Source organism: Vibrio splendidus (genome assembly GCF_002873455.1).
Taxonomy (GTDB): domain Bacteria; phylum Pseudomonadota; class Gammaproteobacteria; order Enterobacterales; family Vibrionaceae; genus Vibrio; species Vibrio splendidus_J.
In genome coordinates this window covers 1-230,686 of record NZ_MCUN01000004.1, presented here as the reverse complement: position 1 = coordinate 230,686, position 230,686 = coordinate 1, and the positions used below count along the sequence as shown (strand labels likewise).

General features: G+C 44.1%; 180 protein-coding genes, 2 tRNA genes, 1 other RNA gene, 1 pseudogene, 1 riboswitch and 1 other annotated feature (1 of these 186 cut by a window edge). Of the genes and pseudogenes, 66 read left to right on the top strand and 118 right to left on the bottom strand.

Translation table 11 applies throughout. The features are described from left to right. Window positions 1-551 carry the beginning of a bifunctional aspartate kinase/homoserine dehydrogenase I gene (gene thrA, locus BCU75_RS02650; protein ID WP_102472856.1) on the bottom strand. It extends 1,909 nt beyond the left edge of the window, so only the first 551 of its 2,460 coding nucleotides appear in the window; the start codon lies at window positions 549-551; the stop codon falls past the left edge of the window. 29 nt (window positions 552-580) lie between these two features. Continuing rightward, window positions 581-699, bottom strand: a sequence feature (Thr leader region). Window positions 700-1,015: 316 nt separating this feature from the next. On the opposite strand from thrA, the gene BCU75_RS02645 reads away from it, so the two are divergent. Continuing rightward, window positions 1,016-1,492 (top strand): ribonuclease regulator, encoded by a 477-nt coding sequence (locus tag BCU75_RS02645; RefSeq protein ID WP_076673864.1) that lies wholly within the window; start codon window positions 1,016-1,018, stop codon window positions 1,490-1,492. A gap of 30 nt (window positions 1,493-1,522) precedes the next feature. Here the strand turns inward: BCU75_RS02645 and BCU75_RS02640 are convergent, their stop codons facing one another. Beyond that, the gene (locus tag BCU75_RS02640) at window positions 1,523-2,008 is read right to left on the bottom strand and encodes a putative 4-hydroxy-4-methyl-2-oxoglutarate aldolase (protein ID WP_076673866.1); all 486 of its coding nucleotides are present in this window, start codon (window positions 2,006-2,008) and stop codon (window positions 1,523-1,525) included. Window positions 2,009-2,587: 579 nt separating this feature from the next. Here BCU75_RS02640 and arcA point away from each other — a divergent pair. Next, complete coding sequence (arcA, locus tag BCU75_RS02630) at window positions 2,588-3,304, top strand: two-component system response regulator ArcA (protein ID WP_004741534.1); 717 nt, start codon at window positions 2,588-2,590, stop codon at window positions 3,302-3,304. A 152-nt stretch (window positions 3,305-3,456) separates the two neighbouring features. Here arcA and BCU75_RS02625 read toward each other — a convergent pair whose 3' ends face one another. From BCU75_RS02625 to BCU75_RS02610, 4 genes are all read right to left on the bottom strand, one after another. Beyond that, the gene (locus BCU75_RS02625; RefSeq protein ID WP_076673870.1) at window positions 3,457-3,900 is read right to left on the bottom strand and encodes a hypothetical protein; all 444 of its coding nucleotides are present in this window, start codon (window positions 3,898-3,900) and stop codon (window positions 3,457-3,459) included. A gap of 7 nt (window positions 3,901-3,907) precedes the next feature. Beyond that, window positions 3,908-6,313: an aerobic respiration two-component sensor histidine kinase ArcB gene (gene arcB, locus BCU75_RS02620; RefSeq protein WP_076673872.1), complete on the bottom strand. Its 2,406-nt coding sequence runs from the start codon at window positions 6,311-6,313 to the stop codon at window positions 3,908-3,910. Between the two features lie 151 nt (window positions 6,314-6,464). Next, on the bottom strand, window positions 6,465-8,216 hold the full coding sequence (locus tag BCU75_RS02615) for a sensor domain-containing diguanylate cyclase (RefSeq protein WP_076673874.1): 1,752 nt from the start codon (window positions 8,214-8,216) through the stop codon (window positions 6,465-6,467). A 91-nt stretch (window positions 8,217-8,307) separates the two neighbouring features. Then, a complete protein-coding gene (locus tag BCU75_RS02610; protein ID WP_076673876.1) occupies window positions 8,308-9,261 on the bottom strand; it encodes a TIGR01212 family radical SAM protein in 954 nt (317 codons plus the stop codon). A gap of 529 nt (window positions 9,262-9,790) precedes the next feature. Here BCU75_RS02610 and gltB (BCU75_RS02605) point away from each other — a divergent pair. From gltB (BCU75_RS02605) to BCU75_RS02555, 11 genes are all read left to right on the top strand, one after another. After that, entirely contained in the window at window positions 9,791-14,338 is a 4,548-nt protein-coding gene (gene gltB / locus BCU75_RS02605) for a glutamate synthase large subunit (protein WP_102472855.1), read from the top strand. Further along, on the top strand, window positions 14,338-15,807 hold the full coding sequence (locus tag BCU75_RS02600; protein WP_076673880.1) for a glutamate synthase subunit beta: 1,470 nt from the start codon (window positions 14,338-14,340) through the stop codon (window positions 15,805-15,807). The genes gltB (BCU75_RS02605) and BCU75_RS02600 overlap by 1 nt, the downstream gene beginning before the upstream one ends. Before the next feature lie 430 nt (window positions 15,808-16,237). Then, on the top strand, window positions 16,238-20,701 hold the full coding sequence (gene gltB / locus BCU75_RS02595) for a glutamate synthase large subunit (RefSeq protein WP_102472854.1): 4,464 nt from the start codon (window positions 16,238-16,240) through the stop codon (window positions 20,699-20,701). A 16-nt stretch (window positions 20,702-20,717) separates the two neighbouring features. Continuing rightward, a complete protein-coding gene (locus tag BCU75_RS02590; RefSeq protein ID WP_102472853.1) occupies window positions 20,718-22,130 on the top strand; it encodes an FAD-dependent oxidoreductase in 1,413 nt (470 codons plus the stop codon). 170 nt (window positions 22,131-22,300) lie between these two features. Continuing rightward, window positions 22,301-22,729: a DUF1499 domain-containing protein gene (locus BCU75_RS02585; protein WP_102465634.1), complete on the top strand. Its 429-nt coding sequence runs from the start codon at window positions 22,301-22,303 to the stop codon at window positions 22,727-22,729. A gap of 127 nt (window positions 22,730-22,856) precedes the next feature. Continuing rightward, window positions 22,857-23,552, top strand: a complete 696-nt coding sequence (mtnN, locus tag BCU75_RS02580) for a 5'-methylthioadenosine/S-adenosylhomocysteine nucleosidase (RefSeq protein ID WP_102296579.1) — start codon at window positions 22,857-22,859, stop codon at window positions 23,550-23,552. Window positions 23,553-23,562: 10 nt separating this feature from the next. Next, complete coding sequence (locus BCU75_RS02575) at window positions 23,563-24,516, top strand: cobalamin biosynthesis family protein (protein ID WP_102472852.1); 954 nt, start codon at window positions 23,563-23,565, stop codon at window positions 24,514-24,516. 1 nt (window position 24,517) lies between these two features. Beyond that, window positions 24,518-25,378, top strand: coding sequence for a vitamin B12 ABC transporter substrate-binding protein BtuF (gene btuF / locus BCU75_RS02570; RefSeq protein ID WP_065105613.1), 861 nt, complete (start codon window positions 24,518-24,520; stop codon window positions 25,376-25,378). A gap of 74 nt (window positions 25,379-25,452) precedes the next feature. Beyond that, entirely contained in the window at window positions 25,453-26,070 is a 618-nt protein-coding gene (locus tag BCU75_RS02565; RefSeq protein WP_017100513.1) for a TRIC cation channel family protein, read from the top strand. A 240-nt stretch (window positions 26,071-26,310) separates the two neighbouring features. Beyond that, window positions 26,311-26,892, top strand: coding sequence for a flavodoxin family protein (locus tag BCU75_RS02560; RefSeq protein WP_102465626.1), 582 nt, complete (start codon window positions 26,311-26,313; stop codon window positions 26,890-26,892). 110 nt (window positions 26,893-27,002) lie between these two features. Then, window positions 27,003-27,848 carry a LysR family transcriptional regulator gene (locus BCU75_RS02555; RefSeq protein ID WP_076670697.1) on the top strand — a complete coding sequence of 282 codons (846 nt, stop codon included), beginning with the start codon at window positions 27,003-27,005 and terminating at the stop codon, window positions 27,846-27,848. Here the strand turns inward: BCU75_RS02555 and BCU75_RS02550 are convergent. The 22 genes from BCU75_RS02550 to rsmI all read right to left on the bottom strand — a co-directional run bounded on the left by BCU75_RS02550 (window position 27,799) and on the right by rsmI (window position 56,808). After that, window positions 27,799-28,578: a TSUP family transporter gene (locus tag BCU75_RS02550; RefSeq protein WP_102472851.1), complete on the bottom strand. Its 780-nt coding sequence runs from the start codon at window positions 28,576-28,578 to the stop codon at window positions 27,799-27,801. The two genes, BCU75_RS02555 and BCU75_RS02550, sit on opposite strands and share 50 nt — an antisense overlap. A 195-nt stretch (window positions 28,579-28,773) precedes the next feature. Further along, window positions 28,774-32,004 (bottom strand): carbamoyl-phosphate synthase large subunit, encoded by a 3,231-nt coding sequence (gene carB / locus BCU75_RS02545; protein WP_004734974.1) that lies wholly within the window; start codon window positions 32,002-32,004, stop codon window positions 28,774-28,776. 16 nt (window positions 32,005-32,020) lie between these two features. Beyond that, a complete protein-coding gene (gene carA / locus BCU75_RS02540; protein WP_017072829.1) occupies window positions 32,021-33,178 on the bottom strand; it encodes a glutamine-hydrolyzing carbamoyl-phosphate synthase small subunit in 1,158 nt (385 codons plus the stop codon). Between the two features lie 503 nt (window positions 33,179-33,681). Beyond that, window positions 33,682-34,506 carry a 4-hydroxy-tetrahydrodipicolinate reductase gene (dapB, locus tag BCU75_RS02535; RefSeq protein WP_198593386.1) on the bottom strand — a complete coding sequence of 275 codons (825 nt, stop codon included), beginning with the start codon at window positions 34,504-34,506 and terminating at the stop codon, window positions 33,682-33,684. 92 nt (window positions 34,507-34,598) lie between these two features. After that, on the bottom strand, window positions 34,599-34,997 hold the full coding sequence (gene mutT / locus BCU75_RS02530; protein ID WP_102472850.1) for an 8-oxo-dGTP diphosphatase MutT: 399 nt from the start codon (window positions 34,995-34,997) through the stop codon (window positions 34,599-34,601). 355 nt (window positions 34,998-35,352) lie between these two features. Next, window positions 35,353-38,079 carry a preprotein translocase subunit SecA gene (secA, locus tag BCU75_RS02525; protein WP_102472849.1) on the bottom strand — a complete coding sequence of 909 codons (2,727 nt, stop codon included), beginning with the start codon at window positions 38,077-38,079 and terminating at the stop codon, window positions 35,353-35,355. A 388-nt stretch (window positions 38,080-38,467) separates the two neighbouring features. Next, window positions 38,468-39,385, bottom strand: a complete 918-nt coding sequence (gene lpxC, locus BCU75_RS02520; RefSeq protein ID WP_017087510.1) for a UDP-3-O-acyl-N-acetylglucosamine deacetylase — start codon at window positions 39,383-39,385, stop codon at window positions 38,468-38,470. Window positions 39,386-39,481: 96 nt separating this feature from the next. Next, window positions 39,482-40,711, bottom strand: a complete 1,230-nt coding sequence (ftsZ, locus tag BCU75_RS02515) for a cell division protein FtsZ (protein ID WP_017084771.1) — start codon at window positions 40,709-40,711, stop codon at window positions 39,482-39,484. Window positions 40,712-40,742: 31 nt separating this feature from the next. Continuing rightward, a complete protein-coding gene (gene ftsA / locus BCU75_RS02510) occupies window positions 40,743-42,011 on the bottom strand; it encodes a cell division protein FtsA (RefSeq protein WP_004729844.1) in 1,269 nt (422 codons plus the stop codon). Beyond that, window positions 42,004-42,792: a cell division protein FtsQ/DivIB gene (locus BCU75_RS02505; protein WP_020477273.1), complete on the bottom strand. Its 789-nt coding sequence runs from the start codon at window positions 42,790-42,792 to the stop codon at window positions 42,004-42,006. The genes ftsA and BCU75_RS02505 overlap by 8 nt, the downstream gene beginning before the upstream one ends. Window positions 42,793-42,974: 182 nt before the next feature. Next, window positions 42,975-44,435, bottom strand: a complete 1,461-nt coding sequence (gene murC, locus BCU75_RS02495; protein ID WP_102298449.1) for a UDP-N-acetylmuramate--L-alanine ligase — start codon at window positions 44,433-44,435, stop codon at window positions 42,975-42,977. 13 nt (window positions 44,436-44,448) lie between these two features. Beyond that, window positions 44,449-45,510, bottom strand: coding sequence for an undecaprenyldiphospho-muramoylpentapeptide beta-N-acetylglucosaminyltransferase (gene murG, locus BCU75_RS02490; RefSeq protein ID WP_102472848.1), 1,062 nt, complete (start codon window positions 45,508-45,510; stop codon window positions 44,449-44,451). 12 nt (window positions 45,511-45,522) lie between these two features. Further along, window positions 45,523-46,719, bottom strand: a complete 1,197-nt coding sequence (gene ftsW / locus BCU75_RS02485; protein WP_102472847.1) for a cell division protein FtsW — start codon at window positions 46,717-46,719, stop codon at window positions 45,523-45,525. A gap of 22 nt (window positions 46,720-46,741) precedes the next feature. Continuing rightward, window positions 46,742-48,058: a UDP-N-acetylmuramoyl-L-alanine--D-glutamate ligase gene (murD, locus tag BCU75_RS02480; RefSeq protein WP_102472846.1), complete on the bottom strand. Its 1,317-nt coding sequence runs from the start codon at window positions 48,056-48,058 to the stop codon at window positions 46,742-46,744. Window positions 48,059-48,115: 57 nt separating this feature from the next. After that, window positions 48,116-49,198 carry a phospho-N-acetylmuramoyl-pentapeptide-transferase gene (gene mraY / locus BCU75_RS02475; protein WP_102472845.1) on the bottom strand — a complete coding sequence of 361 codons (1,083 nt, stop codon included), beginning with the start codon at window positions 49,196-49,198 and terminating at the stop codon, window positions 48,116-48,118. Then, window positions 49,195-50,568 carry a UDP-N-acetylmuramoyl-tripeptide--D-alanyl-D-alanine ligase gene (gene murF, locus BCU75_RS02470; RefSeq protein WP_102472844.1) on the bottom strand — a complete coding sequence of 458 codons (1,374 nt, stop codon included), beginning with the start codon at window positions 50,566-50,568 and terminating at the stop codon, window positions 49,195-49,197. Before murF ends, mraY begins: the two co-directional genes overlap by 4 nt. Then, window positions 50,568-52,052 carry a UDP-N-acetylmuramoyl-L-alanyl-D-glutamate--2,6-diaminopimelate ligase gene (gene murE, locus BCU75_RS02465; protein WP_102472843.1) on the bottom strand — a complete coding sequence of 495 codons (1,485 nt, stop codon included), beginning with the start codon at window positions 52,050-52,052 and terminating at the stop codon, window positions 50,568-50,570. Before murE ends, murF begins: the two co-directional genes overlap by 1 nt. A gap of 18 nt (window positions 52,053-52,070) precedes the next feature. After that, a complete protein-coding gene (locus BCU75_RS02460; RefSeq protein ID WP_102472842.1) occupies window positions 52,071-53,828 on the bottom strand; it encodes a penicillin-binding transpeptidase domain-containing protein in 1,758 nt (585 codons plus the stop codon). Further along, window positions 53,825-54,142 carry a cell division protein FtsL gene (gene ftsL / locus BCU75_RS02455; protein WP_102466720.1) on the bottom strand — a complete coding sequence of 106 codons (318 nt, stop codon included), beginning with the start codon at window positions 54,140-54,142 and terminating at the stop codon, window positions 53,825-53,827. The genes BCU75_RS02460 and ftsL overlap by 4 nt, the downstream gene beginning before the upstream one ends. A gap of 3 nt (window positions 54,143-54,145) precedes the next feature. Beyond that, window positions 54,146-55,096 (bottom strand): 16S rRNA (cytosine(1402)-N(4))-methyltransferase RsmH, encoded by a 951-nt coding sequence (rsmH, locus tag BCU75_RS02450; protein WP_102466721.1) that lies wholly within the window; start codon window positions 55,094-55,096, stop codon window positions 54,146-54,148. A 228-nt stretch (window positions 55,097-55,324) separates the two neighbouring features. Continuing rightward, window positions 55,325-55,764: RNase P RNA component class A (gene rnpB / locus BCU75_RS02445), an RNA gene on the bottom strand. Between the two features lie 177 nt (window positions 55,765-55,941). Next, window positions 55,942-56,808, bottom strand: a complete 867-nt coding sequence (rsmI, locus tag BCU75_RS02440) for a 16S rRNA (cytidine(1402)-2'-O)-methyltransferase (RefSeq protein ID WP_017106823.1) — start codon at window positions 56,806-56,808, stop codon at window positions 55,942-55,944. Window positions 56,809-56,869: 61 nt separating this feature from the next. Here rsmI and BCU75_RS02435 point away from each other — a divergent pair, with 61 nt between their 5' ends. Genes BCU75_RS02435 through BCU75_RS02420 form a run of 4 tightly spaced genes read left to right on the top strand, consistent with a single transcriptional unit; the run spans window position 56,870 to window position 60,287 of the window. Further along, window positions 56,870-58,687: a penicillin-binding protein activator gene (locus tag BCU75_RS02435; RefSeq protein WP_102472841.1), complete on the top strand. Its 1,818-nt coding sequence runs from the start codon at window positions 56,870-56,872 to the stop codon at window positions 58,685-58,687. Then, complete coding sequence (locus BCU75_RS02430; protein WP_076673926.1) at window positions 58,674-59,072, top strand: YraN family protein; 399 nt, start codon at window positions 58,674-58,676, stop codon at window positions 59,070-59,072. Before BCU75_RS02435 ends, BCU75_RS02430 begins: the two co-directional genes overlap by 14 nt. A 2-nt stretch (window positions 59,073-59,074) precedes the next feature. Beyond that, window positions 59,075-59,665, top strand: a complete 591-nt coding sequence (locus tag BCU75_RS02425; protein ID WP_004729817.1) for a phosphoheptose isomerase — start codon at window positions 59,075-59,077, stop codon at window positions 59,663-59,665. A 16-nt stretch (window positions 59,666-59,681) separates the two neighbouring features. After that, complete coding sequence (locus BCU75_RS02420; protein WP_076673928.1) at window positions 59,682-60,287, top strand: BON domain-containing protein; 606 nt, start codon at window positions 59,682-59,684, stop codon at window positions 60,285-60,287. A gap of 147 nt (window positions 60,288-60,434) precedes the next feature. Here the strand turns inward: BCU75_RS02420 and sspB are convergent, their stop codons facing one another. The 8 genes from sspB to zapE all read right to left on the bottom strand — a co-directional run bounded on the left by sspB (window position 60,435) and on the right by zapE (window position 66,775). Beyond that, window positions 60,435-60,929 carry a ClpXP protease specificity-enhancing factor gene (gene sspB / locus BCU75_RS02415; RefSeq protein WP_017087501.1) on the bottom strand — a complete coding sequence of 165 codons (495 nt, stop codon included), beginning with the start codon at window positions 60,927-60,929 and terminating at the stop codon, window positions 60,435-60,437. Between the two features lie 5 nt (window positions 60,930-60,934). Next, window positions 60,935-61,570 (bottom strand): stringent starvation protein SspA, encoded by a 636-nt coding sequence (gene sspA, locus BCU75_RS02410; RefSeq protein WP_010434700.1) that lies wholly within the window; start codon window positions 61,568-61,570, stop codon window positions 60,935-60,937. Window positions 61,571-61,667: 97 nt separating this feature from the next. Further along, entirely contained in the window at window positions 61,668-62,405 is a 738-nt protein-coding gene (locus BCU75_RS02405; protein WP_054547824.1) for a cytochrome c1, read from the bottom strand. Continuing rightward, window positions 62,402-63,667 (bottom strand): cytochrome b, encoded by a 1,266-nt coding sequence (locus tag BCU75_RS02400; RefSeq protein WP_076673930.1) that lies wholly within the window; start codon window positions 63,665-63,667, stop codon window positions 62,402-62,404. Before BCU75_RS02400 ends, BCU75_RS02405 begins: the two co-directional genes overlap by 4 nt. After that, window positions 63,667-64,257 carry a ubiquinol-cytochrome c reductase iron-sulfur subunit gene (gene petA / locus BCU75_RS02395; RefSeq protein ID WP_017072804.1) on the bottom strand — a complete coding sequence of 197 codons (591 nt, stop codon included), beginning with the start codon at window positions 64,255-64,257 and terminating at the stop codon, window positions 63,667-63,669. Before petA ends, BCU75_RS02400 begins: the two co-directional genes overlap by 1 nt. 331 nt (window positions 64,258-64,588) lie before the next feature. Continuing rightward, window positions 64,589-64,981 carry a 30S ribosomal protein S9 gene (gene rpsI, locus BCU75_RS02390; protein ID WP_004740758.1) on the bottom strand — a complete coding sequence of 131 codons (393 nt, stop codon included), beginning with the start codon at window positions 64,979-64,981 and terminating at the stop codon, window positions 64,589-64,591. Window positions 64,982-64,996: 15 nt separating this feature from the next. After that, window positions 64,997-65,425 carry a 50S ribosomal protein L13 gene (gene rplM, locus BCU75_RS02385; RefSeq protein ID WP_010434689.1) on the bottom strand — a complete coding sequence of 143 codons (429 nt, stop codon included), beginning with the start codon at window positions 65,423-65,425 and terminating at the stop codon, window positions 64,997-64,999. A gap of 246 nt (window positions 65,426-65,671) precedes the next feature. Then, complete coding sequence (zapE, locus tag BCU75_RS02380) at window positions 65,672-66,775, bottom strand: cell division protein ZapE (RefSeq protein ID WP_076673932.1); 1,104 nt, start codon at window positions 66,773-66,775, stop codon at window positions 65,672-65,674. A 219-nt stretch (window positions 66,776-66,994) separates the two neighbouring features. Between zapE and zapG the strand changes: the two genes are divergently transcribed. The 3 genes from zapG (at window position 66,995) to degS (ending at window position 70,155) form a co-directional block, all read left to right on the top strand. Next, the gene (gene zapG, locus BCU75_RS02375) at window positions 66,995-67,450 is read left to right on the top strand and encodes a Z-ring associated protein ZapG (protein ID WP_017077673.1); all 456 of its coding nucleotides are present in this window, start codon (window positions 66,995-66,997) and stop codon (window positions 67,448-67,450) included. A 126-nt stretch (window positions 67,451-67,576) separates the two neighbouring features. After that, window positions 67,577-68,932: a Do family serine endopeptidase gene (locus BCU75_RS02370; protein WP_004736003.1), complete on the top strand. Its 1,356-nt coding sequence runs from the start codon at window positions 67,577-67,579 to the stop codon at window positions 68,930-68,932. Window positions 68,933-69,090: 158 nt separating this feature from the next. Further along, entirely contained in the window at window positions 69,091-70,155 is a 1,065-nt protein-coding gene (gene degS, locus BCU75_RS02365) for an outer membrane-stress sensor serine endopeptidase DegS (RefSeq protein ID WP_102472840.1), read from the top strand. A 172-nt stretch (window positions 70,156-70,327) separates the two neighbouring features. Here degS and parC read toward each other — a convergent pair whose 3' ends face one another. The 6 genes from parC to nudF all read right to left on the bottom strand — a co-directional run bounded on the left by parC (window position 70,328) and on the right by nudF (window position 77,276). Next, a complete protein-coding gene (gene parC, locus BCU75_RS02360; protein ID WP_102472839.1) occupies window positions 70,328-72,586 on the bottom strand; it encodes a DNA topoisomerase IV subunit A in 2,259 nt (752 codons plus the stop codon). A 3-nt stretch (window positions 72,587-72,589) separates the two neighbouring features. Beyond that, on the bottom strand, window positions 72,590-74,470 hold the full coding sequence (gene parE, locus BCU75_RS02355; protein ID WP_102472838.1) for a DNA topoisomerase IV subunit B: 1,881 nt from the start codon (window positions 74,468-74,470) through the stop codon (window positions 72,590-72,592). A gap of 239 nt (window positions 74,471-74,709) precedes the next feature. Then, a complete protein-coding gene (yqiA, locus tag BCU75_RS02350) occupies window positions 74,710-75,315 on the bottom strand; it encodes an esterase YqiA (RefSeq protein ID WP_102472837.1) in 606 nt (201 codons plus the stop codon). 1 nt (window position 75,316) lies between these two features. Further along, the gene (gene cpdA, locus BCU75_RS02345; protein ID WP_102472836.1) at window positions 75,317-76,141 is read right to left on the bottom strand and encodes a 3',5'-cyclic-AMP phosphodiesterase; all 825 of its coding nucleotides are present in this window, start codon (window positions 76,139-76,141) and stop codon (window positions 75,317-75,319) included. Between the two features lie 60 nt (window positions 76,142-76,201). Beyond that, entirely contained in the window at window positions 76,202-76,642 is a 441-nt protein-coding gene (locus tag BCU75_RS02340; protein WP_102472835.1) for a DUF1249 family protein, read from the bottom strand. Window positions 76,643-76,646: 4 nt separating this feature from the next. After that, complete coding sequence (gene nudF, locus BCU75_RS02335) at window positions 76,647-77,276, bottom strand: ADP-ribose diphosphatase (protein ID WP_102472834.1); 630 nt, start codon at window positions 77,274-77,276, stop codon at window positions 76,647-76,649. Window positions 77,277-77,503: 227 nt separating this feature from the next. Here nudF and tolC point away from each other — a divergent pair, with 227 nt between their 5' ends. Next, the gene (tolC, locus tag BCU75_RS02330; RefSeq protein WP_102466851.1) at window positions 77,504-78,832 is read left to right on the top strand and encodes an outer membrane channel protein TolC; all 1,329 of its coding nucleotides are present in this window, start codon (window positions 77,504-77,506) and stop codon (window positions 78,830-78,832) included. A 152-nt stretch (window positions 78,833-78,984) separates the two neighbouring features. Here tolC and hldE read toward each other — a convergent pair whose 3' ends face one another. The 3 genes from hldE to BCU75_RS02315 form a co-directional block, all read right to left on the bottom strand. After that, a complete protein-coding gene (hldE, locus tag BCU75_RS02325) occupies window positions 78,985-80,415 on the bottom strand; it encodes a bifunctional D-glycero-beta-D-manno-heptose-7-phosphate kinase/D-glycero-beta-D-manno-heptose 1-phosphate adenylyltransferase HldE (RefSeq protein WP_102472833.1) in 1,431 nt (476 codons plus the stop codon). Window positions 80,416-80,537: 122 nt separating this feature from the next. Further along, a complete protein-coding gene (glnE, locus tag BCU75_RS02320; RefSeq protein ID WP_102472832.1) occupies window positions 80,538-83,387 on the bottom strand; it encodes a bifunctional [glutamate--ammonia ligase]-adenylyl-L-tyrosine phosphorylase/[glutamate--ammonia-ligase] adenylyltransferase in 2,850 nt (949 codons plus the stop codon). Window positions 83,388-83,608: 221 nt separating this feature from the next. Then, window positions 83,609-84,865 carry a methyl-accepting chemotaxis protein gene (locus BCU75_RS02315; RefSeq protein ID WP_102464571.1) on the bottom strand — a complete coding sequence of 419 codons (1,257 nt, stop codon included), beginning with the start codon at window positions 84,863-84,865 and terminating at the stop codon, window positions 83,609-83,611. A 97-nt stretch (window positions 84,866-84,962) separates the two neighbouring features. Here BCU75_RS02315 and BCU75_RS02310 point away from each other — a divergent pair, with 97 nt between their 5' ends. Further along, complete coding sequence (locus BCU75_RS02310; protein ID WP_102464570.1) at window positions 84,963-85,712, top strand: potassium channel family protein; 750 nt, start codon at window positions 84,963-84,965, stop codon at window positions 85,710-85,712. 51 nt (window positions 85,713-85,763) lie between these two features. Here the strand turns inward: BCU75_RS02310 and BCU75_RS02305 are convergent, their stop codons facing one another. Further along, the gene (locus BCU75_RS02305; RefSeq protein ID WP_102472831.1) at window positions 85,764-87,281 is read right to left on the bottom strand and encodes an inorganic triphosphatase; all 1,518 of its coding nucleotides are present in this window, start codon (window positions 87,279-87,281) and stop codon (window positions 85,764-85,766) included. A gap of 207 nt (window positions 87,282-87,488) precedes the next feature. Here BCU75_RS02305 and BCU75_RS02300 point away from each other — a divergent pair, with 207 nt between their 5' ends. From BCU75_RS02300 to BCU75_RS02290, 3 genes are all read left to right on the top strand, one after another. After that, entirely contained in the window at window positions 87,489-88,169 is a 681-nt protein-coding gene (locus tag BCU75_RS02300; protein ID WP_004735960.1) for a TIGR00153 family protein, read from the top strand. A gap of 128 nt (window positions 88,170-88,297) precedes the next feature. Continuing rightward, window positions 88,298-89,560 (top strand): inorganic phosphate transporter, encoded by a 1,263-nt coding sequence (locus tag BCU75_RS02295; RefSeq protein ID WP_076673962.1) that lies wholly within the window; start codon window positions 88,298-88,300, stop codon window positions 89,558-89,560. Between the two features lie 205 nt (window positions 89,561-89,765). Continuing rightward, window positions 89,766-90,377, top strand: a complete 612-nt coding sequence (locus BCU75_RS02290; protein ID WP_102464568.1) for a TIGR04211 family SH3 domain-containing protein — start codon at window positions 89,766-89,768, stop codon at window positions 90,375-90,377. A gap of 128 nt (window positions 90,378-90,505) precedes the next feature. On the opposite strand, the gene BCU75_RS02285 is transcribed toward BCU75_RS02290, so the two are convergent. Both BCU75_RS02285 and BCU75_RS02280 read right to left on the bottom strand, forming a co-directional pair. Then, a complete protein-coding gene (locus tag BCU75_RS02285; protein ID WP_102472830.1) occupies window positions 90,506-91,495 on the bottom strand; it encodes a general secretion pathway protein GspB in 990 nt (329 codons plus the stop codon). Next, the gene (locus BCU75_RS02280; RefSeq protein ID WP_198593385.1) at window positions 91,495-93,165 is read right to left on the bottom strand and encodes an ExeA family protein; all 1,671 of its coding nucleotides are present in this window, start codon (window positions 93,163-93,165) and stop codon (window positions 91,495-91,497) included. The genes BCU75_RS02285 and BCU75_RS02280 overlap by 1 nt, the downstream gene beginning before the upstream one ends. 36 nt (window positions 93,166-93,201) lie before the next feature. Here BCU75_RS02280 and BCU75_RS02275 point away from each other — a divergent pair, with 36 nt between their 5' ends. Further along, entirely contained in the window at window positions 93,202-94,518 is a 1,317-nt protein-coding gene (locus BCU75_RS02275) for a multifunctional CCA addition/repair protein (protein WP_102472828.1), read from the top strand. 118 nt (window positions 94,519-94,636) lie between these two features. Here BCU75_RS02275 and BCU75_RS02270 read toward each other — a convergent pair whose 3' ends face one another. Genes BCU75_RS02270 through folB form a run of 3 tightly spaced genes read right to left on the bottom strand, consistent with a single transcriptional unit; the run spans window position 94,637 to window position 96,294 of the window. Then, a complete protein-coding gene (locus tag BCU75_RS02270; protein WP_004735967.1) occupies window positions 94,637-95,440 on the bottom strand; it encodes an undecaprenyl-diphosphate phosphatase in 804 nt (267 codons plus the stop codon). A gap of 15 nt (window positions 95,441-95,455) precedes the next feature. After that, entirely contained in the window at window positions 95,456-95,938 is a 483-nt protein-coding gene (gene folK, locus BCU75_RS02265) for a 2-amino-4-hydroxy-6-hydroxymethyldihydropteridine diphosphokinase (RefSeq protein WP_102464564.1), read from the bottom strand. After that, window positions 95,935-96,294, bottom strand: coding sequence for a dihydroneopterin aldolase (folB, locus tag BCU75_RS02260; protein ID WP_004735969.1), 360 nt, complete (start codon window positions 96,292-96,294; stop codon window positions 95,935-95,937). The genes folK and folB overlap by 4 nt, the downstream gene beginning before the upstream one ends. Window positions 96,295-96,432: 138 nt before the next feature. Between folB and plsY the strand changes: the two genes are divergently transcribed. After that, window positions 96,433-97,029, top strand: a complete 597-nt coding sequence (plsY, locus tag BCU75_RS02255; RefSeq protein ID WP_016767764.1) for a glycerol-3-phosphate 1-O-acyltransferase PlsY — start codon at window positions 96,433-96,435, stop codon at window positions 97,027-97,029. Between the two features lie 91 nt (window positions 97,030-97,120). Here plsY and BCU75_RS02250 read toward each other — a convergent pair whose 3' ends face one another. Both BCU75_RS02250 and tsaD read right to left on the bottom strand, forming a co-directional pair. Further along, window positions 97,121-97,936: an alpha/beta fold hydrolase gene (locus BCU75_RS02250; RefSeq protein WP_102472827.1), complete on the bottom strand. Its 816-nt coding sequence runs from the start codon at window positions 97,934-97,936 to the stop codon at window positions 97,121-97,123. A gap of 179 nt (window positions 97,937-98,115) precedes the next feature. Then, entirely contained in the window at window positions 98,116-99,132 is a 1,017-nt protein-coding gene (gene tsaD, locus BCU75_RS02245; protein WP_010434613.1) for a tRNA (adenosine(37)-N6)-threonylcarbamoyltransferase complex transferase subunit TsaD, read from the bottom strand. Between the two features lie 258 nt (window positions 99,133-99,390). Here tsaD and rpsU point away from each other — a divergent pair, with 258 nt between their 5' ends. The 5 genes from rpsU to BCU75_RS02220 all read left to right on the top strand — a co-directional run bounded on the left by rpsU (window position 99,391) and on the right by BCU75_RS02220 (window position 104,129). Continuing rightward, a complete protein-coding gene (gene rpsU / locus BCU75_RS02240; RefSeq protein WP_004396009.1) occupies window positions 99,391-99,606 on the top strand; it encodes a 30S ribosomal protein S21 in 216 nt (71 codons plus the stop codon). 25 nt (window positions 99,607-99,631) lie between these two features. Further along, window positions 99,632-100,075: a GatB/YqeY domain-containing protein gene (locus BCU75_RS02235; RefSeq protein WP_102472826.1), complete on the top strand. Its 444-nt coding sequence runs from the start codon at window positions 99,632-99,634 to the stop codon at window positions 100,073-100,075. Window positions 100,076-100,194: 119 nt separating this feature from the next. Next, a complete protein-coding gene (gene dnaG / locus BCU75_RS02230; protein ID WP_102472825.1) occupies window positions 100,195-101,946 on the top strand; it encodes a DNA primase in 1,752 nt (583 codons plus the stop codon). Between the two features lie 99 nt (window positions 101,947-102,045). Continuing rightward, complete coding sequence (gene rpoD, locus BCU75_RS02225; protein ID WP_009847799.1) at window positions 102,046-103,890, top strand: RNA polymerase sigma factor RpoD; 1,845 nt, start codon at window positions 102,046-102,048, stop codon at window positions 103,888-103,890. A 163-nt stretch (window positions 103,891-104,053) separates the two neighbouring features. Continuing rightward, a tRNA-Ile gene (locus BCU75_RS02220) sits at window positions 104,054-104,129 on the top strand. 822 nt (window positions 104,130-104,951) lie between these two features. Here BCU75_RS02220 and BCU75_RS02215 read toward each other — a convergent pair. Beyond that, window positions 104,952-105,653 carry a hypothetical protein gene (locus BCU75_RS02215; protein WP_102472824.1) on the bottom strand — a complete coding sequence of 234 codons (702 nt, stop codon included), beginning with the start codon at window positions 105,651-105,653 and terminating at the stop codon, window positions 104,952-104,954. A 79-nt stretch (window positions 105,654-105,732) separates the two neighbouring features. Between BCU75_RS02215 and BCU75_RS02210 the strand changes: the two genes are divergently transcribed. The 4 genes from BCU75_RS02210 (at window position 105,733) to BCU75_RS02190 (ending at window position 111,720) form a co-directional block, all read left to right on the top strand. Next, on the top strand, window positions 105,733-106,095 hold the full coding sequence (locus tag BCU75_RS02210; RefSeq protein ID WP_102472823.1) for a hypothetical protein: 363 nt from the start codon (window positions 105,733-105,735) through the stop codon (window positions 106,093-106,095). Window positions 106,096-106,104: 9 nt separating this feature from the next. Beyond that, entirely contained in the window at window positions 106,105-107,292 is a 1,188-nt protein-coding gene (locus BCU75_RS02205) for a tyrosine-type recombinase/integrase (RefSeq protein WP_102472822.1), read from the top strand. A gap of 132 nt (window positions 107,293-107,424) precedes the next feature. Next, the gene (locus BCU75_RS02200; protein WP_016798326.1) at window positions 107,425-109,554 is read left to right on the top strand and encodes a MarR family transcriptional regulator; all 2,130 of its coding nucleotides are present in this window, start codon (window positions 107,425-107,427) and stop codon (window positions 109,552-109,554) included. A 1,230-nt stretch (window positions 109,555-110,784) separates the two neighbouring features. Then, a complete protein-coding gene (locus tag BCU75_RS02190; protein WP_132941243.1) occupies window positions 110,785-111,720 on the top strand; it encodes a hypothetical protein in 936 nt (311 codons plus the stop codon). 486 nt (window positions 111,721-112,206) lie between these two features. Here BCU75_RS02190 and BCU75_RS02180 read toward each other — a convergent pair whose 3' ends face one another. From BCU75_RS02180 to BCU75_RS02150, 7 genes are all read right to left on the bottom strand, one after another. After that, complete coding sequence (locus BCU75_RS02180) at window positions 112,207-112,386, bottom strand: hypothetical protein (RefSeq protein WP_102472819.1); 180 nt, start codon at window positions 112,384-112,386, stop codon at window positions 112,207-112,209. A gap of 416 nt (window positions 112,387-112,802) precedes the next feature. Then, the gene (locus BCU75_RS02170) at window positions 112,803-114,251 is read right to left on the bottom strand and encodes an ATP-binding protein (RefSeq protein WP_102465339.1); all 1,449 of its coding nucleotides are present in this window, start codon (window positions 114,249-114,251) and stop codon (window positions 112,803-112,805) included. A 19-nt stretch (window positions 114,252-114,270) separates the two neighbouring features. Further along, on the bottom strand, window positions 114,271-115,272 hold the full coding sequence (locus tag BCU75_RS02165; RefSeq protein WP_241905340.1) for a DNA polymerase: 1,002 nt from the start codon (window positions 115,270-115,272) through the stop codon (window positions 114,271-114,273). 69 nt (window positions 115,273-115,341) lie between these two features. Continuing rightward, on the bottom strand, window positions 115,342-116,097 hold the full coding sequence (locus BCU75_RS02160; RefSeq protein ID WP_017107724.1) for a hypothetical protein: 756 nt from the start codon (window positions 116,095-116,097) through the stop codon (window positions 115,342-115,344). Window positions 116,098-116,387: 290 nt separating this feature from the next. Continuing rightward, window positions 116,388-117,542 carry a hypothetical protein gene (locus BCU75_RS02155; RefSeq protein ID WP_017107723.1) on the bottom strand — a complete coding sequence of 385 codons (1,155 nt, stop codon included), beginning with the start codon at window positions 117,540-117,542 and terminating at the stop codon, window positions 116,388-116,390. A 154-nt stretch (window positions 117,543-117,696) separates the two neighbouring features. Continuing rightward, window positions 117,697-117,870 (bottom strand): hypothetical protein, encoded by a 174-nt coding sequence (locus BCU75_RS24320; protein ID WP_017107722.1) that lies wholly within the window; start codon window positions 117,868-117,870, stop codon window positions 117,697-117,699. A 300-nt stretch (window positions 117,871-118,170) separates the two neighbouring features. Further along, a complete protein-coding gene (locus BCU75_RS02150) occupies window positions 118,171-118,437 on the bottom strand; it encodes a hypothetical protein (protein WP_102472817.1) in 267 nt (88 codons plus the stop codon). Window positions 118,438-118,672: 235 nt separating this feature from the next. Between BCU75_RS02150 and BCU75_RS02145 the strand changes: the two genes are divergently transcribed. Then, window positions 118,673-119,545: a helix-turn-helix transcriptional regulator gene (locus BCU75_RS02145; protein ID WP_102472816.1), complete on the top strand. Its 873-nt coding sequence runs from the start codon at window positions 118,673-118,675 to the stop codon at window positions 119,543-119,545. Window positions 119,546-119,599: 54 nt separating this feature from the next. Here the strand turns inward: BCU75_RS02145 and BCU75_RS02140 are convergent, their stop codons facing one another. Further along, window positions 119,600-120,076, bottom strand: a complete 477-nt coding sequence (locus tag BCU75_RS02140) for a hypothetical protein (protein WP_102472815.1) — start codon at window positions 120,074-120,076, stop codon at window positions 119,600-119,602. 113 nt (window positions 120,077-120,189) lie between these two features. Next, entirely contained in the window at window positions 120,190-120,984 is a 795-nt protein-coding gene (locus BCU75_RS02135; RefSeq protein ID WP_102472814.1) for a restriction endonuclease, read from the bottom strand. A 1,428-nt stretch (window positions 120,985-122,412) separates the two neighbouring features. On the opposite strand from BCU75_RS02135, the gene BCU75_RS02125 reads away from it, so the two are divergent. The 3 genes from BCU75_RS02125 (at window position 122,413) to BCU75_RS02110 (ending at window position 126,668) form a co-directional block, all read left to right on the top strand. Beyond that, window positions 122,413-122,883, top strand: coding sequence for a hypothetical protein (locus tag BCU75_RS02125; protein ID WP_102472812.1), 471 nt, complete (start codon window positions 122,413-122,415; stop codon window positions 122,881-122,883). Further along, window positions 122,880-124,283 carry a leukocidin family pore-forming toxin gene (locus BCU75_RS02120; protein WP_102465823.1) on the top strand — a complete coding sequence of 468 codons (1,404 nt, stop codon included), beginning with the start codon at window positions 122,880-122,882 and terminating at the stop codon, window positions 124,281-124,283. The genes BCU75_RS02125 and BCU75_RS02120 overlap by 4 nt, the downstream gene beginning before the upstream one ends. A 1,116-nt stretch (window positions 124,284-125,399) precedes the next feature. Continuing rightward, window positions 125,400-126,668, top strand: a complete 1,269-nt coding sequence (locus tag BCU75_RS02110; protein WP_099167432.1) for an O-acetylhomoserine aminocarboxypropyltransferase/cysteine synthase family protein — start codon at window positions 125,400-125,402, stop codon at window positions 126,666-126,668. 105 nt (window positions 126,669-126,773) lie between these two features. On the opposite strand, the gene glmS is transcribed toward BCU75_RS02110, so the two are convergent. Further along, window positions 126,774-128,606 carry a glutamine--fructose-6-phosphate transaminase (isomerizing) gene (gene glmS, locus BCU75_RS02105; RefSeq protein WP_102465820.1) on the bottom strand — a complete coding sequence of 611 codons (1,833 nt, stop codon included), beginning with the start codon at window positions 128,604-128,606 and terminating at the stop codon, window positions 126,774-126,776. Between the two features lie 107 nt (window positions 128,607-128,713). After that, window positions 128,714-129,484: a DeoR/GlpR family DNA-binding transcription regulator gene (locus tag BCU75_RS02100; protein WP_004736011.1), complete on the bottom strand. Its 771-nt coding sequence runs from the start codon at window positions 129,482-129,484 to the stop codon at window positions 128,714-128,716. A 429-nt stretch (window positions 129,485-129,913) separates the two neighbouring features. Between BCU75_RS02100 and pykF the strand changes: the two genes are divergently transcribed. Then, complete coding sequence (gene pykF / locus BCU75_RS02095; RefSeq protein WP_017073073.1) at window positions 129,914-131,326, top strand: pyruvate kinase PykF; 1,413 nt, start codon at window positions 129,914-129,916, stop codon at window positions 131,324-131,326. Window positions 131,327-131,499: 173 nt separating this feature from the next. Further along, the gene (locus BCU75_RS02090; protein ID WP_076679194.1) at window positions 131,500-132,171 is read left to right on the top strand and encodes a GntR family transcriptional regulator; all 672 of its coding nucleotides are present in this window, start codon (window positions 131,500-131,502) and stop codon (window positions 132,169-132,171) included. Window positions 132,172-132,833: 662 nt separating this feature from the next. Here the strand turns inward: BCU75_RS02090 and BCU75_RS02080 are convergent. The 10 genes from BCU75_RS02080 to BCU75_RS02035 form a co-directional block, all read right to left on the bottom strand. After that, on the bottom strand, window positions 132,834-134,717 hold the full coding sequence (locus tag BCU75_RS02080; protein ID WP_102472811.1) for a sensor domain-containing diguanylate cyclase: 1,884 nt from the start codon (window positions 134,715-134,717) through the stop codon (window positions 132,834-132,836). A gap of 111 nt (window positions 134,718-134,828) precedes the next feature. Then, window positions 134,829-135,323 (bottom strand): acetolactate synthase small subunit, encoded by a 495-nt coding sequence (gene ilvN, locus BCU75_RS02075; protein WP_076679192.1) that lies wholly within the window; start codon window positions 135,321-135,323, stop codon window positions 134,829-134,831. Window position 135,324: 1 nt separating this feature from the next. Continuing rightward, complete coding sequence (locus BCU75_RS02070) at window positions 135,325-137,082, bottom strand: acetolactate synthase 3 large subunit (protein WP_102472810.1); 1,758 nt, start codon at window positions 137,080-137,082, stop codon at window positions 135,325-135,327. Window positions 137,083-137,542: 460 nt separating this feature from the next. Beyond that, the gene (locus tag BCU75_RS02065) at window positions 137,543-139,351 is read right to left on the bottom strand and encodes an AMP-dependent synthetase/ligase (protein ID WP_102466757.1); all 1,809 of its coding nucleotides are present in this window, start codon (window positions 139,349-139,351) and stop codon (window positions 137,543-137,545) included. Window positions 139,352-139,552: 201 nt separating this feature from the next. Continuing rightward, entirely contained in the window at window positions 139,553-140,512 is a 960-nt protein-coding gene (leuO, locus tag BCU75_RS02060) for a transcriptional regulator LeuO (protein ID WP_076679189.1), read from the bottom strand. 346 nt (window positions 140,513-140,858) lie between these two features. After that, window positions 140,859-141,944: an MJ1255/VC2487 family glycosyltransferase gene (locus BCU75_RS02055; protein ID WP_102472809.1), complete on the bottom strand. Its 1,086-nt coding sequence runs from the start codon at window positions 141,942-141,944 to the stop codon at window positions 140,859-140,861. Window positions 141,945-141,995: 51 nt separating this feature from the next. Beyond that, on the bottom strand, window positions 141,996-142,520 hold the full coding sequence (locus BCU75_RS02050; RefSeq protein WP_102472808.1) for a phosphatase PAP2 family protein: 525 nt from the start codon (window positions 142,518-142,520) through the stop codon (window positions 141,996-141,998). 291 nt (window positions 142,521-142,811) lie between these two features. Then, window positions 142,812-145,919 (bottom strand): efflux RND transporter permease subunit, encoded by a 3,108-nt coding sequence (locus BCU75_RS02045; RefSeq protein WP_102472807.1) that lies wholly within the window; start codon window positions 145,917-145,919, stop codon window positions 142,812-142,814. Further along, on the bottom strand, window positions 145,916-147,253 hold the full coding sequence (locus BCU75_RS02040; RefSeq protein ID WP_102472806.1) for an efflux RND transporter periplasmic adaptor subunit: 1,338 nt from the start codon (window positions 147,251-147,253) through the stop codon (window positions 145,916-145,918). Before BCU75_RS02040 ends, BCU75_RS02045 begins: the two co-directional genes overlap by 4 nt. Then, window positions 147,253-147,912, bottom strand: a complete 660-nt coding sequence (locus BCU75_RS02035; protein ID WP_076679184.1) for a TetR/AcrR family transcriptional regulator — start codon at window positions 147,910-147,912, stop codon at window positions 147,253-147,255. Before BCU75_RS02035 ends, BCU75_RS02040 begins: the two co-directional genes overlap by 1 nt. 568 nt (window positions 147,913-148,480) lie before the next feature. Between BCU75_RS02035 and leuA the strand changes: the two genes are divergently transcribed. From leuA to BCU75_RS02010, 5 genes are all read left to right on the top strand, one after another. Next, entirely contained in the window at window positions 148,481-150,028 is a 1,548-nt protein-coding gene (leuA, locus tag BCU75_RS02030) for a 2-isopropylmalate synthase (protein ID WP_102472805.1), read from the top strand. 97 nt (window positions 150,029-150,125) lie between these two features. Further along, window positions 150,126-151,217, top strand: a complete 1,092-nt coding sequence (gene leuB / locus BCU75_RS02025; RefSeq protein ID WP_102472804.1) for a 3-isopropylmalate dehydrogenase — start codon at window positions 150,126-150,128, stop codon at window positions 151,215-151,217. A 117-nt stretch (window positions 151,218-151,334) separates the two neighbouring features. Further along, complete coding sequence (leuC, locus tag BCU75_RS02020; RefSeq protein WP_102472803.1) at window positions 151,335-152,747, top strand: 3-isopropylmalate dehydratase large subunit; 1,413 nt, start codon at window positions 151,335-151,337, stop codon at window positions 152,745-152,747. Between the two features lie 14 nt (window positions 152,748-152,761). Then, window positions 152,762-153,364, top strand: a complete 603-nt coding sequence (leuD, locus tag BCU75_RS02015; protein WP_102466982.1) for a 3-isopropylmalate dehydratase small subunit — start codon at window positions 152,762-152,764, stop codon at window positions 153,362-153,364. 208 nt (window positions 153,365-153,572) lie between these two features. After that, window positions 153,573-154,355, top strand: coding sequence for a DUF547 domain-containing protein (locus tag BCU75_RS02010; RefSeq protein WP_102472802.1), 783 nt, complete (start codon window positions 153,573-153,575; stop codon window positions 154,353-154,355). Window positions 154,356-154,456: 101 nt separating this feature from the next. Here the strand turns inward: BCU75_RS02010 and BCU75_RS02005 are convergent, their stop codons facing one another. Then, the gene (locus tag BCU75_RS02005) at window positions 154,457-155,002 is read right to left on the bottom strand and encodes a DUF924 family protein (RefSeq protein WP_102472801.1); all 546 of its coding nucleotides are present in this window, start codon (window positions 155,000-155,002) and stop codon (window positions 154,457-154,459) included. 57 nt (window positions 155,003-155,059) lie between these two features. Further along, entirely contained in the window at window positions 155,060-155,914 is an 855-nt protein-coding gene (djlA, locus tag BCU75_RS02000) for a co-chaperone DjlA (RefSeq protein WP_102472800.1), read from the bottom strand. A 149-nt stretch (window positions 155,915-156,063) separates the two neighbouring features. Here djlA and lptD point away from each other — a divergent pair, with 149 nt between their 5' ends. The 6 genes from lptD (at window position 156,064) to apaH (ending at window position 162,867) form a co-directional block, all read left to right on the top strand. Continuing rightward, window positions 156,064-158,433, top strand: a complete 2,370-nt coding sequence (gene lptD, locus BCU75_RS01995; protein ID WP_102472799.1) for an LPS assembly protein LptD — start codon at window positions 156,064-156,066, stop codon at window positions 158,431-158,433. Between the two features lie 42 nt (window positions 158,434-158,475). Continuing rightward, a complete protein-coding gene (surA, locus tag BCU75_RS01990; protein ID WP_102472798.1) occupies window positions 158,476-159,771 on the top strand; it encodes a peptidylprolyl isomerase SurA in 1,296 nt (431 codons plus the stop codon). After that, complete coding sequence (gene pdxA / locus BCU75_RS01985) at window positions 159,761-160,750, top strand: 4-hydroxythreonine-4-phosphate dehydrogenase PdxA (protein WP_076676195.1); 990 nt, start codon at window positions 159,761-159,763, stop codon at window positions 160,748-160,750. The genes surA and pdxA overlap by 11 nt, the downstream gene beginning before the upstream one ends. Continuing rightward, window positions 160,747-161,562 carry a 16S rRNA (adenine(1518)-N(6)/adenine(1519)-N(6))-dimethyltransferase RsmA gene (rsmA, locus tag BCU75_RS01980; protein ID WP_004735898.1) on the top strand — a complete coding sequence of 272 codons (816 nt, stop codon included), beginning with the start codon at window positions 160,747-160,749 and terminating at the stop codon, window positions 161,560-161,562. The genes pdxA and rsmA overlap by 4 nt, the downstream gene beginning before the upstream one ends. A gap of 82 nt (window positions 161,563-161,644) precedes the next feature. Then, a complete protein-coding gene (gene apaG, locus BCU75_RS01975) occupies window positions 161,645-162,025 on the top strand; it encodes a Co2+/Mg2+ efflux protein ApaG (protein WP_004735899.1) in 381 nt (126 codons plus the stop codon). A 29-nt stretch (window positions 162,026-162,054) separates the two neighbouring features. Then, window positions 162,055-162,867, top strand: a complete 813-nt coding sequence (gene apaH / locus BCU75_RS01970; RefSeq protein ID WP_102472796.1) for a bis(5'-nucleosyl)-tetraphosphatase (symmetrical) ApaH — start codon at window positions 162,055-162,057, stop codon at window positions 162,865-162,867. 45 nt (window positions 162,868-162,912) lie between these two features. Here apaH and folA read toward each other — a convergent pair whose 3' ends face one another. From folA to rplU, 6 genes are all read right to left on the bottom strand, one after another. Continuing rightward, entirely contained in the window at window positions 162,913-163,443 is a 531-nt protein-coding gene (gene folA, locus BCU75_RS01965) for a type 3 dihydrofolate reductase (RefSeq protein WP_372200160.1), read from the bottom strand. A gap of 71 nt (window positions 163,444-163,514) precedes the next feature. Continuing rightward, entirely contained in the window at window positions 163,515-163,988 is a 474-nt protein-coding gene (locus tag BCU75_RS01960; RefSeq protein ID WP_076676279.1) for a threonine/serine exporter family protein, read from the bottom strand. Next, the gene (locus BCU75_RS01955) at window positions 163,988-164,755 is read right to left on the bottom strand and encodes a threonine/serine exporter family protein (protein ID WP_017073048.1); all 768 of its coding nucleotides are present in this window, start codon (window positions 164,753-164,755) and stop codon (window positions 163,988-163,990) included. The genes BCU75_RS01960 and BCU75_RS01955 overlap by 1 nt, the downstream gene beginning before the upstream one ends. A 169-nt stretch (window positions 164,756-164,924) precedes the next feature. Then, complete coding sequence (gene cgtA / locus BCU75_RS01950) at window positions 164,925-166,097, bottom strand: Obg family GTPase CgtA (RefSeq protein ID WP_009847831.1); 1,173 nt, start codon at window positions 166,095-166,097, stop codon at window positions 164,925-164,927. Between the two features lie 326 nt (window positions 166,098-166,423). Next, window positions 166,424-166,681 (bottom strand): 50S ribosomal protein L27, encoded by a 258-nt coding sequence (gene rpmA, locus BCU75_RS01945; RefSeq protein WP_004735905.1) that lies wholly within the window; start codon window positions 166,679-166,681, stop codon window positions 166,424-166,426. A gap of 19 nt (window positions 166,682-166,700) precedes the next feature. Then, window positions 166,701-167,012: a 50S ribosomal protein L21 gene (gene rplU / locus BCU75_RS01940; protein ID WP_004740823.1), complete on the bottom strand. Its 312-nt coding sequence runs from the start codon at window positions 167,010-167,012 to the stop codon at window positions 166,701-166,703. A gap of 268 nt (window positions 167,013-167,280) precedes the next feature. Between rplU and ispB the strand changes: the two genes are divergently transcribed. Beyond that, a complete protein-coding gene (gene ispB, locus BCU75_RS01935; protein WP_076676201.1) occupies window positions 167,281-168,252 on the top strand; it encodes an octaprenyl diphosphate synthase in 972 nt (323 codons plus the stop codon). A gap of 81 nt (window positions 168,253-168,333) precedes the next feature. Here ispB and BCU75_RS01930 read toward each other — a convergent pair whose 3' ends face one another. Together BCU75_RS01930 and mdh are read right to left on the bottom strand one after the other, a co-directional pair. Next, window positions 168,334-168,525, bottom strand: coding sequence for a hypothetical protein (locus BCU75_RS01930; protein ID WP_009847833.1), 192 nt, complete (start codon window positions 168,523-168,525; stop codon window positions 168,334-168,336). Window positions 168,526-168,654: 129 nt separating this feature from the next. Continuing rightward, a complete protein-coding gene (gene mdh, locus BCU75_RS01925; RefSeq protein WP_010434414.1) occupies window positions 168,655-169,590 on the bottom strand; it encodes a malate dehydrogenase in 936 nt (311 codons plus the stop codon). A gap of 351 nt (window positions 169,591-169,941) precedes the next feature. On the opposite strand from mdh, the gene argR reads away from it, so the two are divergent. The 4 genes from argR (at window position 169,942) to BCU75_RS01905 (ending at window position 175,101) form a co-directional block, all read left to right on the top strand. Then, on the top strand, window positions 169,942-170,412 hold the full coding sequence (argR, locus tag BCU75_RS01920) for a transcriptional regulator ArgR (protein WP_076676203.1): 471 nt from the start codon (window positions 169,942-169,944) through the stop codon (window positions 170,410-170,412). Between the two features lie 341 nt (window positions 170,413-170,753). Next, entirely contained in the window at window positions 170,754-171,722 is a 969-nt protein-coding gene (locus BCU75_RS01915) for a TAXI family TRAP transporter solute-binding subunit (protein WP_017078819.1), read from the top strand. A 255-nt stretch (window positions 171,723-171,977) separates the two neighbouring features. Continuing rightward, the gene (locus BCU75_RS01910) at window positions 171,978-174,557 is read left to right on the top strand and encodes a TRAP transporter permease (RefSeq protein ID WP_102472795.1); all 2,580 of its coding nucleotides are present in this window, start codon (window positions 171,978-171,980) and stop codon (window positions 174,555-174,557) included. 106 nt (window positions 174,558-174,663) lie between these two features. Next, window positions 174,664-175,101, top strand: a complete 438-nt coding sequence (locus BCU75_RS01905; protein ID WP_004735912.1) for a universal stress protein — start codon at window positions 174,664-174,666, stop codon at window positions 175,099-175,101. Window positions 175,102-175,247: 146 nt separating this feature from the next. On the opposite strand, the gene BCU75_RS01900 is transcribed toward BCU75_RS01905, so the two are convergent. Beyond that, window positions 175,248-176,210 carry a D-2-hydroxyacid dehydrogenase gene (locus BCU75_RS01900; protein ID WP_102472794.1) on the bottom strand — a complete coding sequence of 321 codons (963 nt, stop codon included), beginning with the start codon at window positions 176,208-176,210 and terminating at the stop codon, window positions 175,248-175,250. A gap of 34 nt (window positions 176,211-176,244) precedes the next feature. Then, window positions 176,245-176,979, bottom strand: coding sequence for a bifunctional tRNA pseudouridine(32) synthase/23S rRNA pseudouridine(746) synthase RluA (gene rluA / locus BCU75_RS01895; RefSeq protein WP_102472793.1), 735 nt, complete (start codon window positions 176,977-176,979; stop codon window positions 176,245-176,247). A gap of 158 nt (window positions 176,980-177,137) precedes the next feature. Here rluA and BCU75_RS01890 point away from each other — a divergent pair, with 158 nt between their 5' ends. Then, window positions 177,138-178,415, top strand: a complete 1,278-nt coding sequence (locus BCU75_RS01890; protein ID WP_102472792.1) for an NRAMP family divalent metal transporter — start codon at window positions 177,138-177,140, stop codon at window positions 178,413-178,415. A 140-nt stretch (window positions 178,416-178,555) separates the two neighbouring features. On the opposite strand, the gene rapA is transcribed toward BCU75_RS01890, so the two are convergent. Next, window positions 178,556-181,465: an RNA polymerase-associated protein RapA gene (gene rapA, locus BCU75_RS01885; protein ID WP_102472791.1), complete on the bottom strand. Its 2,910-nt coding sequence runs from the start codon at window positions 181,463-181,465 to the stop codon at window positions 178,556-178,558. A gap of 467 nt (window positions 181,466-181,932) precedes the next feature. Here rapA and BCU75_RS01880 point away from each other — a divergent pair, with 467 nt between their 5' ends. After that, on the top strand, window positions 181,933-183,312 hold the full coding sequence (locus tag BCU75_RS01880; protein ID WP_102472790.1) for a PhoH family protein: 1,380 nt from the start codon (window positions 181,933-181,935) through the stop codon (window positions 183,310-183,312). 163 nt (window positions 183,313-183,475) lie between these two features. Here BCU75_RS01880 and tldD read toward each other — a convergent pair whose 3' ends face one another. The 27 genes and pseudogenes from tldD to BCU75_RS01750 form a co-directional block, all read right to left on the bottom strand. Continuing rightward, a complete protein-coding gene (gene tldD / locus BCU75_RS01875; RefSeq protein ID WP_102472789.1) occupies window positions 183,476-184,921 on the bottom strand; it encodes a metalloprotease TldD in 1,446 nt (481 codons plus the stop codon). A gap of 19 nt (window positions 184,922-184,940) precedes the next feature. After that, window positions 184,941-185,753, bottom strand: coding sequence for a carbon-nitrogen hydrolase family protein (locus BCU75_RS01870; RefSeq protein WP_102472788.1), 813 nt, complete (start codon window positions 185,751-185,753; stop codon window positions 184,941-184,943). Window positions 185,754-185,827: 74 nt separating this feature from the next. Next, window positions 185,828-189,700 carry a YhdP family protein gene (locus tag BCU75_RS01865; RefSeq protein ID WP_102472787.1) on the bottom strand — a complete coding sequence of 1,291 codons (3,873 nt, stop codon included), beginning with the start codon at window positions 189,698-189,700 and terminating at the stop codon, window positions 185,828-185,830. Between the two features lie 10 nt (window positions 189,701-189,710). After that, entirely contained in the window at window positions 189,711-191,180 is a 1,470-nt protein-coding gene (gene rng / locus BCU75_RS01860; protein WP_076676224.1) for a ribonuclease G, read from the bottom strand. A 20-nt stretch (window positions 191,181-191,200) separates the two neighbouring features. Continuing rightward, window positions 191,201-191,908, bottom strand: coding sequence for a Maf family protein (locus BCU75_RS01855; protein ID WP_076676226.1), 708 nt, complete (start codon window positions 191,906-191,908; stop codon window positions 191,201-191,203). 7 nt (window positions 191,909-191,915) lie between these two features. Continuing rightward, window positions 191,916-192,404: a rod shape-determining protein MreD gene (gene mreD / locus BCU75_RS01850; RefSeq protein WP_004735926.1), complete on the bottom strand. Its 489-nt coding sequence runs from the start codon at window positions 192,402-192,404 to the stop codon at window positions 191,916-191,918. After that, a complete protein-coding gene (gene mreC / locus BCU75_RS01845; protein ID WP_076676228.1) occupies window positions 192,394-193,281 on the bottom strand; it encodes a rod shape-determining protein MreC in 888 nt (295 codons plus the stop codon). Before mreC ends, mreD begins: the two co-directional genes overlap by 11 nt. Window positions 193,282-193,375: 94 nt before the next feature. Further along, complete coding sequence (locus tag BCU75_RS01840; protein ID WP_004735928.1) at window positions 193,376-194,419, bottom strand: rod shape-determining protein; 1,044 nt, start codon at window positions 194,417-194,419, stop codon at window positions 193,376-193,378. Window positions 194,420-194,569: 150 nt separating this feature from the next. Beyond that, window positions 194,570-194,638: pseudogene (locus BCU75_RS24785) on the bottom strand (DUF6701 domain-containing protein); the annotation flags it as partial. Between the two features lie 20 nt (window positions 194,639-194,658). After that, complete coding sequence (locus BCU75_RS01835) at window positions 194,659-198,768, bottom strand: LamG domain-containing protein (protein WP_102472786.1); 4,110 nt, start codon at window positions 198,766-198,768, stop codon at window positions 194,659-194,661. After that, complete coding sequence (locus BCU75_RS01830; protein WP_076676232.1) at window positions 198,758-199,183, bottom strand: MSHA biogenesis protein MshP; 426 nt, start codon at window positions 199,181-199,183, stop codon at window positions 198,758-198,760. Before BCU75_RS01830 ends, BCU75_RS01835 begins: the two co-directional genes overlap by 11 nt. Further along, window positions 199,155-199,922, bottom strand: a complete 768-nt coding sequence (locus BCU75_RS01825; protein ID WP_076676234.1) for a PilW family protein — start codon at window positions 199,920-199,922, stop codon at window positions 199,155-199,157. Before BCU75_RS01825 ends, BCU75_RS01830 begins: the two co-directional genes overlap by 29 nt. Continuing rightward, window positions 199,922-200,527: a type IV pilus modification PilV family protein gene (locus BCU75_RS01820; protein ID WP_076676236.1), complete on the bottom strand. Its 606-nt coding sequence runs from the start codon at window positions 200,525-200,527 to the stop codon at window positions 199,922-199,924. Before BCU75_RS01820 ends, BCU75_RS01825 begins: the two co-directional genes overlap by 1 nt. Then, window positions 200,517-201,017 carry a prepilin-type N-terminal cleavage/methylation domain-containing protein gene (locus tag BCU75_RS01815; RefSeq protein ID WP_076676238.1) on the bottom strand — a complete coding sequence of 167 codons (501 nt, stop codon included), beginning with the start codon at window positions 201,015-201,017 and terminating at the stop codon, window positions 200,517-200,519. The genes BCU75_RS01820 and BCU75_RS01815 overlap by 11 nt, the downstream gene beginning before the upstream one ends. Before the next feature lie 144 nt (window positions 201,018-201,161). Continuing rightward, window positions 201,162-201,641 carry a type II secretion system protein gene (locus BCU75_RS01810; RefSeq protein WP_076676240.1) on the bottom strand — a complete coding sequence of 160 codons (480 nt, stop codon included), beginning with the start codon at window positions 201,639-201,641 and terminating at the stop codon, window positions 201,162-201,164. 35 nt (window positions 201,642-201,676) lie between these two features. Beyond that, window positions 201,677-202,252: a prepilin-type N-terminal cleavage/methylation domain-containing protein gene (locus BCU75_RS01805; protein ID WP_076676242.1), complete on the bottom strand. Its 576-nt coding sequence runs from the start codon at window positions 202,250-202,252 to the stop codon at window positions 201,677-201,679. A 79-nt stretch (window positions 202,253-202,331) separates the two neighbouring features. Further along, window positions 202,332-202,787 carry an MSHA biogenesis protein MshF gene (locus BCU75_RS01800; protein ID WP_102472785.1) on the bottom strand — a complete coding sequence of 152 codons (456 nt, stop codon included), beginning with the start codon at window positions 202,785-202,787 and terminating at the stop codon, window positions 202,332-202,334. A 3-nt stretch (window positions 202,788-202,790) separates the two neighbouring features. Beyond that, the gene (locus BCU75_RS01795) at window positions 202,791-204,014 is read right to left on the bottom strand and encodes a type II secretion system F family protein (RefSeq protein WP_076676246.1); all 1,224 of its coding nucleotides are present in this window, start codon (window positions 204,012-204,014) and stop codon (window positions 202,791-202,793) included. A gap of 12 nt (window positions 204,015-204,026) precedes the next feature. Further along, a complete protein-coding gene (locus BCU75_RS01790) occupies window positions 204,027-205,751 on the bottom strand; it encodes a GspE/PulE family protein (protein ID WP_054541400.1) in 1,725 nt (574 codons plus the stop codon). Further along, window positions 205,741-206,892, bottom strand: a complete 1,152-nt coding sequence (locus BCU75_RS01785; protein WP_076676248.1) for a tetratricopeptide repeat protein — start codon at window positions 206,890-206,892, stop codon at window positions 205,741-205,743. The genes BCU75_RS01790 and BCU75_RS01785 overlap by 11 nt, the downstream gene beginning before the upstream one ends. Before the next feature lie 2 nt (window positions 206,893-206,894). Continuing rightward, complete coding sequence (locus BCU75_RS01780; RefSeq protein WP_076676250.1) at window positions 206,895-207,734, bottom strand: ExeA family protein; 840 nt, start codon at window positions 207,732-207,734, stop codon at window positions 206,895-206,897. Between the two features lie 53 nt (window positions 207,735-207,787). Beyond that, a complete protein-coding gene (gene mshL, locus BCU75_RS01775; RefSeq protein ID WP_076676252.1) occupies window positions 207,788-209,425 on the bottom strand; it encodes a pilus (MSHA type) biogenesis protein MshL in 1,638 nt (545 codons plus the stop codon). A gap of 15 nt (window positions 209,426-209,440) precedes the next feature. Then, window positions 209,441-209,773, bottom strand: coding sequence for an MSHA biogenesis protein MshK (locus BCU75_RS01770; RefSeq protein WP_076676254.1), 333 nt, complete (start codon window positions 209,771-209,773; stop codon window positions 209,441-209,443). After that, the gene (pilO, locus tag BCU75_RS01765; RefSeq protein WP_102472784.1) at window positions 209,766-210,413 is read right to left on the bottom strand and encodes a type 4a pilus biogenesis protein PilO; all 648 of its coding nucleotides are present in this window, start codon (window positions 210,411-210,413) and stop codon (window positions 209,766-209,768) included. Before pilO ends, BCU75_RS01770 begins: the two co-directional genes overlap by 8 nt. Further along, complete coding sequence (locus tag BCU75_RS01760) at window positions 210,413-211,855, bottom strand: MSHA biogenesis protein MshI (RefSeq protein ID WP_102472783.1); 1,443 nt, start codon at window positions 211,853-211,855, stop codon at window positions 210,413-210,415. Before BCU75_RS01760 ends, pilO begins: the two co-directional genes overlap by 1 nt. A gap of 2 nt (window positions 211,856-211,857) precedes the next feature. Beyond that, window positions 211,858-213,873, bottom strand: coding sequence for an RNase E specificity factor CsrD (gene csrD, locus BCU75_RS01755; protein ID WP_102472782.1), 2,016 nt, complete (start codon window positions 213,871-213,873; stop codon window positions 211,858-211,860). A gap of 161 nt (window positions 213,874-214,034) precedes the next feature. Next, window positions 214,035-214,595: a single-stranded DNA-binding protein gene (locus BCU75_RS01750; protein WP_102472781.1), complete on the bottom strand. Its 561-nt coding sequence runs from the start codon at window positions 214,593-214,595 to the stop codon at window positions 214,035-214,037. Between the two features lie 278 nt (window positions 214,596-214,873). On the opposite strand from BCU75_RS01750, the gene BCU75_RS01745 reads away from it, so the two are divergent. From BCU75_RS01745 to BCU75_RS01730, 4 genes are all read left to right on the top strand, one after another. Continuing rightward, window positions 214,874-215,521 carry a LuxR C-terminal-related transcriptional regulator gene (locus BCU75_RS01745; RefSeq protein WP_102472780.1) on the top strand — a complete coding sequence of 216 codons (648 nt, stop codon included), beginning with the start codon at window positions 214,874-214,876 and terminating at the stop codon, window positions 215,519-215,521. A 157-nt stretch (window positions 215,522-215,678) separates the two neighbouring features. Continuing rightward, a complete protein-coding gene (gene galU / locus BCU75_RS01740) occupies window positions 215,679-216,551 on the top strand; it encodes a UTP--glucose-1-phosphate uridylyltransferase GalU (RefSeq protein WP_076676265.1) in 873 nt (290 codons plus the stop codon). Between the two features lie 214 nt (window positions 216,552-216,765). After that, on the top strand, window positions 216,766-219,597 hold the full coding sequence (gene uvrA / locus BCU75_RS01735) for an excinuclease ABC subunit UvrA (protein WP_102472779.1): 2,832 nt from the start codon (window positions 216,766-216,768) through the stop codon (window positions 219,595-219,597). Between the two features lie 96 nt (window positions 219,598-219,693). Then, a complete protein-coding gene (locus BCU75_RS01730) occupies window positions 219,694-221,466 on the top strand; it encodes a PglL family O-oligosaccharyltransferase (RefSeq protein WP_102472778.1) in 1,773 nt (590 codons plus the stop codon). Between the two features lie 104 nt (window positions 221,467-221,570). Here the strand turns inward: BCU75_RS01730 and BCU75_RS01725 are convergent, their stop codons facing one another. Then, entirely contained in the window at window positions 221,571-222,710 is a 1,140-nt protein-coding gene (locus BCU75_RS01725; protein ID WP_102472777.1) for a pyridoxal-phosphate-dependent aminotransferase family protein, read from the bottom strand. A gap of 176 nt (window positions 222,711-222,886) precedes the next feature. Next, window positions 222,887-223,064: riboswitch (Lysine riboswitch) on the top strand. Between the two features lie 109 nt (window positions 223,065-223,173). Between BCU75_RS01725 and lysC the strand changes: the two genes are divergently transcribed. After that, on the top strand, window positions 223,174-224,541 hold the full coding sequence (lysC, locus tag BCU75_RS01720) for a lysine-sensitive aspartokinase 3 (RefSeq protein ID WP_102472776.1): 1,368 nt from the start codon (window positions 223,174-223,176) through the stop codon (window positions 224,539-224,541). Window positions 224,542-224,656: 115 nt separating this feature from the next. On the opposite strand, the gene metH is transcribed toward lysC, so the two are convergent. Beyond that, window positions 224,657-228,334 (bottom strand): methionine synthase, encoded by a 3,678-nt coding sequence (gene metH, locus BCU75_RS01715; RefSeq protein ID WP_102472775.1) that lies wholly within the window; start codon window positions 228,332-228,334, stop codon window positions 224,657-224,659. 169 nt (window positions 228,335-228,503) lie between these two features. On the opposite strand from metH, the gene BCU75_RS01710 reads away from it, so the two are divergent. Beyond that, the gene (locus BCU75_RS01710; RefSeq protein ID WP_017078851.1) at window positions 228,504-229,784 is read left to right on the top strand and encodes a cation:proton antiporter; all 1,281 of its coding nucleotides are present in this window, start codon (window positions 228,504-228,506) and stop codon (window positions 229,782-229,784) included. Window positions 229,785-230,574: 790 nt separating this feature from the next. Here the strand turns inward: BCU75_RS01710 and BCU75_RS01705 are convergent. Next, window positions 230,575-230,651 (bottom strand) — tRNA-Trp (locus BCU75_RS01705). Window positions 230,652-230,686: the final 35 nt, after the last annotated feature.

Below are 230,686 nucleotides of genomic sequence, written 5' to 3'. Positions count from 1 at the left end.
ACGTGACCTTGTGGAAGCGGTGATTGACGGAAGTTCTGAGTAGAAACATCCACATCAACCATGGCTTCAAGGTGGTCACCTTTAGCGTATAGGTATTGAACTGGGTCAATCAGGCTTGCAGGTTGACCTTTCGCTTCAAGTACCGCTTTCATCAACTGAATTGAAATTCGCTCACCTTTACTAATGATGCGTGCGTTTACGTGGTTCGGGCACATACCCAATAGGTTAATACCATTCACGAACTGCTTAAGCTGAGCAAGAGAGGTATCAACCTGCTCTTGAAACGCCGAACCATCAACAGCCGGTAATGCTGCTTGAATCTCTGTAAAAAGATCCGTGAACGATGATTCAATCTCTGTAATTTGTACGTCAGCTTCACCATTTTTTAGTGCAGCTTCAATAACAGCGACCAACTTATTGGTTGTTTTTCCTGGAGCCGATAGTACAACGGCTAGCTCTTCTTGCTGGGCATTATTAGCGATGATATCAGCCGCTCGTAAAAAACGATCTGCATCAGCTAATGATGAACCTCCAAACTTTAAAACGCGCATCCCTTTCTCCATAAGTCATAAAAATGGTACAAAAAAAGGCCTGTATCTTGTTGGATACAGGCCTTTTTTTTAAAATCCGTTACTTAGCAGCCTGCCCCAACAATGTGAATGTCGGTAATAATAATGGTGGTGGTCATTACTAGGTGGCTTACGTGCTGCATATCAAATTCTCTGCTTGTGCTTTACTCTACGTGTATCAATTTTTAGCACTACACGTCAATGAAAAGTTGATTTTTTTTTACATTCACACCATTTTTCAGAGCAAACCGCCATTTCAGGAATAAAACAGCGGCTATAAGCCTACAATTCAAAGGTTGGGTTTGATATCAGTACAACAAAGTTAACTAATTGCATATATAGCCATAACAAATTGCTATATCGATTGTGCAGCGAACGTATAGATCTTGTGCTTTAATTGAACGATAACGTTCGAAGAACAATAATAATGACATCAGGAGTGGGAAGTGAAGAGATTACTTATTCTTTTAGCCTTTGTTACGCCTGTTGTTTGTTCAGCGAACAGCCTACCTCTGCTAAACAATTTGCCTTTACTACCCAGTCAAATCGATCGTTCTGCCCATAAGTTTTTTATCTCCACACAAAATGCATCAAGTGAAAGCTTTGACACCTGGAAAGTCGATAGTGGCTACTCTTATAGTCTGTTTGCTGATGTTGATCTTTATGTTGGTACACGTATCAATAGTGATTCACTAAAATATGAGAGTGGGTTCTTGAGTGGTGTCAGCTATCAATTCTCAGAGAGAGTCTCTTTCAACAGCTCTCTGCACACGTATAAAGATGAGACTGAGGACCGTGAAAAGTCGGTCGCCGCAGAGGTTTCAAGCCGAGTACAACTAACCGACAATCTAGATTTGCATGCCACCCTTGATTATGAAGAGTGGCAACAAGGTGTTGAAGTGGGATTAGGGTTTCGCTTCTAATCTATCTTACTTCTCAATTGGATAAGTCTGTTACGATTCAATCAACAATTCCGTTGAAATTAACACACCATTCCAATCAGCATATATATAGTCACCAGGCTGAATAAGTTGATTATGTATCGTGAGGGTGACATTAACCTGCCCAACATCGTGCTTCTCGGTTTTAAATGGTGATGCTCCAAGCGCTTGAATACCCAGCTCCATCTGCGCCATCATCGCTACATCACGAACCGCACCATTCACAATTACGCCTTCCCAACCGTTTTCTATAGCTAGAATCGCCAGCTGATCACCAAGCAGCGCTCTCTGGCACGAGCCATTGCCATCGACAACAAGCACTTTGCCAGTGCCATCAGTCTCTAAAACCTCGCGAACCTTGGAATTATCGTGATAACAACGAACTGTTACAATTTTTCCAAAGAACGCACCACGTTGACCGAAGTTCTGCAATGGTAGGTTCAGTAATGTGACTTTGCTTTCAAACTCATCACACAAGTCGGGTGTTATATCGTGCATATATCCTCCGTGAGTAAGGCGCTACCTATTAGGTCAAGCGAGCCTCTATGCTTTTATATGTTATTAAAATTAATCCTTTGTTTTCATTGTTCTATGCTCAATTTATTACTGAACAAAAGTTGAATGAGCATATTTATCTACTAGACTCTAAGGACAGCTATTCTCTTCCTTGGTTCATAATCGGGTCTGTTAGCAGGCGAGATGTGAGAACTATCTCGAATAATCATTCTGGTTTTACTGCTAAATAATCACCATAACACTGGTTAAGTTGTAGCCATACTATTAAAGTTTGTTGCGATACGGCAATTGATGTAAATCAACAAAGTGAATGGAATTAACATTCTCGCGTTGTTAGCATGCTGTTAACATTATAGAATCCATTGCAATCACTAACAGAATGATTGAAAGGCGTACTGGATCTACGTTATTGGGCAATACTTCAAGGAAGGCAGATAGCTGGAAGTAAGTGTTTTTTTGAAAACTTTAAGTTATCATCAAAAATACATTACCTGTATGTTATGTTTTTGCCTAGAATTTATTCTATTAGCACAGTTTCGTCACAAATTTAGGTACCGCCAAATGCAAACCCCGCAGATTCTTATCGTTGAAGATGAGCAAGTAACTCGTAACACTCTAAAGAGTATTTTTGAAGCAGAGGGATATGCTGTTTTTGAGGCTAGCGACGGTGAAGAGATGCACCAAGTGCTATCTGATAACCAAGTTAACCTTGTAATTATGGACATCAACCTTCCAGGTAAGAATGGCCTACTACTTGCGCGTGAACTACGTGAGCAAGCAAATGTAGCGCTTATGTTCTTAACGGGTCGTGATAATGAAGTTGATAAGATCCTTGGCCTAGAGATCGGCGCTGATGACTACATCACTAAGCCTTTCAACCCTCGTGAACTGACTATTCGTGCACGTAACCTTCTTAACCGTTCAATGAGCACAAGCTCTGTTCAAGAAGAAAAACGTAGCGTTGAGAAGTACGAGTTCAACGGTTGGGTACTAGACATCAACAGTCGTTCTCTGGTTAGCCCAGATGGCGAAGGCTACAAGCTACCTCGTTCAGAGTTCCGTGCTCTACTTCACTTCTGTGAGAACCCAGGTAAGATCCAAACACGTGCAGACCTTCTTAAGAAGATGACCGGCCGTGAGCTTAAGCCACACGATCGTACTGTAGACGTAACAATCCGTCGTATTCGTAAGCACTTTGAATCTGTTTCTGGTACGCCAGAAATCATCGCAACGATTCACGGTGAAGGCTACCGCTTTTGTGGTGACCTAGAAGACTAATTCGATTGAGTTTCTGACCGCTGAGTTATTCTAGTAAGTTAGCACTTCTAACTAGTTAGCAGTGCTAGCAGCTGAAACGTCATCAATAGTTACTAAAAAGGGAGAATGCCAAAGCATTCTCCCTTTTTTATTGTTCATTGATCGCTAAGGTTTTAGTAAACCGTATCAACCTTAACGTCTCTCTCGACTAACCACTTCACGGTTTCGCCATCTTTGAGTTCAATCGCAACATCAATAGGCTTATCACTGTCGATCTCTAGCTGCCATACAAAAGCGACTTCCCACTGAGTTTCATTGTGTGTTCTTAAATCAAGATCGTCAGCCGTTACCAACAAAGTGTCTGCACCCTGTTTAACCGTCACACTCTCAACCGCAAGTGTTGCTGGTAATTGTGAGTCAGACTCTAGGTAGATAGAGCCATGCAGAGTCTTATCTTGAGCCTCTCCAATCGTTGGCATCTTGTTGTGCCACAAATTGCTTTTCATTGTAACTGTCGCTGCAGAGACTTCTACTTGGTTATCTTGCTGCCATTCTACTTGTGGGGCAGAACAACCTGCTAATGCCACTACACATGCGGCGAATGCTAATTTTTTCATTACTCTTCTACCTTTGATTTAACCAACTCTTTAAGACTTCAATATCATTCTGGTATTCGTTATTTATTTCATCGACCCAATCTGAAATGTTCTCCCACCATGCAGGCATATCTGGAGATTGAGCTTTCTGAGCAACTTGCTGTATGCGCTTTAGGCCAATTGAACCTGCCGCACCTTTAATTTTATGCGCTTCAGAAACGATACTGGCTTGATCTTTCGCGACCATGTTGGAATTCAATATTTCCATATACCCCGGCATCATATCTTCAAACATCACGATGCTATCCAAAACCGGTTTCGCTCCAACAATGTCGATATAAGACTCTAGCATATCAATATCAAGCAGAGTGGTATCAATCGTTGAAAGCGCAGGCATACTCGCTGTTACTTTCTCAGCACCTATGACTTTATCAACACCTGCTACTTTCTCAACATCCTTTGCTGTATCAATACCTTCGGCTTTCTCAATAACCTCCGGGGCATCCTCGATCAACTCGCTGATGACATCCTGGATAGCACGAACCGACAGTGGTTTACTGATCGCTTCGTCCATGCCTTTTTGGAAATACTCTTGCTTATTGTTTAACACGTTCGCCGTTAATGCGACCAAAGGCGGTAACTGGCTGTACTTCTCGCGGTAGTATTGAGCAATGTCGAAACCTGTCATGTCAGGCAACTGGATATCCAGTAATACCAAGTCATAGTCTTCTGGGGTGAAAGCGATCTGCGCCTCTTTACCTGTCATCACCACCGTCACTTCATGACCAAGGCTTTCAAGTAGAGAGCGAGCTACTGTGATATTAAGCTCAATATCTTCGACCATGAAGATCTTAAGGTTAGACTGCTTTCTTGGCGTTTTTATCAGAGCCTGAGTGTCGTGATTAACAGGCACTCGAATTGAAACCGTAAAGGTGCTACCAAAGCCCTCTTCACTAGTGACATCGATATCGCCATCCATCATGTTGATCAACTGCTTGGACACGGCAAGACCAATACCAGTGCCGACAGCGTGTAGATTGTCTGTGCCCGATTTCACCTGATAGTACATCGCAAAAATCTTGTCGATTTCGCTTTCAGGAATACCAATACCGGTGTCTTCTATTTCCATCGTGATATTGGCAAAGTCACCATCAATTTCGGCGCTGACCGTCATCACCACACCACCATCTTTGGTGAACTTCATGGCGTTGCTAACAAGATTCCACAGTACCTGTCTAAGACGAGTCCCATCCACTTCGACTGCAGCAGGAAGATCCGATAACCTTTCAAGATCAAACCTTAACCCTTTTTGCTCTGCCATTAACGCAGAAATACTCTCGATTTCGACAACGAAATCTTCAAAGTTGAGTGGCGTTGGAAATAACTCAAGCTTACGACGATCAAATTTATCCATATCGATAATATCGTTAAAGATGTTACCCAATGTCACCGCACTCACCTTGATAGTTTGCATCTGCTTGCGCTGCTCGGTCGTCAGTTGGCTATCCAACAACATACGACTCAAGCCGATGATGCCATTGAGTGGCGTTCTTAACTCGTGGCTAATGGTTGAGATAAAGGTGGTCTTATCACGACTGGCTTTCTCCAATGACTCTTGGTGCTCTTTACGCTCGGTAATATCACGGCCAAAACCGACCAAGCCCAAGTGGCGACCATCTTTACTGTAGAAAGGCACTTTACGCAGTTCGAAGTAGCTCTTACGACCATCAGGGTACTCTAGCCATTGGTCATAAGTCAGCGCTTGGTTGTCAGCAAATACCTTCTTATCGGTTTCAACCACTTGTTGAGCGATCTCTTTGCTATAAACATCCCAAGGCGTTAAGCCAACGAGATCTTTTTCTGTCTTGCCAGTAAGCTCTTCAACTGCACGGTTACAACCAGAGAACACACCATCTTCATTACGATAGTAAATAAGATCAGGAGAGGCATCGATAAACGAGCGTAGCAGTGCTGTACGCTCTGCTAATTCAAGCTGAGTTCGCTCACGCTGGAACACCTCATTTTCGAGATCGTGCATTGCTTCTGCACGTGCTTCTTCCGCTTTTTCTCGCTCTTCAATTTCTTGATTGAGCTTCTCGATATTGAGTTGCAGTTTGTTGTTGAGTTCTTGATCTCGCTCTCGCATGTCACCAAGCTTAGAGACCAGTTTCGCCAACCTTTGACGAGACTCTTCCAGCTGATCAACAACCACTGATAGGAAGTAAACCGCCCAAGGCGTGATCACTAAACCGAAGAAAACCGAACGGACAATGTCGATATCATCAACATTACCTTTGAGTGCAAGGGTAATACCGACTTGCACAACAACTGCGAGGGCTACAAGCGCTAAGGCGAGTAAGATAGAAAAGCGGACAATCCCCAGTTTTACGAGTAAATCCACGTAATACTGGGCGAGATTTTTCATGGGTTTCATTTAACGCTCCATGCGATAAGACTAGCAATATTCTACCCTGTTTAAAGAGAGGAGGTAAGCTAGCTACATCACACGCAGCAAGAGAGCTGCAGTTATATTGTTTAAAACAGATAAGTGAGATAAATAGAGGGTAAACAAGAGATAAATGCGTTTATCGAATTGAGGAAGGATGCACCATCGAACGGTTTCGACCATCGGATTTAGCTTGATACAACGCACTGTCAGCCAAGGCAACCGCCGACTCCATTTCATCATCAGGTGTCGGAATGTAAGAGATAATACCAATACTCACAGTAATGAATTCAGAGACATTCGATTTCTCATGCGCCAACTCCAATTTAAGGATCCCATCATGGATACGCTGTGCCACCAGCTGAGCACCTTCGGCCGTGGTATTCGGTAGAATAAAACCGAACTCTTCGCCGCCGTAACGAGCCACACAATCCGATGAACGGTTAAGCACCTGTTTAAATGCCTGAGAGACTTGGATCAGAGCGTCATCACCTTGTTGATGTCCGTAAAAATCGTTGTAACCTTTAAAGAAATCGATGTCACACAGCATAATTGTCAGTGGTAATTTCTCACGCACATGATAATGCCACAGCGTCGAAAGCTGCTCATCAAAACGACGGCGGTTGGAAACCTGAGTCAGGCTATCCATAAAGCTAAGACGCTCAAGCTCAAGGTTAGCTTCTTCAAGCTTCTGCTCTGCAAGGTAACGTTCTGTAATATCACGCGCCATGATCAAAACACCATTAGTGCTTGATGCCAGATCCCTAAACGGTGATTTCACCACATCATACCAAGTGTATTCGCCATCACTAGAGACGACTTTATCGATATAGCGTAATGACTTACCGTGATGAAGCACTTGGTGATCGGTGTCTGAAATGCGCATATATATACTATTAGGCACCACATCTTGCAGGCGTTTACCCACTAAATCACTCACTTCAGAGATACCCAGAGCTGCCACAAATGGCTTATTACACGCTTGGTAAACCATGTTTTCATTGAAGATGCCAATCGAGTCAGGGCTCGCTTCCAAGATATTTTGGAGAATGGTGTCACGTTGAGCAAGTGCGACTTCGGTATCTTTTCGCTTTTCCATTTCGCCGCGCAGCTTTTGCTGCATGTCGTGCCAATCGGTCACATCATGGCTAATAGAGAGCGTTCCTATAGTTGAACCATCTTGTGAGAGCAACACACTTTGGTAAGTTTCAAGCAAACAACCCTTACCATCTTGGTCTGTTGTCCACGAACGTTCACTGACTCGACCTTTTAAAACCCCACCAGAAACACTCAAAGTGCCCTCTTCTGGACGACCGTGCCAAAACTTTTTAAACGAGCGATTACTCGTCACCAACTCACCCTTTTGATCTTTTACATAGATCAGCTCAGATAAAGAATCCAAAGCGGTACGTGCGACATTAAGCTCACGAACTTCTTGGGACACCTCTTCATCCGTATTTTTATACGGTGATGCGTGAATCATCCACGTTTTCTTGCTTCTAAACCGGATTCTGCGGCCCACCAAGTTGATCTTAAAGGACTCAAATTCAGAAAGCGCCCACAGGGAGACCTGCTCAAATGCTCGAGAGTTGATGTGGTTGGTTAAGTAATGACGAAAGCTATTCTCGCTTTCAACGGTAGGGAATCGAAAATTAACGCCAATTTGGCGAATACCAAGCAGCTGCATAGCTTGGCGATTGGCATATAAGATTTCTCCACTTCGAACATCCACAAAGTAGAGTGGCGATGGAGTAGCGAGTAGAAGTTTTTCAAGATGCGACTGATAACGTGAATAGAGATGCCAGCAGATGAGAGCAATCAGCAATACAACAACGATATAAATACCGTAGCCATACGCCCTGTCCCACAACCAAGTCATTACCAGTTCCATTTACTCTCAATCTATACCATAAAATCTGTGAGGGAAATGTTACCACTATTTGTTGGTTTTATCTGCTGTTACCTACAGTCACAATTATCTATCAATTAGCTGCGTTTAAAACGGGCAGTGTGTACTCGAATGCAGAGCCAGTTTTGATGCCTTGTGCACCAGTTTTATCAAGCGAACGACCAATCTCAGTCATCGCCAACCAACGGTTCTCACACCACAAAGGAGAAAGCAACGTCGGACGTCTCGCTGCAGAAGAAACTCGGTGATAAACCACGTTTGCAGGAGTGCGTTGAATCACCTCTGTCGCGATATCAATATATTCCTCAAGGCTTGGTGCTTCTAGCTTTCCGGCCTTCCACGCCTTAGCCATGGTGCTGCCCTCTACTATATGAAGGCCGTGCAGCTTAATACCGTCAGTGCCAACAGCCAATACCTTGTCTAAAGTTTCAAGGTTATCCGCTTTGGTTTCTTTTGGCAGGCCGACAATAAGGTGGGTACATATCTTAATCCCCAAAGCGCGAGCGCGCTGAGTGATCGTTTCATACACAGCAAAATCGTGGCCACGGTTAATTCGCTTAAGGGTTTTGTCATTGGCCGTTTGTAGGCCAAGTTCTAGCCAAATCTCATAGCCTTGCTTCACGTAACCCGCCAGCAGATCCAATACAGAATCAGGCACGCAGTCTGGTCTTGTTCCAACACAAAGGCCAACAATATTAGCACCTGGTGCTTTAAGGGCTTCTTCGTACATATTCTTGAGCACCTGCACTTCAGCATAAGTGCTAGTGTATGCCTGAAAGTAAGCAAGGTATTTCTTGGCACGGGCAATCTCACCCGCACGATCTTTTAACTGATCAGCAATACTTTGAATTTGAGTTTGTTCGTCGGAAAAAGACGCCACATTACAGAAAGTGCATCCACCGCGACCGATTGTGCCGTCTCGATTTGGGCAGCTAAAACCACCATGAAGCGTCAGTTTATGAACCTTCTCACCATAACGACGCTGAAGATCTTGGCCGATAGTATTAACCAACTCGTGTAATTGCATATTTTCAAAGTTCTCAGTAAATAAGAATGAATATCAGTCTTTTTTTGAAAAAAAATTACATCCCTGCAAAATTCGACCAATTAGTTTACGCAAGGCTTTTTGCGAGCAACCTATCAAATATCAATAAACATGCAAAAAATCGGCTCTATTTGCCTAATGTTGCACATTTGTTGGACATTAAATTCAAAATAAAACGAAAAAAATGGTCTACAGGGGTCAACTTTCATTGCAATTCGCCTAGACAAAATTGTAGGATACTTACACATATTGGCTGTTTTTGAGTATTTACTTACATCGAAAACTTGCTAATAAGTCGGTGATACCCATATCCCACCTATATAAACCACTAGTTTGTGGCTAAAAATAAACGGATATCACTAAGGATTGTTTTTCTCGCAATACTTTTCCTGCGAGATACGGAAAGGATTCAAACCGCCAGCATAGGCAGGTTTAGACCCATAAATATAAAAGGACAAGGCTAACTTAATACAAATAAGTTGCGCCTAGATTTAACTGGAAGGATGTATCTATGGTAGATCAAGAGCAGAACTCACAGGGTCTGTATACTCCTGAATTGGAGCATGACGCTTGTGGTATCGGTTTTGTTGCGCATCTAAAGAATCGCAAATCTCATGATGTAGTAACTCAAGCACTCGATATGCTTGCACGTATGGAACACCGTGGCGGCCAAGGCTGCGATCCGTGTTCTGGTGATGGTGCAGGTATCCTGCTTCAGAAGCCGCACGAATTCTTACTAGAAGAAGCCGTAAAGCTTGGAATTAAACTGCCATCTTTTGAAAAATATGGTGTTGGTGTTGTACTTTTCCCTAAAAATGAACACAAACGTGCACAGTGTCGTGACATTCTAGAACGCAATGCACAACGCCTTGAGTTAGAAGTTGTCGGCTACCGTGAACTTCCAACTGACAATTCAATGATTGGTGCTGACCCACTAAGCACTGAACCTCAATTTGAGCACGTATTTATCTCTGGCGGCCCTGGTACTACACCAGAAGAGCTTGAACGCAAACTGTATGTTCTACGTAACTATACGGTTCGTGTATGCCTAGAAAGCGTGTCAAATATTGGTGATGACTTCTACATCAACTCTATGTCTTACAAGACATTGGTGTACAAAGGTCAGCTAACAACAGAACAAGTTCCTCAGTACTTCCTAGATCTGCAAAACCCAACCATGGTGACAGCTCTAGCACTTGTACACTCTCGTTTTTCTACCAATACATTCCCACGTTGGCGTCTAGCTCAGCCTTTCCGTTACATTGCGCATAATGGCGAAATCAATACGGTTCGCGGCAATCTAAACTGGATGAAAGCACGTGAAGCAATCCTAGAATCGGATCTGTTTACACAAGCTGAAATCGACATGCTACTGCCTATCTGTCAGGAAGGTAGCTCGGATTCATCAAACTTCGATATGGCGCTTGAGCTACTTGTTCTTTCAGGTCGTACTCTGCCGCATGCATTGATGATGATGATCCCTGAAGCATGGCAAGAAAACAAAAACATGGATCCAACTCGTCGCGCGTTCTACCAGTACCACGCGAACGTAATGGAACCATGGGATGGCCCGGCATCAGTATGTTTCACCGATGGTGTTCAAGTTGGTGCAACGCTTGACCGTAACGGTCTGCGTCCTTCTCGATACACAGTAACTAAAGACGACTTCCTAGTAATGGCGTCTGAATCTGGCGTAGTTGAAATCGCACCAGAAAACGTTGAATACCGTGGTCGTCTACAGCCTGGTCGTATCTTCGTTGCTGACCTTGAGCAAGGCCGCATCATTTCTGATGAAGAAGTGAAAGACGGCATCGCTAAATCGCAACCCTACGAAAAATGGGTTGAAGAGAACCTTCTGAGCTTGAAAAAGCTACCCGATGCGAGCAACGAATTTAACCAACCTTCTCCAGAGAAGCTGCTACACAAACAGCAATCGTTTGGTGTGAGCTCTGAAGAAGTAAACGAAATCATTCTCCCTCTTGCAAAAACAGGCTACGAGCCACTTTCTGCAATGGGTGCTGACTGGCCGCTAGCGATTCTTTCTCATCAATCGCAGCACCTTTCAAACTACTTTAAGCAGTTGTTTGCACAAGTAACTAACCCGCCGATCGACCCGATTCGTGAGCGTATGGTTATGTCTCTGAACACTTACCTAGGTAAAGATCAGAACCTACTTGCTGAAACACCTGAACACTGTCAAAAAGTGGAACTTGAGTCTCCTGTTCTTTCTAACTCAGAGTTAGAGAAACTGCGTGCAATCGATAACGAGCACCTTCAATCGAAGACGCTGGATATCGTATTCCAAGCAAATGGCGACCAAGGTAAGTTAGAGCGCGCACTCAAACGTATCTGCCAATATGCGGAAGATGCAGTTATTGATGGTTACTCTATCATTCTACTGACTGACCGTGCGGTTAACTCAAACCACGCTGCTATCCCAGCAATGCTGGCGGTTGGCGCTGTTCATCACCATCTAATCCGCAAGGGCTTAAGAGCTAAGTGTGACATCGTAGTTGAAACGGGCGACGCTCGTGAAACACACCACTTTGCAACGCTTATCGGTTACGGTGCAAACGCAGTTAACCCATACCTAGTTATCGAAACGATTGTTGAACTGCAACGTACTAAGAAGCTAGATCCAAACGTACACCCACGTGAGTTATTTGATAACTACCGTAAAGGTGTCAACGGCGGTCTACTGAAGATCTTCTCTAAGATGGGTATCTCTACGCTGCAGTCTTACCACGGCGCTCAAATCTTTGAAGCACTTGGTGTTAGCAAATCAGTGGTTGAAAAATACTTCACTGGTACTGTTTCTCGTATCCAAGGTCTAACGATCGACGATATCGCAAGAGAAGTACTGGTTCGTCACCGTGTTGGTTACCCTGCTCGTGAAATCCCAGCTCAAGTTCTTGATGTTGGCGGTGTTTACCAGTGGAAACAACGTGGTGAGAAGCACTTATTCAACCCAGAAACCATTTCTCTACTTCAAGAATCGACGCGTAACAAAGATTACGGTCAATTCAAGAAGTACGCGAACGCCGTTGATGCTCAAGGTGACAACGCAGCAACACTACGTAGCCAACTTGATTTCATCAAGAACCCAGCAGGCTCTATTCCTCTAGCGGAAGTAGAACCTATTGAGAAGATCCTTAAACGTTTCGCAACAGGCGCAATGAGCTTTGGTTCAATCTCGCATGAGGCTCACTCAACACTGGCTGTCGCGATGAACCGCATTGGCGCGAAATCAAACTCAGGTGAAGGTGGTGAAGATCCAGCACGTTTCGAGCGTAAAGAAAATGGCGACTGGGAACGTTCAGCAATCAAACAGGTGGCTTCTGGTCGCTTTGGTGTAACGTCTTACTACCTATCTAACGCTGATGAGCTGCAAATCAAGATGGCTCAAGGTGCGAAACCTGGCGAAGGTGGTCAACTACCTGGTGATAAGGTTGATGACTGGATCGGCGCAACGCGTCACTCGACTCCGGGCGTAGGTCTTATCTCTCCACCGCCACACCACGATATCTACTCAATCGAAGATTTGGCTCAGCTGATCTACGATCTGAAAAACGCGAACCGTAACGGCCGTGTCAACGTGAAGCTAGTATCAGAAGCTGGCGTAGGTACGATTGCATCGGGTGTAGCAAAAGCGAAAGCTGACGTGGTACTTATCGCAGGTTTTGATGGTGGTACGGGTGCATCTCCGATGTCTTCTATCCGTCACACAGGTCTGCCTTGGGAACTGGGTCTAGCGGAAACGCACCAAACACTACTGAAAAACGGCCTACGTAACCGTATCGTTGTTCAGTCTGATGGCCAGATGAAAACACCACGTGACCTTGCAGTTGCAACGTTACTTGGCGCTGAAGAATGGGGCGTAGCAACAGCTGCTCTAGTTGTTGAAGGCTGTATCATGATGCGTAAGTGTCACAAGAATACATGTCCTGTTGGTATCGCAACACAGAACAAAACTCTTCGTGAGCGTTTCGACGGCCGCGTAGAAGACGTAGTAACGTTCTTCCAATACATGGCTGAAGGTCTACGTGAAGTAATGGCTGAACTTGGCTTCCGCTCTATCGATGAGATGGTTGGTCAATCGCACAAACTTAAAGTTCGTGATGACATCGGTCACTGGAAGTACAAGAACCTAGATCTAACACCGGTACTGCACATTGAGCAGGCTCGTGCAGAAGATGGTATCTACAACCAGACAACACAGAATCATAATCTTGAAGACGTTCTAGACCGTAAGTTGATTCAGGCTGCAATCCCAGCGCTTGAGAAAGGTGAAGCGGTTACCGCTCAGTTCCCTATCATCAACACGGACCGTTCAGCAGGCACGATGCTGTCGAACGAGATCTCGAAGGTTTACAAAGACCAAGGTTTACCACAGCCAATGAACGTTAAATTCCACGGTAGTGCAGGTCAATCGTTCGGAGCGTTCCTTGCGAAAGGCGTTAAGTTCGAAGTAGAAGGCGACGCGAACGATTACTGGGGTAAAGGTCTATCTGGCGGTACTTTGGTACTGTACCCAGATGCGAAATCTACTATCGTCGCGGAAGATAATATCGTGGTCGGTAACGTATGTTTCTACGGTGCGACTTCAGGTGAATCTTTCATTCGCGGCATGGCTGGCGAACGTTTCTGTGTTCGTAACTCTGGTGCGAAGGTTGTTGTTGAGGGTGTTGGTGACCACGGTTGTGAATACATGACAGGTGGCGCAGCAATTATCCTTGGTTCAACAGGTCGTAACTTTGCGGCAGGTATGAGTGGCGGTGTCGCTTATGTTTGGGATAAAGCAGGCGACTTCGAAACCAAACTCAACGCAGAACTTGTAGACCTAGATCCAATTGAACAAGAAGATAAAGATCTTCTACTAGATATGCTAACTAAGCATGTTGAATTCACAGGAAGTGAAGTTGCTCAGTCTTTCTTAGACAACTTTGAAGCAAGTGTTGCATCACTAGTTAAAGTAATGCCTCGCGACTACAAAGCGGTTCTTCAAAAGCGTAAAGCTGAAGCACAACAAGCACAAACGGAAGAAGTGGAGGCAGTATAATGGGTAAGCCTACTGGATTTTTAGAACACGGTCGTGAGCTTCCAAAAAAGCTCGACCCGTCAGTTCGAATTGAAGACAACAAAGAGTTCGTACTTAACGAAGAGTTTGGTGAAAAGATCAATACTCAAGCCTCTCGTTGTATGGACTGTGGCGTACCTTTCTGTCACAACGGCTGTCCGATTGGTAACATCATTCCGGAATTCAATGACGCTGTTTATCGCGACAGTTGGGAAGAAGCTTGGAACATTCTAAGCTCTACCAACAACTTCCCTGAGTTTACAGGTCGTGTTTGCCCAGCTCCTTGTGAAAGTGCGTGTGTTCTTGGTATCAACCAAGACCCAATCACTATCTGTAATATAGAGAAAACGATTGTAGAAACTGCGTACCGTGAAGGGTACGCAAAGCCTAAAACACCACGTTCTCGCACAGGTAAAACAGTCGCAGTTATCGGTTCAGGCCCTGCAGGCCTCGCCGCCGCTGAGCAACTAAACAGTGCGGGTCACTCGGTAACGGTATTTGAACGTGACGAGAAAGTGGGTGGTCTACTGCGCTTCGGTATCCCAGATTTCAAACTGGGTATGGACGTGATTGATCGTAAGATCAACCTAATGGCTGAAGCTGGTGTTGAGTTTAAAGTGAACCAACACATCGGTGTTGATGTTAATGCTCAACAATTACGTCAAGAATTTGATGTGGTATTGCTAACGGGTGGGTCTACGGTTCCACGTGACTTACCAATCCCAGGTCGTGAGCTTAAAGGCGTTCATTTTGCCATGGAATTCCTTGGTCAAAATAATCGCCGTGCCAACGACTTAGATCTTAAGACAGAAGAGCTTCACGCTAAAGATAAGCACATTGTGGTTATCGGTGGTGGTGATACGGGCTCTGACTGTGTAGGCACATCAAACCGTCATAAAGCAGCAAGCATTACTCAAGTTGAGATCATGCCGATCCCACCAGAGAAACGCCCTGCAAATATGCCTTGGCCTCAATACCCAATGATCATGAAAACCACCACTTCTCACGAAGAAGGTTGTGAACGTCATTGGAATATCCTAACTAAAGAGTTCATCTCTGACGACAACGGTAATGTAACTGGGCTTCGTATTGCTGACATCGTTTGGCAAGACGCAAAACCAGGCGAACGTCCAGGCTTTGATGAAGTAGCGAACTCTGAACGTGTTATTCCATGTGACATGGCATTCCTTGCAATGGGCTTCTTACACCCAGAGCCAACAGGCGTGCTTGCTCAACTAGACATTAAACTGGACGAGCGCGGTAACGTCGCTTCTGAAGGTTTTGCAACTAACCAGAAAGGCGTTTTCGCTGCTGGTGATATGCGTACTGGCCAATCTCTGGTTGTACGTTGTATTAATGAAGGTCGTGAATGTGCAATTGCCATTGATGACTTCTTAATGGGTAACTCAAACTTAGAAGCGAAAGCAGATTCACTCATGCTTTCCGCATAATATTTCTCGGGCTAACGTCGATGACGTTAGCCTAGAGGAAAAGCAACACCCTTCCTAACTTTTATGTTTGGCTAGCACTCGATGCTAGCCTTTTTTCTATCTGCCTTACGGCTTCTGCGACATTCCCTTCGTTGCACATGTTAAATTCCATTAACATCCACCTTTTATATCCCTTTGATATCATTCTACTATTTTAGATTATTACGTGGTTAATCGCGTTTACGCATGATAATTAACCATGAACTTGACCTTAAACACAATTAGCTATACGTTGTAAAGCTGGTGAAAATAAAACCAATCGGTTTTGTTAACACAACCAATAACGTTTTAACTAGCTAAAGACAAACTATAAGCTTATAAAAAATAACAAGTATATGAATAGTTAGTCATTTACTGTCTGGATGACAGAGAAGCAAAAGGGAGAATTGCAATGGCTCTATATGATCCTAGTCTTGAAAAAGACAACTGTGGATTTGGTTTAATAGCGCAAATGGAAGGCCAACCGAGTCATAAGTTGGTACGAACTGCTATTTCAGCCCTCGATCGCATGACACACCGTGGTGGTATCGCCGCGGATGGTAAAACAGGAGATGGCTGTGGCTTGTTGCTACAGAAGCCAGACTCTTACCTCAGAATTATTGCAGAAGAGAATAATTTCAAGCTCGGCAAGCAATACGCTGTCGGCATGATTTTCTTCAGCCAAGATCCAATCAAAGCGCAATCCGCACAAGACATCGTCAATAAAGAGCTCGCGCAAGAAACGTTAACTGTTGCAGGTTGGCGTGTCGTACCGACCAACACAGACGTATTAGGTCCAATCGCAAAAGATTCCGTTCCCAATATTCAGCAAGTGTTTATCTCAGCTCCTGCGGGTTGGCGTGAGCGCGATATTGAACGGCGCCTTTATATCGCTCGTCGTCGAATTGAAAAGCAGATCACCGAAGACAAAGATTTCTATATTTGTAGCCTTTCGACACAAGTCATGGTTTACAAAGGTTTGTGTATGCCGGCCGATCTTCCGCGATTTTACCTCGATCTTGCTGACTTACGTATGGAATCGGCGATATGCCTGTTCCACCAGCGCTTCTCAACCAATACTCAGCCGCGTTGGCCACTGGCTCAGCCATTCCGCTATTTGGCGCACAATGGTGAGATCAATACCATCGAAGGTAACCGTCAGTGGGCTAAAGCTCGTGCCTATAAATTCTCTTCACCGCTGCTGCCAGATTTACAAACGGCCGCACCCTTTGTGAATGAGACAGGCTCAGATTCATCAAGCCTAGATAACATGCTCGACCTGTTCCTTGCCGGGGGTATGGATGTATTCCGAGCGATGCGTATGCTCGTGCCGCCCGCTTGGCAAAACCACCCAGACATGGATCCCGATCTGCGTGCATTCTACGACTTCAACTCCAAGCACATGGAACCGTGGGATGGCCCTGCAGGTATCGTCCTTTCTGACGGTCGTTACGCTGCGTGTAACCTAGACAGAAACGGCTTACGCCCTGCGCGTTATGTGATTACCAAAGACAACTTGATCACCTTGGCATCCGAAGTCGGTATCTGGAATTATGCGCCAGACGAAGTGGCAGAGAAAGGACGTGTCGGCCCTGGTGAATTACTCGTTATTGATACGCGCCGCGGCAAGCTATGGCAATCGAACGAGATCGACAATGATCTTAAAAGCCGCCACCCATATAAAGAGTGGATGGATAAGAACGTTCACAAATTAACACCGTTTTCCGAATTACCAGATGACCAAGTCGGTAAGCGCAGCTTTGATGACGACACTCTAAAAACGTATCAAAAACAATTTGCAATGAGCAACGAAGAGTCAGACCAAGTGTTGCGTGTACTTGGTGATATGGGACAAGAAGCAGTCGGCTCCATGGGCGATGATACGCCAATGGCGGTACTGTCTTCTAAAGAGCGCCTAATCACCGATTATTTCCGCCAAAAGTTTGCTCAGGTAACCAACCCACCGATTGATCCACTTCGTGAAAAACACGTTATGTCTTTGGCGACCAGTATTGGTCAAGAAATGAACGTATTCTGTGAGACAGACGGCCACGCCTACCGCGTGGCATTTGATTCTCCCGTTCTGCTTTACTCAGATATGCAGCAGCTTCTTCAATTGAGTCAAAAGCATTATCGTCACGTCATGCTCAGCATGCACTATGACCCGAGTCATCAAGATCTCGAACAAGCGATAAAAGCCTTGTGTGATAGTGCAGAGCAAGAAGTTCGTGAAGGCGCCGTTATGATCGTACTATCGGACAAAGGTTTAGAAAAAGGGAAACTCCCAATACCAGCAGCGATGGCGGTCGGTGCAGTACAAACTCGACTCGCAGACACCAACCTACGTTGTGATGCTAACATCGTGGTTGAAACAGCAACTGCGCGCGACCCACACCAATTTGCCGTACTGCTAGGCTTCGGTGCAACCGCAGTTTACCCGTATCTCGCTTATGAAGCTCTGGGCAAAATGTTGGACGATGGTTCATTAGATAAAGACTATCGCACTGCATTACAAAATTACCAAAACGGCATCAACAAAGGCCTCTATAAGATCATGTCGAAGATGGGTATCTCGACAATTGCTTCGTATCGCTGCTCGCAGTTATTTGAGGCGGTCGGTTTGCATACCGATGTCGTTGATTTGTGTTTCCGTGGTGTAACGACTCGTATCCAAGGTGCTAGCTTTAGCGACTTCCAACAAGATATCTATAATTTATCTCGCAAGGCATGGACCAAACGTAAACCAATTGAGCATGGCGGTTTACTTAAATACGTCCATGGCGGCGAATATCATGCCTATAACCCAGACGTTGTTGGCACGCTACAAACTGCCGTTAAAACAGGTGAAACATCGGATTACCTATCCTTTGCTAAGCAAGTGAATGCTCGCCCAGCTGCTATGCTGCGCGACTTAATGAGCCTCAAAAAATCCGGTCATCCCCTACCATTAGAAAAAGTCGAACCGAGCAGTGATCTCTTTAAACGCTTCGACTCGGCAGCCATGTCGATTGGCGCCCTTAGCCCAGAAGCTCATGAAGCGCTGGCCATGGCAATGAACCGCTTGGGTGGTTACTCCAACTCTGGTGAAGGCGGTGAAGATCCACGACGCTTCGGTACTGATCGCAACTCGCGCATCAAACAGATAGCTTCTGGTCGTTTTGGTGTGACGCCACATTACTTATCCAATGCGGATGTTCTACAAATCAAAGTCGCACAAGGTGCGAAACCAGGAGAAGGCGGTCAACTACCGGGCCATAAAGTCACGGCAGAAATAGCTAAGCTGAGATACTCAGTTCAAGGCGTGACTCTGATCTCTCCCCCTCCACATCACGATATTTATTCTATCGAAGATCTGGCGCAGCTGATTTTCGACCTTAAGCAAGTTAACCCTAAAGCCTTGGTTTCAGTGAAGTTAGTATCTGAACCGGGTGTAGGTACCATTGCAACAGGTGTAGCGAAAGCTTATGCCGACTTGATTACGATCTCCGGTTACGACGGTGGTACCGCGGCAAGCCCGCTGACTTCAGTGAAATACGCAGGTTGTCCTTGGGAGCTTGGGCTAGCAGAAACCCAACAAGCACTGGTTGCTAACGGGCTTCGTCACAAGATCCGCCTACAAGTCGACGGTGGTCTGAAAACTGGTCTCGATGTGATTAAAGGTGCGATTTTAGGTGCTGAAAGCTTTGGCTTTGGTACCGCACCAATGGTCGCAATGGGTTGTAAATTCTTACGAATCTGTCACCTAAATAACTGTGCGACAGGTGTGGCGACTCAAGATGAAACCCTACGCCGCGAATACTTCAAAGGCCTACCAGACATGGTGGTGAACTACTTTATTGGCTTAGCTGATGAAGTTCGCCAATACCTTGCGGAGCTTGGCGTAGAAAAACTGACAGACCTGATTGGTCGAACTGATTTGCTTGAAGCCGTTCAAGGCCTTACTGCGAAACAGAGTAAACTCGATCTCTCTTCAATACTCGAAGCTCCGGTATCTCCAGAAGGTCACCCACTATTTTGGACAGAGCCAAACGCGCCATTTGATAAAGCTCAGCTCAACCAACAGATTCTTGATGACGCACTCGACGCAATTGAAAAACGTCAATCCACCAGCCTTTACTACAACGTAATCAACACCGATCGCTCGATTGGCGCTCGTATCTCTGGCGAAATTGCCAAACGTTACGGTAACCAAGGTATGGCAGGCTCACCGATTAAGCTGTACCTCGATGGCACAGCCGGCCAATCTTTTGCAGTTTGGAACGCCGGCGGCGTAGAGCTGTATCTAACGGGTGATGCCAATGACTATGTAGGCAAAGGCATGGCGGGCGGTAAGGTGGTTATCAAACCTCACCAAGGCACTGCATTTGTTTGTAACGAAGCGACCATCATCGGTAACACATGTTTGTATGGTGCAACCGGAGGCAAGTTATTTGCAGCAGGTACTGCTGGCGAACGATTTGGCGTGCGTAACTCAGGCACCGTTGCCGTGATTGAAGGTGCAGGTGACAATGCCTGTGAATACATGACCGGTGGTATTGTTGCCATTCTTGGCGCAACCGGAGTGAACTTCGGCGCCGGCATGACAGGTGGCTTTGCTTATGTGATGGACAAGAATGAAGACTTCCAAGGCCGTGTAAACAACGAGTCGGTCGAAGCACTTTCTCTGTCTGATCTATTTATCCACCAAGAACATCTACGCGGCCTGATTGCGGAGCACTTAGAAGAGACTGGCTCAGTACACGCTGAAGCTATTCTGGCGAACTTTGATGAATGGATTCCAAAGTTCTACCTAGTGAAGCCGAAGACGGCGGATCTCAACACCTTGCTCGGTCACCAAAGCCGCAGCTCTGCTGAACTTCGTGTTCAAGCGCAATAATTGGAAGGAGCCAATCATGAGCCAGAATGTATACCAATTTATTGATGTGAATCGCGTAGACCCAGCGAAGAAGCCAATCAAGATACGTAAGATTGAGTTTGTAGAGATCTACGAACCTTTCACGAAGCAACAAGCTAAGGCACAGGCCGACCGCTGTTTAGACTGTGGTAACCCCTACTGTGAATGGAAGTGCCCAGTCCATAACTACATCCCTCAATGGCTCAAACTTGCCAATGAGGGGCGTATTATCGAAGCCGCTGAACTGTCCCACCAAACCAACAGCTTGCCTGAGGTTTGCGGCAGAGTTTGTCCTCAAGATCGTCTATGTGAAGGCTCTTGTACCCTCAATGACGATTTCGGCGCAGTAACCATCGGCAATATTGAAAAATACATTAATGACAAAGCGTTTGAGATGGGCTGGAAACCAGACATGTCTCACGTTGAATGGACAGATAAGAAGGTCGCTATCATTGGTGCAGGCCCCGCAGGCCTTGCTGCAGCTGATATCTTAGTTCGAAATGGCGTAAAGGCAGTGGTATTTGACCGCTATCCGGAGATCGGTGGCCTACTGACGTTTGGTATCCCATCGTTCAAACTTGAGAAAGGCATCATGGAAAACCGACGCCGTATCTTTAGTGGCATGGGTGTCGAATTTAAAATGAATACCGAAGTCGGTAAAGACGTTCAACTGCAACAACTGGTCGATGACTATGATGCCGTTTTCTTAGGTGTCGGTACCTACAAAAACATGCGAGCTGGGCTAGATAATGAAGAAGCTCCGGGTGTTTACGACGCCCTACCCTTCCTTGTTTCTAATACCTACAAGGTCATGGAACTGGATAACCCAACCCCGTTCATCGACATGAAAGGCAAAAAAGTGGTCGTGCTTGGTGGTGGTGATACAGCAATGGACTGTGTAAGAACGTCAATTCGTCAACACGCTGCAAATGTTGTTTGTGCTTATCGTCGTGATGAGGCCAACATGCCAGGCTCTCGTCGTGAGGTGAAGAATGCGAAAGAAGAAGGCGTGAAGTTCATGTTCAACCTTCAACCACTAGCATTAGAAACCGATCCATCAGGTCATGTTACTGGCGTCAAAGTGGTGAAAACAGCCTTGGGTGAACCTGATGACGCTGGCCGCCGTCGTCCTGAACCCGTTGAAGGCAGTGAGCATGTTCTTGAGGCTGATGCCGTGATCATGGCATTTGGTTTCCAACCTCATGCAATGGAATGGCTAGAACCCTTCGGTGTAGAACTCGACCAATGGGGGCGTATTAAAGCTCCCGGCAAACAAGAGTTTCAATACCAAACCACCAACAGCAAGATATTCGCTGGTGGCGATGCGGTTCGAGGCTCTGACTTAGTGGTGACGGCTATCGATGAAGGCCGCAAAGCCGCGGAAGGAATATTGGATTACCTAGAAGTGTGATTAATATAAGGTTTTCTTTATTACTCAGTTCGTTACTATTAAAAGGATCCATACATGGATCCTTTTTTAACTTCGATACGTTTATCACAAGCATAACGAAAAATACGTAAAACAATCGCAAAGTAGCCAATACCTAGAACTATAACTAAAACAACGCCATAGGAAATACTATGAAAAAAGCCGCTCTCCTTTCTCTATCTCTTTTAACTCTAACCGCTTGCAGCCAAGGAATCACGGACATGAAAGACAGAACTTCATCACCTTGTGGAGACAAACCCAACTGCGTTTCAACTCAAGATGACCGTGAACAGCACACATTGGCCGCGTTTGAGTTATCAGACTCAGCAAACTTAGATGCCATTGAGCAGCTCGCTCTCACGTTACCGGGATCAAAAACAGCTAACAAAACCGAAGATTATTTACGTATCGAATGTACATCTCGCATTATGCGCTTTGTCGATGACTTGGAGCTAAAAATCACTGATGGGAAACTGATTGTGCGTTCAGAGTCTCGAACTGGCCATTCTGACTTTGGCGTCAACCGAAAACGAGCGGATCAACTTCGTGCTAGCTTGAAAAGCGAAGGCCTAATCAAATAGATAAAAGAATACACAGATAAATCGTCTGTATTCGGATGAGAAGTGCTTCTGGGCAGTCGCTCGACACTTCTCTTCCATGCTACAATTTCGCTCTACTGTTTAAATAATTTTTATTAAGAGACTACACATGAAAATCGGCATCATTGGCGCAATGGAGCAAGAAGTTGCGATCCTAAAAGCAGCAATTTCAGACATTACCGAAGTTAATAAAGGCGGTTGTACCTTTTTCTCTGGTCAGCTAAATGGTGTTGACGTTGTTTTGCTTCAATCAGGCATTGGTAAAGTAGCAGCCGCTGTTGGTACTTCAATCCTGCTAAGTGAATACCAACCAGATGTAGTATTAAACACTGGTTCTGCTGGCGGTTTTGATTCAACACTGAACCTTGGCGATGTGGTTATCTCTACTGAAGTTCGTCACCACGATGCTGACGTTACAGCTTTCGGTTACGAAATTGGCCAAATGGCAGGTCAACCTGCAGCGTTCAAAGCGGATGACAAACTGATGGCTGTTGCAGAACAAGCACTAGCACAAATGGAAGATAAGCACGCCGTTCGTGGCCTTATCTGTACTGGCGACGCATTTGTTTGTACAGCAGAACGCCAAGAGTTCATCCGTAAGCACTTCCCATCTGTGGTTGCTGTAGAGATGGAAGCATCGGCTATCGCTCAAGCTTGTCACCAATTCCAAATACCATTCGTGGTTGTTCGTGCAATCTCTGACGTTGCAGACAAAGAATCACCAATGAGCTTCGAAGAGTTCCTGCCACTTGCAGCGCAAAGCTCTTCTGAGATGGTTATCAAGATGGTTGCCCTACTAAAGTAAGCGACTAGACATGCAAACACTGTTTGATCAGGTATTTGCAAATGGCGTGCTCCTTGTAATGTGGGGAGCACTGCTTTTTCATTTAATTTTACCTATCCCCCATGCCGCACATCCCACGACCTTATGGCATAAGTTTGCTGAACTTTTAGCAACCAAGGTTAATAACAATAAAAATTATTCCCAAAGCTTAATCTCAGGCACTTTAGCTTGGGGGTTAATGGTCTTGCCGGCTCTGGTTATTCTATTGGCACTGCAGCCACTGGTTTGGCAATCACAACTGTTTGAATTAGCGCTGTTGTTACTCGCTATTGATTGGCGTAACAATGAAAAGCTGGCTAATCAGTTGATCAAAGCTCTTGGCCGAGAAGATAAAGCCACGGCTCGCCAGTTATTGGCACCTATTGTTAATCGTCAAACTGAATCACTGTCATCACTTGGGCTTGGCAAAGCCGCTGCTGAAACTATCATCATGGGTTACGCTCGTAATGTGATTTGTGTATTGTTCTGGTACGCCATTGGTGGTGGAATCGCCGCTTTAATGTATCGCCTGATTGTCGAGTTAGCGCGAGCGTGGTCACCAAGCCGTAAGCAGTTCTCTCCATTTGGATCAACGGCAATCAAGATCGTCGCTATCCTAGAATTTATACCAATGCGATTGTTTGCCTTGATGATTGTATGTGGTGATAAAGCGTCTCACACGTTCAAGATGATGCTCGTTCAGAGTCGCTCTTGGCCATTACCCGGCCCAGCATGGTTGATTACCGCTGTCGGCAACAAGCTTGAGCTGTCACTGGGCGGTCCTGCTATTTACGACAATACCAAAGCCATTCGAGCAAAATTAGGCGGCAGAATCGCACCTTCAGCGCTGCACTTATCTCAGGTTCAAAAGCTGCTTTTTGGTCGCATCGCGATTTGGATATTCTTACAAAGCCTAGCCTTACTCATTATTCACCAAGGGATTTAAAGTGAAACCCTCTCAACTCATTACACGATGTACCGCTCTCACGTTAAGTCTCAGCTTTTGTTTATGGACACCGACTTCCCTCGCAACAGAAGTCGCGACTGCCGAGCGCGTCATCAGCCTTGCTCCTCACGCCACAGAGCTAGCCTACAGCGCTGGTTTAGGTGATAACTTGATTGCGGTGAGTGAGCGAAGTGATTATCCACCACAAGCTGACAAGCTAGAGAAAGTGGCTAATTACCAAGGCATCAAGGTTGAGAAGATCATCGCCCTGCAACCTGATTTGATTCTCGCATGGCCTGCAGGGAATCCACCAAGAGAGCTCGCGAAACTAGAGCAATTTGGATTTAATATTTACTACTCGAAAACCAAAAGCCTAGACAGCATTGCGACCAATATTGAACAACTCAGCCAATACTCCAGTGATCCGAGTATTGGGGAAAACAATGCCAAGCAATACAAAGAACAACTCAACGCATTGAGACTAAAATATAAAGATGCCGAACCCGTAGACTACTTTTATCAGCTCAGTGAGAAGCCGATCATCACTGTTGCTCAAGGGCACTGGCCAAGTGAGGTATTTGAGTTTTGTGGCGGCCACAATATTTTCGAAGACAGTGCCTCCCCTTATCCGCAAGTTGGTATTGAGCAAGTTGTATTAAGAAAACCGCAAGTGATCTTCACTTCTCAGCATGCAATTGAGAATGGAACCATGTGGCAAACTTGGGAGGACGAGATCCCAGCAGTTGCTCAAAATCAGATTTGGTCACTCAACTCTGACTGGATTAATCGCCCGACGACGAGAACTTTGAAAGCGATCCAACAAGTATGCGATTTCTTCGATAGAGCTAGGCAAAATCACTAACTATTTGCTGCGTTTTTTCGTACAATTCGCCACCGACCTGTCCCTACAATTTCAACCATAAGAGCACCAGTATCATGGACTCCATGCTGCTTTATATTATCGATTTATTTGGCACTGCCATTTTTGCTGTCTCAGGCGTATTTGTCGCTGGCCGTCTTAAGATGGATCCCTTTGGTGTCGCTGTTTTAGGCAGTGTAACCGCGATTGGCGGCGGTACTATTCGTGACATGGCATTGGGTGCAACTCCCGTGTTTTGGATCACCGATACCACCTACCTTTGGGTCATCATCACCACATGTTTGCTGACCATGATTATAGTAAGGCGTCCCAAGCGTCTGGCTTGGTGGATCCTGCCAGTATGTGATGCGATTGGATTAGCGGTGTTTGTTGGTATTGGTGTTGAGAAAGCACTGATTTATCAAGATTCTGCATTGGTTGCTATTATCATGGGTGTGATCACAGGCTGTGGTGGCGGCATTATCCGTGACGTACTTGCTCGTGAAGTCCCAATGATCCTAAGAAGTGAAGTCTACGCAACTGCTTGTATCATTGGCGGCGCTTTCCATACCATGGCAATTACCATGGGGCACGACTCAGAAACTGCCTTTTTAGCCGGTGTGTTTACGACACTATTAATTAGGCTTGGCGCTATTCGCTGGCACTTGTCATTGCCAACCTTCGCTATCAAATAGGCTAGCGTTACAAAATAGAAATGGGCTCCGCAAAGGAGCCTTTTTTAATTCGCTTTCAAATCACTTATCCCCTCTATTTCTCCCTTCAAAGATCCCCTTCTTTCCTAACACTCTAGTTAGCTCATTCATTACTAGGTTAGTAATCTTTTTTGTTTACTTATCCAATTCACAGGCTATATTAATAAACAAATGACTTTATAAAATAATTTATTTACTAACATTGGTAAAAGGGAGTTCAAGATGAGTATCAATAAAGTAGGCATTGTTTTCTTCTCTAAGAATGGAGCGACCAAGCAAGTCGCTGAGACAATCGCTGAAGGTATTAACACTCAACAACCTGACTCAGCACTACTCATTGAAGTCCTCTCGTCTGAAATAGTCGAAGGAAGGTATGACAATGATGACAAGCTCAACGCATTAGACAATTGTGATGCGATTATATTTGGTGCTCCTACTTACATGGGCTCACCAGCCGCACAGTTTAAAAGCTTTATGGATGCGAGCAGTGATACCTACTGTAAGAAAGCATGGCGAAATAAGCTCGCTGCAGGTTTCACTACTGGTGGTAGCCTGAACGGTGAGCAGCAACAAACTTTGTTAAGCTTTTTCACTCTTGCTTGTCAGCATGGCATGATTTGGGCAGGGCTTGATATCTCAAAGCATATCGATGACTTAGGTTTGAATCGCACCGGTTCTAGTATTGGTTTGGTCGCCAGTGATGATCAGACGGCTGATAGCACCAATAATCATATTAACAGCAATGATCTTAAAACCGCTTTCTACTTTGGCCAACGTATCGCGAGTCTAGTTAAAAGAACCTAGCTAGCTTCAAAGCTCCTAGCTTGTCTGATATCTATGAGCTCAGACTAGAGAATGAATGGCGTTTAAGGTAACTTGGTTCAATCATTCCCAACTTTCATGAATATCACTCAATGTTACTCGAAGGAATCGAAACTCTATTAGTGTTGAGCAAAGCAAAGACCATGAGCCGCACCGGCAGTTTGCTTTATATCAGCCAATCAGCGGTCAGCAAACGGATTGCGAATTTAGAAAAGAAGTTAGGTAAGAAACTCATAGAACCGAGTGGACGACAGATAAAACTGACGCCGGATGCGATCGCGCTCATCGAGAGTATTGGCCCCGCATTCAATGAACTTAGAGGGCTTATTTATGAACAGCAAGAGTTGGAAGATACCACTCTCATTACTTTAGATAGCTCTAAGTCGCTGATCGCAGGTTATCTAGGTGAAATGATGGGGAAATTTATCCAGCAAGATAAATACATCACCATCACCACTAACCATACACCAAGAATTATCGAGCGAGTGCAGTCTGGTAAGGCGACCTTAGGGTTGTGTGCTGGTTTACTGCCGCCGCATCATGGGTTGATGACATTCCACCTGTTTGATGAGCCGTTTTACATAGTAAGTAAGTCGCCGTTAACGGAGCTTCCTCCAAGGGTCATCACTAACGATATGACCAATCCAGCAAACTCGTATCAGTTATCTGTGCTTGAAAAGTTCGGCATCAAACCCTTGATGGAGATGGATGCCTACACCGCAGCAGCCCAGCTAGCGTTGGGAGGAACGGGGCCCGCTTTGATCCCGCTCTCTATCGTAAAGACACTCAATATTGAGCCTCAATACCTGTTTAGCTTTCCAGAGTTAGAGGGATTAATTCGACCTATTCATATCTGTGTAAGGCCGAACAGCTATCAATCTCCGCGAGTTAAAATACTGATAGAATCCATTGTTGATGCTGTTCCCAAAGCAGTTTAGACGCCATTAACATCGACATCACGATCACAAGAGGGCGAATCCATTTCTGCCCTTTTGTCACCACTACTTTAGCGCCAAGTTGAGCGCCCATAAAACCACCAACAGCCATCACTAATCCTAATTCCCAAATTGGCAAGCCAGCCAAAATAAAGAAGATCAATGCGGCTATATTCGATGTGAAGTTAAGTATCTTGGTGCGTGCCGTTGCATCCACTAAAGAGAAGTGGCCGATAGCGACAAAACATACCGTGAAAATTGAACCTGTTCCTGGGCCAAAAAAGCCATCGTAGAAGCCAACACCGCCACCAATACACAAAGCAAACATCGCCTCAGAGATCTTCTGCTTTCCTTCAGGCGCTCTAGTTTGGGGTGCTAACAGGAAATAGAGAGAGATAGCGATAAGCAGCAGCGGTATCACGCTAGTCAGTAAACTCGCATCAATGTGCTGGACTAACTCGGCGCCAATTGCAGAGCCAATAAAAGTACAAAAGATCGCGAGGCGCATCTCTTTAATACTAACGATACCGTTGCGAACGAAATACCAACTGGCAGAAAAACTACCAAATGAGCTTTGAAGTTTGTTGGTTGCCAGTGCTTGCGTTGGTGGCACTCCGGCCGCTAGCAATGCAGGTAGAGTCAACAACCCACCGCCGCCAGCCATTGCATCAATAAAGCCTGCCGCCGTTGCAACAACAAACAAGATAGCCAATATTTCTAGAGTGATTTCCATATACCCAACGCCTTAAATTCTCGTGAAGCGACAACTTACCATCGTGAGCAAACAATCAACAACGAAACACAAGATTGTAACCTATTCCAGATTTTCATCATTTAACCGACACCAGATAACAGACATAAAAAAGCCCACTCCGAAGAGTGGGCTTTGAGCATTTATATCCGCTTAACAGCGATACACGTGAGTCAATTAAGCTTGAGAAGCTTTAACTTGTGCGTGTAGCTCTTGAACTGAAGTTACTGACGTTTTCGCGTCTGCAGTATGCGCCATACAAGTCGCGAATGCAGCGTTTAGCGTCGTCGTGTAGTTCACTTTCTCAGCCAGTGCGCCACGACGAAGAACTTTAGAATCTTCAATCGCTTGACGGCCAGCCGCAGTGTTCACGATGTACGTGTACTCATTGTTCTTGATACGGTCAAGAATGTGAGGACGACCTTCGTGTACCTTGTTTACTAGACGTGGGTTAATACCCGCTTCGCCAAGGATAACTGCAGTACCGTGTGTTGCGTCTAGCTGGTAACCAAGCTTAGATAGCTTAGATGCTAGGTCAACAACGCGCTCTTTGTCGCCTTCGCGAACAGAAAGAAGTGCACGGCCACCTTCTGGGTAGATGTTGCCACAACCCAATTCAGCTTTAGAGTATGCTTCAGCAAACGTTGCACCAACACCCATAACTTCACCAGTAGAGCGCATTTCTGGGCCTAATAGTGGGTCAACACCAGGGAATTTGTTGAACGGAAGAACAACTTCTTTCACTGAGTAGTATGGTGGGATGATTTCTTTCGTAAAGCCTTGAGACTCTAGCGATTGACCCGCCATAACACGAGCTGCAATCTTAGCGACTGCTGCACCTGTTGCTTTCGATACGAACGGTACTGTACGTGCTGCACGAGGGTTAACCTCGATTAGGTACACTTCGTTGTTCTTAACAGCAAACTGCGTATTCATTAGACCACGAACACCCAACTCGAACGCTAGCTTTTCAACTTGCTCACGCATTACGTCTTGGATTTCTTGGCTTAGCGTGTAAGCAGGAAGAGAACATGCTGAGTCACCTGAGTGAACACCCGCTTGTTCGATATGCTCCATGATACCCGCAATAACAACGCGCTCACCGTCACAAATCGCATCAACGTCTACTTCAATTGCATCATCTAGGAAGCTATCAAGTAGTACTGGAGATTCGTTTGAAACACTTACTGCTTCGTTGAAGTAGCGACGTAAGTCTTGCTCGTCGTATACGATTTCCATCGCACGACCACCAAGAACATAAGAAGGACGAACAACCAATGGGAAGCCGATTTCGCGAGATTTCTCTACCGCTTGCTCCATTGTTGTTACTGTCGCGTTTTCTGGTTGTAGAAGACCAAGACGGTCAACAGCAACTTGGAAACGCTCACGGTCTTCTGCACGGTCGATTGCGTCTGGGCTAGTACCAATGATTGGTACGCCAGCAGCTTCAAGCTCACGAGCCAGTTTCAGTGGAGTTTGACCACCGTACTGAACGATAACGCCTTTTGGCTTCTCAACACGAACGATTGCTAGTACGTCTTCCAGAGTTACTGGTTCAAAGTACAGACGGTCAGACGTATCGTAGTCTGTAGAAACTGTCTCAGGGTTACAGTTAACCATGATTGTTTCGTAGCCATCTTCACGCAGTGCTAAAGATGCATGTACACAACAGTAATCGAATTCAATACCTTGGCCGATACGGTTTGGACCGCCGCCCAAGATCATGATTTTCTCTTTGTCTGTTGGGTTCGATTCACATTCATCATCGTAAGATGAGTACATGTAAGCCGTATCAGAAGAGAACTCAGCCGCACACGTATCTACACGCTTGTAGACTGGGTGAATATCGTATTGGTCACGTAGACGACGAATTTCACTTTCTGCTACACCTAGAATCTTAGACAGGCGAGCATCAGCAAAACCTTTACGCTTAAGCTTCATTAGCTCGTCTTTATTCAGACCAGCAAAGCCTTTCGCTTTAAGTTCTTGCTCTAGTTTTACGATGTCTTCGATTTGAACTAGGAACCAGCGGTCAATTTGCGTTAGGTTGAATACACCATCAACTGACATACCAGCACGGAAAGCGTCTGCGATGTACCAAATACGGTCAGAACCAGCTTCTTTAAGCTCATGGCGAATCGTCGTTAGAGCGTCAGGTGCATCTAGGTCGACCATTTCGTCAAAACCAGTTGCGCCAACTTCTAGACCGCGAAGTGCTTTCTGTAGAGATTCTTGTTGGTTACGGCCGATAGCCATAACTTCACCAACCGACTTCATTTGCGTCGTTAGACGGTCGTTAGCACCTGCAAATTTCTCGAAGTTAAAACGAGGAATCTTAGTTACTACGTAGTCGATTGTTGGTTCGAATGATGCTGGCGTTGCGCCGCCAGTGATGTCATTCATTAGCTCGTCTAGCGTAAAGCCAACAGCCAGTTTCGCTGCAATCTTAGCGATTGGGAAACCTGTTGCTTTAGAAGCAAGTGCAGAAGAACGAGATACACGTGGGTTCATCTCGATGATAACCATACGGCCATCTTTCGGGTTGATACCAAACTGTACGTTTGAACCACCCGTTTCAACACCAATCTCACGCAGTACCGCTAGAGAAGCGTTACGCATTAGTTGGTATTCTTTGTCTGTTAGCGTTTGAGCCGGAGCCACTGTGATCGAGTCACCAGTGTGAATACCCATTGGGTCAAAGTTTTCAATCGCACATACGATGATGCAGTTGTCGTTCTTGTCGCGAACCACTTCCATCTCGTACTCTTTCCAACCGATAAGTGACTCATCGATTAGAAGTTCGTTGGTTGGAGACAAGTCCAAACCACGACGACAGATTTCTTCAAATTCTTCTTTGTTGTAAGCGATACCACCGCCTGTACCACCCATCGTAAACGATGGACGAATGATACAAGGGAAACCAACCATTTCTTGAACTTTGTAAGCTTCTTCCATCGTTTTCGCTGTATCAGCCGTTGGACACTCAAGACCAATCGATTTCATTGCTTTATCAAAACGAGAGCGGTCTTCAGCTTTATCGATAGCGTCAGCCGTTGCGCCAATCATCTCTACGCCGAACTCTTCAAGTACGCCGTATTTTTCTAAATCTAACGCACAGTTAAGTGCAGTTTGGCCGCCCATTGTCGGTAGAACTGCATCTGGCTTCTCTTTAGCGATGATGTTACGAACCACTTCCCATTGGATAGGTTCGATGTAAGTCGCATCAGCCATGTCTGGGTCAGTCATGATTGTCGCTGGGTTCGAGTTTACAAGAATAACTCGGTAACCTTCTTCGCGAAGTGCTTTACAAGCTTGAGCACCAGAGTAATCAAACTCACATGCTTGACCGATAACAATCGGACCAGCACCTAGAATTAGAACACTTTTAATGTCAGTACGTTTTGGCATTATCTACTACTCCGGATTACGCTTTGTCTTGTTTGTTTGCAACAGACTGGTTAATTAATTCAATGAAGTGGTCGAATAGCGGTGCCGCATCTTCTGGACCTGGGCTTGCTTCTGGGTGACCTTGGAAGCTAAATGCTGGTTTGTCTGTACGGTGGATACCTTGTAGAGAGCCATCAAATAGAGACTTGTGAGTCGCTCGTAATGTCTCTGGAAGTGTATCTTCGTCAGCAGCAAAGCCGTGGTTTTGTGAAGTAATCATCACAACATCACGATCTAAATCTTTAACCGGGTGGTTTGCACCGTGGTGACCAAACTTCATCTTCACTGTCTTAGCGCCTGACGCAAGAGCAAGAATCTGGTGACCTAGACAGATACCAAAGATTGGCAAACCTTTTTCTAGGAACACTTTTGTTGCTTCAATTGCGTAAGTACATGGTTCTGGGTCACCAGGGCCATTTGAAAGGAAAACACCGTCTGGGTTCAGAGCGAGTACTTCTTCTGCTGAAGTTTCAGCAGGAACAACCGTTAGGCGGCAGCCGCGGTCAACAAGCATTCGTAAGATATTTCGTTTTGCACCGAAGTCATAAGCAACAACGTGGTATGGCAATTCAGAGTCTGCTTTCGCTTCAGGAAGTCCACCCGTAAGCGTCCACGAACCTTGTTTCCATTGATACGCTTCTTTTGTTGTAACTTCTTTCGCAAGGTCCATACCTTTCAGGCCAGGGAATTCTTTTGCTTTAGCTAGAGCCAAAGCTTCATCTAAATTGTTGCCCGCTACGATACAACCGTTTTGAGCACCTTTTTCACGAAGAATACGCGTCAGCTTACGAGTATCGATATCAGCGATACCAACAACGTTTTGCGACTTAAGGTAATCAGAAAGGGATTGTTCATTACGGAAGTTAGAAGCGATTAGAGGGAGATCGCGAATCACAAGGCCTTGAGCGTGGATTGAAGAAGATTCTTCATCTTCGGAATTGGTTCCGGTATTGCCAATGTGAGGGTAAGTAAGGGTAACGATTTGTTGAGAATAGGAAGGATCAGTGAGGATTTCTTGGTACCCCGTCATCGAGGTATTAAAAACGACTTCACCAACTGCAGAACCTACAGCGCCAATGGCTTCACCGTGAAATACTGTCCCATCTTCTAGGACGAGTAGTGCTGACTTCTTCAAGACAACCTCCAGAAATAAAAATGCATTAAAATTGATTTAATTTGCAAATCTACCTTCCTGTAACACCAGAAACTGCGTGTTTATGGAAATTAGACAAATTGGCGATATTCTAGTGATCTGCGTGATACGTGTCAACATTTAACGAGAAAGAAATTAAACATTTGTAAGGACTAATTCAATTTACCCCACCAAAGCTTCAAAAGTTCAACTTTCATGCGCATTTAACCCGAATATTACGATTTTCTAATTTTCACCCCTCATTTTGACCAACCATAGAGTGGTAAAAATATCAGTAACAAAACGCAATCGATAAATACAAAGAGAAAACGTGACAATTTGAAGATCTAAAGCAGAAAGCACACTAAAGCCAACATAAACAACACTAAAACAAAGGAAAAACAGCGATAAAAAGAGAGTAGACGGAAAATCGTAGAAGAGAGATTACTAAGAAAAAGGGACTAAACAAAGAAAGCGCCGGCAATTGCCAGCGCATAAATATCTATTTATAGGTCATTCAAACCAAGCACATCCGTCATGGTATAAAAGCCTGCTGGCTTATCATTTAGCCAAACAGCGGCCTTTATCGCACCATTAGCAAAGGTCATTCTATCCGTTGCTTTATGGGTAATTTCAACGCGCTCACCAATATCAGCAAACATTGCGGTATGCTCGCCAATGATGTCACCGGCACGAATCGTCGCAAAGCCGATCTCATCTTTGGTACGCTCGCCAGTAATACCTTCACGTGACCATACAGCGACATCGTTTAGATCATTGCCCATCGCACCAGCAATCGCTTCGCCCATACCAATCGCAGTGCCAGACGGCGCATCGACTTTATGGCGATGGTGAGCCTCAACGATCTCAACATCACAATAATCGCCCATCACTTTAGCGGCTTTTTCTAGCAGCTTGAATACTAGGTTTACACCAACGCTGTAGTTAGGAGCCATTACGATAGGCATCTCTTTTGACGCCGCATCAATCACCTGTTTCTCTTCTTCAGAGAAACCTGTCGTACCGATAATTAGCTTCTTTCCGTGACGTTTACAAAGTTCAATATTCGCTAATGTGCTCACAGGTGCGGTAAAGTCGACGATCACATCAAACTCTTCAATCGCTTTCGAAAGGTCATCAACTAGAGCTACATCAAAACGACCTTCACCGCATAACTCGCCGACATCAACACCGACCAAAGATGACTCTGGACGCTCTGAACCAGCACCAACGCTTGCTTCTGAATTATGGTGAGCGGCTTTCACCAAGTTACGACCCATACGGCCAGCTGCTCCTGCAATTGCAATTCTTACCACTGCGAATATCTCCATTGTTTTGGTTACCGTCACTGCTCATCTGTCGCAGCAACGTTCATTCGATTAATCTCTTTAAACTAACAACAATCTCAAACTCAGGCTAGCAATTACGAAAACTCTTTTATCACTCGCTCTAAAATGGGCAAATTCGCTTCAGGGAACGCGTATTGATTCAGTGATTTAAGATCGACCCATTCACCTTGCTGTCCTTCTTTACCATAAGGCTGTTGCTCGAAATCAGTCACAAGGATAAAATCAAACTTAAGCGACTTATCCGTGTAATCAAATTCAAGGTGCTCAAACAGAGACTGCTCTGTCACCTTGATGCCAATCTCTTCATCAAGTTCACGAGCCATCGCCTGCTCAATGGTTTCGCCTGCTTCTACTTTACCGCCAGGAAATTCCCAGAAACCGCCTTTGTGCTTATCATCTGGGCGCTTAGTAATAAATACTTGAGACTTATCTTGGTTGAAGATAATACCCGCGACGATATGGATTCTTTTCATACTATGGTGTTCCTTAATAAAACGCTTCGCTCACGCAGTCCCTTAAATACATCCCCTCAAGAAAGAGGAACGACTGAGTTCGGGGGGCTAATACAACAGCGTAAGCCTAACTATCAAACGAGGCTCCCTATTGCGATCGTTCCTCGCTATAGGAAATGACGACTTAGCCTCTCATCAAGAGGTAAGCCATGAAATTTACATACAAAAAGAGCCGCCTAAGCGACTCTTTTTATCAATAAGTTTGTGTGAAGCTAAGCTGTGACGTTGTGAGTGCAAGGAGGAAGCACGGAGCTTACGTTAGTAAGCGAGTACCTCCGACACTGCAATCATCCGTTACAGCAACGATTCACCAAACTTAGTCAATTTTACCGTGACACTGTTTGTACTTCTTGCCACTTCCACATGGACATGGTTCGTTACGACCCACTTTACGCTCATCGCGTACTACCGTTTGTGGAGATGCCGCCTCAGCTTCATCGTCAGCTAGCTGGTTTTCAGCCGTTGCATGTTGTGCTTGTGCACGACGCGCCGCTTCTTCAGCTTGAGCTTGACGTTGAGCTTCCATCTTTTCAACTTCTTCTTGTTGCTGAACGCGAACTTTAGAAAGAATGGTAACAACGTCTGTTTTCAGTACATCGAGTAGGCCTTCAAACAGTTCAAACGACTCGCGCTTGTACTCTTGTTTCGGGTTCTTCTGAGCATAACCACGTAAGTGGATACCTTGACGAAGGTGATCCATCGCAGCCAAGTGCTCTTTCCAAAGACCGTCTAGCGTTTGTAGCATCACAGACTTCTCGAAGTTACGCAGCACTTGAGCACCAACCACTTCTTCTTTCTGTTTGTACGAATCTACCGCCATATCAAGAATGCGCTCACGCAATGCTTCTTCATAAAGCTTGTCGTCTTCGTCTAACCAACCTTGAATATCAAAGTCTAGATCGAAATCATTCTTCAGACGATCTTGCAGACCCGCGATATCCCACATGTCTTCAAGAGACTGAGGAGCGATGTATTCATCAATAACTGACGCCAGTACATCTTCACGGTTGTGTTCGATCATTTCACTGATGTCATCTGAACTCATCAGTTCATCACGTAGCTCATAAACAACCTTACGTTGGTCATTGGCTACATCATCGTACTCAAGAAGCTGTTTACGGATGTCGAAGTTACGACCTTCCACTTTACGTTGTGCTTTTTCAATTGAGCGAGACAGCATCTTAGATTCAATCGCTTCGCCTTCGTCCATACCACTTTGGATAAGACCAGCCATACGATCTGACGTAAAGATACGTAGCAGAGAATCTTCCATTGATAGGTAGAAACGAGAAGAACCCGCATCACCTTGACGACCAGAACGACCACGTAGCTGGTTATCGATACGGCGAGATTCATGACGCTCAGTACCAATGATGTGCAAACCACCTGACTCAAGTACTTTATCGTGGATGATTCTCCAATCAGCTTTGATCTTATCGATCTGCTCTTTCGTTGGATTCTCTATCTTCTCAAGCTGTGCCTGCCAGCTACCACCTAACACGATATCGGTACCACGACCGGCCATGTTAGTTGCGATAGTTACCGCACTCGGCATACCAGCTTGTGCAACGATCTCAGCTTCCATTTCGTGGAATTTAGCATTTAGAACGTTGTGCTTAATTTTTGCTTTCTTCAGTGCGTTAGACAGTAGTTCAGATTTCTCGATAGAAACCGTACCAACCAGCGATGGCTGACCAGCAGCTACACGGTCTTTAATGTCTTCAATGATCGCATTGAACTTGTCTTCTTCAGTACGATAAACCACATCTGGCATATCGTTACGAACCATAGGCTTGTTGGTTGGGATAACCACCGTTTCTAGGTCGTAGATAGACTGGAATTCGAAAGCTTCAGTATCGGCAGTACCTGTCATACCAGACAGTTTTTCGTACAGTCGGAAGAAGTTCTGGAATGTAATCGATGCTAGCGTTTGGTTTTCATTTTGAATCTTCACACCTTCTTTCGCTTCAACAGCTTGGTGTAAACCTTCAGACCAACGACGACCTGGCATAGTACGACCAGTATGTTCATCAACGATAACCACTTCGCCTTCTTCAGTAACGATGTAGTCGACGTTTTTCTCAAACAATACGTGTGCACGAAGCGCAGCATTCACATGGTGCAATAGGCTGATATTGGTTGGAGAGTAAAGTGTGTCACCCTCTTCCATCAAGCCGTTTTTGACCATTAGTTCTTCTACAAATTCTTGACCGTTTTCAGTCAGGTGAACCTGTTTTGATTTTTCGTCCATGGTGTAATGACCTTCACCACGGTACTCTTCTGAATCTTCTTTATCTTGACGCTCTAGAGAAGGAATTAGAGTGTTAATGCGCGTATAAAGGTCAGAACTATCTTCAGCTGGGCCAGAGATAATTAACGGAGTACGAGCTTCATCAATTAAGATTGAGTCAACCTCATCGACTACAGCAAAGAAGCGCTCACGTTGAACTCGGTCTTCAGCACGGAAAGCCATGTTGTCACGAAGGTAATCAAAACCAAACTCGTTGTTTGTTCCGTATAGGATATCCGCTTGGTACGCTTCTTTTTTCTCTGGCGGAGCCATGTTTGCCACATTCACGCCAACCGTCATGCCAAGGAATTCAAATAATGGACGGTTTGTTTCCGCATCACGCTTCGCTAGGTAATCGTTCACCGTTATTACGTGAACACCTTTGCTTGGTAGCGCGTTTAGATAAGCTGGTAGGGTTGCGGTAAGTGTCTTACCTTCACCAGTACGCATCTCTGCAATTTGGCCAGCATTAAGAACCATGCCACCAATCATTTGCACGTCAAAGTGACGCATGCCGTAAACACGCTTAGACGCTTCACGTACCGTAGCGAAAGCTTCAGGTAGAAGTTGATCTAACGATTCACCTTTATCTAAGCGCTCACGAAACTCAACCGTTTTTGCTTTTAGCTCTTCATCAGAAAGTGCTTCAAACGTTGGTTCGTAGTTATTAATTTCTTTTACAATTTTTCTAAGGCGGCGCAGTGTTCTGTCATTGCGACTGCCAATTACCTTTGTCAGCAGCTTAGTAATCATGTGCTTGGAATCTCTTCGTTCTCAGATCGTCCGCGATCTATTTTAAATGCCGTCAGTCTCTACTAGCTATGAACTAGTCTTCAGTTACTAACCAAGGATACTGAGATAAATCTAGTATCTTTGATATTGTACTTGAGAGTAGAGTTTTCAAGGCTTGAGTTAAAATTAATGCCCTTTAGTGTAAGTAATTTTCACACTAACGACCATTTAGAACACCATTTGTTTGATGTGCTTGGAACTTTTCTTTCTAATTGCTGATGGATTAAGCAGACTGCGGCCCATTAGCCAGCAATTTCCGGAGGTTAACGACACTGTATCTGGAAAATAGATACAAAAAAACCAGGCCGATGACCTGGTTTTCGAAATCTTATATTGTTGCAAACAACAATTACGCTAGAACCATACCCGGTTCTGCGAAAGCAACTGGAGAGCCAGCTTCTTCTTCGAATGTTGCCCATTCCCAAGCTTCTGCGTCAGCAAGAACTGCACGTAAAAGTTGGTTGTTTAGGCCGTGACCTGATTTGTATGCACGGAACTCACCAATAATAGCGTGTCCACACATGTAAAGGTCACCAATCGCATCCAATACTTTATGAGTTACAAACTCATTGTCGAAACGAAGGCCTTCTTCATTAAGAATTCGGTATTCGTCCAGTACGATAGCATTATCAAAGCTACCGCCAAGTACTAGGTTTTGAGACTGAAGGTACTCAATATCGCGCATAAAACCGAAAGTACGAGCGCGAGAAATCTGCTTCACAAAACCTTGTGATGAGAAATCAAACAACAAACGTTGCTCATCGGATTCAATTGCAGGGTGGTTAAAGTCGATCTCAAAGTCCATACGGAAGCCGTTAAATGGAACAAACTCTGCCCATTTATCGCCATCTTCAAAACGAATAGGTTTTTTGATTCGAATAAAACGCTTCGCTGCATTCAGTGTTTCTACACCCGCTTGCTGTAGCAAGTATACGAATGGGCTTGCGCTACCATCCATAATTGGAATTTCTGGAGCATCTACTTCAACAATAATGTTGTCGATACCCATTCCGGCTAGAGCTGCGTTAAGGTGCTCCACTGTAGAGATACGTACGCCTTCGTCATTAACAAGAGCGGTACATAGCATAGTGTCACGAACTGATGCTGGATCAGCTGGGAAATCTACAGGTGGATTTACATCTGTACGACGATAAACAATACCTGTATTTGCAGCTGCCGGGCGAAGAGTAAGTGTGACTTTACGACCAGAGTGGAGACCCACACCAGTTGTTTTCACAATTTCTTTCAGAGTACGTTGTCTGATCATCTGCTTGCCTCGTTATCAGTGCTACAAATCACGGTCAGTATTTACCGACCGCGAATTTTACCATTAATTCGACGATAGTCAAATTTTGGGTATTTGTTAATCAGCCTGACGTCGTAAAAATGCTGGGATATCTAAATATCCGCTCTCTTTCTCAGCTTTAGGTGCAGCACTCTGGCTAGCGCCTGTACCTGAAGAAACAGGTGACGTTGTTGGCTGTGGTTTAACTTGAGGTTTTACCTCAGTTTTTTCCTGCAATGGTTGTGCCACTTTCTCTTCCACTTTTGCTGCTGTTTGAACAGCAACTTGCGGTTGAGGCGTTGGCGCTACTTTTGCTTTACCACCAGCAACTAAAGTAATGTCTGGTTTTTTCTCTGTGCCGATACCTGTTGCAACAACAGTTACGCGGATTTCATCCGTCATATCAGGGTCTAGAGAAGTACCAATAACAACCGTTGCGTTATCAGAAGCGAATGCCTTAACTGTATTACCCACAGTTTCGAATTCATCTAAGCGCATATCTAGGCCAGCAGTGATGTTAACAAGAACGCCACGAGCACCAGCTAGGTCGATGTCTTCTAATAATGGGCTAGAAATTGCCGTTTCAGCAGCTTCTTCAGCACGGTCTTCACCTTTTGCGATACCGCTACCCATCATTGCATGACCCATTTCCGACATCACAGTGCGAACATCCGCGAAATCGACGTTGATCATACCAGGGCGAGTAATTAGCTCAGCGATACCTTGTACAGCGTTTTTAAGTACATCATTTGCACTTGCGAAAGCTTCTAGCAGTGTTACGCCACGGCCAAGTACTTTAAGTAGCTTTTCATTTGGAATCGTAATTAAAGAATCCACATGTTTAGAAAGCTCTTCGATACCTTGCTCAGCAAACGCTAAACGCTTTTTGCCTTCAAAGCTAAATGGCTTAGTTACAACAGCAACCGTTAGCACACCCAACTCTTTCGCAACTTCAGCAATAACTGGAGCAGCACCTGTACCTGTACCACCGCCCATACCAGCTGCGATAAATACCATATCGGCGCCAGTTAGAACTTCTTTAATTCTTTCTCGATCTTCGAGAGCTGCATCACGGCCTACTTGTGGGTTTGCACCAGCGCCCAAGCCTTTAGTGATATCACCACCAATCTGGATCACGCTGCTCACGCTTGTTTTACGAAGAGCTTGAGCATCAGTGTTAACACTGATGAATTCTACGCCTTCAATTGACTCACGTACCATGTGCTCAACAGCGTTACCGCCACCGCCACCAACTCCAACGACTTTAATTACTGCATCGTCAGACATTTCCATCATCGGTTCAAACATGTGTTATCTCCGTTTTTTCCTGCAACTCAGGTTAAAACTCTTTTTGTATCCAATTACGCAATTTACCAAATAAACCTGACATAGAAGGTGCTGAACGCTTAGGTTCGCTGTAATCACCCTCATCACTTATCTGACAATCTCTTGCGTAATGAAGTAAACCAACCGCCGTAGAATGATACGGCTCTTTAACATAGTCAGTTAAGCCACTAACTTCTAACGGCTTACCAACTCGAACTTGATTGCGGAAAACACGTTCCGCACACTCTACCAATCCGTCAATTTGTGCCGCTCCACCAGTGAGAACGACGCCAGCTGCAAGGTGGTGCTTAATACCCTCATCTCGTAGCTGCAATTGAACCGTATCAATAGTTTGGTTAACGAGACCCATAAGTTCAGTGTAACGTGGTTCAATCACTTCCGACAAAGTTTGTCTTTGCAAACTTCTCGATGGACGGCCACCTACACTAGGGACGTTAACAGAATCATCCTTGCTTACGAGCTCACTCAGAGCGCAACCATGGTTTACTTTTATCTCTTCAGCATCGCTCACTGGCGTGCCAAAAGCGAAGGCAATATCACTGGTTACTGCATTTCCTGCGTAGGAAAAGACTTCTGTGTGTCGCAGTGCGCCGCCAGTCCAAATGGAAATATCCATCGTACCGGCACCAATATCAACAACACATACTCCGAGCTCTCTCTCGTCGTCAGTAATTACCGCATTACTTGAGGCAAGTCCTGAAAACACGATTTGTTCTACAGTGAGACCACATCGTTCAACAGCTTTAATAATGTTTCTCGCCATGTCGCTATGGCAAGAAATTAGATGAACACTGACTTCCATTCGAACACCAGATAAACCAAGCGGATTCTTAATGCCTTCTTGGTAGTCGATGGTAAATTCTTGTGGAATCACGTGCAGAATTCTCTGCTCATCACCTATTTTAATCGATTTCGCGGTATGGATCGCTCGATCCATATCGTCTTGAGACACTTCTTCATCTGAAATAGTGCCCATGCCTTTTTCAATTCGGCTTGCGATATGCTTACCGGACAGCGAGATAAATACATTGCTGATTTGGCATTCAGCCATCAACTCTGCTTGATCAATCGCTCGCTGAACCGACTTCACTACCGACTCTAGGTCGTTTACACCACCTTTATCCATACCTCTGGATGGGCTTTGCCCTGAACCAATGATATTGATTTGACCATCAGGCAGTATTTCACCAACTAGAGCTGATATGGTCGCAGTGCCTATATCAAGACCAACGATTATGTTGTCATCTGCGGTCTTAGTCATTTCTGCTCTCTTCTAACTCTTGCTCTGGAAACCAGCCTACAGCGGCTCCCGTATCATACCTGAGGTCGATGTAGCTCACTTGATTCGCTTTACTTCCTAATTCGTTATAAAGCGAAATAAAGCGTTCAACACGCTCATCTAAAGAATCTTTACCTAGTTCTAAACGGATACCGTTATCTAGGATTATTTGCCAAGCGCGACGTTCATTAAGAACGAGTGAGGTAACGGTTAATCCTAGACTGTTAATCAAAGGAGTAATCTGTCGCCATTTTGCTATCACTTCTTGGCTGGTCCCTTCCGGGCCATAAAGCTTAACTCTATCACCCTTTAACAGGCCGATATCGCCATTAAACACTTGACCGTTTTCGTTCAGCAGCATGTTGCCATTCCAGATTGCTGCCGCTTGGTATTCAGTCAAAAATACTTTTATTGTGTCTGGCCACTGTTTACGAATCGAGACAACAGATACCCAAGGTAACGCTTCTAAACTGTCTTGTAACACCCCAATATCTTGCGACATGAAGGTGCCAATATGTTCTAACTCGCCAAAAGCATGCTGAACATCACCAGCCGTTACATAAGTTAAGTCGCCTTGAAGTACTATTTTGGAAAGAGGCAATCGCTGATCGTCCCACATCCAAGTCAGTGTGGTATAGAAAAGAAACCCAATGAATAGCAATACCACGACTAAAAAAGACCCGCCTAAGGCGTGTTTCTTGAGCGATGGTAAACTGAATAGGTGGCGGTTTTCGCTAAAAGTACTTTCTACCAAAGCCCGCATTCCCTGTCGTTGGTTCGCAATTCTATTCCCTATCTTCGTAATAGAGGTAAAAGCACTTACTTTAACCTATGAATTATACTGAGCAAAATCAAACTATCAAACGTTGATAATAAGATTTTTGGTCAATTTTAGGTCAATCGCAAGAAGTGAGCGATTGACCACAGTCTGTAGACAGTATTCTGCTACGCGTTCTGCATATTATTAATGTCTAACTGTAACGATTCGAGTTGCTTAGCAACACGACCAACATCACCTGCACCCTGCGTTAAAACAAGGTCACCACCTTGAATGACGTTGGCTAGAACCGATGGCAGCGTGTTGATATCAGCAACGAAGATCGGATCAATCTTACCACGCCCACGAATAGTTCGACTTAACGAGCGTCCGTCAGCCCCTGCAATAGGTTTCTCACCTGCAGAGTACACATCTAATAAGATTAGAACATCAACCTGCTCAAGAACGTTAGCAAAGTCATCATACAGATCACGCGTTCGGCTGTAGCGGTGTGGTTGGAAAATCATCACAAGACGTTTGTCTGCCCAGCCACTACGAGCAGCTTGAATCGTTACATCGACTTCGGTTGGGTGATGACCGTAATCATCAACCAACATTGCAATACCTTTACCCGTTTCGTACTCACCAAGGTGATCGAAACGACGGCCAGTGCCTTCCGTTCCCGCCATCGCTTTTAGAATCGCTTCGTCGCTGATGTCGTCTTCAGTAGCAACCGCAATCGCCGCTGAAGCGTTCAGTGCGTTATGGCGACCTGGAATGTTCAATGTAATATCTAGGTTAGCTTTACCTTCACGTACCACAGTGAATTTGCCTTGCTGGCCTTCTTGTACGTAGTTTTCAATACGGATATCCGCATCTTCTGAGAAGCCGTAGGTAATCACTTGACGACTAACTTGAGGGATAAGCTCACGCACTACCGGATCATCAACACACATTACAGCCTGACCATAGAATGGCAGGTTGTGTAAGAAATCAATAAACGTCTGCTTTAGCGTTTCGAAATCGCCACCGTAGGTATCCATATGATCCGCTTCAATGTTAGTAACGATACTAACCATTGGTTGCAGATGTAAGAATGACGCATCACTTTCATCGGCTTCAGCGATAAGAATACGACTCGAACCTAGACGTGCATTGGTGCCCACACTCTTCACCAAACCACCGTTTACGAAGGTCGGATCTAAACCCGCTTCCGAGTAAATCTGTGTCACTAGCGCAGTTGTCGTGGTTTTACCGTGCGTACCTGCCACAGCAATGCCATGACGAAAACGCATCAGCTCAGCCAGCATTTCTGCACGACGAACGATAGGTGTGCGCGCTTCACGAGCTGCAATAATCTCTGGGTTTTCTTCGTTGATAGCGGTTGAAACCACCACCACACTTGCATCAGCAACGTTACTTGCTTGGTGGCCGATGTAAACGGTCGCACCCTTGCTAACTAAACGATCGGTCACTGGGTTTTGAGCAATATCAGAACCCGTGATCTGGTAGCCTTCATTAAGCAAGACTTCAGCAATCCCGCTCATTCCTGCGCCACCAATACCAATGAAGTGGATAGATTTAACACGGCGCATCTCTGGCACCATTGCACGGATTTGCGCTAAGTCTTGGGTATGTTCAATCGTCATCAATTCAATCTCATTATTTTGCTAAAGCTTTAATCGCTTCAGCGACGGTCACATCCGCATCAAGCTTGGCTGCTTGACGAGCTTTTGTTGCCATCATTTTTAATTCATTTCTATCAAGCTGAGCGATAGTATTCGCTAGCTTATCAGCCGTCAGTTGAGGCTGCTCAATCATTAATGCCGCGCCACATTCAACGAGGTGATCGGCATTCAGCGCTTGCTGTCTGTCTTTGTGCATAAACGGAACGAAAATAGAACCTACACCAGCAGCAGAAACTTCAGATACGGTTAATGCACCTGAGCGACACACTAATAGATCTGCCCACTCATAAGCTTGCGCCACATCATCAATAAATTCAGTCACTTGAACATTATCTACAGAATGTGATTTATATTGTTCAATCACTTGCTGTTGATTGTTCTTACCGGCTTGATGCACCACAGTAAAACCTTCACCAAGCTGGGCCATGGTAATAGGCAAGGTATGGTTCAGGATCTTAGCGCCCTGACTGCCACCCATCACGAGGATACGAATATCGCCGTCACGCTCAGCCATACGTTGCTCGGGTTCAGCTAAGGCAACAACATCTTCACGTACTGGGTTACCCACTACCTCTGCAGTAGGAAACGCGCCAGGGAAAGCTTGGAACACTTTTTTAGCAATTTTAGATAGCCATTGATTGGTTAAACCCGCCACTGCATTTTGTTCATGCAGAACCACAGGAATACCGGATAGCCATGCAGCAATACCACCGGGGCCACTGACGTAACCACCCATTCCGAGCACCACATCTGGCTGCCATGCTTTGATGTGCTGTCTTGCTTGAAGTATGGCATTAATAATTTGGAATGGCGCTTTAATTAGCTTGCTAATGCCTTGACCACGCAGGCCTTTCACCTTAATGAAGTCGATCTCAATACCATGCTTTGGTACCAGATCCGCTTCCATTCTGTCTGCAGTGCCTAACCAGCGAATTTCCCAACCTTGTTGCTGAAGCTTTTTAGCCACCGCTAACCCTGGGAAAACGTGACCACCAGTACCACCAGCCATCACTAAAAGTTTTTTGTTTTTTTTCATCACGTTAGATTCTTATTCTATCAATTCGTTTTGATTGTCGGCTTGTTCTTTTTGTTGTATTCGGCACTCGTGATCGATACGTAGCAGCATAGAAACCGCCACCGACATCACGATCAAACTTGACCCGCCGTAACTGATTAATGGCAATGTCAGACCTTTAGTTGGAACGATACCCGAGGCCGCGCCCACGTTAACAAGCGTCTGAAAAGCAAACCAAATACCAATACCAAAGGCAAGATAACCACTGAATAACTGGTCGTTTTCGAAGGCTTTCTTACCAATGAGAATCGCTTTAAGCACCAAACTAAAAATAAGGATCAGCACTAAGGTCACGCCAACAAAACCCAACTCTTCAGCCAGTACCGCAAACACAAAATCGGTATGTGCTTCTGGTAAATATTCTAACTTCTGAACCGAGTTGCCAAGGCCTTGCCCCATCCAGTCACCACGACCAAATGCCATCAATGATTGGGTTAGCTGGTAACCACTGCCAAACGGGTCATTCCAAGGTTCCCAAAATGAGGTAACACGTCGAACACGATAAGGTTCTATCACAATCAAACCAACGACCGCAGCAATACCCGCCACCATCAAGGCAATAAACTGTGAAAGCTTGGCTCCTGCGATAAATAACATTCCGAACAAGGTAACCAGCATTACAACTACCGTACCTAAATCGGGCTGGCCAAGTAGTAACACAGCGAAAGCACCGAATACCATGATCGGTTTACCAAAGCCACCGAAGAAGGTTTTTCTCACTTCATCTTGTTTACGAACTAAATAACCCGCCATAAAGATAAACAGCGATAACTTAGCGACTTCAGCGGGTTGTAAGTTAAATAATCCAAGAGGGATCCAGCGTGATGCACCGTTAACTGACTTACCGACAGCCAATACCACGATCAGCAAAAAGAAGGATAAACCCAATAAGTACATACTGTATTGAAACCAACGTTTCATTGGAATTTGCAATATGACGCTGGATACGATTAACGCCAACACAAGAAAAATGGCATGGCGGAACATAAAGTGAAACGGCTGATCGGTTAAACGAGCACTGATTGGGAACGAAGCAGACGTTACCATCACCAATCCGGTCAGCATCAATCCAAGAGCAATCCAGACCAACTGGCGATCGTAGAGCGCCTCTGGTGTGGCACGGTTTAGCCATTGCCAAATGGATTGATTAATCTCTTTCACTCTTTGCACTGAATGTTAGTCCTTCAACACGTTAGGCATACTCATGGGCAAGGTCAGTGAACTCATCACCTCTCGCCATGAAGTTATTAAATTGATCGAAGCTCGCACACGCTGGAGACAACATCACCATATCACCGGCAACTAACTGCTTCGAGACACTCTCGATAATGTCACGCATGGTATCAAACGTCTTAGCCGATGGATGCAATGGCATAAATTGCGCAGCATCTTCACCGAAACAACACAGCTGTACGCGGTCTAATTGCATCAACACAGGCTTAAGCTCGCTGAAGTCGGCACCTTTACCCACACCACCAACCAGAAGATACAAGGTGCCTTGATATTCTAAGCCTGACAGAGCCGCTAATGTACTGGCTACGTTGGTTGCTTTCGAGTCGTTAACCCACTTAATAGAACGCTTATCAGCCACCACTTGGCAACGATGCGTTAAACCGTTGTAGGCCTTCAGAGCTTCAAGACTTTTGCTGTAATCAATACCGACTTGTTTAAGCAGTGCTAGCGAGACTAACGCATTCGCCACGTTATGACGTCCAACCAATGTTAAATCTTGGGTAGCAAGTACTGACTTACCATTATCCACTAGCCACTCGGTGCCATCGACCATTGATACACCAAACTCTTGGTCATCAAGTCCAAATGTCACCAATGACATCGTATGGTAAGGATAAGTCTCTTTGTCTTCGCGGTTTACAATCGCGTACTGAGCGTTGTTAAAAATTCTTAATTTGGCGTCACGGTAATCAGCCATGCCTTGATAGCGATCCATATGATCTTCTGACAAGTTCAAAAAGGCCGCCGCTGCAAGGTTTAAACTGGATGTTGTCTCGAGCTGAAAGCTTGAAAGCTCAAGGACATATAAATCAGCATCAAGCTCAAGAAGGTCTAAGGCTGGAATACCGATATTGCCACCAACACCAACGTTAAGACCAGCAGCCTTTGCAAGTACACCCGTTAGATCGGTCACTGTACTTTTACCATTGGAGCCTGTTATTGCCACAACAGGTTTGTCTACCGCCCAGCCAAACAGTTCAATATCGCCAACAACCGGAGTTCCCGCTTGAATAACATCTTGTATTTCAGGCGTCGCTAAGGCGATACCTGGGTTAGCAATCACCAAATCAGCTTCCGCTAACCATTGGCTATTCCAACTTCCAGAATGCAGTTCTACCGATTCAGGTAAAGATTCCTTTCCTGGTGGTAACTCTCGAGTATCAATCACCTTCACATGAATATGAGGCTGATATTTTACGAGATGTTTAACGACAGAGAGCCCGGTAATACCGAGCCCCACAACCACTACATTTTGAATATTTTGCCAACGTTCCATTTAAACAAGATGCTCTTAATAGTTTTAAAGAGCCTCTAATCAGAGGCTCACATAAGATTAACGAACTTTCAGTGTCGCTAGGCCAACCAGTACTAATACCATTGAGATGATCCAAAAGCGCACGATTACGCGCGGCTCTGGCCAACCTTTAAGTTCGTAATGGTGATGAATCGGTGCCATACGGAAAATACGCTGACCACGCAATTTGTAAGAGCCCACCTGCAGAATAACTGACAAGGTTTCCATTACAAACACACCGCCCATGATAACCAGTACCAACTCTTGGCGAACCAACACAGCAATTACACCTAATGCACCGCCAAGTGCTAAAGAGCCAACATCGCCCATGAATACTTGTGCTGGGTAGGTGTTGAACCATAGGAAACCAAGTCCGGCACCCACAATTGCCGTACAAACCACAACCAGTTCAGAAGTGTATGGGATGTGTGGGATGTGTAAGTATGCCGCGAAGTTAACGTTACCTGTCGCCCAAGCAATCACAGCAAAACCAGCCGCGACCATCACCGTTGGCATAATGGCCAAGCCGTCTAGGCCGTCTGTTAGGTTCACCGCGTTACTGGTACCCACAATAACAAAATAAGTCAGTACGATGTACAATAAACCTAGTTGTGGCATCACATCTTTAAAGAAAGGAACCACCAATTGAGTTGCTGCAGTATCGTGCCCGTGAGCATACAGAGCAAATGCCACAACCAATGCAATAGCCGATTGCCAGAAGTACTTCCAGCGAGCAATCAAGCCATCGGTGTTCTTACGAACCACTTTACGGTAGTCATCAACAAAACCGACCGCGCCATAACCAGCAAGTACAACCAATACAGCCCAAACATAAGGATTGGAAAGATCAGCCCACATCAATACCGTAATAATGATCGCAGCTAGGATCATCACGCCACCCATGGTTGGTGTACCACGTTTGCTAAAGTGAGATTCAGGGCCGTCATTACGAACAACTTGGCCAATTTGTAGCATTTGCAGACGCTCAATTAAACGAGGTCCCATCCACAGTGACAAACATAATGCCGTCAAAATACTCGCGATTGCACGAAACGATAGGTACTCGAACAAACGGAAAAAAGAAAAGTGTGGCTGTAGTAGCTCTGCAAGCCAAATTATCATGAAAAGTTCTCCTTTAAAGCAGCGGCTATTTTACTCATTCCTGCACTATTCGCGCCTTTTACCAATAAGGTATGTAACGCGTTTTCTGGCAAGCATAAGTGCTGCTCTATGTGCGCGATCATCGCTTGATGCGTTGCGAAGTGGGTACCATTACAGACCGCACTAATCACCTTGGTATCATCACCGTAAGTGAGTACATGCTCAAAAGCGAATGGGGCAGCATATTCACCGACTTGACGGTGAAGTGCAAGACTTTCGTCGCCTAATTCAGCCATATTGCCTAAAATCAACCAACGTTGACCTTTGAAACTCGACAGCAGTTTGGCTGCCGCCTTCATTGCAGGTACGCTGGCGTTATAACTGTCATCTATCAGCTTGATATTCTGACTTAATTGTTGAACCTCAACTCGCCCTTTAACCGAGATAAGATTCGCTAAACCACTTTTTATTTCATCAAGCGTGGCGCCATATTGAATGCTCAACGCTGCAGCCGCCAACGCGTTCGCCACGTTATGCTGACCAATAATACCAAGTTCAACAGCCGTAGCACCTTGTGGTGTTTGCATATCAAAGCAAGCTTCGCCTTGGTCGTTGATTTCGATATTTTCAGCAAAATAATCGGCTTCATGGTTACTTTCAGAAAATGTTTGCACCGCTTTATCTGCAAGTACTTCATTCCAAAAGCCACCACCGTTGCTCTCTAAATTAACAATAGCAGTATCACCGGCAGCAAGCCCCTGAAAGATTTCACCTTTCGCTTGTTTCACACCATCAATCGAACCAAAGCCTTCTAAATGAGCCGCGGCTACATTATTGACTAAGGCAACTTGTGGTTTCACTAGCTGAGTGGTGTAGGCAATTTCACCAATATGGTTAGCGCCTAATTCGATCACTGCATAGTCGTCACTTGGTTCACTGCGTAGCAAAGTGAGTGGCACACCGATATCATTATTGAAGTTACCCGCCGTAAACAGCACCTTGCCACGCTGCTGTAAAATGCTCGCCACCATCTCTTTAACGGTCGTTTTGCCACAGCTGCCTGTAATCGCCATCGTTGGCACGTCACATTGTTTGTGGATCCAAGCACTTAGCTGACCTAAAGCCAGTTTAGTGTCTTCAACAACAACTTGAGTAATATTTAGGTCAAGTTTTCGTTCGACTAACAACGCGCTCGCGTTTGCTTCAACGGCTTGATGGCAAAAGTCGTGCGCATCGAAGCGTTCTCCGACGATAGCGACAAACAAGGCGCCTTCTTCAACGGTGCGAGTGTCCGTTGAAACTGCATTGATTACGTTATTGTTCGAGTTGCCCGCTTCAATCAGCTCACCACTGACCACAGAACAGATCTGCTCAAGTGATACATCAATCATTATGAAATACCTAAAAGTTGAAGCGCAGACTCTCGGTCTGAGTAATGTACTGTTTTATCTTTCAATACTTGGTAATCCTCATGGCCTTTACCAGCCAGAAGAATAATGTCATTGCTGTCTGCCTGCTCAAGAGCGAACTTAACCGCTTGATAGCGATTATGCTCGACGAACGCCGATTCTGGTTCATTTAAACCAGCAAGCATGTCTTTGACAATCAGGGCCGGAGCTTCGCTGCGAGGGTTGTCATCGGAAATAATAATTTTATCGGCGAACTGCTCTGCGGTCGCTGCCATCATCGGGCGTTTCCCGGTGTCGCGATCTCCGCCGCAACCAAAGATTGCCCACAATTTTCCCGAGCAGTGCACGCGCAATGCTGCCAATGCTTTCTCTAGCGCGTCTGGTGTATGCGCGTAATCGACCACCACCTTGGCTTTGCTTGGAACTTGGAAAAGCTCCATACGGCCAATAACAGGCTGAAGCTGAGACGCGGTGTCGACTAATATTTGCTTGTCGATACCCAACGAAAGCAAAGTCGCAAAAGCAACCAGTACATTTGATGCGTTGAACTGACCAATCAGTGGAACAGAAAGCTTCCCTTGTCCCCAACTACCATCAAAAGACAGCTGAATACCGGTTTCTGCATAAGCGACATCAGACGCCCATACCGATTGTTGATAGCCCGTTAGCGGTGACAATGAGACAGCAATAGCATTGGATAAATCTAGCATCCAAGCTTTACCCACTTCGTCATCCACATTGATCACTGCGTGTTTACATTTGTGTTGAGTAAACAGGCTCTTCTTAGCCAATGCGTATTCTTCCATCGTGCCATGGTAATCAAGATGATCACGACTCAAGTTAGTAAATACACCAACCTCAAAGTCCAAAGCCTTGACGCGACCTTGCACCAAACCATGAGAAGATATTTCCATTGCGGTATAAACCGCATTTTCTGCAGCTAACTCACTCAGTGTGCGCTGTATTTCGATGGCGCTGCCCGTGGTGTTAACCGCGGTTTTTAGATTGTCTAGGAAGCCATTGCCCGTAGTACCCATTACCGCCGAACGTTGACCGACGAGGTCAAGCCATTGAGCTATCAATTGGGTTATGGTGGTTTTACCATTGGTACCCGTGATACCAATCAATTTGGTCGCTTGAGAAGAGTAGATACGGCCAGCTAATTCAGAGAGTGTTGAGTTTAAGTCTGAAACATAAACCACAGGAACCGCGTTTAGCCACTCAACCAAGCCATGAGCTTTGTCATCGCCAGCTTGTGCAATAACAGCTTTCGCGCCTTGAGAAACGGCTTTATCGATAAACCGACGGCCGTCGACAGCATGTCCGATTACGGCAATAAAAATATCACCTTCCTTGATGGCTCGGCTATCCAACTCCAACTGCTCAACAGCAATCGACTCCAACTCAGGAGAACCAAAGTCTCCCCAAGGAGAAAGTAAAGATGACAGCGTGAGGCTATTACTCATATTGAATCCTGATTAGCTCTATTCTTGAAACTTGTTTTCATCAGCAGGGACATTGAGTATTTGCAGTGCACCCTTCATGATTTCAGAAAAAACGGGGGCTGCAACTGAACCGCCATAGTAAAGGTCACCTTGAGGCTCATTAACCACAACAACCAGCGCCACTCTTGGATCACTAACAGGGGCAAAGCCTGCGGTCACCGCGATGTATTCATCACTGTAGCCGCCAGCTTCAGCCTTACGAGATGTACCCGTTTTTGCTGCAACTCGATAACCAGGCACTGCGGCTCTTGTCGCCGTACCGCCTTTTTGAGTCACCCCTTCTAGCATATTCAAAACCAGTTCAGCGTTCTCGCGCTTGATGATTTGCTTAGAAAAATCTTGGTCGTTACTCTTAATAATATGAATCGGTTCATACATGCCTTTGTTGGCTAGTGTTGCATAAGCATGTGCCAACTGCATTGGTGTAACAGACAAACCATAGCCAAACGCTAAGGTCGCAATTTCAAACTTTGACCAACGACGGCGATTCGGGAAAATACCGCTAGTTTCACCAACCAAGTTGAGCCCAGACATCTCGCCTAGACCAACTGAACTGTACATCCCAAGCAACGCTTCAAGTGGCATGTTAAGTGCCAATTTCGCCACGCCGATGTTACTCGACTTCTTGAGGATAAGCGCTAAGTCAGCCTTACCCACTTTAGAAGAGTCTCGTACGCGGCTACCACCGATCTGCATAATGCCATTGCCCGTATCAATAACGATATCTGGGTCTGCAGTGCCGTTCTCTAGCGCTGCCAAAACCACAAAAGGTTTCACGGTAGAGCCCGGTTCCATTGCATCGGTGAGCACGCGGTTACGCATTTTGAAGCTTTGTAAGTCAGCACGATTATTAGGGTTGTAAGATGGTGCATTAACCATGGCTAACACAGCGCCCGTTTTTACATCGAGTAGTACAGCGGAGCCTGAAGTCGCCTTATGATCCGCCACGGCCTGCTTGATCGCTCGATAAGAAATCGCCTGTAGTCGTTGATCGATCGTTAGCTCTAGTGGTTTGCCTTCTTCACGCTCTTCTAAAGCAATGTTTTCAACAACACGTCCATAACGATCTTTACGAATAGTCCGCTTACCTGCCTCACCCGTGAGCCATTTGTCATAGCTGCGTTCAACGCCTTCTAAACCATGTCCATCAATGCCGGTCACACCGATAAGATGCGCACTGACTTCACCTGCTGGATAATAGCGACGAGATTCAGCTTTAAGGCCAACACCCACCAGCTTTAGTTCACGAATATACTTAGCCATCGCGGGACTAACTTGTCTTTGCAGGTAAATAAATCGGCGGGATTTGTTGCTAGAGATCTTGTCGATCATTGACTGTCGTTGTAGGCCAAGTACATCGGCTAACGCATACCAACGATCAATTTGGGCCATACCGTTTTTATCAAAAATTGTTTTCGGATCGGCCCATACCGCTTCAACTGGAACACTCACAGCAAGCGGTTCGCCATTACGGTCTGAGATAATGCCGCGGGCGGAAGGAATTGCCTTAACACGTACCGAGCGAAGGTCACCCTGACGAATTAAGTTATCTGGTTCAATGATTTGGATGTAAGCCACACGGCCCACAAGTGCAGCAAAGGCAAGAAACACGAAAGCAATCACGACGTTGAAACGCCATTTAATAAGAACTGGATCCGAATCCTTTTCGCTCTTCACTCGCTCTTTCGTTGATTTATTAACGGTTTTCGCGGGTGCTTTTTCCTTTTTACCGGTCATTTCAGTGTGATCACTACTTCTTTGTCAGAGTCTGGACGTTTCATGTCTAACTCTCGTTTTGCCGATGCTTGAACGCGGCTATGTTCAGCCAAAGCCGTCTCTTCAAGCATTAAATTTCGCCACTCATCATCAAGCTGTTCCCTCTCCATCAATGCCATGTCTTTTTGCGTGATCGCCTGACGTGACATATGTGTCGTAAGAACGACCCCCATCGCACTCGCGAAGATACAGATAAGAAGCACCAATGGGACCTTGCCCGCGGAGATCAAATCAAAAAATATTATCTTGGCTAAGTTCGATTTGGAGGTCTTCATTGACTATAGCTTTTCTGCGATTCGTAGTACTGAACTGCGCGAACGAGTATTCTCATCCACTTCATCTTTAGATGGCTTGATCGCTTTACCAATTGGTTTTAGATCGGCACTGCCTAACGCTTTGATTTGATCTTCTGTTAACGGTAAACCATGGGGAACCTGTGGACCTTGGCTTTCTTTACGGATAAAGCGCTTCACCATGCGGTCTTCAAGAGAGTGAAAACTGATAACAGAGATACGACCTTGAGGAGCAAGAATGCTTGCTGCGCCTTTTAGAGCTGTATCGATCTCTTCAAGTTCACTGTTGATATAGATACGGAATGCTTGGAAAGCACGTGTCGCTGGGTGCTTTTTCTCTTTAAAGTTCTTTGGAGCGACATCAGAGATAAGCTTAGCCAATTGGCCAGTACGCGTTAGCGGTTCGTTCTCTTCGTTCTCTTGATAAGCAATGATGCCTTTCGCGATACGACGAGCGTGTTTGTCTTCACCGAACTCACGAATAACCCATGTGATGTCATCAAGATCCGCATCAACTAGCCACTGAGAAACCGGAATACCCGTTGTTGGATCCATACGCATGTCCAACGGGCCATCTTTCATGAAGCTAAAGCCACGTTCAGCATCATCCAATTGTGGTGAAGAAACACCTAAATCCAGTAAAACACCATCCACTTGACCGACTAAGTCATAACGCTCTGCATATTCAGCCATACCCGAGAATGGGCCATGGATAATCGTAAAACGAGGATCATCAATTTTCTGAGCTTCTGCAATCGCTTGTGGATCGCGGTCGATACTAAAAAGTCGTCCATTCTCGCCCAGTTTAGACAGGATTGTACGGCTGTGACCACCACGGCCAAAAGTACCATCAATGTAGGTACCGTCAGGTTTGATCGCAAGTCCGTCAATAGATTCGTTAAGCAATACTGAAATATGTTTGAATGCTTCTGTCATAGTCTTCTCAGTGAGTGGATTGAGCCATTAGTTCGGCAATAATTTATTCTATTAACGTTTTAGTGTACTGATTTCGCGCTGTATCTCCACCATATTGTGTATAGGCTTTTGGAATTTTTGACCCAAGCTTATATCAGGGTGAAAGATTTTAAGGAAATCTAAATAATTTACGTCAATATAAAGCAAAAAACCCATCACTACGGTTAAGTAATGATGGGTTCTTTATATAGGTGGAGTTGACACATACGCCGGGTTCTGTTCCGCTTGCGCGGCGGTAACCATTCGTCTAGGCCTGCAATCGCTCACAGGCTCAAGCAATCTACCCGCCCCCATACGCGAGCAGCGCAATGCGAGGGCCTATTTGATCTTGCTCCGGGTGGAGTTTACCTTGCTACGAACTGTTGCCAGCCGCACGGTGCGCTCTTACCGCACCCTTTCAGCCTTACCTGTGCCTCTTCCGAAGAAATGAGGCCATCGGCGGTCTTCTCTCTGCTGCACTTGTCGTGGGCTCGCGCCCCCCAGACGTTATCTGGCACCCTGCTCTATGGAGCCCGGACGTTCCTCCCCTCTACCAGTCTCCCGAAGGACTTCAACGTCAGTTTCCCGAAGGACCTCAACGTCAGTCTCCCGAAGGACATCAGCAAAGCAGCGATTACCCGTTCAACTCCGAGGGCGGATTGTATAGAGATTAGTGAGCAGTGTCTAGCGAGATCACAAATATGCTGCAAACCTCTAATCAAGTGCATGAATTTTACACAATCTAGACAAAAAAAGAGGAATGACGGTAATACCATCATTCCTCAGAAGCTTTTTCAGTAGAGGACTTCTACAATATAAAGCGCAATCTAGTTGTCTAGATGCTCTAAGCCCCACTTATATAAAGCGTTCTTTTTCAAGTTGTAGATCTCGGCCGTCATTGCCGCTGCTTTTTTAAGGGGCAGCTCTTTGGTTAGAATGCCTAATGTGCGAGTTGCTTCGTCTGGTAGTTCTGTACTTGCTTCTTCACGGTGACCATGAATCAGCAGTACCATCTCACCGCGCTTACGGTTCGAATCTTCTTCAATCCACTCAATCAACTCACCTAATGGTAATCCTTGAATGGTTTCGAATGTCTTGGTTAGTTCACGAGCCAACACTACCTCACGGTCAGGGCCTAAGATCTCTAGCATGTCTTGTAGAGAATCCGTAATACGGTGCGGTGATTCGTAGAAAATACATGTGCGCTCTGCTTTTGCAATCTCTAAGAACTTATCTTTACGACCCTTGCTCTTTGGCGGTAAGAAACCTTCAAAGCTGAAACGATCTGACGGTAAACCTGAAGCACTCAACGCTGTAATCACAGCACAAGCACCAGGAAGTGGCACAACTCTCACACCCGCTTGACGACATTGTGAGACAAGATGGTAACCTGGATCACTGATTAAAGGAGTACCCGCATCAGAGACTAATGCGATAGACTGACCTTCTAATAACCTTTCGACTAGAACTTGTGCTTTAGTTTGTTCATTGTGATCATGTAAAGCGAACGTTCTGGTTGATATATTGAAGTGAGCAAGCAGCTTACCCGTGTGGCGCGTGTCTTCGGCTGCAATAACATCGACACTTGATAAAATTTCAATTGCTCTTTGAGTGATATCTCCCAAATTTCCGATTGGGGTTGGCACAATGTAGAGAGTTGGGCTCTCTGTGAGCAAGGTTTTGTTATCTGTCATTTGTTTACCATCACTTCAACGATTAATATAGATACAAATTTATACGGAATTTAAAGAACTCATGGCAACGATGAACCATAAGAGACTCAGTGTACCACGCTTACTCACTCCAATTGCATTAGCAATTACATTGGCGGCTTGTTCTTCAGGTCCTCAAGCACCAACGCGTGTTGATATTACACTCGATCCAGCGCAATCAACTGAAAGTTACATGATGCAAGCGGATAGCAGCAAAGGAAGCCTACAAAACGATTGGCTAATCATGGCACTTAAAGCCTCTGTGCAGGCTGGAAAAACCGATCAAGCTACTTTGCTTATCAAACGCATAGCAAAGCAAGAACTTAGCGAAGTACAACAAGCAGAATGGCAACTGGCTCGTGCGCAGTTATTAGTGAATAACTCACAACCAGATCAAGCCTATAGCCAACTGAATTTCCAACCGTGGTGGAAACTGCCTAACGAGCAATGGAAAGACTATCACGAGCTACGCGCTAACATTTCTGAGATGAAGAAAGACTATTTCGAAGCGAGCCGTGAGTTAGTGCTTTATTCAGAATACGCAGATACTGATGAAGAAATCCAGCAGCAAACGGCTGACCGTATTTGGCATAATCTGAACAGCTATTCTCAATATGAGATTCTAGAGCTAAAAACATCTCCTACCGAAGACGTTTTAGCGGGCTGGTTACAGCTGTCTATTTACATGAAGACGCTCAACTCAAATCTTCCAGACCTACAAAAAACACTGTCTGATTGGTTAGCTGAGAACCCTCGTCACCCAGCAGCGCTTTATACGCCTCAAGCGATCACCGACATATTAGCGTTAGAAATCAGCAAGCCGACCAGCACAGCTTTATTACTGCCTTTGACGGGTAAATACGGCAAGCAGGCGCAACTCGTTCGTGACGGTTTTATCTTTGCAATGATGAATGATAAAGAGCGCGAAGAAGATGCAACGCTGACTGTTATGGATACCAACGTACAAAGTGCCGCTGAAATTAAAGCGACACTGGAAGAAAATAACGTTGATTTCATTGTTGGCCCATTGATTAAGAGCAATATAACCAAGCTTCAACAAGCTCAGAAAAACCACGAGAATTCGATTCCAGCTTTAGCTCTAAATATTCCGACGCAGCTAGAACCTGATACCAATATTTGCTATCTCGCTCTATCGCCAGAACAAGAAGTCGCTCAGGCAGCGAAACACCTTTTTGCTCAAGGCTACAAGTACCCGCTTATTCTTGCGCCAAAAGGGCGTTTAGGTGACCGCGTTAAGCAAGCGTTTGAGAAAGAGTGGAAAAAATACAGCAACAACAAAGTCGCGATTACCTTGTTCTCTGACAAGCGCCAACTTCAGCGTAATGTGAATCAGGTATTCGGCTTACAAGAGAGCCAACAACGTATCGCTCAAATGGATGGGCTACTTAACCTAGACCTAGAAACAGAACCACGCAGCCGTCGTGATATCGACTCTGTTTACATTGTGGCGAAGAACTCAGAGCTTACGTTGATTAAACCTTTCATTGAAGTCGCGATTAACCCAGATGCTGACCAACCAGCCTTGTTCTCAAACTCACGCAGCAACAGCGGTGACAAGCAGTACGAAGATCTAACGGGTGTGTTCTACAGTGACATCCCACTATTGGTTGAGAACAAGAACGAGCTTAACAAAGAGCTAAACGACCTATGGCCTGCACATTCAAACGGCCAAAAACGTCTGCAAGCACTGGGGATGGATGCCTACTACCTAATGGATGCATTGCCACAGATGAAAGCCGTACAGGGTTACAGCATTCCAGGTGAAACCGGCGTGTTAACCATCGACAACAACTGTGTTGTTCAACGTGAAATCAGCTGGGCAGAGCATGGGGCTTTTTAGCCGAACGTTCCTGTCCAAACCAACAATCACCCACAAACAAGTGGGTGATAAATACGAGACCGTGGCTAAAAATTATTTAGTTGGCCACGGATTATCGTTAATTCAAGAAAACTTCATAGCTAAATGTGGTGAGATTGATCTTATAATGCGCCATAACAATACGGTTGTGTTTGCTGAGGTAAAATACCGCAAGCAAACCCGCTACGGACATGCCGCCGAAATGGTGACAGCAAAGAAGTCACAGAAGCTGCTCAAAACAGCCAATGTTTGGCTGATGCAGCAAGGCTTGTCGGTGCACTCTACAGATTTCAGGTTTGATATCGTTGCCATAGAAGGGCCGAATGACAATATCGACTGGATTCAAAACGCGATTACCCAAGGATAAACATGCTAGACAGCATTAAAGAAAGTTTTACAGAAAGTATTCAGATCCAAATTGCGGCTGCAGAAGCACTGCCAGACGCAATCACGCATGCCGCTCAAGCAATGGTTGCGACCTTGCTTAACGGAAACAAAATTCTTTGTTGTGGTAATGGTGGTTCGGCGTCGAATGCTCAGCAATTTGTATCGTGCCTACTTAATCGCTTTGAAACCGAGCGCCCTAGCCTTCCAGCAATGGCTCTCACAGCAGACAACACCACGCTAACGGCAGTAGCCAACGACTATCACTATGAAGAGATCTTCTCTAAACAGGTACGAGCGTTTGGTCAAACGGGTGATATTTTACTGGCTATATCTACTAGCGGTAACAGCAAAAACATCATCAAAGCGATGGAAGCCGCGGTAACACGTGACATGACGATCATCGCCTTTACGGGTAAAGATGGTGGTGAAATGGCAGGCTTACTTGGCGAACACGATGTAGAAATTCGTATCCCGTCACACCGTACAGCACGCATTCATGAAGTACACATGGTGACACTGCACTGCCTATGTGACCTAATCGATCAAGTACTCTTCCCTGCTCACGAAGAGTGATATACGGAGCATCACAATGAAATCATTAACCTCTATGAGGCTGTTTAAGCTGATCAGTGTTTCGTTACTTACACTATCCCTGTCTGGTTGTGCTGGCATTTTCATTGCTGGTGCCGCAACCACAGCGAACTTAGTCACTGACACACGAACCACCAAACAAATCTGGAACGATAACAATATCGAATTTGAAGTCGCAGCCATCACCAACAAACAGCCATATCGTGGCAACGTTCGTATCACAGCGAGCTCTTACCGAGGTTCGGTTATATTGATGGGGCAAGCGACTACTGACTCAGAGCGTCGCGCGTTTGAAAGCCAAGCCAAAGAAGTGGCAGGCGTAGAAAGCATACATAATCAAGTGCGAGTAAAAGAGCCATTGACCATCAGTGCGATTAGTAACGATAGCTGGATTACTACCAAGGTGAAATCAGCCCTTCTAGCAAACGCTGATCTCAACGGCATCAAGGTTAAAGTCATCACGGAAGATTCAGAGGTATTTTTACTTGGGTTGGTATCTCGAGAGCATGCTGATATCGCAACAGAAGTTGCCCGTAATGTTTCAGGCGTAAAACAGGTGATTCGAGCGTTTGAATATGGCGAAGAAGACAATTCTGTAAACTAACGTTCTCTGAATTTACTTCTGACTTGACTGCTTCGCTGACAAAGCCTAACGAAATCAATCAGGCGAATAAATACCAGAAAGCACAAAAAGAAAAAGCAGCGATAAATCGCTGCTTTTTTTGTATTTGGAGTTATTTAAAAAATAACGCTATTTGATAACACGAAGGCTTGGTCGACCTTTTGCAGGACGAGGTGGCTCAGGATCTGAGTCAGGCTCTTCAGCATCTACGTCTGCCGTTGCTACGCTCAAAGATGGGCCTTTTTCTTGTTCTTCAAAAGGACTTTCTTCAATCCCTTCTTCAAAAGATTCCATGTAAGCCTCTTCAGGTTCAAACATGGTACCAGCACCATTCTCACGAGCATAAATCGCTTGTACTGCGTAAAGCGGCACGATCACAGAGTGTGGACGACCACTAAATCGAGCACTAAACGTCACGGCTTCGTTACCCAGTTCAAGTTGTCCAACCGCACGAGGCGCGATGTTCAGAATAATCTGACCATCTTGAACAAACTCTTCTGGAACTCTCACACCCGGTAATGTTGCTTCAACAACAAGGTGTGGAGTTAATTCGTTATCAACCAGCCATTCATAAAATGCACGAAGCATGTATGGTCGGCGTGGAGTCATATTTGAAATATCCATAACGCTTAGCGAACGAGTCGCATCTCACGCTCAGCTTCAGTTAGAGAAGCTAGGAATGAATCACGTTCGAATACGCGGTTCATGTAAATCTTAAGCTCTTTAGAACCAGGGCCAATTAATTCGATACCAAGCTCAGGTAAACGCCATAGTAGCGGAGCTAGGTAACAATCAATTAGGCTAAATTCTTCGCTCATGAAGTATTCATACTCAGCGAAGATAGGAGCAAGAGTCAGTAGGTCGTTGCGCAGTTTAACGCGAGCTGCTTCAGATTCTTCAGCGTTGCCTTTAACGATCTTCTCTGCAACTGAATACCAGTTACGCTCAATGCGGTACATCATTAGACGACTATTACCACGAGCAACCGGGTATACAGGCATCAACGGTGGATGAGGGAAACGCTCATCTAAGTACTCCATAATGATCTTTGAGTCATATAAAGCAAGCTCACGATCAATAAGAGTAGGTACTGATTTGTACGGGTTCAGTTCAACAAGCTCTGCTGGTAGATTTTTTTCATCAACCAACTCAACTTCAACACTTACGCCTTTTTCAGCAAGAACAATGCGCACCTGATGGCTATACATATCAGAAGCACTTGAGAAAAGAGTCATTACAGAACGTTTATTGGCAGCTACAGCCATGGAGCCCTCCAGTACACTTTAAATAAAAACAATGGAGGCCTAAAGCCTCCATTGAACATTAACATAATTTGGGAATTAGCACGGTATTATAGCACAATTAGTGCACATCACGCCAATACTCTTTCTTCAGCAAAATCACGATGATAGTGAAGATTACTAAGAAGGCCATTACCCACCAACCCATTGCATGACGCTCAAGTTGAACTGGGTCGCCCGAGTAAACCAAAAAGTTAACAAGGTCACGAACTGCTTCGTCGTATTCACCAGCACTTAATTCGCCAGAACCGTCAGTTTCAGTACCAACAACAGTAGTCACTTCCTCGCCATCTACCATATGAGTATCGTAGATTGGTGTTGGAATACCTTGCAGCTCTTCAAGAACGTGCGGCATACCAACACTTGGGAAAACAATGTTGTTCACACCAAACGGACGAGATGGGTCTTCATAAAAGGTACGAAGGTACGTGTATAGCCAATCTGCGCCACGAACACGAGCAACCAAAGTTAGATCTGGTGGTGGAGCACCAAACCAACTTGCCGCTTGATCAGAGGGCATAGCGTTAACCATCAAACTACCGATTTTCGCTTCAGGGTCGAAAATCAGGTTTTCCTTCATTAGATCTACTGGGATCTCCAAATCATTCGCAACACGTTCATAACGCTGGTACTGCGTTGAGTGACAAGCAAAACAGTAGTTCATGAACATCTTAGCGCCATTTTGCAATGAGGCTTTATCTGTTAAATCATTGTTTGCTTTGTCTAATGGTACGCTTGCACCCGCTGCCATCGCCAGTGACGGCAACATAGCAAATAAAATTACAATCCACTTTTTCATTTGAATGTCACCCTTTCTGGTAATGGTTTCGTCGCTTCATTTTTACTGTAGAACCACAGTAGAACGAAGAACATGAAATAACCTAAGCTAAAGATTTGAGCCAGTAGCGTATACGTTGGCGTTGCTGGAAGCGCACCAAGTACACCAAGCGCAATAAAGCTTATTGTGAATTGGATGATGTTAATCAAATGCAGTTTGCTACGGTAACGGTAAGAACGCACTTTACAACGGTCGAACCATGGCAGTAGGAATAGCACAACAATAGATGCACCCATTGCAACTACACCTATCAACTTATCAGGAACAGCACGAAGTACAGCGTAGAACGGCGTGAAGTACCAAACTGGAGCAATATGCTCAGGTGTTTTCAGTGGGTTAGCAGCTTCGAAGTTAGGCGGCTCAAGGAAGTATCCACCCATCTCTGGGTTAAAGAACAGCACGTAACAGAACAAGAATAGGAAACCAGCAACACCGACCATATCTTTCACCGTCCCGTATGGGTGGAAAGGAATAGAGTCAATGATGTCGTATTTCTTAGTGTAATCCTTGTGGAATGGGAACTGAGTTTTGTAATCGTCGCCCATTGTACCTTTAGGAAGTTTAGTTTCGATACCATCAGGGTTATTCGAACCAACTTCGTGCAGCGCTAGTACGTGAAGTACGATAAGCAGCAGAAGTACAATTGGTAGAGCGATAACATGCAGTGCAAAGAAACGGTTCAGCGTTGCGCCAGAGATGATGTAATCACCACGGATCCAAAGCGTTAGGTCATCACCAATAACAGGAATCGCACCAAACAGAGAAATGATTACCTGAGCGCCCCAGTAAGACATTTGACCCCATGGTAGCAAGTAACCCATGAAAGCCTCAGCCATAAGCACTAAGAAGATCAACATACCAAAGAGCCAAAGTAGCTCACGAGGCTTTTGGTAAGAACCGTAGATTAGACCACGGAACATATGCAGGTAGATAACGACGAAGAATGCCGAAGCACCTGTCGAGTGCATGTAACGCAGTAACCAGCCGTATTCCACATCACGCATGATGTATTCAACAGATGCAAATGCGCCATCACCAGACGGAACGTAGTTCATTGTTAGCCAAATACCTGTAAGGATTTGGTTAACCAGTACCAACATTGCCAAAGAACCGAAAAGGTACCAAAAGTTAAAGTTCTTAGGCATTGGGTATTCAGATAAATGCTTTTTATAAGCATTCATTGCGGGTAGACGTTTTTCTACCCAATCAAGCAATCCTTGCATTATGCGTCTCCCTCGTCCACACCGATCATGATCTTAGTGTCACTCAAATACATATGCTTTGGCACTACAAGGTTCAGTGGGGCTGGTACGCCTTGGAATACTCGACCTGCCATATCAAACTTTGAACCATGACAAGGACAGAAGAAACCAGACTTAACGCCCTGAACTTGTTCTGCAAAAGAATCTGGCAGGTAAGTTGGAGAACAACCTAAGTGCGTACAGAAACCAACAGCAATGAAAAACTCCGGCTTAATAGAACGAAACTCGTTCTGTGCGTAGTCTGGTTGTTGTTCAGTTTCAGATTGAGGGTCACGAAGTTGACCACCGATCGCTTTTAGGTTCTCTAGTACCGACTCAGCACGGCGTACAACCCATACAGGTTTACCTTGCCACTCGACACGAACCATTTGTCCCGGTTCTAACTTACTGACTTCCACTTCCACCGGCGCGCCCGCAGCTTTCGCTTTGGCACTCGGGTTCCATGATTTAATAAAAGGCACGGCTACAGCAGCTGCTCCCAAACCACCAACAACGGCTGTTGTTGCGGTTAAGAAACGCCTGCGACCGTTATTTAAAGGCGCGTTGCTCATCCAAACATTCTCCCATTTGCTCCTTATGGATTGAAATAATTCCGATTAAAGAGCATGGCTAACAAAATATGTATTTAGTTCTATTTATTGACGGCAAATGATAAATAAAACCCTACTTTTTGACAAGATAAAGCTACCTTTTTGTAACAATCATGAGGCAAAGCGCACATTGGGTTACAAAAGCTTTCAAAATATAAGAATTTAGGAATAAAACGAGGAGGGGGAAGCGTTTAGCGGGGGCCAGAAAGACAAAAAGCCCGGCATATAGCCGAGCTTTGAACCACAATTCCAGTAATAAAACTGGTCGCGTGTATTTTTCGGTAAGGAAAAATTAACGCTTAGAGAATTGAGGTTTACGACGTGCTTTACGTAGACCAACTTTCTTACGTTCAACGCAACGAGCGTCACGCGTAACATAGCCAGCTGCACGTAGAGCAGGACGTAGAGTTTCATCGTATTCCATAAGAGCACGAGTGATACCGTGGCGGATTGCGCCAGCTTGACCTGAAATACCACCACCAGAAACAGTGATGTAAAGGTCAAGTTTCTCAGTTAGTTCAACTAGCTCAAGAGGTTGCTTAACAACCATACGAGAAGTTGGACGACCGAAGTAAACATCAAGGCTACGCTTGTTGATTACGATCTCACCAGAGCCTGGTTTGATGAAAACACGAGCTGCTGAGCTTTTGCGACGACCAGTGCCGTAGTATTGATTCTCTGCCATTGTCTTAATCCCCAATTAGATGTCTAGTACTTGTGGTTGTTGAGCAACATGGTTGTGCTCAGTACCAGCGTATACTTTAAGCTTACGGTACATCGCGCGGCCTAGAGGACCACGTGGAAGCATACCTTTAACTGCTAGTTCAAGAACCATTTCTGGTTTCTTAGCAATTAGCTTTTCAAAAGTGATAGTCTTAAGACCACCTGGGAACTCAGAGTGACGGTAGTAAACCTTACCCTTAGCTTTGTTACCAGTCACAGCAACTTTCTCAGCGTTAACAACGATGATGTAATCACCAGTGTCTACGTGAGGAGTGTATTCTGCTTTGTGCTTGCCGCGTAGGCGAGAAGCGATTTCACTTGCTAGACGGCCAAGAGTTTTGCCTTCAGCGTCTACAACATACCAGTCGCGTTTTACAGTTTCTGGTTTAGCAACGAAAGTTTTCATGCTAATAATTACCTATTTAAAAAATTTACACTTAAGGAATACTCGCGTATTCCCACTGTCTAAGAGTTACCATCATCACCCCTTCGAGTGTTGGAAAACTCTTGGCATAACGTGATTTTACTCATCGCTAGAGGCCCGCAGTAACGGTAGGTCGCAGGATTATAGAGAAGAGCGAAGAAAAAATCACCTCTTTTTGAACAAAATCACGATTTTTTTAATTCTCTTTCTTATTCGAGATAATCAAAGCTAACTTAAGTGTTCTTTTGCCAAATATTCATGGCTCTGCATTTCGATTAAACGCGACTGACAACGTTTAAACTCAAATTCTAACTGACCATGGGTATACAGCTTTTCTAGCTCCACTTCCGCTGAAATAATCAATTTAACGTTACGCTCATAGAACTCATCAACTAACGCAATGAAGCGTCTTGCTGCGTCATCTGAAGTCGCACCCATTTGCAACACATCAGCCAGCAGAACCGTGTGATAAACCCTAGACAGCTCAATATAGTCATTCTGGCTGCGAGCCGACTGACAAAGCTGAGCAAACGTGCCATGCAGTACACCATCGCTTGCTTCGACTACATCCAGTTGACGATGATTGACCTCAATTTGTTTGAGTTTCTCTTTATCTTCACCTACTAGCTGCGCATAATATGTTTCGAGGTTGATGTTCGCTTGGCTATCTAGTGGGTAATGGTAGATCTCAGCCTGCTCTAACGTACGAAGACGATAATCGATTCCGCTATCGACATTAAGAATATGGCAATTACCTTGGATAAGCTTAATAGCGGGTAAGAAACGAGCTCGCTGCAACCCGTTACGATACAAATCCGCAGGTGGAATATTAGAGGTCGCAACTAAAATAACGTTTCGAGCAAATAACTCTTGGAACAAAGTGCCTAAGATCATGGCATCCGTGATGTCTGAAACAAAGAATTCATCAAAACAGATAATATCCGCTTCTTCTTTCAACTTGTCTGCGACCAAAGGCAACGGGTCGCTAACGTTACCTAGCGCCCTTAGCTCATCATGGACTCGATACATAAAGCGGTGAAAGTGAACGCGCATTTTTTTTGTGGTCGGTAAGGCATCGTAGAACGTATCCATTAAATACGTTTTACCGCGCCCGACGCCGCCCCAAAAATAGAGGCCTTTTGGTGGCTCTGGCACTTCTGGCTTTTTGCCCATTAATTTCTGAAATCGAGTCAGTTGAGGAATAGGCGTATTCATGTAATCTTGGAATTGATGAAAGAGTTCATCTAAAGATTTAACGGCTTGCTCTTGTGCTGGATCTCTTTGAAATCCATGTTCTTTTATATCTTGTTCGTATTTTTTAATGGGATTCATGACGACATTTCCACAATGAAAGCGATATCAGACAGCAAATAAAAATGAGCTCAAACAGTATGAGGCATGTCGCCATGCGGTGAATAATGCAGCATCAAACTGCTAACTAGCGCACACGCATTTCTCTTTATACTGCGGCTTTCTCATAGTACCATGGAGCTGTATCACGTGTAACTAAGCAGTAACAAACATGTTAAAAAACAATAATAAGGAGCTGTTATGCCTTGGATGTATGCCGTTGCCGGTTTACTAGTCGGAGTTATTTTAGGGGTCGCTATTTCTCGTCTCATGACGCCTGAATACAAAAAACAAAAGAACGTACAGAAAGAATTAGATAGCGCAAAGTTTGCCCTTGAACAGCAGCGACAAGAGCTAGCTGACCACTTTGCGAAATCAGCAGAAATGTTGGACACCTTAGGTAAGGACTACACAAAACTGTACCAACACATGGAAAAAACAAGCTCAGAGCTGATCCCTAATCTGCCAGAGCAAGATAATCCATTTGTGAAAACAGCCGCAGCCCATTCGGACAAATCACAAGACAAGCCTTCAGTTAAAGAGGCGACACTTGAAGAACAACCGAAAGATTACGCTAATGGCGCAACCGGTTTATTTACAGAGCAGAAGAAAGAAATCATGGATGCTCCCGATGTTGTAACAGCAAAAGCATCGTAAACATTTAACACTTCTGTGAACTTTACAAAGGTTTTTGAGTCATAACTTTCACTCAGGTCATTTGAAACTTCTCATACTTATTAAACGTATAAGAGGGTTAAGACCTAAACTAGAGAGGAGTTTATGATGAAAAAACCTTTGCTTGCTTTATCAGTACTGACTTTAAGCTTAAGTTCAATCATCACCCCCATTCAAGCAACGGCCGCACTGCCATTAAGTGTGGGTAATGAACAATTACCAAGCCTTGCACCTATGCTTGAACAAGTGACCCCCGCTGTGGTTAGTATTGCCGTAGAAGGCAAACAGGTACAACGTCAGCAAATCCCTGAACAATTTCAATTCTTTTTTGGTCCAGAACAAACACGAGAACGCCCATTCCGCGGGCTAGGTTCTGGTGTGATCATTGATGCCAAGAAAGGCCATATTGTCACCAATTACCATGTCATCAATGGTGCCGACGATATCAAAGTAAAACTTCATGATGGTAGAGAGTACGATGCCGAGCTGATCGGCGGCGACCAGATGTCGGATATCGCGCTATTAAAACTTGAAACAGCCAAGAACCTTACCCAGATAAAAGTCGCAGACTCCGACAAGTTAAGAGTCGGCGATTTCAGTGTCGCTATCGGCAACCCATTTGGACTCGGTCAAACCGTGACATCCGGCATCGTGTCTGCTCTCGGTCGTAGCGGCCTAAACCTAGAGAACTTTGAAAACTTCATTCAAACCGATGCCGCTATCAACAGTGGTAACTCTGGAGGTGCGTTAGTGAATCTCAACGGTGAGCTGATTGGTATCAACACGGCTATCCTTGGCCCTAACGGAGGCAATGTCGGTATCGGCTTTGCAATCCCATCCAATATGATGAAAAACCTGACAGAACAAATTCTCGATTTCGGTGAAGTAAAACGCGGTATGCTGGGTGTTCAAGGCGGAGAGGTCACCTCTGAATTGGCGGAAGCGCTTGGTTATGAATCCAGCAAAGGTGCCTTTGTTAGCCAAATTGTACCCGACAGTGCTGCGGACAAAGCCGGACTGAAAGCGGGCGATGTTATTGTCTCTATTAATGGTAAGCGCATTGATACTTTTAGCGAGTTAAGAGCCAAAGTCGCAACCCTCGGTGCAGGTAAACAGATCGAACTTGGTGTCGTTCGTGACGGAAAGAATATGACCTTTGATGTGACTCTGGGTGAATCCACCAATAGTAAGACACAAGCTGAAAAGCTCCATGAAGGACTTGCCGGTGCAGAGCTCACCAACACAACCGACAGCGACTCAACGACAGGCGTCAAGGTATCAAGTGTCGCTCAAGGTTCGCCAGCAGAAGCCTATCAACTTCTTAAAGACGACATCATCATCGGGGTAAACCGCCAGCCCGTTAAGAACCTTGCTGAATTTAGAAAGATTCTTGAAAAACAACCTGGCGTGTTGGCGCTTAATATCCAAAGAGGCGACAGGACTATCTATCTAGTTATTCGATAGTCATACGTCAGCGCAATTACAGGGAGGCTCAGTAAGTTTGCTTTAAACTTACTCAGTCTCCCTTTTCTTTAGATCAATCAAAATGCTATGCTTCACTCGTAATCAAGTCAGTCATCCATTGACGGATGCTTCATACCTAACTTGTTGAAGAGGGAAACATGCTGTCCTTTCTATTTCGTTCTATTTCCCTTGGACTCGTTTCAGCGGCACTTATTCTGCTCGTATTTCCGAGCTTAAGGCCAGCTATAGTTGCAGATGTCACTAGTCCTCAAGTGGATAATATTGGATCTCTTCAGATCTCATTTAACCAAGCGGTGCGTCGCGCGGCACCCGCAGTAGTCAATATCTATAGCCGTAAATACGCAGAAAGCGATCGCAACAAACTGCTGACTCAAGGTTTGGGTTCAGGGGTGATTGTCAGCGAAAAAGGCTACATCATTACCAACTTTCACGTTGTTGCTCAAGCCGACCAAATTGTAGTGGCACTTCAAGATGGACGAGTTGCCGCCGCACAGTTAGTTGGTTCAGACAAACGTACCGATATCGCGATACTCAGAGTCAGTGGTGACAACTTACCTGTGATTCCACTGAACCAAGATTACACAGCAAATGTCGGTGATGTGGTTCTAGCTATCGGTAACCCATATAACCTAGGTCAAACCACAACCTTTGGTATTATCTCAGCAACTGGTCGCTCTTCAATCAGCGCAGATGGTCATCAAGCCTTTATCCAAACCGATGCGGCAATCAATGAAGGTAACTCTGGTGGTGCGCTCGTCAATTCTCAAGGTGAGTTAGTCGGTATCAATACCGCGTCTTTCCAACAAGCTACCGACATGGAAACCTACGGAATTTCATTTGCTATCCCCTACCCACTTGCTAATAAAATCATGGAGAAGATCATCGCCGATGGTCGTGTAATTCGTGGTTATATTGGTATCGACGGACAAGACATCAACTCGGTGACGTCACGCTTACTTGGTAACAAGAATATCGGCGGTATTGTCGTTCTAGGGATAGACCCGAACGGTCCTGCTGCTGATGCAGGCTTTGAAGCACAAGATATTATTGTCAGCATCAATAATACCCAAATTAGCGGACGACAGAGCGTAATGGATATTGTCACAGACCTGCGCCCAGGTACTGTCATTGATGTTGGTGTGTTGCGCAAAGGTGAAAACAAGAACCTCAAGGTCACTATTGCTGAAGATACACGCCTATAACCTCTATATTTAGTTTGATTGCTAACATGATGGCTAGCGACTCAAACCGCCAAATACAAATACAGATACAAAAAACCCAGCTATTAAGCTGGGTTTTCTTTTATCAATCAAGCGAATTATAAACTCAATTAAAACTAGTTATATAACTAAGTGTCATAGTTAAGCGTCATAGTTAAGCGTCGCTAGGGTCATCGATATCGATGCGAGTCACTCGCTGCAACCCTCTCGGCAGTAAACCACCACGACGACCACGTTCCCCACGGAAGTTTTCAAGGTCCGCAGGTTTCAAGCCAAGCTTGCGTTTACCCGCGTAAATAGTCAGCGTTGCATTCTCTGGAATAGCCATCAGATGCGAGACAAACTCTTCACGCTCTTTTGCTTTTGCAGAAGGAATATTGATGATCTTGTTACCCTTACCTTTACTCAACTGAGGTAGGTCTTTAATCGGGAACAACAACATACGACCTTGGTTAGTAATCGCCAGAATCTGGTTACTGTCCAAGTCAGCAATCGGGCTTGGCAACATCACTTCAGAAGCTTGTGGTAAGTTAACCAGCGCTTTACCGCTCTTGTTCTTAGACAACAGATCGCTGCCTTTACAAACAAAACCATAACCCGCATCAGAACCGACTAACCATAGCTGTTCATTCTCCCCCATCACCACTTGGCGAATAGAAGTACCCGGGCTGACGTTCAAGCGGCCTGTAATTGGCTCACCTTGGCTTCGCGCCGATGGCAGTGAGTGAGATTCAAGGGAGTAGCTTCGGCCATCACTGCCGAGGAACACCGCTTGTTGGTTACTCTTACCCTTAGTGCTTGCTAAGAATTTATCACCTGATTTGTAGTTCAATCCTTCAGCGTCAACTTCATGCCCTTTGGCATGACGAATCCAACCTTTTTCAGACAACACAACCGTAATTGGTTCGCTTGGTACTAAGTCACGTTCTGTTAGCGCTTTCGCTTCAGCACGCTCAATCAAGGGTGAGCGACGATCATCGCCGTATTTATCTGCATCTGCTTGGATTTCTTTTTTGATCAGCGTATTCAAGCGACGCTCTGAACCTAATAGCTTTTCAAGCTTTTCACGTTCAGCTTCAAGCTCTTCTTGCTCAGCTCGAATTTTAAATTCTTCTAACTTAGCTAAGTTACGAAGTTTAATATCAAGAATCGCATTAGCTTGAATTTCAGAAATGTTGAAACGGTTCATCAGAACAGGACATGGTTCGTCTTCTGTTCTAATGATTTCAATCACTTCGTCAATATTTAGATAAGCAGCAAGTAAACCTTCTAAGATATGCAAACGTGCCAGTACTTTATCTAAACGGTACTGTAAACGACGGCGAACGGTCATGCGACGGAACTCAATCCATTCTTTCAGGATTTGAACCAGACCTTTAACTTGAGGACGGTTATCTAAACCAATCATGTTCAAGTTCACGCGGAAGTTTTTCTCTAAATCCGTCGACGCGAACAAGTGACTCATCAGTTGGTCACAGTCGATACGATTTGAACGAGGTACAACAACGATACGCGTTGGGTTCTCGTGATCTGATTCATCACGCAGATCGTCAACCATAGGCAGCTTCTTAGCGCGCATCTGGTTCGCAATTTGCTCAAGTAACTTCGCACCTGACACTTGATGAGGTAAAGCCGTGATAACAATATCGGAGCCTTCCTTGTGCCAAACTGCGCGCATCTTGATGCTTCCACGTCCAGTACGGTAGATCTTTTCGATGTCCAACTTCGGCGAAATAATTTCAGCTTCTGTCGGGTAATCTGGGCCTTGAATGAAACCCATCACATCTGGAAGTTCAGCTTTAGGCGTATCAATCAAATGAATCGCTGCATTCGCTACTTCACGCACGTTGTGTGGCGGAATATCGGTCGCCATACCTACCGCGATACCGGTAATACCGTTAAGCAAAATATGAGGAAGACGAGCAGGCAACATTTGTGGCTCTTTCATCGTGCCATCAAAGTTTGGTTGCCAATCAACGGTGCCCTGACCCAATTCACCCAGCAAGACTTCAGCAAATTTTGACAGTTTTGCTTCGGTATAACGCATCGCAGCGAATGATTTCGGGTCATCTGGTGCACCCCAGTTACCTTGACCATCAACCAATGGGTAACGGTAAGAGAAAGGCTGTGCCATCAGTACCATCGCTTCGTAACAAGCAGAGTCACCGTGTGGGTGATACTTACCTAATACGTCACCAACGGTACGTGCTGATTTTTTGTATTTCGATGCTGCTGATAAGCCTAGCTCAGACATCGCATAGATAATACGACGTTGTACTGGCTTCAAGCCATCACCGATATAAGGCAATGCACGATCCATGATCACGTACATTGAGTAATTTAAATAGGCATCTTCGGTGAACTTGCGCATTGGCAACTGTTCAACGCCATCATATGTAATTTCGTTAGACATCCATTATACCTCGGCCATATCACCGTTAGTCTGTAACCATGCACGGCGATCATCTGCACGTTTCTTACCAAGCAGCATGTCCATCATCTCGTTGGTTGCGTCGTTGTCATCAATAGTCAACTGAACAAGGCGACGAGTATTTGGATCCATAGTGGTTTCACGCAACTGAAGCGGGTTCATTTCACCCAGACCTTTGAATCGTTGCACGTTGATCTTGGCTTTTTTCTGCGATAGTCGCTCAAGTACCCCATCTTTCTCTGAGTCATCGAGTGCGTAGAACACTTCTTTACCGCAATCAATACGATACAGAGGAGGCATTGCCACATAGATATGACCTGCTTCAACCAAAGCGTGGAAATGGCGAGTAAAGAGTGCACATAGCAGTGTCGCAATATGAAGACCATCCGAGTCCGCATCGGCAAGGATACAGATCTTACCGTAACGCAGGCCTGACAAATCATCGTTATCAGGATCAATACCCAAAGCAACTGAAATATCGTGTACTTCTTGTGAAGCCAATACTTGGTCTGCTGACACTTCCCACGTGTTTAGGATCTTACCGCGAAGTGGCATAACCGCTTGGAACTCACGATCACGTGCTTGTTTAGCAGAACCACCCGCCGAGTCCCCTTCCACGAAGAAGATTTCGGTACGGCTTAAATCTTGAACTGAACAGTCGGTTAGTTTACCCGGCAGTGCTGGGCCAGATGCTATTTTCTTACGCACAACCTTTTTGCTTGCGCGCATACGACGATGCGCGTTAGCAATACACGCTTCTGCTAGTAATTCTGCTAACTGAGGCTTTTCATTCAGCCACAAGCTGAAAGCATCCTTCACGACACCAGAAACAAACGCAGCAGTTTGACGAGAAGATAAGCGCTCTTTCGTTTGACCAGCAAACTGCGGGTCTTGCATCTTCACTGATAACACGTATGAACAACGGTCAAAGATGTCATCACCCGTTAGCTTAACGCCACGTGGTAGAAGATTACGGAATTCACAGAACTCACGCATTGCATCAAGCAAACCTTGGCGAAGACCGTTTACGTGTGTACCACCTTGCTTAGTTGGTACTAAGTTCACGTAACTTTCGGTGATCATATCACCGCCTTCTGGCTGCCAAATGATCGCCCAGTTCGCCATTTCCGTTTCAGCAACGAATTCGCCAACATAAGGTTCTTCAGGCAGTAAGGTGTAACCTTTCACACCTTCTGCAAGGTAGTCTTTTAGACCGTCTTCATAGAACCATTTATGTTCTTCACCGCCAACCTTGTCGATAAAGATGATTTCTAAACCAGGGCAAAGTACCGCTTTAGCGCGCAGGTTATTAATAAGACGTAAAACAGAGAACTTAGAGCTATCGAAGTATTTTGGATCAGGCCAAAAATGCACGGTAGTACCGGTATTGCGGTGACCACAAGTCCCCGTAACAGTAAGGTCCGTTACGGCATGACCACCCTCAAGGGCGATTTCATGTACCTGACCGTCACGGCGAACCGTCACTTCAACTCGTTTTGACAGCGCGTTTACCACCGAGATACCTACCCCGTGCAAACCACCTGAAAACTTATAGTTGTTGTTTGAGAATTTACCGCCTGAGTGGAGCTTAGTTAAAATCAGCTCAACACCCGAGATCCCTTTTTCAGGGTGGATATCAACCGGCATACCACGGCCGTCATCGGTAACTTCTAACGATTGGTCAGCATGAAGCACAACTTTAATTTTCTTAGCGTGTCCCGCTAGTGCTTCATCAACCGAGTTATCAATGACTTCTTGGGCAAGGTGGTTAGGTCTTTCTGTCTCGGTGTACATTCCCGGGCGGTGTCGCACGGGATCGAGACCTTCAAGTACCTCGAGGTCTTTTGCATTATATTGTTCAGTCATAATACGGAGTTTACTCAAAAAGTTTGCGTCAGTTCGCTGGCTCTAGTTTCACTAAAGCAAAATTATCACTATGAACCTTCATAGTAGAGCGAACGAGCGAAGTATTGGGGAATATAGTCTGGAAGCTGAGTAATGATGTCAAGCTAGTTCAAAAACTAAGACATCAAACTATGATATTTCACCATTGATAGATGAAATAACAGACAGACAAGAGAAAATTACTCTGCTGGTGAAACAGATTAAAGATTTAGAAAGGTGATGATTTGTTGTGGGTAGCGCTCAAAATCCACAAAGCTATGATCCCCGCCCTCTTCTATTGTTTGTGTTGCACCTTGGTACTTATCTACCGCTTGTCGGTAATCCAGAACTTCGTCTTCCGTTTGCTGAAGTAACCAGAAATCACTCGCCTTAGCGATAACCGGAACCTCTAACGCTTTCAGTTCATCGATATGCTTTGTTTCCAGTACATATCGTTCATCTGTGTATGGGTTTACTTGCTCACCTAAATAATCAGCAAGAAGCTCATACGGCTTCACGGCTGGGTTTACAACAACCGCTTTAAAACCATAGTGACTATTCAACCATGTAGAAAGATAGCCACCCAATGAACTACCGACTAACGCTATCTGGTATTGCTCTTTATATTGCTCCACCAGCTGCTGCAAATGAAGTGCAGCTTGCAGAGGGAAACTCGGCAGTTGAGGCGTAATCACCTTAATATCTGCGCGATGTTCAGCGCAATAGTCAGCCATCACCATCGCTTTGTGGGATCGTGATGAACTGTTAAAACCGTGAATATAGAGAAGCAGTGATGGCTTAGCGGTTTGCTGATCAAAGTCCTGCATATTAGTAACCACCGGCATCAAAGTCTGGCGAGAACTGTCCATTAGGCAAGCGACGAACCTGAGTAGTTACCGTGCCATCTTGGTGCAATTCAATCTCTCGCCAGCCTGGAGATAAGGTATCAACCGCAAAGTCGTTCGAGTTTGGTTTAAATTGAACACAAGTCGATGGGGTTGCCATGACTTGTACACCATAATGATTGCGATTCATGTCTTGATGAACGTGACCACAAAGTACCGCTTTCACATTGGTGTGCTGTTGAACCACATCCCAAAACTGCTCAGCATCTTTCAGGTTATGTTGATCAAGCCACGCACTCCCCACTAGCAAAGGGTGGTGGTGCAGCAAAACCAAGGTGTTACGCTCAGGGAATTCTGTCAGCTTTTGCTCTAGTAGATCAAGTTGTTGATCACTAAGACGCCCATGAGGTACGCCCACCACTTGCGAGTCCAGCATAACCATCTGCCAGTTATCGCCTAGCAAGACATGCTCAACACACTGTATTTGTGGTGATGGTAAAACACTGCCCATATTAGGCTTGAAGTCATGGTTCCCGGGTAGCCAGTAACATGGCTTTTCCAAAGGCTTTATCCCTGACTCAAATTTCTGGTACGACTCAGCACTGTGATCTTGAGAGATATCACCTGTTGCTAGAATCGCTTGATAGTCAAAGCCCTGACTAACAATGCCATCGACTACAGCACGAAAGCTATCTTGAGTGTTGATGCTTAATAAGCTGCCATTGCTCGGCGCAAATAAATGCGTGTCCGTTAGCTGCACAAGCTTAATAGTGCTCTCATCAAATTTTGAAGTGTGTGATAATTCCAAAATAACAAATCCAGATACGTTACTGTTTAGACTTTAAAAGTGTTGTTTAAGTAGGTTCAATTAAAAGTTAATTGGGGTTCGGCTGATACCCGTTTTTAAACAAAACGTTAACCATTCCCCAAGAAATTTATTCAATTGAAATTTCTCGTCCTTTTGCAAAAGTTTAGTGTTGGGGTAGTCATATTTCGCTTTGACTCGCGAAAAATCCCCGCTAGTGCACACTTCTGCAACTCGAGCGTCGTGATATAGCCTGACAGACATTTTTGGCAAAGGAAACACTGGCATCGCGTCACTCTGACATATATCTATTAAAGTGGTGTATTTTGTGACCTCATTCACTGTCAATTGATACACCATGTTAACGGCTTGATAACAGCGAACGTCACCAACCTCATGCCCAACCGGTAACAGAGCGTTAAGTTTGGCATAGTTAGTCTCGTAAACTCGCATCAATTCAGCAAGATCAACATGATACGGTTTTTTGACTGCTATATTTGGCATGACGTTAATCTATCCACTCTGACTGTAATTCTTGGTAGTTCAATTGTAGCCACTGTAGCGCAATGATCGTGGCTCCATTTTCAAACACACCCTCTTTTACTAATTGATAAGCAGCTTCGCGACTCATCACTTGCACGAGGATATCTTCACCTTCGTAATCCAATCCGTGTACACCTTTTGCTGTCGTGGCATCAACGCAGCCAACAAACACGTCGAGCTTTTCTGAGCAACCACCCGATGAAGGATAATACGAAGTAATAGGCAATACAGATCCGACTTCGACTCCGGCCTCTTCCATTGCTTCACGACGAGCGACATCTTGTGGTGATTCATCGGTATCAATGATCCCGGCAACAATTTCATATTGCCATGGGTTCTCATGCTCTAGAGCACCAACACGGATCTGTTCGACAATCACAACTTCGTCACGGACAGGATCGTAAGGTAACAAAGCAGCAGCATGTCCACGCTCAAACATCTCGCGTTTTATCGGTTGGCTCCAGCCTCCCTCAAACAGCTTGTGTTTAAATGTGTATTTAACCATTTTGAAAAAACCACGAAACAGCGTCTCTTTTGAGACTATTTCCACATCTTGAGGAGTAAACTCATGTCGTTGATTGTCATACTGTTGCATTTGGTACCTCACTAAGTGATCTTTATAGTTTACTCATTGTCCGAGTTAACTACCAAGGATAAGGTTCAACTTTTTATATAAATTTTATAATTAAAGTTAAGTTTTTAAAAATAAATATTGCACAAGTGGACAGTTAAATGTAAAAAAGTGCAAAGTTTCGAGTAAATTACCACCAAACTGGGTTAAACTCTTTTGAAGAAAATTCCATTAAAGGCAGGAATAGGAAAATGAAAAAACTGCTTCCACTATTTATCAGTGCAGCAATCGGCAGCCTGAGTTCGTCAGCTTTTGCTGATACGCTAGCTGAAGTTTACGACCAAGCAAAACAGAACGATCCACAACTTCTTCGTTCAGCAGCGCAGCGCGATGCCGCTTTTGAAGCAGTAACGTCAAGCCGTAGCTCTTTGTTACCGCAAATCAATTTGACAGCTGGATACAACCTTACTCGAGGTGAGACAGACTTAGATTCAGCACCTACTAGAGATAATGACCAAAATGCTCTAACTGCTGGTATTAGCTTTTCTCAAGAACTGTACCAACGTTCTTCTTGGATCACGCTAGATACCGCCGAGAAAAGTGCTCGTCAATCGGATTCAGCGTATGCGGCAGAGCAGCAAGCTCTAATTCTTCGTGTTGCGACAGCGTACTTTGAAGTACTTCGCGCTCAAGACAACCTAGAATTTGTTCGTGCAGAAAAAGCCGCGGTTGCTCGTCAACTAGAGCAAACGAAACAACGCTTTGAAGTAGGTCTTTCAGCAATCACCGATGTACATGATGCGCAAGCTCAGTACGATGGTGTTTTAGCTGACGAAGTTTTAGCAGAGAATACTCTGATTAATAACTACGAAGGTCTGCGTGAGATTACAGGTCAGGAACACTCTAACCTAAGCATCCTAGATACTGATCGTTTCTCAGCTAGCAAATCTTCTGAGTCTGCTATTGCACTTGTTGAACAAGCAGAGCAAAAAAACCTAAGTCTACTTGCTGCGCGTATCTCGCAAGATATAGCTAAAGACAACATCTCCCTACAGAGTTCAGGTCATCTACCATCTCTAACTCTTGATGGTGGATATGACTACACTGATATTGGTTCAAGTGACACTTCTGACGGCACGACAAACAACTTCAATGTTGGCGTTAACTTAAATGTACCTCTATACACGGGTGGTAGCACAACTTCTTTGACTAAACAGGCTGAATACAACTACGTTGCAGCAAGTGAAGATCTAGAAGCAACTTACCGTAGCGTTGTAAAAGACGTTCGTGCATTCAACAACAACATCAGTGCTTCGATTGGTGCTCTACGTGCTTACGAACAATCTGTTGTTTCTGCTCAGTCTGCTCTAGAAGCAACAGAAGCAGGTTTTGATGTAGGTACTCGTACTATCGTTGATGTACTAGATTCGACTCGTCGTCTATACGATGCGAACAAAAACCTTTCAGATGCTCGTTACAACTACATCCTAAGTGTTCTTCAGCTTCGTCAAGCGGTTGGTACACTAAGCGAACAAGACATTGTTGATGTAAACGCAGGTCTAAAAGTAGCAAGTAAGTAATTTCAGATCCTAGTTAAAGGCTCTAACTTGAGTCTTTAATAAAACGATCAAATTACAGATACAAAAATGCCGCTCATTGAGCGGCATTTTTATTGTCGATTGAAAGCGAGATTTACTGTCTAACTAAAAGCTTAACCCCAAAAGACTAGACACTAACCTCGACCACCTTTAATCGCTTTAATGATTTCAGTCGTAGAGCAACCATCTTCAAAATTAAGTACTTTCACTTCACCACCAGCCGCAATCACTTCCGCGCCACCGGCAATCTCTTCAGGTTTGTAATCACCACCCTTCACTAGAAGACTTGGTAGAACCTCAGAGATCAAACGTTGAGGTGTATCTTCAGAAAACGGAACCACCCAATCAACCGCGCCTAAGCCAGCCAATACCGCCATACGACGATCGGTTGGGTTCACAGGGCGACCAGGACCTTTCAGACGTTTTACTGATTCATCAGTATTCACTGCAACGATCAAACGATCGCCTAACTCAGCTGCATGGTTCATGTAAGAAACATGACCGGCATGCAGAATATCAAAGCAGCCATTCGTCATAACGACTTTCTCGCCTTTCGCACGAGCACGTTTCACTGCTTCAACCAGTGCTGCTTCAGAGATCACGCCGTAGTCGGTGTCTTGGCTACCATGAATCGCTTCCGCTAACTCAATCGTAGACAGCGTCGATGTACCAAGCTTGCCGACTACCACACCAGCAGCAGCGTTCGCCAATGCACACGCTTCATCCAGTGGCTTACCAGCAGCAACAGAAGCCGCTAATACCGAAATAACCGTATCACCCGCACCTGTTACGTCATACACCTCTTTCGCTTGAGTCGGCAAATGGAATGGTTCTTGATCTTTACGCAATAACGTCATGCCATGTTCACTGCGAGTCACCAACAAAGCTTCAAAATCAAACTCTTCAATTAGCGCGAGTCCTTTTTCGATCATTTCTTCTTCAGATTTCACTTTGCCCGCAACCAACTCGAACTCAGCCATATTTGGCGTAAGTAAAGTTGCACCACGATAACGTTCAAAGTCTGCACCTTTTGGATCGATAAATACCGGAACATTGGCCGCACGTGCTTTTTGGATAAAGCTCTGTACATGCTCCAAAGCACCTTTAGCGTAATCAGATAAGATGACCGAACGCACATTAGGAAGTGCTTGCTCCATGCGAGACAAAACAAGTTCTGGATCGGTGTTCTCAAATCGGTCTTCAAAATCAAGACGGATCAGCTGTTGCCCTCGGCTCATCACTCGCAATTTAGTAATAGTTGGATAGTCTTCTAACTCAACGAAATCACATTTAACTTTTAGTGCTCCTAGGGTGTTTTTTAAAACCTCAGCAGGCTCATCTTTTCCAGTCAAACCAACGATATGAGCATGGCCACCAAGAGAAGCAATATTCATTGCTACGTTGGCAGCACCACCAGGACGCTCTTCGTTATTTTCTACTTTCACAACGGGTACAGGTGCTTCTGGTGAAATACGGCCAGTTGGGCCATACCAGTAACGGTCAAGCATTACGTCACCGACAACAAGAACGCCTGATTGGCTGTAGTCAGGTAGAATTGGTTTCATTATGGATCTCCAAAAATCGAATCTGGCTAGAGTCTAGCACACTGATTACAGAGGCTAAACCATAGAAAAATTAGCAAACGCTTACTGAAATATAGGCTGTATCATACAAGCCATAACTAAGGTTAAACTTCCATCCACTGCTTCCATGCTTGAACAACATGTTCTCTTTCCATCTCAAACTTCTCAATCGCCACATCCGCATCAAGGTTGAGTAGATTACGGTGATGAATTTCATCTCTTAACGTCGTATAGACGTTGGTTAATGCGATGCCTTGCTGCTCGTCCATAATCCCCTGTGACAACAGGCTTTCAAAGATTCGTACATTGTCACACCAACGGGTGAGCTTAGGTTTTTCGTTGCTGTATCTCAGTACTAAGTATTGCGCCAAGAACTCAATATCGGTAATACCACCCGCATCTTGTTTCAACATGAATCGATCGGCTTTTTTACCGCCTAAATGACCGCGCATTTTTTCACGCATATCCACAACGGACTTTTTGAGCGTTGCCTCATCACGAGCCAAGCACAGAACCTCATGGCGAGTTTTGTTAAATGCCGAAGCCAATAAGTCATCGCCGTAAATCATGCGAGCGCGAGTTAGAGCTTGGTGCTCCCAAGTCCACGCATCATTGTGCTGATACTCGTCAAAGGCATCCGTTGGACTAACCAATAGGCCAGAGGCACCAGAAGGGCGTAGACGAGTATCGACCTCATACAAAATACCGGAAGCGGTTCTCGTTGAGAAAATATGAATAATTCGCTGTGCCAACCTTAAATAGAACTGGCGTCCATCAATCTCTTTCTTACCGTCAGTATAGATGTGTACCGGGCAATCGTGCATGAACACGATATCGAGATCGGAGTTATAGCCAAGCTCCCACCCGCCAACTTTGCCATAACCAACAACCGCGAAGCCGCGACCTTCACGATCTTTCACATGGGTCGGTTCACCAAACTTGGCCGATACTTGTAACCAAGCTTGGTTAATACCCGCCTCAACAATCGCCTCTGCTAAATAAGTCAGGTGATCACTGACCTTCATGACTGGTAGAGCACCTGCAATATCTGCGGCTGTAATCCTCAAGATACAAGTCTGCTTAAACTGACGCAGACCTTCCATCTGTTGCTCCATATCATCTTCAGGAATACGCGCTAGGTAATCTCGCAGCTCAGTTTTGTAGGACTCTAAAGGTACTGGATTATAGAGTTGCTGAGGGTCAATAAGTTCATCTAATAGGATTGGGTAACGACCAAGCTGCTCCGAAATCATCGGGCTCGCAGTACATAAACGAACTAACTGAGTTAACGCGGCTGGGTGTTCATCCAATAACTCAAGGTAAGTGGTGCGCGTCACTATTTTTTGCAGCAAATGTAATACTCGAGACAAACCAAACTCGGCATCTTTGGCGGTGTAGAGCGCTTGAAACACTTTAGGCATCAAGCGATTTAAAACCTCCCGTCCACGTGGGCCAAGGGTTTTCTTCGCTAAATCCGCTTTGAATTGGATAATGGTTTTCGCCGCTTCTGGCGGGTTAGCAATCGCGATGTCATGCTCTAGAACCTGCTCAATCACATCTTGCTTATGGGCCATATCCCACAACTCACTAAAGTGACTCGCGATTGGATTGGCGTCATCTTCATCGACACCAATCAGATCTTCAAACACAGTATGTACATTCGCCATATGCTCACGAGTTGCTTCAATCAAACCATCCCAATCAGCAAATTGCATTGCGACAGCAAGCTGCAGTTGTTCTAATTCGCCATCTGGTAAGGTTTGAGTTTGTTTATCCGCCATCGCTTGTAATAAGTTTTCAAGGCGACGTAAAAACAGGTAAGCCTCACGTAAATGACCGACTTCTTTGGTCTCTAACAAATTGAGAGACTCAATAGCACTCAAGGTTTCTAGTAACCCTCGACCACGTAGGCTAGGCTCGCGCCCACCACGAATCAATTGGAAGACTTGAGCAATAAATTCAACTTCACGAATACCACCAGAGCCCAGTTTGATGTTATTTGATAAACCACGACGACGAACTTCACTGCTGATCATTGATTTCATACGGCGCAGAGATTGAATCGCACTAAAATCGATATAACGACGGAACACAAACGGGCGCAACATCTGGCGAAGCTCTTGATACTCAGGATACATTTCGCTGCCCATCACTCGCGCTTTTACCATCGCGTAGCGTTCCCAGTCACGACCTTGCTCTTGATAGTAATCTTCCAGGGCCGCGTAACTCATAACCAATGGGCCACTCTCGCCAAATGGACGCAGACGCATGTCTACTCGGTAACAGAATCCATCAAAGGTTTGTTGATCCAACGCTTTGATAATCCGTTGCCCTAAACGCGTGAAAAATTGCGCGTTGGCGATACTACGCCTTGCCCCTTGGGTTTCACCGTTCTCAGGGTAGGTGAAAATCAGATCGATATCAGAAGAGAAATTAAGCTCACCGCCACCGAGCTTGCCCATACCGATGATCAGCATCGGCTGCGCTTCACCCTGCTCATTACAAGGGGTGCCCCACTCTTTACAGCAAATATCGAACTGCCATTGATAGGTCTCGAAGATCATCGCCTCTGCCAACATCGATAGATGGCTTAAGCTCTGCTCTAGCTCCCACGCCCCCATGAAATCGCGCCACGCAATGTAGGTCATTTCTCGATTGCGGAATTGACGCAGCACACGCTGGCCACTCATTTCATCAGCACAACCAGAAAGTAACTCAGCCAATCGATCACGATACCCTTCAGCACGCTCTTCGCATGCCAACATATCAGGTAAGGCGTTGGATAAAACCGTATCACGCTGTAAGCAATCAGCAACAAAACAACTTAAACCGAGTACACGTTTAAGATCTTCAATCATTGGCTCTGGCCAAGTATTGATGGCTTCACTTTGATGCTCTAATAATTGCTCAAAAGCAGACTTGGAATGCGTGGTGAGTTGAGAAGGCAATGGCATGTTTCTTCCTTGTGTAAGCTGCGCCGAACAATCGGTTTATCGGCTCAGTTCTTCTATAACTAATTTTAAAAACTAATGATTAGTTATACCAAAGTTACGCCAATAAAAAACGCCCACATTAGCAATGTGGGCGTTTTATCGGTTAACTTATCGAATCTGGCCTTTCCTAGCCATCGAACACTAGGAATACCCCTGGGGGAATAAAGACCAAGACCCCATGATTAAACCTTAAATTGTTTAATCTTACCGTCAAGTTCTTGCGCGTTGGTTTCCATGAGCTGGGAAGTTTCAAGCAGCTCACTGACTACCACAACGGACGCTTCAACAAGCTCACGAACATTGGTCAAGTTGACACTCATCTCTTCTGCGACGCTGCTTTGTTGACCCGCGGCTGTCGCGATCTGGAAGTTCATATCATTAATCTGGTTTACTTGGCTCACGATACCATCCAACTCGGATCCAGCATTGGTAACCAGGTCAACGCCTTCAGCTGCTTCTACAACACTTTTTTCCATCAACTCAACAGCTGAATTTGCACTACTTTGCAGATGGCTGATCATGTCTTGAATTTCTACTGTCGCTTGTTGAGTACGCTGCGCAAGGTTACGAACCTCATCGGCTACGACTGCAAAACCACGACCCGCTTCACCTGCACGCGCCGCTTCAATCGCTGCGTTCAGTGCCAATAGGTTAGTTTGTTCTGAGATACCTTGAATAGTGCCAACAACGCTACCAATCGAATCAACACGCTCTTCAACTTGGTTTACCGCCGCTGCGGAGGCTGCGATATCTGAAGACAACTCACTCATTTTAGAAACGGAACCTTGTACGAACTTCTGACCCGTAAGAGCTTGCCCTGAAGCTTGCTCAGTTAATGAAGAGGCGCTTTGTGCATGCTCAGCTACGGTTTGCACAGTAGACGTCATCTCACTCATTGCTGTCGCAAGTTGATCGATCTCATTAAATTCTTCTTGAGCCGAATCTTTAGTTTCAGACATGCTGATAGTCATCACTTCGGTCAAAGCGAATAACTCGTCTGAAGAGGACACCTGAGTTTTGATCATGTCGTTCAATTGGACACGCGTTTTTTCTAGTTCGCGTGCCACATCACCGTATTCATCTTTACAGTCCATTTCAATCGGCACTGATAGATTCTTATCGGCCATGGTTTTAATGGCGTCATTGAGATACTGAGTTTGGCGAAGCATAACGCGCGCCGCCGCTAATAGAAGAACCACAAACACAATGATCATCAAGGCTGTTTGCCAAGCCACTTGAACTAGGTAAGTCTCGTAATGCTGCTGTGCAACTTGCGCATTATTGGTTACAGCAAGCAATGAATCGTAAAACGTACTTGCGTCCCATAACTGCTTCGAAATGATCAAGATAGTGCTGAATATCATCAGCATGACCATTTTTGGAACGAGACGAACGTCAGAGATTATCCTTTCCCACGGCTTGAATGACAGTTTAGTCATTGTCAGTTCTCCATTAATTCTTATATATTGATGGCTTCTATATCCGCGAGGTGGCTATGTCAGTCAAAGTTCGCGATTTATTTTGAGCCTCGTATGAATGTTAAATAGTACCAAAGACACAACCAAGCCGATGAGCTTATTATCACTGATTCTCTCTTTCTTAGCGTTATTTGTGATCTCAGGCTTATTGTTTGTACCGATTGATAAAGAATCAAAACAAGTTCTTATCGGCCTCGATTTTGTAATCTGTAGTGTTTTTCTTTTTCAGCTCACAATTGATCTATTCAGATCACAAAACAAGAAAGAATATCTAAAAATACACTGGATCGATTTCTTAGCAAGCATCCCAATGATCGAGCCGCTTCGTTTCGCTCGCATTTTTCAGATCCTGCGCGTAATTCTCGTTCTTCGTTCGGGTAAACGTGTTTTCAGAGAGCTCTTTCGTAATAGAAAAGAGACCACTCTCGCCTCGATTATTCTGTTGCTGGTTATTCTTCTAACCATAGGCGCCGGAACAATACTTCTTTTAGAACACAAAGATCCCAATGCCAACATTACCACTGGCCAAGATGCTTTGTGGTGGGCCTTTGTTACTATCAGTACTGTAGGGTACGGCGATCATTATCCCGTGACGAGTTCAGGCAAATTAGTCGCCTCTCTGGTGATCATTTGCGGTGTGGGTGTTTTTGGTATGATTTCAGGTTTGATTACGTCTTTGATCACTTCTCCTAGTCACCATGAGAACCAACGCGCAGAAAACAAAGAGAAGCATCTTGAAAAGATCATAGAACAACAACAGAAAATACTAGAGCGACTAGAAAAGCTTGAGCAACAAACAAAAAAATAGGACCGAAGCCCTATTTTCAAATTCATATTTATACCGATAAAGGTATTGAGCTTAGTCTTGCCAGTATGGCTCAACCTCAACACTGATTTGGCGCGTCTGCTCCATCGCATGCAGAATAGACACTTCTTGGCGAGCTAGCCAACGCTCTAGCTGAACCTTCTCATCGCCTTCCAACTTATCAGTCAAAGGTTCTAATGTTTTAAGTGCCAGCAAGTCATCAATGCCTTGCACCATATCGGCCCATGGCAAGCGGAAGCTGTTTCGTTCATCGTCATCATACAAACTCGCGAAACCAACGCCTGAATACAGATTACGCATCAAACGGTATTGCTGCTCAATATACGCTTGACTGGTCATCACTCGCTCTGGCGGGAAGGCTTCCATCAAATCGGCCCATGTGCGATCGAGTTGCTGCACGGAAAACCATTCGATACCACGAGCCATTTGCTCACGCGCTTTTTCATCTAAAAAAGGCTGCCAGCCACGAGATAAGATCCAACGGCTCAGATCTAATAACAAACCGGTGTATCGAGCAGAACTCAACAAGGTAAGCAGATCTTCACGATCTGGCAGTTGTTCTTGCATCTCTTTCAGCTCAGCGACCAAGAATTTACGGGCATCTAACTTACGCAGCACGTGGCCTTTATCTTCGAGCAAATCTTCGAAGTGGTCATAACTTTTTAGCCAATCAAGTTCTTGCTCAAGCCACTTAAGTTCTTGGCGTAAAATAGCACTGGCACGTCTTGGAACAATGTCACCATAGATAGTGAAAGTTTGACGAATAAAACTCAGCGAATGGCTTATTTCATGTAACGCTTCAATAGATTGGCGCTCGGTGAAGATCTGCTCGTGAGAGTGCCAATGAGCGAGAGCATGCTCTAAAGATTGAATGAAACACGATTCAACGGTATCACTTTTGTCAGTATCAACTAAGGTCAAAGGAGTGACTTCATCTCCTTGATAACCTTGAGCAAGGCGGTAACCTTTAGCTGCTTTGCTTAGATTACCCAAACGCATGCCACCTTGCTCACAGAATTGGCGAGACAGTGTAAACAGAGCATCCGTTTGACCTGATTTTAGTTCCAATTCGACTTCACAAATCGGTTCTTGCAGATCGCCAGATTCAACAAAGCCTTGGTCGAACGCCACCTCAACCTGGCTGCCATCGGGCATCCCGATCAACCACTGCTCACGCGTGAAGTTGGTAGAAAACAAAGGAGTCAGCTCAGCTTGCAACGTTTCGATGTCTTTACCTGCTGGCCAGATATCCTCTGGATGCAGGGCTAGCTTAGGTTCATTGCTATCGTGTTCTGCATTGTATTCAGGTCTTTGATGCAGGCCTGCAACCACACGACCAGCCGTCTTTACGGTTTGTACAAATACGTCATCAAAACGTCGAATACGCATGCCAATATCGTGCTTACGTAGCCAGTTGTCAGGGGTGTCAAAGTAGATGTTACCTAGCTCGCGACAACTGTGCTGAAGTACTTTAGTTTCAGCAATTTTATTGCGTAAAGTCTCTGAAAAATCAGGAGAAACAAAAAACTTCAGTTCTATCTCGGTTTCCATAGTTATACCTTTCTGTGAAGATAGGGACAGGATATTGCCAATTTGAAAACTCAGCAAGTCAGAAATATCGCCCTTATGATGATCTAAAACAGTTTTAATGAGACATTGATTAGGTTAACATGCGCGACTTTGTAGCCATCGCTTAACATTTCACCATGAATATGGTGTATGTTGTTTTAAGGTTATTATTTATTAGGTTGGATGACCATGCCAGTAAATACAATTATGGGGTTATTTGCAAAGTCCCCAATTAAACCTTTGCAGCGTCACGTAGTATGCGTGAACGAATGTTGTTCTCACCTAGTTAATTTCTTTGAAGTTTCTTCAAAAGGTGACTGGGAGAAAGCATCAGAAATTCGAGCTCAAATTTCTCACCTTGAGAAAGAAGCTGATGTACTAAAACGTGAAATTCGCCTTAAACTTCCTCGCGGTTTGTTTATGCCAGTTGATCGCACCGATATGTTGGAGCTATTAACTCAACAAGACAAACTCGCAAACCTAGCGAAAGACATTGCTGGCCGTGTATATGGTCGTCAACTTGTCATTCCAGCTCCAATGCAAGAAAACTTCATCGCTTACGTTAAACGTTGTCTAGATGCAGCGAACCAAGCACAAAACGTAATCAATGAACTAGACGAATTACTTGAGACTGGCTTTAAGGGCCGTGAAGTAACACTCGTTGCTGAAATGATTCATCAGTTAGATGTAATTGAAGATGACACGGACGCGATGCAGATCGAATTACGCCAACAATTAATGGCGATTGAAGACGATATGAATCCAGTTGACATCATGTTCTTATACAAAATTCTTGAATGGGTTGGTGGTATTGCAGATCAAGCACAGCGTGTAGGCGCTCGTCTTGAAGTAATGCTTTCTCGATCTTAAATCATACGCTAACTATATAACGAAGAGCATTTTTTAACCAAACCACTTATGCGCTGAGTATTTCTCTCGCTGAGCGGTTTTTTGCGTCTAAATTTGTTCCGCTTGTTATCAAACAACTAGGTATTACGATGGATATCCTTGCTAACTACGGCACTGTCCTGATTATTGTTGCAGCAGCTTTCGGTTTCTTGATGGCTATTGGTATTGGTGCAAATGACGTTGCGAATGCAATGGGCACTTCAGTAGGCTCTAAAGCTCTAACCGTTAAACAAGCGATCATTATCGCAATGATCTTTGAATTCGCAGGTGCTTATCTTGCGGGCGGCGAAGTAACAGACACGATCCGTAAAGGTGTTATCGAAACGTCTCTATTCGCTCATCAACCTGATGTACTTGTGTACGGCATGATGTCTGCGCTGCTGGCTGCTGGTACATGGTTGCTTCTAGCATCATACATGGGCTGGCCAGTATCAACGACGCACTCAATTATCGGTGCAATCATCGGTTTTGCTTGTGTGTCTGTAGGTACAGAAGCTGTAGATTGGAACAGCGTTCAAGGTATTGTGGGTAGTTGGATTGTCACACCGTTGATTTCCGGCATCTTCGCCTATCTCATTTTCGTAAGTGCCCAACGACTGATATTCGATACCGAAAATCCGTTATTTAACGCTAAGCGCTTTGTGCCTGTGTACATGTTCATTACTACAATGGTCATTGCACTTGTAACGATCAAGAAAGGTCTTAAGCACGTTGGCCTTCACCTAAGTGGCACTGAAGCCTGGTTATGGGCAGCAGGTGTTTCTGCTGTAGTCATGGTCGGCGGCTACCTATACATTCAGAAGAAGTTTGCTAACCGCGAAGAAGACCACGGTTTTACCGGCGTAGAAGGTATCTTCAGCGTACTAATGGTTATCACAGCTTGTGCGATGGCATTCGCACACGGTTCAAATGACGTTGCGAACGCGATTGGTCCACTATCAGCGGTTGTTTCAACGGTTGAGCACATGGGTGAAATCTCAGGCAAGAGCACTATCGCATGGTGGATTCTTCCACTAGGTGGTATTGGTATTGTTGTTGGTCTTGCGACAATGGGTCACAAAGTAATGGCAACCGTTGGTACTGGTATTACAGAACTAACACCGAGCCGTGGCTTTGCCGCTCAACTAGCAACTGCATGTACGGTTGTACTTGCTTCTGGTACTGGCCTTCCGATTTCAACCACGCAAACATTGGTTGGTGCGGTTTTAGGTGTAGGTTTTGCTCGTGGTATCGCAGCACTCAACCTAGGCGTTGTGCGTAACATCGTTGCTTCGTGGATTGTAACGCTACCTGCAGGTGCTCTACTTGCTGTTGTGTTCTTCTACGCAATTCAGGCTATGTTTACTATGTAATAGCCTTGGCGTTAGTAAATATTAGCGTCAGAAAACGGTGAGCTTCGGTAACGATATGTAAATACCATGTCATTATTGACTCAAACGCACAGAAAGGGAGGCTTTGCCTCCCTTCTTTGTTGCACCGCATAAAGAAACTAAATATTATTTGCTCATTGAGGCTGACTCATACGCCTACCCAATTTGAATCGTTAAGGGATTTACTGTGAAAAAACTGATTAGCTTAGTTTTGCTCGCAATGCTTGCGGCTCCAGCTGCCTTTGCACAAGACCGTTATATTGCTGACAAACTATTTACTTATATGCATTCTGGCCCAAACAACACATTCCGTATCATCGGTAGTGTTGATGCTGGTGAAAAGATTACTTACCTACAAACTAACAAGAGCACGGGTTACACCCAGGTTCAAGACAACCGCGGCCGTAAAGGCTGGGTAGAAAGTAAGTTTGTAAGCACTCAAGAAAGCATGGCACTACGTCTGCCTAAGCTAGAAAAAGAACTGACCGAAGTTAAAGGTAAACTAGCGAATGCTCGTCAAAGTGCTGACAGCGAAAAAGCAGGCCTAGCGAGCTCTCTAGACTCTCGTAACAAACAAATTTCTGAACTTGAGCAAAACTACAGCGAAATTAGCCAACAGCTAACCAGCTCTCAAACAGAGAACCGTGAGCTACGCGCTAAGCTAGATACACAAAAAGATGATCTGCTGCTGAAATACTTTATGTATGGTGGTGGTGTTGCTGGTATCGGTCTACTTCTTGGACTTGTCTTGCCACACATTATACCTCGTCGCAGAAAGTCACCAAACGGCTGGTCGTAAACGGATCGCTTTACCTGTTTGGCTTATCTTGCGCTAAACAGAGTAAATTCAGTATCGAATATCAAAAAGGAGCACCTCGGTGCTCCTTTTTATTTGTCTGTCATCTAAGTCTTTGGGCTATCTAGCTTTTAGCCTTTCCACTCGTACAGAGCGGGAATTTCTATCTTCTGTTGATTGAACTCGATAATCACTGATTGTGGTTTAATTTCGAGTAATTGAATGTCTCTTCCAATCCAATCACCTTGCGCCACTTCCTGACCATTCACTTTGACCCAACGCTTGGTTTCGCTACTTGAGTACATGTGAGTTTGCAGGTCTAGCTTAGGTAACACCCCAGATAAACTATTACTATGAGACTCTAACTCTATGACCTGAGACCCTACTTGTCCTGCTGGACGTGAGTCCATTGGCTCAGGTGCGCTTTGTTGCTCACCCATCATTGATTCAAGCTTTAAGGCCAAATCAGGTGGCAACTCACTGAGGTCTAGCCCTTGCAGCAAATCACTGTCCGATTGTAGGTCTTTATTTGATTGTAGATCGCTAGATGATTGAAGGTTATTAGCCTCATCGCTCGCACTTTGTTGTACCTGAGGTTGAGCGAATGACGATTCCGAGTTTGCCGCGATCATTGTTGTACCACCAGCAGTATTTGCATCGCTAGAACCAATCTGTGCATACACCTCTTGGCGTGGCAGTGATTTCAAAAGTTGGCTTGCCGGTGCAGGGCGAACGGCGAATAATACTTCATCTTCTGCATCCACTGACACAACATCCACACTGGTTATGTCAGCATCAGCCACTTGAGGCTCAAGGTCTGATTGAGGTTTTGATTCAGGTAGAGCGACATAGGTAGCTTGGCTAGCCGAGTTTTGTTGTTGGTTATACGATTGATAAGCCAGAACCCCACCCACCAACAAAGAAGGCACTAAGATAAGGAGTAGCCCCATTGCTAACGATGAACCTCGTTTGTTGCTAATCCCTCTCGCAGAACTAGGAACATGATGGTTTTGGTACCCTTTGAAGCTGGGTTTGTTAAAAGATGATTGTTTAGAAAACTCTAGGTCAAGAGGCGACTGCTTGGCAGACGACTGATTAAGTTCGTGCATAATACGTGACATTAACTTGCGCCTCCATCCAGTGACATCAACTTAGGCGAGTCGAGTTGAGCCAATCTTTGTAACCTTGCCAGCGTGCGCTTTCCAGCGATGCCATCGACAGACATCCCTTGCCACATTTGAAACGCTTCGATTTTCATTTTTAACTCATAATCAAATACATCACTGCCCGATACGTCTTCATCCAATACTTCAGACAGTAGCAGATCAAGCAGTGCAATTGCCTCGCCTTGATAACCCTCTTTGAGTGTCTCTCTAAGTGGCTGTTTCCAAATCGCGACATAATCACCCTGCCAGATTTGCTTTAAGGTGCGCTTAGGCATCACCAAGAGCTTTTCGTTAACTAGGAGCTCGACAGACTCCTCAGACGCGCCATAAAGTACAGCAAACACTGGCTCTTGATCGATATCCAGATTAAGGACCACAGGTACGCCAAGCTCTAACAATGCCTCCAAGTTTGACTGTTGTTGCTCGCACACAAATACACTTTGCGGCTCACTTAAGCACAAGCCATCACGCAATGAAGACTGATAGCCCCAAAGCGTATACAAATCCTTAATAGCGAGAGAGCGATTGGTCCCCTGCATCAAGTGCTGTTGAATGTGTTGTGGTAAGTCAAATTTGGAAAGTTTGGGCTCAGCAACCAACTGAGGTTCATTCGCCACCAAAGAGCGCTGAGTCTGTGCTGATTCTTCTGTTTTCATTTCACTTGAAGTATCAGCCAACTGCCATGAATTAATATAGCTTGGAGCAAAGTTAAAGGTCGCCATTGCAAGGCCGACACTTAATGTAGTAATCCCTGCGTATTGGAATAACTTGGGTACGACGTGAGAAGTTCGAGGCTTTTCGACATGGTACACATCAGCCTGAAACGACATAACCTGCTGACACGCTCGGTTAACCGTTTCATTGTTCGGTAATGGCTCACCATCATGAAAAGCCAATTGAAGGGCTTTGTCACACACCAAGTTAATGAGCCTTGGAATACCATGAGTATATTGGGCGATCAGCTTGATTGAACGATTCGAAAACAGCATCTGCTCGCCACCCGCCGTTTCCAAACGAAACGCGATGTACTTGCCAGTTTCTTCAGTATTAAGAGGCAGCAAGTGGTAGCGACCGGTAATGCGCTGTGCTAGCTGACGTAATTGAGTGGTTTGTAAGTGCTGTTGTAATTCCGGCTGGCCGACCAACAGTACTTTTAACAGCTTGCGACTGTCGGTTTCTAAATTGGTCAGAAGGCGCAACTGCTCCAGCACATCGGCTGCGAGATGTTGGGCCTCATCGATCACCAATAAGGTTTGAATGCCTTCAGCATGACTATCGAGCAGGAAGTGATGAATTGCCTGGCTCAGTTGTTTCAACGATGCTTGTTCAGGGTAATCGACCTCAAACTCATCACAGATAGCTTCCAGTAGATCCGTATTCGAAAACGTAGGGTTGAGTATAAGGCCAGCTTGAGTCTGATTATCGAGTGATGACAACATCGCTTTGGCGACCGTTGTTTTTCCTGTACCGACTTCACCAGTAAGCATCGCAAAGCCCCCACCCTCACCTAAACCGGCTTGCAGGTTCTGCATCGCTTCCTGATGACGCTGACTCAAAAACAAGTAGCGAGAATTTGGTACAATCGAAAATGGCATCTCAACGAAGCCAAAATATTCCTTATACATGTGCTGCCCTATAATTACGATTAATGGAAAGTACCATTGCTTGCAGTAAAGTCCAGCAGTGATAAAACATTTCGAGGTGATAAGTTGCAAATATACGATAGCCTACCAAAAGACAATGGGCTACAACGCTACCTAGTCGGTGGAGCCGTGCGTGATAAGCTGCTCAACATTGATAGTTATGACAAAGATTGGGTCGTGGTAGGGAGTACCCCTCAAGAGATGGAAAACCTTGGCTTTACTGCAGTGGGCAAAGACTTCCCCGTATTCTTACACCCAAAGACTAAAGAAGAGCACGCACTGGCTCGTACCGAAAGAAAGTCCGGTTCGGGTTATACAGGTTTCGAATGTTACTTCGCTCCAGACGTGAGTTTGGAAGAAGATCTGATGCGTCGAGATCTAACGATCAACGCCATCGCTCAAGATGATAAAGGCCAGCTTTACGATCCTTACCATGGCCAGAAAGATCTCTCAGATCGTGTTCTAAGACACGTCTCGGATGCTTTTGTTGAAGATCCTCTTCGAGTGCTGCGTGTGGCTCGATTTGCTGCGAAGCTTCATCATCTCAACTTTACGGTTGCACCAGAAACTATGGTGATGATGAGTGAGATTGTGCAATCCGGTGAACTCGCACATCTTACGGCCGAACGAGTTTGGCAAGAGTGGCATAAATCCCTTAGCACTCCGCATCCTGAAGTGTTCCTTTCTGTACTGAAAGAGTGTGGTGCATTGGCGGTTGTGTTGCCTGAAATTGACGCGCTGTTTGGTGTACCTCAACCTGAAAAATGGCACCCTGAGATCGACACGGGCATTCACACTCTGATGGTTGCTCAGCAAGCTGCGCTATTAAGCTCATCATTACCCGTTCGTTTTGCCGCTCAAGTACATGATTTAGGTAAAGGCGTCACGCCAGAAAGCGAGTGGCCAAGCCACAAAATGCATTGCCATACAGGCTTAAAAATCATTAAGAAGCTGTGTGGAAGAGTCAGAGTACCCAATGAATTCAGAGATCTCGCATTGTTAGTGTGCGAGCAGCATTCTAATATCCATCGTGCAGGCGAGCTTAAGCCAACCACCTTCCTCAAGGTTCTCAATAAGTTTGATGTTTGGCGTAAACCAGACAGGCTCGACGATATACTGCTTTGCTGCCAAGCCGATCATGCTGGCCGTAAAGGATTAGAAGATAAGCCTTACCCTCAGAAAGCACGTTTTGAAGTGGCTCACCAAGCAGCGCTTCAAGTCGAAGTTAAAGCCATTATTGCAGATGGTTTTAAAGGTAAAGATATTCGAGAAGAACAAGAAAAGCGCAGAGCTATCGCGATTGAAAACGCCCTATCAGAACTCGCTGATAATTAATCGCCATAACGCTGATTACCATGCATTAAAATATTACCATGCATTAAAAAACCCGCTACTAGGCGGGTTTTTCCGTTTCAATCTGTAGGACGAAACATTGGTCTACGTAAGGCGAATGCTACTGCATCATCAAGAAAGCAAATAGACCAAAACCTAGAATCAGGCGGTAGATAACAAACGGTGTCATACCCATACGTGAGATAAGCTTCAAGAAGAAGTGAATACAGATATAAGCACTGATGAAAGAAACCACGATACCCGTTAGCAAGGTGCCAACATGGATAGGGTCACCACTGGTCACTAACTTCAGACCTAAGTAACCACCCGCCAGAGTGATGATTGGGATAGACATTAGGAAAGAGAATCGAGCCGCGGCTTCACGTGTGAAACCAAGGTAAAGTGCTGCGGTAATCGTTGCGCCAGAGCGAGACGTACCTGGGATGATCGCCATTGCTTGAGCAAGACCAATAAACAGCGCCTTTTTCCAACCCGCTTGGTATTCGTCATCACGCAGGCTTGAGTTCTTATCCACCCACCATAGCAACAGACCAAAAATAATCGTGGTCGTCGCGATCACCCATGCACTGCGCAAATAAAGCTCAACAATATCTTTCATCAACAAACCAAAGATACACGCGGGAATCGTCGCGAGAATGATCATCCACGCCAGCTTTGCTTCTTTACTGCGATCGCCTTTAAACACGGAACCAAAGAATGCGCTCAACAGAGAGACCACTTCTTTGCGGAAATAGATAACTACTGCGGCCAAAGTACCAACGTGGACAGCCACATCAAAGGCCAAACCTTGATCTTCCCAACCTAATACAGCAGAAGGAAGGATTAAATGTGCAGAACTGGAAATAGGTAAAAACTCAGTAAAGCCTTGCACCAACGCCAACATAAACGCTTCAAAATAACTCATTACTTACCTTAAAAATTATAGTTTTATATCTACGACAGAGAGCGAGTCTAATTGCTGCATCTTCTGCCATATTTCACTGACGGTTCTTCCATCTTGCGGGATCACTCTCGCAGGACACAGATCATAAAGTGGTTGTGTTACAAAAGGATATTTATAGATATCACTGCGTGGTAATTCTGGTTCGCTTTCAGAAACCACGTCTCCAAACAGCACAATATCAAGATCGAGCTTTCGATCTTGAAGTTTATGAGCATCTTGAGAGCGACCCCATTTAAACTCAATTTTACGCAGATGCTGTGAAAATTCAGTCAATGAGAGTGACGTGTCGAGCTCTATCACAAAGTTATAAAACGAATGGCTTTCAAACCCTACAGGCTCACAATGATAGATCTTAGAGCATTTAAGGTTAATCCCTAACGATTGAAGCTCTGTCCATGCCACCCTTGCATGCTTGTCGCGCTCTATGTTCGTGCCAACACCAACATAGGCTATTGTCATGCTTGACCTCGTTCGATAATCACACCGACTGCTTTTGCTTGTGGCACTGCGCCAGGCTTCGCTAAACGGATTTTAATCCAAGGCACTGAGAACTGAGTCATGATTAATTCAGCGACTTCTTCTGCCACACGCTCAACCAATAGGAATCGGCCATTCGCAATATGGTCAAGTACGGCAGTGCTGACTGTCGAGTAATCCAAAGCATCGACAACATCATCACTTTTACCTGCGGGGCGGTTGTCATGAGCCATTTCAATATCAAGCACAAGTTTTTGTTTGATCTCTTGTTCCCAATCGTAAACACCGATCGTTGTAATTACTTCTAGCTGTTCAATGAAAACTTTATCCAGTGCCATGACTTGTCCTTTTAGAGGTCGGATACCCATATTGGGGAAAAAAACGTATTATTCGTGTAATTACAGATATGATATCAATTACTCTTGGATTGAGCATTATTTTCCCATCGTTAGGCTTATAACCGTTAAAGGAAAAACATGACCCCATTGGCACTCATCATGATCATTGCAGCCTATTTATTAGGTTCAATCTCTAGTGCGGTCTTGATATGCCGAGTCTTGAGACTTCCTGATCCAAGAACGGTAGGCTCCAACAATCCAGGGGCCACCAATGTACTCCGTTTGGGCGGTAAAGGCGCCGCTGCGGCCGTGCTACTTTGTGACATGCTTAAAGGCACCATTCCTGTCTGGCTTGGCTACTACCTCAATATCGACTCGATCATTTTAGGTGTCGTGGCGATTGCTGCATGCCTTGGTCATATGTATCCAATATTCTTCCACTTTAAAGGTGGTAAAGGCGTCGCGACGGCACTCGGAGCCATCGCCCCTATTGGATTCGATCTAACAGGCATGATCATGGCGACTTGGTTGGTTGTGGCATTTTTGTTTCGTTATTCTTCTTTAGCGGCTCTGGTTACTGTATTACTTGCGCCGTTCTACGCTTGGTTAGTCAAACCCCAATACACACTGCCTGTAGCCATGTTGTGTTGTTTGATCGTCCTACGTCACCATCAGAATATTCGTCGCCTACTCGATGGCAGTGAACCAAAACTCGGGCAAAAAAAATCGGCTTAAACTGTCATGTCTAAGCCGAACCATTTTTAAACTGGGATAAATTTAAACCGACACAAGTCTCAGTCGATCATACTATTCAGTCTTTAAGAGCTTACAGCAGATGTTTATCTAAAAACGTCTTCAGCATTGTGTTCACAAACTCTGGTTGCTCTAGCGAGCTAATATGACCAGCACCAGGAATCACCACTAACTCACTGCCCGTAATGCAATCGTGCATTAGGTATGACTCAAGTGCTGGACGTGGTTTATCTTCTTGTCCTACTGCAATCAAAACTGGCAGTGCAAAGTTCTCTACCGCTTCAATCATATCGCGACGCCCAAACACCATTCGACCGATTCGTGCGACTTCTTCTGCTTTCTCACCCTCAAGTGACGATAGCTGCTGAGTAAAACCTTCCACTAAAGCTGGTGAGTTAGTTTGAGCATCATTGGCGAAGAACAGTGGAACAACCGCTTCTACAATCGGCTGAGGAACCATTTTGGTTTGAGTAATGGTGTCTAACATGCTGAAGTATTTAGCATGAGCAACTTCTGGCTCTAAACCAACAAAGGTATCCATAAGTACCAGAGACTTGATTCGTGCAGGAGCTAACTCCGCCAACTCTGTTCCCCACATACCGCCAACCGATAAGCCAACCACAGAGAATTCTTCGATCTCTAAATGATCAAGCAGAGCCAAAACGTGCTGAGCGTAATCTTTCAAGTTACGCATCGAAGCTGGTGCAGCTTGTGACTCACCATGAGACCAAAGCTCTGGAACAATACAGCGATACTGAGTTTTTAATGCTTCGATCTGCGGCTTCCACATTGCACTATCCCAAAGATAGCTGTGACCGAATACAACAACAGGGCCTTGACCTTCATCTAGGTACGCCATCGACTGATTGTCTACTGTAAACTTGTTCATTGTTCTTCCCTAATCTCTATTAGCAATTATTTATCGACATATAGTCGGTAAGCTAGGATATAAAAACGGCCGCACAAGGCGACCGTTTATCGAAACACACTGGTTTATTCTACGCTTAGCTTTTGTTGAACGACTGTTTTTCGTTGAGCGATTGCTACTAGCTAAGCGATCGCTACTAGCTAAGCAATTGGCTCTAGTTGGTCAATTGGCCAACGCGGCGTGGCATGAACAGACAAATCAGCCGTTTCACCATTTTTAAGGCGTTGCATACCCGCGTAAGCAATCATCGCACCATTATCAGTACAGAATTCAGTTCGTGGGTAGTAAACCTCACCACCGATTTTCTTCGCCAGCGCTTCAAGCTCAATACGTAGCTGTTTGTTGGCACTAACACCGCCAGCAATCACGATACGTTTCATGCCCGTTTCCGCCAAGGCACGCTTACACTTGATTACCAAGGTCGCACAAACGGCTTCTTGGAACGCATAAGCAATATCAGCACGAGTTTGGTCATCATTGTCATTAGCGCGAATGGTATTTGCCGCGAACGTTTTTAAACCAGAAAAGCTCATATCTAGCCCTGGGCGATCGGTCATTGGACGTGGGAACTTAAAACGCCCCGGAGTCCCTTTTTCTGCGAGTCGAGATAACAGCGGGCCACCCGGGTAATCTAAGCCCATCAGCTTCGCGGTTTTATCAAACGCTTCACCCGCCGCATCATCAATCGATTCACCAAGGATTCGGTATTCACCAATGCCTTTTACTTCGACCATCATGGTATGACCGCCAGAAACCAGCAGAGCAACAAATGGAAATGGTGGAGGATTGTCTTCTAGCATTGGCGCAAGAAGGTGACCTTCCATATGGTGCACTGGCACAGCAGGCACGCCCCACGCATAAGCAATACTGCGACCAATCGTTGCACCCACAAGCAATGCACCAACCAAACCGGGACCTGCTGTGTAAGCCACGCCATCAATGTCTTTCGACGTTAGGTTCGCTTCTGCCAACGCCGCTTTAATCAGTGGAATGGTTTTTTTTACGTGGTCACGCGACGCTAGTTCAGGTACCACGCCACCGTAATCGGCGTGCAGCTTTACTTGGCTGTATAATTGATGAGAAAGCAGCCCTTGCTCATCATCATAAATTGCGATTCCTGTTTCATCACAAGAGGTTTCAATACCAATAATGCGCATAATTTTCTCGGCACGCTTTCGTCTAAAATGGGAAATTAGCGCAATATTACCCTGCCTAAGCTCTTCAAACAAATATTGTACAGACTATAATCGACAAAGTGCTTTACAAAGCCACTGTGATCGGATTAAAATTCCGCACCATTTTTGATCAAGCTGGTTAATGGCCAAACGCGAATAGAGAGTTAGCTCGATGGGTAACTTCTCTGATTTGGTACTGAGTAACCAGCGATAATGAATAACCCCTGAGGTGAAAGGCATATGCCAATAGTTAAAGTACGTGAAAACGAACCGTTCGACGTTGCACTACGTCGTTTCAAGCGCTCTTGTGAAAAAGCAGGTATCCTTTCTGAAGTGCGTCGTCGTGAGCATTACGAAAAGCCAACTACAGTTCGCAAACGCGCTAAAGCAGCAGCTCAAAAGCGTCACGCTAAAAAGCTAGCTCGCGAAAACGCACGTCGCGTTCGTCTGTACTAATAACTTAATCCATAAGGACTGAGTTATGGCTCTTATTGAACAACTCAAAGAAGAGCAAAAATTAGCGATGAAAGCCAAGGACAAACCGCGCCTTGGCACTATCCGCTTAGCTCTTTCAGCAATTAAGCAACGTGAAGTTGACGAACGGATCACTCTGAACGACGACGACATTATTGCTATATTAGTTAAAATGGTTAAGCAACGTCGCGATTCTGTTGCTCAATATGAATCGGCAAATCGTCAAGATCTTGCTGACGTGGAAAAAGCAGAAATTACGGTACTTGAGGGCTTTATGCCTCAACCGCTAACTGAAGAAGAAGTTATTGCACTACTTGATAGCGCAATTGCAGAAACTCAACCTGCGGGCATGCAAGACATGGGTAAAGTAATAGCTATCTTGAAACCACAAATTCAAGGGCGTGCAGATATGGGTAAAGTTAGTGGTTTAGTTCGTTCTAAACTCGCTTAATCCCAAATCAAATTGCAACAAGCCGTGCAATCCTTCGGAACGCACGGCTTGTTTGTATCTATAACCTATTCAAACTATTATTATCCACACTCTCAGTTAGTGCATTTTTCTAAGGTTTTATGGCAGGACACATCCCGCGTAGTTTCATCGATGACCTCCTAGCGCGTCTCGACATTGTCGATATTGTGGACGCACGCGTGAAACTTAAGAAAAAAGGCAAAAACTATGGTGCTTGTTGCCCATTTCACAACGAAAAGACCCCTTCTTTCAGCGTAAGCCAAGAAAAACAGTTTTATCACTGCTTCGGTTGTGGCGTACACGGCAATGCTATCGACTTCATTATGGAGTTCGAACGTCTCGATTTTGTTGAAGCGATAGAAGAGCTGGCCTCATTTTTAGGCCTTGATGTTCCTAGAGAACAACGCAGTGGTGAAATATCCACAACGCCAAGGGCTAACAGTGAACAAAAACGTAATCTCTACGATTTGATGGGTGGCATCAGTAACTTTTACCGCTCTCAACTAAAAATATCAGCGAACAAGCCTGCGATCGATTACCTAAAGAATCGTGGACTATCTGGTGAAATCGTACAGAAGTTTGGCATTGGCTATGTGGCCGATGAATGGGACTTGGTTCGTAAGAACTTTGGACAACAAAAAGAAGCCCAAGACATGCTCGTTACTGGCGGCATGTTGATAGAAAACGATAAAGGCAACCGATACGATCGATTCCGTGGACGCGTGATGTTCCCGATTCGTGACCGTCGTGGCCGTGTGATCGGGTTTGGTGGTCGTGTTTTAGAAGACGGCACGCCAAAGTATCTGAACTCGCCAGAAACGCCGATCTTCCATAAAGGTAAAGAGCTTTACGGCCTTTATGAAGTGTTACAAGCATACCGTGAACCGCCTCAAGTACTTGTGGTTGAAGGTTATATGGATGTTGTCGCACTCGCGCAATACGGTGTTGATTACTCAGTAGCATCACTGGGTACCTCAACAACGGGGGATCACGTTCAGATGTTGTTCCGCCAGACCAATACTGTGGTTTGTTGCTACGACGGTGATAGAGCAGGTAAAGAAGCAGCATGGCGCGCACTAGAAAACGCATTAGAGTTTCTAAAAACAGGTAATACGCTGAAGTTCCTATTTTTGCCTGACGGCGAAGACCCTGACAGCTATATAAGAGAGCACGGTAAAGACGCTTTTGAACAACTGGTACAAAATGCGACTCCGCTCTCGACTTACTTGTTTGATAACCTCATCGAGCTGCATAAACTAAACTTAGGAACAACAGAAGGGAAATCGGCACTGCGTGCACACGCTAGCGCCTTGATTAATAAAATCCCTGACAGTTACTTCCAAGAATTGCTCGAAAAATTGCTCGATGAAAGAACTGGATTTGATAACCAATTAAGACGTGCTCGCGTTCACACGAAGAACCCGACACCTCAACCGCATAAAGAGCTCAAGCGCACTCCAATGCGTGAAGTTATCGCTTTGCTTATCCAGAATCCGAGCTATGCTGATATGGTACCGGATTTATCAAGTGTCAAAGGCTTACAGTTGCCAGGACTAAGTTTATTCGTCGAAGTACTTGATATCTGCCGAGTGAACCCCCATATCAGCACAGGCCAATTATTAGAACATTGGCGAGAGAACAAACATGAGGCACTTCTGTCTCGTCTCGCGAGCTGGGAAATCCCCCTCGACGAAGACAACCAAGAAGACATATTTTTAGACTCATTGGACAATATCCTTGCCCAGTGCGTTGAAAAACAAATTGAAAACCTGCAGGCCAAAGCAAGAAGTGTCGGTTTATCAGCCGAAGAAAAAAGGGAGCTACTAGCTTTAATGCTAGATCTAAAAGCGTAACCCTGTTTGATTAGTCAGCATTTAATAAATTTGTTAACATAATTGGTTTGCATTTGAGAATGCAACGTCCTTCACCAGACCTGAAGTTGGATATCATCTATGGATCAAAATCCGCAGTCACAGCTTAAATTACTTGTTATTAAAGGCAAGGAACAAGGCTATCTGACCTACGCCGAAGTAAACGACCACCTACCTGCAGAAATCGTGGATTCTGAACAGGTAGAAGACATCATTCAAATGATCAATGACATGGGTATCAAGGTAGTAGAAACTGCACCTGACGCTGATGATCTAGCTCTTAATGATGACGATGCCAATATAGATGAAGATGCAGCTGAAGCTGCTGCTGCTGCGCTTTCAAGCGTAGAAAGCGAGATTGGCCGTACAACTGACCCAGTTCGTATGTACATGCGTGAAATGGGTACAGTTGAACTACTGACTCGTGAAGGCGAAATCGACATTGCGAAGCGTATTGAAGATGGTATCAATACCGTTCAATTATCTGTTGCTGAGTACCCAGGCACTATTCCATACATCTTGGAACAGTTTGACCGCGTACTCGCTGAAGAGATTCGTTTAACAGATCTAATCAATGGCTTTGTTGACCCAGACGACGATGGCACAGCTGCGCCAACGGCGACTCACATCGGTTCAGAACTTGCTAAAACTGATCTAGAAGACGAAGACAAAGAAGAAGCAGAAGACGACGAGGAAGAAGAAGAGGAAGATACAGGTATTGATCCTGAGCTTGCTCTTGAGAAATTCACAGCGCTTCGCACTAGCTACCAAAACCGTCAACTAGCAATCAATGAATACGGCCACGAAAGCCCGAAAGCAACGCTTGCAACAACAATGATGCAAGACGTATTCAAAGAATTCCGTCTGACGCCAAAACAGTTTGATTACCTAGTAAACGAACTGCGTACTTCGATGGATCGCGTACGTACTCAAGAACGCCTAATCATGCGTCAAACGGTTGAGTACGGAAAAATGCCGAAGAAATCTTTCATTGCTCTATTTACTGGCAATGAATCTAGCGAAGCATGGTTGGACGAAGTTCTTGCTTCAGACAAGCCATACGCAGAAAAGATCAAACGTAACGAACACGACATCCGTCGCTCTATCCAAAAGCTGGATATCATCGAACGTGAAACGTCTCTTACTGTTCAAAGCATCAAAGATATCAGCCGTCGTATGTCTATCGGTGAAGCGAAAGCTCGTCGTGCGAAGAAAGAGATGGTTGAAGCGAACTTACGTCTAGTAATCTCGATTGCTAAGAAGTACACAAACCGTGGTCTACAATTCCTGGATCTAATCCAAGAAGGTAACATCGGTCTGATGAAAGCGGTAGATAAGTTTGAATACCGTCGTGGTTACAAGTTCTCTACTTATGCTACGTGGTGGATCCGTCAAGCAATCACTCGTTCGATTGCCGACCAAGCTCGTACTATCCGTATCCCGGTTCACATGATCGAAACGATCAACAAATTAAACCGTATCTCTCGTCAAATGCTACAAGAGATGGGTCGTGAACCGCTTCCGGAAGAGTTGGCTGAGCGCATGCAAATGCCTGAAGACAAGATCCGCAAAGTACTGAAAATCGCTAAAGAGCCTATCTCAATGGAGACACCAATCGGTGACGACGAAGATTCGCATCTAGGTGATTTCATCGAGGATACAACGCTAGAACTACCTTTAGACTCTGCTACGGCAACAAGCCTACGCGGCGCAACTAAAGACGTTCTTGCAGGCCTAACTCCTCGTGAAGCGAAAGTACTGCGTATGCGTTTCGGTATCGACATGAATACTGACCACACTCTTGAAGAGGTTGGTAAACAATTTGACGTAACTCGTGAACGTATCCGTCAGATCGAAGCAAAAGCACTACGTAAACTTCGTCACCCAAGCCGCTCAGAAACTCTGCGTAGCTTCCTAGACGAGTAATTACACGCTTTAGTGTGGTTAGCTTTTAAGCATAAAATAGAAAAGGTGAGCGTTGGCTCACCTTTTTTGTGCCTACGTGATTTAAGTGGCTAAGATGTAAGCGGAATTGCCCCCCATAGTGTCTAGACACCATTGATTGGTTCCCCTATAATCTATGCCCTACGGCCCCTTAGCTCAGTGGTTAGAGCGCACGACTCATAATCGTTCGGTCCCCAGTTCAAATCTGGGAGGGGCCACCAAATTTCGATAAGGCTCATGAAGAAATTCATGGGCCTTTATCTTTTCTAGTCCTTTCCATATCCGGTCTTCGATTACTTCCTGTAAGCACGATTCCATTAGCGCCAGTGAAACACTCCACCTAATCACCACAGAACCCATAAATCTACCTCAGACTGATGTCGACCATCAGTAACCTCTCTCATCTGTACGGCACGACTCTGCGCTAGATACATACCACTCAACACCAGAGTAGAACCCCAGAAAAACTTCCCGACTAAGCCAACAAAAATATAACCAACATTCCGTTCCATTAGGTTCAGTAATTTATATAGATATAAATGAGATACTTAGATGGAGTTCTAGCTGAGATCAGTCAGGAGACTCAGCACCGAAGATTAGAACCAGATGACTGTTGAACAATGATGACCAATTACCCTCCGTGGTAATTGGTCTGATATCTCTTAAGTGATTTAGGTTAGTAGTCAGCAGCAGTGAGCCTCAGAGCGAGAAACGAATGCTAATCACTGGACTGGTATTCATACTGGAATCGGTAATCTCAAGGATAGGAGTGGTTCTAGGGCGAATCTCGTATGCGTTAGGGGGAGAACTTGGGGTATCGCATGGGTTGAGGGAATCAGATGGAAATCTAGCGTGGGAATCCCGTCGACGACGGCGGCAATAGACCTAAAATCAAGGTGAAAGACCGGACTAGGACCGGACCGACGACGCCGTCAACAAAACCTAGGGAAAATAATTACTGAAGAAGTTAGGTAGAGCAAGGGCTAGAGAGAGATTACAGGGCCAGTCTAGAGTGACCGACCCAGCGACTTAGGATTTTAGGTTTAGTTGGGGGGATGTGGGGGTTGGTAGCGTAGAGGCTCTGTAGCTGCTTCCATTGATTTATTTTGAACTATTTTTAAAGGGATAAAGTTAGTGAAAAATCTCTTGAAGCTTCCAAGATCAAGATAGTCTCTCAGTGCTTCCGAGAACTCCCGTATATCCGAGAACCTCTTATTAAGGTGTTGATCATATTCAAGCCTTAATCCTGTTAACTCCATCTCTTGTTGACCTGACGGCGCTTTTCTAATTTCTATATCGAGTCTGGCTCTTTGTTCTAACATTGCAGTTAGTTGTGCATGATGAGAGTTCAAGGCTGTAATTTGCATGCGGATTAAAAAGAGTTCTGTCGGTCTAAAATGGGCAGGTGCGTAAAGTAACGTATGTTCGTAGTCTTGAAGCAAAGCTAGGCCATTTAAAGTGAATTTTCCTTGGGAAGATAAACCAGTAATTTCATTCTGAAGAATACCTATATTAACTTGGCACCGCATAATATTAGACTTGGTTAGCTGATGTAGCTGTATTCTAGTCGACTTGTTATAGCTCAACTTCCTTAAGAACCCGGAGAAAGTAGATATTAAGACTGTAAGAAGTACACCGACAACTGCGCCTAACAGAGCAGCAAAGATTGTTAGATACAAGTTTGATGCTTTTAACTGCCCCGACAACTCAGCTAAGTATTGTCTGAAAAACTCCGCCATATCCATAGTAGCCCTTGCACTCCTGAATCATGTATAAAATTAAACACATATTAACACTATGATACTGATAATCATGGAGTTCAATATGATTAAGCTAGCTAATCTTAAACAAATCACAACCCTACCAATCACCACCACCTTACAAGAACAAGTCAAATCCATACTCACCGAACCATTCCACGATGAAACAGAAACCCAGCAGGCATGGGATGAACTGCAATGTGAACTCTGGTTCCTCACCTCAATTACTGACCTAAACAGTGTCGTCGACGACGATATCGAACTACTGAAACGAGCTCTAACCTATACCGAATTCGAAGATGATCTAGATTACGGAGCTTCTATATCCCTAAGCATTGTCGAGGATAACGGCAAGGGTATCTACCTGCTGATTCCGAAGACACTCCGCACTGAATTACATCTATATTTCTCAATCTCAGATGAGTAAGGGGGACTGGTGCAATCACGTAAATTCAAATTTAATAAACGCCAACTTGATTCACTACCGCCGACGCCGTCGACAAGTCGAAGCAAAGAAACCGAGTATACGGATGAGCTCTGTAGCGGCCTGAAAATAATTATCAACAGGCAAGGGAGGCGTAGGTTCCTATTCAGGTACACCTATTTTGGTAAGAAAAAATCAATTCAACTAGGTGAATACCCTGCGCTAGATATCAACACTGCTAGACAGATAGCCAATGACTACAAGCGAGAAATAGCACTGGGAAATGACCCTAAGGCAATGAGGGATGAAAAATCCAATGTGCTCACGTTTCAAGAATTTGCGGAGCTGCATTACCTGCCCTATGCCCGTATGAACAAACTTACCGCTAAGAATGATGTAGGTAACTTAAAGCTTCATTTCTACCCTAAATGGGGCAAGAAAAGCATCACCGATATCAGCCAACAAGACATTCAAAAGCTACTCGATGGAGTTTTAGAAACAAGGAAACCATCCACGGTGAACAGATTGCGTTCCCTAGTTCTTAGAATGTTCAGATTAGCCATGGAATGGGGGTATGTAGATAGCAATCCGGGGCAGTACATAAGGAAGCTCAAGGAGAATAATTTAAGAAATAGATTCCTGAACCGCAAAGAGGTTTCATCCTTCATCAAGGCATGTAACGAGGAACCTAATCGCACCCAAGGCAATGCCTTAAAATTCGCCCTGCTTACTGGGATGCGCATAGGTGAAATTACTAGCTCTAAGTGGGACTGTCTTACCGTCGACGACGACGGCAATTGGAGCCTATTTCTTCCCCACACAAAATCGGGGTTATCAAGGACGGTTTTACTCAATAATTTAGCTAAGGAGGTTATACATGACCAACGACGATTTCAGATACGTAAGAACCCCTATATCTTTGCCGGAGATGCACCCGGAAGACCTATCGCACATCCAAAGAAGGCATTCGCTCGAATCAAGAAAGCAACAGGGATCTATGATGATTTCCGTATTCATGATCTCAGGCATAGTTTTGCCTCGATTCTTATAAACAGTGGTAACGCCACGCTCTATGATGTTCAGCATTTACTTGGGCACCAGAGCCCTCAAACTTCGACTAGGTATGCACACTTGGCTAGCTCAAGGTTGAGAGAGGTAAGTGCTAATGTGTCCGAGTTGGTTGGGGATGTGAGTAGTTAGGATCTCTTTAGTTATGCCCGCATAAAAACGGGCATTCTACTGATTAGAGAAACACTAATTAAGTAGTTGATGCCTAGGGACTAATATGAGAAAACATACATATCTTAACCTTCAATGAATGGTAGCTAAAAAATGGATTTAGATAAGTTCTCCCGTATAGCAGAATCACTCCGACAATACCGACGAGCAGAATTAAAAGACTTTGAGTCTGACTTAGGGGCGAAGCCTCTTGATGAGCTGTATGTTGATGCTTTACATGGGGATGCTGTCTTAAAATCTGTGATATCAAGTAACACTACATTTTTATTGGGAAGAAAAGGAACAGGTAAAAGTACAGTATTTGCTAAAGCACAATCTTTATTTCGTAGTAAGAGAGAGATTATTTCTATATATGTCGACGTGAAAACAGTATGCGACATACTGGATTCTGATGTAGCTAACGCTATAAGTTATGAAGAATATGGAATATCAAAAACCGCTTACAAAGCACACCTCCTTCGTAAGTCTATGCTGGGGAGCATCGTTTCAGAATTACTAAAAGAAATAGGTGAAAACTGCGACACACTGTCTCTTTGGGATCGATGGAAAGGCATACGAAAGCAATACGACGAATTAAAGAAAAGTCTAAATACTTTAAGATCTCGGGTATCCAATACAGAATTAGAAAGCCACGAAATCCCGATCCTTCAAAAAATCACTCGACAGATAAAAATAAAAAAACAAGAGGAGCAGTCTTCCAATTTGGGTGGAAAGTTACAGTTGGGTGGCTCTGGGGGTAAAAATGACATTTCTTTGAGTCTGGAAAGTAGCGGCTCTTACTCTGACTTTGATAAAACATTAGATGACTCGGAAATTTATAACGAATATTCTGATGTCGTTTTAAAATCTTTCCCGTTCTCTGAAATAATCGAAGAAATTCAGACTCTAAATAAGGAGGCTGGCTTAATTCGTACTGTTGTTTTTTTCGACGACTTCTCAGAATTAAACTTTGTAGACCAACGACTATTTGTTGATGTAATTTTAGCTCCCCTAAATAATTCCAGTAATGAGGCGGTTAAACTAAAAGTTGCTGGTTATCCCGGTCGTGTGTATTACGGTAAGATAGATCCTAGCAAAACGGATACGATCAGCTTAGATTTCTCTGATTTATACGAATCAAACGAAGTTCAAGAAATGGAACGTTCTGCTGCACACTATGCGGAACGGCTGTTAGATACACGCTTTAAAGCGTTTGGTTGCTCACTAGCCGATTACTTTGATATGCCTAGCGAATCATCTAAAGATGAGGTTATGAAGTTAATGTTTAGGGCTTCTTTTAATGTACCCAGGATAATGGGTCACCTGCTTCACACTTTATTTTTAGATCGAGTATCTAAAGGGCTTAAGATAACACAAGCTTCTATCCGATTGGCCTCTCGAAAATACTACGAGAGTACAATAGATAAGTACTTTGATCGATTAAATAGGTATGCACTAGAACCGTTCGAAAACAAACTCGATCGCCATAATCAACAAGAATTATTACGTTGCTTAATTAATGAAGCTAAAGACGTACGAAAAAAAATAATCTCAGGGGAAGTTGGGGGCGGCTATTTTAAAAATATTTCAGGTACACCACCTACAAGCCATTTCACAGTAACACCAGAGCTTGAAGATATTCTATCCTCCTTGGAATCAAATTTTTTCGTTTCTCGGTATAAAAAGATGCGAGATAAAAATGGAAAAGATGTCGTAGCATACACTTTCTTTTTAGGTTTATGTGAGAGTGAAAGAATGGCCTGGGGGTATCCAGAGGGGCGTCCCTTTAGACATTACTTCCAACAGCGTTGTTTTGAATTTACTCGCGCAACTAGAGAGTTTTTAGCTCAAAATCAAACTATAAGATGTGGTACATGTTTAACTTGCCACCCTATGGAATTAGAAGCGAGTTTGAAGTTGTATAAGTGGAAGTGCCCTGAATGTAACGAAGGAACTTGTGCGATTGTTAGCTTAGCTGATGACTTCAAAGAAGAATTTGAAAAGCTCGATAAAACAATAATGCTTGAGCCTATAGAATTAGAGATAGTTAGTGTATTAAATGAAGAAGGTAAGAAAATGCGAGCTGGCGAGATTGCTCTTCTTATTGACACGACACATCAATTGGTAGGAAAACGAACAAGCAAGCTAAGAGACTTAGGTCTTGTTGAGAAAGAAAATGATATATTTGACGGTAGGATGAGGAGCGAGTTAACAGAACGTTGTGAGCAAACATATTTTGATTAACTTTAACTAACCCCCCAACTAAACCTAAAATCCTAAGTCGCTGGGTCGGTCTCTCTAGACTGGCCCTGTAATCTCTCTCTAGCCCTTGTTCTACCTAATTTCTTCAGTAATTACTTTCCCTAGGTTTTGTTGACGGCGTCGTCGGTCCGGTCCTAGTCCGGTCTTTCGAGTCAATTCTAGGGTTGATAGGGTTGGGAAATTACCGAACGGATTCATTAGTTATTTCAGAACCAACCCCAGTAACCCTGTTAGCTCTTCCAACCCCGACATCCCTACCAACCCTGCTGACATTATCCCGCTAGATTCACATCCTATTCGACTAACCCAACTTCTCACCCTCACGCATACGAGATTCACCCTAGAACCACTCCTAGCGTTGAGATTACCGATTTCAGTATGAATACCAGCCCAGTGATTAGCATTCGTTTCTAGCTCTGAGGCTCACTGCTGCTGACTACTAACCTAAATCACTTAAGAGATATCAGACCAATTACCACGGAGGGTAATTGGTCATCATTGTTCAACAGTCATCTGGTTCTAATCTTCGGTGCTGAGTCTCCTGACTGATCTCAGCTAGAACTCCATTTAGGTATCTCATTTATATCTATATAAATTACTGAACCTAATGGAACGGAATGTTGGTTATATTTTTGTTGGTTTAGTCGGGAAGTTTTTCTGGGGTTCTGTTCTGGTGTTGAGTGGCATGTATCTAGCGCAGAATCGTGTCGTACAGATGAGAGAGGTTTCTGATGGTCGATATCAGCCTGAGATAGATTTACGGGTTCTGTGGTGATTAGGTGGTGTGTTTCACTGGCGCTAATGGAATCGTGCTTACAGGGAGTAATCGAAGACCGGATATGGAAAGGACTAGAAAAGATAAAGGCCCATGAATTTCTTCATGAGCCTTATCGGAATTTGGTGGCCCCTCCCAGATTTGAACTGGGGACCGAACGATTATGAGCCAAGCTTCAGCCCTGTAACCAACATAGTAACCCTGCCCCGAATCACTCTGAAATCCACCAGCAAAATCACATCACCTGATTATCAGCATGAATTCTCTGACGTCGACGACGGGGTTGATGAGGATGATGGGGGGAATTTAGTACGACGACGCCGACGAGGTTATGGGGGTAAAGTTGGGGGGAAAGACAGGACCTATATATAAAAAGGAAACTCTACATATCAATATACTATGCATATCTTTGACTAAGAAGATAAGTTACTGAAATAATGAGCACATCTCCTACTATGAAAAATATCACAATGAACGATATAACGACGATTGAGTTTTATTACGACTATAAAAAATCACGCACAGACCTGTCGAATGTTTTCAGGGCAATGGCGGACTATGTAGAAGCATATGAAATAGTTGAAAAAGCTATTGTGCGAAACTTAAATATTGATGGTTATGATGGATTAAAACTTCATTCACTTGAAGAGGGCAGTATAAAAAATACACTGACTAGCTTTTGTAAATCTTTCTTAGCCAACAGTTCTACCGGATTACTTGATGAGTTTAGCGGGGAATCTGACGGTGACTCAGCTTCATATTACAGAAGTGTAGAAGAGCGCCAAAACGATAAATTTCGAACGGAATGGCATAGAGATGAGAGTTTCCAACAAGCAATCAATGATAATCAAATCAAAAGAGATATAGCAGACGACTTTTTTTCAGGCAAACTACAAGCCATTACAGACGTAGATATTGCTGAAGCTGCAAAAAAAATGTCTAGTGGTAATAGTAAGAGAAAGTCTGGAGAAAAGTTCTCTATAACCGCACAAAATGATGACCATTTTGGTCCTCAAATATCTGTTGATAGCGACTTCAAAGTATCAAAGAGTGTTGGCGCTATCTTTAACTGCAAAACCTTTGATCACAATGGAAAGGAAACTGTTCTTATCATTAAGCCAGTTCAAGAAGGTGATGATAAGTGGCTAGTTCGAAACTCACAAACTGGCTTGGTATATGAGGCTCCTATTTTAGATAAAACGTTTATAGATGAATATCAAACCAAATTCCAATGGCTGATATCTATGAAAGTACACTCTCAATATGAAGTCTGGCGACATGGGAAAGACACAAAAGTAAAAAACGCAAAAATCCACAAAGTCTATGACCCATATTGGGCTACTCAGTATCAAAATAGGCTTCTAGATGACTAAAAACATCAGGAGTAAAGGTCTCAATGACGAAGAGATTTTTGCTAGAACAAATGTATTGTATACGTTATTACCCCTTGGGCTGATGGTAGCAATCAAAGTACTGGTGATGTTCCAGTCACCAATCATGTCATGGACACAACTATGGCCCGGACTATTTCAATCTGGAGATTGGTCACTAGCAAGTGGAATGGTATATATATCTATATTGAGCGGAATGTCAGATGCTTCTAATGGACGTAGAGTTGACACTCTGAGAGTAAACTATAGAACATTAAAGCTTTTATCTTTAATGTTGTTCAACTTTGTAGTCTACTTTTGCGCATCAGTTTTCTCATCCTCACCAGCTGTACCTTGGATTCAGCTAATTTTATTCGTTCATGCTATATGGATGTGTTATCGGTACCAACGAGATATTTATTTAGTTAAAGCAGGGCGCGGAAGATACACCCAAGAATAGAAAAGGGACCGTCGAAGGTCCCTATCTCACTACCTCTTACTATCTGGCGTTCTCTTTACTTTCTCCCACTTATTTCCAGACTTTGTTGTCGGTGGAGCGGCTTTATTGTCAGCAATTGTCGCATAGTTATTTGTCTGCCCTCCCCTAGGGCCAACCTCTCTATAAATACCACCATCTTTTCCAGTGCTTTCACCTGGCTTTAAAGACATAACACTTCCTCCCTAACTCGTATGGCATGAGTTCGAACAGTAAAAACAACCATTCGATTTAAAGTAAACCTTTTTAGCAGCTTGTACTGCAGGACTGCACGAAGCAAAGTCACCCAAATAATGCCTATTGTGCTCCAATGGCATACGAGAACAACCGAGTTTATGAACCTCATGATCGCCATTAGCTTGCTGATTTTTATTAACATAATATCTTGCCATAGTTACCTCTATATTGATTAAAAAACCAATATACAACCACACACCCAATCAATGTGTGACACTCCTTTAAGTATGCAAAAAATAGAAAACATAAAGCTATTGTCGTCGACGTACACCACCAACCGTCAACGCCGCCACTAGAAAGCAAAAAAAAATCCGGTACCAGTGACCAATGCCACCGATACCGGATATGATAATTAAATTAATGGCTTATCTGAAACCATTATGTAACGCTCTGCCGCTCGACCAAACTTGAAGTAGATGCCATTGGCATTCAAGCTTGATTCTTGACCCTTAATCTTAGCTGATAGTGCAGCTGCTCCTTTAGGAAGATACTGACTGTCCTCATGCTCTTGTAGCTTGCTAAGCAGTTGGGATGGCTTACCTTTCCATGCCTTACCGCCTAGCTTTTTCACCATGCTAGTAAGGGCTATGGTTAAGCTATCATCGACCATACCCGATGCCATTAAAGACTCAACATTCTTCTCATACACCTTTTGCAGTTTACCCTCTGGCAACTTCCAGACACGTTCTAGCGCACCTATCCACTTGGCATAATCCATCATGCGAGCCTCATGTATAACTTCAACATCTGGCAATATTGCCAATGCTTGAGATGCAAGGGTGAGTAAGGCACCAAATATCTCTGGCATAGATGCTTCTAAATCAGCTTTAAGCTCTTGCTCTGGACGTCGATTACCTTTCTTCATTGGCTCCAAATTGACACGAAGACAGCGCGAAGCTAAGTCCGATTCCTTAACAAAGTCATGGATACCGTTTAGTACTAGTGGACTGTGTAGCTCAAACATCGTCACTTCTGCTGTCTTATACAACGTTCGCTTCGTCATTGTGCCCTTAGTCGCTACAGTACAAAGTAGATCACTTTGTCGCTTGGTTAAGCTTCGAAGATTATCAATAACAACCAAAGACATACCGTTGATGGTCAATACAAAATCGCTTTGCTTCGGAAAAGCCATTGCTGAAACAGCACTTGGGTCTAACAGACCACGAAGCACGTTGTTACAGAAGAAGCTCTTACCTGTACCTTTCTCACCTTGGATCATCAGAATAGGATAAGGAACACCTTTTACCTTAGGATGCGCCATCAAGTAGGTCATATACGCGACTAACAAAAGAAAGGTGTCCTGATCAGTGTTAATGAAATCTCTAAGCTTCTTCAGAGCTGATTTCATATCAACACAAGGTAGCTTTGGCGTCACCATTGGCAACTGAAAACTTGATCTCTGAAAGTACAACTCTTCGTTGCTGGCTGGCATGCTATCCAACACATCAACACCTTGAGCACTGAGCTGAACAATCTGACCATTAGAGAGGTCAATTGTTACAGTATCGGAGGAAGGTGCCATACCATAGCGAATCTGAGGCTTAATCAATGGCTGCTCATGCTCCCACGCGATAGCTTTAACCTCTTCAAACGCCTCTTTCACAGACTTTCCAACTAATCTCAGCTCAACACGCTTAGCGAACTTACGAAGCATTTGCTCACCTCTATCCGACTCAAGCGGAATAGCTTGCTTTGACTCCCCCGTATGTTCAATCAAGTATGGAGTACGTGACTCATCTTGCTTTACTACACTAGGGGTAAACTGCTCTAAAAACCCTGCGACTACATTTTTCTCTGCCATTGTGAAATCTCCTATAGATCTATTTTTCTTGGGCATGCTGTGTCAGATCAACTGACACATTCAAACTAAAACCATCAAGAACATCGGCGACGGCGCATCGTAATGCGTTCACAGCCTTATCTCTCTGGTCTTCAAATTGCTCTTGTTCTAGCCTCACCAAAAACGAATCGTGATTGGTAAGAAGAAGCGGAATATTGGCTTCATCAAGCCTTTGGCATGCGCGACGAAGTATGTCGGCACCTGCTGCTTGAATCTTCCAGTTGCGAAGGGAAAGACGTTGGTCTAAATCTGAAACGGCATATTGCCAGTCTAGAGACCGAGCGATACCACAATGCCGAATAGCATCAGCGGATTGGTCAAGATATTGATCTATTGGCCAAATGAGCTTTGATAGCTCAACCAACAACACCTTAACTCGACGACGTGAAACACCTATCTTTTCAGCTAATGCACGATGACCAATGCCATATAAACGACCAATAAGCAGTTGCTTACATTGTTCACGGCTAAGCTGAATACCAGTAAACTGAATGAGTTTCTGGTAAATATCTTCTCCTTGTTCATACCAGCTCAAGAGTGGCTGACAGCCTGCAAAATGCGCGGCAATCATTGGTTCTTGTTGCTTGTAGTCAAGGAGAACATAGACGCTACCTTGGGGCGGATTGAGGACTGACTTCCAATACTGCTTAGGCACCTGACTCAGAGATGAACCAAGTACGTGATCACGACCAGTTTTAGTGTGAAAAGCAGATACGACAGGACAATACCAATATCCTTCCGTATCAGTCCTCAGAACCTCAACAATACCTTGATACTGCTTTGCCACGAAGTGGCTCGTACCCGACTTTTTCTTGGAGTACGAACCAATTCGCTTGAGCATTGCAGCATGGTTGATTCGAATCGCTTCCCTACCTTTTAGATGTTCTATATGCCGAGTAATTCGGCGTTGAACATCCAAAGGAGGCAAACTCGATACACCTTTAACTTGTAGAGCTACGGGCTTAGGAAGCCAACCCTGCACTGAGTGAACAATCAGCTGTTTATTCAGCGCATAGGTTTGAGGCTTAAGACCATAGCGTGCTATTGCAATTCAAGCTGCAATCTCATCGAAATCCAAGTCATCAAAGTCGATACTGTCTTCAATCTCAACGTCTTCTAACTCATCAATCTCTTCAAGCTCCTCAAGTGGCTCAGGGTCATTAGAAAAGATGCCATACTCAGAAGGGTCATACGGTCTCTTGTCGTCGGCGTCGGTATCCACCTGATTGCTTTCGGTATCACCGCCGTCGACGTCAACCAATTCACCTTGATTTTCCAACATAGCTTGAGCGATTGGATGCTCCAAAGAATCAATATAAAAGTCACCTCCAAACGTCTCATCAAAAGCTTTCTCCACAAGAGACATATCGATGTCAAATGGAGCGATATCATGCTCAATCGAATAGCTATAAACACTAGCTTCTTTGTTACGTTTTACCGAGATAACCTTGCCTTCATCACTCACCTTCACCGCATCTAGTTTGCTGCGGTTCCATGAGTTAGAAGGATTGCCACTCAGTAGAACAAAGCGAATATCGTTTTTAGTCGTTTGTAGAACATGAAGTACCTTTTGAGAGACTTCTTTTTTCGGCAAAGATTCCGCGACATCTGCATCTACATAATATGTAAATTTAAATCCTGTCTCGTCATCGTATCGCTCAACTGTAAGTAGTTTCTGCACTTCAAACTTAGTCATAAATGGCACACCATCTGAGGGCATCATGTTCGACAATGCATTGCTTGGTATTTCCGCTTTAAAGTTCGCTACTTTTTCCGCTTGCTTTGCTAAATTATTAAATAGACTCATATCATTTCTCCTTAGTTATCAATCGAAATTGATGCTGCTTGATTCAGCATCACAATGAACAGCATGAAGCTGTTCATTAGGTTACCGAATCAGCCAAAACTAAAGAGTCACAAAGCTTAGAGCGTTACTATCCAAATTGTTAAAGAGCATCGAGAAGGCGTTTCGTCTCGTTGGTTTGCATTAAACAGCAAGTCGATATCGGTATCTGTCATATGCGCTCAGGTTTGTTGAGACAAAAAAAAAGGAGAAGCATGACTGCTTCTCCTAGAGTGGAAGGGATGAGGTTATTGCTAAGCTTGGTTCTTACTGCTTGCTAGGATTTGACTGTAGATATAACCATCTTCGGACTTATCGTTCTGCCATGCAGAAAGGTTGTTCTTGAGGTCTAGGAATCGAGCTTGTTGTATTTCGTCTTTGTATACTTGTTTTTCGAAATCAGCCAGATTTGGCATGTCAGACATATAGAAAAAATCATCGTCCCACGATATCTGCTCTGCTACTTCCGATAACGTTAAGTTGTACTTTCTAAGATAAGAGTACAGCCATGCTTTAATAAACAACCAACGGTATTGAGCTCTAAGATCTCGTGATTTAGCGAATTTATTTTTGCTGATCTCTTTGAAGATGAAATCTGTCGGAGAGGAAGGTACTTGAGGCGAATCTTTCAAGTGCTGGACGAGCTGATGCGCAAGTACCACATGTATGTATTTTGGGTACTTCTTTCTAAAGCCTTTATCCACAACTACTTTTCTACCTTGAATTACTTTGGAAGCCTTAGCTACTCGAGCAGTTTCTTTCTTCCAGAAAATCGTATGTTTTTTTACATGGGTACGGAAACACTGCATATACTCCTGAAGAACGTACTTAGCTAGTAACCCATATCGCCCCTCAGGGCTTAAAGTCTTGAGCACCCCAACATCCATCGCTTCTGATGTTGATAAATCTATGAGAAAGTTGCAGACATTTGTAGATTGCTCAACAATATAATCCATCAGTTCCGAATCGATATACGTTTTCTTTTCAACTATATAATCTCTAATCAGACCTGACCAAATGGTGCAACACAAAATAACTATACCATTTAAATCTTTGGCAAATACGGAATCCGAGTTTTTGACTAATTCTTCGAGACTGCCTTTTAACTGCTGAACGCTATGTTCTGCTTTTCTTCCATAAGGCTTTTCAAGAAAAAAATGACAATCCAATAAGTAGTTGTGAACGTGAGCATCATTAAAAAAACTAAATGCGAACGGACAATAAGGATCATCGTTGCCCGGAAAAGGTCCTTGCTCGAATGCCTCGTATGAAAAATCCTTATATTTGTAGCTTGGTCTATTTTCAGCTTTATTCTTAAAGCTCCTGTACCAAGGGTGGTAATCAGAAATTAACCTCTCAAAAGCATCTAGGTCTGGATCGTCTTCAGCAATCTTAAAATATTCTGCCATCAGTACACCTCACTCTGATTCATTGACGTAGGGTGCATTGTACAAACTGGAATTATTCGATAAAGCAATAATTTATCGTCGTCGACGTATTGTGAGCCGACGTCGACGACAACAAAAAAAGCAGAGGTTATCCCCTGCTCACCTAGCTTATCCGTCAATCATCAATAACTTCGTCTGCGACGACACCAATGACGAAACCAGCGATACCTCCGATTAGTACTCCATATGGACCATATCTAGCACCAATCGCAGCACCGACTTGAGCCCCACGAATACCTGTGTTCTTTTTGGATTGGGATGATGATTGTGAGAATGTTTTACTTTGCATACTTCCCTACCTCTTTATGTAGATACGAAAAAGGGCCATGCTCAATGAAGAACATGACCCTTTAGATTTTTTTGTTAATGCCGCTTTAGTGAGAGTGACCACACACCTGACAACTACCATCATCATATGCACGTTCACCACATGCAGGACAGGTTGTAACGAGTGTTGTTATTGATTTAATCGCCATGTAAAGGCTCCTTCTTGTTGGTTGATTGAGTGTTGCGGAGCTCATTGATACCTCAGCCTAGAGAGTTCCAATTTCGAAACTGAGGCATCGTGAGCCAAGCTCCGCAACAAAATTTATTGTGCTTTACCTTTCTGGGTATCTGGGCCGCATTTCGCCGTATCAGTGACATGACCATTCATGGTTCCACAGACATCCGCTTTCCATTGCACGATGACACCGTAAGACGCTGTATTCTGAATACCTGCCTTGCCATTCCATTGAGGCTCTAGCAGCTCTTTCATTTTTGAGATATCGCCCGGATTACCACCGAACGTGCCGCCTGCGAATACTGAAGATGCGAATAGCAAAGTTAGACCTAGCAGGATGATTGATTTTTTCATTTTTTGTTTTTCCTTGAAGATTGCATACCCTCTTTCTAAGAAGGCATTTGTTGATTAGTTTGAAGGTGTGGACTGACAGGTGGTGTCAGTTGATAAAATTAATTTGAGGAATAACGGTAGGGCTTAGGTTTCGTGGGCTATGAAACCTATAACAAAATCGGTCACTTACTCATGACTATCGGGAAATAATGATGACTGACACTACCTGTCAGCGAATCAGTACATCATTGGTGATATGAATAAGAGTGAGAAGTTAGCCTACCGATTGAGTCAGATACTTTCCCGATTACATTCAGGAGAGAAACTGAGCCTTATCGACTTACAGCAGGAGTTTGGAGTACATGAACGAACTGTACTTCGAGATTTCAGTCGACTGGCATTTCTACCTATCGAAAGAGAGGACGGATATTACTTCTTAAAGCAATTAGATCATCGTAACCCTAAAGCTCATTTAGCTCTGAACTCCCTATCAAGTATGGGAGTAGATAAGTTGTTTCCAGATAGAGCAGTCATGACTCAGGCACTAAGCCATAAGACACAATCTATTCTGTTCCGTCATTTACCTATCGAAGATTCCAGTCGCTTTCAGGCAACGTTACGTGTCATTGCGAACGCTATTCATCAACGAAACACTCTGACCTTAACGTGTCAGCGTCGTCGTTATCATCGGATTGAGCCTTACCAACTCATTAACGAACATGGGATTTGGCATTTGGTTTCAATGCTTAGAAACCAATCATATTCGTTTCGAGTGGCAGAGATTACAGAGTTAGTTCAACACGATGATATTTACACTCCCTCCCCTAGCTTCAACGAGAAACTAATCAGAGAAGAATTACACTGGAATACTCAGGGTATTGTAGAGGTCATCGCACAGGTAGGTTCTAGTCGAATTGATGATTACCAGAGGTCAGAACAACCTATGACAATTCAAGTGCTGAAAGAGTTGGGTTATGGCTCGACACTTATAAGCATTGAGACATCAGATATTCACACATTAATGCCAGTCCTCAAATCTTGGCTGCCTGATATCGATGTAATATCTCCGTCATGGGTAAAACAAGCCTTGGTTAGAGATATTGAAGCTTATCTAGCGACTTGTTCATGAGTAGGTTTATCGACGGCGTCGTCATTACGTCGACGACGACAAGGTTTTTACACACTATTTAGCCCTTGATTTTGACAGTGCGAGAAGCTCCTTTTTCCTATCTTGATATTTCTCTGAAACGACATGTAGGTAAATAGAAGACTCAGCTTTAACAGCTAAACCTAGACCACGAACGATAGCGGCACAGAAGCCCTGATTGTTAGCGGAACCAGAAGAATAGAGGGATTTGTAGACCTGACTTTTCCATGGTTTATCACCCTGAGATTCGATAACCTCGAATAACTTAGAGCATGGAACCCACTGTTTTGAATGTAACCCTGCCCCCCCTGTCTGGCCTGCAATTCGGAAGTAGAGTTGTTTATCCTCACTGTTTTGAGCAATCTCGAAAAGGACTTTCCCTTGAGATTTTGAACCTAGTTTGTCTGCTTCCCCTGATTTGAGAATGGTAGAAAATGGATTGTGTTTTGACGCGGCTTTAGATGCATCAGCTTCTGTTGGTACTTTCTTGGTTTGATTGACCTTTGGGTTCATGGATATTCCTTCAATTTAGGTACGAAAAAGCCCTTATGGTGTTGTTCCATAAGGGCTTACTCTAGATTAATAATATAATTTTGATTCATGGTTTATTACTACTGAATCATCATTTAATTTGAGCTTCTTAATATTCTGGGCAAATCTTCACAGTAGTACTCTTTAACAAGTGAGTCTCTGTTGGTTACCAATCCAGCCCAGCCTAATTCCGTTGTATCACCTGGAGGTCTGAAGCAAATCATAGGTTCTACTTTTTGGCGTTCAAACAATTCTAACAAGAGAAGGAAAGCTCTAAATGCATGACGAGGTAGCCCTCTAACACACCAGCGGTTACTATCTAAGTGTCCTTCATCGAAATTTAATTGCGCATGATACTTGGAAAAGAATAGAGGGATAAACTGCCTCCCATCTTCTTCAGTGCCATAATAGGAGCCGTTCACCTTCCCATCACTATGCTCCATTATGACCCAAAAAGGTTCACCCCTATATCCTTCTGTAGGCAAGGCCACACTTTCTAGCCTTTCAGCGATCAACCAAGGTGTAGGAGGTAATTCTTTTGTGGTTTTAAGTATAATATCCGCTTGTTTCGCTATTAACTCTGCACCTGACTGGTACCCCGCTTGAGAAACCATTACACCTGATATCCCCCCAATATCCTGAAGCTTGTATGCGAACTCTTGTACCTTTCCCTTCTCTACTGGGCGAGAATGGTCTTTGCACTCAATCGCAACTCTATGGGTAATGTCAGCAATCTTAAACTGATAGAACACATCTACCTGATGCTTAGCCCCAGATTTACCTGTTAAATAAATGTCTCTTTCTACTGTAACGCCTTCGTCTTTCATATTTAGAAGAAAACGATAGGTGCTTTGAACATACTCTTCTAACTCTTTTCCTGATGAGCTCATACTTCCCTCAATAAACACTAAATATCTACTTGTACAACTCCAGTTTTATATATTGCAAACAAAGATAATTTTTAGCAATTAAGATCAATAGTTTATGCTACATTCAATACAATAATCTTTCTTAATTTTTCCGGTATGTTCCTGTCCGGTTCCTGTCTTTCCACCCAACTTTACCCCCATAACCTCGACGGCGTCGTCGTACTAAGTCATCCCATAACCTCGTCGTCGACGTCAGTAAACTCATGCGAATAATCAGGTGATGTGATTTTACTGGTGGATTTCGGAGTGATTCGGGGCAGGGTTACTATGTTGATTACAGGGCTGAAGCTTGGCTCATAATCGTTCGGTCCCCAGTTCAAATCTGGGAGGGGCCACCATATACAGAAAGGCTCGTAGAGAAATCTACGAGCCTTTTGCTTTTCTAGTCCGGTCCATATCCGGTCTTCGATTACTTCCTGTAAGCACCATTCCATTAGCACCACTGAAACACTCCATCTAATCACCGCAGAACCCGTAAATCTATCTCAGGCTGATATCAACCATCAGTAACCTCTCTTATCTGTACGACACGATTCTTCGCTAAATACATACCACTCAACACCAGAATAGAACCCCAGAAAAACTTCCCAACTAAACCAACAAAAATATAACCAACATTCAGTTCCATTAGGTTCAGTAATTTATATAGATATAAATGAGATACCTAAATGGAGTTCTAGCTGATATCAGTCAGGAGACTCAGCACCGAAGATTAGAACCAGATGACTGTTGAACAATGATGACCAATTACCCTCCGTGGTAATTGGTCTGATATCTCTTAAGTGATTTAGGTTAGTCGGCAGCAGCAGTGAACCTCAGAGCTAGAAACGAATGCTAATCACTGGACTGGTATTCATACTGAAATCGGTAATCTCAACGCTAGGAGTGGTTCTAGGGCGAATCTGCTATGAGTTAGGGTGAGAAGTTGGGTTAGCGAATGGACTGCTGGAATCAGATAGAAATCTAGAGTGAGAATACCGTCGTCGTCGACAGCAATAGACCTAAATCAGGGTGAAAAACCGGACTAGGACCGGACCAACGACGTCGTCAACGAAATCTAGGGAAAGTAATTACGGAAGAAGTCAGGTAGAACAAGGGCTAGAAAGAGATTACAGGGCCAGTCTAGAGTGACCGCCCTCGCGAGCTAGAGTTTTAAGTATTGGATTTCACTTCAAGACATTATCTCTCTGGTAATTTAGTTGTTCTGAGAAATTGCCATCATTTTCGGGTGTTATTGAATGCACCATTGAGTTGTCCACAATATATTTATTGGCATTTAAATTGGAACGAACTACAAAAATAATAACGATAACCTGAGCTATAGTTCAGAGTCCCTGATATATATATTTTCTGAATAACCCTTGGTATACAACAACCTAAGAAACCACTATGAAAAAATTAATTTTATTACTTCTATTTGTTAGTTTTTCATCTAGATCTGACATTCAATTGTTTGGCCTACCTACACAATTACATGAAACTTTGCTTCAAAAAGAAGCAAAAAATAACTATATCAATAATGAAAATATTAATTATATTAACCTAGCAAGCTTGTCTGTCGCAGAAATAAAACAGTCTAAAACTCTCATAAATGAAAATCGTACTTTAATTATTGATATGACAGAAGTGTACTCAGAAGAGGAACGTATCAGTTATAGCTCTATAATTTCTGGCCTAGGTATTGATGCACCTGTAATTGTTGTTGGCAATCTAGACGGAGAAAAAATTATCAATATTGTCAACGTCAATATAACTGATGTCAACGGTAACAACATAAAAAATGAAAGCGAAGCTTTAGAAAGCCTTTCTTCATCCTTGGTTCATGTTTTAAAGCGTTTTAGTGCGGGGATGTCATTATGAGACTTATCAAATACTCACTTTCAATTTTAAGCCTCATCTCTACTTCTGTTTTATCGAATGACTTTCTTCCGGTTGTAGAAATTCCCCTGTACATTACCAGCCAAAATATCACGTGTGATTTATTTACTGGGGATGATTATGACCGAGAGTCAAATAAAACGCGTGATTGGTGTAATGCAAGTGCTTCAATTGACGTTCGAGTCAATATGTCATTAATGCGATCCATACGCTCGTCCACAAAAAAGGGAGGGTTTACACCCGATTCAAAAATAGCACGCTTTACTATTGATGATAAAGGCCATGGGGCTGGTATTCATCTAGCCGATGACATAACACAAGAGTACGTTAATTTTCGAACATGGACAGACAGAAGTGAAGTCTTTGGTCCAATTGCGACAAGTTATGATGTTTGGGTAAAGCCAACTAATGGTTACCTACCTAAAATTGTAAAAAACTACCCTGGAAATAAAAACAAAAACTTCCAACACAGAGAAACCAGCGGCTTTACCATTGGCGTTGATACTAAGAAAAGCATAGAGATTGGTAAAGATGGTCCCAAGGGTAGTGTTGATTTAGGCGTTTCATTTGGTTATCAACAATCCAAAACTTTAGTGTTTGATACTCAGGAATATGAAATCGTCAACCATTCTTCGTTGCATGATTTTTCACTATCTTTCAAACGCACCTTCGGGGTCTGCGATACATTAACGAGAAATGAAGCCTCTACGGGTTGTTATTTTAGCGGTCCTATCTGGTCGGGTGCTTGGGTTTACGATAGAGATAAGGTTAACCCAATCGCTTACGCTAATTTCAAACCTAATTATGACGTCATTTACGAGGCTCCGGTTACTGAGCAAGGAAAGACACGTTTTGAGGTAGGCGTTGGGGTCGACTACTCTGTTTATACAGGTTTTGTTCAATATGGTGTTCTCGCGGCAATTCATCTTACACATGATGAATTGCAAGGTTCACATAAGATCAACACTGCTTTTACTGTTGACTGGAATCACCCGATATTTTTACCAGAAAAACATGTAACGCTTCAATCTCTATCTCATGTCAACCAATGCCTTACTGCCAGCGAAGATGATAATCATGTTTTTGGAAGTGCGTGTAGCAGTGAGTTAGCTCAAATTTGGGGCTACGATAAAGAAAGCAGATATGTAAATAGACAAAGCCCAAATGTTTGTTTATCAATTGACAAAGATAAACGTATTATAACTGAGCAGTGTGGCTCCAGTTTAACCCAGAAGTGGTTGTGGCAAGATGGCCAGTTAATCAGCTACCTACCTGATGGAAAAAAGACTTGGAGTCTCGACCCTCAACAAATCGGTCAACTTATACTTAAGTCTGACTCTAGCAAAGGGTGGTTGGAAAAACAGACCAATTTGAGCTTATAACAACGTAATTATTCCGATCAAAGATTAAGTTGATAAGTTAATTTTCTTCTCTTATAAGATCCATTGGTTATTGTTAGGCGCCAGTGGGTCTTTAGGACACCAAAGCCTACAAACTTCCATTAAATATGCACATTTGGCTAGTTCTAGGTTGAGGAGGTCAGCCATGGGTGCTGGTACATAAAGGCTTATACTCGGTTAATAATATAATTTTGACTTCGGGTTTATTACTACAGACAGATTACCTCTTATCCCCCATACAAAAGCGCTGATACTTCCAGCATATCGAAATCACATTACAGATTCCTGAACCAAGAATCAGGTCGAAACCTGCAATGTGTCTGTTTTTTGGTCTGACTCGTACACTTTTTGTAGGCGTTTTTATGTCTCTCCCCCAATAACCCTCACCAGCAGTTAGAACAAGCAATTAAGAATATTGTTCTAACTTATCCCGTTTGGATATCTTCCGAAGAACTTGCAGAAATAGTTATGCGAGAAATGCATTTAAAGAGTTACTTTTTTGAAAAATATTTTCGCTATAGTAGGGCTAAAGCTGTTTATTATACAGACATGGCTTTAATGCGTAACGGTACACTGCACTAGTGCTACTCACGCGGCACTCAACAGCCTTTAAGCCTCTGGAGTTACAGTCCAAAACTTCTAGATATCCCTCTAGGTTGCTGGCAATAAATTGGACTGATTTAGTCCGGTACTGTTCCTGCCTTCCACCCCAGCTCCCCCTCGTCGTCGTACTAATTACTCCCATCACGTTCATCATCCCGTCGTCGACATCAGAGAATTCATGCGGATAATCAGGTGATGTGATTTTGCTGGTGGATTTCAGAGTGATTCGGGACAGGGTTACTATGTTGATTACAGGGCTGAAGCTTGGCTCATAATCGTTCGGTCCCCAGTTCAAATCTGGGAGGGGCCACCAAATTAGAAAAGCCAGAACAGTTCACGCTGCTCTGGCTTTTTGCTTTTCTAGCCCTTTATCTTCTAGCTCAACCTCCTGCCCCATTCGTCCAGTTTCTTCTATTTGACTAAACATACTTTTCTTTTATAAAAAAATCGGCAATATGAGAGTACACAAATCATTCAATAGTTCAGGGAAGACTCATGAAAGACGAAACACTCTCGATTCACTTCGGCTACGACACTGATCCAACAACCAAATCGGTTGCTACTCCTATTTACCAAACCGTTGCTTATGAATTCGATGATGCACAACACGGCGCCGACCTGTTTAACCTTGCGGTGCCGGGCAATATCTACACCCGTATTATGAACCCAACCAACGATGTGTTGGAAAAACGCATGGCTGCATTAGAGGGCGGTATTGCTGGTCTTGTGGTTAGTGCAGGCAGCGCAGCAATTAACTACGCGATTCAAACGTTAGCCCAAATCGGCGACAACATCGTTTCAACGCCTCAGCTTTACGGCGGTACTTACACTTTGTTTGCTCACATGCTGCCAAACCAAGGAATAGAAGTTCGCTTTGCCAAAGACGATAAGCCTGAAAGCTTAGCGGCGCTGATCGATGAAAAAACCAAGGCGGTTTACTGTGAGAGTATCGGTAACCCAGCAGGTAACATCATCGATTTAGAACGTGTTGCAGAACTTGCTCACGCGCAAGGTGTGCCTGTAATTGTCGACAACACAGTAGCGACGCCAGTGCTATGTAAGCCTATCGATTTTGGTGCTGATATCGTGGTGCACTCGCTAACCAAATACGTTGGTGGTCACGGAACAACATTGGGTGGTGTGATTGTTGATTCAGGCAAATTCCCATGGGCAGAACACAAAGATCGATTCCCTGTGTTTAATCAACCAGAGCCTTCATACCATGGTGTGGTTTATACCGAAGCTTTTGGTGATGCTGCATTTATTGGTCGCGCTCGAACTGTGCCGCTACGCAATACAGGCGCAGCTTTGTCGCCAATGAATGCCTTCATGCTAATGCAAGGCTTAGAGACGTTGTCGTTACGCATGGAGCGACACACAGAGAACGCATTGAAAGTAGCAGAATACCTCAAACAACATGAGAACGTGAGTTGGGTAAGCTACGCAGGTTTACCAACGTCTGAGTTCTATCCGTTGGCTGAGAAATACATGCAAGGTAAGCCATCCGCCATTTTATCTTTTGGCTTGAAAGATGGTTATGAAGCAGGTGTTCGTTTCTATGATGCGCTACAAATCTTCAAACGCTTGGTGAACATCGGTGATGCTAAGTCTCTCGCTTGTCACCCTGCCTCTACAACACACCGCCAATTGAGTGAAGCGGAACAAAAACAAGCGGGTGTATCACCAGAGATGATCCGCCTCTCAGTAGGCATTGAGCATATTGACGATATCTTAGCTGACCTAGAGCAAGCACTTAGCGCTTAATGACGCTACAGCTAACCATAACACTGCTCGTTAACGAACAGACACAAAAAAGCCCATCACAGGATGGGCTTCTTATTATCTAATTTTTCTTAGATAAGCTGCCGATTACTCAACCGTTACCGCTTTCGCTAGGTTACGAGGTTGGTCAACGTCGGTACCTTTGATTAGTGCTACGTGGTAAGACAACAGCTGCATCGGTACTGTGTAGTAGATTGGTGCTGTTACTTCATTAACGTGAGGCATCTTGATGATCTTCATATTCTCATCGCTTTCAAAACCTGCGTCTTCATCAGCGAATACGTAAAGTAAACCGCCACGAGCACGTACTTCTTCAACGTTTGATTTCAGCTTCTCTAGCAAGTCGTTGCTTGGTGCAATAACCACAACAGGCATATCTGCATCGATAAGAGCCAAAGGACCGTGCTTAAGCTCACCAGCCGCGTATGCTTCTGCGTGAATGTAAGAGATCTCTTTCAGTTTAAGAGATGCTTCCATTGCGATTGGGTAGAACTCACCACGACCTAGGAACAGTGTGTGGTGCTTATCTGCAAAATCAGGTGCTAGCGCTTCGATCTCTTTATCAAATGCCAATGCTTTTTCAATATCAGCAGGCAATTGATGCAGTGCTTGAACGATTTCCGCTTCTTTCTCTTCATTGATGCGACCTTGTAGACGACCAATTGAAGTCACCATCATCAGCATAGCCGCTAGCTGTGTTGTGAAGGCTTTAGTTGAAGCAACACCGATTTCAGTTCCTGCGCGAGTCATGAAGGCAAAGTCAGATTCGCGAACCAGAGAAGAACCTGCAACGTTACAGATTGTCATTGCTGACATGTAACCCTTCTCTTTTGCAAGACGAAGTGCAGCAAGCGTATCCGCAGTTTCACCAGACTGAGACAGAGTCACCAATAGGCTATTCGGACGAACAACGAAATCACGGTAACGGAATTCAGAAGCAATCTCTACGTCACAGCTTACGCCTGCTAGAGATTCAAACCAGTAACGCGCAGCCATGCCTGAGTTGTAAGACGTACCACATGCGATGATCTGCACGTGTTCTACCTTATTTAGGATCTCTTCAGCTTTAACACCAATCGCATTAGTGATAACAGAAGTGTTGGAGATACGGCCTTCCATTGTGTTAATCAATGCTGTTGGCTGTTCAAAGATCTCTTTTTGCATGAAGTGACGGTATTGGCCTTTATCACCAGCGTCATGCTCTGCGTTTGATTCAACAATTTCACGCTCAACACGCTCACCCGCTACATCAAATACAGTAACATCACGACGAGTCACCTCAGCAACATCACCTTCTTCTAGATACATGAAGCGACGAGTTACGCTTAATAATGCAAGTTGGTCAGAGGCTAGGAAGTTCTCGCCCACACCAAAACCGATAACGATTGGGCTACCAGAACGAGCAACAACGATACGGCTAGGATCTTTACGATCAACTGCCACTGTGCCGTATGCACCGTCTAATTGTTTTGCTGTTTTTTGCAGAGCTTCAACCAAAGAAGTTGACGTACGAAGTTCCCACTCAACAAGGTGAGCGATAACTTCTGTATCTGTTTGTGAAGTAAACACGTAGCCACGCTCTTGCAGTAGAGCACGCAGTGCTTCGTGGTTTTCGATAATACCATTGTGTACAACGGCAATATCGCCAGACATGTGTGGGTGTGCGTTTGCTTCAGAAGGCTCACCGTGTGTCGCCCAACGTGTATGAGCAATACCAGTACCGCCAATAACATGTTGCTGATCGACTGCGTCTGCCAACTCTTGTACTTTACCAAGGCGGCGTACACGAGTTAGATTAGACTCGCTATCAACGACAGCGACACCCGCTGAATCGTAGCCTCGGTATTCTAGGCGGCGAAGGCCTTCTACTAAAATTTCAGCTACATCACGCTGTGCTACTGCACCAACAATTCCACACATAGTTTTACTCCATCAATTTCGTTTTATTCCTATTGGCAGCAAGCAAAGGCCAGATCTTTATTAAGATCAATTATAGGAAGTTAAATGCATAATACTTAAATTTGTTTTTACGCTGGATCGGTCAGGATCACTCGAACATCATGTGATTCGATACTTGCTTTGGATTCTTCGCCTAAGTCTGTATCGGTAATTAAGATGTCAATGTGTTCCCATGCCAGCTCTAAGTTCGGGATCTTTCGTCCCACCTTTTCCGACTCAACCATCACGATCACTTCTCGTGACACTTCAGCCATTACTTTACTTAGGCCAACCAATTCATTAAACGTAGTTGTGCCTCTATCAAGGTCGATACCATCAGCCCCGATAAATAGTTGATCAAAATCGTAAGCTCGAAGTACTGACTCTGCGACTTTTCCTTGAAAAGAATCCGAATGGGTATCCCAAGTGCCGCCGGTCATTAGCAGTGTTGGTTCGCTTTCCAACTCATTAAGTGCATTAGCAACATGCAACGAGTTGGTCATTACAACCAAACCACGCTTGCTATTGAGCTGCTGAATTAGCGCTCCTGTCGTGCTACCGCTATCGATCACAATGCGATTATGGTCGCGAATTAAATCAGCAGCGGCTTTCGCTAATGAAATCTTTCGAGTCGAAACTTGTGGACCCAGTTCTTCGTTCACAACCTCTTTCGGTAATGAAATCGCACCACCATAACGGCGCAAAAGCTGACCGTTTTTCTCTAAAGACGCCAAGTCCTTTCTAATCGTGACCTCTGAGGTTTCGAATTTAGCGGAGAGTTCATCAACACTGACCTCTCCCTTTTCATTAACAAGGTTAGAAATAGCATGTCTTCTGAGCTGGGTGTTTCGTTTCGACATTTAAAAAAAGCCAGTAAGTTTCGATTTGAAACATATTATAGTTACAACGAAACTATTTAGTCCATTTATTTTGATCCAAAAAATTAATAAATAGCGATGAAACCTTGTCCTAAGACAATTGTTAAGCAGTGATATTGAACTCATTAGGTGGTAGAATCCGCACCCGAAAAGAAAAAAAATTACAAAACTGACTGTTATTTTTTTGCAACTTACCTCTTATATAGTGGGGTAAGTCACATAAAACCGATATTGAATCAAAATATTTTGGTCATAAAATGACTAAAATTGATGAAAGACTTACAACTCTGAAGGACATATTGGAAGTCCCGCACTTTTACACAACAGGCACAAAATGTTGATGTAGCGGACCAATCTTCAGAACTTAAATAAATTTCAAATTGTAACAATACTTACCGGAGAGTACCTTCCATGAAAAAGACCAAAATCGTATGTACGATTGGCCCTAAAACTGAATCTGTAGAGAAGCTAACTGAACTAGTAGATGCTGGCATGAACGTTATGCGTCTTAACTTCTCTCACGGTGACTTCGCAGAACACGGCACTCGTATCGCGAACTTCCGTAAAGTAATGGAAAACAATGGTGAGCAACTTGCTATCCTTCTAGATACTAAAGGTCCAGAAATCCGTACTATCAAACTTGAAGATGGTAACGACGTAGATCTAGTAGCTGGTCAAGAGTTCACTTTCACAACTGACGCAACAGTTGTTGGTAACAAAGACGTAGTAGCAGTAACTTACCTAGGTTTCGCTAAAGACCTATCAGCTGGTAACACTATCCTTGTTGATGACGGCCTAATCGAAATGGAAGTTATCGCAACAACAGAAACTGAAGTTAAATGTAAAGTTCTTAACAACGGTGCTCTAGGCGAAAACAAAGGTGTTAACCTTCCTGGCGTTTCTGTTCAACTTCCAGCTCTTTCTGAAAAAGATAAAGCTGACCTTAAGTTTGGTTGTGAGCAAGGCGTTGATTTCGTAGCTGCTTCTTTCATCCGTAAAGAAGACGATGTTAAAGAAATCCGTGAGCTTCTAAACGCTAACGGCGGCGAAAACATCCACATCATTTCTAAGATTGAAAACCAAGAAGGTGTAGATAACTTCGATTCAATCCTTGAAGCTTCTGACGGCATCATGGTTGCTCGTGGTGACCTAGGTGTTGAAATCCCAGCTGAAGAAGTAATCTTCGCTCAGAAGATGATGATCGAGAAGTGTAACCGCGCACGTAAGATGGTTATCACTGCAACTCAAATGCTTGACTCTATGATCAGCAACCCACGTCCAACTCGTGCAGAAGCGGGTGACGTTGCGAACGCAATCATGGATGGTACTGATGCAGTAATGCTTTCTGGCGAAACTGCTAAAGGTAAGTACCCAGTTGAAGCTGTAACTATCATGGCTCAAATCGCGAACCGTACTGATTCAGCTCTTAAAGCTGAGCTAGGTTCTCGTCTAGATAGCCCACGTCTACGCATCACTGAAGCAGTATGTAAAGGCGCTGTAGACACAGCAGAGAAGCTAGCTGCTCCTCTAATCGTTGTTGCAACTGAAGGCGGTAAGTCTGCACGTTCAGTACGTAAGTACTTCCCAACTGCAAACATCCTTGCTCTAACAACTAACGAAAAGACAGCTGCACAGCTAGTTCTTACTAAAGGTGTTAAGCCAGTTCTTGTTGACTCTATCGAGAACACAGACACGTTCTACATCAACGGTAAAGAAATCGCTCTACAATCTGGCTTAGGTAACAAAGGCGACATCGTAGTTATGGTTTCTGGTGCTCTAGTAGCTTCTGGTACTACAAACACGGCATCTGTTCACGTTCTATAAGAATGAACCGATACGCATAAAATATAAAAGAGGGCTTCGGCCCTCTTTTTTTATGAAACAAATCTTGCCTAACTTTTCAGTACGCTGTATTATCAATCACAGTAGAATCACGTACTGTTAACTTCCATAGGCTCTTTCTAAGAGACGGATTAGCAGACTAGAATCAAATATGCATGAGGTTTGTAATGTCTAGTCCTACGCTCACAGACAAAGTATCAAAGATGATTCGCCAAGATATTCTTAATGGTGAGTTAACCCCTGGCCAAAAACTCGTTGTTGCTGATCTAAAAGCACGATACAACGTAGGCGCATCTCCAATTCGTGAAGCCTTGGTACAGTTATCTTGGAGTAAATACGTAAAGCTAGAGCCACAGAAAGGCTGTTGGGTATCTCCTGTATCAAAGAAAGAACTCAATGACCTATACGAAAGTCTTCGAATGGTGTCTTCCGTTCTGCTTAAAAAGGCGATTTCAGCTGGCGATGAAAGCTGGGAATTAGAAGTATTGACCTCTTACCACAAACTATCACGCCTTCAGAACGTGGAAGAAGAATTTGATTCGATTGAATGGGAAGAACGCCACCAACAGTTTCATGTCGCGTTGCTTGAAGGTGCTGATTCAGAGAACATGTTTAAGTTCTTTGATGAGCTCATTAACCAAGTTAAACGTTACCGCTTCCTAGCGATGTCTGCAGAAAGCGCATCTGATGATCTGTTCAATATCGATGAGCACGAAATGATCATGAAGCTAGTACTCTCTAAGAATGTAGAGCAAGCGACAGAATTGCTTGATCAGCATTTACTAAGCTCAATGAAACGAATTGAAGAAGTTATCGAAGCGGCATAATGCTAAGATAGATTCTAGCAAAATAAAAACGGAGCCCAACGGCTCCGTTTTTTGTTTCCAGCATTACAACTGAACTACCACCCAAAAAACTCTTTATGATGAGTATTGAGCAGCACAACCATAGGTAAAAAATACAACGCACTAAGTTGAAAACCAAGAATGGCCAATGCACCTATAGTTAATCTCACTAAAAAATCGACAAACATACCACGCCTCTTTTAACCAGACAGTATGATCCCCAAACTCTTGCTCCTGCTAACCTAATTCTACTGCTGCTAATCAACTAATTGATAAGGCTAGATAACCAGTTGAATTACGTTAACGGTGTCATCCTTTTACATCTGGTAAACACTTTAATTTACTGTTCCGCTCTATACGGTCCAATTCGAAGCAAGGTAGTTTACTTATCGTTCAGTTTAGCTCAAATTATCACCAGCATTAGACTTTAGTCTAACTGTAAGGATTTCGTGACACAGATCGCTCAAAAGTGAGATTCATAGAAATAGCACCTACCAAAGTGCTGGTTATGACGAGAAAAAGTCGAGTTAAAGTTGGGATCAAAGCGTGGATCTCATGTAGGGTTTAAGAGCGGCGTTAAGGCGTTAGACAGATCGAGAGTAGGCGATTATCTACTTGTTTGGTCTACTGAACCAATAAGATAACTACGCCACATCAGCATGACTTGGACACATTGAAACAGTATTACGCCCAGACGATTTTGAGTCATAAAGCCCGACATCAGCGCATTTATATGAACGAGTACTGTTACTCGTTAAATCCGTAAAGCCAACGCTCACCGTCACTTTAGTTCCTGAAGACAGCTCTATTTCTATTCGCAATCGATCCAATACACGCTTCGCTTCCGGCAGCGAGGTATGTGGCATCAGTAATGCAAACTCCTCTCCCCCAACGCGAGCAACAAAATCAGTACTGCGTAGGCTATCCTGCAGAAGCCTTGCAACACTTGCAATTACTCGGTCGCCTTCATCATGTCCAAGCTCGTCATTGATTCGCTTGAAGTTATCAATATCGACCAAGGCCAAGCACGTCGTCGCTTCGTTAGGGTAACGCTCAACTAAACGAGAATAGTAGGCCAACTGTTCTTCGAACTTTCGTCGGTTCCAAAGGTTACTCAAAGAATCTCGTTCACTTAAGATCCTCAAACGCACCTCAAGCTCCTTCCTTACAGAAATATCAACCAAGGACGTAATATAGTAACTGATCTTTCCAGAGCGATTCTTAACGGCTTGTACTCGCATGATAACGGTGAAAGGGATACGTAACTTGTTCTTACACTGAACTTCCCCCTCCCATACTTCTTCTTGCTCTAAGTGTTGCCAGATTGAATCACTAGAGAGCGCCTGCTCGGTGTTTTCAAGCAATAGCTGTAATGCATTTTGACCGATAACTTGAGTTTTGCAGTACCCAGTCATGTTCTCAAACTCGTTGTTGATCATCATAGTACGATGCTGCTTATCAGAGATCATGACGGCCGACATCCCACTCAATGCGGCGCGTGCCAACTTACTTTCTAGACTTCGACGTCGGTAATGAGTCACTAAATAAGCAAACGGAAACGCAAAGACCAGTACCGTTAGCAACACAAACACTTCTTCTTGAGAGAGGTCACTTAAGCTCGGTTCAGCTCGATCCATCAGTTGTTTCTGATTAAGTTGAATCAGTAAATGGACCTTTTGATTATTCGCGAGCATAACCGTATTAAACGCAAACAAATTACCATTTTCAAAAACGTGTCCAACCTGATCATTGGAGATCGCTTCCCATGTCTTTGGTGCGATGTATTTCAAGTTGTGCTCTTTTCTTTCAGGGATAGAGTCACCAAACAACTTATCGCTGTTGCTACTCGCTATGTAATAACCAGCTTCATTAAGAACTTCAGCTCTAAGATCATTATCAGGTGAAAAGCTAAGACGCGACGATAGACCCCATACATCCAAATTGATAACAAGATAACCTACTCTTTTCTCAGGTGTTTCTACGGGGGTAAAGACACGAATTACTGGCATATAAGGAAAGGTGACCTCACCATGCTCCGTTTCGAGCTCAATCCCCCAGCCGCCAATTTGCTCGGCTTCGAGATTTTGTGCATGTTGAAAATAGCGAGAATCAGACTTGTCTTGTAACTCTTGAGGAACCGCCACACTCCCGGTATTAGCCGAATAATTCACTCGTACCAGCTCTTTGCCCGAAATATCCAACAGATGAATCTTCGTATACCACTTCTGGTTCACTAAGACAGACTGCCAAACCTCTTCGAGTAGATCTTTGGTTTGTTCCGACGGAGATTCTGCAAAATTGACGAGACTTTGGCTGTGGCTGAGCAGCCCCATCATCGAGACTAATTGAGTCTTAAGCAGATCATAGTCTCGTTTGGCATACACTAATTGATGGACAGCTTGTTTAGCTGAATAGTCAAAGCTCTGTTGTTTTACTTCTTTGTAGCGCTGTAAGTAATAAAGAGCAACGGCAGAACAGAGCGTGATAGAGATGATTAGTAATGTAATTATTGATTTTTTATTTCGCATTACTAGCTCAGGAAGAAAAAGAGAGCGCAAGATTATAGCACTCTAAAAAATTAACAAAATAAAAGCCGCTTAAAAAAGCGGCTTAAAAACTATTTTTTAAATACTTCTTGTTTAGGCTTTCAACGCTCGCTCACCACGAGCGATGCCAACAACCCCACTTCGAGCCACTTCAAGCACTTCCGTCACTTCAGACAATGCCTGAATGAAAGCATCAAGCTTTTCGCTAGTGCCGGCCATTTGAACCGTATATTGAGAAGCCGTTACGTCAACGATTTGGCCACGGAAAATATCAGCCGTACGCTTCACTTCCGCACGAGCAAAGCCGCTCGCGCGTACTTTTACCATCAATAATTCACGTTCGATATGCTCAAACTCGGACACTTCTTGTACCTTAAGTACATCGATCAGCTTATGCAGTTGTTTCTGGATTTGCTCGAGCTGCATTTCGCTTGAGTTAGTGGTGACGTTCAAACGAGAAAGCGTTGGATCATCCGTAGGAGATACATTCAAAGACTCGATGTTGTAGCCACGCTGAGAAAACAAGCCAACCACTCGAGAAAGTGCACCAGGTTGGTTTTCCATTAACAGTGAAATAATGTGTCTCATATTATGTTCTCTCCGTTTTGCTTAGCCACATGTTATCCATACCCTCGCCTTTGATCTGCATTGGGTATACGTGCTCGGTGTCATCAACACTGATATCGACAAATACCAAACGGTCTTTCATCGCCAGTGCTTTTTCCAAACCTGATTCCAGTTCATCCGGAGATGAAATACGCATGCCGACGTGACCATAGGCCTCGGCAATTGCAGCGAAATCAGGAACAGAGTCCATATATGAATTAGAGTAACGACCTTGATAAACAATATCTTGCCACTGTTTTACCATGCCTAAAAAACGGTTGTTAAGGTTAATAATCTTAACGGGGATATTGTATTGCAGTGCAGTCGACAGCTCTTGGATATTCATTTGAATACTGCCGTCACCAGTAACAATCACAACTTCTTCATCTGGTTTAGCAAACTTAACGCCCATACCTGCAGGTAGGCCAAAGCCCATCGTGCCTAAGCCACCAGAGTTAATCCAACGGCGTGGCTTGTCAAACGGGTAGTACAAAGCAGCAAACATTTGGTGTTGACCTACATCAGAAGCAACATAGGCATCGCCATTGGTTACTTTATATAGGGTTTCAATTACTTGTTGTGGCTTAATACGACCAGACGTTTTGTCATACGCTAAGCAGTCACGTTCTTGCCATTGCTTAATCTCACTCCACCAGCTTTCTATCGCTTCTGCATCGTTGATTCCGCCTTGCTCAATAAGCAAGTTGACCATACTCTCTAGAACTTTCTCTGCTGAACCTACAATAGGTAGATCCACTTTAACGTTCTTAGAGATAGAAGATGGGTCGATATCAATGTGCATGATCTTCGCATCAGGACAGTACTTATCTAGGTTATTGGTCGTTCGATCATCGAAACGTACGCCAATACCAAAGATCAAGTCCGCATTGTGCATCGCCATATTGGCTTCATACAAACCATGCATACCCAACATACCCAATGAGTTCTTATGAGTACCAGGGAAAGCGCCAAGCCCCATTAGGGTGCTTACCACGGGTAAATTCAGTGCCTCTGCTAATTTTAACAACGGCTTATCTGCTTCAGAAATAACCGCACCACCACCGACATAAAGTACCGGCTTCTTCGCCTCAAGAAGGGCTTTTAAAGCCTTTTTGATCTGACCTTTATGACCCGTAACCGTTGGGTTATACGAACGCATTTTTAGCGTTTCTGGGTATTCATAAGGAAGCTTGATTTGTGGGTTTAAGATGTCTTTTGGAAGATCAATAACCACAGGACCAGGACGTCCTGTCGTTGAAATATAGAATGCTTTTTTAACGACTTCAGGGATATCTTCCGCTTTCTTAACGAGGAAGCTGTGTTTAACGATCGGGCGTGATACACCCACGATGTCACACTCTTGGAAGGCGTCGTTACCAATCAGGTTATTTGGTACGTTACCAGAAATAACAATCATTGGAATTGAGTCCATGTAGGCTGTGGCAATACCAGTAACGGTATTGGTCGCACCCGGACCAGAACACACAAGTACTACGCCCGGCTTACCGGTAGAACGAGTATAGCCATCTGCCATGTGGGTAGCGGCTTGTTCGTGTCGCACTAATACGTGTTTAATTTCAGCAGTTTTAGCATGCAGCGCATCATAGATATCAAGTACAGAACCACCTGGGTAACCAAAGATTTGTTCTACACCCTCTTCAATTAGAGACTGCACCACCATCTCAGCGCCGGATAACATTTCAGCGCCGGATGACATGGCTGTTTCAGGTTTTGTTGTCATATTGCTCTCCTCACCAGTTTCCAACCATATTTGGTGAACATGTTGGGCTGGTTTTTCATAGTCTAGGGCTTATTCGTAGCCTAATTCGAAATACTTCCACTTTTTCGGCTATGGCTGTCTGTAGTGATAACAACAAACAGTAATACGAAACAACTTTAACGCTTTATTATCATCTGGTCTAACACCTGTTATCCGACAATTACGTCAAAAAACCAACTATTAGCTTAAAGCATCAAATAAAACCCAAACCAAACCCAATAGTTAGATTTAAAAACCAATCAGCACACAAAAAAAAGAACTTAATATTCAAATGAATCGCAATTTATCGATTTATCACACCCTTATTGGTGTGCGCTTTCGCACATTGTGCTGTGTCAGCAGGCATAAAAAATCCCCCTAAAAATGCAATCACATTCGTAGGGGGATTTTTAAACAACTGAAAATTTATCTAAGCAGAAAACTACTTATCTTTAGGCTTTTCATTGTACATTTCTTCGATTTCGTCTTGATACTTATCGTTGATAACTTTACGACGCAATTTTTGAGTCGGTGTCAGTTCGCCATCATCCATAGAGAATGCTTTTGGCAGCAGTTTGAATTTCTTCACTTGCTCAAACTTAGCCAACTCTTTCTGTAGGTCATTCACACGCTTTTCTAGCATCTCGACGATTTGGTGATGTTTAACCAGCTCAACACGGTCGTGATACTTGATATTCAACTCTTTGGCATACTCTTCCAGCGAGTCATAACAAGGAACGATCAGCGCAGAAACGAATTTGCGCGTGTCAGCAATAACAGCTATCTGTTCAATAAAGTGGTCTTTACCAATCGCGCCTTCAACCACTTGTGGAGCAATGTATTTACCACCCGATGTCTTCATCAATTCTTTGATGCGATCGGTAATAAACAGGTTACCATTTTCATCGAAACGCCCAGCATCACCCGTTTTTAGGAAGCCATGCTCATCAAATGTTTTTTCAGTTTCTTCAGGCATCTTGTAGTAGCCACGCATTACCATTGGTCCGCGAACAAGAATCTCGTCCTTCGCACCAATTTTCACTTCTGCGCCCGGCATCGACATACCGATAGAATCAGGGTTAAAGCAGCGGTCATCCCAACACGACACAGTCGCCGTAGTTTCTGTCATGCCATAGCCAAGTTTTACGTTGATACCAATCGCGTGGAAGAAGCGACCAATGGTTTCATCAAGCTTCGCGCCACCACATGGCATGAAGTTAATGTTACCACCTAGTAGTGCTCTCAATTTGGATAGCACAAGTTTATCGGCAAGCGCATGGCTCTTCTTCAGCATGAATGATGGTGTGCGACCTTCTTGGTGACAAACAGAAAGCTTCGCTCCCATGTTCACGGCCCAAGTAAAGAGTACTTTTCGGATAAACGGTGCTTTAGATACTTTCTCGTGAATAGCAGAGAATATCTTCTCGTAGAAACGAGGAACAGCAGACATAACCGTTGGTTTAACATCACTCAACGCATCACGCACTTGCATGGTGTCTTGCAAGTAACAGTTGGTTGCGCCTTTATAGAGCACGTAAAAAGTCCAAGCACGCTCAAATACGTGTGATAAAGGTAAAAAACACAGTGATACGTCATCTTGAGTTAAGCTAAGACGTTCATCGTGACCTTTTAATTGATAGCCAATATTCGTGTAATCAAGCATCACACCTTTTGGTTGGCCTGTCGTACCAGAGGTATAGATAAGGGTCAGTAAGTCATCCATGCTTGCATCAGCTAAGCGAACGTCAAGTTCCGCTTGTTGAGCTTCAACGCCACGAGCCATGAAGTCCTGCCATGAAACAGCAAAGCGATGTCCTTGCAGATCGATATCATCAGACATCGCCACAACAACTTCTAGCTGTTCACACTCTTCAAAAAGGCTAACCGCCGCATCAAACTGAGCTTGCTCACCAACGAATAAGATCTTCACATCCGCATTTTGGATAATGTAAGAAGACTGCGCTGCAGTGTTGGTTGGATAAATCGGTACTGTGACTATACGAGCCTGCAAAGATGCAAAATCTGCAACAGTCCACTGAGGCATATTGTTGGAAAAGATACCGATCTTATCTTGAACTCTCAATCCTTGAGCCAATAGTGCTAACGAAAGCGTATCGATCTGCTGTCCAAACTGCTCCCAGCTAATACCTTGCCATACATTGTCGACTTTGTGCTTCAAAGCTGTACGGTTGCCGCCTTGGGCAATTTGGTCACGAAGTCTTTTTACGATATGAAAATCTAAATTGGCCATCTCTTTACCTTTGGCTTACACCTGTAAGCTTTTTTGAGCGCACAAGTGTACCTCCGATCATAGAAAAGGCAACTGACGAAGCTCAAAGTTATAAGTAATAGTACGTCTCACGCTAAGTTTTCTATCAACAAAAATAGCAGGTACAAAAAAGCCCTAAGCCAGACTCCCAGCTTAGGGCTTATAAATCATAGGGATTAGTGTCTAGTTAAGTGCCACGACTTCGCCACAGATCATCATTAACTGATCTCGTAACCAAATGTGTCCTTTATCCTTTTCACTTGATTCATGCCAGCTAAGGAAGCCAGAAATCGCCGCATTATCGAATGGGAAATCTAGAATCTGAAGCTGCTCTTTGTTTGCTGCATGTTCTACCATCCAACGAGGTGCAATCGTCACAAGCTCAGATTGACCAACAACGTAAAGTACGTTGCTTAAGCTCGTACCTTCGTAGAAAGGCGTGCAATCTAGGTCACGGTAAGCTTGCTCTGAGAAGCTGCGTTGACCATGGATGCGAGACAATTTTGCGTGCTTTTCGTTAAGCAGCTCTGCCGCTGAAACTTCACCGTTGATACGTGGGTGAGAAGCAGAAGCAACAACAACTAATTCGTCTTGGAAGATTTCAGTGCTTGAAAAGCCCTGCTCATCAAAACGAGCGTAATCAATAACGAAGTCGATTTCTTGGTAGCGCATACGCTCAGAAAGTTGACGATCGAATTCAGCATCCATGTGCAGTTTAACGCTAGGTGCTTGGTCATTAATTGTAGTCATAATCTTAGGTGCAAAACGCATGTCACAAGGGCTACAAATTGCAAGTTTGAACAGACGAGAAGACGACTCTGGAGAGAACACAGAACTTGGCAGTTCATTGCGTACTAACTGTAGTGCTTGGCGGATTGGACCAAACAACTGACGAGCACGTTGAGTCGGTTGAATACCACGACCTTGACGCATGAATAGTTCGTCGTTAAACATCACTTTTAGACGAGCAACAGCGTTACTTACAGCAGGCTGAGACATACCCAGATTATGAGCTGCACGTGTAATGTTTTGCTCTTGCATAACTGCATCAAATACAGTCAAAAGATTTAAGTCGACTCCACGAAGTGTGCTTTCCATTCTGTAGCTTGCAATAGCACTCATTGCGTCTTTTTTCTCTAACATTCAAGTTGCCTCTTGTCGGTTCGACAGCGTTAAATTGGTAATGGTATAGGAATAGATAACCACTAATTCTTATATTTATCAGACCGATGTTTTTCGGATTACCATTACTATTAACCAATAAATCTCGAGCTACCAACAAGATTGATAAAGAATAATTTTATTTTACCTTAATGATTAAATAACGTCTAAAAATCAATTGTTTACAGAGTTATAAAAAAACATAAAATACATCACTTATGAGTTTCATTTCGACTTATTTAGCTGTTCTATCGTTTGGTTACATTTGTTACAATTTATTGAACCCATGAATTGTTTGACCGGTTAATTCAGAAATAACACTTATGAGTTACGTGAGCGATGCATAACTAGGGAAATCCACCTTGTCCCAAAGTTGCTTTCTTAAGTCATCTTGGTTGGACCAGTTACCGGCTAAAACCCACTCAACAAGTGCACTTGCCACATCGGGATAAGTGACCACTTCTGCCTGCTTTTCACCAAGCCAACCACGCAAGATAGCCGCATCCAAAAAGCTCATGGTTTGAGCTAACCCGAGCGCTTCAAGCGTCGCAACATTACTCTGTTGTTCGAACTGACCCTCAAGTGGTTTGAGAAGCAATTTCTTACCCAAAGTTAGGGCTTCTGATGGTAATTCAAAACCACCATTAGCCACCACACCAGAACACTGATTTAAGTCGAATTGGAAGCCGGCATGACTGAGTGGTTTGAACTCAATATTTTCGACCCGACTGTGCTCAATGACATTCGGGTGATAGCAGACAAAGTTGTGCGAAACAAACTTCATCAACAACTCTGATATCGATTCAAGATCCTCAAACGGCAAATAGACCAAAGTGAAATCTTGTGCTGCTTTAGCGCGCTCATCACCAACAAGAGTGTTAACGATAGGCGTATGAACGTTAGGTGTATGAACAATAGGTGGCAATATCGGTTGCTCGAAGTGATACCAATGCAAACCAATGGCGAGCTCTGTCGGGGCGAAGTACTGAATCACCGAATGTTCAATCCAGTTTCCTCCTTCTTTAGGCACATCGTAGCGGAACGCATTCTGGTGGCTTATCCCAATACATGGTACACCCTGTCTCTTAGCCGCCCATGCAGTCACAGGTTCAAAGTCGTTAAGCACTAAATCATAAGGCGTCAGATCGATCTGGTTAATTTCACGCATAAATCGCCAGATATTATTCTTGATGAATGTTTTACCGTACTTAACTTGCCCCTGCTCACTGTAAAAGGTTAAGCCGCTGCGGGTCTGATAGTTGCCAAACGCTTCCATTGAGAAGTACTTGCTCTCGTCTCGCCCAGAGAACAGAAAATCGACATCGATATTTTGTTGGCGAAAAGCCACCGCCATTGCTCTTGCACGAGCGATGTGTCCATTCCCTGTGCCTTGTACGCCATATAATATTTTCATGGGTGTTCCTTTAGGTTTGAGCTTAAGCTCGGCAACGACTGACAAAAGTGATTACAAAATGAAGTTAATGGCTAGGCTAGTACAAGCAATCCCCAAGGCTGCGCCAATTAGCACATCCGTTAAAAAGTGCACACCAAGTAAGATTCGCGATCCCGCAATCGCTGCTGCCCAAATCAAACTAAAGAGATACAAGCTTGGATAGAAATGTCCGATTAAGGTCGCCATGACAAAAGCCGCAGCCGAATGCCCAGAAGGTAGGCTGTATTTATCGGATGGCACGATATGGGAATAAAGCAATGAAGAGAATTCAGCGGGTCTGCGACGTTTGAGGGTATTTTTGGAAAACCAGTAAATAGGTAACTCGATTGCAAAGGCAGTTAAGCCCACCAAAAGAAAGTCTCGTCCGGTGTAACTGTCAACCAGTAGTGCAACCAAAGCAATCAAAACGTAAAGGTGTCCATCTCCAGTATGAGACACCGCCTTACTGAGTGTCGCCTGTTGTCCGCTATAACGGTTCTTTAAACAAAAAACAGAAAATGCCACATCCCAGCGGACAATAGGTTCGATAGTACGCATACAATCTCCTTAACAATCCTTATTCAGTTAAGGCTCAAGTTATGCCCCTGAAATGACAGTTAAGTGACGTTTTGAATGAACTAAAATGAATTTTGAGGCGAATTGACCGCTTTCACTAGCAAGCTGATGGGGGCCTAGAAACTGCTGATAAAAATAAAGCGACTCAAGGCCGCTTTATTCTTCTATGTTTTTACTTCTTTATATAAGCAAGCAAACGCTACTTCTATCGTGTTAATGGCTATAGCGTTCGCTAATGATAATAGTGCTCGCTAATGATAATAGTGCTAAAGGTTATAGCGCTAATGGCTCATGTTTTTTCACCAAACCAAAGTCCGCCAGTATCGCGTAGGCCGCAGGGATCATAAACAGCACCAATAAGGTCGAGGCAAATATGCCAAACACGATCGAAATAACCAGAGGTTGAATAACCTGAGCCTGCAAGCTGGTTTCAGTCAACAGCGGGAGCAAACCAGCTGCGGTCGTCATTGAAGTCAGGAATACAGCTCGGAAACGCTCGTGACTCGCTTTCACCACCGAGTCATGTACGCTGTCTCCCTCATCGACATGGTGACGAATGTACTGCACCAACAAGATGGAATCGTTGACCACAATACCGGCAAGCGACACAAAGCCCATCATGCTTGGCATACTTAAAGAGTGCCCAAGTATCCAGTGCCCAACGACTACACCAATAAAAGCGAGTGGAATGGCTAGCATCACAACCACGGGTTCTAAGTAGCTTCTGAATTGATAGCTAAGAATGGCAAACACGCCGAATAACCCCAGCAAGAACCCTTTACCCATCGAGTATCCGGTCTTAGCCGCATCTTTAGCTTCCCCTTCGAAATCAAAGCGTAAGCCCGGATATTTCTGAATAAGCTTGGCTGCTTCATCTTTTTGGAACTGAGCCAAAATAGCTGATGAGCTCGCCTTCTTATTATCAACATCACCAAAAATACTGATCGTTCTCAGCCCATCAATACGCTGGATACGCACGTAGTTACGTTGAAAATCTAACGTCGCCAACGTTGCTAGCGGGATCTGACTGCCATCTGCGGTAATTATCGGGAAGTTAGCAAGCTGCTGTACGTCTCCCGCTTGCTCTTTATTAAGGCGCACCTCAATCGAGATGTTCTCAACCCCAATTTGGATTTCATCTGCTGTCTGACCGAAGAATGCAGCACGCAACTGAGAAGCAATCATCTGTCCATTCACGTTGTAGGTTTCCGCTCCTGGGCGTAGCTTAACTAAGATCTCTTCTTTCCCCATGCGCATGTCATCTAAAACACCATGCACTCCATCAAACTGATTGAGGTATTCCTGAATATCCAAAGATGCCGATTTCAACGCTGCAAGATCATCATGCTTGGCGCGGATCTCGATAGCGCGGCCGCCCGGCCCCATGGTTGGCTGCTTGAAGACTAATGAAATAGGATCTGCAAGATCACCAATGTCTTCTCGCCATGCATCAATGAAATCATCGATAACGGTATTGCGACTCTCAGCGCCGCGTAAGTCTAAACGCACCGTGGCTAAATGCGGGCCTGATTCATTGGCGTCTGCATTGGCATTAAACTGGCTAGTGATATGCTCAACCAATTTATTACCGCCCTCAACATCTTCACTCCACTGCTCATTCAAACGTTCAGCAGACGCGACTATTTTGTCGACGACTCTCTCCGTTTGAGACAATGACGCGCCCGGAGGAAGAATGATACGCGCCTCGGCAATATCGCCATCCAGCTCAGGGAAAGGTTGGAACTTAACAACGCCACCAGCGATCAAGGCTACCGAAAGCAACAACAGGGTCAGTACTCCCCCCATAAAGGCGTAGCGGAATGTCACGACTTTCTCAACCATGTTCATCAAAGTGGTATTACGGAAGTTCTCAAACTTCTCAAGCAACACCACCTTAAAACGCAGCGCTGGCTTGTCATTCTTTTCTTTGTGTAATGAATGAGACAAATGATTAGGCAAAATAAGGAAAGCTTCGATTAAGCTCAGAGACAGCACTAAAATAAGTACCTGAGGCACCGCTTTCAGCACCGCGCCCATTTCCCCATCAAGAAACAGTAAGCTACCAAAAATACAGACCGTAGTTAAGAAAGAAGACAGTACTCCGGGAAGCACTTTCTTAACGCCGTTGTAAACCGCATCATCAACGTTTTGCCCCCGATCCAAGTGGGAGGCTATCGATTCAGCTATCACGATGGCGTCATCCATCATGATACCAATCGCCATTAATAAACCGACCAGTGACATAATGTTGATCGACAAGCCCAAGTTAGCCATTAAGAACAAGCCACCAAGGAAGGCTACCGGCAAACCTGCCGCAACCCAGAATGAATATCGTAAACTGAAGAACAACCACATGGTGGCAAACACCAACACAATACCTTGCCAGCCGTTGCGTACCATCATGGTAAGGCGATCCCACAATACCGAAGAGAGATCATTGGTCATTTGTAGCGTCACACCATCAGGGGCAATCGCACTCTGATCTTCAACGAATCGTGTGACGTTCTCCTTAATTCGCAGCGCATCATCTTCTTTGTTTTTACTGATCTTCAACAGAGCCGATGGCTTCCCATCAAATAGAACCTTCTGTTCATCCAGTTCAAAGCGATCGGTTATCTTGGCAATATCCCTCAAACGGATCACTGAGCCATTCGGCGCAGATCCAACCACGATACTTTCTAGCTCAACGGGCGTAATTCGTCTCTCGTCAAAACGAATCAAAAAATTCTTGTCTGGTGTTTCAACGTTACCGCTTGGCAATTTTACATTCTGACGGCCAATCTGGTCTGCGATATCACCGACGCTCAAGCCCAGCTGGCGAATGGCTTGGGTATCCAGTTCAACACGATATTGATGATCCGAGAAGCCGCTGACATCGACCAATGAAACATCATAATCAAGCTTCATGATACGTTTGAGGTCCTCAGCGTAAGCCTTGAGTTCAGGCCACGACGTTTCTGCTGTGATGGCGATATCAACAACCGGTTCATTCCAATCCAGTTCTTGAACAACAGGCGATTCAATCTCAGTTGGGAAATCATTGATCGAATTGATCTGAGTTTGTACGTCCACCAGCATTCGGCCAATATCCGCTTTCTCATTCAACTTCAGGATTAGACGTGCGCTACCTTCGATGGCCTCACACTGAGTTTCTTCAATGTTAGCTAAGCCGTCTACCGCGTCTTCCATTCGCACACATAAGCTCTCCTCCACTTCTTGTGGAGAAGCACCGGGATAAACGATGGCAGCCATGATGTAAGGCGGATCATAAGCGGGGAAGGTTTCACGCTTGATGGTTGATAATGAACTGATACCCATGATCAACAACCCAAGCATCAACAAGTTTGCAGCTGTTGGGTGCCTAGAAAAGAACTTGATCATGACGCACTCTCCTGAGTATTAGATTCAAGCTTAACCTCTTCAGAGTTTGACTCTTTCAGTAACATGCCTTCAATTGCTGGCAGAACATCATTAAGAACCAGTTTGTCTCCGGTTTGTAGCTCACCACTCACAACTACTTGATTGTCTCTGCGATAAAGCACTTCAACATTCACTACTTGCAAGCGTTGATTGTCATCCATCAAGTAAACCTTGTCACCGTGTAGTGCTCGTTCTGGAACCACCCAACTTAGATTTGCGACACCCTCAATCTCAGCTTTTACAAACATGCCGTTGACCAAAGGGGTCGCATTGCTTGGCTGTAATTGTGAGTAGTCTTGAGCGATTTCAAGAATAATCCCCGCCGTCGCTTGGTTTTCATCAACCGTCTCGCTGATTCTTGCTACTTTCGCAGGCCAGTTAAGGTTCAAGTTACCGCTGCTTAGTTGAATGCTTGCTTTGATCGGGGCTTCATAAGGGTTAGGGATTCCTGCAGCATCTCGAGGGAATTGGTTAAAACTAGAGGCTAAAGTTTGCATATCGTGAATAGAAAGTTGCGCCTCCACTTCCATGACATTAATCCCGTGAGCAATAAACATCTCTTGCTGAAGATTAACCACTTGATTTTGTTCGATATCAACCTGAGCGATTCGCATCGCTCTTGGCAAAATGATGGTGGTCTTATCGAGAGAGCGTTGCGCCTCTTTCACTTTAGATACATTGACCTTAATCACCGCTTCCGCAACACGTTTTTCATCTGGCATTAACGCGATTTGGTTAGCGATGTCCAGCACTAGCTTCTGCTGAGACAAGGCACTTTGTTGTTGTAGATCGACATCAGATTGAGAAGTCAGTCCTTTCTTACGCAGATCCTGTTTACGTTGTAGCTCTTTATTACTGATCACCAAGCGATTCTTTTCGATCTTAAGAGTTTGATTCAGGTTGTCTTCTTCTTGGTTCAATTTCGCTAATGAGGTTTGGCTTGATTTAAGATCGGCCTCTGCTTGTATCAGCTTCAATTCGTAATCCAATGGATCAACCTTGAGCACGACCGTTCCCGCAGGGATCACCTGACCTTTCTCAAGATCCGGATGACGATAAACGATCTGTCCTGTCACCTCGGCAATCGCTTTCCATTCGACTTTCGGCACCACTTTGCCAAAGCCAACCGCTAACGGTGCTATCAGTTGTTGCTCTAGGCTTACTGTATCAACTAAGCGAGCTCTATCACCCGCAGGCTTGGTTGGAAGATCCGGCTTAAAGTTAATTGCAACCACAAGGCCAATGACACCAACCGCAAGCGCTGGAAAGAAGAGTAGTTTTTTATTTATTTTCATTATCTTTGATCCTGCACGGAAGAAGAGCTAGGCGTGTTTATAAAGCCTTCTGTCATCAATTGAATGTTGTGCTCGATTAAACGGTTAAGAAATTCTTCATTAATCTCAATACCATGGATTGCTAGTAGAGGAGGCGGCGCAATGAATGGAAACACCATCAAGCTTATATACGACACGCGACAGAGTTTGGGATCCATATCTTTTCTTAAGACACCTTGCGCCACCAATTTTTCAAAAATGACATCTTGGGCTGGCTTAGCCACATCGAGAAAAACCTTTTCGAGTAACTCCCTTTGCACTTCAGAGGGCGGCATATTCATCACTTGGGCAATCAAACGAGGAAACTTGGGGACCTTGACCATCTCTTTGTAGTAAGTCCGCATTAAATCAAGAAAGTTCTCATGACTGCTTTCTTCCACCAATCTCTGCATCTGCAATTGCATCGGTCGTAGGGTTTCACGCAGCATCGCCTCAAACAGCCCGGCCTTACTGCCAAAGTAATAACGAATCATCGCAATGTTCACTCCCGCACGATCGGCAATCAGGCGTGTCGAGACCTTGTCGTATGGCTGAACAACAAACAGATCGCGAGCGTGCTCAATCAATAATTGTCGAACATCTAGGTTCTGTTGAGGTCGCCCCGCTTTTCGTGCCGTCATGGCGTAAACCTATCTCTATAATTAATCATTCGATTAATTATAGAGATAAACAGGCATAACAGTAGAAGAATAATTACTCACTATTTAATCAAGTGATTAATTAATCTAGTCACGCTTGTGATTTTTTGGGTGAATCGTTCCATTAAAAAGATTTACTACAAAGTTTTAACCTACACATCAGCCAAACGATAAACTAACCCGCCAATACAAAACCACCAATTAGCCCATTAACCTGAGAAAAAGATAAAAAACAGCACAAACCAAACCAAAACACTGCCAATGTACGCTGATATTGGATTTTCTTGTTTGACGCTCAGAATAAATTACGGTAAATATGGTGTTAACAGTTTATTTACGGATATTTGTGTAATGATTTTTTCTTCTTCTCTACTGCTGAAACTTCTCCTTATCGTGAACCAATCGCGCGGGTAAGTTGTGGGTCAAGAACTACACAAATATTAAAACCCGCACTGAGCGGGTTTTTTTGTAACTGGCACTTTTAAAAGAACATCATTCTTAATAATAATTTGGATAGCAATCGATTCACTATCGATATAAGGAAGCACCCATGAACGATCAAGTAATAATTTTTGATACGACCTTACGTGACGGCGAGCAAGCATTGGCTGCAAGCCTTACGGTAAAAGAGAAGTTACAGATCGCTTATGCCCTTGAGAGACTGGGTGTCGATGTTATCGAAGCTGGCTTTCCTATCTCTTCGCCAGGTGATTTTGAATCGGTTCAAACGATTGCAAAACACATCAAAGACAGCCGTATTTGTGCGCTTTCTCGCGCCGTTGCAAAAGATATCGACGCCGCTGCAGAAGCACTAAAAGTTGCTGACCAGTTCCGTATTCATACTTTCATCTCAACATCAACGGTTCACGTACAAGACAAATTACGCCGCAGCTACGACGATGTAGTAGAGATGGCAGTGAAAGCAGTAAAACATGCGCGTAACTACACTGACGATGTTGAGTTCTCTTGTGAAGATGCAGGCCGAACCCCTATCGACAACCTGTGCCGTATGGTTGAAGCTGCGATTAACGCAGGCGCTAAAACCATCAACATTCCAGACACTGTAGGCTATACAGTACCAAATGAGTTTGGTGGCATTATCAAAACGCTATTCGATCGCGTACCCAACATCGATCAAGCCATCATCTCTGTTCACTGTCACGATGACTTAGGTATGTCGGTTGCAAACTCAATAGCTGCAGTGCAAGCGGGCGCTCGCCAAATTGAAGGCACAATCAATGGTATTGGCGAACGTGCGGGTAACTGTTCTTTAGAAGAAATCGCAATGATCATCAAAACTCGTCAAGAGCTATTAGGTGTTCACACAGGCTTGGATCATAAAGAGATTCACCGTACCAGTAAGTTGGTAAGCCAGCTTTGCCATATGCCGATTCAAGACAACAAAGCAATCGTAGGTGCTAACGCATTCAGCCACTCTTCAGGCATTCACCAAGATGGCATGCTTAAGAACAAGAACACTTACGAGATCATGACGCCTGAGTCTATTGGCTTAAAAAACAAAGCCTTAAATCTAACAAGCCGTAGTGGCCGAGCGGCAGTTAAGAGCCACATGGACGCTATGGGTTATAAAGACAGTGAGTACAACCTAGATTCATTGTACGAAGACTTCTTGAAGCTTGCTGACCGCAAAGGACAAGTCTTCGATTACGACCTAGAAGCATTGATGCACTTCGCGAATCTACGTGATGAAGATGACTTCTATAAACTTAACTACCTAAGCGTACAATCTGGTAGTGTTATGTCTACCACTAGCATCAAGCTGCAATGTGGTGATGAAGAGAAATGCGAAGCGGCTGTCGGTAACGGCCCTGTAGATGCTTTATACCAATGTATTTACCGCTTAACAGGCTACGAAATCGCGTTGGATAAATTCGACCTTACTGCGAAAGGTGAAGGCGAAGATGGCTTAGGTCAAGCGGACATCATTGCTAACTATAAAGGCCGTAAGTACCACGGTACGGGCGTTTCAACCGATATCGTTGAAGCTTCTGGTCAAGCGTTACTACACGTTATTAATAGCATTCAACGCGCAGACACCATTGCTGAAATGAAGCAGCAAAAATTCGCGACAGTTTAACACCCCAATAACAGAGCCCTAGAGCCGATGTTGTTGGCTTTAGGGACAAAATTTGAAACGAGCCAAACAGCTCAGTAACAAGAATTAAAGGATTAACATGACTGATAAATCATACAAAATTGCCGTACTACCTGGTGATGGCATTGGCCCAGAAGTAATGCAACAAGCACATAAAGTACTAGACGCGATCGAAAAGAAGCACGCGATTAGCTTTTCTCGCGAAGAGTATGATGTTGGTGGTATCGCAATTGATAATCACGGCTGTCCACTTCCAGAAGCAACAGTTGCAGGCTGTGAAGAATCTGACGCGGTACTTTTCGGCTCGGTTGGCGGTCCTAAATGGGAGCACCTTCCACCAAACGACCAACCTGAACGTGGTGCCCTACTCCCGCTACGTAAACACTTCCAACTGTTCTGTAACCTACGTCCTGCACAAATCCACAAAGGTCTAGAGTCTTTCTCTCCTCTACGTGCTGACATTTCAGGAAACGGTTTCGACATCGTTGTTGTTCGTGAACTAACGGGCGGCATCTACTTCGGTCAACCAAAAGGCCGTGAAGGCGAAGGCGCAACTGAAAAAGCCTTTGATACTGAGGTTTACCACCGTTACGAAATCGAACGTATTGCAAAAATTGCTTTTGAATCTGCTCGTCTACGTAACAAAAACGTTTACTCAATCGATAAAGCGAACGTTCTACAAAGCTCGATCCTGTGGCGTGAAGTGGTTGAAGCAGTAGCGAAAGACTACCCAGACGTGAAACTAAGCCACATGTACATCGATAACGCGACCATGCAGCTAATCAAAGATCCATCTCAGTTTGACGTGATGCTTTGTTCGAACATCTTCGGTGACATCATCTCTGATGAGTGTGCAATGATCACAGGCTCTATGGGCATGCTTCCTTCTGCAAGCTTGAACGAAAGTAACTTCGGCCTATACGAACCTGCAGGCGGCAGTGCTCCAGATATCGCAGGTAAGAACATCGCGAACCCAGTAGCGCAAATTCTTTCTGCGGCGCTAATGCTTCGTTACAGCCTAGGTGAAGAAGCCGCAGCTCAAGATATCGAAACAGCGGTGTCTAAAGCACTTTCTGCAGGCGAGCTAACCGCTGACCTTGCAGGCAAAAACCAAGCGCTGACTACTTCTGAAATGGGTGACAAGATCGCTGAGTACATCTTAGCTTCATAAGTTAGATACTCTGATTAGAAGTAAATACATAAGAATAATATCAAGCCAAGTCAGCCTAAATACTATGACTTGGCTAGAAACAAACACTGGGACTGATGCTCCCAAGGAAGAAAAGCTATGTCGACAAACCAGCAAGCAAAAACCTTATACGAAAAAGTTTATGACGCTCACGTTGCGGTTGCAGCCAAGGGCGAAACACCAATTCTTTATATCGATCGCCACTTAGTCCACGAAGTAACGTCGCCACAAGCCTTCGATGGCCTGCGTGAAAAAGGTCGTAAAGTTCGCCAAGTAGGTAAAACTTTTGCAACCATGGATCACAACGTATCGACACAAACCAAAGATATCAACGCTTCTGGCGAGATGGCTCGTATCCAAATGGAAACGCTATCGAAAAACTGTGAAGAGTTTGGTGTCACGCTTTACGATCTAAACCACAAATACCAAGGTATTGTGCACGTAATGGGCCCTGAGCTAGGTATTACGCTACCGGGCATGACCATCGTATGTGGTGACTCACACACAGCTACACACGGTGCATTTGGTTCATTAGCATTCGGCATCGGCACTTCAGAAGTTGAGCACGTTCTAGCCACTCAAACGCTAAAACAAGCTCGCGCTAAAACCATGAAGATCGAAGTAAAAGGCAAAGTTGCTGAAGGCATTACAGCAAAAGATATCGTACTCGCGATCATCGGTAAGACAACAGCAGCTGGCGGTACAGGTTACGTAGTTGAATTCTGTGGCAAGGCGATTACCGACCTTACGATGGAAGGTCGTATGACGGTATGTAACATGGCGATCGAGCTTGGCGCTAAAGCGGGTCTAATTGCTCCTGATGCAACAACATACGAGTACATCAAGGGTCGTAAATTCTCTCCACAAGGCGAAGACTTAGAAGCAGCAATACAATACTGGGATACGCTAAAAACCGATGCTGATGCAGAGTTCGATGCGGTTGTTACACTAGAAGCAGCAGACATCAAACCACAAGTCACTTGGGGTACTAACCCAGGTCAGGTTATCTCGGTAGACACACCAATCCCTGCACCAGAAAGCTTTGCAGACCCTGTTGAAAAAGCATCGGCTGAAAAAGCGCTAGCTTACATGGGTCTTGAAGCAGGTAAGTCTCTATCTGAATACAACGTCGATAAGGTCTTCGTGGGTTCTTGTACTAACTCTCGTATCGAAGACATGCGCGCAGCTGCAGCAGTAGCAAAAGGCCGCCAAGTCGCGAAACATGTTCAAGCATTGATCGTTCCTGGTTCAGAGCAAGTTAAAGCACAAGCAGAAGCTGAAGGCTTAGATGTAATCTTTAAAGAAGCCGGCTTCGAATGGCGTTTGCCAGGCTGTTCTATGTGTCTTGCAATGAACAATGACCGCCTTGGTCCACAAGAGCGCTGTGCTTCTACATCAAACCGTAACTTTGAAGGTCGCCAAGGCCGTGATGGTCGTACGCACCTAGTTAGCCCAGCAATGGCAGCCGCAGCTGCTATCGCCGGTCACTTTGTCGATATTCGTGAACTTTAATTAGAGGATTTAACATGTCAGGTTTTCAACAACACACCGGATTAGTCGTTCCTCTAGATACGGCAAACATCGATACTGATGCGATCATTCCAAAGCAGTTCCTACAGAAAGTGAACCGTATCGGTTTTGGTAAGCACTTATTCCACGATTGGCGCTTCCTTGATGATGCAGGCCAACAGCCAAACCCTGAGTTTGTAATGAACGCTCCACGTTACAAAGGCGCTTCAATTTTACTTGCTCGTGAAAACTTTGGTTGTGGTTCATCTCGTGAACATGCACCTTGGGCGCTTGCCGATTACGGTATTCAAGTGATGATCGCACCAAGCTTTGCTGACATTTTCTACGGTAACTCGATCAACAACCAGATGGTTCCTGTTCGTCTTACAGAGCAAGAAGTCGATGAGCTATTCCAGTTCGTTGAAGCAAACGAAAGCGCAGAAATTACAGTTGATCTTGAAGCGCTAAAAGTCGCTGCCAATGGGAAAGAATATTCGTTTGAAATTGATGAGTTCCGTCGTCACTGCTTGCTGAATGGCCTAGATAACATCGGCCTAACGCTTCAACACGCAGATAAGATTTCAGAATTTGAAGCTAAAATTCCTAGCTTCCTGAAATAAAGCGATCTTTAAATAGAGCAAGCGATTTCAAAAACACCTAAAAGGTTGGCCTAGTGCCAACCTTTTTTATTTGAGTAAATTTTGCTTGGACTAAACTTTGTTGTTTAACTTAAATGGTTTATTTAGCTCACATGTTTATTTAACTAAAGAACCATGAAAGAAAATAATAAGCCGTAGGGTCTTAGTAGTCAGTCATCAGGAGAATGCCATGAAACAACTACTCTTTATTATCAGTCTACTTTTCTCAACCTTAGCTTGGTCTGCACCTAAATCCGATCTTTGGCCACACTGGAACCAAAGCAATGAAGCAAACTCAACACAGGTGTCTCATCAAGATTGGCAGCAATTCCTCGATAGCTATTTAGTCAAGCAAGGTCAACACACCCTAGTGCGCTATCAAGCAGTGAGTACTTCAGACAAAGCAAAGCTGAAGCAATACATCAAGCGGCTAGAGCAGTTGAATCCACTCGACTACTCAAAAGCGGAACAGTACGCCTACTGGGTTAATCTATATAATGCCGTGACTGTCGATTTGATTCTTGATGCTTACCCAATCAAATCCATTACCAAGCTAGGTGGACTATTCAGTTTCGGGCCGTGGGGAGATGATGTGGTTGTAGTTAATGGAATGACACTGACACTCAATGATATCGAACATCGAATTTTAAGACCGATTTGGCAAGACCCTCGCACGCATTACGCGGTGAATTGTGCAAGTCTAGGTTGTCCTAATCTACAATCTCAAGCATTTACTTCTGATAATACAGAAACGTTGCTAGAACTCGCAGCTGTTGAGTATATCAATAGTAATAAGGGTGTATTGGTTAACAACAACCAGCTCCAACTCTCATCGATTTACGAATGGTTTGCTGTAGATTTTGGTACAGAGAAACAACTCATTCAACACTTAGACCAATATCGAACAAAGCCGGTAACGAACACTGAAAAAATCAGCTATGACTATGATTGGTCACTCAACCAAGCAAACTAGTTTTAACATTAAAGCTCATGAATGAAGCTAAACAAAAAAGAGGCGAGAGGTTTTTGTTAAACTCTCGCCTCTTTTTTATCTATTGAACCGTATTTCTACAATTAAAAGCTTGAACCTGGTTGCTGTAAGAACTCAATTTCTTCAGGAGTTGAAGTTCGCCCTAGCACCTCATTACGGTGAGGGTAACGACCAAAGCGCTCAATGATAACCTTATGCTTGAACTCAAAATCCAGATTATGTGCTAATCCCGTTTGAGAAAAGAGTTCCACAGCTTGTTCATGAACTAACAAAGACTCACTGTGCATGTAAGGCATATACAAGAAACTTTTTTGTTGCTGGCTAAGTTGGTGGTCAAAGCCACCCGCTACCGCTTCTTGAGCTAAAACCAACGACATAGGGTCAGCCGAAAACGCCGCCGGACTATTTCTAGCAATATTTCTAGAAAACTGGTCAAGTACAATGATTTCAGCTAAGCGCCCTTCGGCTGTCTGGCGCCATTCAAATAACTCACCTTGGATGGCTATTTGGTGCAGTTCAGAAAAGCGAGTTTCAATCAAAGCGTCAATCTCTTCGCCACCAGCAAACCAATCCTTAGGCGTCAGTTCATCGAACCAAAACTCTAGAACATTCTGATACGTTACCGTCATATAATTCCCTTTAATAAAAAACCGAGTAATTTTGTTATTACTCGGTTTAGTGTTCGATTACTTAAAACCTTTGATCTTTTTTATCAAGTCATAAGCATTTTGAATTTCTTGCGACTTTTCTTTCGCGACATTCATCATTTCTGGTGGTAAGCCCTTCGCCATCAACTTATCAGGGTGGTGTTCATTCATCAGCTTACGGTAGGCTTTCTTCACCTCTTTACCATCGGCACTTTCACTTACACCAAGAACTTTAAACGCATCTGCCAATTGGTTCTGTTGCGAAGCCTGTTGCCAACCCGCTGACTGTCCGTGACCTTGATGCCCACCAAAGCTTCCACCCTGTTGTTGAAAACGAAATGCAGCTTCTTGCATCTGCAAGCGGCGCTCTAGCTGTTCTGCAGAAAATCCAAGCCCTTGCGCTATCTTATGTAAGACTTGACGCTCACTTGGGTGCAAGCTTCCATCAGCAAATGCTGCGGATACCTGAAGCTCAAGAAAGAACTGCAGAAGATCAAAGCGACCACCCGATGAGATTTTCACACGCTCAAGTACATCACTTAACGGAAAATCACTCTCTTTGCCATCACGGAAAGCATCTTGAGCCGCTTTACGTTGCTCTCCATGCAGGTTCATGCGCTCCATCATTGTAGAAGCAAGCTGAATCTCTTCTGGTGTTACTTGTCCTTTCGCTTTAGCAACATGTCCCATAACCGCAAAAGCAGATTTGAAAAACTCGTTTTGTCTTTCTGCTTGGCTTGGACCTCGGCCAAAACCAGAACTATTGAATCCCGATTGGCTTAAACGTCGAGCCTTATCAAATTGATGCCCTAAAAACAGACCAAAAACTAAACCGAGCGGCCCTCCAAATAAAAAGCCAAAAAACGCGCCCAAAATTTTGCCAAATATTTGCATTATGTGTTCTCTATCTATGAATTTTATCTGAGTAACGCTGTCTGATGATGCTGAATGCTAATATTTCCTTTATCATAAGGAAAATGCTTTATTAATTGGATTGATACTAGATCAACCCTTCATCTAGTGACACAGGATAGTTCAACTTCATGCAATCTTTTTCCCGCACCTTATTAGCCGCGTCTATAAGTACGGCATTATACGTGTCGACAACTCAAGCTGAAACAATCACCGATAGTAGTGTGCAGGAAATGCCCTCTATAGATCAATGCTTGATCGAACCCGCTGCCGAAAACGAGACACAACTGCCCGCTCATGTGGAATCAGATCGCTTAGAGGCTATCAATGGTGACAAGGCAATATATTCAGGTGATGTCAGAGTTACGCAAGGAAACAAAACAATCCTTGCTGATAATGTAACGCTTCACCAACAAGAAAACATCGTTGTAGCTGAAGGCAACGTAAACTTTAGTGACGGTCAAATTAAGTCTATCTCAGACAAGGCGACCAATAATCTCACTACCGATCAAATCGAATTAGAGAATACCCAATACCAATTCCTTTGCGAACCAGGCCGAGGGGAGGCTCAATATATATCTCGCACAGGCAAAGCCGTTTATACCATGGAAGATGGTTCTATCACTTCTTGTCCACTGGGTGATAAGTCATGGAGGCTAAAAGCTTCTAGTATCGAACTAGATCAGAACGAAGAACAAGCAACTTTTGTAAACCCTCGCTTTGAAATTCTTGATGTTCCTGTTTTCTATCTGCCGTATCTCACCGTTCCAGTGGGTGATAAACGTAAAACTGGCTTTTTGTACCCAACGATTTCATACGGCTCTAGTGATGGTTTCGAAACCGAAGTACCATTTTATTGGAATATAGCACCAAACTACGATCTACTTATCACAACTAAATATATGGCAGAACGTGGAACACAACTAAACAATGAGTTCCGTCATTTAAGTGCTTTTGGTGAAAGCAACTTAAAGTTCGAGTTCCTAGAAAGTGATGATAAATACCCAGAACAAGGCAGTCGCTGGGGGGGGCAGTTCAACTTTGAAGGCATCTATCAACAAGCATGGAAGTTTGACATCGACTATTCAAAGGTTAGTGATGTTAATTACTTTTCAGATGTGGACTCAAATATCGGTAATAGAGAAGATGGTCAACTGATCCAATCAGGAAAAATAACCTACCGAGCTTCAAATTGGGATGCATCGATCGCTGTTCGTGACTTCCAAGTTCTAACAGACAGTAATAACCAAGCCTATCGTTTAATGCCACAGCTTAAATTCAACTACTATGCACCAATCATATGGAACGCTGTCGAATTTGATATGGTTAGCCACATTTCTCAATTTGAAACAGACGAATTAGGAAAACCAACAGCAACCCGCTTACATATTGAGCCCGGATTGACAGTTCCATTAAGTACAACCTGGGGTACATGGACAACTGAGGCTCGCTTGCTTGGAACATACTATAATCAAGACTTATCTGATGTAGATACGACAACGGGAACAGCTGAAACCAACCCATATTACGGGCTCGAAGATAGTGTATCTCGTGTGATACCAGAATTTAGAAGTCATGCAGGTATTGTACTTGAGCGTGACACTACTCTCATGAATGGTTACACACAAACTCTTGAACCACAGGTTCAATATCTTTACGTACCAGAGGAAGATCAATCTAACATTGGTCGTTACGATACAACTTTACTACAAAGCGATTACTATGGATTGTTTAGAAGTCGCAAATATAGTGGGGTTGATTTTATAGCGGCTGCAAATCAGCTAAGTTATGGTGCCTCTTCTCGTTTCTTTGATGACGAGTACAAAGAACGTCTTAATATCTCTTTCGGTCAAATATTTTATATCGATAAAGAAACAAAGCAATCATCTGGCAATAATGATTCAACAGAAAAATCTAATTATTCATCTTGGGCTGTTGAGGTCGACTTTAATTACGATGACTACCTTTTTTACCATGGTGGCGTTCAATACGATATTGATTCAGCAGAAATGCAGTTAGCGAACAGCACAATTGAATATAAAATAAACAGCAATGGCTTTATTCAAACAAGCTACCGATACGTCACTAAAGAGTACATTGAAGATAATGTCGGCGAGACAATTACTAATATTGATGAGATTACGCGGGAAGGTATCTCGCAAGCAGGTTTAGTTACAGGTTATCAATTCACTCCAAAATGGTACGCTAGCGCCCAGTATTATCATGATATGAACGAAAACATCGCTATCGAGTGGTTAGCTAATCTGCGCTATAAAGATGACTGTTGGTACGTAGGAGTTACCTATAGCAACGAGCTCCGAAGCTGGAGTGGTAGCGGCTATTCAGACATCAATGCTGACCCCGTCTACGAAAACAACTTTAGTGTCAATTTCGGTATTGTTGGCTTCGGTACGTCTGCTGGTTCCGGGGCGGATACTTCAGGTTTTGATAGCTCTGAAAACTCTTTAGAATACGGTCGCCCATTCTTCTTAAACAACTAATTTTCTTTACTGACAAACGTCAGTAAATTTAAAGGATTACACATGACATTGTGGAAACGCACATTAATTGCCATCGCAGCGGCTTGTACTTTATCAACAAGTCACGCAGCGCCGGTTGAACTAGACAGCGTAAAAGTTATCGTTAACGAAGGCGTGATCTTACAAAGTGATATCGATGCTTCAATGAAGACGCTGCGCGCAAATGCAAAAAAAAGCGGTCAAACGCTGCCATCGCAAGACGTGCTCAATGAGCAAGTGCTTGAAAAACTGATCATCGATACCATTCAAACTCAAGAAGCAGAGCGTATTGGCGTTCGTATTGATGATGCTCGACTTGATCAAGCAATCGAAGGCATCGCGAAAGACAACAATCAAACGGTAGAACAATTGACAGCATCGGTTGCAGAAGAAGGCCTAAGTTACAATGCATTTCGTGAGCAAGTAAGAAAAGAGATTGCGGCAAGTGAAGCGCGTAACGCCTTAGTTCGTCGTCGTATCAACATTCTTCCTGCTGAAGTCGATAACCTTGCGGATATCTTAGCGCAAGAGACAAACGCGACCGTTCAATACAAAATCGGACATATCCAACTTCGCTTTAATGATGACCAAACCAAAGAAGAGCTAGAGGCTCAGGCTAAAGAAGTGGTTGAAGAACTCAACTCAGGCAAAGATTTCAGTACCATGGCTTATACTTATTCAAAAGGCCCTAAAGCACTACAAGGTGGTGACTGGGGTTGGATGCGTAAAGAAGAGATGCCAACCATTTTTGCAGACCAAATCAAAATGCAAAATAAAGGCAGCATCATTGGTCCTTTCCGAAGCGGTGTTGGTTTCCACATTCTGAAAATTGAAGATGTGAAAGGTTTGGAAACGGTAGCAGTAACGGAAGTTAATGCTCGTCATATCCTGATCAAACCGACCGTAATCTTAAGTGACGAAGGCGCGAAAGAACAACTAGAAGAAATCACACGTCGCGTAAATGCGGGTGAAGCGAGCTTTGGTGAACTTGCGCAGCAATACAGCCAGGACCCAGGCTCTGCCGTGCAAGATGGTGAACTAGGCTACCAAACACCGGATTTGTATGTACCTGAATTTAAGCACCAAGTAGAAACGCTACCTGAAGGTAAGATCAGCGCACCATTTAAAACCGTGCATGGCTGGCACATTGTTGAAGTACTAGACCGTCGAGAAGTAGACCGTACCGATTCAGCTTTGAAAAACAAAGCTTACCAAATTCTATTTAACCGTAAGTTCAACGAAGAAGCGGGGGCATGGCTACAAGAAGTAAGAGCAAGTGCCTTTGTTGAAATGGTTGAGGATGACCAAGATGACAACTAAACGTATTGTCATAACCGCAGGTGAACCCGCAGGGATAGGTCCAGATTTAACTCTGGCCCTATCTCAAGAAAGCTGGCCTCATCAACTTGTAGTCTGTGCCGATAAAACACTGCTAGCCGAGCGAGCCAAAATCCTTGGTATCGAAGTGAATCTACTGGATTACGACGCAAGCGCAGCTAAGCAATCTCAACGTGCTGGCACACTGGTCGTGAAACACGTTCCACTTGCTGAAACTGCCGTAGCCGGCCAACTCAATGAGGCTAACGGTCATTACGTATTAAATACTTTAGAAACCGCAGCAATTGGCTGTATGAATGATGAATTTGATGCTATTGTCACCGGCCCTGTTCACAAGGGTGTAATTAACCGAGCTGGCGTTGCTTTTAGCGGCCATACCGAGTTCTTTGCAGAGAAGTCCAATACACCGCTCGTGGTGATGATGTTGGCAACAGAAGGGCTGCGTGTTGCGCTAGTAACAACGCACATCCCACTAGCTTATGTATCTCAAGCAGTGACCGAAGACAGATTAGAGCAAATTATTGCAATTCTGAATAAAGACTTGGTTGAAAAATTTGCTATTGAGAAACCAACTATCTACGTATGTGGCTTGAACCCACATGCGGGTGAAGATGGTTGTTTGGGTCGTGAAGAAATAGAAACCATCACCCCTACGCTAGAAAAAATTCGCCAAAAAGATGGTATTAATTTAGTTGGCCCATTGCCAGCAGACACCATCTTTAATGAAAAATATTTGCAAGATGCAGATGCTGTTTTAGGTATGTATCACGACCAAGTACTCCCAGTATTGAAATACAAAGGGTTTGGTCGCTCAGTGAACATCACGCTTGGCTTACCGTTTATTCGCACATCAGTCGACCACGGTACCGCCTTAGACTTGGCAGGGAAAGGCCAAGCCGATACAGGGAGCTTTAGAACAGCGCTCACGCACGCCATTGAATTAGTAGAGAAAAAGCAATGAGAAATGATGTCCACTTAGGGCACAAAGCGCGTAAACGTTTTGGTCAAAACTTCCTTAACGATCCATATATTATTGATGGCATCGTATCGAGCATTAACCCACTACCAGGTCAAAATTTGGTAGAGATCGGTCCTGGTCTAGGCGCAATTACTGAGCCTGTGGGTAAGCTTGTCGATAAATTTACCGTTATCGAATTAGATAGAGACTTGGCTGAACGTCTTCGTAACCATCCCGATCTGGCTGATAAGCTAACGATCTATGAAGGCGATGCAATGAAGTTCGATTTCGAACAACTTGTTAAGCCAAACAACAAGCTACGTATCTTCGGTAACTTGCCATACAACATTTCTACACCATTGATGTTCCACCTTTTTGAGTTCCATAAAGACGTACAAGACATGCACTTTATGCTTCAAAAAGAAGTGGTTAACCGATTAGCGGCCGGCCCAGGTACTAAAGCTTACGGTCGTCTTACGGTAATGGCTCAATACTACTGTAAAGTAACACCTGTGCTAGAAGTGCCACCAACGGCCTTCGTTCCGCCACCGAAGGTAGACTCTGCAGTTGTACGCCTTCAACCATATGAAGTGTTGCCTTACCCGGCAAAAGACCTGAAATGGTTGGACCGAGTATGTCGTGAAGGCTTTAACCAGCGTCGTAAAACGGTTCGTAACTGCTACAAGAGCCTAATCGACAAGGAAGTACTTGAAGAGTTGGGTGTTAATCCAGGCATGCGCCCTGAGAATTTAACGCTCGAGCAGTTTGTCGACATGGCAAACTGGTTGTACGACACTCACAGCGCTGACAAATAATTCTAAAAGGCTCCTACACTTCGGTGAGGAGCCTGTTTTTTATGTAATACTTTAAAGTATACCAACAACAAAAGGTGCGAATATGGATATATCTACGCCTTGTATCAAATGTCAGGTTCACTCTAAATACATAGAGGAACAATCTGAACCAACGAAGAACCGCTACGTCTTCGCCTACATTATTACCATCAAAAACCTCAGCAAAACAACGGTTCAACTCATGTCTCGCCGCTGGCTAATTACCGACTCCAACGGCAAACAACTCACCATAGAAGGTGATGGCGTGGTTGGGCAGCAACCCGTGATTGAAGCCAACGACGAATACACTTACACCAGTGGTACCGTCATCGAAACTCCTGTGGGTGTTATGCAAGGTCATTATGTGATGACTGATAACAAAGGCATCGACTTCATAACTGAAGTGGATCCATTTAGACTCGCGATCCCTAATATTCTTAATTAGCCGTTCATCTGTATCTACAGGAAATTATTGTGTCGAATTATATTGTCGGAGACATCCAAGGGTGCTTCGACGAATTTCAATTACTGCTTAAAACCGTCAATTTTGATAAGCAGCAAGATACCTTATGGGTTGCTGGTGATTTAGTCGCCCGTGGTCCTAAATCATTGGAGACGCTACGCTTTATTCGTAGCCTAGGTAACGCTGCTAAGGTTGTATTAGGCAACCATGACTTACATCTACTTGCGGTTTCCTTAGGGCTATTTCCAGCTAAAGCAAAAGACAAGACTCAACCCATTCTTGATGCAGAAGACCGAGAACAGCTGCTCGAATGGTTAAGACAACAGCCTTTAATTCAAGAACATCCAGAGTTCGTGATGTCTCATGCTGGCATTTCACCTCAATGGGATCTAGAGCGAGCAAGGATTGAAAATCGAGAGATAAGTGCCTTATTAAAATCCGATCAGTGGCAATGGCTTATCGAAAACATGTACAGCAACATGCCTGATTTATGGAATCAAAATTTAGAAGGGATTGAGCGCTATCGCTATGCGATCAATAGTCTGACTAGAATGCGATTCTGTTTTACTGATGGTCGACTCGATATGGCCTGTAAACTTCCGCCAAGCGAAATTACTACTGAGCCGTTAGTGCCTTGGTTTGACCTACCACAACGTATAGAACTGGATAAGACGGTTTTATTTGGACACTGGGCTGCGCTAGAAGGTTACTCAGGAAAAGATGTGATTGGTTTAGATACAGGATGCGTTTGGGGTGGTCAGTTGACGGTACTTCGCTGGGAAGACAAACAGTTCTTCACTCAAGAAGCTCTAACTATAGTTTAATATAGGGCTTGCTTTATATTTCAAGAAAGCAAGCCATACTATAAATTATCGCTCTAATATAACAAAGTGCATATCAAATCGGTTCTTAGTATCATGACTGTAATATTCATCGTACTCACAAGTCCAACCTTCACTTCCCCAGCTAGGAAAGCGAGTATCACCTTCAATTTCAGCTTCAATAAATGTTAGATATAGTTTATTTGCTATAGGAAGGTAAGATTCATATATAGAACCACCACCTATAACCATTACCTCTTCAACGTCTCCAACAGCTTTTAGAGCTTCCTCTGTAGATGTAACTGTTGTTACCCCGTCGATGGATAACTCAGGATCACGACTGATAACTATATTCTGTCTTCCAGGAAGAGGGCGACCTATAGAATCATAAGTTCTGCGCCCCATAATTACTGGTTTTCCTAGAGTGTGCTTTTTAAACCAAGCAAAATCAGCAGGTAAGTGCCATGGCATGGCATTCTCTTTACCAATAATTCTGTCACCAGCTTCAGGTAAATAAAAACCATTTTCCTTGTCAATTTTCCCACCATGAGCCATAGCTGCAATTAAGCTAATTTTCACAACTCTATACCTCTGTAATTTCTGAGACACAGATTATACCGATTTCCCTCATAGGGTAAATCATTATGCGATTATACTATCGGTCTTCTTCTATAAAAGAGCAGCCCTGGTACTGCCAAGCCAACCGCAAGCCCTGCGATTATGAACATCGATTTCAAAAAGTTCTCCATCAACAATGCCAATAGTTCTGGGTTGTATCCTGCTCGGTTAATTTCAACCATAGCAATCATCGCCTTGAACGCGAAGACTCCGGGAACCATGGGGATTAAGGCGGCGACGGTAAATACCTTTGGATGAGCTAACAGCTTATGTGACCAATGAACGCCAATCATCCCCACAATAGTAGCCGCGAAGAACGTTGCCCATTCGATGGGAATGCCGAAATGCATCATTAAGTAGCGACTACCGTGGCCAATGGATCCACCGAGAGCACAATAGATCAACGCACGTTGTGGCACGTTAAAGACCAGTGCAAAACCGACGGCAGGTATCGCAGCAAAAAACATATCGTTGAGTAACCCAACAAAGATTTCAAAAACAGTCATTAGTTTGCCCATCCCCAAACATCTGATAGGCTCATCGCTGCGACAATACCCAAGCTAGTCGCTAGGGTTAATAGGCTGGCCATAGTAAAGCGCGCCAATCCCATATTAATATGGCCTTTAAGCATATCCGCTACGGAGTTAATCAGAGGAAAGCCAGGCACGAGCATCAATACTGAAGAAGCCATCACGATGGTGGGTTGACCTCCAATATTGTAAAGCACAGCTTGAGCAGAGATAGTCGTGGTAACGAAAGCCGTAATGGCAAAATTCAATAACGGATTGAAGTGACGATGACCGATCTCTTGTCTGACGATCATGCCGCAAGCAGAAGCTATAAACGTCATCATAAAGACATGCCAATCTCCACCAGCAAGACGGCTAAAAGAAGCACACGATAACCCTATCATTACGACAACTAACCAACGGTTGTAGCGTTCAGGACTAATGTTTTGAATCTTTCTATAAGCCATTCCATAATCAAGAATTCCCTTCTCCATCATGATACAGACTCGCTGAATATCAGTAATCACTTGCATGTTGATACCACGATCAGCGCAGCTTCGAGTCGTCGTAATACAGTGATCATCCATTACAGTAGTAACAACAAGTGCATTGGCAGACAATGCAACCTCTACTTCATCGACTCCACAAGAGATACCGATGCGACGCATGATATCGCCAACTAATGTGCTCTCGGCTCCATGCGCCAATAACATTTGTCCTGATTGAGCGACTAACCTTGAGATCGCTCTTTGTTTTGATGCCATGATTTCCTTCCCATAGGCGTTAATTATCTAAAGATAAATTTTGCATAAAAAACAACAAGACGTCATGATTTAGATACAAAAAAACCGCAATTTTCATTGCGGTTCAATAAAACTATCAGTGTATCTTAGAAAAAGCGACCAAAGTGCTTATAAGAAACAACGAGGATTATTAATCACGAACATAGATAACATGACCGTCATCTTCTTCGTCATCCCAATCATCCCAGTCGTCGTCATCTTCAGTAACGACATTCTTACCGGCCATCGCATCTTTATGGTAGTCATCCCACATAAAGTTAACTTTTTCTTCTTCTTCAATTGCTTCAACTTCACGAGGTAGGTTCTCCATGAACTCACCCAGTTTAAAGCAAAGATCTTTGGTACCGATCTTGTTTACAGCAGAGATCTTAAAGTACTCGCCTTCCCAACCTAAAGCTTCGACGATTTCTTGAATCTTTTCGTCCGCTTCTTCTTCAGGCATTAGATCAACTTTGTTGAACACTAACCAACGAGGTTTCTGTGCAACTTTCTCACTGTACTGCTCAAGCTCATCGATGATCGTCAATGCATTCTGAATAGGATCAGAACCATCAATTGGTAAAATATCGATCATATGTAGAAGAACACGACAACGCTCAAGGTGCTTCAAGAAACGAATACCAAGACCAGCGCCATCAGCTGCGCCTTCGATTAGTCCTGGGATGTCAGCAACAACGAAGCTCTTTTCAGGGACAACACTAACAACACCTAAACTAGGGATTAGCGTGGTAAACGGGTAATCAGCAACTTTCGGTTTCGCAGCAGATACTGAGCGAATAAAAGTAGATTTACCAGCGTTTGGCAAGCCAAGCATACCAACATCCGCTAGCAGAAGAAGCTCTAAACGCAGTTCGCGAACTTCACCTTTAGTACCCATTGTCTTTTGACGAGGAGCACGGTTAACAGACGACTTAAAACGCGTGTTACCAAGACCGTGCCAACCACCTTTACCAACCATTACTTTTTTGCCATGTTCAGCAACTTCAGCAACGATTTCATTAGTGTGGATATCAACAGCGCGAGTACCTACAGGTACTTTCATCGTCATATCTTTACCACGTTTACCTGTACAGTTACCACCGCGGCCATTCTCGCCACGCTCTGCATTGTAAAAACGTTGGAAACGGTAATCGATAAGCGTGTTTAAGTTCTCATCCGCTTGAATGTAAACATCACCGCCATCACCGCCATCACCGCCGTCAGGACCACCTTTAGCGACGAATTTTTCGCGCCAAAAGCTTACTGTACCATTACCGCCATCACCGGCTTCTATTTTTACTGATGCTTCATCAACGAATTTCATTTTTTAACTCCGCACTTACGTTGCGTTACCACTCATCAAGGAGTGATATAAATTCTAGCAGATCCGTGTTTAGATCGATCACCTAAGATCTAGATCGATCTGCAACCAAGGAACAAATAAGGAGAGGTTCTTTGCTTTCTGTATATTAAAAAACAAACGGCTTCTTCATAAAACCAAACTGTTTCTCAAAAATAAAACGGCTTATCAAAACCAAAACAAGAGCGTCTACTTTTTTATTCTCGCTATAAATAAAAAACCCTGCCGAATCGGCAGGGCTTTTGAATTCAGCTTGAAAGCTAGTATAAATAATCTAATAAAAGATTAAATTACTCAGCTTCGATGCTTACAAACTTACGGTTTTTAGGACCTTTTACTGCAAATTTCACTTTACCTTCAGTAAGAGCGAAAAGAGTATGGTCTTTACCGATGCCAACGTTTGTGCCAGCGTGGAACTTAGTACCACGTTGACGAACGATGATGTTACCTGCAAGAACAGATTCACCACCAAAACGCTTAACACCAAGACGTTTGCTTTCTGAATCGCGGCCGTTATTAGTAGAACCGCCAGCTTTTTTATGTGCCATTGTTAAACTCTCCTAATACTTAAGCGTTAATGCCAGTGATTTTCACTTCTGTGAACCACTGACGGTGACCAGCTTGCTTACGCGAGTGCTTACGACGACGGAACTTAACGATTTTTACTTTATCGCCACGACCGTGTTGTACTACTTCTGCAGTAACTTTGCCACCTTCAACAAGAGGTGCACCAACAGCGATTTCTTCGCCGTTAGCAACAAGAAGAACTTTATCAAATTCTACAGTTGCACCAGTTTCAACGTCTAATTTCTCTAAACGAAGTGTTTGACCTTCGCTTACTCGGTGTTGTTTGCCACCAGATTGGAAAACAGCGTACATATTTTACTCCGCTTTTTCCGCACAGCCTATGGTTGTTAATTCTACAACTCGGGTGTGCGCTAAACTAATCAATAGGGCGCAGATTCTACGGGAATCATGCCGCTATGACAAGCCATATTTTTAAAATATTGGCGAAAACATGTTCGCCAAAGAAAAGTGCGGCAATGATGCCTTTAAGTGATGTATTAATCAACGTTTTTTAGTGTATTATTCAACAATTAAATACAACGTATAAGCCTTACAGGGTCTAACTTCAGCCGGATGAACAATGGATTTTAAAGCTATCCAAACGCTTACTGCCAATGATATGGCAAAAGTGAATGAAACAATTCAAGCCCAACTTAATTCTGACGTAAGTTTAATCAACCAGCTTGGTTTTTATATCGTTAGCGGTGGTGGCAAACGCCTACGTCCTTTGCTTGCTCTTTTATCTGCTCGTGCACTTGGTTATCAAGGTGAAGCTCACATCACCTCTGCAGCTTTTATCGAGTTTATTCACACTGCTACCCTTCTCCATGATGATGTTGTCGACGAGTCGGACATGAGACGCGGTAAAGCAACAGCCAATGCAGCTTTTGGTAATGCCGCTAGCGTTTTGGTGGGTGACTTTATCTACACTCGCTCGTTCCAGATGATGACAACGCTAGGATCCTTAAAGATCCTTGAGTTAATGAGTGAAGCGGTTAACGTGATTGCTGAGGGTGAAGTTCAACAGTTAATGAACTGCAATAACCCAGACACGACAGAAGAAAGTTACATGCAGGTCATCTACTCGAAGACCGCTCGCTTATTTGAAGCTGCAACACAAATCGGTGCAATTCTTAGTGAATCATCACCAGAAATCGAAACGGCAATGCAAAACTACGGTAAATACCTAGGCACTGCGTTCCAATTGATTGATGATGTGATGGATTACACTGCTGATGGTAAAGAGATGGGTAAGAACGTTGGTGATGATCTTGCCGAAGGCAAACCAACACTGCCTCTACTTTACGCAATGCATAATGGTTCACCAGAACAAAGCAGCATGATTCGTGAAGCGATCGAAAAAGCGAATGGCATGGAACGTCTCAACGACATTATGGCTGTTATGAAAGAAACAGGCTCTTTAGAGTACACGACGAATAAAGCCTATGAAGAAGCAGACAAAGCTATAGCTGAGCTTTCTATTCTTCCTGATTCAGAATATAAGCAGGCTTTAACTACATTAGCTCACCTTGCAGTAAAACGTAGCAAGTAAATGGAAGCTAAGTAGACAGCTATATAATAAAAAAGAGCCTATTGGCTCTTTTTTTGATCCTGCTAGATACCACTCTAAATTTCAATATCGACTGGATTCTAATGACAAGGGTAACTGCGCTTCGATCTCTTCAAGTTCTTCCAACGGAACCGCATATTGCTTATGACTGTTGTAAGACTCAAACAAAGCGAACTGCTCTTGCTCATCGATAACCAATATCTTACCTAAGCGGCCTAGATAGTTAACATTCATTCCCTTTTGTACTCTAGTCATAATCCGATACCCTAATTCTTCGTGGTCAAATAAAGACTACGAGTAAGATGAGTGTAAGGATCAAAAAAGCCGATCACAAGGATCGGCTTTCGTTAACTGTCTTTTTAGCAGAGTTCAGTTATCTATCGCTTATTTAGCGAATTCAACACCGATCTCAATATCACCATTTAGCGTTTCAAGCATGCTATCTAAAGCATTACGCTCGAAGTCGCTCAGCTCACCGTAGCTAAGGATAGCTTCTGCGCCCTCTTTGCCTAGCTTAACTGGCTGTGCAAAGAACGGTGCGTGCTCGCCTTCACCTTCAACGTATGCACATTCAATTACGTTCTCTTCGCCTTGAAGCGCTTTCACTAGAGCAAGACCGAAGCGACAAGCAGCTTGACCCATCGATAGTGTTGCACTGCCGCCACCCGCTTTAGCTTCTACTACTTCAGTACCTGCATTTTGGATACGAGTAGTGAGTGCCGCGATTTCTTCATCAGTAAACTCTACACCTTCAACTTGAGAAAGTAGAGGAAGGATAGTTACACCTGAGTGACCACCGATAACAGGAACACGAACATCACCTGGATCTTTATCTTTCAGCTCAGCAACGAACGTTTCAGAACGAATGACATCAAGAGTCGTAATACCAAATAAACGACGTTTGTCGTAAACGCCCGCTTTCTTAAGTACTTCAGCAGCGATTGGTACTGTTGTGTTTACTGGGTTAGTGATAATACCAACACAAGCAGTAGGACAAGTAACTGCGATTTTCTCTGCAAGAGACTTAACAATACCAGCGTTCACATTGAAAAGATCCGCACGATCCATACCAGGCTTACGAGCAACACCCGCAGAAATAAGCACAACATCCGCACCTTCTAGTGCTGGTGTTGGATCTTCACCCGCGTAACCTTTGATCGAAACAGGTGTTGGGATATGGCTAAGATCGGCAGCGACACCAGGTGTTACCGGTGCAATGTCGTAAAGTGCAAGATCTGAACCAGCAGGTAGGCGGTTCTTTAGTAGTAGGGCTAGGGCTTGACCGATGCCACCAGCGGCACCAATAACAGCTACTTTCATTGTTATTCTCCTTGAGAGGTTTCTCTTATAGATTCTTTGTAGGGTGATTCTTGAGCTAAATTAAGGCTAAAAAGCAAAATTATGGTTAAAAAACTATATTAATCACAAAGTGATTACAATCAATTAACGCCAGCTTTGCGACTTCGCGCAAGTCAATAAAACCGTGCTACACAGCAAGTTCGCATTATGGCGACAATCGACTGAAATAACAAAACAAGTCGCCGTAAATGACACATGATTCTATTTAATATTTACAGTGATATGACTAACAAATCACTGGTATATTTTGGCTAAAATTGAATATGTATGCGAGAATATGCAAACATCTTTGTTAATGAATAAGAATGACATATGCGCAATACAGAAAAACAAGACAACTTAGTTCGTGCTTTTAAATCATTGCTAAAAGAAGAACGTTTTGGTTCGCAAGGCGAGATTGTCGATGCCCTCAAACATGAAGGCTTTGAAAGTATCAACCAATCTAAAGTTTCGCGTATGTTAACCAAGTTTGGTGCTGTTCGAACTCGTAATGCAAAAATGGAGATGGTTTACTGTCTTCCAGCAGAACTTGGTGTTCCGACAGTTTCGAGCTCTCTAAGAGAGTTAGTATTAGATATTGACCACAACAATGCATTAGTTGTGATACACACTGGCCCAGGTGCGGCGCAACTTATTGCTCGTTTATTGGACTCACTAGGTAAGTCGGAAGGTATACTAGGTGTCGTTGCAGGCGATGATACTATCTTTATCACCCCAACCTTAACAGTAACCACTAAGCAATTGTTTGATTCCGTGTGCGAACTGTTTGAATACGCTGGATAATTGGTCACAGTTTCATAACCATCAACCTGATTAATGGATCACGAACACCGATTCGCTTCGTGATCCAAATCACATCCTAGAATATCTATCTCCCCCTCCTCAAATAACACTAAACCATTGATTTTAAAAACTCAGTAGCAAATTAAACACGATATCTAAGCCTCATTTGTTAGATTTATTAGCTATATCTTTTAACATTCGAGTAATTTTCTGCCAATTTTTGATATTATTCAGCCACTTTTTCATCACATGGATTGAAAAAGGTGCCGTTTCCAAATAGGAAACTCCAGAAACGACTACACTTGTTTCAGGGTTAATAATGAATAAAGGAAGGGAAATTCATGGCATTTACCAAACTTATTAAAGTTGGGGCTATTGCAGCTGCTGTAATGGGCGCTGGCGCAGTTAACGCTCAAGAGTTCATCACAATTGGTACTGGTTCAGTAACGGGTGTTTACTACCCAACTGGTGGTGCTATTTGTAAGCTAGTGAACAAAGGCCGCAAAGACCACAACATTCGTTGTTCTGTAGAATCAACTGGTGGTTCGATCTACAACGTTAACACCATCCGTGCTGGTGAACTAGATTTCGGTGTTGTTCAATCGGATTGGCAATACCACGGCTACAACGGTACAAGTAAATTCAAAGATCAGGGCGAATACAAGAAACTTCGCGCTATGTTCTCTCTACATACAGAACCGTTCAACATCATTGCTCGTACTGACGCTGGCATCAACAATGTGTCTGACCTTGCTGGTAAGCGTGTAAACATTGGGAATCCAGGTTCTGGTGATCGTGCAACGATGGGTGTTGTAATGGACGCTATGGGTTGGACTAACGATAGCTTCAAACTAGCTTCTGAACTAAAAGGTTCTGAGCGTTCACAAGCACTTTGTGATAACAAGATTGATGCATTCATCTACATGGTTGGTCACCCGAACGGATCAATCAAAGAAGCAACGACTTCTTGTGATGCAAAACTGGTTTCAGCAACTGGTCCACAGATCGACAAGATCGTAGCTGAAAACCCATACTACGCATACAGCACAGTTCCAGCTGGTATGTACCGTGGTACAGATGCAGACGTAAACAGCTTCGGTGTTGCAGCAACTATGGTAACAACGTCTGACGTTTCTGATGAAGTCGCATACAACGTTGCTAAAGCAGTATTTGAAAACTTCGCTACATTCAAACGTCTGCACCCAGCATTCGCGAACCTGAAGAAAGAAGACATGGTTAAAGCGGGTATCTCAATCCCTCTTCACCCTGGCGCAGTAAAATACTACAAAGAAGTAGGCCTTCTAAAGTAATTCTACTTTAAGCCTGCTCTACCAATAAGGAGGCATGTCCTCCTTATTGGCTTTTCACGTTTTATAAAAATAACCCAAGTGAAAAGAAACAGACCTTTAAGTTTCTCCAATTTGGCGAACTTACCATCGTATCAAGCCTAAGACAAAGACGAACAAAAAACGCATTTCCCTATCGATTCACTACACTAGATAGGAGATAAATAACGTCTCGTTGTTCGTAGTAAAGGCAGACCATCAATAATAAGGATAAAGTACATGACGCAGACAACATCACCGTCTCCAGATGTGCAAGAAATGGTGGCACAATCAGACACTGGTGCGCGTAGCCCTCGTGGTATCCAAGGCCGTATTTTATGGTTTGTGCCTCTATGTTGGTCACTGTTCCAACTTTGGTATGCATCTCCGCTGCCGTTCATTTTTAACTTCGCAATTTTAAACGACACTGAAGCTCGAGCAATTCATCTTACTTTTGCCATCTTCCTAGCCTTCACCGCTTACCCAGCCATGAAAAATTCGCCTCGGGATCGAATTCCTGCGGTCGACTGGATATTAGCGCTAGTTGGTAGCTTTTCAGCTTCTTATATCTATATTTTCTATACTCAACTCGCTGAACGTTCAGGCGCACCAACAACATTCGATATTGTTGCAGCTGTCTTCGGTATGATTCTACTGCTTGAAGCAACGCGACGCGCTTTGGGTCCACCTCTTATGGTTGTGGCAGCAGTATTCCTACTTTACACCTTTGGCGGTCCTCATATGCCAGACGTGATTGCCCATAAAGGTGCGAGCCTTAACAAGGCAATGTCACATCTATGGCTAACAACAGAAGGTGTATTCGGTGTTGCTCTTGGCGTATCAACGTCATTCGTATTCTTGTTTGTACTGTTTGGTGCAATGCTAGAGCGAGCCGGCGCAGGTGCTTACTTCATCAAGGTGGCATTCTCACTGCTTGGCCACATGAAAGGCGGCCCAGCGAAAGCAGCCGTTGTTGCTTCTGGCCTATCAGGTCTTGTGTCTGGTTCATCTATTGCTAACGTGGTAACCACGGGTACTTTCACTATCCCTCTAATGAAAAGAGTCGGATTCTCAGGTGAAAAAGCCGGTGCTGTAGAAGTTGCCGCTTCAACCAATGGTCAGTTAACCCCACCAATCATGGGTGCTGCTGCATTCTTGATGGTTGAATATGTGGGTATCTCATATGTAGAAGTGATTAAAGCGGCGCTATTGCCTGCTCTTATCTCTTACATCGCTTTGATTTACATTGTTCACCTAGAAGCATGTAAAGCAGGTATGACTGGCCTACCTCGTCGTCACACACCCACTATCGTACAAAGCCTACTGTCTTTCACTGGTACCATTCTTGGGCTATGTGTAATCAGTGCTGCGGTTTACTACGGTGTTGGTTGGACAAAAGATGTCTTTGGCGATGCAGCAACCCCAATAGTTACCGTTGCTCTATTAATCTCTTATGTAGCCTTGGTTCGAGTTTCAGCAAAGTATGCCGCTGAAGGTGGCATGGACATCGATGCCGAGCTAACAGAAGTACCCGATCCAGGCCCAACGATTAAATCTGGCCTGCACTTCCTACTGCCTATCGTAGTTCTTGTTTGGTGCCTGACTGTAGAGCGATTCTCTCCAGGTCTGTCTGCATTCTGGGCAACGGTATTCATGATCTTCATTTTGATCACACAGCGTCCTTTGATGACTCTGATGAACAAATCGGACGATCTTGCAGAGCAAACTAAAGCAGGTTTCGTTGACCTATTAGAGAGCTTGGTTTCAGGCGCGCGCAACATGATCGGTATCGGTGTAGCAACAGCTGCAGCGGGTACGGTTGTCGGCGTGGTGACTCTGACGGGTATCGGTTTGGTAATGACGGACTTCGTTGAGTTCATCTCAGGCGGTAGCATCATCCTTATGCTGCTATTTACTGCGGTAATCAGCTTAATCCTAGGCATGGGCTTACCAACAACGGCGAACTACATCGTTGTATCAACACTGATGGCTCCGGTAATTGTTACCTTAGGCGCGGCGCATGGCCTGATCATTCCTCTGATTGCAGTTCACTTATTCGTGTTCTACTTCGGTATCTTAGCCGATGATACACCTCCGGTTGGCTTGGCAGCCTTTGCGGCCGCCGCGATTGCGAAATCAGACCCGATTCGTACTGGTATTCAAGGCTTTACCTACGATATCCGGACTGCGATCTTGCCATTCATGTTCATCTTCAATACCCAACTACTGTTGATGGGCATTGATTCTTGGTGGCATCTATTCCTCACTATCTTCTCTTCTGTGACTGCAGTACTTATCTTTGCAGCTGCGACGCAAGGTTGGTGGTTTACCAAGAACAAATGGTGGGAAACGATCCTATTATTAGTCCTAACTTTCTCTTTCTTCCGCCCAGGCTTCTGGTGGGACATGATTTATCCAGAGAAAATTCTTTCACCTGGAGTTGAGATCGCTCAAATCACTGAAGATCTATCTGTGGGACAATCACTTGAGTTAAGAGTGGGTGGCGAAAACTTAGAAGGTGACTATTCTGAGAAGACGGTTCGCCTTCCATTTGAAGATTCTGCGACAACAAGTGAAGACCGCATTGCTTCAATGGGCTTAATGCTGACGCAAGCTGACGACAAGATGATTGTCGACATGGTTGAGTTCGGTAGCCCAGCAGAAGCAGCTGGCATTGACTTTGATTGGGAAATTAAATCAGTTATCCAAGACGCAGAAAGACCAATGAAAGAGTGGGTATTCTTACCATCCCTACTCATTTTGATTGGCTTAGCGATGAACCAAAGAAGGCGTGCTCGTAAGGATGAGATTAGTGCGTAATGGATAGAGCCAAGTAGCGCTCAACTCTATTTGGCTTTATTACATGGAAAGGATAATCACAGCGCTTGGTCAATACTAAGCGCTGATAAAAAAGAGAAAAACACACATGTATAAACAAATCCTTGTTCCTGTTGATCTTAACGACAAAGGCTTTTCTGACAAAGCGGTTGAATTAGCGGTATGGCACGCAAAACACAGTAATGCTGAAATCCACATCTTGAACGTATTGCCGGGCATTCACATGTCGATGGTGGCGTCTTACTTCCCGAAAGATGCAGCGAATCAAATGAAGCTCGATGTTAAAAATCAGCTGAAAGAGTTTGCAGATAAGTACATCGACGATGAAGTGGTTTATAAGGTTCACGTTGCGGAAGGTAAAACCTACACAACGATTCTAGATTACGCAGAAAAGCTTGGGGCAGACCTGATTGTGATGCCTAGTCATAAGCGATCGAAAATCGACAAAGTGGTACTGGGTTCAGTGGCGAGTAAAGTCGTACAGAATTCACCAATCAATGTATTGGTAATCAAACCTCAAGGCTAATAGCTTCTGGCTTCTGGCTTCTGGCTTCTGGCTTCTGGCTTCTGGCAGATAAGCTAAGTCGAACTAAAGGCAAATCATCTGAAAAGGTTGGCTCAAAGCCAACCTTTTTTATGTCTGAAGCTTAGTGTACAACCGCTTCCTGTGAATTAACTGACGAGATTCTGCGGCTTACCTGAAACAAAGGCATCAATGTTATCTATTAATATATCAGACAGCTTTTGAATTGAGCTATCACTGCCCCACGCCACATGTGGCGTTAATAGTAAATTTGGCAAATGACTATTAGCCAGTAATGGATTCGAGTTGTCAGCAGGCTCTTGTGTGAACACATCCATACCCGCGCCCGCAATCTCTTGATTTTTCAAAGCTGCAACTAAGGCTTGTTCATCCACGAGTCCACCGCGGCCAGCATTAACTAACACCGCATTTGGTTTCATCATTGCTAGCTCTCGCTCTGAAATCAGGTCTCGAGTCGCTTCGGTCAATGGACAATGTAAGCTGATTGCATCTGCTTGTTGTAACACCGTATCAAAAGGCAGATACCCTTCTCGACAAGAGTCAGCCCCTTTACGCTCAGCAAAGATGACATTCATACCAATCGCTTTAGCCAATATAGCCGTTGCTTGTCCTAAGCCACCACTACCAATTAAGCCTAATGTACTGCCTGCAACATCTTGAATCGGATGAGTAAAGAAGCAGAATTGTTTATCTTTTTGCCACTCACCGGCTTCGATGTCTTGATGGTAACCAACAAGGTTTCGCTTTAATGCAAACAGCATCGCGATAACATGTTCAGGCACCGATTGAGTCGCATAGCCTTGCACATTGGTAACAGCGATATTCTTGCTATTACAGTAACTAACATCGACATTGTTCACACCCGTAGCTGAAACGGCTATTAGCTTAAGTTGCTGCGCTTTAGCCAAATTATCTGCGTTGAGCACAACCTTATTGGTAATAACCACATCAGCGCCTTCAATTCGTTCAGACACTTGTTCCGGCGAAGTAAAATCATACTCAACCCACTGATGTTCAAAGCTGATAGGTTTTAAATGAATTTGAGATGGGATGGTGGCTCGGTCGAGAAAGACCACTTTCAACTTCGGCATTGTACGTCCTTGAATTTATGTCAATTGAGTCATTCTAAGCTTTTAGCTTACTGTAGTCTGGAAGCTCTGACGCAATTTCAAAGTGCTGTTCGATTTGTGGCAATGCTTGAGGGTAAAACTCGCATGGCACGAAGGCTTTGAAAAGCTGATTATTAGCCGGATGATAAAAACTCAATTCACAAGCGTGCAAAGCTAACCTATCGCTATAGTTAAACGCCTCTGACGTTGCGTAAAACTCGTCGCCTACAATTGGATTCCCTAGCGCCATGCAGTGCACGCGTAACTGATGGGAACGACCCGTAATAGGAAGTAACTTCAACAGTGTGGTTTGAGGCTCTTGTTGTTCGACGATATAACGAGTCTGAGAGGGTTTTCCATCCTCGAAGCACACTTTTTGTCTTGGTCGATTTGGCCAATCACAAATGAGTGGCAGATCAATCAAACCTTCTGCTTTTTCCAATCGGCCCCATACTCGCGCGTAATAGAGTTTGTGTGTCAGTCGATATTGAAACTGCTTCTTCAAATGACGCTCAGCTTGTTTGTGTTTAGCGAGCAGCATCAACCCCGATGTCGACATGTCCAGTCGATGCACAACCTGAATATCCGCAAATTTGACAACCAACCGACTCCACATACTGTCGTAATGCTCTGGCAATCTCCCCGGAACAGAAAGTAGGCCTGCAGGCTTGTTCACCACAAGAATATCGTCATCTTGATAAACAATATCAATCCACGGTTCACACGGTGGTGTGTACTGTTCTAACGCCATTAAAGCCTCTTAATTACTGGTTAATAAATAATTTACGGTTGACTCGTTTATTAATAAATACAATTTTCAACATTTCCGTACATAAAAGTTGACGACCTTACAAAACATGGTATTGATAGGGTAACGGATAACAAGAAGTCAGCATCAAAGGAAAAATGATGGAAAGTACGGTTAAAACCACCAGCACAAAAACACCAACTTCAGCTCCCCTATCAAGTTTAATTAGGTCTCTTGGCCCAGGTATAATGATGGCCGCAGCAGCTGTAGGTGGCTCTCACTTAGTAGCCTCAACCAAGGCTGGTGCGATTTATGGTTGGCAGTTAGCCGCGCTTATTATCCTCGTAAACCTATTTAAGTACCCGTTCTTCAGAGCCGGTATCCAATACACACTAGGAACGGGTCAAAGTTTGGTGGAAGGTTACTCTAACCTAGGCCGCCCATACCTTGTGATCTTTTCGATACTGAGTGCTATTTCCGCAGTCGTGAATACCGCAGCCTTGCTGTTATTCAGTGCAAGCCTACTTAGCTACTTTATTCCTTTCGACTTAGCCACCAGCACCTTGTGCATGATCGTTTTAGCTACCTGTTTGATCATTCTTTTTGCAGGTCATTATCGTGCTCTCGATACACTGTCTAAAGCGATCATGGCGATCCTGACCATCACAACCTTGGCTGCAGTCGCCATTGCTATCGGCTCTCCAGTTGAACCTGATGCGGCTTTTGTTCCACCATCACCTTGGTCATTGGCAGCTATTGGCTTTATCGTTGTCACTATGGGTTGGATGCCCGCGCCTATCGAGATATCAAGCATCACCTCTATGTGGCTAAAAAGCCAAAAAGAGAAACAAGACGTGACCGCTCAATCAGCACTGTTCGATTTCAATGTCGGCTACATTGGTACGGCATTACTTGCACTGGTATTCGTCGCGTTAGGCGCGCTAGTACTTCACGGTTCAGGTGTTGAATTATCTCGATCTGGTGTTGGCTTCACTCATCAATTGGTCGGTATTTACGCCTCTACAATTGGGGAGTGGTCTCGCCCACTGATCGCAATCGTCGCCTTCTTCTGCATCTTTGGCAGTACCATTACTGTTATCGATGGCTACTCACGCGTACTTGCTGAATCACAACGCCTGTTATTGAAAAAAGAATCGAGCCCAAAAATGCTGCAGGGTTGGATCGTCATCGTCTCTCTCGCAGCACTCTCCATCGTGATGTTCTTCAGTGCTGCTTTAATGCCTATGCTTGATTTCGCGATGGTGCTTGCTTTTGCAACTACGCCATTCTTCGCATTGCTTAACTTCATCTTAGTAAGCAAAACTAAGCTTCCTGAAGCGCTGGCGATTGGCGCTAAGCTAAAATGGTTGTCTGTGGCGGGTCTGGTTTACCTATTTGGCTTCTTAGCTCTGTTCGTTTGGTGGAAATGGCTGATGTAATCTGCTCTCCAAATTCTTAGCCAAACGGCCAACCGAACTCTTAACCAAACTCTTAACCAAGTTATAGATACAAATAAGGCCTTCGTGATGAAGGCCTTATTTCGTTGAAGCGTTAAGCTAACGATATGCTCGTTCTTAGCTTAATTGTGAGAAACCACAATCAAGCGTAACGAATCTAGCTGAACTTGTGCTTTACCGATGTAACCAGTCAGTTCGTTGATTTGAGCTTCGATAACCTCTAGCTCTTCATCACGAATGTTAGGGTTAACCGCTTTAAGCGCTTGTAGACGTTCTAGCTCGCCATTCAAGTTGGTTTGCATATCTTTCTGGGCTTGCTGACGAACTTCTTCAACCTTCGGCAGTACATGCGTCTCACCGGCTTCGATCAGCTTGTGAATCTCGCCTTGTACTGAATTAACCAACTTGCTTGCCAAGTGACGGTTCACAGGGCTTAGTTGACGGTTAAAGCTATCGAACTCAACCTGAGCAGATAAATCATTACCACGGCCATCCATCATCAAACGAATTGGCGTCTTAGGTAAGAACTGGCTAATACCACTGCGTTTAGGTGCTTGCGCATCCACAAGGTAAACCAACTCAAGTAGAATAGTACCGACTGGCAGCGCTTTGTTTTTCAATAGCGATACCGCAGAAGCGCCCACACCTTCACTCAATAGCAGATCAATACCGCCCTGAATCATTGGGTGTTCCCAGCTAATGAAGTTCATGTCTTCACGAGACAGCGCCGTTTCACGATCAAACGTGATGGTTGCACCTTCATAAGGTAAACCTGGGTAGCTTGGCACCATCATGTGTTCAGAAGGTGTCACGACTAACGCATTTTCACCTTTGTCGTCTTGATTCAAACCAATCGTATCAAATAGGCTCAGAGCGAAACTGACTAGGTTAGTGTCGCCGTCAGTAGACGCAATTTTCTCTGCAATTTCATGCGCTTTTTCGCCGCCGTTGGAATGCATTTCTAGTAGGCGATCTCGGCCTTTTTCTAGATCTGATTTTAGGCTTTGATTTAACTTCGCTGACTCTTCAATCACTTCATCCAGCTGTTCAGTATTACCAGAAGCCAACATTTCGATAAGAACGTCTGAGTACTTGTCGTAAACCGTGCGCCCAGTTGGACATGTCTCTGCAAATGCATTCAGACCTTCATCGAACCAACGCGCTAGAATCGCTTGCGATGTGCCTTTTAGGTAAGGAACATGAATGTCGATATCACGCAACTGACCGATACGGTCCAAACGACCAATACGTTGCTCAAGCAAGTCTGGGTTGAACGGTAGATCGAACATCACAAGTTGGTTAGCGAACTGGAAGTTGCGACCTTCAGAGCCGATTTCACTACAGATAAGCACCTGAGCACCGCCCTCTTCTTGAGCAAAGTAAGCCGCGGCTTTATCTCGCTCTAGAATCGACATGCCTTCGTGGAATACGGTTGCACGCACGCCTTCACGTTCACGCACTGCTTGCTCTAATTGAAGAGCCGTACTCGCACGCGAGGCGATCACTAAGATCTTTTCGCTACGCTTATCTTGAATCTTTTCAATTAACCAATTCACACGCGAATCGAACTGCCACCAGCTTGAGTCTTCACCTTCAAACTCTTGGAAGATCTCTTCTGGGTACAACATCTTCATCGCACGAGCTTCGGGAGCCATTTTGCCGCCGATCATGCCCGATACACGCATAGAGGTTGTGTACTGAGTTGGAATATCCATCGGCAATAGGTTTACATTACGCTTAGGGAAGCCTTTGATTGCAGCTCGTGTATTTCTGAATAGAACACGACCTGTACCATGGCGATCCATAAGGTTATCAATCAGTTCTTGGCGAGCTAACGCCTGCTCTTCTTCACTGCTATCGCCCTCGATAACTCGGAATAGAGGCTCAACATCTTGTTCAGAAAGCAGCTCAGTGATCTGATTCTTCGCGCTGTTTTCAAGCTTAACGCCAGAGAACAATGCCGTTACTGCATCAGCAACCGGCGCATATTGGTCTTCTTCTTCAACAAATGCTTCGTAATCGTAGAAGCGATCAGGGTCAAGCAGACGCAGACGTGCAAAGTGACTCTCGCGACCAAGCTGTTCAGGGGTAGCTGTCAGTAGTAGTACGCCAGAGGTGTTTTCAGCTAAGCCTTCAACCACTTGGTATTCGCGGCTTGGTTTGTCTTGGCTCCACTCAAGGTGGTGCGCTTCATCGACAACCAATAGGTCCCATTCACCTTCCAGTGCTTGCTCGTAACGCTTGCGACTCTTACGCAGGAAATCTAGTGAGCACAGAACGTATTGCTGAGTATCAAATGGGTTGTCGGACTCAGCAAAAGATTCAATACAACGCTCTTCATCAAAGATAGAGAAGTGCAGATTGAAACGACGCATCATCTCTACAAGCCATTGATGTTGTAGAGTTTCTGGTACCACGATCAGAATGCGCTCAGCACGGCCAGACAGCACCTGCTGATGAATGATCATACCCGCTTCGATGGTTTTACCTAAACCCACTTCATCAGCCAGTAAAACGCGCGGAGCGTGACGACGACCCACTTCATGAGCAATGTACAACTGATGAGGAATCAAACCAGCACGCATACCACACAAGCCACGCATCGGGCTCTTATGTTGTTGGTATTGATTGCTTAACGCACGGTAACGCAGCACGAAATTATCCATACGGTCGATTTGACCTGCGTACAACTTATCTTGTGGTTTGTTAAAGCGGATCTGGTTGCTTAAGAATATTTCGCGCAGAGTCACCTCTGTCTCTTGAGTGTCTTCGCGAGTGCCCAAATAAGTCAGTAGCCCTTTGTCTTCGATAATTTCTTCGACAGATAGAGACCAGCCTTCTTGGCATTCGATGACATCGCCAACATTAAACGTTACTCGGGTTACGGGAGCATCAGTGCGTGCATAGACACGATTCTCTTCTGATGCTGCAAACATTACTGTCACTGTTCGAGCATCCATTGCTACAACGGTACCTAAACCTAAATCGCTCTCCGTATCGCTTATCCAGCGTTGCCCCAAAGCAAATGTCATGAATCGACTACCTCAATCTTATAGTTGGAATTTGGTCTTGTTTAGCTGCAATTTAAAACAAGAACACTCTCGTTCTCGCATTAAAAATATAGCCAAAAATACCTAGTTTGCAGCCACTTTTTAAGTGCGCTCTAGATAATAGATATCTCGAGAAAATGGTGCAGAAAAAGGTCGCTAATCTTACTCGATGCTGTGATTTAGGTCACGCCTAAAGGACATGATTTCATACTTTTTTTCTGTTTTCGCTTGTGCAATCAAACTGTCAAAAAATCATGGTTAATCTATGAGTAGCAGATTACTGCTCTCAAACGAAGACACTATCTTCACCTACAGCGATATGGTGATATTTATCTAGATGAAGTTTAGGTGAGTAGTTGACTATCAGCAGAATGAGATACTAATCTTTATATGAGCTTTATCTACGTTCAATGAATGCAATACAAGCCGCACGTCGGCAAGGAGATGCTATGGGCGAGACCAACCGGAAGCTATTTGTTTTAGACACCAATATCCTACTTCACGAACCCTTTGCTATATTTTCTTTCCACGAGCACGATGTCGTTATCCCGATGACAGTGCTAGAAGAACTCGACAGAATCAAAGACAGTAAAAGAGACGTTGCTCGAGATGCGAGAATCGCGATTCGAACGCTCGAAGACTTATTCAGGGAAGCCACACCAGATCAAATATCAGAAGGCATTCCTTTTTCTAAAGACATTAACGCATCCGGCAGTATTTCAATACTCGCTGACTACGAACTTCAAGAAAGCATCAAAGCCTTTGCCGACGACAAGGCTGGCGATAACCGAATCCTTAACGCTGTTTTATACCTTCAGAACAAACGTGCGCCACGCGAAGTCGTTCTTATCACTAAAGACATCAACATGCGCTTGCGAGCCAAAGGCGCTGGTGTTCGCTTTGTTGAAGACTATCAAACCGACCAATTGATTGATGACATCCAATACCTCACTAAAGGCTTTCAACAACTCGAAGGCTCATTCTGGGATGGCGTCGATAACGTCGAGAGTAGAAGTTTAGGCGGAAAAACGCTGCACACCCTAGCAAGAGCACCTTTCGACCCAACCTTCCTCAACCAATATGTGATTGACGAAGAAAGTGACTTTGCTGGTCGTGTAGAAGAGATTGAGGCCGAACGCATTACGCTCAGAGATCTCAGTCGAGAAAGGTTAATGAACCGCAAGACATGGGACATTACACCTAAGAATGTCTATCAAGGGATGGCGATTGATGCACTGCTCGACCCTGATATTGACCTGGTGATTCTCACCGGCGCAGCAGGTAGTGGTAAAACACTGTTAGCCATGGCTGCCGCACTTGAACAAACCATAGAACGTAAAAAATTCGATAAGATCATCGTAACCCGAAATACACCCGACATAGGTGAGTCGATTGGGTTCCTTCCCGGCACTGAGGAAGAAAAAATGCTGCCTTGGTTAGCAGCGGTGACCGATACACTAGAAGCTCTGCATAAGAACGATCACTGCACCGAAGGATCGATGAAGTACATCTGTGACAAAGCCAATATCCAGTTCAAATCGATTAACTTCATGCGTGGTCGCTCAATCCAAAATGCCTTTGTCCTTTTGGATGAGTGTCAAAACCTCACCGCTTCACAAATCAAAACCATCATCACCCGTTGTGGCGAAGGCACCAAGATCGTCTGTTCAGGAAACCTAGCTCAGATAGATTCATCCTACTTAACCCCTGTGACTTCAGGCTTAACCTACATGGTCGAGCGTTTTAAAGACTTCGAAGGCAGTGCCAATATTCACCTCAATGGTGTGGTACGAAGCCGACTGGCCGAGTTTGCTGAAGAGAACATGTAACGGTTCGATTTAGTAAATCGTACTCCAGAAACAGAAAAGCCCAGAGACAGAAAGCCCCGAAACAGAAAAGCGCCTCACATTGGAGGCGCTTTTAGCTTTAGCTTTAGCTTTAACTTTAATTTCAACTAGCTTGCTATAACAAATTTGCTGAAGTTGGTCTGAATTACTCAGTACCACCAACCGTTAACGAGTCTAGTTTCAATGTTGGTTGACCAACACCGACTGGTACGCTTTGGCCAGCTTTACCACACACACCAACACCACGGTCAAGGCTAAGGTCGTTACCCACCATAGACACTTGCTGCATCGCTTCGATACCCGAACCGATTAGCGTTGCACCTTTCACTGGGTGAGTGATCTTACCGTTTTCAATCATGTACGCTTCAGAAGCGGAGAACACAAACTTACCAGAAGTAATATCCACCTGACCGCCACCAAAGTTCGGCGCGTAAATGCCTCTTTCAACCGTTGAGATAATCTCTTCAGGAGTATGCTCACCTGGCAGCATGTAAGTGTTGGTCATGCGCGGCATAGGAAGGTGTGCATAAGACTCACGACGACCATTACCTGTAGGCGCTACACCCATTAGACGAGCATTAAGCTTATCTTGCATGTAACCTTTTAGGATGCCGTTTTCGATTAGCGTGTTGTACTGACCATTAACGCCTTCATCATCGACGTTCAATGAACCACGTAGATCCGTTAATGTACCGTCATCAACAATCGTACATAGGCTTGATGTGACTTGCTCGCCTACTTTGCCAGAAAATACTGAAGACTCTTTACGGTTGAAGTCACCTTCTAGACCGTGGCCTACCGCTTCATGCAGAAGAACGCCCGGCCAACCCGAACCAAGAACGACAGGCATTGCACCAGCAGGTGCCGCAACCGCTTCAAGGTTAACTAACGCTTGGCGGATTGCTTCATCAGCAAATTGGTAAGCAACCTGAGAACCATTAGCATCACTTAAGAAGAAGTCGTAACCAAAACGACCACCGCCACCAGCACTGCCACGTTCACGACGATCGCCTTTCTGAGCAAGTACGCTAATAGACAAGCGAACCAGCGGGCGAATATCACCAGCGTAAGTTCCGTCCGTCGCCGCAACCAGCATCTGCTCATGTACACCACTTAAGCTTACCGATACTTCAGTCACCATCGGCTCTTTAGTACGAATGTAAGCATCAAGCGCTTTAAGTAATTCTGTCTTTTGCTGTTTTTCCCAGCTAGCTAGCGGGTTTACCGCGTCATAATAAGCTTGGTTAGAGTTACGCTTGAAAGCTTGTACCTTACCGTTTTGACCTTGCTTAGCGATACCGCGAGCTGCGATTGCACTCTGTTTGAGGCCATCCAATTGGATTTGGTCAGAGTAAGCAAAACCGGTCTTTTCGCCAGACACTGCACGAACGCCAACACCGCAATCGATATTGAAAGAGCCGTCTTTAATAATGCTGTCTTCTAGCACTAAAGATTCGTGCCAGCTTGACTGAAAGTAGATATCAGCATAATCAATTTGGCGGGTAGCAATGCTCGCCAATGTATCTGCGATATTTTGCTCCGTCAGCCCTGTCGGGGTCAGTAGCGCTTCTTCAATTTGATTAATGCTCATAAATGGCTCTTATTTGTAATTAAAATTGATTGGTAAATCGAGAGTGTTGCGCTATTGGCATATTTTGCCTAATTGACTCACAACTGGATGTGTCTATCTCAACCACCATACTTTTAGGCTCTTGGTCTAATTGTGCGACCACTCGTCCCCATGGATCAACCACCATTGAGTGTCCCCATGTTTCTCTTTGACAAGGGTGTTTGCCCCCTTGCCCCACCGCAACAATCCACGATTGTGTTTCGATCGCGCGGCATCTTAATAATGCTTCCCAATGCGCTTGACCCGTTACCGCAGTAAACGCTGCTGGTACCACTATGATTTGTGCACCTTGCTTGCGTAACTCTGAATACAAGTGAGGAAAGCGCACATCATAACAAATACTCAAACCTAAGCGACCAAAAGGCGTTTCCTTCGTCACAACTCGTTCACCCGGCGTGAAAATATCCGACTCTCGATAGCACTTGTGCGCATCGGCAACATCCACATCAAACATGTGTAGCTTATCGTAATGAGTCACTAGGCACCCAAAGTCATCAATCACTAGGGTTGTCGTGGTCACGCCTTCCGCTGTGCTTATCGGCATACTACCGACAACGATCCACATTCGGTAAAGCTTGGCTAACTCAGATAATTTCTTTTGTAGTGGGCCATCATTTAGAGGCTCAGCATACTGGTGATAGTCGGCTTTACTGCCAAAAACTAACGCGTTTTCAGGGCACACAACCCACTTCGCCCCCAACGCTTTGCACTTTGCTACTTCTTGAGCAAGGTAAGCAAGGTTCAATTCAGGGCTAGGGCCAGATGTCATTTGAATCAACCCAACACTATCCATGTGTCTCGCTCCTCTATTCATTATGATTCAGAAATCGGCATTTGACCGTATATTAACCGACTGGCTTGTATCAACTACTCAGCTAATTTTCTCAATTTTTCGGGTAGCTGGAACTCGCCAGAACTACGAGAAAGCTCACTCACCGTGGGTGAATCCAATGGGCCTTTTACCGAGTAATTCACTTGAGTAAAGACTTCAACCACCGGCGATATAACCGTAGTCACCGCCAATACGTACAGCGCCGTTTGAGGGGTTACCGCAAAGGCCGTTAATACTGGAATACCCGAGGTAATATCTGGGGTAAAATTAACTTCCGCATCAACCTGACGCGTATTCAGGTTAGCGATTCCTTTGATCTGCATCTCGCCTGCGACCGCATCCATGTTCAGATCGTTCGTCAGGAAGATACCGTTTTGAATCTTGCCGGTTCCTGTGATGCTATTGAATGCCATGCCTTTATCAAACACATCCGAGAAATCGAGTTGCATCTTACGGATAATCGAATCTAGGCTAAACAGACCAAGTAATCGAGCTGCGCCACTGACATCAGAGATAATACCTTTACCAAACTGGGTTTTAACGTTGCCATCAAGAGTATCCATTTTGATCCCCCAAGGTGAACCATCCCAGTTCAGTTGGCCCTCTAACTCGAATGGCGCTTTTTGAATTCCGGATGTAATACCGAAGCGCTCCATAAGTTCGCTATTATTTTCACCTTCAACATCAATGGTTAGCGATGAATGGCTCTTGTCACCATTCAGTGCCCACCAGCCACTCACGTCGGCTTTATTGCTCCCGCTTCGAACTTGAATCTTGTTCCACTCAAGCCGATCGTCTTGCCTGGTTAACTCAACATCGACGGTACCGACCTTATAGCCTTGTAACCAAAAATCGTTCAGTGTTAGCTTCAAATTAGGCATAGCATCATAGATCTCTCTATCCAGCGGAGAGATCAACGGTGCTTCTTGTTCTTTACGTTGCAGTAGTTGTTCTTGGTTTTTCTTATCGCTCCATTCAGGAACAAAAAGATGCAGACGATCCAGTGAAACCGTCAAATCATAAGGAGGCAGGTAATTAATATCCCCTTCTAGCTCTTGGCTAGAGACTTCCATTTGCCACGCTTGCTTGTTCTTACGGGCGCTAAAATCGACATCATTCCAAGAGATACCCCCCAAGATCAACTCTTTACTCTCGAATGTGATACGGCTTGGCGCTGGAATGGTTGGCGTGTTCATTTGGCTAAGTATTGCATCTGACGGTTGCACAGGCTCCATCACCACTGATAGCCAATCATCAGCATTGAATTTATCCGTACGAATCAACGCATGATGGCCAACAACAGGACTAATTTTATAACCACCTCGACCAAGCACTAAGTTAGTCGCCGTTAACTTGGGAACATCGCCTGTGATATCAATTTCAGCCTGATATTTGGTACTAGGAAGCTGTAAACGTGCGGTAATCGCTTCTTGGTTGCCCGACGCTTGTAACCTTGCTGAACCACTTTCTAATGATTTTTTCGCCAATGGATACGGGTAATCACTCGCCAAGTATTTAAGATCTGACTGTAAATCCAATTGGTAACTAAAACCAATATCGTTAAGTTGAATATCAATTTGGCTTTGCCACTGAGCATGGCCCGACAAACGGCTTAGCCATTGTTCACCAATGTAAGGCTCTAGAGGCTTAACGTCCCAATCACCCAATACATCGATATCAACGGCATATCCAGGCCCATCGTTGAGGCCTTTAAAATCAACAGAAATACCTTGCTTTAATAAATCGGCAGCGAGTCCGTTGGCCGTAATTACATCATTATCAAACTCAATACGCCCTGTGGTGTTTTCAAGCACCATTGGCGGAGCTTCAACCTCTACATGGTTATCTTTGAGATCAGCATAGCCCCACGCTCTTGGCTCTTTTTCGGAATCAAAAGGAATATTGAGTTGGAATTCAGACGATACATCACCACTCACTTGCAGTGCCGTTAAAGCGGCACCCACAGAATCAACCAACGGTGAAGCCGTCATGTAATCACGAACCGCATTACCTGACGCCGTTGCTTTAGCTTCAATTTCAATATGACCGCCTTCCCCTAAATAAGGAATACGTCCTGTGATTCGGTCTGCCGTCACATCCATCAATTGAGCGGAGCGAGAATCTAGATGCATTGCATCATTTTCAAACAGCAGATCAAGTTGCAGATCAGTAATCAATGGCCAGGCGGTATCGAAACTGAACTTAGCGTCCTCTAAGCCAACCCAAACTTGGAAAATACCATCATGGTTAGTGTATGGATACTGAGACAAATCGCCATGCCACAACAGTTTTACGGTATCCGCTTTACCCGCTTGAATTGCAGTAGAAAGGTAGTCGGTGAGATCTTGCCCAAGTGCCAACGTTGGTAAATAGCGCCATGTTTCGCCGACATTGTAAGCATCAGCTTCGCCGTAGAACGATAAGAATGGGCTAGCACCCTTTGGGAAGTCCAAGCGAAATGCACCTAGTACTTGTAAATCTGGAGTGGCTGCTGTGATTTTATCTGACCAAAGCTTCCAACCGTTTTCATCTTGCTGCCAAACAATATCAACCTGACCTTGTTTGATATTCAAAGGCGCTTGAAAAACGTCACCATAAGGGAACACATCATCAATCACATGCAGGCTGGCTTTCGCTTCAGATGAAGAGCCAAACACACTGCCTGAAACTTGGCTAAAGCCCGGAACCAATTCCCATTGCTCAATGGCGAGATCAGAAAAGCTCGCCGAATAACGCAGGCTATCAACATCTGAATCCATCGAGACACGAATATCAGAAACTAATCCACCTGGAGCCAACGAGTTAATCATTTTGGTCGATTGCTCAGAATCAGGCAGTAATTTAACCAACGGCGTTAGTGTTTCGATATCGAGTTCAGAAACATTGAGCTCCCATGGGCCGCTATTCCACTTGAAGGCAACATCAAGTTCAGGCCATGGTCTATCATCGGTTCTTAAGTTAAGTGAGTGCCCATTGACTTGCCAACCATCATCCAACGGAGATAGCTTAAAAATACCAGACTCAAACATCAAATCATGTCGGCCATCTTCGTTCCAGGTCAATTCAGAAGGTAGCACTTCAACATAAGCACTAATCGGTTTGCTGTTTTTCAGCGTTAACCAACTATTGAGGCTAACGGTTCCCGTTTCGACACCCGACTCCACCTGCATATAACGAGTTAACCAAGGCTTTACCGAGATATTATCCGCACTGACATAAAACTCACCGGTCATGTCAGTCAATGAACCACCATCAACAAAGTTAGCACTCACTGACAAAGAGTTAAGATTGGCGTCTTTAATACTCACAACACCTTCGGCAAGGTGATGTTTGCCAGAGTTTTGCCATTTTAAGGTTTCGATATCAAGCTGACGTTCTTCATTCGAGATCGAGTGATAGATAATTGAAGAATCTTTGGCTGTCACATCGACAAGGGTTTTGAGCAACAAGTTATCCAACTCTTGCACGACCCGTTTGGAAGAACCCGAATTCTCAGGCTTTGCATCTCCGTTTTGCCCGGCAAACAGATCAATAGAGCGAATATCAAGATACATTTGATTCATGACCAGATCGGCAACGACCGGACGCATCTGTACAAGCGATTGAATTAAGTCAAACTCGACTTCAACACGCTCCACAGAGAAGGTCACATCTTCTGCATTTGGGAGGCTCGCTTTAACACCTTGTAGAGCAATAGAAGGGTGAGTGTTACGCCAAAAACCGCCCACATCTTGAATAGAAAACTCAAAACCGGAATGTTGGTTTACCCAAAGCTCAATTTCAGATTGATACTTATTTAAATTGGGTAAGGCTACACGCAGTGTAGTAACGGCAATAGCTAGGGTTACCAAGATAGTAACCACTAACCATAAACATGCACGAAGAATCAGAGTAACGCTTGAACTCACAAAATATCCATTACATCATAACAACATCAAACTGCTCTTGTATGTACAGAGGTTCAGCCTGGATTTTAACTTGTTTACCAATAAACACTTCAAGCTCAGCAAGCGCATGAGATTCGTCACCCTCTAGCGCCTCGGCAACAGCCGCCGCCGCATACACGACGAACTTATCAGCGTCATACGCACGATTAACTCGCGTGATCTCTCGAAGAATTTCATAACAAACGGTTTCAACTGTTTTCACACTGCCACGCCCTTCACAGGCAGGACAACTCGAACACAGAATATGCTCAATACTTTCACGAGTACGTTTACGCGTCATCTCAACCAAGCCAAGTTGTGTGAAGCCATTGATATTGGTTTTCACACGATCTTTGTTCAGCGCCGCCTCTAAAGAAGTTAGTACTCGCTTACGATGTTCATCAGACAACATATCGATAAAGTCGATAATGATAATGCCACCTAAGTTACGCAAACGCAGCTGACGAGCAATAGCTTGTGTCGCTTCTACGTTAGTATTGAAAATCGTCTCTTCTAAATTACGACGACCGACAAAGGCACCAGTGTTGATGTCGACTGTCGTCATCGCTTCCGTTTGGTCGATAATCAGATATCCACCAGACTTCAATTCGACTTTACGATCCAATGAACGCTGAATTTCGTTCTCTGTATCGTACATATCAAAGATTGGCTTATCACCTTCATACAACTCAAGCTTTTCAGTCAGCTCAGGTACGTATTCAGACGTAAATTCTTTTAGGTTTTCATATTCTAGACGAGAATCAACCTGAATTTTGCTTAACTCAGTACCAACAAAGTCACGCAGGATGCGTTGGCTCAGACAAAGTTCACCGTACAAGCGAGAGCGAGCTTTGTGCTTACCACGACGTTCTAACACTTTTAGCCACAAACGCTTCAAGAATGCCGCATCTTGAGCCAACTCATTCGAATCTGCACCTTCAGCTGCGGTACGAATAATAAAGCCACCGTGTTCGTCACAGTAACGAGACACGACTTTTTTAAGACGGTTACGTTCAGACTCACTGTCGATACGTTGAGATACGCCGACATGGCTTGCGCCCGGCATAAAGACCAAATAACGAGAAGGTAAAGTAATATCCGTTGTTAAACGGGCACCTTTGGTACCAAGAGGATCTTTGACGACTTGAACCACAATGTCTTGTCCTTGGCGAACAAGCTCAGAGATGTCACGAACTTGAAATTGCTTCTTTTCGTTTTCAGCGACACATTCAGTGTGTGGAACAATATCAGAGGCGTGTAGAAAAGCTGCTTTCTCAAGGCCTATATCCACAAAAGCCGCCTGCATTCCTGGAAGAACACGGCTTACACGTCCTTTATAGATATTTCCTACGATACCGCGTCGAGCATCTCGTTCGACATGGATCTCTTGAAGAGCCCCCCCTTCAATCATGGCCACGCGAGTTTCACTCGGGGTCACGTTCAGCAACAATTCAGCACTCATGGTGCACCTCAGATTAGTAATTATAAGAATTCTTGCAGTAGCTGGTCCGTTTCAAATAAAGGTAAGCCGACAACGGCGTAATAACTACCTTCGATTCGGGTAACAAAGCGCCCACCCAAACCTTGGATCCCATAGCTACCGGCTTTATCGCATGGCTCCCCTGTTTGCCAGTATTGTTCTATTTCTTGTTCACTGAGGGGTTTAAACCATACGTCGGTAATAATGATTTCTGTTCTTTGTTTTTCTTCTGAAACCACAGAAACTGCCGTCATCACTTGGTGACGCTCATTCGCTAACTGAGTAAGCATACGCTTAGAATCAGTAAAATCAGTGGGCTTCTCGAGCACTTGTCCTTGGCTAACGACGACGGTGTCAGAACCAAGAACCACTATTTCGGAGTCAAAAGCTACTATTTTGGAATCAAGATCTACCATTTCGGAATCAAGAGCTACGATGCCAGAGCCAACAGCTACATTATCAACACTAGAATCTACATTATCAGAACTAGGAACGACATGCTGCTTTTCAGAAGGGTTATCTTTCAATAAAGACAACGCTGCTAAGGCTTTATCTAAAGATAGTCGCTTAACGTACTCTTCGGCGGTTTCTTGGGCGTGTTTACACTCTTCAACATCAGTTACAAGGACAGAAAACTCATAACCAAGTTGAGATAGCAATTCTTTGCGGCGTGGTGAACCGGATGCCAAAACTAAATGCTTCTTTTCCATTGTCACTCTACCTTACATGCCAATGGCGACGCACGCGTCTCATTAATAAAAACATCCAAGGCCAAAGTATACAGTTTATCAATGCGCTCCATAACGATAATGGATTGAAAACGACATCTTGGATCAAATATTCACCAAAGAAGATTAAGACTTCAAACAACACGGTTAACGCAGCAATGATCATGGCTTGTTGCCATAGCGCCATATTACGAATGACTAGGAAATTCATCGCAATAATGTACATCACGATTGCCATCATCATGCCTCGAATACCTAAAGTAGAGCCGATCAAAAGATCCCACAATAGGCCCAAAATCAAAGCACTGCCCACGTTAACACGATGCGGCAGAGCTAAAACCCAGTAACAGGTAACCAGTAGTAACCAAGATGGTCTAAATAGATCCAAGCTACCAGGCCAAGGGATCGTCTGCAGAATAAGGGCTACTAGAAATGAGCAGCCGATGACTACCTTGCTTCTTAAAACGCTATTGGCCATCTTTACCCTCTAACAATGCTTGTTCTATGCTGGATTGATCCGCTTGCATCTGTTTGTTTTCATCAGGCCATACCAGCAGCAAGTATCTGAGCTTATCGAACTCAACCACAGGCTCCGCTTTTATAACGGCAAACTCACGTTTCGGGTCATAGTCAACGGCCGTAACATAGGCGACTGGATAACCTTCTGGATATACTCCACCAAGGCCCGATGTCACTAATAGGTCTTCTTCTTGTATGTCAGTACTGGTTGGAATGTGCTCTAGCTGGATCTCATCAATCATGCCATTGCCCGAAGCAATAACACGGATGTCATTACGAATAACCTGAACAGGAATCGCATTGTTTGCATCTGTAAGTAGTAGAACGCGGCTGTTGTGAGCAGCAACGAAAGTCACTTGACCGACAATGCCTTTTTCGTTGATCACCGGTTGACCTTCATACACCCCATCAATCTGACCTTTGTCGATCACAACTTGATGACGATATGGTGAAGTATCTACCGCCATAACTTCAGTGACGACTTTCTTCTCATCACGGATAAACGGAGATCCTAATAGCTTACGGAGGCGCTTGTTTTCTTCTTGGTATTGCTCAAGCAGAATCAGCTCGCTCTTCAGACGCAAGACTTCTCGTTTAATATTATGGTTGGATTCGATTAGGCCTTTACGCGTACTAAAACGATCGTACACACCATCGAACATAGTACGAGGTAAGTTGGCTGCATATTGAATAGGTGCAACCATGCTGTTCAATAGATAGCGTACATTTGAGAAAGCATCTAAACGACTATCAGCCAGCATAAGGCTGGCTGATAAAATTACAGCAAAAAACAGGCGCAATTGTAGAGAGGGACCTCTACCAAAAATTGGCTTCATTCTATATTTGGTCCTAGAGCTACATTTGATCCTATAGACAAGGTCCTAGGCTCTTTACATAAAACTAGATAAGAAAAGAGCCTAACACTAGATATTATTCTTCGCTGAACAGGTCGCCGCCGTGCATGTCGATCATCTCTAGAGCTTTACCGCCACCTAGAGCAACACACGTTAATGGCTCTTCTGCAACAACAACAGGAATACCCGTTTCTTCAGTCAGCAGACGATCAAGGTCTTTAAGCAGTGCACCACCACCTGTCAGTACCATACCGTTTTCTGAGATATCAGAAGCCAGCTCTGGCGGACACTGTTCTAGTGCAACCATCACTGCAGATACGATGCCAGATAGCGGTTCTTGAAGTGCTTCAAGGATTTCGTTTGAGTTCAGGCTAAAGCTACGAGGTACACCTTCAGCAAGGTTACGACCACGTACTTCGATCTCATCAACTTCATCACCAGGGTAAGCTGAACCAATTTCGTGTTTGATCTTCTCTGCCGTTGCTTCACCGATCAAGCTGCCGTAGTTACGACGAACGTAGTTGATGATCGCTTCATCAAAACGGTCACCGCCGATACGAACAGAAGACGAGTAAACTACGCCATTAAGTGAGATAACCGCAACTTCAGTAGTACCACCACCGATATCAACAACCATTGAACCCGTTGGCTCAGATACACGTAGGCCAGCACCAATCGCAGCAGCCATAGGCTCATCGATTAGGTAAACCTCACGAGCACCAGCACCTAGCGCTGATTCACGGATAGCACGACGCTCAACCTGAGTTGAACCACAAGGTACACAAACCAAAACGCGAGGGCTTGGTTTAAGCACACTGTTGTCATGCACTTGCTTGATAAAGTGCTGAAGCATTTTTTCAGTTACGTAAAAGTCAGCAATTACACCGTCTTTCATAGGGCGGATCGCTGAAATGTTACCCGGCGTACGACCAAGCATTTGCTTAGCCGCGTGACCAACAGCAGCTACACTCTTTGCAGACCCCGTACGATCTTGGCGAATAGCGACAACGGAAGGCTCATCAAGAACAATGCCTTGGCCTTTTACATATATAAGGGTATTGGCTGTACCTAAATCAATCGATAGGTCGTTTGAAAACATGCCACGAAGTTTTTTAAACATATTCTTCGCTCATCCTGCAAGAATTAGAAGACAAAAATTGCACTAAATGTACCAATGCCTTGCTGTCACGGCAAGGCATTGAAGTATAAACATGGACTGAAACCCGCAATTTCTTACAGATTCCTAACTTAAGGGGCAAAAATTATATTTTTACTGACCTGTTAAGCCACTTTCCCCTCGGTAGATCACTCGATCGTTACCGCGGTAGATGCCGAATGTGCAAAATACAATAAGTGAAATTAGTTTTGTTCACTCCACCAAATCACGCGATCACTGCCTCTGTACAAACCAAAACGAACTTCAGACGATATAGTATCGTCAAAAATACCATCTTGATTATAATCGTTTCTCAACCACGGAAACGCCCCAAAGCCAAGCGTACTTTCTAGAGTTCCTCGATTCCCCTCACCAGGCGCACTGTAAGATATATATCCCTCGCCATTCTGAATAATAGGCGTCGTGTCTATGGTAGCGGCGGTAACACCACCTCCAATGGGTAGAGCATTTGAATCATTACCAACATCAAAGCTCAAGTCCGCCACCGAAAAGTCACTGCAAGAGTCACTGGTATTCGTTTTAAAGCTTGCACCATCAAAATAGTAGCTTGTTACAGCAGATTGCACCCTTGAAATTTCAGGGCCAAAAGTATCTGCGATAACTAAATACCCCCAACGTTGACGTTGTGAATCAGAGACAGGAAAATCGAAATCCGTGCAAGAGGCACTTCCATTCGTTTGATAGCACACACCATCAAGATCTCTTGTGTCATCAACAGCTAAACGAACGATAACCCCTTCATTGATTGGCTCAAAGGGAGTCAATGGTTTCACATAAGCTATGTGAGCGTCTTCTAAACTTGCCAATTGAAGTTTAGAGTCGAAAGTGACTTGTCCAGGCCAAGCAAAACCTTGGGTTTGAACAACTTTACTGGGATCAGTATCAATAATTGACAATGTTGAACTTTCTGGCCCAAAAGTTCTAAAGTTCCAAGGGTTAGCATATCGCCACCAACCATCAATTTTATAATTAAGCGTTTCTTGCTCTCCGTTACTGCCCACGTTGTCAAACGACCGTCCAGTAACCGTTAATTCAGGTAAGCTGCTGAACTCCATAGCTTGTCCTAAATATGTAAATGTTGAACAAGCTTCAGTAAAACTCGGTGTGTTGCCATTCAGATGAAGATAATAAGGTGTAAACCGCCCCACAGAGCCAGTTTGTGCACCTTGAACTGTAAATGAGTTGCTGCCTAAGTAGGAAGGTAACTCTTCAACTAAAAAGTTAAAAATACCTACTTCAGAAACACTTTGAGCGACAGAGTTAATCCCAGAACTAATAGCGGTATGACTGTAAGAAATATTACCAAGTAAACCAAGTTCTGTACCGGTAACTACTGGAGCCTTAAGTTCATGACTCAAGGCAATATCTTGTGAGCTAAAGTTAGGAGTAACGACTCCAGTATCGCCCGAAGCCCAAATATTTAATGTAAAAGCTTCACCGGCTTTCGCAAAAACGGAGCAACTTAAATCTTCGGTTACACAAGAGCCATTATTTCCAGCTGTATTTTTAGCTTGTATATTGAGCTGCTTAGGGAAGCTTACGAACTGAGTACTCCCTCGCATATCCAATCCAAGTTCACCCTGAGAACCTTCATACTGAGCATTAAGTTGTAACTTTCCTGCGTCAATATAACTAACATCAAACTCTGCTTCCCCATAATTATCAAAATCAACGGCAAAGACTTTTGGGGAAGCGCTGTTCATTGCCAGATCTTTTTTAACACTGCCAACTTCTAAACCAATAATAGGACTACCAATAATTACAGAAGAATCGGGGGTAATGTACTTACCAAAGAATTCGATATTCTTTGAAGTGTTCTGGAAGCTTGGTAAACACCTTTGAGCATCATCAGAGCTTTTGACCGCTTTAATACGACCAGTTACTGCTCTGCCAGCGATTTTATCGGGCACATCTAGAACAAAGCCACTCTCATAAAACTCAATACTACAGTTACCGCTACCTAAGTCCCCTCCAGCACTTGAACACAATGTTCCCCCTCCAGGCTTAACCGCAGGTTCAGAACTAATAACGCCAACGTTTAAATAACCTGCAGTATTCTTACGAACTGAATATATTCCTGTACCACCAGATAACTGAATTTGATTACCGCCAACCCAGCCTCCACCATCTGTTACGGCTTCAGGAGATAAAGTGACATCAACATCTCCGGTCACCAGCTCTGAACAGGATTCATTAGCGCACGCACGAATCGTCACTTCTTCTGCGTTACATGTTAGCTCACTACCGGAATGTTCCAACTCAAAGTGGTCAATCGAATTATCCGGCACATCTGAACATAAATGCGTTTGGTCATATAAATACAATATTTTATTATTATCAAATGGTTTATCAAAGATTTGAACCTCATCGATATAACCATCAAAAGCCCGCCCTGAAAAATCCTGGTCTTGTCCTATTTGTAACGGTTTAGGATTATTTACCAATGTTCTATTTGCATTAATTAAAAGCTCCCCCTTTTCCTCTCCGTTAATAAATATACTAGCCAGAGATTTATTATTGCTATAATTTTCAGAGTCGTATCTAATCGTAATAAATGACCACTTGTTTATTGGAATACTAACTTCACTTGTTAATGTTCTTGTTCGAGCGTTTCCGTTTCCATTTTTGTTTTTATCTTGCCACCACCAAAATATTTTCCCTGACGAATTCAAATGAAATTCATAGTTGTTGTCTTTTGATAAAATAGAATACAAACCGGACCTAGGATAACTAGCAGGTTTAACCCAAGCTGATATTGTGAAGTTTTTATCTATATTTAAACGACTATCATGAGGTATATTAACATATTGATTTAAATCATTATTAAAGCCTCCAAAACCACAAGTCCCAAAAGAATCCATAGTTGGGATCGCAGATGATTCTGATACAGGTTCTGATGTTGCTCCATTCACCGATTGACCATGTAATTGATTACCAGAGCTGTCTACTACTTCATTGCTTGAGCCATTCCAGGATGTTTCATCTAAATGATATAGAGCAATCGGATCTGGTAACTCTTCCACCCCACATGCGTTTTCTGGCACGGTTTGATATGAGCATCTCCCATCTACACTACTGTTCGAATTAACAAATACCGTTCCTTTGTCTTTCGGCCCGGCGGTGACATCGCCGACAACATGAGTTGTTGTTCCAAGTACTATGTCATTCTCGGAACTATCAATATCACCCGTTATACTAGAGATCGTTGAAGATACATCTGTCCCGTTACTTAAACGGTTAATGTTAATTGCTTTCTTAGCTATAACATTGTCGGTCACATTAGTACTAACCAATCGAACTGATTCATCACGGCTCACCACTTGCCCACCGACTTCAGTTCTTGTATTTGTAGCGTAGGTACCGTTGTTCAATACGTTAATGTTAACGGAAAGCTTCGCGTCAACTTCATCGGTGACAGTAGCATTTAGAATTCGAATTGAATTGTCACTGCTTTTTACTTTCCCGCCGACACTAACATCGCTGTTAGGCACATAAGCACCATTACTTAATTCATTAATATTGACCGACTGTTTCGCATCTACATCATCAGTTATGCTAGCGTTTATAATTCGAATTGAATTATCACTGCTTTTTACTTTTCCTCCAACGCTAACGTGGCTATTAAAAACATATGATTCATTGCTTAAAACATTTATATTAATAGATTGTTTCGCATCTACATCATCATCAATTCGCGCATCGACTACTCGAATAGAACTGTCGTGACTTTTAATCTTTCCTTCTATAATAGATGCACGTGAAGCAGCAAACGCTCCATTACTCCGTACATTGATGTTCACCGACTGTTTAGCATCTACATCACCACGCACATCTGTATTTATCATTCGAATTGTGCTGTCCGAGCTTTTCACGTTACCGAGTATGAAAGAATAATGATTACTGTTATAGCTGCCGTTAGCGTATTCATTGATGACTATAGACTGTTTAGCTTCCGCTGCACCATAAATGACCGTATCAATAATTCTTAAGTGACCATCTGTACTTTTTACAGATATCCCACTAAAACTTGGATTACCAATGATATTGGATTCAAAATAGATGTTATTTTTGACTTCTAATTTTGATGTTTTATAAGCAATAATTTCATCGCCACTTTGCAGAGTCAGTGAACCATCACATTCATACTTGCTTCCGTTGATATCCCAATTTCCAGTACAAGGAGGTAGTGGATACCGATTAGGCCAATTGTAATTTGTTAGATAATAATACGCGGCTGCAGACTGAAATGAGACTAGCAACATAGATACTAATATAAATACTCTAGCTATCATCACGAAGTCCAACCTCTATTATTCTTTGTAAAACCAAGCTCCCAACCGAACAACTTCCTTTCGAGGTTAGTTGATATACATTGATACCATTGTCCAAAATTCCAATAGATTTACAACTGACCTCCGTTACACATTGAGCCAACCCTTCACCTGAAAAGCTTATGCTTTGCGGGGTAGAAGCATGACAGCTACCTTCTATCGTGGTTTGATAAAAACGGCTAATTTCTATTTGTGCACCAGAGCGCGCAGCCATTTCAGCCCGAGTACCGATCAGGGTTGAAATTAATTGCTCACTGTTACGTTGTTGGTTCTGATTAGCAACCATCGCAGCCGAAGCCATAACCACTAGTATGAAAACAACTAGGATTAAACTTCCTCCCGTTTGTTTACGGAGCGTTATAGATAAGGGCATCATGGACAAACTGAATCTCCTCTCCTTTATCAGTAAACAACATTTCAAGTCTAATTAGCCCATTCCTTTGCAATTCAGGCGCTAAGCTTTGAAAATCTGCGTTTTTTACCTTCTCAGCCATCAGTACGCCATTACCTAGTGCTTCTGGGGAAAGTGATGAGCGAGACAATGCATAATTAGCATAACGAAAAATACTAGAGTTGACGTGACAATAAGCTATGGGGGAAAGATAAAAATAAAGGCGTTTACCTGGAGAGTTAATCTCAAAACCTGTAGCTTGCGTTAACTCAACGTCAACCATCATCGCAGCAGAGGCAGTGAAATCGACATTCTCTTTTACCTCTGCAATTTGACCTTCTGTCGTTGGATCAAGACGCATCGCATTCGGGTCGTTAGGATAAACAATAACTCGCTCCCCTTGAGAAATGCTTTTGCCTATTGGCAATACTCGTATCACTGCTGATTTTGCTTCTGGCGCCGGAAGTTCTTGATAAATGGCACTATTGATGATGGGCAAAAATTCAATACAATCATTTTCAATCAAAATACTGTTAGGGACGGCTTCTCTTAATTCTCGAGTCAATCGCTCCGTGACAAATTTACCTTGTTGTATCAAAGCTTCACGAGCGGTGCTATCAGCATAAATCCCCATACCTTGTTGGATAATATTTCCTAGAAATAGCCCAACAATAGAAAGTAGTAGAATGGTAATAATCATCTCTATCAGTGTAAAACCGCGCATTAAAAATTCCCTTTAATCGCAGAAAAAGGATAGCGGTTTCCCTGAGTATCAATAATCACAACTTCAACTCGTTTATAGTGTGTACGGCTAATCGATGGCTCACCAGACATCATCAAAGTATTGCCACTGACAACAGCAGCATCATAAAAGACATCTATTTCAACGTTGAAATTACGATAACCCGCATCACTGAGATCACTATCAAGAACATCTTCGACGCGCCCTCTAAGGCCATGAAAATCATCAACATCATTAGCCAAGCTCTTTACCAGTACACCATTAACGTCAGTTTCTCCATTTTCAGGCCCTAAATCATTAGGTAACGTGCATAATTGTTGACTAGGAGTAGACATCGTTGAGACTGCACATTCAGGCACTCCGCCGTTCACGCCTGAAAAGTGGTCATACCCTCGCCCCATTACTTCATCAAGCACGGAGCGACCAAGATCAGCAGCTTTAACTGATGTTATTTGTTCCGCCGTCTGAATTGAACGCGGGTACAAAGAGGCAGTAAGTCCAGCAAGAGCAAAACCAATAAGAGTAATCACAATGACCATTTCTATTAGGGAAAAACCTTGGGGGCGTTTTTTTTGTTTAACATCCATAGATATATCCTTCAGTGTTAATGCACACTGAAATTGAATCATCGTTGACAGTCGAAGATATCTCAAGCTGACAATTCGACATTAAACATTGCAGAGCTCGGCCCGAACTATCAAAATCAAGGTACGGAACATTGGTATCAGTTTGTAGCTTAAAGGCCACTTTATTCTGTGTGCCATCAACAAAACTGGGATCTGTAACGTCAGAAGGAAATACCTTGGAACACATATCTTCAACACTAGAGGGAGACACCTGAATAGCTTGAGTTTGGTTTGGATTTAACAGCCAACGGTTACAATAATCCGAACGATTCATCGCACGGTTTTGTACTAATCGTAATGCGGCTAACACTTCGCTTTGAACAAGATAGGTAGAAAAAGAAGAGGAGCCAACATAACGGCTAGATGCGAACAGGGAAACAATACCAATCAATATAATAACGATGATCAGCTCTACCAGAGTAAAGCCTTTGGGTGTGGGGCTGTTATCCATAATGAGCCTCTAACTGACTAGCGAACACTGATTATACAAGATAACGAAGCTTACGCTCTTATGTATATGAATAGTTTTGATATTTATGTGCTTTGGATAGAAAAAAGGCCAGCACTCATGCTGGCCTAGAAAAATCTAGTCAAGTTATTGGGTTACAGTACATTCCGTAGCAGTGTCTGTTACAACAATTACAGGCGCTGTATTTTTATCTTTAGCCTCAGTATATTTTACACAACTGGTTGTGTAATCTTTAATACCAAACGTTACAACAGTGCCCGCTGTAACATCTTTAATAAATTCAAAATCTTCACCAACACCAACACCCTGAACAATTGCAGAAATCGCTGTAGATGATGCTTCTGGGTAACCAAAAACTGTCTCAATACTTTGCGTACCCACACCAGTACTAACTGCGCCAGAAGTAGATTCAATACCTGCGATTGCAGCCTTGCCGTAAATAATGCCCGAAGCACCTTGAATAGCACCAGCTAGACCTTCAAGAGTAGCGTTCTTCGCATCATCTTGCAGGTTCAAGAAACGTGGTGCCGCAGTTACAGCAAGAATACCTAGAATAACAATTACAACCACTAGTTCGATTAGGGTGAAACCGCCTTGTCTTTTCATAGTTAAGCTCTCTCTATGTTTAATTTTACGCAGACTTACTGCAAAGTTACGGTCACACGACCAGTTTTAATTTCGTAAACAAATTGGTGCTCGGTATTACCTTCTAACTGAATGTAAGTACACGTTGCATCACCTGAATTCGCTTGCGCTGAATATTTGTAATTTGAGTCGTTAGCGACATCTGCCACTGCACCTACTTTAGGTGGATTTTGCAGCAAGTTTTCCATCAACTCAGAACATGTTTTATCTGAAATATCTTGTGGCGCGGTGCCCGAATTATTATTTAGAGTCCACGGATAGCCATCTCGAAAGTCAGTATCGACGTTGCTACTGTTCTTTGATCTTGTTAACCAAAAATCAACACCATCATAATTTACAGTATTGTATGTTTCAACACCTATCTTCTCAGATGGCCTAGCTTCAGCTTCCCACTGTGCTCTCGCCGACAAAACTGCGGTTGCAAAACCACCAGCGACGCCTTCAATGCTTGATTTCTTAGCTTCATCTGTCACATCGAGAAAACGAGGTAAAGCAGCTACCGCCAATAAACCAACGACCACGATCACTATGACTAATTCGACAAGGGAGAAACCCTTTTGATTCTTAAGCATTTTCTACCTACTCATCTAATTATTAACGCGCATTATACATTCACGCTCGTATAAAACCATACAAAAACTGTCAATATTTTCACAAAGCCAAAATATTGGCTTTCACACTAAACCGCTCTTTCTTGATTAATATATCTATCTGATACTTATCACTATAATGATAACTGCAATGAAACTGTATGTTATCACTTTTATCTTCAACACCTGGATAGCTGAGCCCAAAAATGCTCCCTTGAGGATACAATTGATCTAGCCAATAATTGCAGTCTCGCTCATCTCCTCGAATCGGCATCACCCAGCCTGTTCGGCTATAACGTTTAGGATGTTCCGTGTCATTGCCTTGCTCAGCGCCCGATAACAGATACTTCTGTTTGAACAGGTTTGCTTGCTCTAAAATTCGCTTACTCGCGACAATCAATGCCGTGTTAGTCGCTTCTTCTTCTACCGTCTTAAAGGCAGAGAGCACTCCCACAATAAGAAAAAGAATAACGACACTCCAAATAACAAAACGTGAGCGTTGTAGGTTATTTAGCATTCCCTAGCCTTTGATTGCATCCAGCATTCCCCACATCGGTAGGAAAATACCCAGAGCTAAGATCAGCACCATACCAGCCACAACCACCAATAGAATAGGTTCGATCCTTGCCGTCAAGGTCTTTAAGTCATAATCGACTTCTCGATCATAAAAATCTGACACCTCAAGTAACAGCTCATCAATACGACCTGTTTCTTCACCCACCGAAATCATTTGTATCACCAATGGTGTGAAAATTTCGCTGTTGATCGCGGTAGATGAAACCGTACTACCCGCTTCTATTGCCGCTTTCATAGCCTGAACTCGCAGTTCTAAAAAGCGGTTATCTAACGCCTCAGCCGATAACGCTAATGACTGATTCAATGGCACTCCCGCTTTCAACATCAATGCGAAAGTACGAGAGAAACGCGAAAGTAGTGCTCGATTCACTACCCCACCAATCACTGGTATTTTTAAGCGTAACCTATCCCACTTTTCTAGACCGTCATCTGTTTTCACCCATGCTTTAAAAGCAAAGATAAGACCAAAAATCACGCCAAGCATTAAGCCCCAGTAATTAACAAAGAACTCCGACATACCAATCAAAATACGAGTGGGTAGCGGTAGGTCGACGCCAAAACGTGCGAACATGCTAGAGAACTGAGGTATCACTTGTGTATTCAAGACAAACATAGCAACGGTTATAAAGGCGATAACAAACGTTGGATAACGCATCGCGGTCTTGATTCGCTTACGAGTTTCGACCTCTTGTTCGTAATATCCAGCTAATTGCAGCAAAGCTTGATCTAAACGACCGGTATTTTCACCAACCCCGATCATCGAGACAAATAACGGACTAAACACTTTTGGGTGCATCTGCATTGATGCCGATAACCCACGACCATTAGTTAGCTCAGCAACCACTTCTTCTAGCGCTGCTTTCAGCTGTTTGTTTTCACAATTTTGGGTTAGGCCTTTCATCGACCTCAGTAATGGAACACCCGCTTTGGTTAGACTGTATAACTGTCGACAAAATAGAACCAAGACTTCAAGAGGCACATTCGGTGAAAACAGGCTCGATACATCCATATCCAAGACTGAACCACCACTTTTACCAAGCTTGATTGAGGTGGGAATAATCCCCTTACTCATCAAACTTTCTGCAGCAAGATCTTCGTTATTCGCATCTAATTGACCCGTAACCTGGCTGCCATCAGAACTGCGACCTACATAACGATACGTTGGCATATCACTCTACCCCTACAGATAAATTGGGTCAGTAGCACCGGAAGCATCGCCTTCACCAAGGTGCATGATCTCATCGAGGCTCACGACACCTTGCAATGCTAGCTCCATCGCAGAAGCCAACAACGGTTTGTAGTTTTTAGACCGCCTTGCCGTTTGAGCAAAGCCAACCGCATCATTCGCTCTGAGTGCATCCATCATGTCTTGCTCTAGCTCCAACATTTCAAATACACCAATACGCCCGCGATAACCGGTTAAATTACAGTTTTGGCAACCACGACCTTTCATAAACGGTACAGCTACTTGATTTGGGAAACGTACGCTCAACCACTGCTTACGAGGTTCATCCAATTCATCCTCAACCTTACAATCAGTACACACTTTGCGAACCAATCGCTGTGCCACTACCGCTCGAACTGCACTCGCGACCAAATAGCCTGGGGCGCCCATATCCATCATACGTAGCGCACTGTCTACTGCATCATTGGTATGCAACGTACTTAAAACTAAGTGACCAGTCAGTGCGGCTCTCAAACCAATCTCAACGGTTTCGTGGTCACGCATCTCACCAATAAGGATGATATCGGGATCCTGACGAAGAAAAGTTCTGAGGATAGTAGAGAAGTCGAGATTGATCTTAGGGTTTACCTGAACTTGGTTCACACGAGGAAGACGGTATTCCACCGGATCTTCCGCGGTAATTATCTTTTTGCCCGGCTCGTTTAATTCGCTTAACGCACCATAAAGGGTGGTTGTTTTACCTGAACCTGTAGGACCAGTAACTAAGATCATGCCATGTGGGCGGCGTAACTGTTGACGAAGTCGAACCAACAAATCACTTGGTATACCTGATGCTTCCAATTTACGCAGGCCGGCTGATTGGTTGAGAAGACGCATAACCACGGACTCACCGTGCTGCACTGGCATAGTCGACATACGAATATCAACAGACTGACCTTTGGCTCGAATGTTAAAACGACCATCTTGAGGAAGACGTTTCTCTGAGATATCAAGATTTGCCATCAGCTTCAAACGCAGTACAAGTGCAGAGGCAATATTCACTTCATTCAGCAGTGTTTCATGCAGCACGCCATCAATACGCTGACGAAGACGCAATACGTTTGAATCTGGCTCAATATGAATATCAGATGCACCGACTTGGATTGCATCTTCAAATAGCGAATTTATCAGCTTAACGACCGTAACTTCGTCACTGTCTTCACCAGCAATATCAAAATCAAAGGCATCATTGACTTGGTGTTCTGCATGAAGCTGCTCGGCGAAAGAAGCAATTTCTTTGGTTCGACGGTAATAGCGATCAAAGCCATCCACTAATTGTCTTTCTTGAGCGACAACGAATTCAAGCGCGTAGTCACCCAATTGCCCAAGCAAAGATTCCTGAGCAAACAAATCCGCAGGATCACTCATGGCGACACGTAACGTATCGCCTTGTCGTCCAATCACCAATGCACGAAGGCGACGAGCATGTACTTCAGGTAAAAGCTGCACCGCCTCAACATCAACAACGGCTCGACTTAAATCAATGAGAGGAATAGCGAGTTGCTGAGACAAGAAACTCAACATCTGTTGTTCTGACAAGAAACCAAGCTCAATCAGCGCATCACCTAGCTTACGACCGGTACTTTTTTGAGCAGCAAGAGCTTGTTCAACTTGGGCCTCAGTAATGATTCCCTCTTCGACGAGCAAATCACCTAGCCTTTTTCTTAATCTAATTTGCATCGCCACTCTCCTCTAAAGCTTTGATTATTTTTAAGCGGTCACGCACAAAGTTTTGCGATTGAGATGAAATTCCAACTCTGGTTAAGGCACCTTGGTATGACTCTTTTGCAGCAGAGAAATCAAGCTGACGCTCTTGTTGAATCGCAAGACCAAGCCACCAGCGAGCATTGTCTGAATCAACCTCGACTAACTTTTGGTAACTCTCGAGCGCGATGTCTTCTTGCTGAGATTTTTGACTTAATGCCGCACGCATTGCCAAATAATCCTTGGTTGGACTTGGCGGTAAGTGTACTAATGGACTCAAAGCGGCTTCTGCTTGATTTGCTTTGACTAGCAGTTTTGATAAACCTAGGCGCAGCTTTTCACTATTGGTATTAAGTTTGATACCTGATTGATAAAGCTCATAGGCTTTACGAGTATCGCCCTTACCAAAATAGAGAATTGCGAGTTTCTGACGGACATCTTCATTTCGTGGCGTATAGCGTAGAGCTTCGGTATAGCCTTTCAACGCACCAGTAAGATCGTTCGCATCAAGCGCTTTCTGAGCTCGCCCTTGTGCATTCTCCGATAATTGCTCAGGCGTTAGCTCTACCTGTTCAATCAACATTTCGCTATTTGCTGAGCTGTCAGAAGATTCTATTTCATTAGAGATAGGGACCAGATCTTTCTTTGCCACGCTAGCAACGTAAATCGGTTGGGGAACTTCAGTCTTAGTCGTTTTTGGCGCACTTAACGGTTTAGACGCAACGTGGGGTTTTATCACTTTAGGAGTACTAGACGCTTTCGTTGACTTAGCTTGAACACTATTTGCCGCCACAGTGCTTTCTGCCGAGCGGGGCGTTACATCTAGCGTAACTAATTTCTTGGTTGGCGATGAGAGAGTTTGAGTAACAACATCCTGCATTTCTCTCGAACTCTCTACGACAGAAACCTGAACTTGTGTATCTCGAGTTGAGATTGAGTGTTCAACGGCAGGGCCTTGTGATATTGCCCACCCGCCCATAGCTAAGCTCAAAGTGAATCCTGCGACAACCCAAACCAATGGGGAGCGTGTTTTTACTTTAGGCACCACTGCCGCTTCTATCGAAGTCGCTGATTTTTTCTTTGCTAATTCAGACAAGGCGTTATTAATGACGCTCATAGTTAATTCCAACCCCACAGTATTGGCGTTTTAAATTTAGGCTTACATACATCGTAAGTTTCATGCATGGCTGAAAACAGGTGCTGGTTATCGATACGTTTCTTATCTTCACTGAACGAGAGCAAAAGAGCCTTGTGGCATAGTTGATTTATCAATCTTGGAATACCTAGCGATGAGCGACAAATCGCCTTTTTTTGATTCAAACTGAACAATTCAGAATTACCACCCGATTTAGCAATCCGATTATCAATATACGCCACCGTTTCATCGAGAGTCAGCGGCCTCAGTGTTGAACTAAACGTAATTCTTTGACGAAACTGCCTAAGGTGATAAGCCTCTAATCGAGCATCCAACTCAGGCTGCCCTAATAAAACAATTTGCAGCAGTTTTTTATCTTCAGTTTCAAGGTTACCGAACAACCTTAATGTTTCGAGAGCTTCATCCGATAGAGCTTGAGCCTCATCAAGAATAGCTACCACTCTTAAACCTGAGTTGTGTAACTCAATGAGCTTATGCTGAATGTTATCAACTAAGGTTGCTTCATTATCGATAGTCAAACCCAGTTCTTTAGCGACGGCTTGGCGTAAGTCAGCACCAGAGAGCACAGGGTTTGGTAGGTAAATAAGAGCAGTACAATCATTTAGATGATTGACCAACATCCGACAAACCATGGTTTTTCCAGTACCCACCTCTCCGGTGACCTTAATCACGCCTTCGCCCATTTCTAACGCCGAGATCACCGTCTGAATCGCTTCGAAATGAGGCGCTAAACCATAAAAGAAATCAGTATTCGGCGTTAAGGTAAATGGCAGCTGTTTAAACCCAAAGTGAGCTTGATACATAAGATGACCTAGCTTAGTTAGATGCTGCCAATCTACATTGAGAAAGTGAGCGATTACTCTTCATCAGGGAACCACTGCTGCAATAGATCTCGAGAACGCTCTAACTCATTTTGCCAAGTATTCACACCCACGATCGTTGGCTTAAGTAAGATTACAAGCTCCGTTTTTTGCGTTAACTGATTGGTATTACGGAACAAATGCCCTAAAGCTGGAATATCACCGAGAAATGGTACTTTAGAGGTAACATCAGTGGTGTTGGATTTCATTAACCCGCCAATCACAACCACATCGCCATCTTTGGCACGAATCACTGAGTCTGATTCTCGAATTGAGCTTTTCGCTAAAGGAAGCTGCACCAAACCCGTCGTTGAACCAAGGTTAAGCTCTTTCACTTCTTCCTCAACCTCAATAACGGCAGGGTGAACATGTAAGAATACCCCGCCTTTATCATCTATCTGAGGAGTTACATCCAAAGATATACCAGAGAAAAATGGGGTGAGTTCGACTTCAGGAGCCACATTCGCGTTATCACCACTACCGACCGAGCTAGATAAATCTGTTACGTAATATTCATCGGTTCCCACTTTGATAACCGCTTTCTGGTTATTCGCTGCCGTTACTCGCGGGCTCGATAGAACATTAAGGTCGCCTTGAGTATCCATAAAGCTCAAAACTGCTTCAAAGCTGCCATCTGAAATCGTTACGTTGGTCTGTCCGCCTAACAAGGAGCTGATTGCATCTAACGGCGGTAAAGTACTTGCCGGACGATCAATTACCACACCACCGCTGCCAATAGATTTCGATAAATTGGACCAGCTGATACCTTGCTGATAACCATCACTCAAGGTCACTTCCATGATTTTAGCTTCTAGGATCACTTGACGCTGCAGGCGTTTTTGAGAGATGCCTAAGAACTCTCGAACCTCACGAATTTCGTCAGGGTAAGCACGCACGGTAATCACACTCGCTTGCGGGGTCACGACAACGCTCTGCCCGTCACCAGAACCAATGAGGTGAGCAACGGCCGCTTCAAGCTGTGGCCAGAAATCACTTTCAGAGGTCGTTTCAATCTCTGTACCACCGTTCGATGTCGCATTCGATGAGTTAGAAGAATTAGATGAGTTCGACGAGTTAGAGTCTGAACTTGATGAGCTTGACGAATTGTTGTCTGAGTTCGAGATAGTGCCTGTGGTGATCGTGGTCAATGAGCGACCTGAACGCTTCACTTGTAAGTAATCAACCGGGATCGTAACCGTGCGCAGACCTGCAGGGTAAATCTGGATCACTTTGCCACGTTTCTCAATATCGTAGCCATACATATCCTGAGCGACAGCCAGTACCTCGTCTAACGTCACATCGGTCAGGTTTAAAGTCAGCTTCCCGGCAACGCTTGGGTGAATAGCCGCGCTGTATTCGGTGCCTTTTACTAAGCTAGCAAAAAAGGTTCTCGCTTCAACACCTTTAGCTTGAATACGAAAACGCTTAACCGTTTCCATACCCGGAGACATGGCATCCGAATTAAGCTGAGGCATCAAGTCATCTTGTACCGACGAAGGGAGATCACGAAGCGCTTTACTATTCGCTTCATTAATCGATTCGTTTAAAGACTCTTTGATCTCAACAGGATCTCGATGCCCCATCGAACAGCCGACTAAAGATGACACTAGGATTGCTACTACAAGTTTACGCATGTCTTCACTCTAACCTTAATTATTCTTAACATCTAAAGAGAACATCTCTAATTTCCACTGCTTAGAGCTTCTCTGCAGAGTGACGTATTCTGGATCTATGTTCTTAACTCGGTACCCTCTGATCGTTTCTCCTTGACCGAGAATCTGACCATTCATAATGGCATAGCAAGGTGTATCGCCTTTGCACACAATGCTTTCTAGAGAAGGTAAGCGGTAACGAGTTGGCGCCTTTTTAGCTGACGTTGTTTTTTGTTGTGGCGTCAACCAACCTAATGGCGCCGTAGGATCCTGTTCAGCCCAAGCCACTTGGCTAATAAAAAGTAATGACATCAAAAGAGTTCTAACCACCGATAAACTCCTGTCTAGTGCCTAGCGTGTAAACCTCGAACACCAGTCGAGCTTTAGGATATTCTTCAACTGAGTACTGAAATGTGCGCCAGTAATAACTGACAGGAAGAGACTCAAGCGCTTGTAGATAAGCTGAGATATCAAAGTAACTGCCGGTCAATTCCATTCTTACAGGGTGAAGAAAGTAGCCTGAGTATTCACTGGTCTCTTGATTATCCGAAATCGCTTCTGGTTTTAACGACTCTAGCGATTCGAGCTTAAGTCCGTTTCCGGCATTAAGAACGCTCTCCAATAGCTGAGACATTTGAGAAGGCGTGATCAGCCCATCGACAATCTGGGAAAGCTGAAGTGACAGGTCTTGGCTCTCCACCAGCAGTTTTTTGTACTCTCGATTAATCTCTTTGTCTGGGTCTTTGTTTAACTTCGCTTGAAGAACGAGCAACTCACCTTGCTGTCTCTGGTTTGACTGAGTCAGATTCATCGCCTTAGCATTTTTAGCCTGTAAATCGAGATACGCAGGCTCAACCAACAAGGTGAACAACAACATGGATAGGCCAATAAAACCACACACGAAAAGTAGCCATTTCTCTCTCTGACTTAATGCAAGAAACTTATCGCTGAGCTGGTTCCATTGCTGCATTATTTGCTCTCCCTGCGAGTACTTAACTCAAACGTCACCACGTCCTGATCATTGCGACCAATTTTTAGTTTTTCAAAAGCACGTCCAACTAAATTAAGCTCACTTTTAAACTGACCAATCCAATTAGGAACTACATTTGCATTACGAGCAAAGCCACTAAGATCTAAAGTATCGTGAGTCATGTAGATGTGCGAAAGAGAGATGTCATTTCGGCCTAATTTAGCTAAGGAATTCATGACGCCAGAATACCCGACTTGTTGAGATTCGTCGTATTGTCCGACCGCCTTCAACGCCTCTTTTTTAGCCTGAGTCTCACGTTTGAGACGCGCAACAGCCGCTACCTTCTCTGGAGACGGTTTATGCTGAGTTAACTTACTATTCAATTGGTTAACTTGCTTGTTAAGCTGACTCGATTCATGTTGCAAAGCTGTTAGAGCTTTATCTAGATTGGAAACTTGATACTGCATCACAAAGTAACCACCAAGCAGCAGCACACAAACTAGCCCCCAGCTCGCAACAACATTCGTCAGCGTAAAATATTCTTTCTTAGGCTTGAGATGTTCAGGGTAAAGATTGACGTTAAAAACAGTTTTTTCAGCCGCAAGCTTAACCAATAAGCTTTCTGAGTTTTCGCGCTCCCCCTCAACTAATAGAGAAACAGTAGAACTCAATGTGTTGTTTAACACACCTTGTAATTCAGCCTCATTTTCCTCATCACAGCAGATTTTCAACTGATGAAGTTGAGTACCTTTAATTTGAGAAGAAAGGTAATCAATCGAGCGTTGGAGTTCTAAGGCAAGACCATCTAACTGAAGAGCACTCGATGCAACCCCCGTTAAAGGCGGTACAACGCTGCGGATGGTTCTTTGAAAGCAAACGGTATTTTCAACAAACGCACCCAGCTTAAAGTGTGAATTGGCGCTGCGTTGTAAAAGGATGAAATTAGACAATTCGCCAGCACTGTAACCCCAGATTTCATCTTCAGGAGCAACACCACTGAGTTCTACCTGAGCTGAATGAGTAATATTCAGAAGTTTGTCTAACAGCTTTTTAGGCAAAACATACACTTGTAGCTTGTTCGACGTCGGAAGCGCGACCGCACTAGCGGTAATCTCTGTCACTCTTTCAGAAACAAGGTCTTTCAGTAAAAAAGGCAGGGCAACTGACCATTCGCTCTCTGGAATATCCGGTTTATCAATTTGGAAAGTTTGGTAGTAGTTAGCACAAACAATTAATTGCAAGCTGTTGCTAGTAAACGCCTCACTATTAAGCGATTTCTTCAGTGCGCTTTCCCAGTCACCGTTAACTACAGGAATACTGGTTACTTGATGTTCTTGCTCTGTCGATGAAATATAAATGGCGTCATTGCCCAGTAGGACAACTTGAGAACTACCTTTATTATTCGTTGGCTTTATCTTGTCTAAAATCGCTTTAAAATTCATTCTTAAGTACTACTCTTACGCCATCGATTTCTTCGTCCAACTTTTACAACAGATTCCGCTTTCGCGGCCTTTTCAGCTTGATTAGGCAAAGGGATAATTTGTTGTTCTTCGTCGAAATACCTCCCTTGATAGCCGTTAATGCCTAACTCTATCAAGGTATTCTTTTCTTGTTTTGTCTCGACTCCAACTGCAATAACTTGAGTTGGAGAGTCACCGCATGCACCAATTAAGCTTCGGACAAACAGTTGGTTCTCATGCCTTTGATCGATTTTCTTTATTAAGCTTCGATGAAGCTTAATGTAATTAACCTTTAAGTCCTTTATATAGTGAGTACTAACAATGGTTCGTCCAGCTTGGCCAACCACAATTTTACACCCTAAACCTCGCAACATCTTTGCCACCGGTCTCATATAATCAAGATGGGCAATCAAGTGCCCTTCTGGAAACTCAAACGCAAGCTGAGAGCGGTGTTGAGCAGAGAGCTGTAACAACTCACTTCTAAACCACTTAAAATGCTGTTTACTCGCAAATGGAGTAACATTGAGGTTGACCGAGTAATTGAGAGTCTGAGTTGACTCTTTCAGCGATTTCAACAAAACCTTTAGAACCGATTGGTCCATTTGAGCTTGATAACCCACTTGTTCTACCGCAGGCATAAATCGAGACGATTTCAATAAACCTTTATCAGGATCCTGAATTCTAGTGAATATTTCTCTATGTAATTCATTAACTTGACCCAACTCCGGGATAAGATAACATCGCTGAGCAAAGATTACTAAGTTTTCAGGAAGCAGGGCTTTATCCAGCAATGTTCTCCAGCGAACACTGCCTCTCTCAAGCTCATTTGTATTCTGCTTAGGGTAACGGCTCCAGTTATTAATGCGCTCCAGCTGGGCACTCTTTAATGCTGTTTCCGTTTCATCCATGATCTGGCTATGGCGCTCACCTTCGGTATACATGGTTACGCCAATATGGCACCAATTATCAGACTCTAAAGGTTCGGGTGGAGTTAGCTTGTCTAACTGTCTCAAGCATTGAGCGGCCAAGGTCGCAATATCTTTTGCCCCCTGATGTGGAACAAACACCGCAAAGTCTGCTTCGTAATAGCGAGAAAAAATAACATCAGGATAGCGTTGAACAATATTCGACAAGACTTCGCCAACTTCAATAATAAATCCGTCAGTGATTTGCTTGTCATTAGCATCATGAACTTGCTCCCATTCATCGATACGTATCAGTAACACACCACCTCGAGCACCGCTTTCATGTAAAGCCGATTCAAGCTTGTTATCGAATAGGACTCGGTTTGCTGTGCCCGTGAGTTTGTCTAGGAAAGTATGGGTACGAATAAAGGTATCAAAGCGGCTTCTTTCTTGACGAGCATCTTGTAACTCTTCGATCAATACATCCAAGGCTTCACTCGCCGTATATGGCCATTCAAGTTCATCTCCCTTTGCATGAGCCTCAACTTGCCCAGCTAAGATCATTCTTCCTCGCTCTTCCAAGATCTCAGAACCCATCAACTGTTCTTTCAACCAACGAACACCACGAGCCAGGCAGAATAGGATCAATGCAACAGCCAAAGTAATTGACCACATCGCTTCCATTGAGTAGCTATAACCAATATAAGGAGGCAGTGCTTTAAACTCGATTCGATAACCTTCATTTCGCTCTAGAATAAAGCTTCTTTCATAAAGACGGTTAGGATCAATTTGTGGGGAGGTATCTTTAAAACGATAAACGATGCCAGTCTGATTCGAGAGCTTCATCTCAACAATATTGCTTGCCTGCAACATTTTAGGCATCCAACGCTGCATCGAATACGCGGCGTCGGGATCTTCCATCTCTTTATCTACAACGTCGACAATACCAACCAAATAATGGTCTAAATATTCCTGTCCGATACGCTTAAAGGAAAGTGTGCCACCAATAAAAAGAATGAACATCGCACTGATCACTATCACAGTAACAAATGCGACCAATCGAGTGCTCAATTTTAGTGTCGGGGTATATCTCATGAATAACGAAATCCTTTTCAACTCACATTATACCGTATTGCTACTTATACTATAAATTGACGTTGTAAATAAAGCGTTAAGAATTCTAGGTAACAAAAAGCCGCGATAAACGCGGCTTTTTCCAATTTAATACTGTCTTTATAATATATTAAAAACTGGGCTTAAAATGGGATGTCATCATCAAAATCCATTGGCGGCTCATTATATTGAGGTTGAGCCTGCTGAGGAGCTTGTTGAGGTGCTTTCGGCTGCTGTTGAGCAGGAGCACTATATTGTTGTTGCTGTTGTTGTTGTGGCTGTTGTGGCTGACCCCAACTACCTTGCTGTTGGTTGTTACCCATACCACCTTGAGCAGGAGCACCGCTTTGAGCACGACCGCCAAGCATTTGCATTACACCGTTGAAGCCTTGAACAACGACTTCTGTTGTGTAGCGATCTTGACCGCTTTGATCTTGCCATTTACGCGTTTGAAGTTGACCTTCAATGTAAACTTGAGAACCTTTACGTAGGTACTCACCAGCAACTTCCGCTAGCTTGCCAAACAGAGCAACACGGTGCCATTCTGTTTTTTCACGCTGTTCGCCAGTTGCTTTATCACGCCATGACTCTGACGTTGCAATGGTAATGTTCGCTACTGCGCCGCCATTTGGCATGTAACGAATTTCAGGGTCATTACCTAGGTTACCCACTAATATAACTTTGTTAACTCCACGGCTAGCCATGATTTGCTCCGTCTAAATTCATAGTCTCAGAAAATTTTAGCGCACAAGAATAGCATGCTTTTCTGCAGTGATAAATCGCATTCCTATTCTCTCCTCACTACAAAGAATAAAAACGTAACAAATCATGATATTCAGAGCGATGTTGCTTTTTTCTCCACTTACAAACCACTCATTTACTTTAGGAATTGATATTCAACGCAAGTCACCATCAAGGTGCTAAAGAAGCCGAAGCATGCATGACAACGTGAAATCTAATCCAATCTAAACAAGGAGTTTCAATGAGAAAGTCTCGATACGCTCGCACTTTACACTTTCTATGCATCGACCCAAGCGACAACTATCTACATGTAAAAGAAATAGAAAAGCACTTATCTATTATCCTTTATAAGATGACACCGGACGATTTGATGTTATTTGATCGAAAGCAGAGCAACCGAATTTTACTGGTTGATTACAAAGAGGTGCCTCGATTAATCAACCTTCATCCAAATTTACCCGTAATGTGGAAAAATCATGAGATCATTCTATTCAACGTCCCCAAAGCTCTTCCCACATCGGAGTTGATTACGTTTGGCGTATTAAAAGGTCTCTTTTATAACTCTGAAGAGAAAGCCAAAATAGCGAAAGGGCTTGAAGAGGTAATCAATGGAGACAATTGGCTACCTAGAAAAGTGGCAAGCCAATTGTTGTTCTACTATCGAAACATCGTGAACACCAATACAACCCCCACCAATGTCGACTTAACCATTAGAGAGTTGCAAGTGATTCGCTGCCTTCAATCAGGCTCATCAAACACTCAAATAGCCGATGATTTGTTTATTAGCGAATTCACGGTTAAATCTCACCTTTATCAGATATTCCGTAAACTGGCCGTTAAAAATAGAGTCCAAGCCATTGCATGGGCAAACCAGAATCTACTTGCATAATTGATCAGCCTCTTAAACTGACGATAATTTTGAGGGAAGCTCTAGTAAACCATACGGATTGTTGCTGAATTTTCGACATAACTTATGCTAGAGTTGCCCTCAGAAATATCAGCCATTCAGGTTGAATCAATAATTATTATAGATAAAGGGTCTTATCATGATCAAAAAGTGCCTTTTCCCGGCAGCTGGCTACGGTACACGTTTTTTACCTGCAACTAAGTCAATGCCCAAAGAAATGATGCCTGTAGTAAACAAACCTCTGATTGAATACGGCGTTGAAGAAGCGATCGAAGCCGGTATGGACGGCATGTGCATTGTTACCGGTCGTGGTAAGCACTCATTGATGGATCACTTTGATAAGAACTACGAACTTGAGCACCAGATCAGCGGTACAAATAAAGAAGACCTGCTGATCAATATCCGTGAGACAATTGAAGCAGCAAACTTCACCTACATTCGCCAACGTGAGATGAAAGGCCTTGGCCACGCTATCTTAACGGGTCGCGAGCTTGTGGGTGATGAACCATTCGCAGTCGTGCTTGCCGACGACCTTTGTGTTAACGAGCAGCAAGGCGTACTTGCTCAGATGGTTGCGTTATACAAACAGTTTCGATGTTCAATCGTTGCGGTACAAGAAGTACCTGAAAACGAAACACACAAATACGGTGTTATCTCGGGCGAGATGATCAAAGACGACCTTTTCCGCGTTGATGACATGGTAGAAAAGCCAGAGCCAGGTACTGCACCAAGCAATCTAGCAATCATTGGCCGTTACATTTTGACTCCAGATATCTTTGAGCTTATCGAGCAAACTGAACCAGGCAAAGGTGGCGAAATCCAGATCACTGATGCATTGCTAAAACAAGCAAAAGCAGGCTGCGTATTGGCTTACAAATTTAAAGGCCAACGTTTTGACTGCGGTAGTGTTGAAGGCTATATCGAAGCAACAAACTACTGCTTTGAAAACCTATACAAAAAAGACCAGCAACAAATCGAGCTAGGTAAGCACACAACAACAAAAGAAGCTTAATCGCTAATTTTGGCTTACTCGCTGTTTAGCTGTTTAGCTGTTTAGCTGTTTAATTAATAGCCATTAGCGGTTGGTTAACAGCACATTAAATGATTCCAAGGGTGACTCAAAAGAGTCGCCTTTTTTTGTTTACTGTTTTTTTATCCAGTAAAACTTTGCACAAATCTCACTCTATGTAATACTTTAGCCACTTAAAATTACATGGTCTGTTGAGATGGATAAAATAGAAATTAGAGGCGCTCGTACGCATAACCTCAAAGACATTAACCTAACCATACCTCGTGATAAGCTGACGGTTATCACCGGTTTATCAGGTTCAGGAAAGTCGTCACTTGCGTTTGATACTCTCTATGCGGAAGGTCAACGTCGTTATGTTGAGTCTTTGTCGGCCTACGCCCGTCAATTTCTATCTCTTATGGAAAAACCCGATGTCGACCACATAGAAGGTTTATCTCCAGCCATCTCGATAGAACAAAAATCGACTTCGCATAATCCTCGCTCAACCGTCGGTACTATTACTGAAGTCTACGATTACCTAAGACTGCTTTACGCGCGAGTCGGCGAGCCACGCTGTCCTGATCACAACATCCCCCTAGCGGCGCAAACCATCAGCCAGATGGTCGACAAGGTATTAGAACTGCCTGAAGGCTCAAAGATGATGCTGATGGCACCGATCGTCAAAGAACGTAAAGGTGAGCATGTAAAGACACTAGAAAACCTAGCAGCGCAAGGTTTTATCCGTGCTCGTATTGATGGTGAAACCTGTGATTTATCCGATCCACCAACATTGGAACTGCACAAGAAGCACACCATTGAAGTCGTGGTAGACAGATTCAAGGTTCGCCCAGATCTTCAACAGCGTTTGGCTGAATCATTCGAGACAACATTAGAGCTATCTGGTGGTATCGCTGTTGTCGGTTGGATGGATGATAAAGAACAAGAAGAGATCGTGTTCTCAGCTAATTTTGCTTGTCCAAAGTGTGGCTACAGCATGCAAGAACTTGAGCCTCGCCTATTCTCATTTAACAACCCAGCAGGAGCGTGTGGCACTTGTGATGGCCTTGGTGTTCAACAATATTTTGATCCAAGTCGAGTAATTTTGGATGAGAATCTGAGCGTTGCAGAGGGGGCGATTAAAGGCTGGGATCAAAAGAATTACTACTATTTTCAGATGCTGACGTCGCTATCGGATCATTATGGTTTTGATCTTTATGCACCATTTAATTCTTTGCCAAAGAAAACTCAAGAGATCATTTTAAAAGGATCTGGCCGCACAGAGGTCGAATTCAAATACATCAATGATCGTGGTGATATCCGAGTCAAGCGTCACCCATTTGAAGGTATTCTCAACACGTTAGAACGTCGTTACCATGACACTGAATCTAGTGCAGTACGTGAAGACCTTGCCAAATACATCTCAACAAAATCTTGCTCTAGCTGTAGTGGTACTCGCTTAAGGCTGGAAGCTAGAAATGTTTTCATTGGTGATACAACATTGCCAGAAATCGTTGAACTCAGCATTGCCGACGCACTGCAATTTTTCCAAGAATTGAAGTTAGACGGTCAGCGTGGGCAGATCGCAGATAAGGTAATGAAAGAGATTAATGACCGCCTGCATTTCTTAGTCAATGTAGGCTTGAACTATCTCAACTTATCACGCAGCGCGGAAACACTGTCTGGTGGTGAAGCTCAGAGAATTCGTCTAGCAAGTCAAATTGGTGCTGGGTTAGTTGGTGTTATGTATGTGCTAGATGAGCCATCAATTGGCCTCCATCAGCGCGATAATGAACGTCTACTGCAAACTTTGGTTCACCTCAGAGATTTAGGTAATACCGTGCTTGTCGTTGAGCATGATGAAGACGCGATCCGTTGTGCTGACCATGTTATCGATATCGGCCCTGGGGCAGGTGTTCACGGTGGCCACGTGGTTGCAGAAGGTACCATGCAAGACATCATCGAAAACCCGAACTCTTTGACAGGGCAATACCTCAGCGGTGCCAAAGAAATTGCGGTACCAAAACAAAGAACACCTATCGACAAAAAGAAAGTCGTCGAGATCGTTGGCGCAACGGGGAACAACCTAAAGAATGTGACCGCGACGATTCCTGTTGGTTTGTTCAGCTGTATTACGGGTGTATCAGGTTCAGGTAAATCAACACTAATCAATGACACTTTCTTTAAAGTCGCCCACACTCAATTAAACGGTGCAACGACTGCAGTTCCGGCACCGCACAGAAAGATAAAAGGCTTAGAGCATTTCGATAAAGTGATCGATATTGATCAAAGCCCTATCGGTCGCACCCCTAGATCAAACCCTGCGACTTACACCGGTATTTTCACTCCTATCCGAGAATTATTTGCTGGTACACAAGAATCACGATCTCGTGGCTACAAGCCAGGTCGATTCAGTTTTAACGTTCGTGGTGGTCGTTGTGAAGCTTGTCAGGGAGACGGTGTAATCAAGGTGGAGATGCACTTCTTGCCGGATGTGTATGTACCGTGTGATGTGTGTAAAGGTAAACGCTATAACCGTGAAACTCTTGAGGTTCGCTACAAAGGCAAAACCATTGATGAAGTGCTAGAAATGACGGTAGAAGATGCCCGCGAGTACTTCAATCCCGTTCCGGTTATTGCGCGTAAGCTGCAAACTTTAATGGATGTGGGCCTTTCTTATATTCGACTAGGGCAAGCGGCGACAACCTTATCTGGCGGAGAAGCGCAACGCGTTAAATTAGCGCGTGAATTGTCTAAACGAGACACGGGGAAAACCTTATACATTCTTGATGAACCAACAACAGGCCTTCACTTCCACGATATTCAGCAGCTATTAACGGTACTACATCGATTGCGTGATCACGGCAATACGGTTGTGGTGATTGAGCACAACCTCGATGTCGTCAAAACAGCAGACTGGATCCTAGACCTTGGTCCTGAAGGGGGTCAAGGGGGCGGTGATATTGTTGCAGAAGGTACACCTGAAGATGTGGCGTTAGTCGAAGGTTCACACACTGCTCGCTTCCTTAAGCCTATGTTAAATTTGAAGTAGGTGTAAAATAGCGCCCTGCGAGCAGACATAAAAATGTTAAAGTAACAGAGCTTGTTTCAGAAGGAACAAGCTCTGTTTTTATAAGGTTAGGGATTTATGGCAACAATACACACTAGCGGTACCCAGCTAGAAAATCAGGTAACTCAGCTACCACTCAATAAAGCATTTCTGACTTCTTTAGCTCTTGTATTCTTGTTAGCCATGCATTTTTTCATGCCTAATCCTGGAGGCTCAGGCCTTGCGTTATCATTTAATCCAACCACTTGGTTAGCTCTTAGCTTTACGTTAGCAATTGGCTTCTACCAACTCGCGACTAACCGTGTACTCAAATATTCCAAGTTAACGGTTGGCTTGCTAGTAAGCTGTCTTATTCTTACGCTACCCATTTTATACAGTAATGCCGCACCTCAAGGAGCTGCAGGGCGCTTACTTGGATTGTGGGCTGGCTTTGCCTTGTTCGTCGTACTTCAGCAATTTAAGTTCAGCAATAAACACAAGCAACGCATGTTGTGGTTCATTGTGCTTGCTGTGGTTATACAAGCACTCTTTGGTTACGTGCAATATTTCCTACTGGAACCTGGCAACCTGTTTGGTTACAACACAACGGCCAATCGACCTTACGGAATATTCCAACAACCGAATGTAATGGCCAGCTTTTTAGCTACTGGTTTTGTGCTTTCAGCATATCTTTTGGCGAGGCAACCCGCGAAATATAATCACAAAATTAGCGAATCGATTTTACTTTATTTAACCCCAACCTTAACCGTGCCGCTATTAATTATTATTGCATCACGGACTGGCTGGTTGGCCGTCGTAATAGGGTTGATATGTATTCTGCCTTACCTATACAAGTTCTCGACCAAGAAACGCTTCTACGGATGGTGCGCATCAACCCTACTTGGGGCTGTTATTGGTTTTACCATAATTAGCTTGCAGTCTGTAGATAGTTTAGCAAGCCAAAAAGCCAGTCGTTCTCATTTAGAAGATGCTCGAGGATATATATTCCCACAAGCTCTAGATATGATGATCGAAAAGCCATTTACAGGGTATGGCTACGGGAAGTTCGAATCCGAGTACACGCTATACACAGCTCGCCAGCATCAACTCAACCCAAATTATCATCCCGGCCTTCCTTCAATGGATCACCCGCACAATGAGTTCCTGTTTTGGGGGGTTGAAGGCGGAATAGTACCTATCGTTGGAATTTTAATTGCCGCGGTGTTAGTCCTGTCACGTATAGCAAACTCAGCGAAGGGAACACGTCTAGCACTGCTCGCGCTATTTGTACCCATACTCTTGCACTCTCAGCTCGAGTATCCTTTTTATCATTCTGCGATTCACTGGATAACATTCATCATCTTGATTTACTGGGTAGATCAACGCTCTTCTCGGCACTATCAACAGCCGTTTAGTATCGTTAGTAAAACCCTGTTTAGAGTGTCTAGCTTGGTGGTTCCGATCTTGGTGAGTTTCTATATGTTGAGCGCGCTGCATACCAATTATGTGCTGACTCAATTTGAACTGTCTAAGCCTAAGAATCCAGATATTCTTAAGCAGGTAACGAATCCCGTAGTTTGGAAAGATCGCTATGATTGGGATGTATACAGCACATATCTAAATATTGGCCTCTACAAAGCTGATCCTAGCCTGATCCAACCTTATATAGATTGGTCGTTAGAGATCATAAAGAGTAAGCCAAGGCCTGCTTTCTACAGCAACCTGATTCTCGCGTATCAAGGATTAGGCGATCACAGCAAGGCAGAACAAATTCGTAGCGAAGCGATCTTTTTATTCCCAAATAGAGACTTTTCCAAGGTTCAATATAAGAAAATATCAGAAGCTGAAAACAACATCTCTTCTGCTAAATGATGCCAAGGAATCTAGAATTAATTCACCCTATTGGCGTTTAGTCTAGACACAAAAAAGCGCACGTTCTCTCGTGCGCTTTTCTTTTTAATTTCAGTTTATTGTCGCTACTTCAAAACGTCTTGCAACGCTTTTAAGCACAATGCGACATTCTCTTTTCGAGCACCATAACCCATTAAACCAATACGCCAAGCCTTCCCTGCTAAAGAGCCAAGGCCTGCACCGATTTCAAGATTATACTCTTCTAACAGCTGTGTTCTTATTTTGGCTTCGTCAATCCCTTCAGGGAAGTAAAGCGCATTCAATTGAGGCAAGCGGCTCTCTTCATCAACGACAAACTTTAACCCCAAAGCTTCTACACCAGTTTTAAGCTCTTGGTGCATCGCGTAATGACGTGACCAAGCGTCGTCTAACCCTTCATTTTTCAGTAAAACCAATGACTCATGCAAAGCATACAGGCTGTTCACGGGGGCTGTGTGGTGGTAGCTACGCTTACCTTCTCCACTCCAATAACCGAGTACCAAGCTCTGATCTAGGAACCAGCTTTGTACTGGAGCTTGACGCGCCTTCATCTTCTCAACCGCACGTTGAGAGAAAGTCACAGGAGACAGACCAGGAACGCAAGATAGACATTTTTGACTGCCAGAATAAACCGCATCAAGCTGCCATTCATCAACCAACAGTGGTACACCACCTAATGATGTCACTGCATCAACAATCGACAATGCATCAAATTGACGAGCTAATGCGGAAATGGCTTTAGCATCCGATAACGCTCCAGTCGACGTTTCTGCGTGTACAAATGCGACAGCTACAGCATCAGGGTTTTCTAATAACGCTTTTTCTACCTTTTCAACGGAAACGGGTTTACCCCACTCGTCATCAACAAGGATCGCTTCGCCACCACAACGCACAACATTCTCTCGCATACGTTCACCGAAAACACCGTTGCGACAAACAATCACTTTCTCACCGGGCTCAATCAGGTTAACAAAACAGGTTTCCATACCTGCACTGCCCGGAGCTGAAACGGCAATCGTCAACTCATTTTCAGTTTGAAAAACATATTTAAGAAGTTGTTTCAGCTCATCCATCATTGCGATAAACAGCGGATCGAGGTGACCAATAGTTGGACGGCTCAAGGCCTGTAAAACTTGAGGTGAAATATCTGAAGGCCCCGGCCCCATTAACGTTCGGTGTGGCGGATAAAAGCTCTCGATAGCAGTAGTGAGTGTTAAATTAGACATGTACATCCCTTACGTTAATGGTGTGAACATTCCACCCTAAAGCAAATCGATACCGTCAGCAATTAGCCAAAAGTATTGAGGTCACACCAGTGTCACATAATTGTTAAAATTATTTTTTAAATATCTCCAGTTACGGATTGACATTGTTAACGCAAACACGTTCAATGAAATGGCTATCTAGCAGAAGAGGAGCACTGCCCAGGCAGATGTTTTGTGGAACCGCATTTCCAATACAAAACATTAATGGGGAGCAGTGCCGAGATAATAAAAGGATGCAGGACCTTTATTATCGGTTGAGCGGGCTGAATCCCGGCAACTGTCGCCATTTCTATATGGTGAAGAGCTTCTGAGGTTACTATTCTAATAATTCCTCTCTTTTTGCTCTAAATACTCTCTTCGAAAAACATCGGACGTTGGATTACCCAACCGTAATTTTATTTTAGGAAGTCGTGGGAGATATATCGTGAGTGCATCTAATGTAGCTGGTTCTTTTAATGTCGCTAAGTTTGGTGGAACAAGTGTTGCCAACTTTGAAGCAATGAGCCGTTGTGCTGCCATTATTGAAAATAACTCGAATACTAAACTGGTCGTGAGCAGCGCATGCTCAGGCGTCACTAACTTGCTTGTTGAGCTAGCGAATGGTGTCCAAGACAAAACTCGTCGTCAGGAATTAATGACGCAGTTGGCTGACATTCATAACGCGATTCTTGATCAACTAGCAGACCCAATCAGCATTGAAAAAGACGTGCATTGTATTCTCGACGACATTGCGAGCGCTGCAGAAGCGGCATCATTCCAAACAAGTACCAAACTCACCGATCACCTAGTGGCATGTGGTGAGTTAATGTCGACACATATTCTGGCGCAGATCATTCGTGAACGTGGGACACCCGCAGTTCGTTTTGATATCAGAGAAGTGATGCGCACTAATGATGACTTCGGTAAAGCAGAACCACAGCTAGAAGATATTGCAGCTCTAGCGCAAGAAAAACTCATCCCACTTTGCCAAAAACAAGTTGTCGTGACTCAAGGCTTTATCGGTGCCGATAGCGAAGGTAACACCACAACGTTAGGTCGTGGCGGCAGTGATTATTCAGCCGCACTGATTGCCGAATCGGTACAAGCTATTGGTTTAGAGATCTGGACTGACGTTCCAGGGATCTACACCACAGATCCACGCATCGCATCGAAAGCATCTCCTATCCCAGAGATTAGCTTCAGCGAAGCATCAGAAATGGCAAACTTTGGTGCGAAGATATTACACCCTTCGACTCTAGTCCCTGCATTACGCCATCAAATCCCTGTTTTTGTCGGCTCATCAAAAGCACCAGAGCTCGGTGGAACATGGATTCGTCAACAAGTTGAGAGTTCTCCTCTGTTTAGAGCGCTTGCCCTACGTTGCAACCAAACCATGGTTACACTGCGTAGCGCTAATATGTTCCATGCCTACGGCTTTTTAGCTAAGGTGTTCGAGATCCTCGCTAAGCATAAGATCTCTGTCGATCTTATCACTACCTCAGAGATCAGTGTCTCACTGACTCTTGATCAAACAGATACATCGGGTGGTGCTCCTCAGTTACCAGAAGCCGCTCGAATTGAGCTTGAAGAGCTGTGTTCTGTAGATATTGAACACGACCTATGCCTTGTTGCTCTTATTGGTAATAACATGAGCGAAAGCAAAGGCTATGCGAAGCAAGTATTCGGCACGCTTGAAGACTTCAACCTACGTATGATTTGTTACGGAGCAAGCCCACACAACCTATGCTTCTTGCTAAATGAGTCTGTCTCCAAGTTAGCGATTCAAAAGCTGCATCAAGAGCTGTTTGAATAAAACGACGGTTACTCGATTAGTTTAAAACTACCAAACCACAGATACAAAAAGGGTTGCTCTTGAGCAACCCTTTCTCTTTTTTACTTTACGAGTCAATGCTCGTATAGCCTAAAAGCTAGTTAATGTTTGGGCCTAACCACTTCTCAGCTTCTAACATATCCCAACCTTTACGGTCGGCATAGCTATCCACTTGATCCTGTTGAATCTGGGCAATCGCAAAGTATCGAGAATCCGGATGTGAGAAGTACATACCAGATACTGAAGCACCAGGCCACATTGCGTAACTCGTGGTTAACGACATGTCGATCGCTTTTTCAACGTCCATCAACTCCCACAACGTGCCTTTCTCTGTATGTTCTGGGCAAGCAGGGTAACCCGGAGCAGGGCGAATACCTTGGTATTTCTCTCGAATCAAATCGTCATTAGACAAATCCTCATCAGGTGAGTAGCCCCAAATGTCCTTTCTCACTTCTTTATGCAAGTATTCAGCGAACGCTTCCGCCAACCGGTCTGCAACCGCCTGAATCATGATCGCGTTATAGTCGTCGCCTTTCGCTTTGTAATCATCAGCGAGCTCTCGCTCACCAATACCACCCGTTACTGCAAAACCACCAATCCAGTCTGCTTTACCGCTGTCTTTCGGCGCAATGTAATCTGACAAACAGTAGTTAAAACCTTTTGGCTTCTCGGTTTGTTGACGAAGATTATGCAGAACCTTTAATACTTCAGTACGCGATTCATCGGTATACACTTCAATATCATCGCCAACACTGTTTGCTGGGAACATGGCACACATACCACGAGCTTCAAGCAATTTATCTCTCTCTACACGATCGAGTAAATCGTTAGCATCCTTGAAGAGGCGTTTCGCTTCATCACCTACCTCTTCATGATTGAGAATTGCTGGGTACTTTCCGACTAATGACCATGTCATAAAGAACGGAGTCCAGTCGATGTACTGACGTAAAGTAGCCACATCAAAGTCCTTGAAGATGTGTACTCCCGGCTTAACAGGTGCAGGGGGAGTATACGCATCCCAATCGATAGCGACTTTATTGGCACGCGCTCTCTCAAGCGTGACCGGCTTAGTACGAGGCTTTTTACGATTGTGCTGATCGCGAACGCGATCGTAATCGATATCCAACTTCTCGACAAATGCAGGTTTCAGTTCGTTAGATAATAGAGAGGTACACACACCAACAGCACGTGAAGCATTGTTTACGTACACAACAGGTTCAGAGTAGTTCTGTTCAATCTTAACGGCTGTATGCGCTTTAGATGTGGTTGCTCCGCCAATAAGAAGAGGCAGCTTAAAGCCTTGTCTCTCCATCTCTTTGGCAACATGTACCATCTCATCAAGAGAAGGAGTAATCAGCCCGGAAAGACCAATAATGTCGACATTCTCTTCCTTAGCGACCTTAAGAATTTTTTCACATGAAACCATCACGCCTAAATCGATAATTTCGTAGTTATTACATTGCAAAACCACGCCAACAATATTCTTACCGATATCGTGAACATCACCCTTTACAGTCGCTAGTAAGATTTTGCCGTTAGTTGCACCAACGTCTTTGGTTGCATTAATAAATGGCTCTAGATGGGCTACCGCCTGCTTCATAACACGGGCAGATTTCACCACTTGAGGAAGGAACATTTTACCTTCACCAAAGAGATCACCAACCACATTCATGCCATCCATTAATGGACCTTCAATCACCTCAATAGGGCGAGAGGCATTAACACGCGCCTCTTCTGTATCTTCAACGATGAAATCAGTAATGCCTTTAACCAAGGAGTGCTCTAAACGTTTCTCTACTGGCCAAGTGCGCCATTCTAATGCCGATTTATCTTCAACCTTTCCAACCGCACGCTCTAAGTATGCAGTCGCAATATCCAATAAGCGCTCCGTCGAGTCATCACGACGGTTAAGTACCACGTCTTCAACAGCTTCTCGTAAATCCTCAGGCACATTATCGTAAATCTCTAATTGACCTGCATTTACAATGCCCATATCCATACCGTTTTTAAAACAGTGATATAGGAATACCGCGTGAATAGCCTCACGAACGTAGTTATTACCGCGGAAAGAGAATGAAACATTCGACACACCACCTGAGATCATCGCATGCGGAAGATCGCGTTTGATGTCCCCTACTGCTTCAATGAAGTCGACCGCATAGTTGTTATGCTCATCAATACCCGTAGCCACTGCGAAAATGTTCGGGTCAAAGATAATATCTTCTGGCGGGAAACCTACTTCATCAACAAGAATGTTGTAGGCATTGGTACAAATCTCAACTTTACGCTCTCGGGTATCAGCCTGCCCTAGTTCATCGAACGCCATCACAATGACAGCAGCGCCATAACGACGAACCAGTTTAGCTTGCTCGACAAACTTCTCTTTCCCTTCTTTCAATGAGATAGAGTTAACGATGCCTTTACCCTGAATACATTTCAGACCCGCTTCGATAACTTCCCATTTGGAAGAGTCGACCATGACTGGCACTTTCGAGATCTCTGGCTCAGACGCACATAGATTGAGGAATTTAACCATACACGCCTCAGCGTCTAGCATCCCTTCATCCATGTTGATATCGATGATCTGAGCACCGTTCTCAACTTGCTCTCGAGCAACACTCAAGGCTTCATCGTAAAGCTCTTCTTTAATCAATCGCTTAAATCGAGCAGAACCGGTAACGTTAGTACGCTCACCTACGTTCACAAATAGAGATTCTTTGGCAATCGTTAATGGTTCCAAACCAGATAAACGGCAAGACACAGGCAAATCAGGTAATTGACGTGGCGTTACGCCTTCAACGGCCTCAGCCATTTGGCGAATATGTTCTGGCGTCGTACCACAACAACCGCCAATTAGGTTCAAGAAACCACTTTCGGCCCATTCCTTAACGTGTTCAGCCATCTCTTCAGGAGAAAGGTCATACTCACCGAACGCATTAGGTAAACCCGCGTTAGGGTGGGCGGAAACGTTACATTCTGAGATACGAGACATCTCACCAACGTACTCTCGCAGTTCGTCAGGGCCTAATGCACAGTTCAATCCAAATGAGATAGGTTTAACATGACGAAGGGCGTTGTAGAAGGCTTCTGTTGTCTGCCCTGAAAGCGTACGACCTGATGCGTCAGTAATGGTACCGGAGATCATCACAGGAAGCGTGATGCCTACCTCTTCAAAAACAGATTCAACCGCAAAAGAACATGCTTTTGCATTTAACGTGTCGAAGATAGTCTCGATAAGAATAAGATCTGAGCCACCTTTGATAAGCGCTCGTGTCGATTCGGAGTAAGCTTCAACCAGTTCATCAAAGCTAACATTACGATAGCCCGGATCATTAACGTCTGGGGAGATAGAACAAGTTCGGTTAGTTGGACCTAACACACCCGCCACGAAACGGGGTTTTTCTGGGGTCTTTGCCGTCCATTCGTCTGCAGCTTCACGAGCTAACTTTGCAGCTGTAAAGTTAATTTCTTCGCTAAGGCTTTCCATATCGTAGTCGGCCATAGCGATGGTTGTAGAGTTAAAGGTATTGGTTTCGAGGATATCAGCACCGGCTTCCAAATACTCCGTATGGATATCTTTGATAAGCTTAGGTTGTGTAAGTACCAAAAGGTCATTGTTACCTTTTAAATCACTATGCCAATCAGCAAAGCGCTCACCACGATAGTCTTGCTCTTCCAATTTATAATCCTGAATCATGGTACCCATGCCACCATCAATCAGTAAAATTCGTTGCTTCAACAGAGCGTCAATCTTTTGCCTTACATTACTTCCCACGGTACAGCCTCATTCCTTTAATTATCTCTCCATCCTACCACACATTAAAAAGGAGTCTAGACGTCTAAAAGGTGAAATTGATTACCAAGTCATGACAAAAAAATGTTTGCTATTTGAGCATGAGACAACGAAAATTCATATTCATACTTTGTTACATGTTGGGATCCCAATGTCGGTCTATTACACCTTATGCTTCTTGTCCGCAGCTGCCATGCTTATTGCTTTCGTGAATACCAAAATTGGTAAAATGCAGACAACCATCGCCATTACAGCTGGCTCAATGATGTTATCTCTATTGATTATCATTGCGGGACAAAACAATTGGTTCCAATTGGCTGACATCGCCTCAGAAACCGTTGCCAGTATCAACTTTGAAGATTTCCTCTTAAAAGGAATATTGGGATTCTTACTCTTTGCCGGTGGTTTGGGGATTAAGTTACCTAATCTAAAAGATCAGAAATGGGAAATAACGGTACTCGCTCTTGGCGCTACACTGTTTTCGACATTCTTTATTGGCTTTGTACTGTATGGGTTCTGTCAGTTTATCGGTATTCAATTTGACCTAATTTATTGCTTACTTTTTGGCTCTCTAATATCTCCAACCGACCCAATAGCTGTATTAGCAATAGTGAAGAAGCTCGATGCTCCCAGACGAATCTCTACTCAAATCGAGGGAGAATCTCTATTCAACGATGGTTTTGGCTTAGTCATCTTCGTTACCCTATTTACCATTGCGTTCGGTACAGAAGCACCGACAGTGGGTAGCGTGACCATGTTGTTCGTCCAAGAGGCTATCGGCGGCATCGTCTATGGTTTCGTTCTAGGTTTAATATTCCATTACCTAATCAGCAACACCGATGACCACTCGATGGAGTTGCTATTAACTATCGGTATTCCAACCGCTGGTTATGCCTTTGCTGAAGTCCTACATGTATCAGGACCGTTAGCAATGGTGGTATCAGGTATCATGATTGGTAACTGGACGCGCTTTATTGGATTCTCGAAAGAAAGTGAAGATCACCTAGATCACTTCTGGGAATTGATAGATGAATTCTTAAATGGTGTATTGTTCTTATTGATCGGTATGTCGATGCTGTTATTCAAATTCCACCAAGAAGACTGGATTTTGATGGCTTTCGCAGTTCCTCTAGTACTAAGCGCACGCTACCTAAGTGTTTTCTTGTCTTATATAGGGTTCAAGCGCTTTAGAACTTACAACCCATGGTCAATCAAGATCTTAACTTGGGGTGGCTTGCGCGGTGGCTTAGCTCTAGCAATGGCACTTTCAATCCCTTCGGGTATCTGGGTAATTGAAGACAAGGCAATAGATGTTAAAGAGATTATCCTTGTTATGACATACGCTGTTGTTGTGTTCTCAATCTTAGTTCAAGGCTCGACAATCACTCCTATGATAGAAAAAGCGAAGCAAGCTGAGAAAGAGCTAGATTAGCATCTCAAAATATTAACCCGGCTGCCTAATTTAGGTGGCCTTTTTTATACCTAATAAAAGTCAGATTCGCAGGTTTCCTCACTAAAGATCTAGCTGAAAGGTATACATGAACAATAGAACTTACCTCGGCGTTTAATGCACTGTTATTGAAGCAACCAAAAGCCTTTAGTTGGGTAAACATTAGATTTAATCGGGACTAAAGCGAAGACGAATGGTGTTTAATCACGCTGCCGACGACATGATAAAATGCTCTTAGCCAGCAATCTTTCCGGAAAAATAATGAGACTCAAGACCTAACAGGTCTAGCTTTAGTCACTACCAGAAACTACGAAGCGAGATGGTGCTGAACAGAAAGCTCTAGTGTTCGACTAAGCCTTTAAATACGGCAAGGTTGTAATTTAGTAAGTATTAAGCGATTCGATTAAATAGGGGGAGCTAAAGGAGCACTTAATATATCTAGCGTTACGTTAAAGGTGACAGGCATAAAAAGGCTCCAGCATTTCTGCCGGGACGCGCAGTCTAGAGTCTTAACTATCGCAGGGTGGACTGAGCCGGCACTCCGGAGATTAGACCGGGCTGGCGATCCAGCTCCCAACATTGCTTCGTAGAAGCAACAGATGCAAAAAAGCCTCAGCATTTCTGCTAGAGCCTTGAATATGGCAGGGGTGGAGAGATTCGAACTCCCAACACGCGCTGTTTTGGTAAGTCGGGGAATCCGCTGCTCTGCTAATGGTGTACATTAGATTCAGAAAGTAAAAAGGCCCTAGCATTTCTGCTAGAGCCTTGAATATGGCAGGGGTGGAGAGATTCGAACTCCCAACACGCGGATTTGGAATCCGCTGCTCTGCCAATTGGAGCTACACCCCTAAAACTTTTTATTTCTTCAGATTCGAAAAAACCTC

Coding starts and splice junctions, on each gene's coding strand:
- BCU75_RS02550 (WP_102472851.1), bottom strand. CDS start 28,578: ATGGAAATCACTCTAGAAATATTGGCTATCTTGTTTGTTGTTGCAACG.
- BCU75_RS02505 (WP_020477273.1), bottom strand. CDS start 42,792: ATGCGGGCTTTGGTAGAAAGTACTTTTAGCGAAAACCGCCACCTATTC.
- BCU75_RS02040 (WP_102472806.1), bottom strand. CDS start 147,253: ATGAAAATAAATAAAAAACTACTCTTCTTTCCAGCGCTTGCGGTTGGT.
- BCU75_RS02215 (WP_102472824.1), bottom strand. CDS start 105,653: ATGGATATGGCGGAGTTTTTCAGACAATACTTAGCTGAGTTGTCGGGG.
- leuA (WP_102472805.1), top strand. CDS start 148,481: ATGAACGATCAAGTAATAATTTTTGATACGACCTTACGTGACGGCGAG.
- folB (WP_004735969.1), bottom strand. CDS start 96,294: ATGGCACTGGATAAAGTTTTCATTGAACAGCTAGAAGTAATTACAACG.
- BCU75_RS02150 (WP_102472817.1), bottom strand. CDS start 118,437: ATGAAAAAATCAATCATCCTGCTAGGTCTAACTTTGCTATTCGCATCT.
- rpoD (WP_009847799.1), top strand. CDS start 102,046: ATGGATCAAAATCCGCAGTCACAGCTTAAATTACTTGTTATTAAAGGC.
- BCU75_RS02300 (WP_004735960.1), top strand. CDS start 87,489: ATGCCAGTAAATACAATTATGGGGTTATTTGCAAAGTCCCCAATTAAA.
- BCU75_RS02170 (WP_102465339.1), bottom strand. CDS start 114,251: ATGGCAGAGAAAAATGTAGTCGCAGGGTTTTTAGAGCAGTTTACCCCT.
- BCU75_RS01725 (WP_102472777.1), bottom strand. CDS start 222,710: ATGTCTAATTTAACACTCACTACTGCTATCGAGAGCTTTTATCCGCCA.
- rplM (WP_010434689.1), bottom strand. CDS start 65,425: ATGAAAACTTTCGTTGCTAAACCAGAAACTGTAAAACGCGACTGGTAT.
- BCU75_RS02035 (WP_076679184.1), bottom strand. CDS start 147,912: ATGACGGCACGAAAAGCGGGGCGACCTCAACAGAACCTAGATGTTCGA.
- BCU75_RS02460 (WP_102472842.1), bottom strand. CDS start 53,828: ATGACCGGTAAAAAGGAAAAAGCACCCGCGAAAACCGTTAATAAATCA.
- BCU75_RS02615 (WP_076673874.1), bottom strand. CDS start 8,216: ATGGAACTGGTAATGACTTGGTTGTGGGACAGGGCGTATGGCTACGGT.
- rsmI (WP_017106823.1), bottom strand. CDS start 56,808: ATGACAGATAACAAAACCTTGCTCACAGAGAGCCCAACTCTCTACATT.
- rapA (WP_102472791.1), bottom strand. CDS start 181,465: ATGACATTTGCTTTGGGGCAACGCTGGATAAGCGATACGGAGAGCGAT.
- BCU75_RS02100 (WP_004736011.1), bottom strand. CDS start 129,484: ATGTCGAAACGAAACACCCAGCTCAGAAGACATGCTATTTCTAACCTT.
- BCU75_RS01830 (WP_076676232.1), bottom strand. CDS start 199,183: ATGATGCCCTTATCTATAACGCTCCGTAAACAAACGGGAGGAAGTTTA.
- BCU75_RS02625 (WP_076673870.1), bottom strand. CDS start 3,900: ATGAAAAAATTAGCATTCGCCGCATGTGTAGTGGCATTAGCAGGTTGT.
- BCU75_RS02585 (WP_102465634.1), top strand. CDS start 22,301: ATGAAAAAAGCCGCTCTCCTTTCTCTATCTCTTTTAACTCTAACCGCT.
- BCU75_RS02420 (WP_076673928.1), top strand. CDS start 59,682: ATGAAATCATTAACCTCTATGAGGCTGTTTAAGCTGATCAGTGTTTCG.
- BCU75_RS02235 (WP_102472826.1), top strand. CDS start 99,632: ATGGCTCTTATTGAACAACTCAAAGAAGAGCAAAAATTAGCGATGAAA.
- parE (WP_102472838.1), bottom strand. CDS start 74,470: ATGACTGAACAATATAATGCAAAAGACCTCGAGGTACTTGAAGGTCTC.
- sspA (WP_010434700.1), bottom strand. CDS start 61,570: ATGGCTGTAGCTGCCAATAAACGTTCTGTAATGACTCTTTTCTCAAGT.
- mreD (WP_004735926.1), bottom strand. CDS start 192,404: ATGGCCAATAGCGTTTTAAGAAGCAAGGTAGTCATCGGCTGCTCATTT.
- folK (WP_102464564.1), bottom strand. CDS start 95,938: ATGACAATAGCCTATGTTGGTGTTGGCACGAACATAGAGCGCGACAAG.
- pilO (WP_102472784.1), bottom strand. CDS start 210,413: ATGCAGCAATGGAACCAGCTCAGCGATAAGTTTCTTGCATTAAGTCAG.
- lpxC (WP_017087510.1), bottom strand. CDS start 39,385: ATGATCAGACAACGTACTCTGAAAGAAATTGTGAAAACAACTGGTGTG.
- sspB (WP_017087501.1), bottom strand. CDS start 60,929: ATGGATATTTCAAATATGACTCCACGCCGACCATACATGCTTCGTGCA.
- BCU75_RS02005 (WP_102472801.1), bottom strand. CDS start 155,002: ATGACGGTAACGTATCAGAATGTTCTAGAGTTTTGGTTCGATGAACTG.
- glmS (WP_102465820.1), bottom strand. CDS start 128,606: ATGTGTGGAATTGTTGGTGCAGTAGCACAGCGTGATGTAGCTGAAATT.
- leuD (WP_102466982.1), top strand. CDS start 152,762: ATGTCAGGTTTTCAACAACACACCGGATTAGTCGTTCCTCTAGATACG.
- BCU75_RS02600 (WP_076673880.1), top strand. CDS start 14,338: ATGGGTAAGCCTACTGGATTTTTAGAACACGGTCGTGAGCTTCCAAAA.
- BCU75_RS01815 (WP_076676238.1), bottom strand. CDS start 201,017: ATGGATAACAGCCCCACACCCAAAGGCTTTACTCTGGTAGAGCTGATC.
- murF (WP_102472844.1), bottom strand. CDS start 50,568: ATGATTGATGTATCACTTGAGCAGATCTGTTCTGTGGTCAGTGGTGAG.
- BCU75_RS02405 (WP_054547824.1), bottom strand. CDS start 62,405: ATGAAAAAGTGGATTGTAATTTTATTTGCTATGTTGCCGTCACTGGCG.
- mtnN (WP_102296579.1), top strand. CDS start 22,857: ATGAAAATCGGCATCATTGGCGCAATGGAGCAAGAAGTTGCGATCCTA.
- argR (WP_076676203.1), top strand. CDS start 169,942: ATGCGCAATACAGAAAAACAAGACAACTTAGTTCGTGCTTTTAAATCA.
- ftsA (WP_004729844.1), bottom strand. CDS start 42,011: ATGACTAAGACCGCAGATGACAACATAATCGTTGGTCTTGATATAGGC.
- apaG (WP_004735899.1), top strand. CDS start 161,645: ATGGATATATCTACGCCTTGTATCAAATGTCAGGTTCACTCTAAATAC.
- cgtA (WP_009847831.1), bottom strand. CDS start 166,097: ATGAAATTCGTTGATGAAGCATCAGTAAAAATAGAAGCCGGTGATGGC.
- rng (WP_076676224.1), bottom strand. CDS start 191,180: ATGAGTGCTGAATTGTTGCTGAACGTGACCCCGAGTGAAACTCGCGTG.
- galU (WP_076676265.1), top strand. CDS start 215,679: ATGATCAAAAAGTGCCTTTTCCCGGCAGCTGGCTACGGTACACGTTTT.
- BCU75_RS01750 (WP_102472781.1), bottom strand. CDS start 214,595: ATGGCTAGCCGTGGAGTTAACAAAGTTATATTAGTGGGTAACCTAGGT.
- BCU75_RS01730 (WP_102472778.1), top strand. CDS start 219,694: ATGGCAACAATACACACTAGCGGTACCCAGCTAGAAAATCAGGTAACT.
- tldD (WP_102472789.1), bottom strand. CDS start 184,921: ATGAGCATTAATCAAATTGAAGAAGCGCTACTGACCCCGACAGGGCTG.
- BCU75_RS02045 (WP_102472807.1), bottom strand. CDS start 145,919: ATGATCAAGTTCTTTTCTAGGCACCCAACAGCTGCAAACTTGTTGATG.
- rplU (WP_004740823.1), bottom strand. CDS start 167,012: ATGTACGCTGTTTTCCAATCTGGTGGCAAACAACACCGAGTAAGCGAA.
- mdh (WP_010434414.1), bottom strand. CDS start 169,590: ATGAAAGTAGCTGTTATTGGTGCCGCTGGTGGCATCGGTCAAGCCCTA.
- leuO (WP_076679189.1), bottom strand. CDS start 140,512: ATGTTAGAGAAAAAAGACGCAATGAGTGCTATTGCAAGCTACAGAATG.
- BCU75_RS02080 (WP_102472811.1), bottom strand. CDS start 134,717: ATGCGAAATAAAAAATCAATAATTACATTACTAATCATCTCTATCACG.
- tsaD (WP_010434613.1), bottom strand. CDS start 99,132: ATGCGCATTATTGGTATTGAAACCTCTTGTGATGAAACAGGAATCGCA.
- mreC (WP_076676228.1), bottom strand. CDS start 193,281: ATGAAGCCAATTTTTGGTAGAGGTCCCTCTCTACAATTGCGCCTGTTT.
- BCU75_RS01960 (WP_076676279.1), bottom strand. CDS start 163,988: ATGACTGTTTTTGAAATCTTTGTTGGGTTACTCAACGATATGTTTTTT.
- BCU75_RS02125 (WP_102472812.1), top strand. CDS start 122,413: ATGAAAAAATTAATTTTATTACTTCTATTTGTTAGTTTTTCATCTAGA.
- mshL (WP_076676252.1), bottom strand. CDS start 209,425: ATGCGTAAACTTGTAGTAGCAATCCTAGTGTCATCTTTAGTCGGCTGT.
- BCU75_RS01785 (WP_076676248.1), bottom strand. CDS start 206,892: ATGAGCGTCATTAATAACGCCTTGTCTGAATTAGCAAAGAAAAAATCA.
- zapG (WP_017077673.1), top strand. CDS start 66,995: ATGCCTTGGATGTATGCCGTTGCCGGTTTACTAGTCGGAGTTATTTTA.
- ftsL (WP_102466720.1), bottom strand. CDS start 54,142: ATGAAGACCTCCAAATCGAACTTAGCCAAGATAATATTTTTTGATTTG.
- BCU75_RS02295 (WP_076673962.1), top strand. CDS start 88,298: ATGGATATCCTTGCTAACTACGGCACTGTCCTGATTATTGTTGCAGCA.
- BCU75_RS01745 (WP_102472780.1), top strand. CDS start 214,874: ATGAGAAAGTCTCGATACGCTCGCACTTTACACTTTCTATGCATCGAC.
- petA (WP_017072804.1), bottom strand. CDS start 64,257: ATGAGCAACGCGCCTTTAAATAACGGTCGCAGGCGTTTCTTAACCGCA.
- nudF (WP_102472834.1), bottom strand. CDS start 77,276: ATGCAACAGTATGACAATCAACGACATGAGTTTACTCCTCAAGATGTG.
- BCU75_RS01910 (WP_102472795.1), top strand. CDS start 171,978: ATGACGCAGACAACATCACCGTCTCCAGATGTGCAAGAAATGGTGGCA.
- BCU75_RS02270 (WP_004735967.1), bottom strand. CDS start 95,440: ATGAGTTATTTTGAAGCGTTTATGTTGGCGTTGGTGCAAGGCTTTACT.
- BCU75_RS02065 (WP_102466757.1), bottom strand. CDS start 139,351: ATGGCCAATTTAGATTTTCATATCGTAAAAAGACTTCGTGACCAAATT.
- BCU75_RS02200 (WP_016798326.1), top strand. CDS start 107,425: ATGGATTTAGATAAGTTCTCCCGTATAGCAGAATCACTCCGACAATAC.
- surA (WP_102472798.1), top strand. CDS start 158,476: ATGACATTGTGGAAACGCACATTAATTGCCATCGCAGCGGCTTGTACT.
- BCU75_RS01825 (WP_076676234.1), bottom strand. CDS start 199,922: ATGCGCGGTTTTACACTGATAGAGATGATTATTACCATTCTACTACTT.
- arcB (WP_076673872.1), bottom strand. CDS start 6,313: ATGAAACCCATGAAAAATCTCGCCCAGTATTACGTGGATTTACTCGTA.
- BCU75_RS01890 (WP_102472792.1), top strand. CDS start 177,138: ATGGAAAGTACGGTTAAAACCACCAGCACAAAAACACCAACTTCAGCT.
- BCU75_RS02250 (WP_102472827.1), bottom strand. CDS start 97,936: ATGAACAAGTTTACAGTAGACAATCAGTCGATGGCGTACCTAGATGAA.
- BCU75_RS01905 (WP_004735912.1), top strand. CDS start 174,664: ATGTATAAACAAATCCTTGTTCCTGTTGATCTTAACGACAAAGGCTTT.
- leuC (WP_102472803.1), top strand. CDS start 151,335: ATGTCGACAAACCAGCAAGCAAAAACCTTATACGAAAAAGTTTATGAC.
- BCU75_RS02140 (WP_102472815.1), bottom strand. CDS start 120,076: ATGAACCCAAAGGTCAATCAAACCAAGAAAGTACCAACAGAAGCTGAT.
- BCU75_RS02565 (WP_017100513.1), top strand. CDS start 25,453: ATGGACTCCATGCTGCTTTATATTATCGATTTATTTGGCACTGCCATT.
- BCU75_RS02430 (WP_076673926.1), top strand. CDS start 58,674: ATGGGGCTTTTTAGCCGAACGTTCCTGTCCAAACCAACAATCACCCAC.
- murE (WP_102472843.1), bottom strand. CDS start 52,052: ATGAGTAATAGCCTCACGCTGTCATCTTTACTTTCTCCTTGGGGAGAC.
- rpsU (WP_004396009.1), top strand. CDS start 99,391: ATGCCAATAGTTAAAGTACGTGAAAACGAACCGTTCGACGTTGCACTA.
- ispB (WP_076676201.1), top strand. CDS start 167,281: ATGGATTTTAAAGCTATCCAAACGCTTACTGCCAATGATATGGCAAAA.
- BCU75_RS02055 (WP_102472809.1), bottom strand. CDS start 141,944: ATGAAAATATTATATGGCGTACAAGGCACAGGGAATGGACACATCGCT.
- BCU75_RS01900 (WP_102472794.1), bottom strand. CDS start 176,210: ATGCCGAAGTTGAAAGTGGTCTTTCTCGACCGAGCCACCATCCCATCT.
- djlA (WP_102472800.1), bottom strand. CDS start 155,914: ATGCAAATATTTGGCAAAATTTTGGGCGCGTTTTTTGGCTTTTTATTT.
- leuB (WP_102472804.1), top strand. CDS start 150,126: ATGACTGATAAATCATACAAAATTGCCGTACTACCTGGTGATGGCATT.
- BCU75_RS02435 (WP_102472841.1), top strand. CDS start 56,870: ATGGCAACGATGAACCATAAGAGACTCAGTGTACCACGCTTACTCACT.
- BCU75_RS01805 (WP_076676242.1), bottom strand. CDS start 202,252: ATGCTTAAGAATCAAAAGGGTTTCTCCCTTGTCGAATTAGTCATAGTG.
- rsmA (WP_004735898.1), top strand. CDS start 160,747: ATGAGAAATGATGTCCACTTAGGGCACAAAGCGCGTAAACGTTTTGGT.
- gltB (WP_102472854.1), top strand. CDS start 16,238: ATGGCTCTATATGATCCTAGTCTTGAAAAAGACAACTGTGGATTTGGT.
- BCU75_RS02145 (WP_102472816.1), top strand. CDS start 118,673: ATGAATAAGAGTGAGAAGTTAGCCTACCGATTGAGTCAGATACTTTCC.
- BCU75_RS02090 (WP_076679194.1), top strand. CDS start 131,500: ATGAGGTTTGTAATGTCTAGTCCTACGCTCACAGACAAAGTATCAAAG.
- BCU75_RS01840 (WP_004735928.1), bottom strand. CDS start 194,419: ATGTTTAAAAAACTTCGTGGCATGTTTTCAAACGACCTATCGATTGAT.
- BCU75_RS01870 (WP_102472788.1), bottom strand. CDS start 185,753: ATGGATAGTGTTGGGTTGATTCAAATGACATCTGGCCCTAGCCCTGAA.
- BCU75_RS01835 (WP_102472786.1), bottom strand. CDS start 198,768: ATGATAGCTAGAGTATTTATATTAGTATCTATGTTGCTAGTCTCATTT.
- BCU75_RS02560 (WP_102465626.1), top strand. CDS start 26,311: ATGAGTATCAATAAAGTAGGCATTGTTTTCTTCTCTAAGAATGGAGCG.
- carB (WP_004734974.1), bottom strand. CDS start 32,004: ATGCCAAAACGTACTGACATTAAAAGTGTTCTAATTCTAGGTGCTGGT.
- BCU75_RS02610 (WP_076673876.1), bottom strand. CDS start 9,261: ATGCAATTACACGAGTTGGTTAATACTATCGGCCAAGATCTTCAGCGT.
- BCU75_RS02400 (WP_076673930.1), bottom strand. CDS start 63,667: ATGCAAGGATTGCTTGATTGGGTAGAAAAACGTCTACCCGCAATGAAT.
- murG (WP_102472848.1), bottom strand. CDS start 45,510: ATGAAAAAAAACAAAAAACTTTTAGTGATGGCTGGTGGTACTGGTGGT.
- hldE (WP_102472833.1), bottom strand. CDS start 80,415: ATGAAACCAATTCTACCTGACTACAGCCAATCAGGCGTTCTTGTTGTC.
- BCU75_RS01810 (WP_076676240.1), bottom strand. CDS start 201,641: ATGAAAAGACAAGGCGGTTTCACCCTAATCGAACTAGTGGTTGTAATT.
- BCU75_RS02190 (WP_132941243.1), top strand. CDS start 110,785: ATGAGCACATCTCCTACTATGAAAAATATCACAATGAACGATATAACG.
- degS (WP_102472840.1), top strand. CDS start 69,091: ATGCTGTCCTTTCTATTTCGTTCTATTTCCCTTGGACTCGTTTCAGCG.
- mutT (WP_102472850.1), bottom strand. CDS start 34,997: ATGAAAAGAATCCATATCGTCGCGGGTATTATCTTCAACCAAGATAAG.
- BCU75_RS02010 (WP_102472802.1), top strand. CDS start 153,573: ATGAAACAACTACTCTTTATTATCAGTCTACTTTTCTCAACCTTAGCT.
- lptD (WP_102472799.1), top strand. CDS start 156,064: ATGCAATCTTTTTCCCGCACCTTATTAGCCGCGTCTATAAGTACGGCA.
- murC (WP_102298449.1), bottom strand. CDS start 44,435: ATGACGATTGAACATACCCAAGACTTAGCGCAAATCCGTGCAATGGTG.
- gltB (WP_102472855.1), top strand. CDS start 9,791: ATGGTAGATCAAGAGCAGAACTCACAGGGTCTGTATACTCCTGAATTG.
- BCU75_RS02305 (WP_102472831.1), bottom strand. CDS start 87,281: ATGGAAACCGAGATAGAACTGAAGTTTTTTGTTTCTCCTGATTTTTCA.
- BCU75_RS02050 (WP_102472808.1), bottom strand. CDS start 142,520: ATGCGTACTATCGAACCTATTGTCCGCTGGGATGTGGCATTTTCTGTT.
- BCU75_RS02070 (WP_102472810.1), bottom strand. CDS start 137,082: ATGACAACAAAACCTGAAACAGCCATGTCATCCGGCGCTGAAATGTTA.
- BCU75_RS01710 (WP_017078851.1), top strand. CDS start 228,504: ATGTCGGTCTATTACACCTTATGCTTCTTGTCCGCAGCTGCCATGCTT.
- tolC (WP_102466851.1), top strand. CDS start 77,504: ATGAAAAAACTGCTTCCACTATTTATCAGTGCAGCAATCGGCAGCCTG.
- BCU75_RS01795 (WP_076676246.1), bottom strand. CDS start 204,014: ATGCCAACGTATCGTTATGTAGGTCGCAGTTCTGATGGCAGCCAGGTT.
- csrD (WP_102472782.1), bottom strand. CDS start 213,873: ATGAGATATACCCCGACACTAAAATTGAGCACTCGATTGGTCGCATTT.
- BCU75_RS01780 (WP_076676250.1), bottom strand. CDS start 207,734: ATGTATCAAGCTCACTTTGGGTTTAAACAGCTGCCATTTACCTTAACG.
- BCU75_RS02180 (WP_102472819.1), bottom strand. CDS start 112,386: ATGTCTTTAAAGCCAGGTGAAAGCACTGGAAAAGATGGTGGTATTTAT.
- BCU75_RS01915 (WP_017078819.1), top strand. CDS start 170,754: ATGGCATTTACCAAACTTATTAAAGTTGGGGCTATTGCAGCTGCTGTA.
- BCU75_RS01955 (WP_017073048.1), bottom strand. CDS start 164,755: ATGGCATCAAAACAAAGAGCGATCTCAAGGTTAGTCGCTCAATCAGGA.
- BCU75_RS24320 (WP_017107722.1), bottom strand. CDS start 117,870: ATGCAAAGTAAAACATTCTCACAATCATCATCCCAATCCAAAAAGAAC.
- BCU75_RS02370 (WP_004736003.1), top strand. CDS start 67,577: ATGAAAAAACCTTTGCTTGCTTTATCAGTACTGACTTTAAGCTTAAGT.
- BCU75_RS02110 (WP_099167432.1), top strand. CDS start 125,400: ATGAAAGACGAAACACTCTCGATTCACTTCGGCTACGACACTGATCCA.
- BCU75_RS02155 (WP_017107723.1), bottom strand. CDS start 117,542: ATGGCAGAATATTTTAAGATTGCTGAAGACGATCCAGACCTAGATGCT.
- dapB (WP_198593386.1), bottom strand. CDS start 34,506: ATGGAGATATTCGCAGTGGTAAGAATTGCAATTGCAGGAGCAGCTGGC.
- BCU75_RS01790 (WP_054541400.1), bottom strand. CDS start 205,751: ATGCAAATTAGATTAAGAAAAAGGCTAGGTGATTTGCTCGTCGAAGAG.
- pykF (WP_017073073.1), top strand. CDS start 129,914: ATGAAAAAGACCAAAATCGTATGTACGATTGGCCCTAAAACTGAATCT.
- BCU75_RS02210 (WP_102472823.1), top strand. CDS start 105,733: ATGATTAAGCTAGCTAATCTTAAACAAATCACAACCCTACCAATCACC.
- secA (WP_102472849.1), bottom strand. CDS start 38,079: ATGATTACTAAGCTGCTGACAAAGGTAATTGGCAGTCGCAATGACAGA.
- BCU75_RS01760 (WP_102472783.1), bottom strand. CDS start 211,855: ATGAATTTTAAAGCGATTTTAGACAAGATAAAGCCAACGAATAATAAA.
- dnaG (WP_102472825.1), top strand. CDS start 100,195: ATGGCAGGACACATCCCGCGTAGTTTCATCGATGACCTCCTAGCGCGT.
- BCU75_RS02310 (WP_102464570.1), top strand. CDS start 84,963: ATGTTAAATAGTACCAAAGACACAACCAAGCCGATGAGCTTATTATCA.
- BCU75_RS02315 (WP_102464571.1), bottom strand. CDS start 84,865: ATGACTAAACTGTCATTCAAGCCGTGGGAAAGGATAATCTCTGACGTT.
- BCU75_RS02340 (WP_102472835.1), bottom strand. CDS start 76,642: ATGCCAAATATAGCAGTCAAAAAACCGTATCATGTTGATCTTGCTGAA.
- BCU75_RS01880 (WP_102472790.1), top strand. CDS start 181,933: ATGGGCGAGACCAACCGGAAGCTATTTGTTTTAGACACCAATATCCTA.
- BCU75_RS02555 (WP_076670697.1), top strand. CDS start 27,003: ATGTTACTCGAAGGAATCGAAACTCTATTAGTGTTGAGCAAAGCAAAG.
- BCU75_RS02120 (WP_102465823.1), top strand. CDS start 122,880: ATGAGACTTATCAAATACTCACTTTCAATTTTAAGCCTCATCTCTACT.
- plsY (WP_016767764.1), top strand. CDS start 96,433: ATGACCCCATTGGCACTCATCATGATCATTGCAGCCTATTTATTAGGT.
- BCU75_RS02280 (WP_198593385.1), bottom strand. CDS start 93,165: ATGTATAAGGAATATTTTGGCTTCGTTGAGATGCCATTTTCGATTGTA.
- BCU75_RS01930 (WP_009847833.1), bottom strand. CDS start 168,525: ATGACTAGAGTACAAAAGGGAATGAATGTTAACTATCTAGGCCGCTTA.
- murD (WP_102472846.1), bottom strand. CDS start 48,058: ATGGAACGTTGGCAAAATATTCAAAATGTAGTGGTTGTGGGGCTCGGT.
- yqiA (WP_102472837.1), bottom strand. CDS start 75,315: ATGCAGGACTTTGATCAGCAAACCGCTAAGCCATCACTGCTTCTCTAT.
- ilvN (WP_076679192.1), bottom strand. CDS start 135,323: ATGAGACACATTATTTCACTGTTAATGGAAAACCAACCTGGTGCACTT.
- rluA (WP_102472793.1), bottom strand. CDS start 176,979: ATGGCGTTAGAACAGTACACACCACCGTGTGAACCGTGGATTGATATT.
- BCU75_RS02285 (WP_102472830.1), bottom strand. CDS start 91,495: ATGTCACGTATTATGCACGAACTTAATCAGTCGTCTGCCAAGCAGTCG.
- BCU75_RS02135 (WP_102472814.1), bottom strand. CDS start 120,984: ATGAGCTCATCAGGAAAAGAGTTAGAAGAGTATGTTCAAAGCACCTAT.
- BCU75_RS01800 (WP_102472785.1), bottom strand. CDS start 202,787: ATGCTAAATAACCTACAACGCTCACGTTTTGTTATTTGGAGTGTCGTT.
- BCU75_RS02590 (WP_102472853.1), top strand. CDS start 20,718: ATGAGCCAGAATGTATACCAATTTATTGATGTGAATCGCGTAGACCCA.
- BCU75_RS01855 (WP_076676226.1), bottom strand. CDS start 191,908: ATGGAAAAGAAGCATTTAGTTTTGGCATCCGGTTCACCACGCCGCAAA.
- rsmH (WP_102466721.1), bottom strand. CDS start 55,096: ATGACAGAAGCATTCAAACATATTTCAGTATTGCTTAACGAATCTATT.
- BCU75_RS02425 (WP_004729817.1), top strand. CDS start 59,075: ATGCTAGACAGCATTAAAGAAAGTTTTACAGAAAGTATTCAGATCCAA.
- zapE (WP_076673932.1), bottom strand. CDS start 66,775: ATGAATCCCATTAAAAAATACGAACAAGATATAAAAGAACATGGATTT.
- uvrA (WP_102472779.1), top strand. CDS start 216,766: ATGGATAAAATAGAAATTAGAGGCGCTCGTACGCATAACCTCAAAGAC.
- BCU75_RS02575 (WP_102472852.1), top strand. CDS start 23,563: ATGCAAACACTGTTTGATCAGGTATTTGCAAATGGCGTGCTCCTTGTA.
- rpsI (WP_004740758.1), bottom strand. CDS start 64,981: ATGGCAGAGAATCAATACTACGGCACTGGTCGTCGCAAAAGCTCAGCA.
- BCU75_RS02160 (WP_017107724.1), bottom strand. CDS start 116,097: ATGAGTCTATTTAATAATTTAGCAAAGCAAGCGGAAAAAGTAGCGAAC.
- BCU75_RS01820 (WP_076676236.1), bottom strand. CDS start 200,527: ATGGATGTTAAACAAAAAAAACGCCCCCAAGGTTTTTCCCTAATAGAA.
- rpmA (WP_004735905.1), bottom strand. CDS start 166,681: ATGGCACATAAAAAAGCTGGCGGTTCTACTAATAACGGCCGCGATTCA.
- ftsZ (WP_017084771.1), bottom strand. CDS start 40,711: ATGTTTGAACCGATGATGGAAATGTCTGACGATGCAGTAATTAAAGTC.
- glnE (WP_102472832.1), bottom strand. CDS start 83,387: ATGCCATTGCCTTCTCAACTCACCACGCATTCCAAGTCTGCTTTTGAG.
- BCU75_RS02640 (WP_076673866.1), bottom strand. CDS start 2,008: ATGCACGATATAACACCCGACTTGTGTGATGAGTTTGAAAGCAAAGTC.
- arcA (WP_004741534.1), top strand. CDS start 2,588: ATGCAAACCCCGCAGATTCTTATCGTTGAAGATGAGCAAGTAACTCGT.
- mraY (WP_102472845.1), bottom strand. CDS start 49,198: ATGATAATTTGGCTTGCAGAGCTACTACAGCCACACTTTTCTTTTTTC.
- parC (WP_102472839.1), bottom strand. CDS start 72,586: ATGTCTAACGAAATTACATATGATGGCGTTGAACAGTTGCCAATGCGC.
- pdxA (WP_076676195.1), top strand. CDS start 159,761: ATGACAACTAAACGTATTGTCATAACCGCAGGTGAACCCGCAGGGATA.